The following is a 216,489-nucleotide window of genomic DNA, read 5'->3' as shown; positions in this document are numbered from 1 at the left end:
GCGGAAATGCTTGCGGGATGCTCATTCATGCGCTAAGCGTACGTTATGTACGAATGGCGTGCAAGCGAAATCGTACACTTTGGACGATAAATTTCAGGCATTTTGTACGATGATGGATTCCCGGCACAGATTGCAGCAGGCGCGCGCCCAGGCCGGCTATGCCTCGCCCAGCGATGCGGCGCGCGCCTTGCGCGACATCAACAAGAACACGCTGATCAGCCACGAGAACGGCAACCGGCCATTGTCTCGGAAAGCTGCGGAGAAATATGGCCGGCTGTTCGGCGTCGACCCCGGCTGGCTGCTGTTTGACGCGGATGGCGCCGAGGCGGCTCCGGTCAATCTCATGCCCTCGCCCGTCACCGTCGACGTGCCGATCGTGTCGTGGATCAGCGCCGGCGAGCTCGGCGGCCAGGACAGCGTGGTCAACCTTTCCGATTATCCGACGATCCCCACCGCCGACCTCGAGGAAGGCGAATGGATCGCGCTGCGCGTCGACGGCCCGTCGATGAACAAGATCTCGCCGCCGGATTCGATCATCTTCGTCAACCTGCGCGACAAGCGGCTGGTGACCAATGGCTGCTACGTCATTTCAGACGAGACGGGACGGGCCACCTACAAGCGCTGGCGCCCGAACGACAATCCGCCATTCCAGCCGGCGTCGTATCTGGATATCCCGCCGCCGGAGCTGGAGGGCGCGATCACGATCATCGGGCGGGTGAAAAGGTCGATGATCGATATGTGAGGTGGCGTCGACTGGCGACGGCACTCATGCGACCGCTCTCCCAGTCGCGGCCGGTCTCGGACTGGACGACGGCGTGGACGGCCTTCAAGTCCGGCGGTTATAAGATTTTCACAATTTTCTTATAACGATCTTGCAATCGAAGCTGACGACGCGCAATTATAAGAAAGCTGCAGGAATCTTATAACGCTTCGCGCGAGCCGGGAGCGGCCATGAAGACCATCGATCTCGCCTATCGCACCCTCTACGCCGAGCTGGTGCAGCGCAGCCTGGACGCCTCCTTCGAGACGGATTTCTCGACAGCGGGCAATTTCGTGCGCGTGCCGGTGAAGGGCCGGGACTACTGGTACTTCGAGGAAACCAGCCCCAAGAAGACCAGGCGCTATGTCGGTCCGGCCGAGGATCCTGAGATCGCCATGCGGGTCGCGGCCTTCAAGGAGATCAAGGACGATCTCAGGAGCCGCCGCAAGCTGGTCTCCACGCTTGTCCGCGATGCTGGCCTGACCGCATCCGAACCTTTCACCGGCGATGTCATCGAGGCGCTGGAAAAGGCCGGGCTCTTCCGGCTGCGCGCCGTGCTTGTCGGCACCGTCGCCTTCCAGACCTATGCTGGATATCTGGGTGTGCGCCTTCCAGGCGCCGCGCTACAGACGGGCGATGCCGACTTCGCGCAGTTCCATTCCGTTTCGGCCGAAGTGGAGGACAGCATGCCGCCGGTCATCGGCGTGTTGAAGGCGGTCGACCCGACGTTTCGCGAGATCCCGCACCGGACGGATGCCGGCCGCACGACGCAATACGAGAACGCCTCGCGCTACCGGATCGAATTCCTCACCCAGAACCGGGGCAGCGACGAGCATGCCGACCATGCGAGCCCGATGCCTTCGCTCGGCGGCGCTTCGGCGCAGCCGCTGCGCTTCCTCGATTTCCTGATCCGCGATCCGGTGAGGACGGTGCTGCTCCATCGCTCCGGCGTGCCGGTGCTTGTCCCCTCGCCCGAACGCTTCGCCGTCCACAAGCTGATCGTGGCGGCTCGCCGCGAGCGAAGCGCCGCTGCGAAGCGCGAGAAGGACCTCCATCAGGCCGGCCTGCTGGTCGAAGCGCTGGATACAACGCGCAGACAGGATGACCTTGCACTGGCTCTCGCGGAAGCGTGGGAGCGCGGTGATGCCTGGCGGGAAGCATTGCGGAAGGGATTGAACCTGCTCAAGCCGGACAGGCATGAAATGGTTCAGTCGGTTTTAGGGCGGGCGCTTGACGAAATCGGCGCGCAGCTCGAAGGCTTTGCGATGCGCCCCGCCTGATCCTCGCCTCAAGGCGCGACGTATCGTTCAAATTGTACGAATCCCGCTTGATCGTTTTTCGTACATAAAGTACGATACTTCCCTTCCTTCGAGGGATTTGCATGAACACCGCGAACCACGCCGCTTTTGCCGACCTGTCCCGCCCTTTGCTGTCGCCACTGGCGCCCCACGAGCGCGAACGCCTCGCCGGCGCCTGGCGCATGGCCAGCCAGGACATCGCCGACGACATCCGCTTCATCCGGCAATATCTGAAAGTGATCGCCGAAAAGGACGAGCGTCTTTCGACCGGCACGCTGGTGCATGGCCGGGCCTATGTCGAGGCCTGCGCCACCTGGCTGCCGGAAACGGTGGCGCGGTATTTGCGCAATCTCAGGCTGATCAGCGAATGCGAGAGCGCGATGATTGTGGCAGGCGTGCGGTTTGCCAGGTCGAGCGATGCGTGGTGAGGAGCATTCTCCCCTCTCCCGCTGTGGAGAAGGGAAGAACTCAGGCCGCCCGAAAAGCGAACAATCATGCCGCTGCAACCCTTGGCTCTGCGCCTCGACAAATGCATCGTTTCACACAATCGCCAATTGGTGGACGCGGGTGAGCGGCCGGGCGTTAATTCCTCTCAGGCGAAGGAGGGCATGGCCGCGTACCAGGGAGGAACACGTTTGATGCAACCGCAAATCGACATCGGCGCACTACCCGAGGATCAGCCCTACGAGGTCACCTCATTTGCCAGAAAGCACGGCCTGACGGTTCCGGTCGCGGACGCGGTCCTTTTCGCCAAGGGTCCGTCGCCGTCGCGGGCCGCCTGCGATACCGCCGCGCTTGCCCTCCTCTGCGCGGTCGCGCAATACGCCAGGAAGCAAGGAGGGCGCTAGCGGTTCGGCGACGCGGCTGTCGGGATGACACAGGGATAACCCGGGATAGTCAGTAAACTCCCGCCGGCGCCAAGCTTATCCATTCAATATCTCCAATATTGGAAACCGCTACTTCTGCACACGACTAAGGACTGGTGGCGACCAGAATCATCGAAGGCGCGCGACACCGCCGCACCCTCACCTTCCCGCAGATCAAATGGAGGCCTGGCGGCCAACCGGCCGCCGAAATGGTTCAGCCCTTGGCTTTGGGCTTGGTCACCTTGGCCTTGGCGGGCTTGTCCGCTTTGGCCGGCTTTTCGGCCTTTGCCGCTTTCGGTTTTTCCACCTTGGCGGCGGCCGCCTTCTTCGGACTCTTCGCCTTCGGCTTGCCCGCGGCGTCGACCTCGGCTGTCGCCTGGTCCCAATGCTCCATATGAGCGCCTTCCGGCCGGCCGGCTTGCTCCCAGATCTCGTGCGCGCGCTGGCGAATGCGTTCGTGCCTGTCGTCCGTCACTGTCGCCTCCTAAGGTTGGGACGGTTCCCCGGCGCGAACATTAGCCGAATTTTCGGGCGGCGTCTTGGGTGTAGACACGGCGCGCGAACGCATCCTGCGGCAAGGTGGTTGATCGCTTATTTGTGATCAGGGAGCACCGTGATGCCGAGATATGCGGCCTTCTTGGCAATCAATGCCGCCAGATCGGCGTCGGAACGATCGGTTCCGGTCCGCTCGCGCAGCAGCGCGATCAACTGGCCCACCGACAGCAGCCCATCGCCGCGCTCGGCCAGCAACCTGTCGACCTGGCGGACGACATCGGGTGATTCGACATGTGGATGATGCATGGCAACGATTCCTCCAACCGCGTTTCGTTGCCTCCCAAACCGCTGCTCAGCTTAAACGATATGCCTGAAGACCAGAAGAGCCCGATCCTCCCACCGATGCGACGGGGAGAGAATCGGGCCCTTCAGCCCGCCAGGTGCTACTGGATCACCTGGATGACGCGGCGCGTGCCAGGATCGATCAGCACCGTGTGGTCGTTGACGACCGCGTAGCGATACTTCACGTCCGGAACCTGCTGCAGCTCGACGGTGTCAGGCACGGTCGAGCCGACGCCGAGCTCAAGGCCGAGCACGTTGACCGAGGCGATCGGATGCTTGTGGACATATTCCTTGACCACGGTCTGCTGCTCGGGGGTGACGATCACCTCGTCCGCGGCCGCGATGCCGATGCCGGCCATCAGAGCCAGGCCGGCGACAGCTGGAATGAAGGTGGTTTTCATCATTTCTCTCCTGTTGCGTTAGCGAGCTCCACCCTGCCTCCGCCAAGGCGGAAACATCGGCAGGTCGAACATTAGAGCTCCCGGGGCAAACGCCGTCGGCAGGGCGTTGTTCCGTCAGCGACGACTAATTGATTTGGCGGAACCTTCGCATCGGCTCCGCATTGGAAGACTTTGAATCCTCAAGGCTTTGAATCCAAAGGGCGCCGCCGTCATGCAAGAAGGTTCCATCAGAAGCGACATCGAACTTCGAGCCCCTGTAGCCATCGCCGTCGGCGCCGGCTTCAAGCGCGAGATCGCCTCGCTCACCGAGATGCAGAATTTTCTCAAGGAATGGCCGACGGTCAAGCGGGGCGAGAGCTACACCGCGGCGATGCGGGCCTGCGAGGCGGCGTGGGCCGCAGAGATCGAGCTCGACAAGGCGCGGCAGGCGTTCCTGGTCTTCGCCAGGAAAGTGGGGATCGAGTGGACCGGCGCCGATCCGGTGGCGGTCCTGCGCGAAGCGAAGATCAGGCGCAACCGGGCACGCGAAAGCCAAGCGCAGCACGGAGCGCAGCACTGACTAGTGCCGCGCGCATCGGCCTTGCCTATAAGTTTTAGAATTTAGCCGGCGGATCGCGGCAGCAACCGGGTGCCCTGGCGTCCGTTCGCCTGGGGACCGTCGCCCTGCGGGCCGTCGACTGGTATCGATTGGTGATCTTCGGCTGAGGGCCGCTGTCAGTTCGGCGTCGATTCGCCCAGCGCCTCGGTAACGAAGGACGCGGCGATCAGATCGTCCGCGTCTATACGTAGGGAGCCCTCGGCGCCCCCCATGATGGCAGCGACCTTCTGGAAGGTCTTCATCTCATGCTCGGTGATCCGGGCGTTCCGCATCCTGGCTTTCAGATCGGCGACCCGCATTCCGAGCGAACGGGATGTTCCGATTTCTCGTTTCGACATGTCGGTTAGACTCCTCCCCCACCCGTGCCTGTTTCGCCGCCGCCCGATTCCCGCATCCTGCGCATGCTTGTGTTCTCTATGAGGCAAATGCGAACACAGCAGCGGCAACGCGACCCCGGAGCGAAGGTTCCATTAGCATATGGTAACGAATTGCTACTGGTTAGCGGCCCGCCGCCGTACCGGCAGCAGGCCGTCACTCAGGGCGAGTGGATTTTACTGGATGACCTTGACGATCTTGCGCGTGCCGGGATCGACAATGACCGTTTGTTTGTCGACGACAACATAACGGTATTTGACGTTCGGCACCTCGCGCAGCTCGACGGTATCGGGAAGGACACTGCCGATGCTGAGCTTGACGCCGGGAACCTCGACCGAGGCCAGCGGCTGCTTGTGCACATATTCGCGGATGACGGTTTCCTGCTCAGGCTGAATGATGACGTCCTCAGCGGCGGCGACGCCGATACCGGTTAGAAGCAGCAGGCCCGCGGCAGCGGTTGTGAGATGCATTTTCATCGATCTTCTCCTTCGTATGGGTAGACTGCCTCTCACGCTGCGCCTGCGATGTCACAGCCGGTAGGCATTGGCGTAACGCCACCCGGCAGGCCTTGTTCCTGCAAAAATTTGCCGGCGCCGTTTTTTTGCAAAACGTCACCAGCGCTCGCGAAACAATTTCGGAACAATGCTTTCAGGGCCGGGTTTTCTCAGCGAAGGGACCGAACTTTCCGAGGAGAAATCCGATGAAACACCTGCTTATGACGAGCATGATCGCGCTCGGCGTCGGTTGCGGCGCCGCGATGGCGCAGACCGAATCCGTGCAGCCCAGCGGCGACACCAACTGTGCCGCTGGCCAGGCCGATTGCCAGAAGGGCGGCAAGGCCGGCGGGCAGGCGCAGGGCGAGGCGAAGTCGAAGACCGAGCTGAAGGCCCAGGGCAAGGCCGGCGCCAACACACAGGAGCAGGCTCAGGGCAAGGCCAAGATGAAGACCGACGAGCAGGCCCAGGGCCAGGCTGGCGCCAATACCGACCAGAACGCCCAGGACAACACGCAGCTGAAGAAGAAGCAGCAGGCCCAGGGCAAGGCCGGCGTCAACGACAATACGCAGCTGAAGAAAAAGCAGCAGGCGCAGGGCAAGACTGGCACGAACACCGAGCAGAACGCCCAGGGCGGCAATACCAAGATGAAGACCGAGCAGAACGCCCAGGGCAACACCAACGTCGGGACCGACCAGAACAAGACCGCCTCGATCAACAACGTCACGGTGGAGCAGAGAACGCAGGTCACGCAGATCATCCACGAGACCAAGGTCGAGCCGGTCCGCGATGTCAGCTTCGACATCTCGGTCGGCATCGAGGTGCCGCGCCACAAGGTGCGTCTGCATCGCCTGCCGGCCCGCATCGTCAAGATCGTGCCTGCCTATGAAGCCTACGAGTATTTCGTGCTGGCCGACGGACGCATCGTCATCGTCGACCCCGACACTTACAGGATCGTGCTGATCCTGACCTGATGCGGACGGCATGACGAGAAAGGCCCGCCGACCGGCGGGCCTTTTTTTGCGAGGCATGGACCCGCGCGCGCATGCACCGCGCTCCATTAGGCATTCCTTGAATGCTAGTCCACATGGAACGATATGGCGGAATTCTCAGTTCTGACAACGGAAGTCCTGCGTCCGTGGTCCTATTGGGGCCGGACGAAAGGGCGACGGGGCCGCTCGCAAATTGTTCAAGCTTGCGGTCCACCCGGAAAAGGTGCATGGGTCATGACGGGTAGAGGTATGGGCGAGATCGTCGACGATCGGACATGGTCGCGGCGCTCGGTTGGGCAAATGTATTTTCCGCAGTTTTTTGTGGGAATGGTGGCAACGCTTCTGGTGATCCTGGGCTGGACCTACACTTCCACGGGATCGATCTGGATGGCGATCAGCTGGTCGTTTCTGGCGGCCGTGGTGCTGCAGGCCGGCTACTTCGTGGCCGTGCTCTGGCTCGTGCACGGCGAAAGCCGCGTGATCGACGAAAGCAAGGCAGACACCAATTCGGCGCCGGCCGAAATGCCCGGTCCGTTCGAGCGCGACGGCATCGTCCACGCTCTCATCTCGTTGCTGTTCCCGAGGCTGCTGCCTTAACCGCGCCGGCGGCATCAAGCCCGCAATGATCCTTTCTCCCGACGCTGAATAGCCCGGCACCTCGCATTGCTGGAATGCAGAAGGCGGGCTGCGCCTCGGTTTGGTTCCCGAGGCGCAATCAGTTTGCATCGCCGCCAGTTGGGCCGCCCTTAAACCAAGTTAATGCGGCGCAACGCAAGTGGCCCGGCTTGCGGTGTCCTTGGTCGGGGCGTCGGCGCGAAGCCCCCGCTTTGCCTGGCAGTCTAGCGCGCCGTGGCAGCCGTGGGCGAGCGCACCGGCTGGGCGGGCGAGAACACCACAAAGGCAAAGACCAGCACGCCCGCGGCGACGATCAGCGAACCAATGCCGAGGATCGGCTCGACGGCGTCCATTCCATAGGCGTATTTCAGGTAAAGCGGCGGCAGCATCACCACCAGGCCAAGCGTGTAGAGGCCGTAGTGGATCATGGCGAGACGCTTCTCGGCCTTGGCCGGGTTGAGCGCGTAGTAGCCGCCGAAGATGGCGCTGGTGACCCAGCCCAGAAGGTTGAAATGCGCATGCGCAGGGAAAGCGCCATGATCGCCCGAAATGCCCATCTTGATGCCTATGGCGATGCCCAGAAGGAAAAAGATGATGGCCGTCTTGAAGAAGAGCTCCGACACCCGTGGCATTTTGTTGTCCTCCCAATGCCTCTGTAAACCCGACTCAAGTCTACACCTTGCAAATCTTATTAGCTATGACGCACTTAGGTCGGCGCAGCCTTCGGGCGAAAGCCTCGCGCGGTTGGTTCCGCCCGCCGGGAGGTTTTTCTAACCCTGAATGGAGGGGTTGCCGCGAAGCGAACGGCTTTTCGCATGACTGGCGTCAAAGCCGGCCTCGCGCCTTGCATACGTGCAACATTTGGGCAATGCTTGGATTCGGGGGGAGTGGTTTCCGTAATTTCGGAAGCACGATTAAATGTTCATTGACTACTACGAAACTCTGGAAATAAGCCCGAACGCCAATTCTGAAACAATCGAGCGGATTTTCCGCTACTTTGCCATGCGCTACCATCCCGACAATCGGGAAACCGGCAATGAAGCGCGTTTCAGCGAGATCGTCGAAGCCCACAATACGCTGCGGGATCCGGTCAAGCGGGCCCAGTACGACATCCTCTACCGCGAGCATCTGGGCCTTCGCCACGAACTTACGCAGGAAGCGCGCGACGGTGGCGGCGTTGAAAGGGACTCCGTCATCCAGGCCAATTTACTGTCGCTTCTCTATGTGAGGCGCCGGCGGGACGTCAACAGTCCGGGCATCGGTGACGAAGAACTCGAGCGCCTGTCGGGCTGCCCTCGCGAGCACCTGGAGTTTCACCTGTGGTACCTCAAGGCGAAGGGCTTCATCGGCAGGACCGAGAACGGGACGTTCGCCATCACGGTGGAAGGCATCGATCACGCCGGCGCCAAACACGGCCGCGATCGCCCCAACGCCACCCGCCTGCTCGATCACGCCGATTAGAGCAATTCCAGCAAAGGTGCGAAGGCTCGGCGGCCTCGCCGCAGCCTTCCGTCCGGAATTGCGTCAAACAAAGAGAGGGGGCGGTTCGCCGTTTCCGTGAAACGGTGAAACGCTTCAAAGTCTTTGATGCATGTCGTTGTCACAAAACCGCTGCACACTTCTGGGCGACATGCATTAGGCCGGCCTGTTTCGTCCCGACCATCAAGGCCCGCCTACTGGCCTGAACCAGTGGCGGGCTCGATGAAGGAACAGCTACATCCCGGGGGGAATCGACTGTCGTCTCCTGAACTCCCCATTTCTGGGCTCGATTCCGCCGGATATGGCGGAACCCGAACCATGCGCCGTGGAGGGCAAGAACGGAGAGCGCGTCCATGACATAGGTGCTGTGCGTCGCCGAAGACAAGGCGACTGAGGTCTGACGCGCCGCCGAAATTGGCCCGGCTTGCCGCGGCGAGCCTATCGCAAAAGAAAACGCCGCCGGCCTTGGCCGGCGGCGCTTTGGTTCGCCCTCTGGTCGGTTCGACCGGCCTTATGGAGTTGTCGTGGCAGCGGCTGCGGCGTCGATCTTGGCCGCCAGCGTATCCTTGGCCCAGGCGGTGACGTCGGCGTCGACCGGCTTGTTGGCCATGTCGCCAAGAGCTGCATCCAACGAGGCATCGGTGGGGGCAGGCGCGTTGTCAACCGCGGTCTGGGCATCGGTGATCGCCTGGTTGTCGGCGGTGATTGCCGTGTTCTGGGCATCGATCTGCCCCTGAACGCCGGCGATCTGCGCATCGAGAGCCGCCTGCTGTGCGGTCGTAAAGCCGGTCGTGTTGGTCGCATTGAGGTCGGCGAGTTGCTGAGTGAGATCGGCGAGCTTGCTCTGGTCGGCGGCCAGTTGAGCGTTTGCCGCGTCGAGCTTGGCCTGCGCGTTCTGGGCTGCCGCGGCTTGCGTCACGTAAGCCTGGATGCCGGCGAACTTCTTGCTCTTGGAATTCATGTAGGCGTTGATGTTGCGTTGCAGCGAGTTCAGCCGGCCGAGCTTGGCGTGGATGTTCTTTTCCTTGGGCGTGGCGGCGGTGGTCGTGTCGTCGGTCGAGCTGTCGTCGGTTGCCTTGTTTTGACCCGAGGCCGAAGCCGACTTGCCATGCGAGGCGCCGCTGTTGCCCTTGCCACCGGCATTGCCGCCGCCATTGCCGTTGCCGCCGCCATGGCTGCCGCCATTGCCGTGGCCGCCGCCATTGCCGCCGGCAAGCGCTGGAGCCGACGCTAGAGCCAGAATGGCAAGGGATGTTAGAAGTGTCTTTCGCAATGTCATTGTGCTTCTCCGCAGATGAATCGTCGTCATGGCCCAACCGCTAGGCAGCCTCTTATGAGAATTTCCTAATGGCGTCGGATAAACTTTAAGCAATTGCGGTCGCGAAATGAGAGCAGGACAACCGCCGTCCAGTGATTTTCGCAAAACACCTCGTTAACACATTGAAATTTAAAGGAAATACAAAGGGCCGAACGCTTTTGGGCCATTTGGAACAAAGAGGGCCCTTGTCTCGCCAGACCATGGTCCCAAAGACATTCTTGCTTCGGGAAAACCACATAAACTCGCAACGTCTGCCCGATGCAAAAGCCAAGTCCGGTCGAGCGGAATGCGCTTGGTTCGGCGTGACTAAATGGAAGAAGACGCTTCCTGATCCGCCGGTGCCACGGTGTCCGGCTGCTGATCTACGCCTGAACCCGTCGAAGGCGAAGATGCCGACTAGGAGCATGATGAGGAAAGATGCGATCGATAGTCGCCGATTCAGGTCCAACTATTACTGAGGGCAAGCTCCTTTCACGCTGTTGGCCAGCGGCACGTTCACCGTGGTCGCGTAGCTGATCGGGTAATCGCTGAAATAGGGGAAGCTGATGACGAAGGCATAGCTGGCGTTGACATGTGCCATACAGAAGCCGCCACTCGCGGGATCGGTGGCGATCGTGACGTTCACATTCTGCAGACCGAGCGCCTGCAGTTTTTGCGTTGCGATCGCCTGGATGTCAGTCTGGGTCAGCGTGTTGTTGAGCTGCAAGGAGCGCGAGGACGCCTCCAGCGCATAGCGCACGCTGGATATGTTGTTCATCGACCAGCCGAAGGCGAAGATGCCGAACAGGAGCATGATGAGCAAGGGCGCGACAAGCGCGAACTCGATTCCGGCGCCACCCGATTCATGGCCGGCAAATGCCAGAAGTCTTTGGTTAGCGGACACGGACCACCTGCAGATGGCCGATGGCGGTGTTGTCCGGAAAGGGGCCGAAGGAGAAGGGCGGAATCCAGGTGCCCGATGCCTGGATCTGAACGAAGACCGAGGGCACTTTCTGTCCGCTGCAGATGGTGGTCGAGGTGACCACGGTCGTTCCGCACTGGTAGATGCGGGTTATCGCGACGGCGGCGTCGCCCGGTTTGTGCTCCCAGCCCGCCAGCGCCACGGCCTGGGTGGCGTTGTCGTCGGTAGCGCCGGCCATCACAAAGTTCGCCGCCGTCTTCACGCCTGCCCGCATCGCCAGCGAGCTGGTGACATAGGACCAGCCGTCCACGACGCCGAGAAGAGTGGCGCACAGCACCGGCATCACCATCGCGAGCTCCACCGCGGCGATGCCGGCGCGGTCCCTACCGAAACGGATTGCCGGTAGCCGCATGGCCGCTACTCGACGACCGCAACCGACTGGGCGGCCGGGATGTCCTTCATCCCAAGGCTCGAGCAGTCCTGGTTGATGGTCGAATTGCCCGACCACTGGATGGTGTCGGCAACGACCTGGGTGCAGCCGTTCTGGCCCGAGAAATTGCCGAGATAGTTGACCTGCTGCCTGGGGAAATAGATGGCGCCTGTCAAAAGCGAGGTCGCGGTGCCGTTGAAGGTGCTCTGCGCCGCCGTTCCCGTCCTGTCGCCGTACAACAGCACCCCGGAATAGGTGCCCGAGGTCGGCGCGCTGAGGTTCACGGTGGCGTTGCCGTTCATGCTCACTGTCGAGCTGCCTGCCATGAAGATGGTCACCCCGGTGCAGGGTGTGGCGCAGGTTATTACCGCGCCGGCGTTGATCTTCAAATTGCCCTGGACGACATAAACGCCGGAAGAGAGCGCGACATTGCCGTTGAGGTTCATGCCGCTGCAGTAGGTCCCGGGCTGGATCGTTTGCGTCGTCTTGTTGCCGTTGATCTTCTGGCACGGGGTGGTGGCCGCGGGCGCCGGCAGGCTGGAGAAAGGGTCGGACGCAGGCAAGGCCTGGGTGATCGGCGACTGGCAAACCGTGGTTACCGGATTGTTCAGTGAAACGCCGCCGACCGTGATCAGGCAGTCGGCCTGGAGACCCGCCGACCCCTGCACCTTGATGGCATCCGCGGCGCTCGAGTTCGCCATGACCGAGCAGCCCGAGAGCTTGACGCTGGTGCTGCCGGAGAAAAGCGCCGCCTGCGAGGCCGTCGGATTGAGCGCCAGCACGCAGGCCTTGGAGGCGTCCGTGATCAGCGCCACCGCTCTCGCCTGCTCCGGCACCTTGGTCTGCGTGAAGATGGAGGTGAAGATCCGGTCGAGGTTCTGGTTGAGAATGACCTCGACCGCCTTCTTGGCCGTGTTCGGCCCCGACGCCGGCGGCGTGTTGACGACGATGGTGCCGCTGCCCGACCCGTTCGAGGCGGCCGATGACGTGGCGGCCGCCGTGATCGTCGCGATGTCGGATCCCTGGATCTTTTCCAGCGCGCCGGCATAGGCAGCGGCATCCGCTGCCGCCTGCAGCCTCAGACTGGAATAATACCAATAGGACGTCTCGACACCGAGCCCCGCGCCGCCCACGACGACCGGCAAGGTAAGCGCGAATATGGTTGCGACATTGCCGCCCTTGCCTTTGCAAAAGCGTCGAGCGACGAGCCGAGAAAAAAGATGTCTGAAGAAACGACCTGAATAGGCCATGGCCGAGCGCACCCAAGATATCCCAGCCATTACGTCATCATTGCCGTATGAAGGAATGCCTAATTATTTCGCTCGACTTGCGCCGGTAGGACTGCAGCGGGCCGCTGTCCCCATCTTGCGCCGCGCACTCTAGGACTTAAGGCCCATAAAACTTAGGACTTAAGACTTAAGTACCGGGAAAAGCTAATATTTTAGCGCGTTCTGCATTTTATCTTTTTTGGAAATCCTCCGTAGAGACGGCGCGCATATCACTCTCTGATATACGACGAGGGCGGGCTCCATGTTCGGACGGTTTTGGGCTTCGAGGCGCGGCAACTTCGCGGTCGCGACCGCGGTCGCCATGGTGCCGGTGATGCTTGGCCTGGCAGCTTCCATCGACCTGATCGGCACCAGCGACGACGCCGCGCAGTTGCAGAACTCGCTCGACGCGGCCGGCCTTGCGATCGGCACGAAATACCAGCCGAGCATGTCGGCGAGCGACGTGCAGCAACTCGGCCAGACCTTCTTCGCGGCCAATATGAGCGCCGCCGACGCGCAGGAATTATCAGGCAGCCTCGCCGCCTTCCAGGCCGGCGCGAGCGGCGCTCCGAGCGCCTACTTCATTTCGCTGTCGTCGAGCATCAGCCGGCCGGCCTTCCTCAGCAGCATGCCGGCCTGGCAGGCGACGCGCTCCGCCTCGGTCAAGATCAAGCCCGGCGCGCAGGCCTGCGTGCTCGCGCTCAATCAGCACGCCGGCGGCGCGGTCAACCTGCAGGGCTCGACCAATGTGGCGATGAGCGCCTGCGTCATCGCCGCCAATTCGGACGCCGCCGACGCCGTCAACCGGGGCGGTTCGGCGATCGTCAGCGCCGGCTGCGTCTCGACGGTCGGCGGCACGCAAGGGCTGACGCCGCCCAGCGCCACCCTCTCCTGCGGCGCGCCGCACGAGAACGAGTATGCCTCGTTCGATCCGCTGGCCGACGTCGTTCCTCCCGCCTACACGCTCTGCCTGCCGGTGCCCAACGGCAAGACGGTGACGCTCTCGCCGGGCACCTATTGCGACAAGACCTTGTCGGGAAAGATCACCCTCAATCCGGGCACCTACATCCTGCGCAACGTCACCATAAAGCCGGGCGGCAACGGCAGCCTGAGCGGCCAGGGCGTGACGATCTTCCTGATGGAGAACTCGCAACTCTACATCAACGCCAACGAGCAGGTGAACCTCTCGCCGCCGACCGGCGGCCCATACGCCGGCATCACCATCTACCAGGCGCACGGCAACACACAGGCGCTGACGCTGAACGGCGGATCCGGATCGCTGGTGAGCGGTTTCATCTACGCCCCTGACGCCGCCATCACCTACACCGGAAATTCGGACATGAACGCCCAGGGCAGTTGCCTGCGGCTGGTCGGCGACACTGTCGCAATGACGGGGAACTCCGCGGTGAAGTCGGACTGTACGGCCGAACTCGGAAACCGGGACATGTATGCGGGACGGATGATCACCCTGGCGAGGTGAGAAATCACAACTCGTCCACGATATCCGCGCCGGCTTGCTCGTCGAAGAGCACCGCGCAGCCCCGATCGAGCGCAACCAGGGTCAAGGCGTTTGCCGCGTCCTCGTCCGACGAGATGAAATCTCCGGTCAGCACGCGCAGTTCCTCGACAGCCTTCGACATCGGCACGAGGCGCCCGGCAGAACGGTCGCTCGCGCATGCGTCGATGACGCACAGAAGATCGATGAGTTCAAAATGATCCATGGCGGCCTCCGCCGGCGTCATCCCTTCGCTCAATCAACGGCGTGAGGCGCGGACTGGTTCCCGCGCCCGACTTCACCCGGGCGGCCTGGCGGGCGCGAGCCTGAGATCGAAGCGGGCCGGCAGGCATGGCTCGAGGCAGGCCTTGCGCACCGATCCGGTCGCGATCGGATCGATGCGCAGAACGATCACCATCCTGGCCTCGCGCTCGGGCCAGAGCGGCCTGCCGAAGACGAAGAAGACGCCGCCGACAAGGCCTGCCAGAAGCAGCGTGGCAAACAGGTTCGCGATCATCTTGCCGGGTTGCACGGCCAGCAGCTCCAGGAGCGGTTCCAGGGAAAGGAGTGCCCGCCATATCGCAGGAATGGCGGGCACGCCGTGGTCAACCGCCGATGAAGGGACTTTGTCCGGCGGCTTGCTAGCCAATGAATTGATGCCGCTGTTGTTGCCTGGAAATCGACGCCTCGGGCCTCTGCGTTCGACGGGTGAGACTTCAGTCCGAACAAGGCCCGGGACCGTCGTCCGAGGCCCGGAACAAACGCTTTCGGCCGCCGTTGCCCGGAATCGAAATCATCGAAATCGGCGAACCGCTCTATCTCTTTGTTTTGACGCAATTCCGAACGGAAAACCGCTACGCACTTTTCCTGGAATGGCTCTAGTATTGCCCGCCCCCGCCAGACCACCTTCAGACCGGGCCGCGACACCCGGCAAACCCTCGGGACCGCCCTGTTGATATTAGCAATTCCTCATAACAAGGCGTATGAATACGGTCGCGGTCGCCGACGATCGCAACGTCAGGCTCCGCTTCACTCATGGGAGGGAAACCATGGCCGAAGTCGCAACGAACGTGACAAAATTCGAATCCAAATCGCACGACAATCCCGACGAGGTCCGCGCGCCCGCCAAGACGCGTGTGGAAATCGTCCGGCTGCCGGGCTATACGCTCGGGCGGATGAACATGCAGCCGGGCTGGAAATGGTCCGAATGCGTGAAGCCGGTGGTCAAGACCGACAGCTGCCAGGTCTCGCATGTCGGCTATGTCGTGTCCGGATCGATCACCGTGCGGCTGAACGACGGCACGCAAAAGACCTTCGAGGCCGGCACTTCCTACACCATCCCGCCCGGCCATGACGCCTGGGTGGAAGGCAACCAGCCGTTCCAGTGCATCGAGGTGCTGAGCGCCGAACAATACGCCAAGCCGGCATAGCGCAAACGTCGCCCCTGGAGTTGAGACGTCGCAACCGATCAGAGGGGTTGTCTTGTAAAGCCTGCGGCACCCCCTAAGCGAAGAACGGGTCGCCACGCGGCGCCCCTTTGTCGCCTGCGGCAACCTCTCCCCGGGGGAGATTATGCGCGCTACCTGTGCACTATCTGCGGGTGTATCTTCTGGTTGTGGAAACTTTGCACGTTGAAGCGTGGCGGCTTGACACAGAACTTCTTTTGTTCTCTTTATGTTCTGTCAATTCCCCTTACAATAGATGCAGCTAATGCTGCAATGCCATACAAATGGCCATGGGAGCGCGCGATGGCCGCCACCAACACCGCAGCGGCCGCCACCATCCTGCATGCCGATCTCGACGCCTTCTATGCCTCGGTCGAGCAATTGCTCGATCCGTCGCTGCGCGGCAAGCCGATCGCCGTCGGCGGCGGCGTGGTGCTGGCCGCCTCCTATGAAGCCAAGGTCTTTGGCGTGCGCGGCGGCATGCCCGGCCGCAGGGCGCGCGAGCTCTGCCCGCAGCTCATCTTCGTCGGCGGCCATTTTTCCGAGTACCAGCGCCTCGGCGACGCCGCGATCAAGGTGCTCGACGATTTCACGCCGGTGGTCGAGCGCATCTCGATCGACGAGGCCTTCGCCGACGTCGCCGGCTGCACGCATCTGTTTGGCCCTCCGCAAGAGATCGCGCGGAAAATCCGCCAGCGCGTGAAGGCCGAGCTCGGTCTGCCGATCTCGATCGGCGTGGCGCAGACGAAGCATCTGGCCAAGATCGCCTCGCAGGTGGCCAAGCCCGACGGTCTGGTGATGGTCGAGCCCGGCACCGAGCTCGCCTTCCTGCACGACCTGCCCGTCACGTTGATGTGGGGCGTCGGCCCGGCCACCAAGGCCAGGCTGGCCGAGATCGGTGTCGAGACCATCGGGCAGCTGGCGCGCACGCATAGCGGCGCGCTGGAGCGGCTGATCGGCCATGCCGCCGGCCAGAAGCTTGCCGCGCTTGCCTGGAACCGCGACCCGCGCCGGCTGGAGACGCATCGCCGCGCCCATTCCGCCGGCGCGCAATCGGCGCTGGGCAGGAAGCCCGCGGTGCCGCGCATCTTCGTGCCGACGCTGCTGCATCTGGCCGACCGCGTGGCGAGCCGCCTGCGCGCCAAGGATCGGCCCGGGCGCACGGTGACGGTGCGCGTGCGCTTCGCCGATCTGCGCGCCGTCACTCGCTCGGTGACGCTGGAGCAGCCGATCCAGGCGACCGCGATGCTGGCCGAGATCGCCGAGGAGCTGGTGCGCGGCGTGCTTGTCGCCCATCCGGGCGAACGGGACATCTCGCTGCTCGCCATCTCCGTCTCGCATCTGGAGGAACATGCCGAGCTGCAGCTCGAACTGCCGCTCGGCCTCGCCGATGAGAAGCTCAAGCCCGGCAGCCTCAAGGGGCAGGCCCGCTTCGGCGCCGACCGCGCCATCGACAAGATCCGCCAGCGTTTCGGCAAGGAGGCGGTCGGCTATGGCACCGTGGCGCTGGAGGGCACACGCTCGGTGCCGGATGGGTTCCGGGAACTGGCCGAGAAGGAACTGTGAGGGGCGGAGCCCTTAATCTCCCCCCTTGCGGGGGAGATGGCCGGCAGGCCAGAGGGGGGTGCTGTCCCGCCAGCATCTCAACATACAGTGGCGGAACGTTGCGGTTGGGATGTATCACGAAAAAGGTGGTGTTCCTTCACACCCCCCTCTGTCCTGCCCGACATCTCCCCCGCAAGGGGGGAGATCAGCAGCTTCGCCGCTTTCGCCATCAACAGCACACCTCCCGACATTCCGCGATTCCGCAGCTTGCCAGAACGGCCGCGCTGGGCTGGATTGTGCGCTGAAACCAGCCCGCCCCAGCCGAACGATCGGAGTCATTCATGGCCAGTGAAACGGCAGCGCCGGATAGCGGGGCACAGCCAGCTGGCATGGACGGCACCGACGGCAAGGCCGAGCGCTACGATCTCGGCCTCTGCCTGTCGGGCGGGGGCTACCGCGCTATGCTGTTCCACGCCGGCGCTCTGTGCCGCCTCAACGAGGCTGGGCTGCTCCAGAAACTCGACATGGTGAGCTCGGTCTCGGGCGGCTCGATCGCGGCCGGGCTCTTGGCGGTGCTTTGGCCGCGCTTCAAATTTGTCGACGGCGTCGCCACCAACTTCGATATCTATCTCGACAGGATCCTGGAATTCTCGCAGGTCTTCCTCGACGCGCCGTCGATCTTTAAGGGCCTGTTCAACCCGTTATCGAGCGCGGCGCGCGAAGTCGCCGCCTGCTACGAGCGGCACCTGTTCAACGGCTCGAGGCCGATGCTGAAAAGCCTGCCGGAAAAGCCCTGGTTCGTGTTCTGCTCCAGCAATCTCGGCACCGGCTCGCTGTTTCGGCTGTCGCGGCGCTATATCGCCGACTACCGCATCGGCGTCGCATACCAAGCCGACCTGCCGGTCGCGACCGCGGTGGCCGCCTCCTCGGCCTTCCCGCCTTTCCTGTCGCCACTGCGGCTCGACCTCACGCCCTTCGCGCGGAACAACGACAAGCTCGACCCGAGCGTCGGTCCGCCGGTGCCGCCGCGCCGCGCCGTGCTCACCGATGGCGGCGTCTATGACAATCACGGCATCGAGCCGGCGCTGAAACGCTGCCGCTGGCTGCTGGTCAGCGATGCCGGCGCGCCTTGGCAGGCTTCGAACGCGGGCTACCGGAACTGGTTCTCGCAGCTGAAACGCGTGCTCGACACCACCGACAACCAGGTGCGCTCGCTGCGGCGCCGGGATCTGGTGGCGCGTTTCCAGGCGGCCAAGGACGCCGACGACAGCGGCCTGCCCAACGACGCGACGCGGCCCGACTACGCGTCGACGCGGGGCGTCTTCTGGTCGATCGCCAGCAAGCCGGACGCGAGCGAGCCGAATTTCGTGCAGACCGCCGCCACCCAGCCGGCGGATATCGGCACCTCGCTGCATTTCCTGGGGCGCGAAGAGACGGTGGATCTGGTGAACTGGGGCTACTCAGCCACCGACCAGGCGCTGCGCGGCTGGTTCGAGCCGGCGGTGGCCGCCGGCAAGGGCGTGCCGCTGAAAGCGGGCGATGTGAAGCCCGGCCGCTGCGCGAAGATATCGAAGATGGTGATGAGTATGTTCAAGGTTTGAGCGAGGCGCGCGAACCGCCAATCTCCCCCCTTGCGGGGGAGATGTCCGGCAGGACAGAGGGGGGTGTGACGGAACGCGGCGCGGGCAATGCTTGGATGCCAGCCTACCGGTAGTTGGAGGCATGGATAAATGCCAATATGTCGGCGGGACAGCACCCCCCTCTGGTCTGCCGACCATCTCCCCCGCAAGGGGGGAGATCGGCAGTTCCGCGGCTTTCGCCAATCACCAGCCCTCGTTGGCGCAATCCAAACCCGTTCGTGCCCTGCCCGGTCCATGCTAACAGAGGCGCTTTCAACAATTCCAGCGAGTGGACAGCGACATGGCAGGTGAAAAAGTAGCTCTGGTGACGGCGGGCGGCAGCGGCATGGGGGCCGCGGCGGCGAAGCGGCTGGCGGCGGACGGGTTCAAGGTCGGCGTGCTGTCCTCCTCCGGCAAGGGCGAGGCGCTGGGCAAGGAACTCGGCGGCTTCGGAGTCACCGGCTCCAACCAGTCGAACGACGATCTGAAGCGCCTCACCGACGGCGCGATTGCGCGCTGGGGGCGCATTGACGTGCTGGTCAACAGTGCCGGCCACGGGCCGCGCGCGCAGATTATCGAGATCAGCGACGAGGACTGGCACAAGGGCATCGACACCTATTTCCTCAACGCCGTGCGCCCGACCCGGCTGGTGACGCCGGTTATGCAAAGCCAAAGATCGGGCGTCATCATCAACATCTCGACCGCCTGGGCGTTCGAGCCGAGCGCGATGTTCCCGACCTCGGCCGTGGCGCGCGCCGGGCTTGCCGCCTACACCAAGATCTTCGCCGACACCTATGCCGCCGACAACATCCGCATGAACAATGTGCTGCCCGGCTGGATCGACAGCCTGCCGGCGACCGAAGAGCGGCGCGGCAGCGTCCCGATGAAGCGCTACGGCACGTCGGAAGAGATCGCCGCGACAATCTCGTTCCTCGCCTCGGAAGGGGCCGCCTACATCACCGGGCAGAACATCCGCGTCGACGGCGGCATCACAAGGGCGGTGTGAGATAAGGAAGCGCCGCCTCGGATCATCCGGGTCTGCGCGAATTGAGCACCCAAAGAACCCACAGAAAGGCAATCGAAGCCACCAGGACAATCGAATTGCCGACCACGATGTTCCAAAATCGTGTCGGATCGTCCGCCAGGGCGACCCAATGCAACTTGCCGCGGACTTCGCCTGTCTCGATGCCGCAGGCGATGTTGTAGATCGCGATGGCGGCGAGCGCCGCCATCAGGACAAAGAGGTCGTTGTTCTTGTTGCGATCCATGGCAGCGGCTTGTAACAGCGCTTGGTGAAATTTTACTTACCTTGGGTAAGGCGGCGCCGGCAACGATCGCCGCTCGCTAGACCGCCGCTCGCGAAAATGTCAGCTGAGTTCCTGGGCGAGTCCGAAGAGGAGCCCTTCGGGTCCACGGATGTAGCAGAGCCGATAGGCATCCTTGTACTGGACGACTTCGCCGACGAGCTCGGCGCCGTGCTTGCGGAGCCTTGCGAGCGTCTCGTCGACGTCGTCTACGGTGAACATGACGCGGAGGTAGCCGAGCGCGTTGACCGGAGCGTCGCGGTGATCCGCAACGACCGCCGGGCTGAGGAAGGTGGAGAGCTCGAGTCGGCTGTGGCCGTCCGGTGTGCGCATCATGGCGACCTCGACGTGCTGATCGCCCAGGCCAGTGACACGTCCGGCCCATTCGCCTTCGATCGTCGCCCGCCCTTCGAGCTCGAGGCCGAGTTCGCGAAAGAAATCAACCGCCCGGCCGAGGTCCTCGACGACGATACCCACGTTGTCCATCCGCTTGAGCGCCATACTTCCAATCTCCAATGTTCGTTCCAGCGACAAGGTGTCGAGGTAGCCTCGACACCTGCAGCCATCCGGCCCCGATTTGGCGGCCGGATAAGCCGGCCGCCGCGCTTGTAGACCTACTGGTTGATCTCCGGCTCGACGAGCTTCGCCAGGTTGCGCAGCGATTCCTGCCAGCCGAGATAGCAGGCTTCGGCGGGGATGGCGTCAGGGATGCCGGCCTGGGTGATGTTGATCTCGGTGCCGACCGAAACCTTCTTCAGCGTTACCGTCACTTCGATCTGGCCCGGCAGGTTGGGGTCGTCGAAGCGGTCGGTGTAGCGCAGGCTTTCATTGGGAACGAGCTCGACATACTCGCCGCCGAAGGCGTGGCTGTCGCCGGTGGTGAAGTTGCGGAAGGACATCTTGAAGGTGCCGCCGACCTTCGCTTCCAGATGGTCGACCGTGCAGGTGAAGCCGTTCGGGGGCAGCCACTTCACCAGCGCATCGGCCTCGGTGAACGCGCGGTAGACCTTCTCCGGCTTGGTCGCCAGGACGCGATGCAGGTGGATAGTGCTCGGCATGTCTCGATTTCCTCTCTGGTTTCGTTGATCGATGCCCCAAGGACGGGCGGGCTACGGCCGATCCGACAAAGGCTGTCAAATTTTTTGCCCGGCGGGCAAGCTTGCACCGAAACTGGTGAGCATCCCGCGCAAGTCGCCGATGGTGACATTGGGAGGTTCGCCACTTTTGCAACGGGCTATCGAGAACTGGAGTGCGCCGACACCTTAGGAGCCGGCCAATGTAGGCGGCCACTTGTCATCCAAGTCGTCGGTTATGTCTTCCCGTCCTTGAGGAAGCTCGAATAGCAACCCGTGAAATTCAACGCGCATCACGTGCTTCCCACCAGAGGCGGATAAAGCGAAATAGCATTCCGGCTCGAATGTCCACCGTCGCGCTTGTGGCGACTCGGCTCCTCGCTCATGGCACGCCGCCGCGCGGGTCAAATTGCAGCCCACTCGCAGCATCTTGTCCAATATTTCAGCATGATCTTTGCGATATTGAGTAAAATTGAGTAGTTCAGGGTGTAATTATCGCGCCTAGATTGTATTAGAAACCCCTTATTATGTTTATTTCTAAACATTAATCGATGAGCGGTAATTTTTTATCTGTACTGTGACGCGAATCCTTGGAACCATAGGCCGGCTTGCAGGTTGGCCTGAAAGCCTGGCGCCACCAAGGAAGGAGTGTCCGATGAGCTTCGTCGTCAACGCGATAGGCGTTCCTCTTTACTATAGCGGCGCTTCCAACCATTGGCTTTCGGCGTCCTCGCCCGGGACGTTCAACGGCACTTCAGGCAACGACTCCATCTGGGCCACCAGCGGCGTCAACGTCACCATGTATGGCGGCGCCGGCGACGACATCTATTACCTCTATTCGGCGGGCAACAAGGTGGTCGAGAACCCTGGCGAGGGTATCGACACGATCAACACATGGATGAGCTATACGCTGCCGAGCAATGTCGAAAACCTGGTCGTCACCAACGCCCACAACTATGCCTTCGGCAATACGCTGGACAACATCATCACCGCCACGGCGGGCGGCCAGACCCTGGACGGTGGCGCGGGCAACGATGTGCTGATCGATGGCGGCGGCGGTGCCGACACTTTCATCATCGCGAAGGGCAACGGCAGCGACTCGATCGTCAATTTCGCCTCGAACGATGCCGTGCGGCTCGATGGCTACGGATTCACGTCGTTCGCCGCCGTCCACGACGCCATGATCCAGGCGGGACCGAATGTGGTGCTGAACCTCGGATCGAGCGAAATCCTCGAATTCAAGAACACCACGATCGACAGATTGCAGCCCAACAATTTCCAGCTGCCGATCGACAAGTCCGGCATGACGCTGTCGTTCAGCGACGAGTTCAACACGCTGAACCTTCACAGCAGCCAGGGCGGCACCTGGGACACCAACTTCTGGTGGGGCGCGCCGAACGGCAGCACGCTCACCCGCAATGGCGAGCTGCAGTGGTACATCGATGCCAATTACGGCCCGACCAGCTCGGTGCATCCGTTCAGCGTCCAGAACGGGGTCCTCAGCATCACCGCGGCGCAGGCGCCGGCCGAGATAAAGCCGCTGATCAACAATTACGAATACACCTCCGGCATCCTGACCACGCATGACTCGTTCTCGCAGACCTATGGCTATTTCGAAATGAAGGCCGACCTGCCCGAACACGCCGGCGCCTGGCCGGCCTTCTGGCTGCTGCCGGAGGACGGCTCGTGGCCGCCGGAGCTCGACGTCATGGAAATGTACGGACAGAAGCCGAATTCGCTGTTGGTGACCGCGCACACCAACCAGACGGGCCAGCACACGACGGTGGGATCCACGGTGAACGTCATGGACACCGCCGGCTTCCACACGTATGGCCTCCTGTGGACGCCGGACAAGCTGGTCTGGACCTATGACGGCGTGCAGGTCGCGGAAGCGGCGACGCCGTCCGACATGAACAAGCCGATGTACATGCTGGTCGACCTTGCGGTCGGCGGCCAGGCCGGCGCGCCGCCGGACCATCTCGCCACACCGGCCGAGATGAAGATCGACTATATCCACGCCTACACGCTGAACGAAGTGCAGCAAAGCCATTTGAACGTCACGGGCGAGCACACAGCCTAGGCGGCCGGGGCGATGTCGCGAGAGCGTGCTCCGACCAGTCCGCGGCCCGTTTCCCTGCGCAGGGTGTTCGGCCGCGCCTTCGCCGATGTCAGCCTGTTCTCGCTGCTCATCAACCTGTTGCTGCTGGTGATCCCGCTTTACCTGCTCCAAGTCTATGACCGGGTGCTCCCCTCCTCCAGCGTCGAGACGCTGGTCTATCTGTCGGTCATCGCGATCGCGGCGCTTGGCTTCCTCGGCTTCCTTGACGCCATCCGCGCCGTCTACACCCAGCGCATCGCGGCTACGGTCAACGACAGGTTGGGCGCGAGGGTTTTCGCGGCTTCGCTCGGCGACAGGAATGCGCCGTCGCCACTCACCGACCTCGCCTCGGTCTGCGCCTTCATCCGTTCGCGCGGCGTTTCGGTGCTGTTCGACCTGCCCTTCGCACCGGTCTTCCTTGGCCTGCTCTACCTGATCCATCCGGTGCTGTTCTGGGTGACGCTCGGCGGCGTGGTGCTGCTCGTCGTGCTGGTCGTGGCCAACCAGCTTGCCATCGGCAGGAACGATGCGCGCTCGGCTGAGCGTTCGGCTTTGGCCAGCCGGGCCGAGCAGGCCTTTGCCCGTAATGCCGAGACGCTGCGCGCCATGGGCATGGTGGAAAACGCCGCGCGCGTATGGGGCCGGCATGTGGCAGAAGCGCTTGTCCTGCATGATCGTTCGGCCAGCGCCAACGCGATCTTCAGCGGCGTTTCCAGGGCGCTGCGCATGATGCTGCAATTGGCGATCCTCGGCGCCGGCGCCTGGCTGGTGCTCAAGGGCCAGATGACGGCCGGCATGATCTTCGCCTCCTCGCTGGTGTCGTCGCGCGCGTTGCAGCCGCTCGACCAGCTGATCGGTTCCTGGCGGCAGATCGTCGAGGCCAGGCGCGCATGGACGCGGCTGGGAACCGCGCTGTCGGCGCAGCCGGGAGAGGCGCGCAAGCTTACCCTGCCCGACCCGGCCGGCGCGATTGCGGCGCAGGATCTTTTCTTCGTCGCGGCGAACGCCGCCTTCGGCGCCGAGCCGATCCTGAAGCGGCTGAGTTTCGCAATCGGCGCCGGCGAAGCGGTGGCGATCGTCGGTCCGAGCGGCGCCGGCAAATCGACGTTGGCGCGGCTGCTTGTCGGGGCAGCGCAGCCGAGCGGCGGTTCGGTCAGGATCGACGGCGCCGAGCTCAGGACCTGGGACGAAACCCAGCTCGGCCGGCATGTCGGCTATCTGGCGCAGGAGGTGGAGCTTTTCCCCGGCTCGGTCAGTGAAAATATCGCCCGCTTCGATGCGCATGCCGACGATTCGGCAATCGTGGGGGCGGCAAGGCGCGCCGAGGCGCATGAGCTGATCCTGGCGCTGCGCGACGGCTACCAGACCGCGATCACCGGCACGCTGTCGGGCGGCGAGCGGCAGCGGATCGGACTGGCGCGCGCCTTCTACGGCAATCCGCGCATCCTGGTTCTGGACGAGCCCAGCACGCATCTCGACGGCGCCGGCGAAGCGGCGCTCGAAGCGGTGCTCGCGGCCGCACGCGCCGCGGGCGTAACGACGATCGTGATAACGCATCGCCCTTCGCTTGCCGCCGCCTGCGACCGCGTGATGGTTTTGCGCGGCGGCGTCATCGAAGCGTTCGGGCCGAGCGCCGAGGTGTTGCGGCAGTCAACTGTCGATAAGGGCAAAGGCGCGCAGCGCAACACCGTGGTGACGGGATCGTTCGCGCCGATCATCCGCGCCTCGCAGACCATCCGGCACGGGTCCTAGACGATGACACAGAGCCTCACCTTCGAAGGCCGGCCCCGCACCGACTTCCGGCGCACCGCCTTCGCCGGCTACGCGGCGATCGCACTTCTGGTCGGCGGCTTCGGCTATTGGGCGGCCAAAGCGCCGCTGGCCGGCGCGGTGATCACGCAAGGCACGATCGCGGCGACCGGCGGCAACATCCTCATCCAGCATCGCGAGGGCGGCATCATCAGGCAGTTGCTGGTGCATGAAGGCGACCGCGTGCGCGAAGGCCAGGAGGTCATCCTGCTCGACCGCACCGCCCCGGAGGCCGATCTCAACCGGCTGACCCGGCAGTGGATCGCGCTGAAGGCCAGTGCCGCGCGGCTGGAGGCCGAGCGCGACGGGCTGGGCAGGCTGGCGCCGATCGCCGAGCCCGCCCCCGCGCCGTTCCAGCAGGAGTTCGAAAACCTGATCCGCGAACAGCAGAAGGAATTCGACGCCAGGCTTGCGCGCTTCCGCACGGAGCAGTCGATCCTGGCGCAGCGCGTCGCCATGCATCGCGAGTCGGTCAAAGGCTTGAACGCGCAAAAGGCGGCAATCGAGCAGCAGGCCGAGGTGGTGAAGAAGGAGCTCGGCATCAAGACCGACCTGCTCGACAAGGGCCTCACCAACCGCACCGAATATTCGCAGCTGCTGCGCTCGGAGGCCGACCTCGTCGGCCAGGCCGGCGCGCTGGAGGCAGACCTCGACTCGGCCAACACGCAGATCGTTGAGGCCGAGGCGCAGACCGAACGCGCCACCACGCAGCGCGTCGAGGAAGCGCTGACCAAGCTCGACGATGTGCGCACCAACCTCGCCGATATCGAGGAGCAGATGCGCGCGGCGCAAGCGGTGCTTACGCGCACGACGATCACCGCGCCGGCGGCGGGCATCGTCGTGTCTTCGACCTACAATTCGCAAGGCAGCGTGGTCGCGCCCGGCGAAAAGATCATGGAAATCCTGCCCACGTCATCGGGCCTGGTGGTGGACGCCAGGCTCCGGCCGAAGGACATCGACCAGGTGCATGTCGGGCAGCCGGCAAAGCTCAGGCTCTCCGCGCTCAACACGCGCCTGACGCCGGAAGTCCCGGCCACGGTGAGCGAGATCTCCGCCGACCGGCTGATCGACGAGGCCACCCACGAACCCTATTTCCGCGCCAGGCTGAAGATCGCCGAGGCCCTGCCCCCCGGCGTGAAGGCCGAACAGCTTTATCCCGGCACCCCGGTCGACACCTTCATCAGCACCGGCAACCGGACTTTCTTCGAATATCTGGTACGCCCGATGATGGACTCGTTCGCGCGGGCGTTCAGGGAGCGGTAGGGGGTGCGCGGCCCGCGAAATCCACTTATGCGCCAATTCACATAAATCCGCTTTATGGTCCAATTCCGATAAGTTTCCTTATGCGCTAAATCCGATATTGCAATTTTATCGGAATTAGACCATAATATGAGCATGATAGAGTTCGCACGAAATCCCATGCAAATCGGCAATATCATCCAGCGCGAGCGTAAGCGGCGCGGCTGGAATCAAACACAACTTGGCGAGAGAGCGGGGCTGCGCCAAGAGACCATTTCACTTATCGAAACGGGCAACCCGGCGACAAAAATCGAAACCATCTTGGCATTGCTGACCGCCTTCGATCTGGAGTTGCGCATCGCTCCCCGTTCTGCGGCAAGAATTTCTGATATCGAAGACCTGTTCTAATGCCACGCCGCCGTCGCCACGAGCCGCTGCGTGTTCTCTTGAACAACCGTCCGGTTGGCTACCTGACGATGGAGCCGAGCGGGGCAATAGGGTTCAGGTACGACGACAATTGGCTGAGTTGGGAACCCGCGATTCCCGTCTCGCTTTCCTTGCCCTTGCGCGAAACCGCCTATCGCGGCGAAGCGGTTACGGCTGTCTTTGAAAACCTTCTTCCCGACTCCGAGGCGTTGCGCCGCCGCGTTGCGGAGAAGGTTGGTGCTGGTGGAACCGACGCCTACAATCTGCTCGCTGCGATCGGACGGGATTGCGTCGGCGCGCTGCAGTTTCTCGCCGGCGACGACGAGAACGATACGACCGGCGCTTTCGAGGGCGAAACCGTCGATGACGATGATATCGAAAAGCTGCTTCGCAACCTTGCGCAAGCACCGCTCGGGCTCGATCGCGATGACGATTTTCGGATATCGGTAGCAGGCGCGCAAGAAAAGACGGCACTGCTTCGGCATCAGGGCACGTGGCTCAAGCCGCACGGCACAACGCCGACGACGCATCTGCTCAAGCCACAGATCGGCAAATTGCCGGATGGCATCGATATGTCGAATAGCGTCGAGAACGAATTCTATTGCCTGAAGCTGTTCGAAGCCTTCGGCCTGCCCGTCAACGCGGCTCACATCGAAATCTTTGGGATCACCAAAGCGCTGGTGGTCGAACGTTTCGACCGCCGCTGGACATCGGACGGCCGGTTGTTACGCATCCCGCAAGAGGATTGTTGCCAAGCACTCTCGGTGCCGCCGTCGCGCAAGTACCAAAGCGAAGGCGGCCCTGGTATCGAAGCGCTCCTGAATCTTCTCAGGGCCAGCGATACGCCGGCAGCCGATCAAGCAGCCGTCTTAAAGGCGCAAATCCTTTTCTGGCTAATCGGCGCAACCGATGGGCACGCCAAGAACTTCAGCATCTTCCTGGGGTCGGGCGGACGGTTTCATCTTACCCCTTTCTACGACATTCTGACGGCACAACCCGGCCTCGCCGCAGGACAGATCCGACGCAGGCAGATGAAGCTCGCAATGTCGGTCGGCCGGGGCAGCCACTATCGGATCGACGAGATTCAACCGCGCCATTTTGTCCAGACCGGAGAAGCGGCCAAGCTCTCGAAGCTCATCGTGGCCGGCGCAATCGAGGACATCAGGGCCATGGCCGAGGCTGCGATCACCAAGCTCGAGGCGTCGCTACCGAAAGGATTTCCGGAATCGATTCATGCTTCAGTGAAAGACGCACTTTTTTCGCGGCTTCGCCTCTTCGACAGCTAGGCCGCCCCTCTGGCTGAATCGAATTTAGGCCACCGCCCTCGCAATTGTCGGGCGGCCAGCAGCGCATCGCGCTGGCGCGCGCCTTGTCTTGGAGCCGCAGGTGCTTTTTGCTCGACGAGCCGACCTGCCGCTCGACCCGGAAGCAATCGTTCGCGCGCCAGCGCAATCGGCGAGGCCGGGTGCGAGGCGACCACGGCCGTCGCCGGCCGCTATCCTTTCACGGCGGCTGCAGCCACGCGGTTCGGGTGCCTCAGATTGGTCGGCGTGATGCCGGTGTGCTGGCGGAAGACACGGCTGAAATGGCCGGCGTTTTCGAAGCCGCAGCGATAGGCGATGTCGCCTATCTGCAGGTCGCTGCCTTCCAGCAGCGACTTGGCGTAGTGCACGCGCAGCGACAGATAGGCGGCCATCGGGCTGGTACCCAGTTCGGTGGCGAAAAGACGCTCGAGCTGGCGGCGCGAGCAATTCAGCCGGCTGGCGATCTCGGTGACCGAGACCTTCTCCTGCAGATTGCTTTCCATCAGAAGCAGCGCCCGCTTCACCGCGCGGCTCGCGGCTTCGGGAAACAGGTCGCCGACCGGCTGCACGTCCCTGATGTTGCGGATGCGATCGAGCACCAGGATCTTGGCAGCCTTTTCTGCCGCCTTCTGGCCGATGAACTGCGACACGAAATAGCCGGCGAGATCGGCGGCGCCGGTGCCGCCGGCGCAGGTGGCGCGGCTGCGGTCGACCGAATAGAGGCTGTCGGCATGGGCGTTCACATCGGGGAATTCGGCGCGAAAATCCTTGATGTGGAACCAGCTGACGGCGGCGCTGTAGCCGTCGAGCAGGCCGTAGCGCGCGAGCACGAAGCTGCCGGTGCAGAGCGCGGTGAGCGGCACGCCCTTGTCGGCCGCGCGCAGCAGGAACGCCTCTTTTTCCGAACTCAGCTTGCGGTTGGTGTCGAGCAGGCCGCCGACCACGACGACATTGTCGAAATCCTCCGGATTGCCGATCGCCCTGGTCGGCAGCAATTCGACGCCGCAGCTCGCCCGGATCGGCAGGCCGCGCTCGCCGACGATCTGCCAGTCGAACTCGACCCGGCGACTGCGGTCGCCCTCATCGCCCGCCAGCCGCAGCGTGTCGATGAACAGCGACAGCGGCGACAGCGTGAAATCGCGCACAAGGAGAAATGCGAACTTCCTGGCCATTCTTCTTGAGCCGCCCTCTTACGCACATTTTGCCAGGAGCCATCCTGGAGCACCGGCCGCGACATTATCAAACGGGCGCCGGGACTTTCTTGAATAGCGCTTCGGGCCGATGCATGATTTCCTACGCGCGCTTTCGGCGGCCGTCGGGCGTCGCAATCCGGCACAGCGCCGTCGTCGCCGGGCTGCGGACGCCGGAGCGGGCGGCAGATTGGCCAGGCGCCGCTTGGAGCACGGCGGGCAGGCATGGTATCGCAATGCCGGGAGGCGGCGATGCGTGTGATTTTTCGATGTGATCCGATGCTGGCGGAACATTTGCCGCGCCCGGTGCCGGCGCGCGGCGCGCTGCCGGACTGGCTGCGCGCGATGCCCGCCACCGCCTATTCGGCGATCCACGGCCGCGACATTCGCACGCTGAAGCAATGCCCGCCGGTGGTCGACGCGATGACCTACGGCTTCATGATCCTGCTGCCTTGCGACGTCATCGTCGACCGGGGCAAATTTTCCTGGGACTGGAATATCCCGGAACCCGCCACCGGGAACCACCCGCGCGCGCCGCTGAGCTTCCACACGCCGGGGCAGCTTGCCGGCAGCCCGTTCGCCAGGCCCGGCCAGGCCGCGCTCAAATTCAACAGCTTCTGGACCATCGAGGTCGAGGATGGCTGGTCGCTCTATGCGACGCACCCGGTCAATCGCGAGGACCTTCCCTTCAGGCTGGTGACGGGCCTAGTGGATTCGGACCGGTTCAGCGATGGCGGCATCAATTTCCCGGCGATCTGGAAGGAGCCCGAATTCTCGGGCGTGCTCGGCAAGGGAACTCCGGTCGCGCAATGCTTCGCGGTTCCGCGGGCGGCGCCGCAACTGGAATACGAAGTGTTCGACGAAAACCGGCAGGCCGCCTATGCGCAAACGGTCGCGAATGTCCTGTCAACGCCGGGCGTCTACCGCAAGCGGTTCCGCGCCAGGCGCGGGCGCTCCGCCGGCTAGAGCGGTTCAGCCTTTGAATCGCCGAACCGCTCTATCTCTTTGTTTTTACGCAATTCCGGACGGAAAACCGCTGCGCACTTTTCCTGGAATTGCTCTAGTGAGCGACGCAGCCCTTCCTCATCGAGCCAGAGCCGGCCGCTTGGCGCGGAGGTGAGCGCCATGGCGATGACGCCGAAGGTGGATGGGTCGAGGCGATAGGCTTGCGAATAGGCCGCCATCGCCCCGTCGAGGTCGCCCGTCTCCTGCAGGACGACGCCCAGATTGACCGCCGCTTCCGCGGCTTCCGGGCTCATCTCCAGCACATGCCGATAGGCCTCGGCGGCGGCTTCGAACTTGCGCATGTCCTGGCGCACCAGCCCGAGGTCGAACCATTGCGCCGGATGCCCGCCGCCGGCGACGGCGCGTTCGAGAAAACCTTCCGCCTCGGCGGGCGCGCCGCGTTGCCACGCCAGGCGTCCGAGGCGCGCTATCGCCTCCACGGATTTCGGATCGCTTTGCAGGACCTGTGCCCAGGACGCGCGCGCGGCCGAAGCATCGCCCGCCTGATCGAAGGTGCGTGCCCGCTCGAGAAGGATTTCCGCCTGGGACGACCGCCTCGCGGCGTGATCCAGGAACCGCAACGCCGCTTCGAACCGGCCTTCGGCCCGCGCAATCCTGCCTGCCAGGATCAAGGCGGGAACATTGTCCGGACGTGTGGCGAGGCTCGCCTCGATGCGAGCCCGGGCCGCCGGCAGGTCCGCTTTGGCGAACAATACGGCCGCCAGAAGATGGCAAAGCGCGGGATCGCCCGGGTGCCGCTTCAGGCCAAGCTCGCACAGATCCATCGCCTGAGCGTGGTCGCCGGAATTGAAGGCGGCCACCGCGCGGCGGACCAGATCCTCGCTACCAACCTGACCGGTGCTGGTCACTGAATTCGAAGCTCCCTCTGAGGTGGCGCGGACGGCCGGCTCAACGCAAACGAGTGGTCCCGGCACCCAGGCTCGGAAAATTGGGCCAGGAATTAGGGCCAACCTGCCTGACTTGGATGGTGCAATGCACGAACGGGATGGTCATTATAAACAGACACTTTATAACGGGCGATCCGATTATGACCACCAAGGGGAGACGATGCGTTACATACGTCCGCTTTCAATCGAAGATGCCGTTGGCGAGCTCGCCAGGGCGGTAGGCCCGGCCGCGATCCTGGCCGGGGGCAGCGACCTCCTGGTGAGGATGAAGGGCGGCTTCATCGAGCCCGAGTTGATCGTCGACATCAAGGCGATCGGCAGCTTGAGCGACATCACCGAAACGGCTGACGGCTTCAAGATCGGCGCCGCCGTGCCCTGCGCGGTGCTGGGCGAGGACAAGGCGCTTCGCAAGGCATGGCCGGGCGTGGTCGAGGCGGCCAACCTGATCGGCTCCAAGCAGGTGCAGGGACGCTGCACCATCACCGGCAATCTCTGCAACGCCTCGCCCGCCGCCGACAGCGTGCCGGCACTGGTGGCGGCCGGCGCCAGGGCGATTGTCGCCGGGCCTTCGGGCAAGCGCACCATTGCCGTGGAAGCCGTGCCGACCGGACCGGGCCGCACGTCTCTCGCCAAGGGCGAGATCATCGAGGCAATCCTGCTCGACAAGCGGCCAGAGCACGCGGGCGACGCCTATCTGCGCTTCATTCCGCGCACCGAGATGGACATCGCGGTGGTGAGCGCCGGCGTCAACCTGACGCTGGACGACAAGGGCGCGATCAAGACCGCGCGCGTGACGCTCGGCGCCGCGGCGCCGACCGTGCTCCTGGTCGAGGAGGCTGGGCAAGTGCTGATCGGCTCGAAGCTCGACGAGGCGACGCTGGAGCGGCTGGCCAAGATCTGCGCCGGCGCCTGCCGTCCGATCGACGACAAGCGCGGCACCATCGAATTCAGACGGAAAGTCGCGGGCGTGCTGGCGAGACGCGCCGCCGCTACCGCCTACAAGCGTGCGGGAGGCAAATAATGGCTGGTGTAGCTGTATCAACCACGATCAACGGCGACGCCGTCGAATATCTGTGCCAGCCCGACGAGACGCTGCTGGAAGTGCTGCGCGACCGGCTGGGGCTGACCGGCGCCAAGGAAGGCTGCGGCACCGGCGACTGCGGCGCCTGCAGCGTCATCGTCGACGGAAGGCTGGTCTGCTCCTGCCTGGTGCTGGGCGCGGAAGCCGAAGGCCGCAAGGTCGAGACCATCGAAGGCATGGCGCATGGCGACCAGCTGCATCCGCTGCAGCAGAAGTTTCTGGAGCATGCGGCCCTGCAATGCGGCATCTGCACGCCCGGCTTCCTGATTGCGGCGAAGGACCTGCTGGCCAAGAACCCCTCGCCCACCGAGGAGGAAATCCGCTTCGGCCTGGCGGGGAACCTGTGCCGCTGCACCGGCTATGACAAGATCGTGCGCGCCGTCCAGGACGCGGCCGAAGTGATGAAGGGAGCCTGAAGATGAATTTCGATCCGCGCTACTCGGGACGCAATTTCTCCTCCGTCGGCACGCGCCCGATCCGCCCCGACGGCGTCGACAAGGTGACCGGACGTGCCCGCTATGGCGCCGACTTCAACATGGCCGGACAGTTGGTCGGCCGGATCCTGCGCAGCCCGCACGCGCATGCGGTGATCAGGAAGATCGACACCTCGAAGGCGGAAAAGCTCGCCGGCGTGAAGGCGGTGATCACGGCGAAGGACCTGCCCGACCTCACCGATGGCGATGCCGCCATGTACGACATCCTCGACAACTCGATGGCGCGCAAGAAGGCGCTCTATGACGGCCATGCGGTGGCCGCGGTGGCGGCGATCGACGCGCGCACCGCCCGCCAGGCGCTGAAGCTGATCGAGGTCGACTACGAGGTGCTGCCGCATGTCACCGATGTCGATGAGGCAGCGCAGCATCACGCGCCGCTGATCAACGACGCCATATTCACCGAGGGCCTCGAGGAAAGGCCGGTAAAACCCTCCAACGTGACCAAGCGCACGCAGTTCGGCCATGGCGACGTGCACAAGGGTTTTGCCCAGGCCGATTTCATCGTCGAGCGCTCGTTCAAGACCGAGCAGACGCATCAGGGCTATATCGAGCCGCATGCCTGCGTGGCGAGCGTCAACGCGGACGGCACGGCGGATCTGTGGGTGTGCACGCAAGGCCACTTCGTCTACCGCCAGCATTGCGCCCAGCTGCTTGGGCTGGAAGCCTCGAAGCTGCGCGTCACCTCGTCGGAAATCGGCGGCGGCTTCGGCGGCAAGACCCATGTCTGGGCCGAGCCGGTGGCGCTGGCCCTGTCGCGCAAGGCCGGCCGCCCGGTGAAGCTGGTGATGACCCGCGACGAGGTGTTCCGCGCCTCAGGCCCGACCAGCGCCACCTCGATCGACGTCAAGATCGGCGCCCGCAAGGACGGCACCATCACCGCCGCGGAAGCGACGCTGCGCTATAGCTGCGGCCCCTATGCCGGCTCCTGGGCCGAGATCGGCGCGATGACGGCGTTTGCCTGCTACAAGCTCGAAAACGTCAAGACGGTCGGCTACGAAGTGCTGGTCAACCGGCCCAAGACTGCGGCCTATCGCGCGCCCTCGGCGCCGATGGCGGCCTTCGCGGTGGAAAGCTCGATCGACGAGCTCGCCCGCGAGCTCGGCATGGACGCGGTGGACTTCCGCATCAAGAACGCCGCGCAGGAAGGCACCCGCGCCTCCTACGGCCCGGTCTACGGCCCGATCGGCATCGGGCCGACGCTGGAGGCGGTGAAGAAGCATCCGCACATGAAGGCGCCGCTCAAGGCGAACCAGGGACGCGGCATGGCCTGCGGCTTCTGGTTCAATTTCGGCGGCCAGACCTGCACGGACCTCAACATCGGCATGGACGGCTCAGTGTCGCTGGCCGTCGGCACGGTCGACGTCGGCGGCTCGCGCGCGTCGCTGTCGCTGGTGGCGGCGGAGGAGCTCGGCATCGACTATTCCCAGGTCAAGGCGATCGTCGCCGACACGTCTTCGCTGGGTTACAACGACATGACCGACGGCAGCCGCGGCACCTTCTCCTCCTCGATGGCGACGATCTCGGCCGCGCGCAATGCTATTCTGATCCTGCGCGATCGCGCCGCGCAGATGTGGGACATCCCGGTCGAGGACGTACACTGGGAAAAGGGCCATGCCATCGCCAAGGGCGAGAAATACGGCAACCTCTCGCCGCTGTCGCTCAAGGACATCGCAGCCAAATCGGGCACGACCGGCGGGCCGATCGCCGGCCATAGCGAGCTCGTCGCCGACGGCGCCGGCGTCTCCTTCGCCACCCATATCTGCGACATCGAGGTCGACCCCGAGACGGGCTTCACCAAGGTGATCCGCTACACGGTGGTGCAGGATGCCGGCAAGGCGGTGCACCCGACCTATGTCGAGGGCCAGTACCAGGGGGGTGCTGCGCAAGGCATCGGCTGGGCGCTCAACGAGGAATACATCTACGGCAAGGACGGGCGGCTGCAGAATGCGGGCTTCCTCGACTACCGCATCCCGGTATGCTCCGACCTGCCGATGATCGACACGCAGATCCTGGAAATCCCCAACCCCAACCACCCCTATGGCGTGCGCGGCGTTGGCGAAACCTCGATCGTGCCGCCGCTGGCGGCGATCGCAAACGCGGTGTCGAATGCGGTCGGCGTGCGTATGACCCACATCCCGATGTCGCCGCCGCGCATTCTCGCGGCGCTCGACGCGGAGCGGGAAGGCTGAACCGAGGCTAGCGGCGATGGTCGAAGTCACCCTCTGGGGCTCGCTCAGCGCCGTCGCCGGAGGCAAAGCCAAGCACGACATCGAGGCCAAGGACATCAGGGAGCTGTTCCGCAAGCTTGCGGAACAGTATCCCGGCATCGAGCCATGGATTGATCGCGGGATTGCGGTAGCGATCGATGGGACGATCTATCGCGATACGTGGAGTAAGGAGCTGCCAAAGGACGCGGAGATTTTTCTGCTGCCGCGGTTGGCTGGGGGGTAGGCAGGGATGTGCGGTCTTACCTAGGAAATATGGAGGCACCATTTTCACCCCCACCAGTGCGGACTTCAATAACGATTGTTCCTAAACTTCGCGATCTCTTCACTGATCATGCTTGGCGACAAGGGCGCGAAGTCGAATGCGTCGTAAAGCGGCTTGAGTAATGGAAACATCACTTCTGCGAGGTTATCCTCGATTACTGACGCTCGTGCTTGCCCTTGCATTTTCACCGTATCGACAAAGCACTCGCGATCATAGCTAAGGTAACGCCAATCAAACAAGGCCGACATCCGCCGACCTTTCAAGCCATTGTACTGAATTCGCACCGAAATTTCAGGATCTTGGCCAAACAATTTTGCCAAGCGCGCTACATAGAGAAGTGTCTCACCAATGCGCCAAACCGGGATTGTTAGATCGATAGACGTGCCCGGCTCAGCCTTCTCGGTGAAATCCTCATCGTAAGATCGAACTTCATAAAGAAAGCCATCCGGCCGGGCTCGCCAGAAATCACAGTGCCTGCCATCCCTGCGTTCTTCGCGAGGGTCACCAACCCAAGCCTCAATCGCGTCACCAATTGGAACCGGCCCAATTGGCCTCCGTTCCAGCAACACAAACGGACCCCAGCTTGTCAATCTGATCTCGCCCGCGCTTCGAAGACTGCTTAGCAGAGACCTAAGATCCGGCGCAGCTTCGACACCCAAGATCTGAAACGATTGCTCGTAATGACCAAGGGGGAAGCGCGCTGGATCATCCTTGGACAGCGGTTCTAGACGCGTATTCCAACTGTCACGCGAGACTTCAGTGAACTTAAGCAGTTCGTCAATTTGCGCCTGCGCCAGCGAATCTAAAGAGTGGCCCTGTACGATACCCCTTATCGCTTCGAGCAAGCTGTCTCGATTGGCACGCACACATCTATCGAGCAGTGTTCTCCACTCCTCAGCCGTAAACGGCTCCTCGCTTTTGGGACCCGGTTTCCGGATGTAGACTTTTTGAGCAAGGATTTCTCCATCGGTGCCCTTCACCGCCATTACTGGAACGGTCTGGCCGCCCGGGACAACCACGATCGCATGCTCGTATCCGGATACGGGGTGGTTCAAATAGACAAGGTCACAGTGGATTTGAGGATCTGCATATTTATTTACTGCTGCGTTCACAGCGTCAGCGGTGTACCGTTGAATTTCAGCTGGGCGAGGATAGGAACCAATTGGAGCGTTGTTGGCTTCGCGCATACCCATGACAATGCTGCCGCCGCCGTTATTCGCTAGTGCAATAGCGGCCTTGGCAAGCGGTGCCCGCCCCGCTGGAACGTTGAGATCGAGCCATGACTTGAATTCTGTCGCGAGTGTCTCACTCTGAAGTTGAAATAGTTGCTTAAGATCTTCTACCGTTGCCACTGTGAGCGCCCTAGACGGATACCGTGAACTCAAGATTTATCAGTCGTATCGTGGTTAGTATACCTATCTAGACCCGAAGCTTGACTCGCCGCCACGAAAGGCGCTCGCGGCTTTCCGCACAAAACAATTGGGGCGATCCGCAGCGCGCTGAGCGCTCCAAAACCGGATGGTCGTTCGTGCCTTTACGTGGTTCAGCATCAGCCAGGGGACGAGCGTCGCAAAAATGCCGGGTGGCGAACGAGACCTGTCCATGGCCTGCTCACGCGGGCCGACCGGCTCGTCGCGCCAATTGGCCAGGCGCACGCGCAAGCGACCCGGCGGGAACCAAACCTGCCGCTGGGGCTTACTGATCGCCCTCAACCCGCAGCGAGATCATCATGCCGGCCCCCAGGAAACGCAGAAAGCACTCCGGCAGCGATCTTTTGCTGGCGCCGGCGGTCGTCGGCATGCGGCTGCCGTTGATGGCGCTCGATGCGGTGAGCGGCGCGCCCAATGGGCGGGAGGCGATGATGGCGCTGCAGGAAAAGGCGCTTGCGACGGCCGAAGGGGTTTTCGCCGTACAGTCGGCGACGCTCAAGGCCGCGCTCAGCTTCTGGCCGGATGTTCTTGCCGGCAAAAGCCCGTCGCTGTTGGACGGCAGGGCGGCAAGCGATGCCACGGCAGCGGCGCTGAAGCCTGTGGCCAAGCGCGTCCGGCACAATTACGATCGGCTGTCGGGAAAGCGCTGACTGGGGCGCTGCGCGCCACAGTATCGTGCCGGGGGCCAGGTGGCGACCTGACGTCGAAGCGCGCTGTCGAGGTGCCTATCGTTCCCGGCCGGGCTTGTCTTCGCCCGGGCGTTCTTCTTGCGCGGCCGGCGCAGATTTTCGAAGCCCATATAGTGGTCGGTATCGGACGTGTTCCAAGTGCCGGCCAGGTAGATCACCACGATGACCACGGCGAAGAGCAGAAGCACATAGAGTGTTCATATCGCTCAAGGAGCGCGCCGGCGACGGCCGGCCACACTTCGGAAGCTGTTAGACGATCGCCACGGGTGGCCGCATTGTCGCTCCAGCGTCGGGTCGATATTCACCTCCAGCGCCTCTTCCGCCTCATCGTCCTCGCCATGCACTGCCATCGCCCGGCCAATCCGGTTCGGGTCACCAGGTGGCCGCGCTTGGGGTGGTGTTGGAGGTGGATGAGCATGCTCAGGCCGCCGTCGTTCAGGCAGCGTCGGCGTGTTGGGCGCGCAATCGCATCGGGCGGCGCTGGCCCCCACTCCGCCTCGGCTTCGCCGAGCCACCTCTCCCCCATTTCATGGCGGGAGAGGAAATGCCAATCTCCGAGGTCGCGACCTGACAGGCTGCGTTCGGCGGCCGGCTTCAAGCGGCCGGCTTCAAAGCACCGACTGAATATCGCGGCCTGGTCTTCGCGGTTTGATCTTTGCGAGGCGCTCTCTTGCTTCGGCGACGCACCGTTGCGCGGATCGTATCCGGCAGCAGAGCGCGAGGTTGATGCTGACGCCGTTGTCTGCTTCGAGCATTTGTTCGGCACGTTCCAGCGCGCATTCGGCCCGGTTCAAACGCTGCCGGGCATTGGCCAGTTCTAGGTCCAGAAGTTCAAGCATTGTTCCGCATTCGTCGTTGCGGTCCCTTCGTTTGGGAAACCGTCGCCGATGGCATTTGTTCCTGGATTCATAGCCGGGCTGGTCTGCGCCAAGGCCTTCAAGCGATTGCTAATGGAACATTTCGGCATGGAAGGAGTTCGATAGGCAGACGGCGTTCTGACCACGCCGCGTCGGGATGAGTCTGCCATCTCCGACCAGCGGGGGTTCCGGAGAAGGCGGCATTCTTGCAGGTCCCGATAGAGAGCCCGTTTCCGGTCAGGGAACGGGCTCTTTCATGCATTTTGGCATGACACTTTGGCTGGCGGGTGGCCGACGCCACTCCTGTTGGGAGATTGCCTGAACAGGCGCCGGCCGAGGCGGTCCATTAGGACCGCCGTATATTCAAATACGCTAATGTACACCAAAAGGATATGGGTGCGATCGCGTAGGCCCTGATGCGCGAGCGGCTACTCGTCCTTGTAGGACTTGGCGGCGTCGTCGATCTTGCGCCAGTCATTTCCGTAGCGACGCACAAGTTCCCGCGCCTGGTTCGGTGACACGTCTTGCGTTTCGACCACGTGTTTAACCTCCGCATCCTCACCCTTCAGGGGGCGAGTTCGCGGCTTTCGCGGTTTTGTGGCTGGTGCCCGATCTCGACTCGCCATGAAACAGAAACCTTCGACTTCGGATAAAACCGGCGAGCATTGGAAAGGTTTCATACAAGCCCCCGCCGGAGCTACGCCTCCAGCGTCGGCTCGGTATTCACCTCCAGGGCGTCTTCCGCCTCATCCTCCTCGCCAAGCACCTCGCCATGCACGCCGAGCGCGCGGCCGATCCAGATCGGATCGATCAGGTGGTCGCGCTTGGGGTTGGTGGTGTTGGGGTGGATGAGGATGCTCAAGCCGCCATGGTTGAGCATCAGCCAGGGAACCAGCGTGGCGAAAATTTCGGTGGCGAAGGAGACCTGATACATGGCCTGCTCATGCGGGCCGACCGGCTCGTCGCGCCAGTTGCCGAGCCGCACGCGGAAACGTTCCGCTATGCGCTGGCGCAGCCATTCGGCGTGCCGCCGCTCGGCCTCTCCATCATAGTAGACATGGGCGTGATAGCTGGCGATCTCCGCGAGCCGCCTTGGCTGCGCTGAACTGGCTTTTTCGTTCACCTCGATGCTCCCCTTCGATGATCATGGTGCCCGGCGGAATTCTAGCCGAAGCGCCGTCGCCTTGTCTGCAGCCGGCGCGCCGGCGCCGGTCAGAACCGCCTTCGGCTCAGAGGCCGCTTCAGGGCGATGCGGGCGAAATTGTCGAACGTGCGCGGCACCGGCGCCTCCTCGATCGCCTCGATGGCCCCCATCTGCGCGGCTTCCCGACGGAAGCGCCTTAGCCAATCCTCGGTGAGGTCATCACGCTGAACCTTGAATTCAGTCACCGGCACGCTTGCCGGAGCCGGAACATCGAGCAATTCGGCGACGGCTTCGAGATAGGGCCGCGGGTCCGCCAGCAGATCCTCGTAGACGAAATGCCGGTAGGGCAAATCCGAAAGGTCGAGATAGGCGCGCCAGAACGCGTAGCTCTGCTCGATCTGGAAGAAAGCCCGGCTGATGCCGGCAAAGCTGTAGGGAACAGGAGACCCGGCGCCGTTGATCCAGCTTGCCCACGAATTCGAAACGCTGGCGCGGTAGAAGGAAATGGCCTGCCGGAGCCGATCGCGGCGTTCAAGCGTTATGAAGCCCAGATCGTGCTTCCTGCGGATTTCCAACAGGAAATCCTTGCCGCATTTGCCCTTCGACCAGGCGAGATGACGCGGAAACACCTTGACGGCGAAGCGGCCGTTTTCGGTCGAGGCCTTGCGGATGACCGCTTCCTCAAGCGCCTCGTAGCCGCGCGGCTCGGGGCCCAGATGCAACGGTTTGAGCCATTCTCCCGAACGGCCCATGATGCCTGTCGCGTTGGTAAGGCTTCCCAGCCAGCTCGAACCGCTTCGTCCCTCGGTTAAGACCGCGACCCCCTTCACCCATGCTCCCCCTTTTGCCTGCTTCCACTAAAGCGGCAAAAACGCCCGGGCTCAACGCTTCATTCCGGCCGCCTCGCCCGCATGAAATGGGGGAGAGGTGGCGCGGCGAAGCCGAGACGGAGCGGGCGAGCACCCTCCGCGGTTGCCTCAGGGCGAGGAATGTCCCACCACCCTACCCTTTGCCGCCGTTCGGCCCACTCCCCCACAGCGCCCGCTGCAGCAAGCCCCGCTTCCGCCTCGGCACCAGCTCCACATCGCTGACCAGCTTCGCCCCGCCCGCGCGCCGTTCCAGCGTGATTTTTCGCGTATGAAAAGCCTCCAGCTCGGCGCGGTGGGCGACGCTGATGATGGTGACTTTCGGCAGCTCCTTGATCACCGTCTTCATCATCTTGTCCTGGCTCTTCTCGTCCAGCGCCGAGGTGGCTTCGTCGAGCACGACGATATCGGGCGCATGCAGCAAGAGCCGCGCGAAGGCGAGGCGCTGCTTTTCGCCGCCCGACAGCGTCTGGTCCCAGGGCGCCACCTCCTCCAGCCGGCCCTTCAGATAGCCGAGGCCGACCTTGTCCAGCGCGGCAGTGATCTCGGCCTTCTTCCAGTTGTCGGCGGCGGCGGGATAGGCGGTGGCGCGGCGCAGCGTGCCGGACGGGATGTAGGGGCGCTGCGGCAGCATGAACAACCGCTTGCCCGGGTGGAAATCGACGTTGCCGCTGCCCCATGGCCATAGCCCGGCAATCGCTCGCACCAGCGTCGACTTGCCGGAGCCGGATTCGCCCGAGACCAGCACGCGCTCGCCGGGCTCGATCATCACCTCGGTTTCCTTGACCACGCCGGTGCCGTCGTCGAGCGTCACCGAGAGCTCGTCGAGGGAGAGCATCGCGCCGTCATCGGTCTCGCCATGCTGGATGCGGCCCAGCGTGTCGCTCGTCTCGGCGCGCTCAAGCCCGTCGAGCGACATCATCAGCGAGGCGATGCGGTGGGCGGACGCGTTCCAGTCGGCAAGGCGCGGATAATTGTCGACCAGCCAGCCGAACGCGCCCTGCACGATGGCGAAGGCGGAGGCCGCCTGCATCACCTGGCCGAGGCTCATCGAGCCGTCGAGGAATTTCGGCGCGCAAAGCAGGACCGGCACTACCGGCGCGAACAGGCTGGAGCCTTGCGAGACCAGCGCCGTGCGCATGTGCTGGCCGGTGAGCCGCGCCCAGCGGCCGAGCACGCCGGCGAAGGTGCGGTCGATGCCGGCATTCTCCTCCTCCTCGCCGCCGAGCAGCGCAATGCTCTCGCCGTTTTCGCGCACGCGCGTCAGCACATAGCGGAACTCGGCTTCGGCCTGGTTCTTCTCCTCGGAAAGCTGGACGAAGCGGCGGCCGATGGCGAACATCGAGGTGGAGGTTATCGCCGCATAGATGACGGCGGTGACGACGAGGAAGCCGGGCACGGTGATGGTGGAGCCGCCCAGCGTAAAACTCAGCGCGCCGCCGATGGTCCACAGCACGACGATGAAGGTGGAGGCCGACAGGAAGGCGTTGAGGACGCCGGCGACGAAATCGACGGGCGACTCGGTCGCAATGCGCAGATCCTCCGTCAGGCGGGCCTCGGGGTTGGCATGGTCGCCCTTGACGAGGTTGAGCTGGTAGTAGCGGCCGCTGGCCAGCCAGCGCTGGATGACCGCCGTGGTCAGCCAGGAGCGCCAGCGGCGCTGCATGGTCATGCGCAGGTAGACCTGGGTGACGACCAGGCTGATGCTGCCGGCGACCAGCGGTAGGAAGATGGCGCTCAAGACATAGACGGTGTGGGCGTCGCGCTGCTCGATGGCGTCGAAGATCGCGCGGTTCCAGCGGTTGATGCCGTATTGAAAACCGACATTGACGCAGATCAGCAACAAAAGCCCGATCGTCAGCGGCCAGGCGAGCCTGTCGCCACGCAGGCCCCAGTAGCCGCGCCCGCTGATCCAGAAGCGCCGCAGCAGGTATTTCTTGCGCGCCCGCTCGGTCTCCTCCGGCGTCAGCTTCGGCCCGGGCTCGATCGCCTCCGGCGGCGGCGGCGCGGCCTCGCCGACGACTTCGGACTCGGCTTCGACGGTCGGCGCCTTCTCCTCGCGCGGCTTCTCCTCGGCCGCGGGCCGCGCTTTCTCTCGCCGCGCTCCGTCTTCTTGCAGCTTGCCATCTGGCAGCTTGCCGTCTGGCCGCTTGCTGTCTGGCCGCTTGTCTTCCGGCGCCTTGTCCGGGCGCGGCTTGAGGGCGCCACGCGGTTTCAACTGGCGCGGCTTCTTTTGGCTCGACTTCACCGGGCGCGGCTTGCTTGCACCGCGCTGCGTGGCGCTGTCGGCGGGCTTCGGTTTGTGCTTGGCCGGGGGCATCGCGCGACAACGGCCCAAAAATCAAAAGGTTTCATGCGGGCCGCGCTTCGCGGCTGCCCTGCCCTTTTGGCGTGAATTGCCGGCCGGATCACGATGAATGCCGGCGCAGGCCGCCGATCAGGCGGCGTTGCCGCTGCGGGGATTGCGCCGCGGCTCGAAACGGGCTTCGGCGGCGCCGGTCGCGTCGAAGGCCAGCGCGTCGCGCATCGGCAGCGCCGCGGAAAACAGATAGCCTTGCGCGATCATGCAGCCCAGCGAGCGCAGGATCATGCGGTCGGCGTCGGTCTCGACGCCCTCGGCCATCACCTCGATGCCCAGCGTGCGGCCGAGGCCGATGACCGCCTCGACGACGGCCTGATCCTCCAAGGATTTCGCCAGGTCGCGGACGAAATTCTTGTCGATCTTGATCTTGCGGATGCGGCTGTCCTTCAGCGAAACCAGGGTCGAAAAGCCGGTGCCGAAATCGTCCAGAACGATCGATATGCCGGCATCCGCCAGGCGCCCGACCTTTTCGTCGACCCTGTCGCGGTCGACCGGCGCCTCCTCGGTGATCTCGATCTCGAGCATCGCCGCGGGCACATTTTTCGCTTTCAGCCCGTCGAGGATCATGTCGTCGACATTGCCGGCCTCGAGCTCGCGCGGCGAAAGGTTCATCGCCACCCGGACATCCGGGCGGCCCTGTCTCACCAGCTCGCCGACCATGGCGCAGCAATTGAGGAACACCGTCTCGGACAAAAACGAAAGCAGGCCGGTTTCGCGCGCGGCGGTGACGATCTCGGGCGGCGAGATGGCGCCATGGATATCATGGCGCCAGCGCAGCAGCGCCTCGAAGCCGACGACCGCGCTGGTGTCGAGCCGCACCAAAGGCTGGAACCAGGAGCAGAGCGTGCCGGCTTCGATCGCGCCGCGCAGGTCGCGCTCGATGCAGTTCTTGCGCTCCAGCGCGCTGTCGAGTTCGGCGTCGAACAGGCAATATTCGTTCCTGCCGCCGCGCTTGGCCGCGTAGAGCGCGAAATCCGCCTTGAGCAGCATCTCCGTCAGTCGCGGCTTGTCCGACTGATAAATGCCGATCGACGCGCCGACGCGCACCGAGTTCAGCTCCGGATCAGGATTGGCGATGGCCGCGATGATGGCGGATGCAAGCTCGCTCGCCGGCTGCAGGGATTTGACTACAGGGAAAAGCAGCACGAATTCGTCGCCGCCGATGCGCGCGATCGTTGCGCCTTCCGGGGCATGCTCCTCTATCCTGCGCGCCACCTTGACCAGCAGGTCGTCGCCGATGTTGTGGCCGTAGGTGTCGTTGACGGATTTGAAGCCGTCGAGGTCGATCAGCATGGCCACGAACGGGCCGTCGGAAAGCCCGAGCTTGGCGATCGCCTGCTCCAGCCCGTACCGGTTGAGCAAATTCGTCAGCGGGTCGCGCCTGGAGTTGCGCTCCATCTCGGCGGCGAACTCGCGCGCCTCGTATTTGAGGCGGCTCGTCTCGCGGAAGCGGGATTGTCCCAGAAGCGCGCCTCTGATCATGCCGCCGAGGAAGAGCAGGATCGTGAAGGCGAGCACATAATTCTCGACGCCGCCTTTGGCCAGCACGCAGCCGGCGGCGATAAGAAGCGGCAGCGTGATGAAGTTGATCGAAGCCGGCGCGTAGGAGGTGCAGTAGGTGACCGAACCGGCCGAGGCGCCGGCAAGCACGATCAGATAGAGCGGCGCCTGGGCCGTGGTGTATCCGTCGCTCAGCAGCGCCAGGAAAGACCAGGCGACGCCCGATGCCAGCGCCAGCAGGCCATAAAGGGAAAGCCGGCCGCCGGCCGCCTCCGGCCTGTCGCCGGTGACGTCCGACCTGGCCGCGGCCAGCACCACGCGCGCGCCATTTATCACGGCGACCACGGCAAACCACAGCACCGCGGCAAGGCCGCCGCCCGACAAGAGCTGCACGGCCAGGATCAGGGCCGATAGCACCGTGCCGACGGGCATCGAGATGAAGACGCCCTTGCTGAGGTCTGCGAGCTGATCGCGCAGGATACCGGCTTCCACGGCTTCGCTTTGTCCCCCGGAAGAGGGACCTGCAACCAGCCGCTCGTCATGCCTTGTCATGGCCCTACTGGTTAGGCCAGTGGAATGAAAATCGTGTTAAGGATTTCAGCGGTTTACGGTGCATTTCTCGGTCAGGGGCAGCGCTGCGAGGTGCGCCTCGCGGGCGGCGGGAGGCCGGCTCGACGCGGAAGTGAGCTGCTGTCTCACGCAGACGGCAACTGGAGGGTCGTCATGCACCGGAAGCAGATGATGCGAAGTCGAACCCCGCGATCTGCATTGGTCAGTGTTCGGGCAATTCCGCCAGCCTCAGTGCCTGGCTCCCGACTACTGGGCGCCGGGCGTCCATTCGGGCAGCGGCGCCAGGCTGCGATTGAACTGCTTCCACCACATGGCTTCATCTATCTCGCAGCAGGCGCGAAGCATGGCGTGCGCCTTCTCGAAAGCCTGGGTAGCGAGATCGTCGAACGTCATCTGCGCGTCGTAGGGCACCGACACCACCAGCTCCTGACCGGTCTGCGTGCCGCCTTCGTCGACCTGAAGATAAAGCCAAACGACGAAATGCGCGCCTTGGCCGCTCGCGTCCGCATTGCCGATCTTAATGCGGTCGATGCCTGCTGCGGTGACTTTCATGCCGGGACCTCTTCATTGGAATTCACGGTGAACCCCCCAGAAGTCCGCAGCAATCAGGAAGGTTCCGTGACGGTTGTCCCTATGGTGAAGTATTGATGAAGAGCTGGTCAGGCATGGTTGGTGAACCTTTGGCGATCTCCCTGGCTAAGGATTGCCTCAGCGCGTGAAGTCCACATAGCTTCGGCGACGCCCAACGCGGAACTCGATCGGGATCGACGTCGACGCCAACTTGAAACAGGCAAATGAGCATGGAAACTCTTGGCCCGACCGAGCTCAGGCTGATGCAGGGCCTCGCCCAGGAGGTGACCGCGCTGCGGTCGGAGCTGCTTAACGGCGACGCGACCGTCGGCGAGCTGGCCTGGGTCTGGGCCAAGGATTTTGACGCGCTCGGCCGGTTCTGGCGGCACCGGCTGTGGTTCGTGGATGGACGGCTGGCAGCGTGGGGATGGGTTCACCTGCCTCACCGGATCCCGCGCGGCGACGGCACCATGCCCGATGTCGGGACGGCCAATCTGATCTGGCAGACACATCCGGAGCGCGCGGCGCTGCTCGGCGACATCCTCGACTGGTACGACGAGGTGGCCGGGAACGTCGACCGGCTGCTGACGGTGCAATCCGCCGACGTCGAGGCACACCGAACCGTCGCCGCGCACGGCTACGCCTTCGATGCGGAAGCCGGCTCGGATGACGGCTCCTGGGTGCAGTTCAACACAAGGGAGTTGACCGATGTGCCCGATCCGGTGCTGCCCGAGGGGTTTCGGTTTGTCACCGCCGGAAACGTCCCGGTGGAGGATGCGGTCAGGGCGCATCGCGACGCCTGGCATGCGTCGCGCTTCAGCGAGGCGGCGTTCGAGCGCGTGCGGCGGACCTGGCCGTACCGGGCGGATCTGCATGTGCTGGTCGCCGCGCGCGACGGCACGCTTGCCGCGACCGCGATCGTCTGGCTGGACGAGGCGACGCAAACCGCCGAATTCGAGCCCGTCGGCACGCATCGCGATTTCCGCCGGCGCGGATTGGGCACGGCCTTGCAACTGCACGGCATGCAGTTGGCAAAAGCCGCTTGCGCCAGACGCATGCTGGTCGCATGCCGTGGCGCGCGGGCGGACCCGGCCGCCCGGAACATGTATTACGGCGTCGGCTTTCGCCCGATCAGCCGAGATTTGCCGCAGGTTAAGGGTCGCGCGATAAAACTCATTCGGTTCGCCCGCCCAGTATCTGGCGAACGAGGCCGGCTTCCTTGCTCGAAGTCTCGACCATGAAGGATGCGCCGATGGCCCATCGGAATTGATCGGCATGGCACGCCGCGAGAAAAACCCTATCGTGTTTGTGCGACCGGCAAAGCCAAGCGGAGCCCCAATCATGACCCTGACCAACCGCGACCTCATCGAACTCACCGAATGGCGGCGCAAGCTGCACCGGCAGCCGGAGATCTCGAACGAGGAAGAGAAAACGGCGAAGGAAGTCGTCGCCTTCCTCGCCGATACGGGACCGGACAAGGTGCTGACCGGCTTGGGCGGCCATGGCGTGGCGGCGGTCTATGACAGCGGCCGGGCCGGGCCGACGGTGCTGTTCCGCTCCGAGCTCGACGCGCTGCCGATCGAGGAGCTTTCGGGCGTCGAGCATTCCTCTGAGATGCCGGGCAAGTCGCATATGTGCGGCCATGACGGGCACACCGCGATCCTGGCCGCGCTCGGCCGCCAGTTCGGGCGCGACAGGCCGGCGCGCGGCCGCGTCGTTTTGATTTTCCAGCCGGCCGAGGAGACCGGCAATGGCGCGGCCGGCGTCGTCGCCGATCCGCGCTTTTCCGAGATCGCACCGGATTTCGCGTTCTCGCTGCACAATCTGCCGGGCGTGCCGTTCGGCGAGGCGCGGCTCAAGGCCGGCACCGTCAACTGCGCCTCGCGCGGCATGCGCATCATGCTCGAAGGCAAGACCGCGCATTCCTCGATGCCCGAAACCGGCACCTCGCCGATGCCGGCGGTGAGCGAGCTGATGCCGGCCTTGCCCACGCTCGGGCGCGGCACCTTCACTGATGAGGATTTCGGCATGGTGACCGTCACCCATGCCAGGATGGGTGAAGCCGTGTTCGGCATCGCGCCGGGCTATGCGGAGGTGTGGGCGACGCTGCGCACAAGGCGCGACGAGCGCATGGCCGAGCAGGTCGCGGCCGCGGAGGCGCTTGCCGGAAAGATCGCCGCCGCGCACGGTCTTTCGGTGCGCTTCGACTATCACGAGATTTTCGTCGCCAGCGTCAACGCGCCGGACGCGGTCGAGCATCTCAACCGCGCGCTCGACGAGGAAGGTGTTTCGCGCAGCGAGGAAACGCTGCCGATGCGCGCCTCGGAGGATTTCGGCATTTTCGGCCACAGCGCCAAATCGGCGATGTTCTTCCTCGGCGCCGGCGAGCGCACCCCGTCGCTGCACAACCCCGATTATGATTTTCCCGACGACCTGATCCCGATCGGATCGCGGATCTTCATGCGCGCGGCGCGCAATCTGCTGGGCTGATCGAACGCCCAACACCTCATTCAGAAGAGCCGGTGCGCATCGAAACGCTCGCACCAACAGCGATTTGTCGTTATATTGAGTCTATGACAAAGGCACAGATCAAACAGGAACCAACTGGCAAGTGGGCGGTACGCGATTCGCGCAGCGGTCGGTTCGTCGAGGTGCGTGGCGCTGACTCGATGAAGTCATCGCAATTGCCCCTGAAAAAAGGCTTGGACCTTACGAAGCCGATTGCTGAGCAGGCATTCAAAGGCAGCTCAGACAAGACGCGTAAGCCGGCCACCAAGAACTAATTCTTGCCGGGAGCGCTTCTCGACACGCACGCGCTTTACTGGCTGGTCACAGCAGCCGATACGCTTTCGGAAGAGGCTCTCATCGCGATCGCAGAGGGCCAAGCGGCCGGAACGCTTTACGTATCGCCTATCACCGCGTGGGAATTGACGATCGCCTCTCGCAAGCCAGCGCACAAGGATCCGCCCAATCTCGGTGCTGGAACGCCCTCCAAGTGGTTCTCGGCGGTGACGGCCACAGGAGCAAAGATCGTCCCCATCAAACAGCGTATCGCCTGCGAGGCAGCGTCGGTCATAACCGATACCGGCCATAAGGACCCTGGCGATTGCTATTTGATAGCGACGGCGCGCGTGAGAAAGGTCCCGATTATCACACGTGATGCAATCATGCTCGGCCTCGCTTCGCCGAACTATCTGGCCATCATCGTGTGCTGAATTGCGAGACTGCCTCAGCTAGCGCTCTGGGTGATTGCTGGCGGAGACCTCGTGGCGGACCTTGTCGCACGCGCAGCAGCGTTTGTAGATCCTGCTCATCCACTGTTGGCTTCGGGCACCATAGCCGCGCCGCAATGCGGCTGTGAGTAACAAGCAGCGGGATAGGCAGAATATGACCATGGCCCGCCCGACGAAGGTCACCGTAATGCCACCTGACGACGGCTCCGGTCCACCGCACGATTTCTTCGCGCGCGACGCGCTCGCGGTGGCAAGCGACCTGATCGGCGCCACGCTGGCGCTCGCCGGTGTCGGCGGCATCATCGTCGAGACCGAGGCGTACCGGCCCGACGACCCCGCCTCGCATGCCTATCGTGGCCGCACCCCGCGCAACGCGCCGATGTATGGCGCGCCCGGCACCGCCTATGTGTACCGCTCCTACGGCCTGCATTGGTGCCTGAATGCGGTGTGCCTGCCGGGCAGCGCGGTGCTGATCCGGGCGATCCAACCGCAATCCGGCATCGCCGAGATGCGCGGCCGGCGCGGCACCGATGATGACCGGCTGCTCTGCTCGGGTCCCGGCAAGCTCTGCCAGGCGCTGGGCATCGACGGCTCGCACAATTGGCTGGCACTGACCGCGCCGCCCTTCGAGCTTGCCCCATCGCGGGTCGATCCGGCCGCGATCGTCAGCGGGCGCCGGATCGGCCTTGCCAAGGCGGTGGAGTTCGAGTGGCGGTTCGGGCTTGCAGGGTCGCCTTACTTGAGCCGCAGGTTTTGAGAGCGCGAAGGCGATGCCCGCCAGGTGGGGCCAGGCCGGTGTCCGCAATGGGCGGCCCTGGCACTTGCATCTCGAATGTTGCCTTCCTTATCGACTGGCCAACGGCAAGAAATTCCGCGAGTGACCAAAAATAAAACTGGCAGAAGCCTTGTTTAACTCGCAATTCAGGCCTAGATGTAGATTTCGTTGATTTGGCCGATTTGGCTCGAGCGGTGTCAGAGACCCCGCCATTTTACACCGAATTCTCGATTAAAACGTGTTGCGCCTTTCCGGCGCGAGCGTTTTCTTGTCTCGACCTCGGAACAAATCCTTGTTGACCACGGATGTACTGGCAGCAGGTATGTCGTTCCGGGGCTGATACCCTGACAATTCAGCACCCTGCCGGCTTTCGGAAGGACGTGCACACGATAATCGCGCCACGGAGGCTGGAGCGTTATTTCGTTGGCGTTCAGCAGCCAGCAGGCGCCGCTGCCGCCGGCTTGATCGCGAGCCGCCCGATTGGAAGTGTCAAGGCTAATCGATCCGTGCCGATCGACCCGGCTTCCACGAGGTCGCTGTGGAACAGGAGTAAACAATCATGATCACGACACGCTCTGGCAGGCTCAATAGCCGTCATGTCAGCCGCGAGCCCGCAATCCACCGCTATGCACTGGGGCAAAGCGTTCGGCTAAAGGCCAGCTTCAACACGGTTCCGCAGTCCGGCGAGATCTATCAGATCACCGGCCGGCTCCCGGCTCGGGGAGATTCGCTCCAGTATCGCATCCGGAGCGAGACCGAGCGCTACGAGCGCATGGCGACGGAGGACAACATCGAACCCGTGCGCGTGTCGCGGGACGACGAAGACGCAGCTCTTCTCAAAAGGACATTCGGCGATGGCCAAGGGACAAAAGCGTAGCAATCGCGAGATCCGAAAACCGAAACAAGCCAAGGCGCTGCTGAAGGCCGACAGCCCGTTCGGCAACCAGGTAAAGCTTGCGCCGAAAGCCAATGGCTCGCGTGGCGGGAGCCAGACCTGACGAGCGACAGGCGGTGAAGATCGTGATCGAGTTCTACAGCACCCGCACGCAGGATGATGCGCAAGCAATCGCCGCACGCGAGATGCGCGACTCCCCCTATCGCGACAAGGCGATTTGCGTTGCGCGAGCCTATTCGCCGATGCTCGACATTTCGCCGATCGGCGACACCCGCGCAGGCAGGCTTTATCCAGTCCGGCTGGGCACGAACGACAACCCGGCGCGAACGACAATCGCCACGAAGGACACCGCCATGAATGGCCGCAACGATGGCCCCGACGTTGAATTGCCGGCGGCTGTCGTTTGCGGAACCGAGGGCGAAGCATTCGGGCAAGGCCTTTTGGATGAGCTATATGGCCGGCGGGTCGAGCCGGATGGCACCTGGAGCATCTATCATGTCTTCACCGGCGTTCCGGCGGTGGTCCGAGGCCATTGCATGACCGGCATGAGCCGTTCGGATGCCACGCGCCGCATGTTGTCCCTCAATCGTCGCAACGAAGACGCTGGCTGCCGGGCCGTCATCCGGCCGATCGCCGAAAGCTGATGGAGAGTGATCATGCCGCTCGAATTTCCCAACCCAAGTCGAAGCTTCGACGAAGCGCGCAATGCGGTTCGTTTCATCGGTCATGACGGCATGTTCGCGGTGCCATTCTTCATCGAAGCCGATGCATTGGCCCCAAGGGGTCGCCAAGGGCCGGGAATGGCGGAGGCCGCATGCCTGGTGGCCTTCGACGCGGCGCGGCATTCCATCCACACCAGCGCACGAAAGCTCTACTCGGGTGGCCGGCGGACCACCTACACCATAACGGCCGCCGATATGCGGTGACAACGAACCTGCGGACATGCGCGACCGGGTGATCGAACGGGGCGATGCCCCATCGACCCCTCTCGTGTGTCTTGGCGGTGATGTGGCTCGGGTAAGCGACCCGGACAACAGCCGTGGCTTTGAGGCTACCGGCAGCTGAGGAGATGAATTGCGAGTTGACGTGCGGAACAATGACGTGGATCAGGCCCTGCGGGTGCTGAAAAAGAAGCTGCAGCGCGAGGGACTTCTGCGCGAACTAAAGCGGCGTCGAGCATACGAGAAACCCTCGGAACGACGCAACCGGGAAAAGGACGATGCTATCCGAAGGGCGCGTAAGCTCGCCCGCAAGCAGGCCCAACGTGAAGGGCTGCTTCCCGCTCCGAAGAAAAAGCTCCTGCCTGTCGCCCGTCGAAGGGCTAGTCCTGCCGCCGGATCGGCCTGAACCGACTGCACCTTCTCCCATTGAAAAGACACCCGGTGCGGTTCAGCTTCGTCGAAGCTAACCGTCCCACATTCGTTTCGGCGCAACTGCCGACGGAATTGCTCTAATCTCCGGAACGATATCCCCGGCCGGCCGCGATCATCCGGAAGTTTCTGCTTTCGACATCGATAATGGCGCCGCAGCCCTCGCATTCCACCTGCGTGTGCGCGCGCAGCCAACCGATGCTTTTGCGTGTCTCATAGCTGCAGCCGGCGCAAACGACGCCTATCTCGTCGTCTTCAAGCGATCTGTCGGTCTCCACGGATTGCCGCCTAGATCAACCGGTGACGCGCTGCCGTCTCGCGGTCGCGCCGTCGCATTCCACTCGTATCGTTGTCGATCCAGCGCCGCGCCTCCGTTCGCGGTGCGGTTCCTACGGCGCCGTCTTCACTTTTCCATTGAGCGAGGGCGTCCTGGTGCGAGTCCAAGCCTTTCATGTACGCGCCCAGGATCGCGCGCAAATGCGTTTCCGGTTCGCCATCGAAGCGTGCAAGAAGAAAGCGCGCGGCAGCCGTTCGACGGCGGCTGCCATCGATCAAAGCAGGGCGAACCTCGGCGAGAATTTTCTCGCTGGCCTTTTTTTGCTCCGATGTCAGGTGAGCGGAAGACATAGCGTCCTCCTTCTTTATTGGGGCTAGGGCACTTTGGCCGCCCTCGGTCGCTGGCGCCCGTTCCAGAAGCCACCGATAAAGGACCTTACGCCGGTTGCGACTGAATGGCGATGGCCGATCGGGGAAATAGTTGGCGGGCCGGCTCAGGCCGCATCCATGAAGTAAGGCGCTGGGACGACGCGCCACCCGTGGGCCGGTTGGGCCGGAAAACGATTGATGGTTTGATCAATCGAAAGGACAGTCGATCCGGCTGCGGTTCCCAGCGGACGGATCATCCTGTCCCAGCCGCAGGTTCTAAAGCGCGTCGCGCTGAAACGGATTCAGGCGACGCGCTTTAAGTCCTTGTTTTTATGCATATCGTTGCCCCAGAACCGCGTACACTTCTGGGCGACATGTATTAGACTTCCCTGCTGTCGAAAAGGAACATCTGGACGCCGGACTCGTCAGGTGCGTAAAGCCGGCGATCCGCCCCGGCGGCTTTTCCCTCCGGGCTCGCGAAACCCTTCTTCATGGCGTCGAGATCGTCGAAATGCAGCGTCCCGATCAGGTAGACGTCGGACGGTCCGGCCACCACCGTGATGGGCCCCTTGCTGACCTCGTATTTCCTGAGACCCGGAATCTTCTTGGCCAGCGGTATGTGCGTCCCGAAATAGTGCTTGTCGAACGCTTCCGCGTCAGCCGGCTGCTTGTAGATAACGACCATTCCAGCCATTGCGGCTCTCCTTTTTTCGTGGCGGCTAACCCAAGGACGAAACCGCGGGTGGAAACGGAACGAGGCGCTGAAAAGATTCGGGAAATGCAGCTCGAAGGACGGCGGCGGCGGCCGGTCCCTCCATCTGTTTTAGAGACCGTCTCGCTTGTGCGAAGAGGCGTTCCGTGTAGTGTCTGCCCTAAATTCGCGGGGACTCAAACGATGAGAATTGCGCTGATCGTCGCGTTGAGCGCGGCAGTGGCTGGATGCGTGTCCTCGCCGGCCGACTTTGGCGCTTCGCTTTCGCAGCAGGATCCGAAATGGGCCACGCCGGAATGCCAGCAGGCCCGTGCCGCGGCATCAGATTATGCGCAGCGCGAGAAGGAGCACCCCGGTTGGGGCTTCGGTGTCCTGCTTGGGCCCTACAGCATGGGGATGGTGGCGGCGGTCAAGGAACATGAGCAGCAGCAGCGACGGCTTCTGGCCCGCCAGATGCATCTGCAGTGCTCAAGCCAGAAGCTGCCGAAGGGGCTGGATTTCGATCCGGCAATCTACGCGCCGAAGAAGGAGCATTATCCGTAGGCGGCGGGCCGCGTCCCGTTCACTTGCGGCGAAGCAAGAGCGCGATGGCAAAAGCGGGAAGCGACGCCGCCGCCACGACAAAGAAGACGAACTGCAGCCCAGCCGTCGCGGCGACCAGGCCGAGCGCCGGACTGCCGAAGCCGAGCGCCACGTCGAGGAAGACGGTGTAGAGTCCCATGGCAAGGCCGCGGCTGCTTGGCGGAAGATGCCTCACGGCCTCGACTCCGAGTCCGGGATAGACCAGCGAATATCCGAGGCCGGACAGGCCTGCTCCCACCGTGGCAAACGCCGGCCCCGGCGCCAACCAGATCAGCAAAAGGCCCGCCGCCTCGACCGCCACGAAGATCGCGGCGACGCGGGCGCCACCGAGCCTGTCCGGCAGGTGACCGAAGCACAGCCGCGCAGCGATCAGCGATGCCGCGTAGGCCGTGAACGGGAGCCAGACGGGGTGCCAGCCGCGTTCGGCAAAAAGCAGCGCCGCGAACGACAGGATCGCGCCGTAGCCGAGGCTGCTGAGAGCCGCGCCTATACCCGGAAGCCAGACGGCTTGCCGGATACCATCTTTACTATCCAAGCCGGCGTCAGCTCTCGCCGGCGATGGCGGTGATCGTCGAGGCGCTGCGTCATCGGGGCTGAGCTTGCCAAACGGCTCTGCGTCGGCGGCAGGACAGCCTCCCGGAAAATAGATTGCGCTCGAACGCCAAACCAATTAAAGATTACGAACGCAATCTAAATCAGGAGACTGACGATGCGCGTAAGCCGCGTTCAGGCTGAGGAAAATCGCCAGACTGTCATCAATGTGGCAAGCCGCCTTTTCCGCGAACATGGCTTTGACGGCATCGGGCTGAAAGATTTGATGAAGGGCGCGGGACTCACCCAGGGCGCCTTCTACAAGCAGTTTGCATCCAAGGAGGATTTGGCGGCGCAAGCGTCGGAGCGTGCACTGGAGAGCGCGTCCGGCCGATGGTCGGCAGCCATCGCAGCCAGCCCCCAAGACCCACTCGACGCGGTGATCGCGTTCTATCTCAGCATGGGCCATCGCGATGAAAAGATGGACGGCTGTCCAGTCGCCGCGCTCGGGTCGGACGCAGCCAGACAGGGCACTGACATAAAGGCGGCCTTCGAGACCGGCGTGAGGGCGTATCTCGAGATGGTCGGAAACATGATTGCCGGGACGGTTGGCCAAAAAGCCGATGACAAGGCCATGGCGGTTCTTTCGACCATGGTTGGCGCGCTGCTCTTATCGCGCGTCGTCAACGACCCTGAACTCGCGCAAGCCTTCCTGAATGCGGCAGGCCAGCAAGTTCGCGAAACCGTGGCCAGATGAAAGCCTCCGGCGCCGCCATTTCGGCGCTGCGGCGGCGCGGATCGTTAGGCAGTGACCAGGATCGAAAGCAGCGCAAGATCGCCCGCATGGGACCACGAGCGCGTGCCAACAGGAGCATAGATGCGACGTATTGTTATTACGGGCATGGGCGCGGTGACGCCCCTGGCCGCGGATGTCGAAACATCGTGGGCGCGCCTGCTGGCCGGCCGCTCGGGCATCCGCAGGCTTCCAGATGAAATGGTGGAAACTCTGCCGGCGAAGGTCGGCGGAATGGTTCCCTCGCTGGAAGAAGATCCCGAAGCCGGTCTCGATCCGGATGCTTTCATGGCACCGAAGGACCAGCGCAGAATCGACCGCTTCATTCTGTTCGCGCTGGCGGCGGCGGAAGAGGCGCTCGCCCAGGCGCGGTGGAAGCCGGTTTCGGAAAATGACCGGGTCCGCACCGCGACAATCATCGCTTCGGGCGTCGGCGGCTTCCCTGCCATAACCGAGGCGGTGCGAACGGTCGACCAGCGCGGCGTGCGGCGTCTTTCGCCGTTCACGGTGCCGTCCTTCCTGGTGAACCTCGCGGCGGGCCACATCTCGATCCGCTACGGCTTCAAGGGCCACATCGGCGCACCGGTGACGGCATGCGCCGCCGGCATCCAGGCGATCGGCGACGCGGCTCGTATCATCCGCGCCAATGAAGCCGATATCGCCGTGTGCGGCGGCACCGAAGCATGCATGAATGTCGTCAGTCTCGGCGGCTTTGCCGCGGCGCGCTCGCTTTCAACCTCGTTCAATCACCGCCCCGACCAAGCCTCTCGTCCTTTCGACATGGCGCGGGATGGTTTCGTCATGGGCGAAGGCGCCGGCATCCTGGTCATCGAGGAATTGAGCCATGCGCTTGCGCGCGGTGCCAAACCGCTCGCCGAGGTCATCGGCTACGGCACGACGGCGGATGCCCATCACGTCACATCCGGTCCCGAGGACGGCGACGGCGCGCGCCGCGCCATGGAGATCGCGATCGCCCAGGCCGGGATTTCACCGCATGAGATTCGCCATCTCAACGCGCACGCGACCTCCACGCCGGTGGGCGACCTGGGAGAAATCGAAGCGATCAAAAGCGTCTTCGGAACAGATTTCTCGATAGCGGTCAGCGGAACGAAGTCGGCGACCGGGCACCTGCTCGGGGCCGCCGGCGGGCTCGGCGCGATCTTCACGATCCTGGCGCTCAGGGATCAGGTGGCGCCGCCGACACTCAATTTGAGCACCCCCGATCCGGCAGGTGACGGAATAGACTTCGTCGCGAACAAGGCTCGGCCAATGAAAATGGACTACGCGATCAGCAACGGCTTCGGCTTTGGTGGAGTGAATGCCAGTGCGTTGTTCCGGCGTTGGGACGAACACGGCGCAAGCGCTGGGGCGGGCTCATGATCGACGCTCCGCTTCGACCTCCCTGCTTCGCCCAACTCCAGATCCGACCCAGAGAAAGTGACCTCCATGGATAACACCATTCCCGGCGTCGCCCTCGTCACGGGGGCGTCCTCCGGCATCGGGCGCGCAACGGCCAATACGCTGCGGAACGCAGGTTTTCGCGTGTTCGGAACCAGCCGTCGCGCGGTTCCCGAAAAATTCGATGGCGTTACCATGCTGACCTGCGACGTGACCGACGACGCGTCCGTATCGAAGCTGGTAGACGACGTGCTGGCCGAGACCGGGCGCATAGACCTGCTCGTCAACAATGCCGGCATCGGCCTGCTCGGTGGCGCGGAGGAATCTTCGACGGCACAGGCTCAGGCGCTGTTCGATGTGAACGTCTTCGGTGTCATCCGGATGACCAATGCGGTGCTGCCGGCAATGCGGCGTCAACGGAACGGCAGAATCGTGAATCTGAGTTCCGTGCTGGGCCTAATTCCGGCTCCCTATTCCGCCCTCTATTCGTCGACCAAACACGCCATCGAAGGCTATTCCGAATCGCTGGACCATGAACTGCGCTCGTTCGGAATTCGCGTGGTGCTGGTCGAGCCCGCTTACACGCGCACGTCCTTTGAAGAAAATCTCTCCAGGCCCGATCGGTTGCTGGATGTTTACGACGCTGCACGTGCCGGCATGGATGCGGTCCTGCGTAAAGCGATCGAGCAAGGCGATGCTCCCGAGGTCGTAGCCAGAGCGGTCTTGCAAGCAGCGACCGCCTCCGTTCCAAGGAGGCGCTACCAAGCGGGGAAGATCGCTCGCCAGATCGGCTTCCTGCGCCGTTTCGTTCCCGAATCTGCTTTCGACAAGAGCCTGCGCAAGCAGAATGGCTTGCCCGTCTGACATCCGAGCCGATAACAGTCTGTGCTTGCAGGCGCCCAAGGCTTGGCTAGCGTGGGAGCAGCCGGGAGACCTTGAGCCGCGGTGCGAAAAAGCAGCGCAGATAGGGCTGGTTGGTTATGACGTAGTGGTTCTCGCAGATATGGTACCGGCCGTCTGGCGATTCCTGCACGCGGTCTGGCGGGATGTTGAAACCATCGGGCAGATAGACGTAGCCGCCGTCGACCCTGGACTGCACCGAAGACTCCGGTATGGGGCGGCAATCCGTCCCGCCGCAACACTTGAAGTTCGTTACCGGATCGACCTTGTTTTGGTACCAGTCATGGGCATTGGCGCCTGTGGCGGCGGCAAGACACATGGCTGTGACGATGACCCTTCGCATGGCATCCTCGACGAGGCGGAGGTGCTGCTCGTTCGAGTGTCATGTATATTAGCGTTCCGCCGGGAACGCCATTGGCCCGCGAAGCCACGCAAGCGACGCCCGGCCGCCGGCCGGCTGGTGCGGCCCTTCGACCACGCGCTGAAGGCGGTCTCAAGCTTCTATCTGGTCTACCCGCCGGAAGCGATCCGCCAGCGTAAGGTGAAGGCGTTTCGGGACTGGCTGCTTGAGGAAATTGGGCCGCCTGACGGACCAATGCGATGAAGTCACGGGCTGAGTTCAGGCGGCCTTGTTGCGCTGGAATTGCATCCCCACGGCGTTTGACGCGTTTTTGTAGGAACGTGGAGCGATCATCATTGTATGATGCCAGTCACGCACCTTGAGAAGCGTCCATGGCAAAGCGACCAGACAAAAAGGAAAATCGTTCGCGCCGCCGCCCGAAGGCGAAGCCGATAGACGCCAGCGGGTCGAGGGCCGCCGACGCAGATTCGGACAAAGTCATTCCGGTCGTCGGCATCGGCGCCTCGGCCGGTGGCATCGAAGCCCTGAGCAACTTCTTCGATGCGATGCCGGCCGACAGCGGCTGCGCCTTCGTGGTGGTGCTGCATCTCGACCCGAAACGCGAAAGCGAGATGGCCCGCATCCTGAGCGGCCATACCAAAATGCCGGTCGCGCAGGTCGAGGACGGAATGCGGCTCGCGCCCGACCACGTCTTCGTCATCGCCCCCGCAACCGAGATCAAACTGGCAGGGGGCAGGCTGGAAGTTTCGAAACCTTCGGAGCCGCGCGGCCAGCGGCATCCGGTCGATGTCCTGTTTGCCTCGATCGCGACGGAGCAGCGCCAGCGTTCGGTCGCCATCGTGTTCTCGGGCACGGGAAGCAACGGCACAGAGGGCCTGAAGGAGATCAGGGCCGAGGGCGGCATGAGCCTGGTGCAGGCGCCGGAAACGGCCAAGTTCGACGGCATGCCGAGGAGCGCGATCGCCGCCGGTCTCGCCGACCACGTGCTGGCTCCCGAGAGGATGCCCGAAATCCTGCTTGCCTATGTCCATCACGATTACGTTTCCGCCCCTGCCCAGGTCGAGCCCGTCTCCCCGATGGGCGAGGCGACGATCGACCAGCTCCTGGAGGTCGTGCGCGCCCGCAACGGACACGATTTCGGCAGCTACAAGCGCAACACACTCACGCGGCGCATTCATCGCCGCATGGGGCTGAGGAACATCGAAACGCTCGCCGACTACGTGCACGACCTGCACGCCAATCCTGATGAACTGGCCATCCTCGTCACCGACCTGATGATCAGCGTCACCGGTTTCTTCCGTGACGCGGAGGCGTGGCGGGCGCTCGGCGAACTGGTGATCGCGCCCCTCGTCGCCGAGCGCGAAAGCGGCCGACCGGTTCGTATCTGGGTACCCGCCTGCGCCACCGGAGAAGAAGCCTATTCCATTGCCATGCTGGTGACCGAGCACGCCGAAGCCGCGGGGAAGCGTTTCGACGTGAAGGTTTTCGCCACGGATGCGCAGGAAGACAATCTGCGCAAGGCGCGCGACGGCATCTACCCGGCGGCAGCGCTTGCCGGCTTCCCGCCGGAACGGGTCCGCCGCTTCTTCGAGAAGCTCGACGGCTCGTTCCAGGTCAGCAAGGAGCTTCGCGACATGGTGGTGTTCGCGACACAGAATCTGTTGCGCGACCCGCCGTTCTCGCGGCTCGACATCGTCTCATGCCGTAATTTCCTGATCTATCTCGAGGCGGAAGCGCAGCAGCGCATCATCGCCCAATGCCATTTCGCCCTGCGTTCGGACGGACACCTGTTTCTCGGCAATGCCGAGACGATCGGACGGCATGACGACCTGTTCGAAACGGTCTCGAAGAAATGGCGGATATACCGCCGGACCGGGCCGACAAGGCACGACCTCGTCGATTATCAGCCGCTGCGCGGTTCGACCGCGGCAGGACCAGCGGAAGGGCAGTCGAGCGCGCCACAGGAAGCAGGTTGCACACCTGTCGCCGACGTCGCCCGCCGCGCATTGCTGGAGCGCTACGCGCCGGCTTCCGCGCTCATCGACCAGAAGGGACGCGTCGTCTATTTCCATGGAACGACCCGCGACTATCTGGAACAGCCGTCGGGCGAGCCCACCAGGGACCTGCTGGCGATGGCCCGCGATGGGTTGGCCTTGACACTTCGCGGCGCGCTACGCGACGCCTCGAGGGGCGACAAGAGCGTCACGGTCCATGGCCGCATGCACCGCAGCGGATCGTCGCGAGACGTCACCATGACGGTGGTGCCGCTGCCCCCTTCGCCGCAAGGCAGCAAATTCACGCTCGTGAGCTTCACACCAGGGCCGCCGGCAGCCGAATCCAGGCCGCCCCCTGCCCGCGAGGATGCAAGGGATACGAATGCCGGCGAGCAGGCGCTGCAGGAAGAGCTCACTTCGATGCGCGCCGAGTTGCGCAACACGATCGAGCATCTGGAAACCGCCAACGAGGAGCTGAAGGCGTCGAACGAGGAAGCGACCTCGATGAACGAGGAACTGCAGTCCACCAATGAGGAACTGGAGACCTCCAAGGAGGAACTGCAGTCCTTCAACGAGGAACTGAACACCGTCAACAGCCAGCTCCAGCACAAGATCGCCGAACTGGAATGGAGCACCAACGACCTGAACAACCTGCTGGCGGGGTCGGAAACGGCGACGCTGTTCCTGGACGACAAGCTGGCGATCAAGTGGTTCGCGCCGGCGACGAAGGAACTGTTCGATCTGGTGACGTCGGACATCGGCCGGCCGATCGCCCATTTCGCGCGCAAATTCTCCGACGAGAATCTTTTGTCGGACGCCGAAACGGTGTTGAAGAGGCTGACCACCATCGAGGTCGAGGTCCCGGGCGATGCGGGACAGTGGTTCCTGCGGCGCATGCTGCCCTACCGCACGCGCGACAATCGCATTGCCGGCGTCGTCGTCACTTTCGACGACGTCACCGAACGCAAAGCGGCCGCGCTGGCGGTCAATGATGCGAGGATCTATGCCGAAGCCATCGTCGGGACCGTGCGGCAGCCCTTGCTCGTCCTCGACGCCAGGCTGCGCGTCCAGTCGGCCAATCGGGCCTTCTATGAGCTATTCAGGGTGGCGGCGAAGGAAACCGTGGGCAGCCTGCTGTACGATCTCGGCAACGGGCAGTGGGACATTCCCGCCCTGCGCACGCTTCTCGCGGAAGTCCTGTCGAAGAACCGGGAAGTCACCGACTACGAGGTGGAACACGGTGTTCGCGACACAGGACGGCGCTGCATGCTGCTCGATGCCCGCAGGCTCGCTCAGGGAGGTGGCCGCGACGATCTGATCCTGCTCGCCATCGAGGATATCACCGAGCGCAAGCATGCCGAGGGCGTGGCAAAACGGCTGGCCGCGATCGTTGAATCCTCAGACGATGCGATCATGAGCAAGACCCTCGACGGCATCATAACCAGCTGGAACGAAGGTGCGCGGCGACTGTTCGGCTATGAGACCGAAGAGATCGTCGGCAAGTCCGTCATGACCTTGGTGCCACCAGATCGCCACGAGGAGGAGGTGCATATTCTGAACCGTATCCAGAGCGAGCATATCCAGCATTACGAAACGCGACGCCAGCGCAAGGACGGGAGCATCGTCTGGGTTTCGTTGACCGTATCCCCGATCAGGGACGAGGCGGGCAACGCCGTCGGCGCATCCACGATCGCGCGCGACATGACCGAGCGCCGCCGCGCCGACCAGCACAGGAAAACCCTGATGGCCGAGCTCAACCACCGCGTCAAGAATACGATGGCGGTTGTCCAGTCCATCGCCTCCCAGACGCTCAGCCACGCATCCTCGCTGGACGAAGCACGGGGTGCATTCAGTTCGCGGCTGCTCAACCTTGCAAATGCCCACGACGTGTTGACGCGCGAAAGCTGGCAGAGCGCCAATCTTGGCGACATCATTTCCGACACGGTCAAGCCGCACGGGGGCGGACAAAACCGCTTCCGGATCGAAGGTCCCGATGTCAGGCTCACGCCAAGCGCGTCGCTGGCAATTTCGATGGCCTTGCACGAACTCAGCACCAATGCCGCCAAGTATGGCTCGCTGTCGTCCAAAGGCGGCCATGTCGTGATCGTCTGGCGGATCGAAGGTGCCGACGGCAACCGCCGGCTTGTCCTGCACTGGGAAGAGGCCGGTGGCCCCCAGGTTGCCAAACCGAAACGCAAGGGCTTCGGCTCGCGCCTGATCGAGCGGGCGCTGGCATCGGAACTTGGCGGCGATGTGCGCGTTGACTACGCGTCCACCGGCCTTGTGTGCACGATCGTGGCACCCCTGCCTGCCGGGCAACGATTGCTTGGAGAGCGGGGTGAGGAACAAGGAGGCAAGGCGGGTCCTGATCGTCGAGGATGAGGTCCTCGTCGCCATGCTTCTGGAAGACCTGCTGTCTGAAATGGGGCATCAAGTAATCGGGACTTTTGCCCAGGTGGACGAAGCCATGCAGTTCGCCAACGAAGCGGATGTGGACTTCGCCGTTCTCGACATAAACCTGGCTGGCTCAACGTCCTTCCCGGTGGCCGAAATTCTGCGCCGGCGCGGCATCCCTTTCCTCTTCGCCACCGGCTACGGTTCCCCCGGCCTGACCGGCGGGTTCGAAAACGAGCTGACGCTGCAGAAGCCGTACGAGCCCCGGGAGTTGAAGCGGGCGATAGCAGAAGCATCCGCGCGGGTCAGCGGTTGATCGACGGGTGGCGGTCCAGGCCGAAAATTCGCGCCGCGCGCATGGCCCCTCAGACCGCTGGGCAGATAGCGCCAGTGCGGAGCGGTAAAGCAAATCAAGGCGACGATGAAACTTTCGACGGCCCTTCTAATTCAGTTGGAAGGAGGATCCTTGAAATGACTGAACCCGGTGAAGGCAGTTCCCATGACCGCATTGACGACAAACAGCTCGTCATTTTGCTGAGAGAGAAAACAGGCATCTCGGACGCTCAAGCCAGGAGGTTGATAAAGGCGATAGGCCGCGACCGACCTTCGCTTTTGCGAGAAGCCCGCATGATACGCGCGCGCGTTCAGACTTTCGGTTCAAGCCGTTTGTGACCGGCTGCTCGCGCCGGATGATCTGTCGTCATAGCCCGTCGACTTGCGCAGGCATGCCGATTGCGGGATATTCCGCGACCATGACCGCCGAGTATCTGAATCATAAATTGGAATGCCCGTTTTGCGGCGTTATCCGTTTGCAGATTCCGGCCGATGCTCAACCAGCAACCCCAATCCATTGCGCCGAATGCGGAAAATATCTCGGCACCTGGGATGAGCTTCAGACTGATTTCGAGCAGCAAGGCGGCACCGACGGGATATTCCGTTTGGACCGGGGACGTATCCTGAAGCTCGATTCCAGCAAATGACGAGCCGCCCTCGATTTCGCGCGCGAGGAGAACGGCAGGCGTTCGAACTTGGCCGGCAGTCTTGACGGTCAAAACCCAAAAAACCATATCACAGCCAGGCGTGGACCGACGTCGGTCTTAGCCCATCCGAAGCTCAAATTGTTCGTTCGACTTGGAGGATCTTATGAACGATCGCATGTTTGATAGCCCCGTTTTCGTGAAGAGCGGGAACAGCCTCATCCAGGAAATCGCGTGCGTCGAAGACGCCCTGGAATTTCTCTACGAATGGCCCAAGAACAGACGCGGCACCGTCTATCAAACCGCCCTGCATGCCTGCCAACGGGCATTCGACAGCAGCTACCCACTGAGCGCCGCCAGGGATGCGTTCTGCGGTTTCGCAAAGTCGGTCAAAATCCATGAGGACGTGAGCATCACTTTGCCTTGGATGACCGGCAAAGGCGGACGCGGCGGCGGAGCGGTGGCGTAGAGTCGTTGCAGGAGGCAGTTCGAAATGCTCGCTAAACCGTTCGAAAAGCCGATCCGCGTCTGGGTTGGATTGGGATTCCCGCGTCAGTTGAACACTGTCGTGGACGCCTATCAATTTGTCATCGACTGGTGTGGCAACAGCCCCGAGCAGAAGGCGGCGATCCGTGCCTGCAAGGCCGCCCTGGCCGGGGATATCGACGCGGAAACAGCAAAAGGCGTGTTCGTTGCCTTTGCGCGCAGGAAGGACATCCTCATCGAGGATGGCGCAATTCCCCCCACCATAGGAAACGCCCAGCCGAAGCATGCCTGACGAAGGAGGCGGCGGCAAACGCCGCCTCCTTCTTCCGACGAGAAGGCCTGCCTGGATTTGTGGATTCTAAAGCGCGTCGCGCTGAACCGGATTCAGGCGACGCGCTTTAAGTCTTTGTTTTGATGCATGTCGTTGTCCCAGAACCGCTGCACACTTCTGGGCGACATGCATTAGATCCCTAAATGGGGCAACCGACGGCACGGGCGGGGGGCGTTGGGGGGGGCCGCCGGTTACCAGGACGGGGGGCCATTAATAAGAAAATGCATAGGCCCTTATGCGATAATGCCACCTATCCGCGTTCTTGGGAACTGGTTTCCAGCTTAAAATTCAAACGCATATGGTGGAAAGCGCACATTCACGATGTCCTTCGTGCGCTCCCCACGACAGGAACCAGATCGGCCGTGCCGCGTCATAGAGACAGGCTTTTGTCGCGATCGCGGAGTGACATCGATGGTCAGGCTCTTTCTCGTCGTTGCGGTGGCGCTCACGCTCGCGTGCGGTGGAGTGAAGGCAGCGAAACTCGACCTCGACACCGTCAACCAAGCCCAATTCAGCGACGGCGAACCTAAGGGTGCCGATCCGATGCTGCTCAAGGCGCAGATCCTTCTGGATCGCGCCCGCTTCTCCCCCGGCCTGATCGACGGTCGCCTTTCCGACAATTTCGCCAAAGCCGTCGCGGCCTTCCAGGCAGCGAACGGACTGCCCTCCGACGGCAAGCTGACGCGCGAGACCTGGGACAAGCTGACCACAACCTTCGCCGGCCCGGTGCTGACAAATTACGACGTCACGGCAAAGGATGTGCGCGGGCCCTTCACCAAGCGTATTCCCGCGCGCATGGAGCGGATGGCGCATCTGAAGCGGCTCGGCTACCGCAACGCGCGCGAAAAACTGGCGGAGCGTTTCCATGTCAGCGAGCAAATGCTGAGGATGCTCAATCCCAAAACCGGTTTCAGGAAGGCCGACGAGACGCTGGTGGTGCCCGATATCGGCCGTGGCGATCTTCCCGCAGCCGTTGTGAGTGTCGAGGTGGACAAGGCGTCCCGCCAGGTGCGCGTGCTCGATCCGTCAGGCAAAGCGATTGCCACCTACCCCGCCTCGATCGGCAGCGAGGAGAAGCCGGCGCCGAGCGGCGCGGCGGAGGTCAAGCGCGTCGTCCACAATCCGACCTATCATTACAATCCGAAATTCGCCTTCAAGGGGGTGAAGACCAAGCGGCCGTTCACCATCGCCAAGGGTCCGAACAATCCGGTCGGATCGGTCTGGATCGACCTCTCGATCGAAAGCTATGGCATCCACGGCACGCCCGACCCCGGCAAGATCGGCACGACCTTCTCGCATGGCTGCATCCGGCTCACCAATTGGGACGCCGAGGACCTCGCCGCCATGGTCAAGCCCGGCACGAAAGTCGACTTCAAGGACGAGACGGCGCAAGACGGGCAGGTTCAGTGAAAGCCAGGCTGCCGTGAACCTGCCGCGCAAGGCCGCTGCATAAATCCAACTTATCATGACCCCTAATTTTTGAAGGCGTTACACGGCGTTTTGCCGCCTGTAGCTTCGACCGCAGTTTTCTCAGCTCGGTCGAAAATTGGTGGTTTGATGCAGACACATGCGCGGGTGGTGATCGTTGGCGGGGGATGCGTCGGAGCGGGTATTCTCTACGGCCTGGCCAAGCGCGGCTGGACAGATGTGGCGCTGCTCGAACGCACGCAGCTCACCGCAGGCTCGACCTGGCATGCGGCGGGACTGATCCCGTCCTATGCCCGCAACATCAATGTCGGGCGGATGATCAGCCGGAGCATCGAGATCTACGAGGGTCTCGAAGCCGAGACCGGGCAACCGGTCGGCTGGCACAAATGCGGGCAGCTGCGCATCGCCAATTCGCGGGACCGGCTCGACGAATATAAGAGCTATATGAGCGTCGCCGAAGTGCAAGGCATGCGGGCTCAGCTGCTGACGCCGGATGAAGCGCGAAAACTCTGGCCGCTGCTCGACAACAGAGAGATGCTCGGCGCGCTCTATCATCCCGATGACGGCCATATCGCGCCGGCCGACGTGACGCATGCCATGGCCAAGGGCGCGCGGGATCTCGGCGCCAAGGTCTATCTCAGCACCGAGGTCACCGGCTTCGAGCGGACGCCCAGTGGCGAGTGGCTTGTCCAGACCAACCAGGGCGACATCACCTGCGAGCATGTGATCTCAGCCACCGGCAATTACGCGCGCCAGACCGGCGCGCTGCTCGGCCTCGACATCCCGGCGATCCCGATTCTGCACCAGTACTGGATCACCGAGGCCGTGCCGGAGATCGTGGAGCGCAAACGTGTTGGACGCCCTGAGATGCCGATCCTGCGCGACGAAGGTTTCGAGGGCTATCTGCGCGAGGAAGGCGACGGGCTGATGTTCGGGCCTTACGAGCGCACCGCGAAGCTGAAGCTGTTCGCCGAGGACGGCGTGCCCGCCTGGTTCGGCGCCGATCTGCTGGAAGAGGATTTCGAGGCGGTGTCGTGGAACTGGGAACAGGCGCTGCAACTGGTGCCGGCACTCGGGCGGGTCGGCATCAAGGCCAATGTGCGCGGCCCCTTCCAGATGACGGCGGATGAGCTGCCTTTGATGGGACCGGCCTGGGGCCTGCCCAATGTCTGGCTGGCCGAAGGCGTGCCGGGCGGCATCCTGTGGGGCGGCACGATCGGCTATTATCTGTCGGAGCGCATTGTCGAGGGCGGCAACAGCCTCGACACCTCCGACCTCGACCCGCGCCGCTTCGGCGAATACGCCAACAAGGCCTGGACGCGCGAGAAGGTGCGCGAGGCCTGGGGCACACATGCGGAGCAGAAATATCCGGGGCAGGACATGCCCGCCGCGCGGCCGCAGAAGACCGCGCCCTCCTATGACAGGCTGACTGAACTGGGTGCGGTCTGGGGCGTGCTCAATGGCTGGGAGATGCCCAACTGGTTCGCGCCCAGGGGCGTCGAGGCCAAGGATCAGTATAGCTGGCGCTGGACGCCTAAAGGAAACTTCGTCGGCGAGGAGGTGCAGGCGGTGCGCAACGCCGTTGGCCTGGTCGAGATGACGCCGATGACCAAGTTCGAGGTATCCGGCCCTAACGCGGCCGCGTGGCTGGACAGGATCCTGGCCAACCGCCTGCCCGCGGCCGGCAAGGTGACGCTGGCGCATCACCTGACCGCAAGCGGCGGCGTGCAGGCGGAATATATGGTGGCGCGTCTCGGCGAGGACCTGTTCTACCTGATCTCGACGCCGCGCGCCGAGCGCTGGAATTTCGACGACCTCTCAAGACTCCTCCCCGCCGACGGCAGCGTGAGCCTGAAGAACGTCACCAACGATCGCGGCTGTTTCACGGTCGTTGGCCCGAAGGCGCGAGACGTGCTGCAGCCGCTGACGGAGGTTGACCTTTCCAACGAAAGCTTCCCGTGGTTCGGCGTCAAGACCGGCAACGTGGCTCTCGCCAGCGACGTGCGGCTGCTGCGCGTCAACTATGAAGGCGAGCTCGGCTGGGAGCTCTACCACCCCCTGCCCTACCAGCGGCAGTTGCTCGACGCGATCCTGAAGGAAGGCGAGAAGCACGGCATGCGGCTGGTCGGGCTGCATGCGCTGGAGTCGCTCAGGCTGGAGAAATCCTATCGCGCCATGTATCGCGACATGAATCCGGAACTCAACGCGCTGGAGAGCGGGCTGGAGCGTTTCATCCGCCTCGACAAGGGCGATTTCGTCGGCCGCGAGGCGGTGCTGAAATACAAGGAGCGCAACGACCAGCGCCGCTCGGTGACGCTCAGGATCGACACCGATGGCGCAAGCTCCCTTGCCAATGAAGGGCTCTATAGCGACGGCGCGCCGGTCGGGCGCATCACGTCCGGCGGCTATGGCTACGCGCTCGGGCATGACGTGGCGCTGGCGCTGTTGCCCGAGCGTTTTTCCAGGCCCGGCACGAAGCTCGATGTCGCCATCCTGGGCGAGTGGAAAGTCGCCGAGGTCATCGCGGATTCGCCTTACGATCCCACGTCAACCAGGGCGCGGATGTAGCCGACAGGGGAGCCGAGAATGCGCATCGACCGGATCAACGTCTATTCGGCGCAGCTGTCGGTCAAAAACGGCGTCTACCGCATGGCCAGCGCCGATGTTGAGGCACTGGACTCGACGCTGGTCGAGATCGTCACGGATGGCGGCTTGAGCGGCTGGGGCGAGACCTGCCCGATCGGCCCGGTCTACCAGCCGCATCATGCGCTTGGCGCCCGCGCCGCTGTCGCCGAAATCGCCCCCGGTTTGATCGGCGCGGAAGTCGCCTCGATCAGGCTGCTCGCCAAACGCATGGACGAGAGGCTGAACGGGCACGGCTACGCCAAGGCCGCCTTCGACATGGCCTTCCTCGACCTGCTCGGCCAAAAACTCGGCGTGCCGGTCTCGACATTGCTGGGCGGCGCGCTGACCGATCGCGTGCCGGCCTATTATTCGCTGATCGTCGGCCCGCCGGACGAGACCGCCCGCATCGCCACCGACAAGGTAAAGGCCGGCTATCCGCGCCTGCAGGTCAAGATCGCCGGGCGCAACCTGGAGGAAGACGTAGCGGTCGTCCACAAGGTCTGGGAAGCGGTCGGCTACAAGGCGCGCATCGCGGTCGACGGCAACCGCGGCCTGACAGCGGCCGCCGCGATCCATCTAGACCGGCTCTGCCAGGCGATCCCCTTCGTCTTCGAGCAACCCTGCAACACCATGGACGAGATCGCGACGCTGAAAGGCCGCGTCACGCATCCGGTCTATCTCGACGAGAACACCGAGGATCAGAACGCGGTGCTGCGGGCAATCTCGCTCGGCATCGCCGACGGCTTCGGCTTCAAGGTAACGCGTCTCGGCGGCCTCACCAAGATGACGACGGTGCGCGACCTGTGCGCCATCCGCTCGCTGCCGCACAGCTGCGACGACGCCTGGGGCGGCGACATCATCGCGGCGGCCTGCGTGCATCTGGCCGCCACGGTCGAGCCACGCCGCATGGAAGGCGCCTGGATCGCGCAGGAATATATCAAGGGGCATTTCGACCAGAAGCACCCGGTCGTCATCAGCCAAGGTCACATCGCCGTTCCGCAGCGGCCGGGACTGGGCGTGAAGCCGGAGCCCGGCATGTTCGGCAAGCCGGTGGCGATACACGGGCCCTGATCCGACGCGCCCGCGGTGGAGACCTGGGGCCGGTCGATTACTTCGTGAAGTACGCGGATCGTTCCGCCCTGTCCTGCGTTCTTGTGACACGCAAGGAGGAACGGCGATGGACGACGATCGGACCGAGAAGATCAGGCAGCGTGCCTATGATATCTTTCAACGCGAGGGCGGTATCCTTGGCAACCATGAACGGCACTGGCAACAGGCCGAAATGGAAATCGACCGCGAAGCGGCCCTGCCGCTGACGGCGGACGATGCGCTGCCCGAAACGCGCGAGATCGACAGCGCGGATGTGCTGACGGTGGAGGCGCTTGCCATGCGCACCGGCATTTCGGGCGACGAGGCGCAGGAGCTGCTCGACCGGCTGGGCAACGATCGCGCGGCGATCGAGCAGGCGGCGCAAGACCTGCAGGCAAAGCGGAGCTGACTGGCAATCCTATCTGCGCTCCACCGCAAGAACGACAGGCCGCCCAAGGCACATTCCGACCTGCGATATGCCTCGTGCATACGCGATCTAGCCGCGCGGCGGAAACGCCGCCAAGGGCGGCAGCGTCAGGACGATCCTTCTGAGGTGGGCCTTAGACCAGTCACTCGTCAACGGAACCCTCTGCCGCATCGGCGGTTCCTCCTGTACCCCCACAGGAGATCCGTCATGGACCACACCAGCCACGTAAGACTGACCAATGCCGAGCTCACGCCCGCCATCCTCGAAGGCGCCGCCATCTATGGCCCCGATGACGAAAAGATCGGCTCGGTCGACCATCTGCACGGCAGCCAGGTCGTCATCGATGTCGGCGGCTTCCTCGGCATCGGCGCCAAGCCGGTGGCCGTCACCGCCAGCCAGCTCGATTTCATGCGCGACGAGGACGGCGACGTGCATGCCGTCACCAGCTGGACGAAGGACCAGCTCAAGGCGATGCCGGAGCATCGCGACTGAAGCGGAGCGCTTCGCGATTGTGAATGAGTCAGAGCCCGGCCCGGCAATTGCGGGGCCGGTCTTTTTGCGCGGCGCTGCAAATATGATCGCCGGCCTGACGAGCTTCAACGCAGATTGCCTGTTGCTCCGCCTCACACAAATCTCGCGTTCGTGAGATTGTTCATGTCTGTGTCACAAGCTTTCATTGTACTTGCATATCGAACGTCCGGTCTGGAGAGGCATGGCGATGAGGTGGAAAGCTGCGGCGGCATTTTCCTTGGCGGCGATGTCGATGGGTGGGCCGATGTGCGGCCAGGCGCTGGCCTGGGGCCAGGAAGGGCATGCGGTGATCGCCGAGATCGCGCAGCACAGGCTGAGCCAGAACGCCTATGACGCGATCGAGCAGCTTTTGCGCTCGCATCTGAGGCTGCAACCGCCGGCCACCGTCTCGCTGGCCTCGGTGGCAAGCTGGGCCGACGACTATCGCGCCGAAAACCACAAGGAAACGTCGAACTGGCATTTCGTCGACATTCCGCTGGCGTCGAAGCCCGGGGATGCGAGCGCCAGCACCACCGCCTACGACCCGGCGCGAGATTGCAAGGACAATGCGAGTTTCGGCTTCTGCCTTATGCGGGCGCTGCCGGCGCAGGAGAAGATCCTGGCCGATCCGGCAAAGAGCGACGAGGAACGCTGGATGGCGCTGGCCTTCGTCATCCATCTGGTCGGCGACCTCTCGCAGCCGCTGCATTGCGTCGAGCGCCTGGACGGCAGCCAGGGCGACCAGGGCGGCAACACGCTGACGGTGAGTTTCAACGTCTACCGGCCGAAGCCGGACGGCTCCACCTATCGCGACCTCACCACCTTCCACGCGGTGTGGGATTCCAGCCTGATTCTGTTCAAATACTATGACTGGGGCAAGGTCGCGCTCGACCTCGAAACCGATATCATCCCGCATCTGCCATCGACGCCGGCGGCCGACCAGACGCCGGAGAAATGGCTGGCCGAGTGCCACGAAAAGGCCGAGGACGCTTATCGCGCACTGCCCAAGGGCACGCAGATCAAGTCAGACAATCCGCACGCGGTGATCCTCGACCAGGCCTATTTCGACCAGTTCTCGCCGGTGGCGGTCGAGCAGCTCGCGCTTGGCGGCCTGCATCTGGCCGCCGTGCTCAACGAGACGTTGGCGGCGGACAAGTAGGCGGAGCGGTTGGGAGATGCCTGCCCTGGCCGATCGTGCGCGGATGAAGCTCTACTGAAGGCAGTCCCGGCGAAAAAACGCCCGCTCCGGCATGCCGAAGCGGGCGAGAACTTCAATACAGCAAGCTTACTTGCAGTCTTTCAGCAGCTTCAGCGCCTTTTCGGCGTTGGCCTGGGACGTATAGGCCTTTGTCCCGGCGTCCGTCATTTTCTTGCCGTCCGGCTTCGTGGAAACCACCGAGCATTTCTTGGTCGTGGCGTCCTGTGCCACCCAATATTGCGTGGCAGCAAATGCCGGCATGCTGAAAAGCGCTGCAACCGAAGCTGCAACCAGAACCTTGCGAATCATGGCGTTCTCCCAAATTGAGGATTGCCCGGCCCGTTGATCCGGGAGTGCTGTTGCCCAACAAGTGGATAAGCGAACCGAGCCACCTGCCAGCCGTATCGCGAGTTAACTGCCGAGGGCAATTTACAAAAATGTAAAGTTCGGCCGGCGCCCGCGGGCTATCGGCGCACTGCCGCTATGAGGCAGGCGCAGAGCCCCACATTGACGGTGGCGGCAAGCGCGAGCGCGATCAGGACGAGATTGGCGCCGCCCATGCCCAAGAGCAGCGCTCCGATCGAGGGAGCCGCAGCCTGGACGATGAGGCTCGGCGTCGCGAGCTTGCCCATCAGCGCGACCAGCCGGTATCCTTGGCAATCGGCTGGGCAAGCACCGCGGGCAGGTAGTAGGACGATCCCCAGGCGAGGATCTGCGTGACGCCGAGAGCCGAAACAAGGACATGGCGGTCGCGCGCGACCGGCGCAGGCGCTTCGGCCTTCACGGATTGCTCAAAGCCCATTATCTGTCGAGCCTCAATGGGAGAGCACCACATGCGTATCGCGGTGATCGACGAGGCCGAGGCGAAGGCGCAGCTTGGCGCCCTTGCCAAGATATTGATGCAGAGCATCCAGGATGGGGCGCTCGTCGGCTTTGTCCTGCCGTTCGGCGCCGAACAGGCGCAGTTTTATTGGCAAGGCATCTTCCCCTCCGTGGCGGGCGGGGAACGCCTTCTCATCTGCGCCTATCTGGACGGCAATCTCGTCGGCACCGTCCAGCTCCATCTGTCGCCGGAACCGAATGCGCTGCACCGGGCAGAGGTTTACATGCTCCTCGTTCATCGAGATTTCCAGCGGCAAGGCATCGGTTCCGCGCTCATGGCATCCGTCGAGGACGAGGCAAGGAAGAGAAAGCGCACCCTGCTCCTTCTCGACACCGCCGAGGGCGGAGCGAGCGAACGGCTCTATCGGCGCATGAACTGGCGGGAAGTCGGTGTCGTGCCGCATCACTTCGTCGACCCCCTCGGCAAGCCAAAGGCGTCCATCTATTTCATGAAGCATCTGACGCTCTAAGTTGTTTTTGTGCCTGTCGTTTTCCCAAACCCCTGCGCACTTTTGGGCGACATGCATCAGGCAGGAGCCTAATAGGCCACCTTCTCGCCGTCTTCCTTGACGAATTCGCGGACCGGATTGTCGAGCAGCGGCAGCACCGCTTCCGACGGCCGGCATAGCCTAGTGCCCTTCGGCGTTTCGACGATCGGGCGGTTGATCAGGATCGGATGGGCGAGCATGAAATCGATCAGCTCGTCGTCACTCCATTTCGGGTCGGCGAGGCCAAGCTCGGCGTAAGGCGTTCCCTTCTCCCGCAGTAACTCACGCGGAGCGATCCCCATCGCCGCGATCAGTTCGAGCAGCCGCTCGCGGCTCGGCGGCGTCTTGAGATATTCGATCACGACAGGCTCTTCGCCGCTGGCGCGGATCATGGCCAGCGTGTTGCGGGAGGTGCCGCAATCGGGATTGTGATAGATCGTGACCGTCATGGCTCTGCTTTCAAAGGTTGCCGAATGGTCCCGGGCCGCAGCAGCCAGCCCATCAGCGCCAGCGCGATCAGGGCGCCGAGCAGTTCGGCTATGATGAAGCCCGGCAGATCGAGCGGTCTGATGCCGGAGAAGGTGTTGGTCAGCGAGCGCGCCAAAGCGACGGCGGGATTGGCGAAGGAAGTGGACGCCGTGAACCAATAGGCCGCCGTGATATAGAGGCCGACTAGCCACGGCACGGCCTTCAGTTCGAAGCGGAGGCCGGCAAGGATGACGGCGACAAGTCCAAAAGTCGCGACGCCTTCGGAGAACCACTGTGCCGGCCCGGTACGCAGCTTCGTCGCGACCTCCAGCATCGGCAGGGCGAACATGAGATGCGCCGCGATCGTGCCGGCAATACCGCCGGCGACCTGCGCCACCAGATAGGCGGCAAGATCGCGGGCAGGTAGCGACCGTTTGAGACAGAACACCAGCGAGACGGCGGGATTGAAATGTGCGCCGGAGATCGGCCCAAGGATGGTGATCAACACCACCAGCATGGCGCCAGTCGCAAGCGTGTTGCCAAGCAGCGCCAGCGCAGTGTCATGCGTCAGCGCGTCGGCCATGATGCCGGAGCCGACGACTGTCGCCACCAGCAGACCGGTGCCCAGGGCTTCAGCGGCGAACCGGCGCGACAGATCGAAGGTGCTCATCGTTTAGCCTTGGGTTGGGCAATGGGCTCGACGATCACTGCCGGGTCCCCTCGCCCGGCTGGCAGCAAGGCGCGGCAAGCGCCGGCGCGCAGATTTCCGGACGGCCCGAGCAGCAATCCTCCATCAGGAACCGGATCAGCCCGGACAGCGCGTCGTATTCGGCGCTATAGACGATCGAGCGGGCATCACGCCGCGCGGTCACGAGGCCAGACCGTTCCAGTTCCTTGAGATGGAAGCTGACATTGGACGGCGAGACCTCGACCTGTCCGGCGAGCGAGCCGGCGGCGATGCCTTCCGGTCCGGCAACGACCAGAAGGCGCAGCAGGCGCAGGCGGGTTTCCTGCGACAGCGCGCCAAGAGCGATCAGGGCTTGACGTTCATCCATGTTTCAATAATCCTTGAAATATTGAAATGAGGAATAGCCGACATGCTGTCTTCTGACAATCAGAAAAACGTCGCCCCAATTGACCCCTCCGACCTGACCATCGGCGACCTGCTGGGCGCATTGGCCGGTTACAAGGACAGGCCGCTGGTGTTCCGCTATGACGGGCGGCCGGTGAAGCCGGGCTACCATGTCACCGAGGTGAAGGCGGGACAGTTCTCGGCGCTGGATTGCGAAGCGAATCCGGAATCATGGTCGGAAATCTTCGTCCAGCTATGGGACGTGGACGAGGGCGGCCCGATCCATATGCCGGCCGGCAAGTTCGCCGCGATCATCCGCAAGGTCTCGGATCACGTCGCTCTCGATCAGGCGGCGAAGCTGACCTTCGAGGTCAGCGACGGCGTCCGCCCGATGGAACTGCACCGGGCGGCGCAGCCAAGCCTTGTTGGCGAGGCCGTGGAGGTGGAGCTGTCGCCGCGGCCGGCAAGCTGCAAGCCGCGTGACCGCTGGCTGAAGGAACAGAAGGCTGCAAGCGGATCGTGCTGCGGCGCGAGCCGCTGCTGTTGACTGCGACGGTCGCGCGGCGCCGCTAGAATCTGATCATGCCGTTGGCCTGCAACAGGTAAAGAGCCACGAGAACGATGGCGATCAGCGCCATCCAAACGGCTGTCCTGCTCATGCGCGAAATTCCCTGTTGATCGGCAGCAATGAACGCGCGCGCCGCGGTTGCGTTCGAATAGGCAGGCGCTTGCATAGCGCCGCGGCCTTAACAGTCGGTGATTGCGGCGATTGCCGCACGGCCGGCGCGGATGCATAGTAATTCGCATGGTTTTCTCAGGACCGGCGACGATGGCCACGGACGACAAAGCGGACAATCCGGGTGTTGCGGTGTTCCCGCCGCTGCTCTTTCTCGTGGCGCTGATCGTGATGCTGGCGCTGCGCTATGTCTGGCCATTGGCCATCGGCGGCAGGCCACTGACCATGGTGCTCGGCATCGTGCTGGCGGTACTCGCTATTGCGATCATCGCCTGGGGACGCTCCACCATGTTGCGCGGCGGCACCAATGTGAACCCGACGCTGCCGACCACCGCGATCATCACCGGCGGTCCGTTCGGCTTCACCCGCAACCCGCTTTATATTGGCCTGATGGGGCTGCTTCTGGGAATCGGGCTTCTCTTCGACAGCTGGTGGGCCGTCGTCGCCCTCGTCGCGAGCTTCCCGATCCTGCATTACGGCGTGGTGCTGCGCGAGGAAGCCTATCTGGAACGCAAGTTCGGCGAACCCTACCGCGCCTACAAGGCGAGCGTGCGCCGCTATCTTTGAGCGTCAGTCCTTCAGCGCATTGCTGTAGAGCGCCACGCCGATGCGGTCGTTGCGCCGCCAGCGCACCAAAGCGCGATAGACTGTATCGTCGGCCGGAACCTCGAGCAGGAAGCGTTCCGGGATGTCGACATCCACGCTCACGCGCAATTCCGCGCCATGATGGTGCTGGTTCCTGACCGAGCAGCCGATCCTGACGCCGCCGGCAATGATCGTGGCTTCCTTGAGCACGAATTCGCGCACATGAAGACGGCGCTCGGTCTCGGGAAATTTGGCCATATCCGGCGGGCTCCTCGGGCGCGGTCCTCCTCGCCACGGGGCAGCACCATAGCAGCGAGGCGTTTCCGTTCCGTTAGCGATCGCTGAAAGGGTAAAGCAGCTTGATATCGCGCCGAACGGCTATCCAAGCGTGACAGGATCCGCCGGCGGACCGTTCACGCCCGACTGCTCAGCCGGCGACGACGACACCGCTCGCGTGCAGCACCCAGCGGCGGCCGTCGCCGCGGAATTCGGTGAGCGACAGCGGCTCGATGTCGATCTTCCACACCGAGGAAAGCGGCGCGCCCAGCACATGCAGCATGGCGGCGCGGATCGGCATGGCATGGGTGAGCGCGATGGTGTGGCCGCTCTCGCCGGCCAGGCGCTCCATCAGCGCGGCACCGCGCCTGGCGACGGCGGCAAGCGATTCGCCGCCATGGGGCGCTGCGTCCGCGTCGGCGAACCAGGCCGCCATGCCATTCGGGTCCTGGGCCTGCACCTCCTCGAAGCTCTTGCCGGCCCAATGCGCGAAATCCTGCTCGGCAAGCAACGGCTCGACCGTGGCGTCAAGGCCAAGCGCCTGGGCCGTCCGCCGCGCGGCAAGTGCTGGACTTGTCCAGACGCGATCGGCGCGGCGCAGCGAAGCGGCCAGCGCGCCCGCACGCTCGAGGGCCCGCGCATCCGGCGCCTCGTCCTTCGGAAAGCGGCCCTTGCGCATGCCGGGCGTCGCAGCGCTTGCGATCATCGTCAGGCGGGCGAGCATGAAAACTCCGTGGCCCAGTGAAAAATAGGCCTCACGAAGCCGTGCCGCCATTACATGTCGTTGACAGGCGAACGAAGTGCTGACAAGTGTTTTAGCGCTATACGGGATTGGAAGCCGGTGCGAGTCCGGCACGGTCGCGCCACTGTGATCGGCACCAGCCGAAAGTCAGGCCTTATTCCGCAGCATTGTTCGATCAACGGGACGCAGTATCCCACGGGAGGTCAATATGTCCGACACCACCTTCGCCCCCAGCTACGGTCCGGTTGCGATTCCGGTTCGCGAGCTTCTGCCCTGGGCCATCTTCGGCGGCCTGATGCTGATGCTGATGATCTATTTCGTCGGCGCGGAAGAAGGCGCGACGTCGCTGATCCGCGGCACGGCGGTGCACGAATTCGTGCATGACGGCCGCCACCTGCTCGGCTTCCCCTGCCACTAAAGCGGTTCGGCATCGCTGAACTCGCTTTCGATTCTGGCTCAACGCAATTCCGGACGGGAAACCGTTACGCACTTTTCCTGGAATTGCTTGGTTGGTTGAACGCAATTCCGGACGGAAAACCGCTACCCACTTTTCCTGGAATTGCTTGGTTGGTTGAACGCAATTCCGGACGGAAAACCGCTACCCACTTTTCCTGGAATTGCTCAGAGGGATAGTGACATGGTCGGAAAACTTTTGCTGCGCGGCATGCTTGTCGGGCTGGTCGCGGGGATTCTGGCATTCGCCTTCGCCCGCGTCTATGGCGAGCCGCAAGTCGACAAGGCGATCGCCTACGAGGAACAGCAGGCCCAGGCCGCCGGCGAGGCGCCGGAGCCCGAGATGGTCAGCCGCGCCACGCAGGCCGGCATTGGCCTCGCAACCGGCGTGCTGGTCTACGGCGCCGCCCTCGGTGGGCTGTTCTCGCTGGTCTTCGCCTATGCCTATGGCCGTCTGGGCTCGCTCGGGCCTCGCGGCACCTCGGCGCTGCTGGCGCTGCTCGGCTTCCTCGCCGTGATCGTCGTGCCCAGCCTCAAATACCCGGCGAACCCACCCGCGGTCGGCAATCCCGAAACCATCGGCTACCGCACCGAGCTGTTCTTCATCATGATCGTGATCTCGATCGCGGCGATGGTGGCGGCGGTTGGGCTGGCGCAGCGGCTGTGGAACCAGCTCGGCGCCTGGAACGCCTCGATCGTGGCTGGGCTCGCCTTCCTCGTGGTCTTCGCGCTGGTGAAGGCAGCACTTCCCGACATCAACGAGGTGCCGGAGAACTTCTCGGCGATCGTGCTGTGGCAGTTCCGCGTCGCTTCGCTCGGCATCCAGCTCGTGCTCTGGACCGTCGTCGGGCTCGGCTTTGGCGCGGTTGCCGCGCGCGTGGTCGCGGCGCGCGACCAGCGCGGCCCGGCACGCCGTTACGCCTGACATCCGATGCGTTGGCCGCCACGGTTCTGCGCCCTGGCGGCTGACTGCTTTCTGGCGGTTGCACTGCTGGTCTTGCTGGCAGCTTCGGCGCAAGCGCATAGCGGGTCCTCCACGCCCCCTTCCCCCGGCATCCAGATCCCCAGCCTGACCCACGGCCAGATGGCGGTGATCGCGCGCTATCGCGGCGACATCCTCGACCTCGCCCGGCGCCAGACCGTGACCGACCCGACCTTCCGGCGGCTCTACAATCACGGCAATCTGCAATACACCTACTGCCTCTGGGGCCTGATGCCGGGAAGCCTCGGTGATGAGGAAAGCCCCTTCAACGAATGCAGCCACGCCTATCTCGCCACCGCCAAGGCACTGCTCACCTATATGGCGACGATGCCGTCGGCCGAACGCGACGCGAACGCGCTGATCTCGGACATCGATGCGGACATGGTGCGCAGCGGCGCCTCCTGGATCCTTTGCCAGTTCAGCGGCGAGAGTTTCAGCACCGGCGCGGTCGTCGAGCCCAGGTGGCGCGACATGTTCTTCCACCTGCCGAGCCTGGCAGTGCTGCTGGTGACAGTCGCGGCGCTCGTCGCCGGCGGCTGGTCAATCTTCGGCGCGCCGCGTAGCCGCGCGGCCCAGAGCTGCTCCCGGTGCTGAAAGCCTTGCGGGAAGCGCGAAAGGTGACCGCCGTGCACAACCATATGCTCGACGACGAAACCCGGCTATTCTTCATCCGGGCGAATGACGACGTCGGGAAGTTGGCCAAGGGGCTGAAGCTCGCGCTCGATCGAGTGCACCTCACGACGGGCGGCTGACCGTTGACACATTCCGTTCGAAATTCCGAAGGGAGCTACGTTGGCCCGCGGTGTCGAACAGCCGAACTACGAAAGGCAAGGCGACCGCGCCGCGGACATCTACGCGGCGCGGGCCCTTCGGGATTTTGGCGACGGCTTTGCCGCCGTGCTCCTGCCTGTATATCTGGCGGCGATCGGTCTCGGACCGCTTGAGATTGGTGTCGTCGCGACCGTCGCACTCCTTGGTTCGGCACTATTGACGCTCGGCATCGGGTTCCTGGCAGTACGCGCAGACCGGCGCACCCTGCTTGTAGCTGCGTCCGGCCTGATGATCGCAACCGGGCTGGCCTATGCGCAATCACGCACCTATGCGCTTGTACTGCTGGTGGCGTTCATGGGCACGATCAATCCCTCATCGGGAAGCGTGAGCATCTTCGTTCCGCTGGAGCATGCGGTCCTGTCGCGGCTCGTCGCCGATGCGGACCGCACGAAGGCATTCGCACGCTACAGCCTGCTAGGTGCGCTAGCGGCAGCGTTTGGCGCCCTTGCTGCAACCAGCCCCGACTTCCTGGTGACGATTGGTATGTCGCGGCTCGCGGCGCTGAAGGCAATGTTTGTCCTTTACGCGGTTCTTGGCGTGGCGGGAGGGCTGGTGTATGCGCGCATTCCAGCTGGTCCGAAAACCTCTCCACAGGACCGGCCCGCCGCGGCGCTTGGGCCGTCGCGTGCCATTGTTTACAGGCTGGCGGCCTTGTTCAGCATCGACGCATTTGCCGGCGGGTTCGCAGTGCAGTCGCTCATGGCTTTGTGGCTGTTCAGTAAATTTGGACTTTCGCTTTCGGCCGCCGGGATGTTCTTTTTCTGGTCGGGTGTTTTGTCGGCGGTCTCTTTTCCGGTCGCCGCTTGGCTGTCGAAGCGCATCGGGCTTGTGAATACGATGGTGTTCACTCACATCCCGTCGAGCATTTGCTTGATCCTGGCCGCTTTGGTGCCGAATCTCGACGTCTCCCTGGCATTTCTTCTCGCACGCGCAGCGCTGTCCCAGATGGACGTGCCGACCCGCTCGTCTTATGTGATGGCAGTCGTCACGCAGCCGGAGCAGCCTGCGGCGGCCAGTGTCACGTCGGTTCCACGCAGTCTCGCCGCCGCCGCGAGCCCGGCCATTGCCGGGGCGCTGTTTGCTGCGGGGTTCGAAGCCTGGCCGCTGGTGATCTGCGGTGCCCTCAAGATCTTCTATGACCTGGCTTTGCTCTGGGCTTTCCGCCACATCAAGCCGCCTGAGGAACGATGAGACCGACCCGGTTGCGGCGAAGGCGTCTTGCTGTGGCCCGGCGTCAGCGCGTGGGCCGCGCCGAACACGACGCCCATCGGCAACACAGCAAGAAGCGCCAGCCAGTTGCCGTCCGTGGCGAACGACTTCAGGTGTTGCGCCACAGCCAGGTAGATTTCACGCTGATACTCAAAAAGCGCCTGTATCATCCATGCGCGCGCTCGTGGTGATGACCTTCCGGCTCGACCATCATGAAGGGCAGATCCTCGCTGTCGGGGCCAGCCGCCAGCTGCAGCCTGGCGCTGAATTCGTGCGGTTCGGCCGGTGCGACCAGGCTTTGCAGATAGTGGTGGTCACCGCCGACCGGAGACAGCGGCAGGCTTTCGACCGCGCCGTCCGCCCTTTCTATGGCGACATTCGCCCGCAGGCCCTCGGCGTGACGCGAGAGGCGCAGCCGCATACGCTCGCCCTGCGGCGTCTCGACGATTTCGAGCAGCCCGCTGGCGAGCTTGCCCGACACCAGGAACGGATCGGGCGCGTGATGGTGACCGCCCTCGGCCTCCGGCTCGGCAAAGCGCACCGTGGCGACGTCGAGCGCGGGAATGTGCGCGTAAAGCTCTGCCTTCAGCGACGCGGCGATGTTGTTCGCGGCGGCAAGTAGCAGCCCGTCATTGACCGCGATCTCCACGTCGACATGCAGCTTGTGGCCAAGCCAGCGGGCCTTGGCGTCGACCACCATTTCGATCCCGGCGACATGCTCAGCGGCGTGGTGGATCTCGCCAACGAGGTCGGGCTCGACGCCGTCCAGCATGCGCGTCAGCACGGAGCGGGCCGATTGCCAGACGATGCCGAAGATGGCGACGGTGATAAGCAGGCCGATGATCGGGTCCGCCAGCGGATAGCCGAGCCAGACGCCGATCGCGCCGGCAACGACGGCGAGGCTGGTGAGCCCGTCCGTGCGCGCATGGTAGCCGTCGGCGATCAGGGCCGCGCTGTTGATCTGACGGCCGACGCGGATGCGGAAGGCGGCTACCGCCTCGTTACCGAGGAAGCCGATGATGCCGGCTGCGGCAAGCCAGCCCAGGAACTGGACCGGGTGCGGGTCGAACAGGCGGCTGACCGCTTCATATCCGGCGACGAGCGCGCTCGCCAGGATGATGAGCACGATGGCTATGCCGGCCAGGTCCTCGACCCGGCCAAGGCCGTACGTGAAGATACGGGTCGGCTTGCGCCGCGCCAGAACGAAAGCGATCCACAGCGGTATGGCCGTGGTCGCGTCGGCGATATTGTGGATGGTGTCGGCAAGCAGCGCCACGCTGCCCGAGACCATGACGACGACGATTTGCAAGGCGGCGGTGATCACCAGGATCACGAATGACCATTTGATTGCCCATATGCCGCGATCGGTGGTGGCGATCGTCGCGTCGATCACGCCATGGGTGTGGCCATGCGCTCCGTGATGGTCGTGGCCATGCCCGCCATGGTCATGTCCGCGCGCGCCGAAGCCGAACCAGTCCAGAACCTTCTCCCACATCGCCGCCTCACAGATATTTGGTGAGCTGCTTCAGCTCCTTGAGCGTGTCCCTGCTCGGCTCGCCGCCTTCAACGAGGCAATGCTCCATATGGTCGTGGATCAGTTCGCGCTTGGCGTTGCCGACGGCGCTTTCGACAGCGTGGAGCTGTTGCGCGAGGTCGAGGCAGGAACGGCCTTGCTCGAACATGGTGAGCACGGCGGCGAGATGGCCGTGCGCACGCTTGAGCCGGGCGATGATATCGGGATGGGAGCTGTGTATCGTCATGCCCATATCCTATCCTCCAGGGTAGGATATGGCAACGCGCAACCAGGCCCTGCCACTTCGCTTCCACAACGCTTTGCCCGCAACGGCAAGTATCAGCCCGCCCACGCCTTTGCTGGGCGGCTGGCCGACATGGCGGCTTTGCCAACTCGGCGCCACGTCGCTGGAAGGCGGTGCCAGTGGCCGCGCCATTGACGTCGTTGCTATGTTCATGCCCTTATCGCTCCGTGCCTTATCGAGTGCTGCCTCGCCTGCCAAGACATCAAGACGATCGGGAATCCCGTCCTGTGACATCGCGGCCGGATTTTTCGCGGCAGCAACGAACCAAGCTCCGCGACGGCGGCGTCCGGTAGCAACCAAACGCTTGTTTTCCCGTTTATTTCAGCGGCTGCCGGCACTCGGCGTGGCGTCAGCCGGCTCCGGCGGCGAAAACCCGCGCGGAGCGGAAAGGAGGCCGTAATGACACGGCCGGTAGTGGAGATAGGCGACCGCGTGGCTCTCATCGCCACGGTGATCGAACGCATCAACGACCGCGTGACGCTGAAGCTCGACGGCGACGGCCATAGCTATTCGATGGTCGAGCCCAACGCCAAGGCAGGCGACAAACTCAGACTCGAGGGCGAGGTCGTCCATGTCGACGAGGATCTCGGACGCACGACGGTGCAGGTGCTGGGGCGCGTGAGCGTCGACACCGAGTCGGTCGAGATGGTGACGAGACGTTGCGATCTCGACCATGTCGGCTCGAACGTGCCTGGCCACCCACGCCCGCGCACCCCGCCAAGACCACATGGGTGAAACCGGCGGCTGAGGCGCGGTCCTCCCCGCCGTGAAACTCTGGATTGCTCTAGTGGCGCTTGAAATACTGCACTTCGCGTTCGTGCTTTTCAGCCGCTTCGCGTGATTTGAAGGTTCCGAGATTGCGGCGCTTGCCGGTTCTCGGATCGACTTTGCGCGAATAGAGCCGGTATTCGCCGGATTTCAGTTTGCGGATCATGGCGACCTCCTGTGCGAACTGGGACTCTAACCCACCGGAACCGCCGCAGTTCCGAGCGACCATCCCGGCTGCGCGCGGCCGGCGGCAAAAAACGCTTCTGTCAGTGAACCATTTCACTGACGCAAACGACCCAATGTCGGAATCGACATCGTAACGACACGATTGAGTCGAATTATTTGTATTCAAATGACTTTCGCGACGTTATGCGGATGTTGCGAGCGTGCCGGATCTGAGGAGGGTGAGATGGTGGCGGCGAAGCTTCACGGCGTTGAACTCGTCAAGGGCCAGAAGTGGACGGTGCGCGTTACCGCCTACGGCACGACGCTCATCTTCCCATTCGAAGCCGAGCAGTATGCGCGTTCCTATGCTGATGGCCAGGCCTTCCGCCTCGGCGTTGAGGTTGTCGAGATGAAGGACTGCGCCTGAGACGCCGAGCCATCCATCGCCAGTTGGCCTGACGACCCGCGTACCCGTATATAGGTGCATGTCGGCTCTCGACTCGGCCAAGCAATGGGCGCGCGGGATCAAGCGCGATGTGGTGGCGCTCTGGATTGCCGCCCGTGATCGGCGCGTGCCCTGGTATGCAAAAGCCACCGCGGGCGCCGTCGCGGCCTATGCGCTGAGCCCCATCGATCTCATCCCGGACTTCATCCCGGTCATCGGCTATCTCGACGACCTGGTGATCGTGCCCCTCGGCATCATGCTCGCGGTCAAGCTGGTTCCCGCCGATCTGATGCAGGAATTCCGAGAAGAGGCCATGCGACGCCAGAAGCCGGTCAGCAAGGCGGGTCTCGCCTTCATGATCGCGCTCTGGGCGCTGGCGGCGCTGGCACTCACCTGGCTGTTCTGGCCGAAGCCGGCCTAAGGCGCGTCGCGCTGAAACGGATTCAGGCGACGCGCTTTAAGTCCTTGTTTTTATGCATGTCGTTGTCCCAGAACCGCGTACACTTCTGGGCGACATGCATTAGACGTTCCCGTCGGGCTCGACCGGACAGGGTCGCACTCGACCCGGCCGCAGATGCGTCAGCGGCCGTGTACATTGACCATTAATTAGCAACCACTTGTATTTGTTGCGGATCAGGATCATGCTTGTCGAGCGTGTGAGACGACATGCGCAGGGGTGGGTAACAGGGGTCAGGCGTGATGGAATTTGCAGTTTGCTACGACCACAGCACGTTGGATCTGGCGCGATCGATCTTCCTCGATATCACGGCGTTCTTTGCGCTGATGGCGCCGTTGGCGATCGCCCGGTTGGTCGAGATATCGCGCGAGGATGCCGCAGCCAGATTGCAGGTCGCGTAAAGTCAGAAGCCACAGGGTTCTAACCGTCGCGGGCGGCCTTTCGGACCGACAGATCGCCGAGCAGGGCCGAACAGTCGATCTCCTCCTGGAAAAGCGCCTGCGGATCGAGCACCAACCAAGAAGCGTGGGTGCGAAGATCCTTCAGCCTGGCATTCTTTTGCGCACGCGCCAGGCGCTCAGCCTCGGCGCTCGAGGCTTGAAAAGGCCTTTCGGCCTTGTGATGGTGAGGGATCCTCGACATCGCGGCGGAAAACGCGCCGACCCTGCTTTTCGTTCCGCGGAAGAAAGAACGATTGGCGGCCCCTTTGCGTTGCAATGTCCCGGATTCACCAAGCGGCGGCCTCCGCACTACGCATTTCTTCAGCGCCGCAACTGAGGCGATATCAAGCGTCGATCGGCAGGTGGGGTAGCCCGGCTTGGCGGTAAAAGAGTACGGCTCTTTGACAGGCAAGCCGGGCTAAAGCGCCGGCCTTTGGGTTTCCTTGGGGGGAGCCGGCGCAGGGATAGAGTGTCCGTTTCCAGTAGCACCGGCAATTATCGCTGAGGTCCTATGCAGCAACGCAAAGGTCCGAATGACTGGAGCATGATTGCGAAAGGCGTGAAGCGGCTTTCGGGCCACATGCTCTATCCCTTTGATTTGGAGACGGATTCGGATTCCAGGCCGATTCGACCTGAAATCATCCGGCTTCTGGACGCCCGAACGCTCAGGCCCGAGTAGCGCTACCCTTTTGAAGCGTCCTTTTGACGAAAAGCTCGGCGTGCCGAGCCCATTCCGCTTCCGCCACGTCGTTCTCTTGAACGGACTGCCTGAAAGCCTCCCGCAGTGCCTCGAGCTCAAAAATCGACAACCGCTGGTTTCTTCTATGGTTTTTTGTGCCGGCGTCCATAACGTTGCCATGAACAGCAAAGTGATGTCCATCGTATAGGCGGCGCTTGTTCGACCCATCAAGACCTTGGCCTTGACTTCTTTTGGGAGCAAATTTTGCTGTGGCTTTCGTGTCTTATACCGGGACAGCGCCGCCTGGCCCGGTCGGACCACCCGACAGGTCCGTCGCTATTATATACAACGACCTCTATGGAAAGACCGTTCCAGGCCAAGGCGGCCGCCGTGTGGCGCTACATCCCGCCAGGCATACGTTTTTTCGCTTCTTTGGTATGGACGTTGGGATCGATTGGTGGTTGTGTCGGCGCTGCAAAAAATTCATCTGTAATTTCAGGTGGCAACCGGCCCGCGTCTTCCCCGTCAACAGGAGTGGCGCGGGCTTTTGCTGTTCGGGAGCGTGAGGAACTTCTCTCGTTGCATATCCGGGCCGCTGGCGCGCGCGCAAACCGGCTGCCGTTAACCTTCCCCACGGGCACGGACCAAGGTCGGTGTCGCAATTGCCCTCCCTCGCCTATACTCTGGCAGACGGGTGGGTGAATGGTGGCGATGTTTGGGAGGTATTTAACACGACTCGCACGAGTCTGGAGCGGGCTCTCGCTGGCCTGGCAGTTCGTGATCGCGGGCGGCATCGGCCTTCTGGCCGTGATGCTCGTGGTCGGGCTGTGGGTCACATCGCAGATCCGTGACGGCGTCATGCACAATTCCGCCGCGACCACCGCACTCTATGTCGACAGCGTCATCGCCCCGCTGCTGCCGGACATGCGCAAGAGCCAGGAGCTCGACGACGCCGTCAAGCGGGCGCTGGACGAGACGCTCGGCCAGGGCGCGCTTGGGAAACGGCTGGTATCGTTCAAGTTGTGGCGGCGCGACGGCACGATCCTCTATTCAAAGGACGCCAGCCTCATAGGCAGGCAGGTCCAGCCCAACGCCAACCTGCTTGCCGCTTTCGCCGGCAACGTCACGGTCAAATACAACAGGCTCGAGGACCAGGAAGACGACAAGGAGCGGTCGATGGGCGTTCCGCTGCTGGAAATCTACAACCCGGTGCGCGAGCCCTGGTCAGGCGAGGTTGTGGCCGTCACCGAATTCTACGAATTGTCCGGCGACTTCGAGGAATCGCTGCACTCGGCCCTGTTGTGGAGCTGGCTGGTGGTGGCGGGCGCCACGGCGGCGGCGCTTGCCCTGCTCTCGGGCATCGTTTTCCGCGGCAGCCGCACCATCGTCACGCAGCAGGCGGCGCTCGAGGCCAAGGTTTCCGAATTGCAGACCGCGCTGGCGCAGAATTCGTCGCTGCGCCAGCGCGTTCAGCGCGCCTCGCGCCGCGCCACCGCCATCAACGAGCGGTATCTGAGGCGCATCGGGGCCGACCTGCATGACGGGCCGGCGCAACTGGTGGCGCTCGCCGCGCTCAGGATGGACAGTCCGGTGCTGGTCGATCCGGCCACGCCGAGCACGCTGCGCGAAGCCGAGATCGCCGGCATACACAAGACGCTCGGCGAAGCGATGCGCGAGATACGCGGCATCTGCAACGGACTGGTGCTGCCGCAGATCGAGGCGCAGGCCATCGCCGATATTTTGCGGCTGGCGGTGAGCGAGCATGAGCGCCGCACGAGCACCAATGTGTTGCTAACCCTGCCCGAGCGCTTGCCTGAACTCGGGACCTCGGAAAAGATCAGCGTCTATCGCTTCGTCCAGGAAGGCCTGAACAACGCCTACCGCCACGGCAAGGGCAAGGGCCAGCAGGTCAGAGCCACGACGAAGGGCGGCAAGCTCCTGGTCGAGGTGCTGGACGCCGGACCCGGCTTCGATCCGGCCAGAAGCGAGGGCCTGGGGCTCGCGGGTCTCAGGGAACGTATCGAAAGCATCGGCGGGCAGTTCGAAACGCTGACCGGCCCGGGAGGAACAAGACTGGTGATCACCTTGTCTGTCGAGGAGCAACCGTGAGCGCATCCATCCGCATCGCAATAGTCGACGACCATCCTTTGTTTCGCGAAGGCGTGGCGCGCAGCCTCAGCGAAATAGGCGGCTTCGAACTGGTGGGCGAAGGCGCCAGCGCCGAGGACGCCGAAAGGCTGGTGCGCGCCAGCACGCCCGATATTCTTCTGCTCGACATCAGCATGCCCGGCGGCGGCCTGAACGCGCTCGCCGGCATCCTTTCAGCGACGCCCGACCAGAAGATCGTCATGCTGACGGTGTCGGAAACCAACGCCGACGTCGCCCAGGCGCTGAAGGCGGGCGCGCGCGGCTATGTGCTAAAGGGCGTCGGCTCCAAGGCCCTGGCCGAGATCCTGCGCGATGTCGCCGGCGGCCAGAGCTATATATCGCCGAGCCTCTCGGCCAGGCTGCTTTCCGATCTTCTGCAGCCCACCGGCAGCAAGCCCGATCCGCTCAGCCAACTCACCGGCCGCGAGGCCGAGATCCTGAAGCTGGTCGCGGAGGGGCTGAGCAACAAGGAGGTCGCCGCCCGGCTGTCGCTGCAGGAAAAGACGGTCAAGCATCACATGACCAGGGTGCTCGCCAAGCTCAATGTGCGTAACCGCACCGAGGCGGCGCTGCTGATGCATGAGGCGAGGGAAAGGCAATAGGCAGGTAGGCAGTAGGGGAAGACGACATCCTACTGCCTACTGCCTACTGCCTAGCCTACTGCCTACTGCCTAAAAGCAATCACCCCCGCCCTCAAGGGACGGGGGTGACATGCGAGGGAGCGGAAAAGGGGGTAGCTCCTCCAGACCCTCACAAGTTCAGCAGGCGCGAGAGATCCTCCTGCGTCGCCGGGCGGTCGATGATGGTGCGGCCTTGCGCGTCCGTCATCTCGAAGCGGCCGTTGTCGACCTCTTCCTTCATGCCGTTGGGATGGACGACGGTGATCTTGTTGCCGTCGATCGAGAGAGTGTCGCCGGTCACCGCATTGGTGTAGCTGTTCTTGCCGCCGGGATTGGTGTTGCCCTTGCCGCTGTTGTTGCCCGGGCCGGCATTGGGGTTGCCGCCGCCGGCATTGCTGTTCCCGGAATTGCCGCCGGCATTGCTGTTTCCATTGGTGCCGCCATTGCCGGAGTTCGAGCCGCCAGCCGAGCCAGAATTCGAGCCACCGGCCGATCCCGAATTGCCGCCGCTGCCATTTCCACCACTACCGCCATTGCCGTTGCCGGCATCGGCCGTGGCTGCGGCAATCCTCGGCGCACCATCAAAGGTGACGTGCCAGGGCGCAAGCGTCAGCGCCAGCGCGCTCGAAGCGCGCAGGACAAACCAGACCATCCTGAATGACTTGGTCGCCTTCATAGCCTAGTTGGGTGTGACCAAAGGTGCATCGGCGCCGTCGTCACTCTCACCCTGATCGTTATTGTCATCGCCCTGATCGTCGGCGGTTTCGCCATGATCATGTTCGGCGCCGTCGTCGCCGCCATCGTGGTCGCCGCCATCGCCCCCGTCATGGCCGCCATCGCCGCCACCATCATGACCACCCTCGCCACCGCCACCGCCGCCACCGCCCTCGCCCTCCGCATAGGCGGCGGATGGGATCAGCTTGGCGCCGTCGAGCGTCAGGTGATAGGGCGCGATGGTGAGCGCCAGGGCTGTCGAAGCGCGCAAGGTGAGCCAGGCGAGCTTGCTGAAAGCAAGATTTTGCATCTTTTCTCCTCGTTCCGGTCCCACCTCGGCATGGCCGAAGTTCCGCTCGCGGCCCATGCGGGGCGGAACCGGTGTCTTGACCGGGCAAGGATTCACATTCTGTTGGGCCTACGAAAGCGGCCCACGACCCATGCCCCGGCCAATCGGACCATTTCCGCCGCCATTGGTGACCAATGGCGCAACGGCCGCCGCCGCGCTGAAAAAATTACCCCCGCACGGAGGCGGGGGTAAGGTGAGTAGCAAAATTCTACCGCAAGACGATCAGGACCGCAGAGACGAAGCAAAAGGTGGCAACCTGATTTTGCAGCGCTGACCTTCGGTCCCTTAAGATCTAATCCCGATAAAACCTCACTCTCACAAACTCTGTTTCACAAATTCTTCAGGCGATCGAGATCGGCCATGGTGGCCTTGCGGTCGACGATGGTGCGTCCGTATTTGTCTTCCATCCTGAACCGGCCGTTCTCGATCTTCTCCTTCATTCCGTTGCGGTGCGTGACCTGGATTCCGTCGCGTATGGCCTCGACCTTGTCGCCGGTAAGGGCGTTCAGATGGCTATCGACGTCCGTTGTGCTTGCCGCGCTGGAGCTGCTGCTCGTGGCGCTATTGCTCGTGCTGCTGTTCCCGTTGTCGCCGCCACTATTGCCGTTGCTGTTTCCGCTGTTGCCGCCGCTATTTCCGCTGTTGCCGTTGCTGTTTCCGTTGTTGCCGCCACTATTGCCGCTGTTGCCGCCGCTATTCCCGCCATTGCCGCCGCTATTTCCGCTATTGCCGCCGTTATTCCCGCTATTGCCGCCGCCGTTGCCACCACCATTGCCGCCGCCGTTGCCACCACCTTTGCCGGCATAGGCTTTGGTCACGACGGAACCGTCGATGGAGAGACTGAAAGGCGCGACGACAAGCGCCAACGCAGTCAGCGCTCGCAAGACCAGCCTGCAGCCCCTGCGCGATGCGCGCATTCCGCTCTCCCCATGCCAGCCCTTCAGCCCGTCGGCCGAACTACCCCACCGATGTCGCAGCATAAGCATCCCCAATCAGCCCATCATAAGGAAGTGGCCCACGACCCTTGTCTTGTCTACTCGGACCTATTGCGAATCTATCTTAGGACCTAAGTCTTATTTCAACCACCGGATGTGATCGGACATTTGCCGTCGCAGGGTCGATTCTTTCAGGCCGACCAACCCCTTGACGAGCGGCAGGCGCAGGTCGTCGCCAGGTTCGGAAGGCCGGTTCAGGCCGGCGAAGGCACCGGCCGCCGCGCCGCAACCGCCGTTCCGAAGGCGGCGGCAATGACGGCGGCGATGCCGGCGCATTGCAGCGGGTTGAGCTTCTCATGCAGGAGCAGGAACCCGGTCAAGGCGCCGCCCGCCGGCTCCAGGCACACCAGCATGCCGTAGACCTTGGCCGGCATACGGGCGAGCACCAGAGGGGTGGGCGGGAACGAGGCGTGCCAGCCTTGGGCTCATCGCGCTCCGCTGGGCCAACGCGCCGGCGCCCTACCTCCCCCTTGTGGGAGGTCGGACCGAAGGTCCGGGTGGGGATCGGCGCCGCCCCCTCCCCCGATCCGCTGCGCGGATCGACCCTCCCCACAAGGGGGAGGGTAAGAAGTCACCCCGCCATGGCGAGCGGCGCGGCGCTCTTGTTGGGGATCTGGATGTCGATCTCAAGCGTCGACATGGTCGCGCCGCGGTCCATCGAGACCTGGAGGTAGTCCTGGTCGATCTGCACATGCTTGGCGATGACCGCCATGATCTCCTCGCGCAGGATGGAGACGAGGTCGGGCTGGCCGCGGCTCTGGCGCTCATAAGCGAGCAGCAGCTGCAGCCGCTCGCGCGCCACCGGCGCGCTGGTGCGCCGCTTGAAGAGGTCGAGGATGCTCATGCGGCCCTCCTTCCGAGCAGCCGGTCGAGGAAGCCCTTGCGTTCGAAGGGGACGACCACCGGCAGGTCTTCGCCTTCCAAGCGTCTTGCCGCTTCGAGGTAAGCCTTTGCGGCACCATTGAGCGGCTCCGAGAGCGTGACCGGCGAACCGAGGTTCGAGGCCCGCAGCACATCCTGGCTTTCCGGGATGATGCCGAGCAGCGGCGTCGACAGGATCTCCAGCACGTCGTCGATCGACAGCATTTCGCCGCGCGAGGCGCGCGCCGCGTCATAGCGCGTGACCAGCACGTGTTTTTGCACCAGCTCGCCCTGCTCCGCCTTCATGGTGCGGGCGTCGAGCAGGCCGATGATGCGGTCGGAATCGCGCACCGACGACACTTCCGGATTGGTGACGATGACCGCCTCGTCGGCGAAGCGCATGGCAAGCTGGGCGCCGCGCTCGATGCCGGCCGGGCTGTCGCAGAAGACATAGTCGAACACCGAGCGCAGCCTGGCGATGACTTCGGCCACGCCCTCCTCGGTCAGCGCATCCTTGTCGCGCGTCTGCGAGGCCGGCAGCAGATAGAGCGTCTCCAGCCGCTTGTCGCGGATCAGCGCCTGCGACAGCTTCGCCGAACCCTGGATGACGTTGACGAGGTCGAACACCACGCGGCGCTCAGCGCCCATGATGAGGTCGAGGTTTCTCAAGCCGACGTCGAAATCGACCAGCGCCACCTTCTTGCCGGTCTTGGCCACGGCAGCGCCGAGCGCGGCCGTCGAGGTCGTCTTGCCGACGCCCCCCTTGCCCGAGGTGACCACGACTACCTTGCCCATATATCCAGCCTCCATTGGCGGTTTTTATTCTCTGGCCGTGCCGGGCACGGCGGACTGTTCATTCTTGTTTTGGCGCATGTCGCTCTCCCAAAACCGCTGCGCACTTTTGGGCGACACGCACTCAACTCTGCCACGCGAAACCGGTCCGAAGCTTGCGGCCCGAAACTCAACCGAGAGGCACCACGCACAGCGCATCGTTGTCGAGGAAGGCCTGAACGGCCTTGCCGCGCGAAACACCTTCCATCTCCTCGGCGGTCGTGTACCAGCCGTCGACGGCGAGCAGCTCGGCCTCGTTCTTGCGGCAGAAGATGCGCGCCGAAATATTGCCTTCCGAGCCGGCGATGGCGCGGCCGCGCAGCGTGCCATAGACATGGATCGAGCCGCCGGCGACGATTTCCGAGCCGGACGCGACCGAGCCCAGCACGATGACGTCGCCATGCGGATGGAAGATCGACTGTCCGGAACGGATCGGCGCCTTGATCATCAGCGTGCCGGCCGAAGGCTCGTGCCGCGGCGGTTCTGCGCCCTGCCCCGACCTTGTCGGTTCGGCTTGGGCCGATTCGGTTCGGGCCGATCCGGTTTGGGCCGATCCGGTTCGGATAAGTCCGGTTTGAGCCGACCCCATCCTGACCGCTTCGAGCCTTGCCAGGTCAAGGTCCACAGGCTCGTCGCCGGCTGCCTGCAGAACGTCCGCATGCGCCGGCTCTCCGGCCACCCGGGTCAGTTCGTCGACCGGCTCGATGGTGATTTCTTCCGCCTTCGCCTTGCGCGCGGCCCGGCCCAGCAGCCCCTCGGCGGTCGCCTCCTTGGCGCCGGCCAGGAGCGGCGGCAGCTCGGGCCCGAGCTCGGCGCCTTCCAGCTCGATGGCATAGACGCGAATGCCGCGCGACCAAAGCACGCCGACGAGCGCGGCGATCTCCTCCGGCCCCGGCTGCAAAATGTTGAGGTCGAGCACCACCGGGCGGCCGTTGAAATAGCCCGGCGAGTTGGCGATCCAGTGATCCAGCCCCTCCAGCCAGTCGGCGATCGGCGCCTCCGGCGTCAGCGTGAAAGCGACGAAGGAACGGGCGCGAAAGCGGATCGATTTATTCTGCAAAGGGGCGGCGAAGGTCACGACCAGGCGAATCCTTACTCAATGGTTAAAGGGTGCCGGGCTAATGGTTAACAAAAGGTTAATTTTAGGGGTGGAGGCCGTTAAGGAAGTGGCGCGGCTAAGTTCTGTGGCGGCGCGGTGACAGTGCCTGCCGATACCGCTATCGTCCCAACCTCAAGCCTAAAGCGCGTCGCGCTGAACCGAATTCAGGCGACGCGCTTTAAGTCTTTGTTTTGATGCATGTCGTTGTCCCAGAACCGCTGCACACTTCTGGGCGACATGCATTAGCGGAAAGCAAGGGAGATCATGTCATGAGACGGCGGTCAGCAGAGCTGAGGATGCCGCGACTGCCTTTGCCGATGCCTGGAACAGACATGACATGGACGACTTCGCGGCGTTGTTCTGCGAGGATGCCAATTTCGTCAATGTCGTGGGCATGTGGTGGAAAAACCGCGCCGAGATCGAAGCGGCGCACCGCGCAACGCACGGGACCATGTTTCGCGACAGCCGGTTGGAGGGTGTCGTCCCGTCGGTTGTCGAGTTGTCTCCCGACCTTGCGTCGGTGCACTTTAGATGGACCCTGACCGGCGCGTCCGCTCCGGACGGCTCACCCGCCGGAACACGGGAAGGCATCCCGCTTCTGGTGGTGAAGAAAGAACAGTCCGGCTGGCGGATAAAGGTGGCCCAAAACGCCGACATTGTTCCAGGGGCGATCGCTCCCCCTTCCAACGCAAGGAGATAGGGCGGCCAAGCCCGCACGAGACGGGCATGTGAAGCGGCTAATATACGAGAGAGGCCATAGCAAGCACCCTCTGCCCGGGACTTTCCACTCTTTGAGGCAAGGAGACGGGCATGGGCATCGATCGGGAAGACAGCAGGCGAGCACTCAAGGCAGGCGCTGCAATGGCGGCGCTGATGCTGCTGGGAGGATGCATGACGCATCAGCCGAGCGGCATCGACGCCTACCAGACGGGCGGCATAGACCAATGGCTGGCGACGGCCGATGCCGACAAGGTCGTCAACGCGATGGCCGCGAAAGGCATGATGCCGGCGACCATCGACTGCCGGTTCGCCGACACCACGCCGGGCCAGTTGGCGTACGTCTCGAAATTCACCTGGAAGCGCGCGCCGACCAACACACGCTACCATTGGGAGGTCGGCGACCCGAGCTATCTCGCGAGCAAGGAAGTGAAAGCCAACAGGGTTGGGCTGCGGCGGGTGTTTGCGAAGGCTGTGCGGGATGCGGCGAGCGGGCAGAAGGTGGGGTGCTCGATCTGGGCGGGTTAGGGGCGCTGCTACGACTGGAATAGGCTGTGCCTGCGACGGAATTTCTGGGGGTTTATATAGGTTTAAACATGCTTGCCATGGCTTCAGTAGCGCTATTGCTAAACCGGCAGGCTCCCATGCTTACCCCTTGTCAGCCATGTCTGGCACAGCCACACCAGACAAGCCATCGCATTTGCCGCTCTGAGCCTGCCCGCTTTACATTAACAGCTACCTGCTCGCCACTTCCTCTCATGAACCTCCCCACCCTCCGTTCCGTCCTTCCAACCGCCACCATCTGAGACGCCGCCGAGGTGTCGCGGCGTTGTCGCCTATGAAATCGAGCGCGCCCGCGGCAACCGGGCTTGGCGGCCGCATTTGTTTTGCGCATTCCGGACGGCAACCGCTGCGCACGTTTCCTGGGATTGCTCAGGGATCCACGCGGGCACGCGGCAGCGCCTTCGGCAGGCTCGCGTGACTCGGAGGCTGGAGTTCCTCTATGGATGTCGCTCCCCTGCCCGGAGCCGTCCCATGTCCGCCTCCCTCCTCCCCTCCCTCCTCCCCGCCCTCCGCACCCTTCTCCCCACCGCCACCATCTGGGACGCCGCCGAGCTCGCCTCCCGCGATCCCGGCTTCGACGCCCGCAATTTCGGCGCCTCGGCGCTGGTGCGGCCGCGCGATGTGGAGGGTGTCGCGGCGCTGGTAGCCTTCTGCGCGGCGCATGGCGTCAGCCTTGTCGCCCAGGGCGGGCGTACGGGACTGGCGGGCGGGGCGGCGGCGTCCGCGGGTCAGGTGATCTGCGATCTCGGCGGGCTCAATCAAATCGAGGAGATCGACCCGTTCGCGCGCGTGGCGATCGTCCAGGCGGGCGCGACGCTGGGGGCGCTGCAGGAGGCGGCGGCGGTGCATGGGCTCGACCCGGGCATCGACCTTGCCGCGCGCGGCAGCGCCACCATTGGCGGCATGGTTTCCACCAATGCCGGCGGCATCATGGCGTTTCGCAACGGCACGATGCGCCACCGCGTGCTCGGCTTAGAGGCCGTGCTGCCGGAAGGGCGGGTGTTTTCGGACCTCACACGGGTGCTGAAGACCAGTGCCGGATATGACCTGAAACATCTCTTCATCGGCGCGGAGGGCACGCTCGGCATCGTCACCCGCGTCGCGGTGCGGCTCGACCCGGTGGCAGGCGCCGGCGCCACCGCGCTTGTCGGCGTGCCGGATGCGGCCAGCGCGCAACGCATCGTGCGGCATTTTCTGGGCTCGACCAGCGCCCGGCTCACCGCCGCCGAGATCCTGTGGCGCAATTTTGCAGCGCTTATGCAGCGGGGGCTGGGCTATGCGCCCGGGCAGCTGCCGCTCGATGCGCCCTGCCTTCTGGTGCTGGGGCTCGGCGCCGACAGCATCGAGGCAGCGCAGAGCGCGCTGGAGGACGGGCTGGCGGCGATCTGGGACGAGGCCGGCATCATCGACGGGCTGGTCGCGAGCTCCGACGCCCAGGCCGCCGCGATGTGGCGGCTGCGCGAGGAGACCGTTGAGATCGAGCACGCGCACCCTATGGCGCCCTCCTTCGACGTGTCGGTGCCGGGCGGCGCGCTGGACGCCTATGTGGCGCGCATCGAGGCGGGGCTGAAGCGGATCGACGCTGCTTATGCGCCTTATGTGTACGGCCATCTCGCCGACGGCAATCTGCACATCTCGATCAATTGCGACGGGCCCGTCTCGCATGAGCGGCACGAGGCGATCGAGGACGTGCTTTACGAGGGGCTGCGCGAGGCCGGCGGCTCGTTCTCGGCCGAGCATGGGGTGGGGCTGGACAAGCGCGACGCCTATGAGCGCCACGCCGACCCGGTGAAGCGGGATTTGGCGAAGGCGATCAAGGCGCTGATCGATCCGGGTAAGGTGATGAATCCGGGGAAGGTCGTGGGCTGAGGTGTCGCCCTATCTCCCCCCTTGTGGGGGAGAAAGCATTTTCCTGCATTTGCGAGCGGGCTTGTCCCGAGCAAGTGCTTGGAAAATGCCAGAGAGGGGATCTCGTAGGGTGCGGGCGCTGCTTCTCGTTGAGCGCCAGCCCTCGTAGCGCAGCGCTTTTCCCCTCTCTTGCGATGTCTAACACTTAGCTTCGCTAAGATGTTTGAAATCGCTTTCTCCCCCACAAGGGGGGAGATAGAGCGGAGCGAGCCAGCTGGCGTCGCAAGCCCTCTCCGTCCGCTTCGCGGCCACCTCCCCCGCCGTTGGCGGGGGCGAGGAAATGCTACTCGCACTGGCGGCGCGGGCCGCCGTCGAAGGGCTGGTAGGTGTTGTCGCGCGGATCGTAGGAGCGGTAGCGGTTGAAGCAATAGTCGACATGGTCGCCCGATACCTGCCGGCCCTGTTTTGATGCCTGTTCCTGGGCGGCCTGCGCCTCGGGAGAAATCTCTTCCGGCGGGCCGCCATAGGTGGGGGCGTAGCTGTCGCCAGACGGGGCGTAGCCTTCCATCTCGGCCTGGTCGTCGCTCAGCTGGTCGTCGGTCGTGGCGCCTTGCCGGTCGTTCGCCTGATCGTTCTGGTCGGTCGAGGCGGTGCGGTCGCCGCCGAGGTCGTAATAGGGCGAGATGCAGGGGCGCAGCTCGCCGCCGTAGGAGCGGTAGCTGTTTTCGTCCGGGCGGTAGCTGCGATAGCGGCTGGCGCACCATTGCAGGTGGGCGACGGGCAGTTGCTGCTGCTGGGCCTGCTGATCGACCGTGGCCGGCTGCCGGGCTGTGTTGGCGTCCGGCGCGGGCTGGGCGGGCTCGGAGACGCCCGGCAATGGCTGCAGTCGCGGCGGTGCGGGCGGCGCCGGCGCTGCAACCGCCGCGGTCTGCGCTCCGTCGCCCGCTTTGACCGACTCGTCCGTCCTGGCCGGCTCGTCTGGCTTGGCGGGCGCGGCCGCCGCCTGCTGGGCCGGAATGCGTTGCAGGTTCTGCTTCTGCTGATCGACCGGCTGGGCATCCTTCGTCCAGAGCTCGGAAACGCCGATCGTGGGCGTCGCCTGGCGCACCGGCTTGGCGGCCAGCAGCCAGGTGGCGAAGCCAAGCCCGCTGGCGAATACGGCGAGCGTCAGCACGAAGCCGCCGACAATTCCCAACAACGCTTTCACGCGACGCTCCTTCAGGCCCCGCTCATAAAATGCGGGGCTCGGGCTCCAGTTCCCACGAGAAGAGGGCAATGTTGAGACCCGCCCGACAGCAACGGGTGAGCCCCGCATGCTCCGGGAGAAGCAGGCGAGGCTCAAGGATCGCTAGGAGGGACCTAGCTGGGACGCTTACAGCTACTGACTTTTGATGATGATCCCGGAAGGATCATCGTCAATGTCGGCCTTTTTCCGGGCCTCTGCATCGTGCAAACGGAGGAAGGAGGAATAAGCAAGCGATCCTTCGTTCACAAGGTGCAGTTCCCACGGGATCGGAGCCATGCTTGTTTCAGTCGGCAGCCGCCAACGCCTGCCCCGAGAGCCGGGCATCCTTGCCCCAACGTGGCTGTCGGGCCGCGTTCGAGCTGCGCCCGGCCCGCGCTTCACAAGCCCACCACCACCTCCTCATACTCCCGCACCTTCCCATCCTGGCCGCGAATGCGCCACGTCCGGCCGTCGCGGCCCTCGATGTGGCTCGCCGCCAGCGGCACCTTGCCGCCGCCGTCCGGCAGATCGATGACATAGGTCGGGTTGCAGATACCGGAGAGGCGGGCGCGCAGTTCCGCCACCAGCGCCTGGCCTTGGGCAATCGTGGTGCGGCGGTGCGCCATGCCGCGCGCGAGGTCGCCATGGTGGAGGTAATAGGGCTTTACGCCGAGACGATACATCAGTTCGCGGCAGAGCTCCTCCAGCACAGCGACATCGTCGTTGACGCCTTTCAGGAGCACACTCTGGTTGAGCAGCACGAAGCCTGCCTGACGCATCGTGCGGCAAGCCACTTCGGCCGCTTCGGTGAGCTCACGCGGATGGTTGAAGTGGGTCACCACCGTTACCATCAAGCGGCCCTGCAGCGCCTCGACCAGGCCGGAGGTAATGCGCGACGGCAGCGCCACCGGCACGCGGGTGTGGATGCGCAACAGCCGCAGATGCGGGATCGTCTCCAGGCGGGCGCGGATTTCAGCCAGTGCCTTGTCAGGCAGCGACAGCGGATCGCCGCCGGTCAGGATCACCTCGCGGATCTCCGGGTGGTCCGCGATATAGGCCAGCGCCGGCTCCAGCGCGTCGCGCGTATAGCCGCGGCCGATCGATGTCAGCGACTCCTTGCGAAAGCAGAAGCGGCAATAGACCGCGCATTGATAGGTCAGGAACAGAAGCACGCGGTCGGCATGGCGGTGCGTCAGCCTTGGCGCCGGGCTGAAGGCGTGATCGCCGATCGGGTCGTCGAGTTCGCCCTCGGCGGCGACCAGTTCATCGGGTGACGGGATCACCTGGGCGCGGATCGGATCGTCGGGATCATTCCAGTCGATCAGGTCCAGATAGGGTTTGGGCACGCGCACCTTGTGGGCGGCCGCGGCCTCTTGCGCGGCGGCGCGCTCGGCCGGCGAGAGCGGCAGCGGGCCAAGGTCGCGAACATGGCGCACGCCTTCGCGGATATCGGCTTGCCAGATGGCGTCAGGGGCCGGTTGTTTGAGATTGGCGGTCATTGAGGTTCCGGAGTGGATTTGCGCTGGATATCGGCTGGATGGCGGGCGGGGTCAATGGCGGCGGCGGCCGCAGACCCTGAAGCGCCGCGTTCCCGCCCACCCCCCTCTGTCCTACCCGTCCTCCGCAGCGCTGCGCTGCAGCTACTGAGGGTGGACCGGACATCCCCCGCAAGGGGGGAGATTAGAGGCTTCGGCGCCACGCCTGCCTTGCAGCGTTGGAGATTGGCGAAAGCCGGCGAGCGCGCCCCTCGCCCCGTTTACGGGGAGAGGATGCCGGCAGGCAGGTGAGGGACGGCGCCGACGTTCGAAATACAAGCGTGCCGACCAATTGCCGGTGGCAGCGCTGCCCCTCATTGCCCTGCCGGGCATTTCTCCCCGTTCACGGGGAGAAAGACGCTGCCGCGATCGACCCACGCCCTCTTTTCGGGCAATCTCGTCCAGCGGCGATCATGGGGAGATGATCCGCCGGCAAGGGAGGATCGCCATGACCGACATACCAGCAGCGCTGCCGCGCTATGAAGATGCCATCGAGCGCTTCCGCATCGAGGACGCGATCGCGCGGCTTGACGGCGACCCGGCCACCGGCATCAACGCCTATGTCGAATGCTGCGGCCGCTATACCGGCGCGAACCGGCTGGCGCTGCGCGCGATCTCGGCCGGCGGAGAGCTGCGCGAATTCACCTTCGACGATCTCGCCGACATGTCGGGCCGCGTCGGCACCATGCTGAAGGGTCTCGGCGTGCGCCCCGGCGATGTCGTTGCCGGCATGCTGCCGCGCATTCCGGAACTGGTGGCGCTGATCCTCGGCGCGTGGCGCGTCGGCGCGGTCTATCAGCCGCTGTTCACCGCTTTCGGCCCGAAGTCTATCGAGCATCGCCTGAGCTACAGCAAGGCCAAGCTGGTGGTGACCAATCCCGTCAACCGCGGCAAGCTCGACGAGGTGGAAAACCGCCCGCGCATCGCCACCATCCTTGGTTCCGGCGATACGCTGCCCGCCGGCGATATCGACTTCCGCGCCGCCCTCGCCGCCGCCTCCCCCGCGTGCCCGCCGGTCATGCGCAAGGGCTCGGACCTGTTCATGATGATGTCGACCTCCGGCACCACCGGGCACCCGAAAGGCGTGCCGGTGCCGCTCAGCGCGCTGCTGGCCTTCGGCGCCTATATGCGCGACGCGATCGGGCTCACGCCCGACGACATCTTCTGGAACATCGCCGATCCCGGCTGGGCCTACGGGCTCTATTACGCGATCACCGGACCGTTGCAGCTCGGCATCGCCACCACCTTCTACGAAGGCGCGTTCAACGCCAAAAGCACCTATGAGATCATCGAGCGCTTGGGCGTCACCAGCCTTGCCGGCTCGCCTACGGCCTATCGCCTGCTGATGGCGGAAGGGCCGGAGGCTGCGGCCCGCGTCAAGGGCAAGCTGCGCGTGGTGAGCAGCGCCGGCGAGCCGCTCAACCCTGAAGTGATCCGCTGGTTCGACGCCCACCTCGCCGCGCCGATCCACGACCATTACGGCCAGACCGAGAACGGCATGATGGTCAACAACCATCACGGGCTTGCACATGTCGTGCGCGCGGGCTCGGCCGGCTTCGCCATGCCCGGCTACCGCATGGTGGTGCTGGACGAGGCGGGCAACGAGCTCGGCCCCAACCAGCCGGGCGTGCTCGCGGTCGATATCGCCAGATCGCCGCTGCGCTGGTTCGGCGGCTACCACCAGGCGGAGACGCCGGCGATCGCCGGCGGCTACTACCGCACCGGCGATACCGTGGAGTATGAGCCGGACGGCTCGGTCTCCTTCATCGGCCGGGCCGACGACGTCATCACCTCGGCCGGCTACCGCATCGGGCCGTTCGATGTCGAAAGTGCGCTGATCGAGCATCCGGCGGTCAACGAGGCGGCGGTGGTCGGCGTGCCCGATCCGCAGCGCACCGAGATCGTCAAGGCCTTCGTGGTGCTTTCACCCGCGTTCAAGGGCAGCGAGGCGCTCGCCGAGGAGCTCGCCCAGCATGTCAAGAAGCGGCTGTCGGCGCATTCCTATCCGCGCGAGGTCGAGTTCGTCAGCGAGCTGCCGAAGACACCGAGCGGCAAGATCCAGCGGTTCCTGCTGCGCAAGGCGGAGGTAGAGAAGCGCAAGGGATGAAGCGAATTAGGCGCAGCGCGGGAACTGCCAATCTCCCCCCTCGTGGGGGAGATCAGCAGCTTCAAGGCCGGCGCTCTCAGTCTTTATTTGGCCCAATCTTGCCTGCAAACCATGCGTACCGTTTGGGCGAACACATCTCGGGGCACATCAATGCGGCTGGTCTTGACACTTCTCCTCACTCTGGCGGGCAGCACGGCGCTCGCCGCCTCGCCGGAAGACGATTATATCGCGGGGCGCGACAAGGCGATTGCCGATATCACCGCGCAGGAAAGCGCCAACACGGCGATCGAAACCATCGATGCCCAGAACGAGAAGGCGCTGGCCGATCTCCAGCAGCGGCTCGCCACAATTCTCGGCCCGCTTTCGGTCAAGGATTTTCCGACGACCGGCACGATGAACGTTCAAAGCCTCAACGCTTCCGATATCGGCTTCGGCATGCTTGACGGATTGAGATATTCCCAGAGCGATGACGGCCCGAGCATCGTCGCCTCGACGCGCGGGCTGACCGAGCGCTGGCTCAAGTCGAAGTCGGCCGAAACGGAAGCGGATTTCAAGCTGCCCACCGACATCGGCGCAGCGCTTAAGCTCGACAGTTTCTACACCCAGGCCATCGGCAGCGACGCCGCGTTCTCCGGCACGCTCGACTTTTCGCTGAAGAAGCCCGAGGGCGCCGACATGGCGATCGCGCGGCTCGGCGGCTGGACGCAGGATATCGGGCCGATCTACGACCAGCATGTCGTCGTGGCGGTCGTCAAAGGCGACCGCGTGCTGATTGCCGAGGCGCCCGCCTCGCCCGCGGTGCCGAAGATCGCGGCATGCGATTCAATCTGGGCAGCCGCCGACGCCGCCGCGCAGAAAGCCCAGCAGGCCGATCAGGGCTCGGACCAGGACAACCCGCAGGCTTCCGATCCCGCCAATGCCGCCTGGGAAAAGGGCGACGCCGACTACCGCGCCTGCATGGCCCAACGCCTGGCCGGCGACGCTTCCTTCCCGGCGCTGCTCAAGCAGGCGCAGGACCTCGCCGACAGCATGGCGGGGAAATAGCCCGCAAGAGCATCCCAGGACATTTGCGCGTCGGTTCCGCCCGCAACCGTTTCACGGAAACGGCGAACCGCCCTAAGTCTTTGTCCTTGCGCAATTCCGGATGGAAAACCCCAACGCACTTTTCCTGGAATTGCTCCAGGCGGTTCAGCGCTTCCATCAAAGCTGAACCGCTCCAGGCTTTCAGCTTGCGTTGGCGCGCATGTTTCGCCGGGGGAGACGCCGTGCGGCGGGGCGCCCCGTTTCCGCGATGATCCCGTTGGCTGGAGGCGCGGCATCCTTGCGCGATCGCGCATCCGTCACCCGATGCAGCCGCTCGTAGGGCAACAATTCCCTGATGCGGGCATTGAGCGTCTCGATCTCGGCGCGCAAATCCTCACACTCCTGCTTCTGGATATCGAGCTGAATCTGCTCGGATGCCTGCTGCAGCGAAAGCTGTGAGAGATTGGTGCTGACCAGGGACAAGTTCTTTTTGTCGACTTCGCTCTCGTCCTTGAGAACGGCGAGCCTTTCCTGCGCAATCTGGCGTTCGGTGACGGTGTCGTTCAACTGCGCCTTGAGCCTGGTGATCTCTGCCGTGGCTTCGCCATTGTCGGTCGTGACCTTGTCCATGCGCGACTGCAATTCCTGGATCTCGGCACGCAGACCGCGCATTTCCGCCTGGCTGCGCGCCAATTCGGCGGCACCGTCGCTTTCGGCGATGCGCGCCGCCTCGGCTGTTTCGGCAAGCTTGGCCTGCGTTGCCTCCAGCGTCTTCTGCAGCCGGGTTTCTTCCTTTTCGTGGTTGCCGAGTTGAACCATCAGCTCGGCAACATGGGCGGTTTCGCTGGCATGGGTTGCCGCGAACTCGTCGAACTTGTGCCGGGCCTCCGCCTCGCGCATCTGCGCCTGCTCCAGATCGACCGAGAGGCCGACCTGCTTTTCGCGCAGCAGCTTGTTCTCGCTGGTGCGCCTGTCGATGTCGACGGTTTTGGCGGTCAGAGCCTTGACGATCTCGCCGAACTCCGTCTCGCGTCTGGTACTCTCATTGCTCATCTCCACCAGTTCGAGGCGCGCCGCCGCCAGTGCGGATCGCAGTTGCTCCCGGTCCTGGACAAGGCTCGCCTCGCGCTGCTGCCAGGCCTCGGCCGCGCCATCGCGTTCGCGCTGCTTGCGGGCGGCGTCGAGCAATTGTTCCGAGAGCATCTTGTGTTCGGTGGTGAGAGCGAGGTTTGCCAGCTCCAGCTCGTTGGAGCGCAGCACGTCGCGATGGAAGACGTTGAGGACTTCACGCGTCATGCGATGCGCGGTGGCGATCTCGGCCAGCTTCGCCTCGATCTCCTGCAGATACCCCTGCCCGTCCCGGAAAAGCCCGGCGACGGCCTCCAGGGCGGCCAGCCGCGTCTGCGTATGCGGCGTCAGCCGCGATGCCGCCTGGTCGCGCGGCTTTTCGGGCGGACATTCGTCCGCTGCCGCCAGTTCCTCGGCGGCGTCCTCCCGCGGCGCCTGTTCATCATCTGCAAGAACGTCCTCGAATGCTTCCGCCAGATCCGATTGGAGCTCCTGAAATTCCTTATCTACGTCCTCGGCACGCTTGATCAGAGACTTGAAATTCATCACGGCACATCCCTTAAGCTGCCCCCAAGGCATACTTAACAAATTGCTAATGTATCCCTTTAAGCGCCAACCGGGAAGCCTCCGCGAAAGAAAGCAAAATTAAGGTTATCGCGGGGTCCAATCTCATGCAGTTTTAGGTGAGGGCGGGCCTCCCCTGCTCCTAACATATGTCAGTATTCTCTCTCCGGCGGATGTCCGAGGGAGTTGCCGGGTAAAGTGCGAAATACAGCGACACGATCGTCTTCGCTCGCGTGGCCGTCAAAAAGACTTTCAGCACGGCAAAGAGCATCGAAGTAAACCTCGCCGCACTCACTCATCCCATCGTCGGTGGCGCTCGATCGAGCCGTCCTTTCCCTCTACCTCTCGCCACCTCTTGTTGCCTTCGCCTGCCATCCCGATATTGTCTAGCCGAAGCCGGTCCGATCCGGGCCGCCCACACAATTGAAACAACCGCAGGATGAACCCCCGAACGCGCATGGCGCGACAGGCAGAGTGAGGATTTGGAAAGCTGAAATGACGACGGATACCAAGGCAACGGAAACCAGGACATTCGAGGCTGACGTCTCGCGGCTGCTGCACATCATGGTGCATTCGGTCTATTCGGACCGCGACGTCTTCCTGCGCGAGCTGATCTCAAACGCGGCGGACGCCTGCGAGAAGCTGCGTTTCGAGGCCGTCAGCCGTCCGGAACTGCTGGGCGACGATCCGAAGCCGCGCATCACCATTTCCGCCGACCCCGACAACAAGCAGCTTGTCGTCGAGGACAACGGCATCGGCATGAGCCGCGACGAGATGGCCGAGGCGCTGGGCACGATCGCGCGCTCCGGCACGCGCGCCTTCCTGGAGCGCGTGGAGGCCGGCAAGGCGGCCGAAGACACCCAGCTCATCGGCCAGTTCGGCGTCGGCTTCTACTCGGCCTTCATGGTGGCCGACCGGGTCGACGTGATCAGCCGCCAGGCCGGCAGCGACCTGGCCTTCCGCTGGTCGTCCGACGGCAAGGGCACCTATGAAATCGCGCCGGCGCCGCTCGAGGCGGCGCCCAGGCGCGGCACGCGCGTCGTGCTGCATTTGATGGAAGATGCCACTTCCTACACCACGCCTTACCGGCTCGAAGGGCTGGCAAAGTCGCAGTCGGGCCATGTGCCGGTTCCGATCACGCTCGTCGAAAAACCCGGCGCCGAGCCGCGCGACGTCGCCGACGGCACAGCGCTCTGGGTGCGGCCAAAGAGCGAGATCAAGCCGGAAGAATACACCGACTTCTACCGCGGCATTTCCGGCCAGTATGACGAGCCGGCCTCGACCATCCATTTCCGCGCCGAGGGCCGGCAGGAATACAGCGTGCTTGCCTTCGTGCCCGGATCGCGGCCGTTCGACCTGTTCGACCAGGACCGCAAGGGCCGCATGAAGCTCTATGTGCGGCGTGTCTTCATCACCGACGATGCCGATCTCCTGCCGCGCTACCTGCGCTTCGTGCGCGGCCTGGTCGATTCCGCCGACCTGCCGCTCAACGTCTCGCGCGAGATGATCCAGGAAAGCCCCCTGCTAGCCGCGATCCGCAAGGGCGTGACCAACCGCGTTCTCGGCGACCTCGCCAAAACGGCCGAAAACGACGCGGAAGCCTATGCGAAAATCTGGGAGAATTTCGGCGTCGTCCTCAAGGAAGGGCTTTATGAGGATTACGAACGGCGCGAGCAGCTGCTGAAGCTTGCCCGCTTCCGTTCGACGGCTTCGGGCGAAGGCTGGCGTAGCCTTGCCGACTATGTGGCGGCGATGAAGGAAGGCCAGAAGGCGATCTTCTTCATGGCCGGCGACGACCGCGCCCGGCTGGAGGCCTCGCCGCAGCTCGAAGGGTTTCGCGCGCGCGGCATCGAGGTGCTGCTGCTCACCGAGCCGGTCGACAGTTTCTGGGTGACGATGGCGCCGGAATTCGACGGCAAGCCGTTCAAGTCGGTGACGCAGGGTGCCGCCGAGCTTGCCGATGTCGCGCTGCCCGGCGATGCAGCGAAGCCTGACAGCGAGACGTCATCCGACATCGCCACATTCCTGGCTTTCGTGAAGGCCACGCTCGGCGACAATGTCTCGGACGTTAAAGCCTCCGACCGGCTGACCGAAAGCGCCGTCTGCCTCGTCGCGCCCGAGCATGGCCCCGACCGCCAGTTCGAGCGCCTGCTCAACGCCGCCGGCCGGCTCGACAAGGCCGCCAAGCCGATCCTGGAGATCAACCCGCGCCACGAACGCGTGGCGGCGCTGGCGAAACTCGGCGACGACGAGACGGCATTCAAGGAAGACGCCGCGCATCTGCTCTACGACGAAGCGCGCGTGCTCGATGGCGACAAGCCGGCCGACGCCAAGGCCTTTTCGGCGCGCCTGGCGCGGCTGATCGATCGCGGGTTGGCGAAGGGGTGAGCCCGGGGCTGCGCGCCAGCGTCCAGCCGGAACTGAACGCTGGCACATTCCCGACAGCCCGCTAAGCTTTATCGTAGTCTCGCGAAATGAGCGGCAGGAGCTCCGATGAAGCGCATCGTTCTGGTCAGGCACGCGGAAGAACCCGGCGACGATCATGTCCAGACGACGCTCACGGCGAACGGCCATGCGATCACGACCGCGATGCCGTTCAAGGGCGAGCCAATCGATCTAGGCGCTGTCGGCGGCGCTGTGATCTATGGCGGCCCGTTCAACGTCTTCGACACCGACAAGCATCCATTCCTCGATGACGAAGCCGGGCTGATCGAGCACTGCCTGGAAAACGACCTGCCACTGCTCGGCATCTGCCAGGGCGCGCAGCAGATCGCCTGGCATCTGGGCGCCGATGTCGGGCCGGTGGAAAGCGGCGTCAGGGAATTCGGCTATTTCGAGATCATGCCCACGGCCGAGGCCGGCGACTTCCTCGATCGGCCGCTTTTCCTGCCGCAGAACCATTTCCACACCTTCGCCCTACCGGCGGGCGCGGTGCATCTCGCCTCGAGCGAGACGTTTCCCAACCAGGCATTCCGGATCGGCGACACGACCTATGCGCTGCAATTCCATGCTGAGCAGGGTCCGGCCGGCTTTCGGCGCTGGCAGGAGCGGCAAGGCGCGCCCTACGGAACGCACGGCGCGCAGGACCGGGGCGAACAGGACCGACTGATGGAAGCCCACCACGCAGCACAGCTTGCCTGGTTCGGCGGCTTTGTGACGAAACTCTTCGGCTAGCCGCTCGGAGCGGTTGTTAGCTCCTCAGCCCCGGCGCTTCCTGTCCGGTGCGGGCGACATATTCCGTATAGCCGCCGCCATAGGTGTGGACGCCGTCGGGCGTCAGTTCGAGCACGCGGTTCGAAAGCGCCGCCAGGAAATGGCGGTCGTGCGAGACGAATAGCATCGTGCCTTCATACTGCGACAGCGCCTCGATCAGCATCTGCTTGGTCGTAATGTCGAGGTGGTTGGTCGGCTCATCGAGCACAAGCAGGTTGGGCGGGTCGAACAGCATCAGCGCCATCACCAGCCGCGCCTTCTCGCCGCCCGAGAGCACCCGGCATTTCTTCTCGATCTCGTCGCCGGAAAAGCCGAAGCAGCCGGCAAGCGCGCGCAGCGGCGCCTGGCCGGCCTGCGGGAAATTATCCTCCAGCGTCTGGAAGACGGTGCGCTCGCCGTCGAGCAGCTCCATGGCGTGCTGGGCGAAATAGCCCATCTTGACGCTTGGGCCGCGCGCGACGGAGCCCTCGTCCGGCTCGGAGGCACCGGCGACCAGCTTCAGAAGCGTCGACTTGCCGGCGCCGTTGACGCCCATCACGCACCAGCGCTCGCGGCGGCGGATCTGGAAGTCGAGGCCCGAATAGATATTGCGGCTGCCATAGGCCTTGTGGATGCCCTTCAGCGTCGCCACGTCCTCGCCGCAGCGCGGCGCCGGCTGGAACTCGAAGGCCACCGTCTGACGGCGCTTCGGCGGCTCGACGCGGTCGATCTTGTCGAGCTTCTTCACCCGGCTTTGCACTTGGGCCGCGTGGGAAGCGCGCGCCTTGAAACGCTCGATGAAGGCGATCTCCTTGGCCAGCATCGCCTGCTGGCGCTCGAATTGCGCCTGCAACTGCTTGTCGGCCAGCGCGCGCTGGTCCTGGTAGAATTCGTAATTGCCGGAATAGGAGGTGAGAGCGCCTGCATCGATCTCGATGATCTTGTTGACGATGCGGTTCATGAACTCGCGGTCGTGCGAGGTCATCAGCAGGGCGCCGTCATAGTCCTTGAGGAACTTCTCCAGCCAGATCAGGCTTTCGAGGTCGAGATGGTTGCTCGGCTCGTCGAGCAGCATGACGTCGGGCCGCATCAAGAGGATACGGGCGAGCGCGACGCGCATCTTCCAGCCGCCGGAGAGTTTTGAAACGTCGCCGTCCATCATTTCCTGGCTGAAGCCGAGGCCATCCAGCACCTCGCGGGCGCGGCCGTCGAGCGCATAGCCGTCGAGCTCCTCGAAGCGGTGCTGTAGCTCGCCATAGCGCTCGATGATGGCGTCCATCTCGTCGGCGCGCTCCGGATCGCCCATGGCGTGTTCGAGCTCGCGCATCTCGGCGGCGACCGCGCTGACCGGCCCGGCGCCCTCCATGACTTCGGCGACGGCGCTCAAGCCACCCATGTCGCCGACATCCTGGCTGAAATAGCCGATGGTGACGCCGCGATCGACCGAGACCTGCCCTTCGTCAGGCTGCTCCTGAGCGATGATCATGCGGAACAGCGTCGTCTTGCCAGCGCCGTTCGGGCCGACCAAGCCGACCTTCTCGCCCTTCTGCAAGGCGGCCGAGGCTTCGATGAAGACGATCTGTCGGCCGTTCTGCTTGCCGATATTTTCGAGACGGATCATGGGGCGGTCCGGGTAAATGCGCTGACGTGGCGGGATTTGCCCGGGAATACGCGAATGAGCCTGCGGAGGGAAGAGCGCAAACGCCGCAGGATGAGGCGAAGGGGATTAGCGAAGGCAGCGCGGCCGCTGATCTCCCCCCTTGTGGGGGAGAAAGCATTTTCCTGCATTTGCGAGCGGGCTTGTCCCCGAGCAAGTGCTTGGAAAATGCCAGAGAGGGGATTTCGTAGGGTGCCAGCGCCCCTTTTGTCGGAGGTCGGCGCTTTTCCCCTCTCTTGCGATTTCTAACACTTAGCTTCGCTAAGATGTTGAAATCGCTTTCTCCCCCACAAGGGGGAGATAGGAGCGCCCTACTTGGCGTCGTGGAAGATAATCCCGACCGTATGCCGCTGTCCTGAACGCAAGCGGCTGACGCCGTGCCGCAGATTCACTCGGTAGTGACCCTTTGTGCCCTGCACCGGACGATTGTGAACCGCAAAGATCACCGCATCGCCTTTTCTCAGCGGCACCACTTCGGCGCGGCTTTGCATGCGCGGGCGCTGTTCGGTGAGCACGAATTCGCCGCCTTCGAAATGCTCGCCAGGCTCGGACAACAGGATCGCCACCTGCAGCGGAAAGGCGAGCGCGCCGTAAAGGTCCTGGTGCAGGCAGTTGAAGTCGCCGGGGCCGTATTGCAGCAGAAGCGGCGTCGGCCTCACCTGGCCTTCGTCATGGCAACGCTTCAGGAAGGCCGCGTGCTCGGCGGGATAGCGCTGCGCCACATCCATCTTCTCGTTCCAGTCATTGGCGATCGTGGCGAGACGCGGATAGAGGGCTGAGCGCAGACCCTCGATCAGGTCCGGCAGCGGGTACTTGAAATAGCGATATTCGCCTTTGCCGAAGCCATGGCGCGCCATCACGACATGACTGCGGAAATGCTCTTTATGCGGATAGAGGCCGGCGATACCGGCACATTCTTCCGCCGACAGCAGACCCGGCATCACGGCGCAACCATGGGCATTGAGGTCTGACACCAGGGCTCGCCAATCCTGCGCCGCGACGCGGGATTCGGCGGAGCGGCTGACGCGTTTGGTGTTCAGGGAATGGATGGTCATGGCTTGGCTCCATCGCTTGCTTGTGTTCCGAAGATGGGGCGCTCGACGGGAAGGAGCCACCCGATTCCTGCGGAAGATGTGCGCGGCTTCCCCTTCTCCCCTTGTGGGAGAAGGGAAACGCGGTTCACCGCTTTCGATACTTCTCCAGCTCTGGATCAAGCTCCACCTTCACCGCGTTCGTGAACACGCAGGTCGCCACCATGATGCCGGCGAAGGCGACGAGATTGACGAGCAGCGTCTCGTCATAGCGCACCTTGAGCGCGGCCCAGGTTTCGTCCGGAACGGTGTTGGCATCGGCCGCGATCGCCTCGGCGAAGTCGATCAGCAGCGTCTCGTCTGCTGAAGGTTCAATCGCCTCGGGATCGAGCCCACTATCGACCAGGGCGCGGCGGAAGAAGGTCACCGGGATCTCGGCGTGCATCGTCTCGGCGATCGCCTTCGAGAACAGCCAGATGGCGCGGTCGTCGAGCATGGGCCTGAGCAAGTCGCGCAGCGTGAACCATTCGGCGTAGATGCGATGCGCGGCCGGCGAGTGCAGCAGGATGCGCTTCATGTTGGTCATGCGGCCGCGCAGCGCGAGCTCGCGATCATGCTCGGCGCGGATTTCTTCGGAGGCGGTCGCGTAGTCGATCGCGGAGAGATGCGCCATCGCCCTCACCCGAGCGTCGCGTGAAGCGCCGGCGCGCCGCGCAGCGTGTTGGAGACGGTGCAGATGTCCTCGGCATCCGCCAGGATCCGCTCTTTCGTCGCGGCGTCGAGATCGCCGGTGATTTCCAATCTGACGGTGAATGTCTCGACGCGCGAGGGCTCATTCTTGGCCTTCTCGCCGCCAACCTCCGCCCTCACCTCGCCAAGCCTATCGGCGATGCCGAGCCGGCTGGCGGCGATGCGGGCGCTGAGCACCATGCAGGCGGCCAATGAGGCATAGAGCAGGTCGAGCGGGTTGAAGCCGGGCGCGCTCACCTGCGTGACCACATCGACCACGCCGCCGGTCGGGGTGGTTATGGTGGGCAGGCCACCCCGCGGCATGACGGCGAGCGCGCCGACGTTTCGGGTTCTAACCTTAAGTTCACTCATCGAATATCCTTTCAGCCTCGGCGCCACGGAAAACGGGGTGGCCCCCAACGGCAATGCCTGCGCTTTCGACTTCATATGCCAGCGCTTTCTTCGCGCAAGATCGATTTCGTCCAGCGATCGGGAGATCGCCGAGTCGTGCAGGGTGACTCGTCTGGCAGCTGCGCCCAGACAGCGTCCTCATTAGCGGTTCCTAAACCGCAAGGGGGTATGCCTTGCCAATTGGCGATGGAGTCGTTGATGAGCACCTTCAGGCGAATGACCGGATTTGTGCTGATCCTGTTGACCGGGGCTGTGATGCTGGCCGCCCTGCATATCGACTCCCAACGCAATTTCGCCCTGGCCAGGGAGCGCTACCTTGAGAATTCCCAGGCCGGATCCAGGGCGACGGCCAAGACCGTCGAGGACGCGCTGCGCGCCATTTACGAGAATGTCCGGACGCTGGCCTACCTGCCGAGCGTTCGGAACCTCGACCGGCACGGCACGAATCTTGGCGACGAGGGCCGCGCCACGATCCAGCAGATCTATAACAATCTGGCGAGCAACGTTTCCATTTCCGAAGTCTACTTCCTGCCTCTGGATTTCGACCCTGACCGCTTCGATCCAGTAACCGGCAAGCCCGAGGAACCCATCCTTCAGTTCGACCAATTGATCGTGAATGCGCGGGCCCGGTCCGACGCCGCCGGATCGGGAAAGCAGTCCAAGCTCAGCGGAGTCGAGCTGACGCGGCCGGCCGAGGAGATCGAGACCTACGAATACCATGAGCTCGTCAAGCAGCTTGCCTGGCTGAAAGCGAATTATCCGGATTCGAGCGGCATCGACGGACTGAACGTGCCGATCATCGGCACGAAGGAACTGATCACCTGCGACAACACCGATTTCATCCACAGCGGTGACGATGCCGACCGGTCGGGCTTCATTCTCTCGGTTCCCGTTTTTGCGGCTGACGGCAGCCTGCGCGGCTCGGTCTCGGCGATCATGCTCACCTCGGCGTTGCGCAAGCTGCTGCCTGGCAATGACTATGTCATCGTCAACTCGGACTATGGTTTCGAGTCCGACCAGCACCGGCTGTCGACGTCGCTGGCGGCGCATAGCAAATCTTTCACAGCACCCGATCCCGCCCTGATCTACTCCGAAGTCATCCCGCTCTCCCTTAACGATCCCAGAAGCGCATGGCGGCTCTGGGTCGGCTTTCCCAACAGCCGGTTCGAAAGCAATGTCGACGTCCAATCAGTGAAGGAATTCGAGCTGGCGGGCTACGCCGCCATTGCCGTCGTCACGCTGCTGGCCTTGGCGTGCTGGTATGCGATCGCGCGAACAATGTCGATGCAGGCGGATGCCGCCGAGACACTGGAACGGCGCGTGGAGGAACGCACGGCCGAGATCCAGCACCTAGCGACACACGACATCCTCACGGGACTGCCCAATCGCGGCCTGCTGGCCGAGACGATGGATGAGGCCCTGAGGAGTCTCAGCGAGGGCGAAAAGCTGGCGGTCCACTGCGTCGACCTCGACCGGTTCAAACCGGTGAACGACACGCTCGGCCATCCGATCGGCGACGAGCTTCTCGGCGCCGTGGCGAAGCGCCTCAAGCAGCAGGCCGGCGAAACCGCGATGGTGGCGCGGATCGGCGGGGACGAATTCATTATCATCCAGTTGCTGTTCGACGGCGACGCGCAGGCCGGCGCGCTGGCAAGCCGGGTCATCCACGCGCTGTCCGGCGAATTCGTGATCCAGGGCCACAAGATCAATATCGGCGCCAGTATCGGCATTGCGGCCTTTCCCGATGACGGCGACAGTTCCGAAATCCTCATCCGCAATGCCGACCTCGCGCTCTACAAGGCAAAGATGGAAGGCCGAGGCACGTGCCGGTCGTTCGAGCCAGGAATGGATGCGCGCCTGCAGGAGCGCCGTCTGCTCGAAGCCGAACTGGCGCTCGCCGTGGCAAACGATCAGTTCGTGCTGCACTATCAGCCGTTGCACGACGCAAAGACTTCCAAGCTTACGGGCTTCGAAGCCCTCGTGCGATGGAACCATCCGCGGCTCGGCCTGCTGCCGCCGGGAGAATTCATCCAACTCGCGGAGGAGACTGGGGTTATCGACGCGCTTGGCGAGTGGATCATGCGGCAAGCCTGCGCCGACGCGGCGACTTGGCCTCAGCCGGTCAGGATCGCAGTCAATCTCTCGCCCGCGCAGTTCAAGCAACGGGGTCTGCCGCTTCAGGTTGCCTCGGCGCTCGCCGCCTCCAACCTCTTGCCGTCGCGACTCGAGCTTGAGATCACGGAGTCGGTGCTCTTGGCCCACAATGAGCACACGATACAGACACTCCACAGCCTGCGCGACCTTGGCATCAGCATCGCGATGGATGACTTCGGCACCGGCTACTCGTCGTTGAGCTACCTGCGGTCGTTTCCGTTCGACCGCATCAAGATCGATCGCAGTTTCGTCAGCCTAATGTGCGAGAGCAGCGAAAGCCGGGCGATCGTCAAGGCCGTCGCCGAACTCGGCAGCACGCTCGGTATGACGACCACGGCGGAAGGCGTCGAGACGCAAGACCAGTACCTGCTGGTTAGGGAGAACGGCTGCACGGATGTCCAGGGATGGCTGTTCGGCCGGCCGATGCCGGCGTCCCAACTGCATGTGCTTTTCGAGCAGCCCGCAGCCTTGACGGCATAGGCGATCCAGCCTTCCAAGCAGCGCCGGGCCACGAAAAGGCCCGCCGAGGCGGACCTTTTTGCAGGGCATTCGAGGCCTCACTTCGTCAGATCGAGCGCCGCCGTCAGATCCCCCATCGGCGGCTGATCGTTGTTGCGCAGCGCCTTGTCGCGGGCGACGATGCCCTGCAGCACCGGCAGGTCGTAGCGGTTGGTGATGAAGCGCAGGATCGAGGTCGTGTCGTACTGCGTGTGGTCGACCATGCCGCTCTTCGCATAGGGCGAGATGATGAAGGCCGGGACGCGGTTGCCCGGGCCCCAGCGATCGGCCTTGGGCGGCGCGACGTGATCCCAGAAGCCGCCATTCTCGTCATAGGTGATGACGACCAGCATATGCTGCCATTGCGGGCTCTTCTCCAGATGCGCGACGAGGTCGGCCAGATGCTGGTCGCCCGAGGTCACATCGGCATAGCCGGCATGTTCGTTGAGGTTGCCCTGCGGCTTGTAGAAGGTAACGGCCGGCAGCTTGCCGTCGTCGATCGCCTTGATGAACTCGGTGCCGCCGAGGCCGCCATCCTTGAGGTGCTCGGCTCGCGCGGCCGTGCCCGGCGCATAGGCGGCGAAATAGTTGAAGGGCTGGTGGTGGAACTGGAAGTTCGGCACGGGCGTCGCGTTCTTGCCGTCGAGCGCCGCTTGCCAGGCGCCTGAGTACCAGGCCCAGGAAATGCCCTTCAGCGACAGGAGATCGCCGATGGTGATCGCGTGCTGCGGCGGCAGCGTGGTCGGCTGCGCCGGATCGGCCAGCGCCTTGTCGCCGCCCTCGGCCGGCTTGTTGGCGCTCGGCTGGTATGGCGGCTGCATGGTGTTGACGGCGTAGAAGTCCGGGGTGATCGCACCGTCATTGGCGAATTTCGGCACGCCGCCCAGCGCCGAGGCCGGCGAATTGTCGGCCGACTTCAGCGTCACGCCATCCGGCTCGACGACGGCGATCTGGCCCTTCACCGGGCTGGTGTCGGCATTCGGATAGAACGGAACGCAGGCGCAGGCGAGCATGAAGTGGTTGACGAAGGAGCCGCCGAAGGCACCCTGGAAGAAATTATCGGCGAGCACGTATTTCCTGGCGATGTTCCACATCGGCAGGATCGAGCCGTCATAGTGGCCCATCACCAGCGAGCCGGAATCGGCCCAGGCGACGAACTTGTCGTTCTTGCCGCCGTCGATCTGCATCTGCTCCTGGTAGAAGCGATGCCAGAGGTCGTGCGTGATGACGCCGGTGCCCTCGTTGAAGCCCTTGGGATCGTCGATGGCGAAGACGGCATTGGCGAGATGCGCGCTCTGCGCTTCCGTCACCGCCGGCGTCACGCCCTTGCCGGTCAGTCCGCCCCAGGCCGGCGGCAATTCGGAAAGCGGCTTGCCGTCGCGGTCGAGCTGGCGCGCCTGGCCGGGCGACACGTTGGCCAGGCCGTTGGCGCCGGGGAAGCCGCCATAGAGGTTATCGAAGCTGCGGTTCTCGGCGTAGATGACGACGACGGTGTCGATCTTGTCGTAGCCGGCAGGAGCCGCCTGGGCAGCAGCGGTGAGCGATGCCAGCGCCGTGGAGGCGAGGCAAAGGGAGAGAAAGGACCGGATCATTTGGAAATGCCTCGTGGCTGGGGAATGGCTGGAGGAACTTTTAGACGCTAGGGCCGGCGATTGTCAGCTTTGTGACAGGTTCATTGGATGGCGCCAAGCTGGAGCACCCCTCATCTGTCTCGGCGCTGCGCGCCGATCCACCTTCTCCAACAAGGGGAGAAGGTCGGTGCGTTGCTCGGGCGCATCTGCCGGCCGCCAGCGTTGGCGATTGGCGGTGAGGTGGCCGCGGTCGATCCCTTCTCCACTTGTGGGAGAAGGTGTACGCGAAGCGGACGGATGAGGGGTGCTCCAGCTTGGCAATTTCGCTTTACCAGTCATCAATCCGTAGCAAAGCATCCCTACGCAAAAGGCAAACGGAACTGGCCCCACCATGCCACGATTGAAATCCGGGACGCTCGCCGCCCTAGCCGGCATCGCTATCCTCTGGCCGGCGAACAGCCTGCCGGCGGGCAGCACCCACCCCGGCCCGATGTCACGCCAGGAAGCCTTTGCCCGCGCCGATGCGCTGACGGCGCTCGGGCGGCAGATGTTCTTCGACCATTTGCTCTCGGCGTCGGGCAAGCAGGCCTGTTCGTCCTGCCATGATCCCAACCATGCCTTCGGACCGGCCTCGTCGACGCCGGTCGAGACGGGCGGAGAGAGGCTCGACCAGCCCGGCGTTCGCGCGGTGCCGTCGCTGCGCTATTTGCAGGCAGCGCCAGCCTTCACCGGGCATTTTTACGATTCCGAGGATGAAGGCGACGAGAGCGTCGACAACGGTCCGACCGGCGGCCTGACCTGGGACGGCCGCGCCGACCACGGCAAGGACCAGGCGAGGATCCCGCTGCTCTCGCCCTTCGAGATGGGCAACAAGGACGAGGCCCAGGTGGTCGCCAGCTTGCGCAAGGCACCCTATGCCGACGCCTTCAAGGCGGCCTTCGGCGCCGACGTGCTGGATCATCCGCAAGATGCCTTCGAGGCCGCCGTCGAGGCGCTCGGCACCTTCGAGCAGAGCAGCGTCGACTTCTATCCCTATTCGAGCCGCTACGACGCCTTCCTTGCCGGCAAGGCGCAGCTCTCCGCACAGGAGCAGCACGGCCGCATGCTGTTCGAGGACGAGGGCAAGGGCAATTGCGCGAGCTGTCATCTGAGCGAGCCCGCCAATGACGGCGAGCCGCCACAATTCACCGATTACGGCCTGATCGCGATTGCCGTGCCGCGCAATCCGGCGATCCCCGCCAACGCCGATCCCAATTATTTCGACCTTGGCCTGTGCGGCCCGCTGCGCACCGACTTCAAGGGCCACAACGACTATTGCGGCCGGTTCAAGACACCGACGCTGCGCAACGTGGCCTTGCGAAAAAGCTTCTTCCACAATGGCTATTTCCACACGCTGCGCGAGGCGGTGGCCTTCTATGCCAGCCGCGACACGGATCCAGGCCGCTGGTATTCGAGGAAGACCGACGGCACGGTCGACAAATTCGACGACCTGCCAAATGCTTACTGGGGAAACCTCAACACCGACCCGCCCTTCAACGGCAAGAAACCCGGCGACAAGCCGGCGCTGAGCGACGCCGAGATCGACGACATCGTCGCCTTCCTCGGCACGCTGACTGACGCCGACCAGGCGGGACGGTAAGGCTGGCTGCTTGAGTACCTTTGCCAGGCAATATGGCCCCCGCTCCCAGTCGGGGGCCGCCGGTTTATCCTGTGCAATGTGAGCCAAGTCATAGGAACGCCAATCGGCGTCTGCTATAATAGTCGCTCATTACGGGACGGGGGTCTCGCATGAGGTTTGTCGCGGTGCAGGAGCCGCCCGGCAGCAGCTGGGCAGTGTTCGATGCGGGCAACGGCGTGCCGGCCGAGTATGCCGGCCGCGTACTTATCGGCTTGACGTGGCGCGAAGCCCGCTGGTTCGTCGCCATGGGCAACGATCACACTGGATGGCCGCAATACAGCCGGCCGGTCGCGCAACTTCGGCTGGTTGGCGCTGGCGGGCCTGCCTGATCCGGGAAAGGCACGGCCAAATTGGCGGCTAAATGCATGTCGCTCAGAAGTGTGCAGCGGTTCTGGGACAACGACATGCATCAAAACAAAGACTTAAAGCGCGTCGCCTGAATCCGGTTGAATCCGGTTCAGCGCGACGCGCTTTAGGAAGCCGCGCTGCCGGATTGATTCAGTTTGCGCGACGTCAGCCCCTCACCCCGCCGGTGCATAGCGGCTCACCACCATGCCGCTGGCATAGGCTTTCGAGCCGATGAGCGTCAGCCGGGCGAAGCCGCCCTTGTCGAAGATGCGGCGACCGCTGCCCAGCACCGCCGGATTGATGAAGAGCTGGAACTCGTCGACAAGGCCGGCGGCGATCAGCGCCGAGGCGAAGCCGGCGCCGCCGAACACGGCGATGGTGCCGCCCTCGCCCTGCTTCAGCGCATTGATCTCGGGCGGCAGGTCGCCGCTGACGACCCGCGTACGCTCCCAGCGCGAAGCCTCGAGCTTGTCGCTCGCCACCACCTTCTGCGCCTCGACGATACGTTGCGCGAAGGCATAGAAGCGATCCTTCGGATGTTTCCTCGCCGCATTGCCCCAATGGGTCAGATACCCCTCCTGCGCCATCCTGCGGCTCAAGAGGATGGTGTCGACGGTCGTGAAGGCGGCATTGAAATCCTGTTTCAATTCCTCATCCCAGGCGCTGTCGTCGCCCCATTCCCAGAGCTGCCAGCGATGATCCTCGTCGGCGCCGACAAAGCCGTCGACCGACATCTGCATCTGCAGGATGAGTTTTCTCATGTCCGGTCTCCTCACGGTCAAATGATTTATTTTTGGAACCATTTGACCCAAGGCAATAATGATGTCAATAGTAAAGTGATTTAAAAATGGAACCGTACTGATGTCGACCAAGGGACGATCCGGCTGCCCGATCAGCCTCTCGCTCGAACTGCTTGGCGACCGCTGGACGCTGCTCATCATCCGCGACCTGGTCTTCGCCGGGAAAAAGCATTTCCGCGCGTTCCTGCAATCCGACGAAGGCATCTCGTCGCGAACGCTGGCCGAGCGGCTGCAGACCCTAGTGGACGAGGGCATCCTCACCCGCAGCGACGATCCCTCCCACGGGCTGAAGGCGATCTACCGCCTGACCGAAGCCGGCATCGACCTTTTGCCGGTGCTGGCGACGCTCGGCGCCTGGGGCAGCAAACACCGCAAGGCCGACGATAAGCTCGCCCGGGTCGCCGACGAGTTCGCGGCCGGCGGCGAGCAGACGCTCAAGGGCCTGAAGGAGAAGCTCAGGGCGGAGCATCTGGGGTCGCGGCCGGAGGAACACCGCTCCCCTTTGACCAGGCGACCGAGTACCGGGTCCAGGCGCGAGGCTGGTTAGCGCGCCGCCTGGCGTGGCGCGCCAAGTGCGTCGAGGCGCTCCTGCAGGTGGCCGTTCAGCACGATCATCTCTTTCAGCGCCTTCACCAGGTCGCCCTTATGTTGGGCAATGAAGCTCTCGGCGACCGCCTGAAGCGCAGCTTCCTGGCGGCTGTCCAACCTCACAATGTGATCCATGGCGCCTGCTCCTGCCGTTTACATTAGTAAGTGAACAAAAAGGGAACAAATATGTCAAGGAGGAATTGACTTACCGAGGAATGGGTTCCTATTTTGTCGGGAGGTGGGGCGGTTGCTCGATTTCCAGGGAGAGCCGCGGTGGGCAGACGGAAAAGCCGTTATGACAGATTGTTGCACTCCGACGCGGAAGCGATCATTGGCGATGCGCTGAAGCTGCGCGAGACGGTGCTGGCGGCGCAGCTCAACCTCAAGGCCAACGGTGAAATGTATTGGCGACTTAATGGTTTGGTCGAGCGGCTGCACGAGGTGATGGGCGCCGTGGCCGGAAAGGAACCCGATTTCCGTGCCGCCTGGCTGGGGCTCTTGCCCTTGCCCAAGGACTATTGCGACCGGGGATAGTGGATGGCCGGACCAATGGACAGTGTCGGCCGCGCTGCCAAGGCCAACATGCTGCTCGTGGTCGAATGCCGCCATTGCTACCACGCTGGTCGATTTAGAGCGAACGACGTGGCCAAGGTGGTGGGCTGGAACAAGCCGCTCGAAGCCATCGGCTTCCGCTGCAAGCGCTGCGGCCGCAAGGACACGGTGGTGAAGACCCAGTTCGTCGACCAGGACCACCCGCCCAAGGGCTATATCTGGGTGCTGCAAAAGGCGCGGGGGTGAGGATTGCTCTTAAAGCGCGTCGTGTTGAAACGGATTCAGGCGACGCGCTTTAAGTCTTTGTTTTGATGCATGTCGTTGTCCCAGAACCGCTGCACACTTCTGGGCGACATGCATTAGCCAGTGCCGCCACCTCGCGCGATTTAAAACAATGATCCCTGCGCCGACGGCTCGGCCGGAAACTTGATCTGCGTCGCGGGCTTTTCCACGATCACCAGCGCATCGTCCGGCGCGGGCTGCTGCAGTTTCTTCGCCTCCGACCAGGGCGCGGTCAGCCACAACTCGGTCTGTTCCTGCGTGGTGAGGATCACCGGCATTGCCTTCTCGTGGATTGGCGCGACCAGCGCATTCGGCCTCGTGGTCAGAAACCCGTAGAGCTCATGATCGCCCGGGCCTTCCTTCACCTTGCGCACGCCATGCCAAGGGGTCCACAGACCGGCGAAGAAGAACAGCGGTCTATCTTCGCTCAGCGCAAACCAGAAGTTCTTCTGCACCCCGGTCTCCGGGTCCTTGTCCCCGGGTCTTGGCGAAGGCTCGGCGAAGCTCGTCACCGGCACCACGCAGCGGTTCTCGACGCCGAGATAGGGCAGCCAATGGGCGTATTGCGGATTACGGATGTTGGTGGTGCCGGGATCGGCGTTACCGCGCACCCGCTCAGGCGGCGTCGGCATGCCCCAGCGCAGCCTGGCGAGTTCGCGACTACCGTCGGCGCCGTTGCGCACCACCGGCGCGGGCTGGTTGGGATAGATGTCGAGCGACGGCTCCAGATTGCCGGTTATGTCGCGCAACGCGCGCGTCCATTGGCGGATCGCCTCCTGGCTGGTGGTGATGTTGTAAAGATTGCACATCGGCAGCGTTTCTCCGTGCGCCGATTGTTCCCGCATTTTGAGAGGAAGCGCAAACCAGACGAGCGCAGCAGCGCATTTGACGCGCCACGAACCTCGATGATGATGTCAACCCACCTCGCCGCCGCGCAGCAACGGCCCGGCCGGCTCCTCGGCCGGCGGTTCTCCCGGCAGCCCCAGTCGCAACCGCTCCTCCTCGGCGAAGGTCTCGGCTTGCGCGTGAACGTCGAACACTTGTTGCGTCAGCCTGCCGCCTTCGACGATGCGCACGATCCATTGGCCATTGATCGCCTTTACGCGGACACTGTCTGGCTCGTCCGTTACCATATACAGCTCCTGCTCCTTAGCCGAAGAATTGGCTCCCTCCGATCCAATATGATCTAGAGCGCTCGAGGCTGTCGAAAAAGCGGACCTGATTGGCCTTTAGTGCAAAGGCACTCGCCAATATTCAGTACATTTGCGAAGCCTGCTGAATAAAAACGATTTGTCGTAGAACAGGCACGCTGCCGCGCCATGCTGGAGCCGGCACAAACTTGGGGCACGGCGGCGGCCCGGCAGCCTTGGGGGGGTGATACTGGGTTCGGCGGCCGGGCCTGACCGGAGTTTGCGAGGCCGCCGGCTGTCATGAGCATGCGCTTGCGCCCACGCAAGGACAAGAACGACCTAGGCCCTAGGACCAAAGCTGCAAGGGGCATGGCCGAGGCGACCAATTGCGATTGGATCGACTGGAAAATAAGGCGAAGCCGGCTGCATCAAAAGCCGAAGAAATGCCGGCCGACGAGATAGCCGACCGCCGCGACGACCAGCGGAAACAGCGCCGGCGCCGCCTTGTTGAACAGCGAGGGGTTTATCTCCTTGGCGGGAGCGCTGGGTTTGGCATTGCCGAGGTTTTTCGTCATGGACTCAATTACCGGTTGGGGGCCACTGCCGGTCGGGCATTTATATTAGAAACCGCTTATTAAATTTCCGGCAAAGCCAACGCTACAATTTGCGGCAATTTATTCCGATTGCTGGGTGCGCTCGGCAAGGGCGAAGGCCTGGAGGTTGCGCGACTTGCCGGGGTCCTGGTCGGCATTGGCGATGATGGCGTGGAAGGCCGCACGGGCGATGTCCTTCTTCTTGGCGTCGGGGTGCTCCTTGCGCACCGCCTTGACCAGTTCCTTCGGCGTCATGTCGGTGGTGACGAGGCGCATCAGCGTGTCGCCTATGGCCTGCAATTCGCTGGCGTCCATAACGATGAACCCTGTTTTGGCGGCATGAGCCTAGCATATAGCGGGGCGGGCGCGTCACTTTTGTGATGTTCGCCGACGGAATCGGAGCCGACCTCTCTGGAGCGGTTCAGCGCTTGATAGAACCGCCGAACCGCTTTAGCCCTTTGTTCTCAAGCAATTCCGACGCAAGGCTATCGTGAAGGCGCCGAGCCCAACCGCTACGCGCTTTTCCTGGAATTGCTCTAAAGGACCCTCGTGGCGAAGGCGTCCAGCCGCGAATTCTCGCGATAGCAAAGCCGCACGGCCAGGGCGGCGGCGATCCCGGTAGCGGCGCCGCCGGCGACGTCACCGACATAGTGGATGCCGAGATGCAGCCGCGACCAGCAGATCAGCACGGCCATGATAAGCAAGGCAAGCGTGCGGCGCGGCACCGCCTGCATGGCGAAGGCGGCGACGATGGCCATGCTGGCGGTCGCATGGTCGGACGGGAACGACCAGTCGACGCTGGGCGCGATCAAAAGATGCGTGACGCCGGCGTCGTAAGGCCTGATCCTCTGGACGAACAGCAGGATGACCTGGTTGATCGCCAGCCCGAGAAGGAAGGAAAGGCCGGCGGACAGGCAGGCATGGCGCACATGGGCGCGGTCGGTCCTCGACCACCATTGCAAGGCGACCGCAATCACCATCAGCGGGACGCCTATTTGTGAGATGGCAATCATTGTCTTATCAAGGAGTGGGCTGATGCCGGCAGCCGAGTTGATCCAGTGCGTGAGAGAAACGTCCATTCTAGCTTGATTTCCCTGGTCTATCGTGAGGTCGATCGTTGAAGCCCGCCAGCGAGCATCGCATTCACCAGCTCTTTGAGGTCAGTGTATGGCTAAAAGGTGCCCATGCCTTGATCGAGTGCGTCGGCGGCATCCTGCTTTACCTCGTCACCACCGAAACCATCGCTTCCTGGGTCAACATGTTCACCCAGGAGGAACTGGTCGAGGATCCCAACGACTTGATTGCCAGCCACTTGTCGCGGATGGCCGCCGGGTTCTCCGTCGCGAGCAAGGAATTCTATGCCTTCTACCTGCTCAGCCACGGACTGATCAAGCTTCTGCTGGTCATCGGCCTGCTGCGCGGCAAGCTCTGGTCCTACCCGGCTTCGCTGGTGGCGCTCGGCGCCTTCATGGCCTACCAGGTCTATCGCTACTCCTACACGCATTCGCCCGGCCTGCTCGCGCTGACCGTGTTCGATGCGGTCGTCATGTGGCTGATCTGGCAGGAGTGGAAAACGGTGCGCCGCCACATGGCCGGCTGAGCGCGTCAGCCCTCACTCGACTTTCCGCCGGAACTTCGAATGGCAGCTCGTGCAGTCCTGCAGGATCAGGTGCAGGAGATGTTCGGCCGGCATTTTGGCTGGATCGGCTTCAGCGACGCCCGGGCGCTTGCCGAGCAGGCTGCCGCCATCCATCGGCGCGCCGGTCATCCGCATGTCGGCGGTGATCTCGGCCGGCGCGTTCCCGGCCTTGGCGGCGAGTGCGTCGGCGAGCCGGCCGATATGGCGGGCGAGTGCCTCGAACTCCGGCCGGGTCTCGCCGATTTCCAGCCTGGCGCCGGACGGCGCCCCAAGCGTGCCCTGCGGGAATTCGGAAATCAGGGCGACGCCGGCGCGGGCGCTGAGCGTGTCCGCCGCCGCTTTGAAGGCCGCCGGCTCATAGGCGCGCTTGCCGTTGAACATTTCGGCGATCGCCCTGGCGGCGGCGGCCATCTCTTTCATCGAGGCCTGGCGCGCCGCCACGATGGGGTCGCCCGCACCCGCCGCCAGCGGAGCAAGGACCAGGGGGCCGGCGAGCACCAGCATCGCCGCCGCGACAACGACGCGGCCCCTCACGCCTGCACGTCGACGATGCCCATCATGCCGAGCTGCTCATGCTCGAGGATGTGGCAGTGATACATGCGCGCGCCCGGCCGCTCCTGGCGCGTGACGAGCCGCACCGTCTCGCCGCGCGCCACGTTGACCGTGTCCTTCCACGCCAGATAGGGCGGCTTGGAGACCTTGCCGTCGCGCTCATGCTCGATCACCTGGAACTGCGTGCCGTGGAGATGGAACGGATGGTCCATGTCGGCCTGATTGACGATTTCCCAGAGCTCGGTCTCGCCGGCCCTGGCGACGATGTCGACGCGCGCCATGTCGAATGCCTTGCCGTTGATCAGGAAGCCCATCTCCATGCCGGTAGGGTTCATCGCCATGGTCTCGGTGAAGACGAGACGGCGGCTGACCGTGGGCTGCCCAAGCGGTGCGATCGGCCTCAACCGCTCGGGCAGCGGCGGCATCGCCTCAGCCGGCGTGTCCGGGATATCGACCGTCAGAAGCGTGAGCCCGGCATCCGCCGGCCGACCCGGACCCATCCAGCCGCGATCATAGTCGAGCGTGGTCAGGGTCGCGGCACCTGGCTTGTCGAAGGCGACGACCAGTTCGACACGTTCGGCCGGGCTGAGCAGGATCTCGTCGGCCGCCACGGGCGCCTCCAGGAGGCCGCCATCGCTGCCGATCACGGTCATCGCGGCGTTGGCGAAAGCGAGCCTCAGGAAGCGCGCATTGGTGGCGTTGTAGAGCCGCAAGCGCCGCTTCGCGCCCAGCGCCACCGCCAGCTTCGGGTTCTTCTGGCCGTTGACCAGCACATGGTCGCCGACCCTGCCGTTCATCAGGTCGGTCATGGTGTTGTCGGGCATGGAGCCGTCGGCGGCAAGGCGAAGATCGGTGAACATGAGCGCGGTGTCGCCGTAGGCGGCCGGGATCGGATCGGCCTTCGCCTTGACGACGAAGGCGCCGGCAAGGCCGCGATAGACCTGCTCTGACGTCCGGCCATGCGGATGCGGGTGATACCAGTAGGAGCCGGCTGAGCCCTCGGGCAGCTCGAAGGCGTAGACGCGGTCGGTGCCCGCCGCCACCGGGTCCATCGGATTGCCGTCCTGGTCCGCCGGCACCGGCATGCCGTGCCAGTGGACGGTGCTTTGCTCGCCCTCGATCCGGTTGGCGAAGGTGATCTCGACACGGTCGCCCTCATAGGCCTCGATCAATGGCCCGGGGCTCGTGCCGTTATAGGCGAGGATCGGCGTGTCCTGTCCCTCGACGAAGCGCGCCGTGGCCGCCTCCGCCGTCAGCCTTGCCCTGAACAGCCCGGACCGGCCGGCCTCGTTGGCAAGCAGCGGCAGTTCGCGCAGCGCCTCGCCCTCGGGCAGCGCGGCGGGCGCTTGCGCCATGGCGCCCATGTCATGGCCCGCATGACCGCTCTTATCCATCCCCGGCATCGAATCCATGCCCGACATGCCATCCATCTTCATCTGCGCGAGCGCGCGAGAACCCGACAGAGCCGTTGCCAGGGCCGCCACCAGAAAGCCGCGTCGGTGCATTTTTCGCTCCTTGATCCAGATTGAAGGTTCAGTCCGAAAGGACATCGCCACGGACGCTAAGGGTTCCAGCAACTGGAAGGTCAAGCGGGCCACCGGGTTTGGGGCGGAAAATCCGCCCGGCGGATCGTAATCGCCGCACGGTCGTCATCGATGTCACGTGATCGCGGCAGGCGCTCGGCATTCCCCAGACCGACGAACCCACCTGGAGCTCGGAACCCTTGCCGCTCTCGCAGGGTTCATATGCGAGGCGAAATGCCATGGAAGACAAACCGCCTGCCGAAAACCCGGGAAGGATCCTCGCCACCGTGCTGGCGATCTGCCTCGTCATCATCGCCTTGTTCTTTATCGGCTTCAGATATTCGGAGCCCGATCAGGGAGCCTTGATCGTGCCCGGAGCGGCGCAGGGCAGCAGGTGATCGGCCCGAAGTCCTTGCCTTTTAGGACACAGAATGGGCCTAGGACACAGAAAGGCCCGTAACACTTTGATTTTGCCTGTCATCCCTTCGAAACCTTTGGGTTCGGGATCCAGGGAAGAAACAGGTTTTCCGAAACGTTTATCGAACAAGCAATGCTCAGCGCCTGGCGCCTGACAAGGGTGCTCGTGAGCAAGGAACCCCTCCGGCAACAGCGCGCACCGCGCCCGAGGCCTCGGGAGACATCACATGCCCGTCAACGCTTATATCAACCGGATCGCGACAGCGGTTCCGGAGCACGAAGTCCATCAGTTCTACCTGCGCTACGCGGCATCCATGCTTACCGCCGATCGCAGGAGGATATTCCAACGCATGGCCGGCCTTGCCGGCATCGAGCACCGCTTTTCCTGCTTTGCGCCCGCTCTCGACCCCGAAGGGCCGTCGGCTGACCTTGCCGGGACCTTCAGGCGCGGCGCGTTTCCCGGAACGGCCGCCAGGATGGCGATGTTCAGGCAGGCAGCACCCGCCCTGGCGCAAAAGGCCGTCGACGGACTGCGCCTTGGCGAGGAAGCATCGCGCATCACCCATCTCATTATCACCACCTGCACCGGTTTCTCCGCGCCGGGCATCGACCTCGACCTTGCTGCGCGCTGCGGCCTGCCGGACGGTATCGAACGCACGATGATCGGGTTCATGGGCTGCTACGCCGCAGTCAACGCCCTCAAGCTTGCCCGCCACATCGTCCGTTCCGACCCTCAGGCGAGAGTCCTCCTGGTCAATATCGAAGTCTGCACCTTGCATCTGAGAGAAACCACGGAGCTGGAAAGGCTGCTGTCCTTCTGCCTTTGGGGCGATGGCTGCGCGGCAACGCTCGTCACCGCCGAGCCGCTCGGCATCGAGCTCGACAGCTTTCGCTGCACCGTCGCGGAAGAGCGGCGGGAGCTGATGACCTGGGATATTGGCGACCATGGCTTCGACATGTTTCTCTCCGGTCAGGTGCCGGCGGCGATCCAGGAGGCTCTGCGCTGCAACCACGACGCCATCCTCGGCGGCCGGCCGCCCGACGCGATCGACCTCTGGGCCGTCCATCCCGGCGGACGCACCATTCTCGACGCCGTCGAGAGGGCGCTGAACCTCGCGCCCGCCGCGCTCCAGCCGTCGCGCGAGGTGCTGCGCCGATACGGCAACATGTCGTCGGCTACAGTGATGTTCGTGATGGAAGAGATGCTGAAGGCGCCAAGCGAACTGCTCGGCTGCGGCATGTCGTTCGGACCCGGACTGACGGCCGAGACCATGTTGTTCCGGACCGTCGCATGAACGCGCTCGATCAACGGACGCTCGTCCCGGAAATCCTCGATCGCCTTGCCGCGGACGATCCGCGGGCGCTACGCTCGCGGCGCGATCTCGCCCGCATCAACGCGCTGATGTTTCAGGCGCCGATCATGGTCTCGCTCTTGAGAAAATTCGTGGCCAAGGCGCCCGGCCGCATCCTTGAGATCGGCGCCGGCGACGGTACCTTCATGCTGAAAGTGGCCCGGCGCATGGCAAGAGACTGGCCGAAGGCGGAGCTGACGATGCTCGATCGCGTCGGCCTTATCACCCCTGAGCTCACGGCGGATTTCGCCGGTCTGGGATGGAAGCTCGAACCCGTCACCGTCGATGTCTTCGACTGGGCGCAGAAAGCGGATGGCGAGGCCTTCGATGTGATCACGGTCAACCTGTTTCTGCATCATTTCGACGACGCCCGACTGCTGCATCTGCTTTCGCTGCTGGTTCGCAGGGCGCCATTGCTCCTGGCGACGGAACCGCTGAGGGCGGGCTTGGCGCTCGCAGCGACCCGCCTTCTGCCGGCGATCGGCGCCAATGACGTCACCAGGCATGACGCCGCCCAGAGCGTGCGCGCCGGCTTCCGCGGCAGCGAGCTTTCCGATCTCTGGAACGCAGCCGGCGGCCGACCGATCGAGGAGCGGCGCGCCGGTCCTTTCTCCCATGTCTTTGTCGGCGCCGCGTCGACGCCTGCCGGAACTGCGCAATGAGACCGGCATCGACCCACGATGCGATCGTCATCGGCGCCGGCCCGGCAGGCACCTCAGCGGCGCTGGCGCTGGCCCGGCGCGGTTGGGCCGTGGCGATCGTGGAAAAGAGCGCGTTTCCGCGCCGCAAGGTGTGCGGCGAATATATCTCGGCGAGCAATCTCGCGCTCCTAGAGCAGCTGGAGATCGGCGATGCGTGGCGGGCCGAGGCCGGTCCCGAAATCCGCCGGGTTGGCCTCTTTTCCGGCGACGCCAGTGTCGAGGCGTCGATGCCGGCCGTGACGTCGCCGTCCGCGGCGGGAGACGGCTTCGGCCGGGCGCTCGGACGCGACATACTGGACTCCCTGCTGTTGGATGCGGCCCGATCGGCCGGCGCGGAAGTCTTCCAGCCCTGCCGCGCCGCCGCCATCGAACGCGATGGCGCCTGCCAGGCGGTGCGGATCCAGACAGGAGCCGGGAATTCTCGCGACGAGACGAATATCCTGCGGGCGCCGGTGATCGTCGCCGCGCACGGCTCGTGGGAGCCGGGAGAGCTGCCGAGCCAGCTCGAGAAGAAAAGCCACCCATCGGACTTGCTCGGCTTGAAGGCGCATTTCACAGGATCGACGCTGCCGCCCGACCTGATGCCGCTGCTGACGTTTCCCGGCGGCTATGGCGGCATGGTGCTCGCAGACCATGGTCGCCTGTCCATCTCCTGCTGCATAAGGCGCGATGTGCTCGCCAGGTTGCGCGCCAGCCATGCCCGCGAGCATGGCGGCCGGGTCTCGGCGGCCGAAACCGTGGAGCATCATCTCAGGACGACATGCCGGGGGGCGCGAGATGCGCTCGAGGAAGCCCGCCTCGAGGGTCCGTGGCTTGCCGCCGGCCCGATCCGGCCGGGCATCCGCGCCGGCTACGAAAGGGACATCTTTCGCGTCGGCAACGTCGCCGGCGAGTCGCATCCGATCATCGCCGAGGGCATATCGATGGCGCTTCAATCCGGCTGGCTCCTGGCCCTGGAACTCGGCGCGGCAACAGGCGGGCAGACGGGGCGCGAAGCGGCCGGCAGACGCTACGAGGCGGCCTGGAGAGGATTGTTCTCGACCCGGGTCCTCGCCGCCGAAGCCATTGCGCGAATCGCCCTCGGCCATGGCGGCGCCGCCATGATGAGAACGGTTGTCCGCAATTTTCCGCAGGCGCTGACCTTGGGAGCGCGGCTCAGCGGCAAGACGAGAGCGGTACCGGGTTTTGGCTGACGGGGCGCGGGCATCATGTCGGCGTCGCCGACAGAACGGACGAAACGCGTTGAAAGGCGCCAGCGTGGTTGCGACCAGCCTGGCCAGGAGCATATGAAATCCGCCCGCCCGGGGACCTCGGCAACGCATGGTTGCCACTCCTCATGTCGCCTCCGCCCTCCGGCGGAGGTGACTTTTTTTGGGGGTGATCCCGGCGCCGCAATGCCTTCCGCCGGCTCTGCAAGTTGGTCTACTGCATCTTTGGCCGGCTTGTTCCAGTGCCAAGCGTCTGGCCGCATTTTGACCCTAATCGCTCGATACGCGGCCAGGATTGCTGCGGTTCCAGCCTTCACGGTTTCTTGACACAGGCTGGAAAAACGGGCAGCAAAGCGGGTGAGGGAGAGCATTTTTACCGTGGCGAAGACCATGGAGAGCTCTTTTTCGTATGGACCGTCGCCAAATCGGCGATTGGTGGAGGGATTGGTTAACCAACTTTGTCCATCTTTTGAATCAATCGGCAACAGACGCGTGAAGGTGCAGGGGGCACCAGCGAACTGTGATCGTGACGGGTGCCAGGTCCGCAAACCGGCATGCCGATTGAGAGTGGTCGTATGGCGTTTTTGCGTTTGAAAAACCGGGGTGACGCTCCTCTTGGGGGGGTAACTTCGAAAAAGTCTGGTCATCGTTGGGTCGTGGTGCCTGCTGTCGGCGCCGCCCTCGCCCTATGGTCCCTCGCCACCTTGGCGGGGCTCTATTCAGTGAGCACCTCGCTGACCGCCGCTTCCAACGGATTGCCGCAGAGCCTGCTTTCGCCGCGCACCATCGCGCTTGGCGACCAGCGCCGGCAGATCGCCAATGCCTGGGCGCCGCGCGTGGCCGCCAATGGCGGCTACAAGGCAGGCTCGCTCGTCGGCGGCTGCGACGCCGGCTGCTTCAGCCTCGCGACAAGCTTCGGACATGACGGCCAAGCTCCTGAAAAACTGAAGAATGAAGGCCACGACGGCAAGGCGGCGCGCCTCAAGCTGCCGGCGCCCGACAGCGTCGCGCATGAAAAGGCCGTGGTGGTGGCTTCGGCCGCCGGAGCCGCCGACCGTTTCGACGGCGTGGTGCAGCGCGCGGCACTTTCGCCGCAGAAGCTTGCCGATGCCTTTGCCCGCGCCGAGAACGCGCCATTCCTGCTTGCCAGCCTGCCTTCGGCGAGCCGCTTCGGCGGCGCCCAGCCGGACGCCCCGATCGAGGCCCGCTTCGGTTCGCAGCCGGCCGAAACCGCCGGCGCTTCCGAACTGGCGCTGGCGCTGGCCAACATCGCACCCGAGGACACGGCGGACGTTCCGACCGCCGTCGCGCTGCAAAACGGCGACGCGCCCGATGTCGCCGACCCCAGTGTTGCTAGCAATGCGGAAAATGGCCAGGACGGCGAGTACCAGGTCGCCTCGCTGCCCCCGCAGGACGATTTGCCCGACACCATTGCCCTGCCTGACCTTCGCCCGCGCACCACGCTCGAGCGCGCCACCAAGGCGCCCGAACAGAACGCGGCCAAGCCGCAGAAGCCCGAGGCCGCAAAGCCGCAGATCGCCAAGGCCAAGCCGCAGCCAGCCGCGGTCGACACCGCGCAAAGCGCGCCGGCGGCGGTCTCGCCGAGAAGCGGTGACCAGGGCTTGCCGGGTGTGCCGAATTCGAAGCCGATGGTAGCCGACTCCAAGCCCAGCAAGCGCAAGGCGCAGGCGTCAGAGATGCTCGCCTATGCCAAGCCGGACACGCCGGAGCGCGGCGGTCTCGGCAGGGCCTTCGGGAACCTGTTCAATTCGCCTTCGATGGGCAATGGCGTCGCCGTCTACGACATTTCGGCCAAGACCGTCTACATGCCGGACGGCTCGCGGCTCGAGGCGCATTCGGGACTGGGTTCGATGGTCGACCAGCCACGCTTCGTCAACAAGAAGAATGTCGGCCCGACGCCCCCGGACACCTATAATCTGTCGATCCGTGAATCGCGCTTCCACGGCGTCGAGGCAATCAGACTGACGCCGACCAGCGGCGGCAACAAATATGGCCGCAACGGCCTGCTCGCGCACACCTATATGCTGCGCGGCGGCCGCGCCGAGTCGAATGGCTGCGTGGTCTTCAAGGACTATCACCGCTTCCTTGCCGCCTACAAGAACGGCAAGATCAAGCGCCTTGTCGTCGTCCCGCGTCTCACAAGGTCCCCCACCCAGGTCGCCCAGGAAGGCCGCCAGGGTTAAGCCAAACCGGGCCGGCGAGCTTCGCGCTGACGGTGCCAAAGCCGCGGCGAAGTGGCTGTTGGATGCTTTAAGCGGGTGATCTCACTGCTTCAGTTCCGCCAGCGCCCGTTGCAGCGGCGCCGGCGAGATCTGGATCGGGCCGGTGAACGGCGTGTCCATATCCATGATCAGATAGAGAGCCGCGGCCGCCAGCGCGCTTGAGACGATGAAGGTTCCCACGATGGTCGCGTTGCGCGGCGCGCGGAAGCCGAAACTGGCGAAGATCAGCATCAGCCAGGCTACCAGAAGCGCAATCAGCGGCACGGGAATGATACCTTCGGACTGGCCGACCAGCACCCAGCGCTGCTCGATCACCTTCTGCAATTGCTGTGTCGCGTTCTGCAGCGTCGCGGCGCGCCTTGCTTCCGGCGGCGTCAGCTCCGCCAACTGGTCGCCGACCTTGTTGAGCAGCAGTTCCGACAGCCGGTTGGCGACCGCGGGCGTCTTCTGCGTTGGCGAGGTGGCGTCGACCAGCCGCTGCAGATAGGCGGTGAGCGTGGCGCGCGCGCCTTCCGTCTCCGGTCCATACACGCGAAGCGAGCGGTCGAGAATGATCAGCTGCGTCGCGAAATTATGGACGTTGTGGTCGATTGTCTCGAAAGTATTCTTGGCCGAGTTGATCATCAGGCCGAGCACCAGCGAGGACATCACCACGAACAGGTTGGCGGCAAGCCGGACCACCGCACCGGTGTCTTCCTGGCGATGATGTTCGGGCAAGCGTGAGTAGATCATCAGGCTGGCCATCGCTGCCCCGGCCAGACAAGCAAAGATCATTATGCCTACAAGCACTTCACCCATCGCTTATATTGCGCACGGCAGAAGGCGCTTGCCAATCAGGGACCCGAATTCGTCATTCTGGGGTCTTCGCAAGGAGGGAAGCGGCGCGCGAAGACCCTAGAATAACGAAGTCGAAAGGCCGCCACTACAAAGCCCCACGAAACACCTTCCAATACAGTCCAAAGCCTTTATGTATGGCCTCCGGGGCGGCTCCCAATCACTCGCGAGGCTATCCATGACAATTCGCGCTATCGTCTGGGGCGAGAACATCCATGAGCGGACCAATGAGGTGGTCGCCGGCATCTATCCGGAAGGCATGCACGCAACCATCGCCAAGGCGCTGAATGCCGACAAGGCGATCTCCGCCTCGACCGCCACGCTGGAGCAGCCGGAGCACGGCCTGCCGGAAGCCCGCCTCGCCGAAACCGACGTGCTGGTCTGGTGGGGCCATAAGGACCATGGCGCGGTGGCCGATGAAGTGGTCGAGCGCGTGGCGCGCCGGGTCTGGGAAGGCATGGGGCTGATCGTGCTCCATTCGGGTCATTTCTCGAAGATCTTCAAGCGGCTGATGGGCACGCCCTGCACGCTGAAATGGCGCGAGGCCGGCGAGCGCGAGCGGCTCTGGGTGACGAGCCCCAGCCATCCCATCGCCGAAGGCGTGGGCGAGTTCTTCGAACTTGAGAACGAGGAGATGTATGGCGAGCAGTTCGCCGTGCCCGAGCCGCTGGAGACCGTCTTCATCTCCTGGTTCCAGGGCGGCGAGGTGTTCCGCTCCGGGCTGACCTACCGGCGCGGCGCCGGCAATGTCTTCTACTTCCGCCCCGGACACGAGACCTATCCGACCTATCACGATGCGACGGTCCAGAAAGTGCTGCGCAACGCGGTGAAGTGGGCGCACAACCCGCAAGGCTCGAAACCCGCCATCCTCGATGCGCCGAACGTGCCGGTGGCGAAGGCGCTGGAGCCGATCGAGGAGCGCGGGCCGAAGCTGCACGCGCATGGCGAGGCCGGCTTCCGCTAAAAGCAATTCCAGGAAAAGTGCGCAGCGGTTTTCCGTCCGGAATTGTGCGCATGTAGAATCCGTCCCATACGTTGAATCGAACCAAACGGCTCGGAGGAGCAAAAATGCGGCTTTTGATACTGGGTACCGGCTGGATGGCGCAGGAGCATGCCCGCCGTTTCGGCGCCATTGAGGGCGTCGAACTTGCGGCGGCAGTCGATGTCGATGAAAAGCGCGTCGGCGAATTCGCCGACGGCTTCAACATCCCGAAGCGCTTCACCTCGCTGGAGGCGGCGCTCGATTGGGGCGATTTCGACGCGGTCGCCAATGTCACGCCGGACCGCATCCACCACCCGACCACCATGGCGCTGGTCGCCGCCGGCAAGCCGGTGCTGTGCGAGAAGCCGCTGGCGGAGAATTTCGGCAAGGCCAACCAGAAGGCCGATGCCGCGGAAGCCGCCGGCATCGTCAACATGGTCAACCTCACCTACCGCAACGTGGCCGCGCTGCAGAAGGCGCGCCAGATGGTGCAGGCCGGCGAGATCGGCACGGTGCGCCATGTCGAGGCGTCCTACCTGCAGAGCTGGCTGGTGTCGAAGTTCTGGGGCGACTGGCGCACCGACCCGAAATGGCTGTGGCGGCTGTCGCGCGGCCACGGTTCCAACGGCGTGCTCGGCGATGTCGGCATCCACATCCTCGATTTCGCCAGCTACGGCGCGGCGCTCGACATCGACCATGTGTTCTGCCGGCTGCGCGCCTTCGACAAGGCGCCGAACAACAGCATCGGCGAATACCAGCTCGACGCCAATGACAGTTTCGCCATGACGCTCGACTTCGCCAACGGCGCCTTCGGCGTGGTGCATGCCAGCCGCTGGGCCACCGGCCATATCAACGAACTGCGCCTGCGCATCTATGGTGACAAGGGCGGCATCGAGGTGGTGCACAATCTCGACGGCTCGGCTCTGAAGGCCTGCGTGGGCGGCAATGTCGAGAACGCCAAATGGGACGAGCTCGATGCCGGCACGGTGCCGACCAACTACCAGCGCTTTGTCGAGGCGGTGAAGAGCGGCGTGCAGACCGAGCCGACCTTCCGCCACGCGGCTGGCCTGCAGAAGGTGCTGGACCTTGCCGCGGTGTCGGATGAAAAGCGCGCGGAGTTGAGGGCCAACGCGGATACGCAATAGCCCTTTTCCTCGCTCTCGAGCGGGCCACAAAACTCTTTCAATCATTTCTTGAAGCCTGGCCCCGGCGCTTCGTGATTTGATGCGGCCACGAACTCGGGAGGCTTCATTGACCGACTATATCGGGTTGCCGAAGGCTGAAGTGCACATCCACGTCGAGGGCTGCTTCGAGGCCGACGACGTGATCAGGAACTGTGAGCAGGCCGGTATTCCACTGCGTGCCCCGCGTGACCGGCTCTTTGAGGCCCACGATCTGAAGAGCTTCCTCGAAATGCTGGATTGGCTGTGCGGCACGTTTCGCACGCGTGAGCAACTGGCCGTCACCGCCTATAAATTTGCGCGGCGAATGGCCAAAAGCGGGGTGCGCTATGCCGACGTCATCGTCAACCCAACCCACTGGCCGCACTGGCACAGGAACATCCCCGGAATGATCGACGCATTCGATGCGGGTTTTGCGGCCGCCGAGCAGGATGGATACCCGCCGGTCGGGCTTTGCGTCAGCCTGCTGCGCACCCAGTCCGCGGAGGAAGCGATCGAGCTGGTGGAGTTGCTGGGCAGGATCAGGCACCCGCGCGTCGTTGCCCTTTCGATCGACGGCAACGAAGCGGCCGCCGGCCGTACCGGCCCGCGCTTTGCCGAGGCGTTCCGCCGCGCCGCGTCGGCCGGATTGCGGCGGACCGTTCATGCCGGCGAATCGAGCGGCCCCGAGGGTGTCCGCGACGCAATCGAATTGCTGGGCGCCGACCGCATCGACCATGGCGTGCGGGCGATCGAGGAGCCGGCTCTGGTCGACCTGCTTGCGCAGAGGCGAATTCCCTTGGGCGTCTGCCCGGTCTCCAACATCGCGCTCGGCGTCTATCCTTCGCTTGCCGAACATCCGATCGACGCCCTGCGCAGGGCCGGTGTTCCCGTCTCGATCAACACCGACGATCCGGCGCTGCTAGACACGACGCTTGAAGCTTCTTATGCCGCCTGCGCCGAGGCCTTCGCCTGGGACGGCGAAACCATCCGCCGGCTCGCCGCGACATCGGTGCATGCGAGCTACGCCGACACTGCCGTGAAGGCGCGAATCCTGGCGGATCTGGCAACTTGGCAAGCCTGACGATTGAGTTGCCGAACGTCCTTCCGAAAAACCGTCGCGGTGGTGTCGGATGAAAAGCGGGCGGAGTTGAGGGCCACCGCGGATACGCAGTGATGCCGGAGCGCTGATCTCCCCCACAAGGGGGGAGATTGGCTGTCGTCACGCCCTGCGATAAATCCCGGCCACCGCGGCAACCAACGCCGCATTGCCATCCGCCACGCTGCCGTCCGGCAATTCCCTGCCGTCCTCCAGCCCGACCCGGGTCGAAAGCTTCCGCGCCGCCGCCCTTTCCACGAAGGGCCACACCGTGGCGTTCTCGCCATGCAGCAGGATCGAGCGGCGGATCCCGGCGCGCTCCAGCACCTTCTCGATGCCGTCGGCGACAGCAAAGGCCTCGCCCAGCGTCTGCTCGGAAATCTCGATCAGCACGCGCAGCACCCGGCCGCCATGGTCGAGGCCGACCAGCCGCTCGGCGTCGGCGATGGACGCCAGGCCCGCCTCGATGCCGATGCCGCGCTGGCGCAAGCTTTCCATGACGATCGGCGCCGCCGTCTCGCTGAGATTGACCGAGGCATAGTCGGGCAGTTCGCGCCAGCCGGAGATGGCGACCAGGGTGCGAAGGTCGTCCTTCTCGATCCAGGCGCCGGTGGAAACGCCGATCTGCGTGCCCGGGCAGGCGCGGCGGAGCGCTGCGACCGTCCTGTCCATCGCTTCGGGCGCCAGGCTCTCTTGACCGTCGGTGCCGCGCGCATGGACATGCAGCTCGGCGGCGCCCGCCGCGATCGAGGCCGCGGCGTCGCGCGCCATCGCCTCAGGGTCGAGCGGCAATGCAGGGTGGAAGTCGGCGGGGCGGGCGCCGTTGATGCAGGCCTGGACGATCATCTTGCGGCAATCCTGTTTCGGCTGGCGGGAGCCTAGCGCAGGATCAGATTGGCCGGAACCGGAGCGATGAAATCTCCTGACAGGCCGCGGCAAGCAATATCCCCCTGGCCTGCCGACCAGAGGGACAGGCGTTCATCGCGGGCGATTGCCGAACTTCGAAAGCCCGTTAGGCCGGCACGCGCTTCAGGGCCTGCGCCATGCAGTGGATGCCGCCGCCGGTCTTGGAGATTTCGCTCATGTCGACGGCCGCGACCTCGAAGCCCTGAGCCTTCAGCTTTTCGATCAGCGTCTTGCTGGAGGTCGGCGCGATCACCCGGTCCTTGCCGAGCGACATGAAGTTGCAGCCGAGCGCCATCGTGTCCTGGAAAGGCACGTCGATGATCTCGTGGCCCTTGCCTTTCAGCCAGTCGACGATGCCGGGCTCGGTGCAGGCAAGGCAGACGGCGGTGAGCTTTTCGGCGATCGGCACCACCATCAGGTCGATATGGACGTAGTACTCGTCGATGAAGGCGAGCCGCGTCTCCCAGCCTTCCTTGTCGAACCAGGCCTGCACCTGGCGCGCGCCCTCTTCCTGGGTGCGGGCGCCGCCGCAGCCGATCAGCACAACGCCGTCCTCGATGACGTTGAAGTCGCCGCCCTCGAAGGTGCCGGCCGTCACCATGTCGTAGATCGGGATGCCGAGCTTTTCATAGGTGCGTATGGCGGCATAATTCTCGCCGCGCCGCCACCAGTTGGCCATGGCGGTGATGAACGCGCCGTAGGGCGTCATGACGCTGGAGTCGCGCGAATAGACCTGCATCGGCAGTTCGGGCGTCGGCTCGTGCCAATGGATGTTGACGCCGAAATGCTCATAGGCCGCAACGAGGTCCTTGTGCTGCGCCTGCGCGATCTGGACGTTGCAGGGCGCCTCGCGCAGATGTTTTCTCGACAGCGAGCTGGTCGACAGATGGCGCAGGAAATTGGGCGAGCCGAGCAGCACGTCGGTCAGCACATCCGTTTCGTTGGCGAAGCCCCAGGCGGTCAGCGGCTTGGTGCCGCCATTGGGGTTGCGGCGCTGCAGCGAGAAAGGCTCGGCGACGATGCGGTCATGAGCGGTCATGGGATTCTCCTCGGGCTGGATGTTCGTTGGTCGGTCATGCGGTGGAAGCGGCCGGGATCCACCAGTCGCGCCCGCGCGCGGTGGTGACATATTCCGGCCAGCGGAAATGGATCGGCGGTTCGTAGTCGCAGAGCGGCGCTATCCAGTTCGAGCCGCCGACGCCGCCGCCAGTCCGCTCGACGAACTCGTCCATCGCGGCATCGCGCGCGGCCTTGTCCTCGAGCAGGCGCAGCGCCGTCAGCGCGACCGTTTTGGAAGCGCAGGTGACCATCGGGTCGATGGTGGCGGGGATGCCGCCCAGCGCGTTCATCGCCCAGGCCGGGTAAGTATGGCCCTTGGTCGAGCGCAGCGCCGGACGGGCGACGTAGAAGCGCGATGTCGGCGCGTGCCAGCTCATGTCGGTGTAGTCGTCGGAGGTGGAATTCACCTGCGACGGCGGCAGGTCGCGGCGCAGGATCGCCTCGGCCTCCCGCGGCGCGATCAAGCGCTCCAGCTCGTCGATGAAGGGGTTCTCGGTCGCCTCGCCGCCGGCATTGACCTGGACCTCGCGGGCAATGGCTCTCGCCGCTTCGTCCCAGCGCGGCGCGCCGACAGTCGAGAGTGACTGATAGGTGATGTCGGCCATGGCGTGGTTGGCAAGCCCCGGACGCGACTTCGACACCCAGTGGCGCTCGTAGCGGCAGCCGCTCATCGCCGCCGCCGCTTGCGCGTTGCGGTCGAGCACGGCGGTGACCTGTTCGGCCATGGCAATAGTCGGCACGCGGATCATGTACTGGATCTCGGCAAGACCGGCCGGCAGATTGTCTGCGGTTGCCTGCCCCGCCGTCAGGATCGCCTCGCTGATCGACCAGCCGCCCTGATGCGTCAGCATGGAATCGCGCAGCGCCTTGGAGGCCATGTACATCATCATCAGCGCGTCGTTGGCGCCCGGCGCCCTGACCGCCGAATGCGCCTGCGGGATGGGTGCCGCGTCGCTTGCGCGAACCCAATTTTCGGGTTCGTCGCACACAAAGCGATAGATCATCGAATAGGCGGCGCCGCAATGTGTGTCCCAGCGCGCCGTGTTGCAGAGCGGCAGCATGTAGAAGGGATGGAAGGAGATCATGCCGGCAAGGCCGTCATAATAGCCCTTGGCGGCATGGATCGGCTTCGAGCCCCTCACCTTCTCGGCCGGCTCGCCGGTGAAACGCAACGTGCCCTTGATGCCGTGCTCCAGCATCGCCGCCTTGGTGGCTAAAAGGCCGCCGAGGCTGCCGAGGCCGAGGCCCGAATGCGGATCGGTGTGGCCGCCGGCCTCGGTGCCCAGACCGGCGCGCGGACGCTTCACCGTCGCGGCATCCTGGCAGTTGCCGGGCACCGCGTCATATTCGCCATACATGCCGATCACCGGGCCGTCGCCATTCGTCCAGTGGGCGCAGAAGGCCGTCGGCATGCCGCCCGAGCCTTCCTCGACCGAGAAACCCTCGCGCTTGAGCCGCTCCACATACCAGGCCGCCGACTGGTACTCGCGCCAGGCGGTTTCGCCGAAATCGAAGATGGTGCGCGTCCAGGCCGACAGCAGCGGCTGGATGCCGTCGATACAGGCAAGCGCGGTTTCCTGCGCCGAACTCGTCACCGGTTTGTCCATGGCTCAAAGAAAGCAGTGAAGCGGCTCATCAAAAAGTGATATGTTTTCCCGGCTCGTGCAAATTCGGTTCACCTGAGGCCCCTTGCGAATACCGTCCACGCAGGCGCTGCGCGCCCTCGACAGCTTCGCCCGTCATGGCAGCGTGTGGCGCGCAGCCGACGAGCTCCACCTGACCCGCAGCGCGGTCTCGCATCAGCTCAGGCTGCTCGAACGCGACCTCGGCTTCGATCTCTTGCAGCGCATCGGCAAGGGCGTGGCGCTGACGCCGCGCGGCCAGCGCTACGCGGCCGATGTCAGGAAGGCGCTGACCGTGCTCGGCGACGCGGGAGCGCAAAACAGCGGCGCCGGCGTTGGCGGCTCCTTCGGTATCTCCTGTCCGCCGGGTTTCGCCTCGATGTTCCTGTGCACCCATATCGGCGAGTTCCAGCAGATGTATCCGGACGTCGCGCTCTCCGTGCTGACACCACGGCGCCTCGACGACGTCAGCAATCCGGAGGCCGACGCCTTTATCGCCTTCGGCGTCGGCAACTGGCCGAACCGGGCGGTGGAGCTGCTTTGCGAAGTCTCCTTCACGCCGCTCTGCAGCCCGACGCTGCTCAACAAGATCGGCGGCTTTTCCAAACCCGCCGACGTGCTGCGCGCCAATCTCTTGCATCTCAGCGACACCGAGGACTGGGCGCGCTGGCTGGCGCTGTCCAAGGTGGAACATCCCGATACCGAGGGCGGCATCTTCTTTTCCGACATGAACCTTGTCTTTTCGGCGGCGATCGCCGGCCAGGGAATTGCCCTGGGCGACGAGCTGACCGGCCGCCGGGCGCTGAGCGAGGGCCGGCTGGTCAAGCCGTTCGAAGCGACCGTCCCCTCGCCGCGCGCCTATTTCCTGGTCTTCGAGCATGCCAAGGCGGGGCACCCGGTGCTCAATGCCTTCAGCGAGTGGCTGAGGGCGAAGCTGTCGGAGAGCAGGCTTTAGGCGGATTGAGCGGGGCGATGGAGAGCCAATCTCCCCACTTGCGGGGGAGATGTCCGGCAGGACAGAGGGGGGTGTGACGGAACGCTAACATTTCCGCATACCTAGGTGGCAGTTGCCATCTTCTGAAAATTCAGCACTTTCCGGTTTCTACGCTGGCGGGACAGCACCCCCCTCTGCCCTGCCGGGCATCTCCCCCGCAAGGGGGGAGATCAGCGCTCCAACGTCGCTACCAACTCGCCCACCCGTGAATCAAATTTGCCGATCAGGCGAAAACTATTCGGTTGCGGTGAGCCGCAGCCGTGCCTACGATTTGGATTGACGGTGAGGAAAGAGGCAGGATGCAGCAACCCGGCCGGGCGGCGGAGATCAAGGCGAACGGGATCGGCAAGAGCTTCGGCTCGTTCCGGGCGCTGGATAATCTGACGCTCGATATAGGCCGCGGCGAGTTCCTGACGCTGCTCGGGCCATCCGGCTCCGGCAAGACTACCTTCCTGATGATCCTGGCCGGCTTCGTCAAGCCGAGCGAAGGCAAGCTTTTCAGCGACGGCGTCGATATCACCAACCGCCCGGCCGAGCAGCGCGCCGCCGGCATGGTGTTCCAGGGCTACGCTTTATTCCCGCATATGAGCGTGGAACAGAACATCGCCTTCCCCCTCAAGGTGCGCAAGAAAACGGCTTCAGAGATCAGGCAGCGCGTCGGCGAGATGATCGAGCGCGTCGGTCTCAGGGGCCATGAGAAGAAGCTGCCGGCACAGCTTTCCGGCGGCCAGCAGCAGCGCGTGGCGCTGGCCCGCGCGCTGGTGTTCGAGCCGGGCGTACTCTTGCTCGATGAGCCGTTCTCGGCGCTGGACAAGAGCCTGCGCGGCCAGATGCAGGCCGAGATGAAGCGGCTCCACCAGGACACCGGCACCACCTTCGTCTTCGTCACCCATGACCAGAGCGAGGCGCTGGCGCTGTCGTCGCGCGTCGCCATCTTCAACCATGGCAAGCTGCTGCAGGTCGGCAAGCCTGACGAGGTCTATGACCGGCCGGCCAACCGCTTCGTCGCCGAGTTCCTGGGCGAGATCAACATGCTGCCGGTGAAGGGCGTGCGCCCCGCCGACAATGGTGCCACCGGCGTCTGCGAAGACCGCGCGGTCAACATGCGCTGCAAGGCCGAGGCGATCAAAGGCGACGCGATCCTCGCCATCCGCCCCGAGGACATGTCGATCGCGCCGGAAGCGTCAGTCAACGAGAACGGCATCGCCGCGACTGCCATCGCCTCGACCTATCTCGGTGCCGCGACCAAGCTCGACCTCACCACGCGCCAGGGCGCCAAGGTCACCGTCTCGGTGCCGAACGAGGTCGCGGCCGCGGCCTTGAGCAAAGGCAATTCCGTCTGGCTGACCTGGCCGGCGGAGAAGGGTTTCCTCCTTCCGGACGGAGGACAGTAAGCAGCGCTGCTGCGGCCTGAAATCGCCGCACCGGCTTCCGGATTCAGATCAACGAAAAACAAGGGGAACTGACATGAACGACACCAAAAAACAGACGATTGAATCCCTCGCCGAGAGGACCAGACGCGGCGAGATTTCGCGCCGCCAGTTCGCACAGCTCGCCGGCCTCGTGCTCGCCGGCACGCCGATGCTTTTGCGCTCGACCGGCGCTTTCGCCGAGACCAAGGGGCTGGTGCTGGTGAACTGGGGCGGCGACGCCATCACCGCCTACGACGCCGCCTACGGCCAGGCCTTCACCAAGGACACCGGCATCCCGGTCAAGATGGACGGCTCCGGCCCGACCGAAGGCGCGATCGCCGCGCAGTTCAAGAGCGGCGCGCCGACCTGGGACCTCGTCGACGTCGACCCGTTCTCGGCCATCACGCTGGGCGGCCAGGGCATGCTCGAGCCGATCGACTACAAGGTCGTCGACAAGAGCAAGATGCGGCCGGGCTTCGGCTGGGAATATGCCGCCTCGACCTACTTCTTCTCCTATGTGATCGCCTACGATTCGCAGAAATTCGGCTCCAATGCGCCGACCGGCATGGCCGATTTCTTCGACGTCAAGAAATTCCCCGGCAAGCGCTCGCTCTACAAATGGGGCGTGTCGAGCTGGGAAGCCGCGCTTCTGGCCGACGGCGTGGCGCCGGCCTCGCTCTACCCGCTCGACCTCAAGCGCGCGCATGACAAGATCGCCGCCTTCAAGGAAAACGTCGTCTCTTATTGGGGCGGCGGCGCCGAAAGCCAGAGCGTGCTGCTCAACGGCGAAGCCTCGATGGCGATCGTGTGGTCGACCCGCGCCTCGCTGATCGAGCAGGATTCCGGCGGCCAGATCAAGTTCATCTGGGACCAGGGCCTGATCTCGCCCGGCGCGCTGGCGGTGCTGAAGAACAACCCCGGCGGCAAGGACGCGGCGATGAAGTTCATCGCCAGCGCGCAGGATCCGCAAAAGCAGCTCGTCATGTTCGAAAAGCTTGGACAAGGCCCGGCCAACCCGGCAACCGACGCTCTGATCCCGGCCGGCAAGAAGCGCATCAATCCGGTAGATCCGGAGAACATGAAGAAGCAGATCCCGCTCGACATGGAGTGGTACGCCAAGAACTACGGCGCAGCACTCGACGAATACACCAAGATTATCTCGGCCTGAGAGCGGGATGCATTCTAATGTATCGGGGCATCCCGCTCTGTCTCTTCGTTAGCCGCATTTATGCGACGCCAAGTGATTCCACTTGGCTGCAAAATGCTCTGCGGAGATTTTCAGACCGATGAGAGGCACCCTCTCCGACAGGACGGGCGCGGCGCTTTTGATGGCGCCGCTGCTCCTGTTCCTGGTGCTGGCCTATGCCTGGCCGTTCCTCGGCGTGGTGAAGTGGAGTTTCACCCTGCCGGCGCCCGGCCTCGGCCAGTACCACGCGCTCCTCACCGACGAGTTGGTGCAGTCGGTGTTCATCCGCACGTTGCGCATCGCGGCGATCGTCACCGTGGTCTCGGTCACAGCCGCCTATGCCATCACCGTGGTGTGGGTGCGCGGCGGCCCGGTGCAGCGCGTGCTGGCCGAATTCTGCATCCTGGTGCCGTTCTGGATTTCGGTGCTGACGCGCGCCTTCGGCTGGGTAGCGCTGCTCTCCAACCGCGGCCTGATCAACACCTGGCTGCAATCGATCGGCTTCATCTCCGAGCCGCTGACGTTGGTGCGCAACGAGTTCGGCGTCATCGTCGGCATGTCGCATTTCCTCATTCCCTTCGCGGTGTTTCCGCTGGCGTCGGCCATGCGCAGCCTGGACGAGCGGGTGCTGCTCGCGGCGCGCGGGCTGGGTTCCAGCCGCATGCGTACCTTTTGGACGGTGTTCGTGCCGATGACACGCTCGGGCATCATCGGTTCGGCGCTGATCACCTTCGTGTTCTCGCTGGGCTTCTTCGTCACGCCGGCAATCCTCGGCGGCGGCCGCAGCGTCATGATCGCGGAGCTGATTTACCTGCGCATCTTCCAGAGCCCGGACTGGGGGCTGGGCGCTGCAATCAGCGTCGTGCTGGTGGTGTTCGTCGGCGCGCTGATGGCGCTTCTGTTCCGCTACGTCAAACCGAAGCAATTGGTGTAGCCAAGATGCCGACCTACCGCCCCGGTCCCGTCTCGCTGATCCTCGCCGTGCTGGTGGCGGTTTTCCTGCTGATGCCGCTGCTTGCGGTCATTCCGGTGTCGCTGACGCCGAGCCGCATGCTGACGATGCCGACGGGTGAATTGTCGCTGCGCCACTACCGCTCGCTGATCGAGGATCCGCGCTGGCTGGAGTCCATCCTGCTGTCGCTCAGGATCGGCATCGTCAGCAGTATAATCTCCACCGTGCTTGCCGTCACCTTCAGCCTGGGCGTCTGGATGTTCCAACCGCGTTTCACGGCCGCCCTCGTCGGCTTCGTGCTGTTGCCGATGGTGGTGCCGCCGGTGGTCTCGGCGGTGACGCTCTATTTCCTGCTCACCTCGGTCTCCGGCATCACCTCGTTCTTCGGCTACGACACCTGGCTGGGTGTGGCGATGGCGCATTCGGTGATGACCGTGCCATTCGCGACAGTGCTGATCCTGGTGTCGCTCAGCCAGCTCGACCGGCGCATCGACCTTGCCGCGCGCGGCCTCGGCGCCAGCGTGTGGGAGCGCGCGACGCGCGTCATCATGCCCAACATCAAGTTCGGCATCGTCACCGCGGCGCTGCTTTCCTTCGTGCTTTCCTGGGAAGAGATCGGCGTTACGCTGTTCATCACTTCGGTCAACGCGATCACGCTGCCGCGCCTGATGTGGATGGGGCTGCGCGACAACATCGACCCGGCGATCGCCGCGCTTTCGGTGATCCTGATCATCATCACCGTGCTGGTGCTCATCGCGCGCAGCCTGATCACACGGCGCAAGGCATCGGCATAGGCCGGAAACGTCCGGTCTTATGAGACCGCCAACCATTATCGCCATAAACGAAAGAGACCCGCCGGGACCGGCGGGCCTCTTACGGAGCCGGAGTGGAAGTCCAGCGCCGTCATGATCCGGGGGTGTGGATCGCCTCGAAATCTAGCCAACGGAGCCCGGCCCGGCGACTTACAAATCCGTAATCTTCAGACCCGGAGAGAGCGAGCCGCGCCGGCAAAAAGAGGCGTGTTATCATCGCCTTGCAAGCATCCGCGACCGCGCCGGTGGAGCGTCCCTCAATCAAAAGTGATGGATGCCGGCGAGACGTAGAGCCTGACCGCTCGACGGCGACCCCAGGCCGCCGCGAACTGAAGGACGGAACCGCCGGCTACCGATTTCCCGGCAGCATCCTGGTCAGGATCGTGTCCCGGCGAATGAAGTGATGATAGAGCGCTGCCAAGGCGTGTATGCCGGCCACGATCAATATGCCGTTCGCGCACAGCGAATGCAGTTCGCGAATGGTTCGCGCGGTCGCCTTGTCCGGAGCAAACGGGGCCGGCACGGTGAAGAGGCCGAAGAAGCTCAGCGCGTCGCCTCTGAACCAGGTCAAAAGGATGCCGAGGACGGGGATCGCGACGAGCAGCGCGTAGAGGATAAAATGCCCAATCTTCGCTGCCGCTTGCTCGGCGACCGGCATTTCCGCCGGAAGGCCAGGCGCTCCCTTTATAGCGCGCAGGACCACCCGCCAAAAAACGAACGCTGCCAGGAGAAGGCCAAAAGAAACATGCAGCCGCCACAAGACAGCAACCGCCGTGTCCCCGCGGGGATAGAAGCTGTCGCCATAGGTCAGGGCATAGAGCACGATCACCAGGCCGAAGAGAGTCCAGTGCAGAAACTTCTGGGTGGGCGTGTAGGCGATGTTGGCGGCCATTCTGCGCGACTCCATGGACTGCGGCCCCTGTTTCGAGCGCGTTCCTGGCAGACTTGTGACCGCCGGATTAAGAATCGGTAAGGCTTCGACCAATTGACGTGTTGGTTCGAACAGGTCTCCGCACCATCACGCGCGCGGTAGACTTGTTTGCGTCCGCGCCATTCGAGGCGCCGCGCCGGACGAAGGCCGCCCGGCCTCGCCCGTGCGTAGCAGGCAGTTCAAGCGGCCTGCGGCCGCCGCATCCTCTCGACAAAAGCCTGCCTTGCCGGTCCGACAAGCGGCTTGTCGTTGGCCAGCAGGCCGTCGAGCAGCGCCAGAAGTTCGCGCGCTGCCGAAGACTTGCAGGAATAATAGACCATCTGACGATCGCGGCGGGTTTCGACCAGGCCAAACCTGCGCAGTTTGGCCAGGTGTTGCGACAGCGCCGATTGGCTGAGTTCGACCTTGTCGGCGAGCACGCCGACAGAGAGTTCGCCCTCGGTCAGGTAGTTCATGATGAGCAGACGCTTCTCGTTGCCCATCACCGCAAGAAAGGCTGCCGCGCTTTCTGCATTGGCGGTAAGTTTCTTCGTAACCATCGATTTCCCCACGGTTCATGCTCTTCCGAAGGCCATGGGGGCAAATGGCTTCAGAGTTCCAGAGCGTTGGTGGGCATGCCCCGATTTGGACACGGGACCTGCCCTGCTTCTTTTTCGACCAGAACCCCTTCGTAACCCGGTTGCCACCACGTCGGGGTTATTGGTCTCGGACAGAATGCGCAGAGCTTTTTCCAGGCGCAAGTCAATGCAGACTCGGAAAAATTCCACGCTGCTAATGCGTATCAGCGCAGCGCTCATTCGGCAAGAATATAACGAGGCCGGCAAAGCAGCGGCCTGCCGCAGGCGAAGAACGGCCCCAGCATAAGTGCCTGGCAAGGAGGCCTCGCCGCGATATCGCCGCGACTCACTCTCAACCTTGAAACATGCTAATATCGGCCGGACAAAAAAGGAGCCGGGCAGGAGGAGGAAGCCGTGTCCGCTGTGCGCAACACATTCACCCCCGACGAGACGGCCATGCTTGGCCGTGTCTACGAGAACGGCAACATCGAGGGCGAGACCGCCGAGCAGAAGGAAGCACGCGCCTCGCGCATCATCGCCAATTACATGGCGGGGATCACCGACGAGGCGGAACTGATCGAGCTTTCGCGGAGACCGCTTGGAAGATGAGCAACATACGCCGCCTTCGCGAGACTGCTTCACGTTAAGTTGACGTTCCAGGACGGAACTCACGCTAAAATATCGCGTTCCGATATATTTCGAGAGGTTTCGCGATGATCCAAGGATGGTTTTCCAGGCCGGTCGAAGTCGCCGTCGGCGTTTCCGGCTCGATCCGCCACATATCCAACGCCGAGCAAGCCGTCGAATTGCTGACCGGCCAATGGCGCGATGCCGGCAGCGCGCCGCATGGCGCGGCGCTGCGCGCCTGCCGCCGGGCGATCCGCGGCGACGTCGCGGCGGACAACGCCAGGGAGGCTTTCGTCATCGCCGCGCGCGAGGCGCATGTGCTGGTGGAATAGAGCATGGCGGGGCTCGTGTTCCGCAGGCCCGCCTATCGATAGAAAAGCCACAATAGCACCAGCACCGCGAACACTGCCGGAGAGAGCAGGATTCCGGCCCGAAAGATGCACATGGCCAGGTAAGGCGGAGTGAACATGCCTGGCGGTGCCGGCCCTATCGATTGCGCGAATTGACGGAAAACCGACGCACCTTTCGAAACGCGTGCACCCGATCGGCTTCAGCATGCCCACGGTTTCGCCGGGCCTCCTCGTAAAGCCCGAAAGCGGTCGCCATCAACGTCGCGGCGGTCATGGTGAGTGCAAGCACGGCGATAAGCATGAGAGGTCTTCCCGCGTTTCATCAGCCTGCCGGATTCATTAGCGCCGCCCGCGAGGATGCGTCAGTGACTTTGGTCACATGATTTTGGGCGCCTCGGATCGCGCGTCCGCCAGTGCCGGTGAGCCGGTCCGAACGCGGCCTGTCGCCACCTTGAAATTCTTCGGAACCTAATGCGCGGCGGTTGGTTAACGCGCGGGTCCGCAAGCCCCCACGGACCTGCATCGGGCGCCATCCGGCGCCGCCTGCTTGCTCAAAAGACAATCACAAGAACGGAGGAAGTGATGAACGATGTCTGGTTTTCCGAACCAGTCGTGATCGATTTCCAGCCAAACGGCCAGCGCAAGGTGTCGAGCTGCTTCGAGGCGATGGAATGCCTCGACCAGCGTTGGCCGGGACAAGCGCGCGACGGCGCCTGGCGCTCGGCGAGCCGCGTCTGCCGCGACGCGCTCGACGGCCTGCGCAGCCCGGTGGAAGCCCGCAAGACGCTGCGCAAGGCGGCGAGAACTGCCGGCTTTCTGGCCTAGCCTCTTCCCGATGGCGTCCCAGACGCCGGATCGAGCCCGTCGCGGTTTCCCATTGCCGCGGCGGGCTTGAATTTTGGGCAGCCGAAGCGACGGCCGACGCATACTTTCGGAACGCGTTCAAGCACGCATCCCGTGGGGTACATGAAAACGCCAGCCGCTGGGCTTCTGGGGTGCCTGACGGGTTCAGGCCGTTTCATTTCGGCGAGTCGGGCGCCAGGCCGCAACGCGAGCGCCGCAGCGTGGTAAACGGGAGGTTACTATCCACAGCCCACGGTCAATCAGGCAAACGGGGCAGGCAAACAGGGCAGGCAAACGGAGCAGGCATACAGGAGGCATACGGGCCCGGTCAGGCGAAGCCGCCAAGCACTTCCGGAAACTGGACGGCCATCGCCCCTTCATCCGCTTGCCTGGCATAGATCCGGTGCATCTTCACGCCGTCATATTTGGCCCGACGCCGTTGCCCTGCCGATGCGGGTCGAAAAGCACCTGTCGAGATCGCATGGAACGGCGATCACCTGGGCGTTTCACAACATCGTGCGCCATTTGGAGCCGGAGTTCTTCGGCTTCATCGATCACGACTGCTTCCCGGTCGCGCCATTCGACATCCCGTCCAAGCTGGCCGGCAAAACCGTGTATGGACGCAGGGCGTACGGCACCGAAAATCATGTCTACAAGGCCAAGCCGGACGATCGGCACTGGAACCTATGGGCAGGCTACTGCTTCTACCGGTTCTCGGCTGTAGCCGCCTGCAAACTGAATTTCGAACCCCGCATAAACCTCGGCCTCGACACCGGCGGCGCCAACTGGGCGATCCTCTATTCGAAGCTCGATGAGGCGGATGTCGCCGTCGCCACGCTGGAACAGCGGCCGATGACGATGGCCGACGCAGTCGGGCATCACGAGTTCATCGACGGCGCCTTCTTTCACCTCGCCGGCGTGTCGTACCCCGAAAGGCCAGGCTACCATCACCGAACGGCGGAACACCGGGAGATGCTTCGGGATTATGTGTGGAACACTTATCTGGGCGGCCCGGCCGGAAAGGCCGTGAGCGACTTCTGAGCGGCGGCGGCCCCACGTGATCCACCCCCCGCGGCAATGCCGTACCGCCAAGGGGGCGCCTTTGTGGATTTTGCCGTTGATCTATTGCCGGCGTTTAGATCCAAAGTCGGCTGGATCTAACAAACCATCGAATGAACTGGCGATCCCGGCAGGATTCGAACCTGCGACCATCGGCTTAGAAGGCCGGTGCTCTATCCAGCTGAGCTACGGGACCGTCGGCCGGCCGGGCCGGCTGGTCTGTCATGCCGAGTGACGTGAGGTTCGAAAGTCAGTGCGTCCAGGGCGTCTTGCGGTCATAGCGGAAATTGTCCGAATAGGAAATCTGCCGGCGCTTGGCTTCCTTCGGCTCTTCGAGGCGATAGGCGATCTTTTCCTTTTCGGCGTAAGCCACCGCCTCTTCCTTCGTGTCGAAGGTGAGCTTCACCTGGCTCAGCATGTCGCCCGAAGTCGTGTAGCCCATCAGCGGGTCGATCTTCTTGCGCTGGGCGGGATCGAATTCCAGCACCCAATGTCCGGTCTTGGCCTTGCCGGACTGCATCGCGGTTTTGGCGGGACTGAAAATGCGCGCGGACATGACCACCTCGTTGCCGCCCGTCAATGCGGGCACCCTTTTCCGGCGCCATCTCCAAGATCCTGTTGGGAGCCTGAAATGTCGCGCTACCCCGTCATTACTGTGCAATGGCCGCGGCGGCAAGGCCGCAGGCAACCCTGTGCCCGCCACGGCGCAGGGAACCTCGCTGCGCTGACGACATTATCGAAACGTCGGCGGCCGGCCGGCCCGGCCTTCCCCGTGATCCATCCATCAGAACCGGACGTTTAGCCATGACCAATGCAACCGAACACGCCGTCCTGCAGCTCGCCGTGCTTGTCGGCAGCCTGCGCGCCCAATCCTTCAGCCGCAAGATCGCCAAGGCGCTCGCCACCCGCGCCCCGGATTCGGTACGCTGCCGCTTCATCGAGATCGGAGGCTTGCCGCTTTACAACGAGGATCTGGAGGGCGACCAGCCGCCGCCGGCGTGGTCGGCCTTCCGCGCGGCGATACGCGAATGCGACGCGGTGCTGTTCGTCACCCCGGAATACAACCGCTCGATCCCGGGTTGCCTGAAGAATGCGCTCGACGTCGGCTCGCGGCCGTCGGGAAAGAGCGTGTTCAAGGGCCTGCCCGCCGGGGTGGTCAGCGTCACGCCGAACAAGCTCGGCGCTTTCGGCGCCAACCACGCGCTGCGCCAGACCTTCGTCTTCCTCGACATGCCGGTGATGCAGCAGCCGGAGGCCTATATCGGCAATGTCGCTGAATTGCTCGACGACAAAGGCGCCGTGACCAATGGCGAAGCCAGCGCCTTCCTCGAGAATTTCATGGCCGTCCTGGAGACATGGATCAGGACGGTGCATCCCGGCGGTTCGTCCTTCGATACGTTCATGAAGCAGCGCGAGAAAATCGCCGAGGACTATGTTAATGGCGATGCGACTTCGTTGAGGGCAATCGTAACCCATGCCGGGCCGGCGACATTCTTTTCGCCGCGCGGCGATCATCTCGAAGGCGCCGAGGTGGTTGCCGGCCGCTACGAACGCGACGCGGCGAGCTTCCACAAAGGCGGCAGCACCGACCTCGAGGTGCTGCAGGCTTCGGCAAGCGACGATCTGGCCTTCTGGAGCGGCCTGCAGCATGCCAAGGCGCGTATCGGCAAGAACGGCGAGGCAACGGAAATGACCTTGCGGGTGACCGAGGTATTCCGGCTGGAGGACGGCGGGTTCAAGCTGGTGCATCGCCACGCCGACCCGGTTCATTAGCCGACCCTTCAAAATCCGCGACACAATGCCGGGGGTTTTTGCAACAGCCGCCTATTCCTTTTGGGCCGTGAGCGGCATATGTCAGATACACGGTCGTGCCACTTGAAGGCATGATGACGACGATAAAGACACCAATGGGCGCGGAAGCGAACGTCTTGCCGTCGGGGGTCGGTGAGCCAGCGATACTGGACGGCGCGATTGTCATCGGCGCGGGCGCCGCCGGGCTTGCCGCCGCGCATGCGCTGGCCAAGGCCGGCGTGACGACGCAAATCCTGGAACGCGAGCAAAGGCTGGCCGAGCCCTGGCACCGCCGCCACGACAATTTGCACCTCAACACGCATCGCGACCTGTCTTCGTTGCCCGGCGTATCTTTTCCAGCGGGGACGCCGGCGTTTCCGCACCGCAGCAGCGTCATCCGCCATTTCAACGACTTCGCCGAGACGCACCGGCTGCCGATCGCCTTTGGTGTCGAGGTCGATGAGATCGAATTTCGCGGCGACCACTGGCTGCTGCGGACAAGCCAGGGCCAGCAGGCGGCGCGACATGTGGTGATCGCCACCGGACGCGACCGGCAATCCTTCATCCCGGCCTGGAAGGGCATGGAGGATTTTTCAGGCAAGATCATCCATTCGGCCGATTTCGGCAGGGCGAGCGACTATGCCGGCAAGAAGGTGCTGGTGGTCGGCGCCGGCAACTCCGGCTTCGATGCCCTCAACCATCTTTCGCGCGCCGAGACGGGCCAGATCTGGCTTTCGGCGCGCAACGGACCTTCGCTGCTGCCCAAGCGCATCGGCAAGATCGCGGTGCACCGCATGTCGCCGGTCATGGCGAATCTGCCGATAAGGCTCGCGGATGCGGTGATGGCAGCAACACAGCGCCTGGTGTTCGGCGATCTGACCAAATACGGCCTCCCCCCTGCTCCATCGGGCGGCGCCAGCCGGCTCGGCTCCGACTATACGGCGATCGCCGCCGACGACGGCGCGGTCGACGCCATCAAGGCAGGGCGCATCATCGTCGTGCCGCAGCTGCGCGAATTCAGGCGCGACGACGTCGTGCTCGACAATGGCCAGTCGATCGAGCCCGACATCGTCATTGCCGCCACCGGCTATCGCACCGGACTGGAAACGATGCTGGGCAAGCTCGGCGTGCTCAACGCCAGGGGCGTGCCGCTGTTCAACGGCGCCGCGAACGACCCGAAGCTGCCCGGGCTCTGGTTCACCGGCATGCGGCCGAGCATTCGCGGCTGCTTTGCCAATGCAAGAATCCAGGCCGCGGCGCTCGCCAGGAGGATCGCCGGCCAGAAGCTCTGAGCCGAACCGTCACGGCGTGAAACCGTGAAGGTATCGGTCGACGCGGCGAAGTCCCTTTGTCACGCCGCCGAGCAAGTCGGCGCGGTAGTCGCGCCCTTCAACGCTGCGGCATTGGGGCTCTCCGTTTTTGTGTTGCCTTCCGGTCGTCCGCCCCCTATACGCCGCGGGACGTCGGAGTGTAGCGCAGCCTGGTAGCGCACCTGATTTGGGATCAGGGGGTCGCAGGTTCGAATCCTGCCACTCCGACCACTTTAAAATCAATGGCTTAGCCAGAACTTGAAGCGACCAAACGGTTAGGCAAATGGGCCACAGGGTAACGGACCGGGTAACAAAACGCGATTCCTGCCCTCTCCAAAATGAGAAAAGCCGCGCCGTATGGAGATAGACGAATTCATTTCCGAGACGCTTCGGCAGATTCTCGCTGGCGTGGCCAAAGCCCAGGAGACTGAAATCGGCCAAAATGTGAATGCGGCTTTCCCCGGTGTGCTGGGTAGCAACCTCTCCGTGTTGCCTGAATTTGGGGTGTTTGCCCGTGTTGACTTCGATGTGGCCGTTACGGCGGAGACTTCGAAGGAAGGTAAGGGCTCCATTAGAGTTTGGGGCATTGGCGCCGAAGCCGGCAAGGAGAGTAGGTCTCAAACCGTGAGCCGGGTTGTTTTCGCTGTACCCCTGCGTCTGCCGGACGGTGATCAGACGCAACGAATCAAGGCTGATGCCGCGCAACAACGCCGAATCGAAGAACTGCGGAGAGCCGAGGAGAACCACCGGCTGGAGGAATTGAGCCGGATCAGGGTGTAAAAGGCCCGGGAGCTGAAGCCAAATAGGCCGGAGCGTCAGATGTCAGAAGACGATTTGCAGCAAAAAATCCGTCGCCAAATGGAAGAGGATTTCCGCTCCGATCCGCGCAAGGCCTACGAACAGTACGGCCTCACACCCTCGCTACATCGCGGAGTGGTGCGCACCGTCATAGCGGCTGCCGTAATATTCGCGGGCTTTCTCATCTGGACCGCCTTCCATCACTGAAAGCCCGGCCACCGAAGCAGCCGAGCTAAAGAGGAAAAGTTTGCCACTTTGATCAGGCGGCGCGCTTTGCCGCTTCGATCTGGCGCTTGTGATAATCTTCCAGTTCATCCGTGTGCCGATCAGCCATATCCTTGGCGATCGTGGCGAGCGCGTTCACTTTCCTCAGATTGTCGAGCGAAGTGCTGCACTCGATGGTCATGTCCACCAGCACATGAAGCAACGTCGCGAGATAGGTCGCTTCACAGGTGAGATCGTCAAGCTTGTCAGTCGCCATAGGCCGGCACCTCCGCCATATCGCCAGCGTCGTCCTCACGATCATCGTCGTTGTGGATGTTTCCAGACGACGGCTGACATGGATCCCGCGCGACTTGTGGTCTCCCTTCATAAGCGACCGCATCAATGCGGCCTTCGCCATGGGTGGCGGCAGGTTGCTGCTCGACGCGCTTGCGAGGCTGGGATTCGCGGCGCAGAGCGCAGTCTGCCTCCGGCGCGGCGCGGCCGAGGCCGCGCTTGCCGACGCCAGCGTCAGGGTGCCGATCCGCGAGCCGCTCGATTTCTGGTATCCGCTGGCGCCGACGAGACGCCTCGAGGACGGGCGCCAACAGATTTCCTTTCGCCCACCCGCCGAAACGCTTACGGGCGCCCGTCTCCACCAGTGGATCGGCGCGCGCAGCATGGTCAACGGCAAGGGTACCGACTTTCACCGCCTGCTGCGCCAGATCGTGTTCCTGCGCGCCCTCATCGCCCAGGGCTTCGATTTCCGCCTCGCGCTGAAAGATGCGGAGTTGGTGCGGATCACCGGCGAGGATCCGTTGCCCCTGCTTGCCCGCGTCACGGCCAGTTGGCGCATGCAGGTGCAGGACTGGGTGGATGACGCCGTCATCGACGGCAAGATGGTCCTGGTCCCACGCAAGCCGAAGCCATGGTGGCGGCGGCAGTTGCGCCGGCTGCGGGACAGCCTCAAGGGTAAGCGGACCTAGCCCATTTGGGCCAAGTTGACGGTAAACCCGCCGGGCGAGAACCCCAACACCTCGAGCCCGGCGAGCCTACAACCCGATCTGGAACGCGACCGGGACCGGGGTTAGCCGGCATGGTTGCGCTGCAAGATTGGTGCCTATGAGAATATCCCGAAATGGGACAGAACGAGCTCAAGCGCGCCGCGCTGAAACGGATTCAAGCGACGCGCTTTAAGTTTTGTTTTTATGCATGTCGTTATCCCAGAACCTCTGCACACTTCTGGGCGACATGCATTAGATATCGAACTCGCCCTGCCCTTCGTCCATGGCGCTGACGGTCTCGGCGGCTAAAGCGCGGGTGATCGACGTCTTGCGCTCGAGGGCTGCCCGGTCGAGGCGTCCGACGACGCGCATGGCGGTGCCGAGCGAACGCTCGATGCGGCGCACCAGATATTGCACCACATGCGGCTCGACCTCGACCTGGCGGTCGGCGAAGAGTTTTGTGATGACGCCGGCAAGCAAAAGGTCGTCGGGCTCGTGGATTTCGACCGTCGCCGCCGCTTTCAGCCGCGAGACGAGGTCCGGCAGCACGACACGCCAGGCGGAGGGGAAACGCCGCGCCGTCAAAAGCAGCGTCGAGCCGGCGCCGCGCACGGCGTTGATCAGGTGGAACAGGCCCTGCTCGTCGATCGCCGCCTTGTCGATGTCGTCGATGAGCGCCGGCCTGACGCCGAGCCCGGCAATGTGCTCACCGATGCGCGCCGGATCGATGGCGACGGCGTGCGCGCGCTCCTGCCAGATCAGGGCGAGATGCGTCTTGCCGGAGCCGGGCGGCCCTGCCAGCACCACGACCGGCGACGGCCAGTCCGGCCAGCGGTCGATCAGCGACGCCGCTTGCGCATTGGTACCCGAGACGACGAGCTCGTCGCGCGAATAGCCGGTGCCGTGGCCGAGATCGAGCGGCAGCTGGCGCGGCGGATCTGCTGGCTGAGCAGCCATTTCAGCCCCGCGTCGAGCGATGGCCGCCGCCGCGATCGGCCGGCAATGGCGGCATGGGCCCGTTGGCGTGGCCCTTGTAAAGCGGCGATTCGAGGTAGCGGCCGATGGCGAAGCGCACCAGCACGGCAATCGCCGCCGAGGCCGGCACGGCAATCAAAAGGCCAACGAAGCCGAACAAAGCGCCGAAGGCGAACAGCGCGAACATAAGCCAGACCGGATGCAGGCCGACACTCTTTCCAACAAGCCTGGGCTGCAGGATGTTGCCCTCGATGAACTGGCCGACGAAGAACACGCAGGCCACCAGCACCACCATTGTCCAGTCCGGCCAGAACTGGACGAAGGCGACGCCGACGGCGAGCACCAAACCGGTTAGCGAGCCGACATAAGGGATGAAGGAGATCAGCCCGGCGAAGAAGCCGATGAGGATGGCGAAGTTCAAGCCGGTCAGCGTCAGGCCGGTGGCGTACATGGCGCCGAGCACAAGGCAGAGCGTGCCCTGCCCGCGCACGAAGCCGGCGGTGGCGGTGTTGATGTCGCGGGCAAGCGCGCGCACCGTCTCGACATAGTCGCGCGGCACCCAGCTGTCGACAACGGCCACCATGCGGTCCCAGTCGAGCAGCATGTAGAAGGCGACGACCGGGGTGACGACGAACAGGCTCACCACCGAGACCAGCGCCACGCCGGAACTCCAGATCGAGGTGAAGACGGTGGTGAGCAGGCTGAAGCCGGAGGTGAGCAGCGAGTTCAGTCCGTCGCGCAGGCCGGCGGCATTGACGCCAAAGCGCTGCTCCAGCCACTTCGGGTCGAAGCTGGTGATCAGCGATTGCAGGCGGGTCAAATATTCCGGCAGCTTGCGGGCGAAATCGGCCATCTGGGTGGCCAGCACCGGCACCAGGATGACGAAGGCCAGCACCACCACGACGATGAAGGCGATCAGGATCACCACCGTCGCCATCAGGCGCGACAGGCCGAGCCGCTGCAGCCAGTCGGCGACCGGATCGAGGAAATAGGCGAGCACCATGCCGGCCACGAACGGCAGGAGGATGCCCGAGAAGATGTAGAGGAAGAGCGCTAGCAGGACGGCCGTTGCCAGCCAGAAGAAGGCCTGGCGGCGGAGCGCGCCCGAGCCGCCGTCAGCCGCCATCACCGCGCCATCGTCGTCAGGCGCCCGTGTTGGAGCCGCCCGACCTGCTGATGCCCGACCTGGTGTCGCCTGTACGGGAGTTGCTCGTCTGGGAGACTTCGCCATAGCCGCTCATATGCCTTAGCCAAGCCACGAGATAGGCCGCGGCCGAAGCCACGGTCAAGACCCCGGTCAGCAATATGAACGCGGTCCGCAGCGGGCCGAGATGCACCGAGAAGGCCATCTCGCCCAGCACAAGCGCTGCCAGCACGATCTGCGCGGCAGTGTTGGCCTTCGACACGAAGAGCGGCTTCACCTCGACCGGATGGCTCATCACGCTGGACAAAAGCACGGCGCAGACGATCAGCCCGTCACGCGAGACCATCGTCACCACCAGCCAGAGCGGCAGTTCGCCGGCAAAGCCCATGACGACGAAGACCGAGACCAGCAAGAGCTTGTCCGCAATCGGATCGAGATAGGCGCCAAGGCGGGACGACTGGTTCCAGCGGCGCGCGATGAAGCCGTCGACGCCATCGGAGATGCCGGCGACGAGGAAGCCGGCGAAGGCCCAACCCCAAAGCGATTGCAGCATGGCCAGCACCACGGCGGGCACCAGCAGCAAGCGCAGGATGGTGATCAGGTTGGGGATGGTCACGTGATGTCCCGTCGTGGCCGTTGTTGGGAAATAGATGAGGGAGTTCAGAAGTGGGCGCAAGGGAGGAGCTGCTTCCTTCTTCCGCGCTGGCGATTTGCGAAAGCGGCGATGATAGCCAATCTCCCCCCTTGCGGGGGAGATGCTGGCAAGGCAGAGGGGGGTGCTGTCCCGCCAGCTTGTCGGTCGTTGCTCAATGGACATCGAAAAGCTAACCGTTCGAAGGTCGCGATCCTTCACACCCCCCTCTGTCCTGCCGGACATCTCCCCCGCAAGGGGGGAGATTGGCAGCTTCGGCGCCTCGCCCACTTTCCACGGTTTTGTCCGCCTCGACGACCGTCATCCTTGCTCCCCGAAACCATTCATGCGAAGAGCCCGCAATGGAAACAGGGACGAGCCGACGATGAGCAAGGGCGACCAGGCCAAGCGCAGGAACGGGCTCACCTATGCCGAGGCTGGCGTCGATATCGATGCCGGCAATTTGATGGTCGAGAAGATCAAGCCGCTGGTGCGCGCCACGCGCCGGCCGGGCGCCGATGGCGAGATCGGCGGTTTCGGCGGCCTGTTCGACTTGAAGGCCGCCGGCTTCACCGATCCGGTGCTGGTCGCGGCCAATGACGGCGTCGGCACCAAGCTCAAGATCGCCATCGATTCCGGCAAACACGACACGATCGGCATCGACCTCGTCGCCATGTGCGTCAACGACATCGTCGTGCAGGGCGCCGAGCCGCTGTTCTTCCTCGACTATTTCGCTACCGGCAAGCTCGACCCCGACCAGGGCGCTTCGATCGTCGGCGGTATCGCGCAGGGCTGCCGGCAGGCCGGCTGCGCGCTGATCGGCGGCGAGACGGCGGAAATGCCGGGCATGTACCACGACAAGGATTACGACCTTGCCGGCTTCGCTGTGGGCGCGGCCGAACGCGGCCAGTTGCTGCCGACCGACGACATCGTCGAGGGCGATGTGCTGCTAGGCCTTTCCTCCTCCGGCCTGCACTCCAACGGCTTTTCGCTGGTGCGCCGCATCGTGGCCGCAAGCGGCCTTGGCTGGGGCGATCCGGCGCCGTTCAACGATGAGGCGACGCTGGCCGAGGCGCTGCTGGAGCCGACGCGCATCTATGTGAAGTCGATCCTGAAGGCGATCCGCAACACGCATGGCATCAAGGCGCTCGCCCACATCACCGGCGGCGGTTTTCCGGAAAACATCCCGCGCGTGCTGCCCAAGGATTTCTCCGCCGAGCTCGACCTCGAGGCGATCGACGTGCCGCCGGTGTTCTCGTGGCTGGCCAAGACCGGCGGCGTCGCGCCGGAAGAAATGATGCGCACCTTCAACTGCGGCATCGGCATGATCCTCGCCGTCGCCTCCGGCCAGGCGGCGCAAGTCGCGGCGGTGCTGCAGGAGGCCGGCGAGACGGTGACGCCGATCGGCCGCATCGTGCCGCGCCGCGACGCCGGCGTGATCTATCGGGGCTCGATCGGCCTATGAGCAGGAAACGCACGGTCGTCCTGATCTCGGGGCGCGGCTCCAACATGACGGCGCTGATCGCGGCGGCCGCCGATCCCAGTTATCCGGCGGAAATCGTCGGCGTCATTTCCGACCGCGCCAACGCAGCCGGCCTCGGCATCGCCCAGTCGCGCGGCATCGCCACCAAGGTCATCCAGCGCGCCGACCATCCGAACAAGGATGCCTATGACGCCGCGATCGATGCCGCACTCACCGGCTTCGGCGCCGACATCGTGGCTCTGGCCGGCTATATGCGCATCCTTGGCCGCGGCCTCGTCGAGAAATGGCAGGGGCGCATGGTCAACATCCACCCTGCCCTGCTGCCGGCCTTCAAGGGGCTGGACACGCATGCGCGGGCCATCCGCGCAGGCGTACGCATCCATGGCTGCTCGGTGCATTTCGTCACGCCCGAGATGGATGACGGCCCGATCATCGCGCAGGCCGCCGTGCCGGTCATGGTCGGCGACAATGAGGACACGCTGGCCGCGCGGGTGCTGAAGGTGGAGCACCGGCTCTACCCGCTGGCGCTGGGTCTCGTCGCCGAGGGCAAGGCGCGCATGGAAAAGGGCCACACTGTGCTCGCCCATTTCGCAGACGATGCCGACAACGCAACCTCCGCGGTGATGGCGCCCGACCCGCTGCGAGAGGAGCGAGACCTCGAACAGCTGGCGCGAATCACGCCTTAGGTCCTTGGAGCAGCAGAATGTCGCTTACATCGGACTTGCCGAACCAACGGCGAAGCGAAGCGGAGACAGACCTGCTGCGTAAGGCTTGGCAAGACGGGCTGGCAAGCGGTCCGCTCGATGATTTTGACATCGAGGCAATCAAGGAGAAGGCTCGCGCTCGGCTCGCTAGTCACCCTGGTCCTGAATAATGCCTGTGAGACAACTTCTCATCCTGCGCCACGCCAAGTCGAGCTGGGATGATTCTTCCCTTGCCGATTTCGACCGGCCGCTCGCGCCGCGCGGGCAAAAGACGGCGCCGCTGATTGGGCGGGAGCTTGCCCGGCGCGGCTGGCTGCCGGATCTAGCGCTGGTCTCGCCGGCGCTGCGCACCCGGGAGACCTGGCAGCTGGTCGCGGCCGAGTTGCCCAGGCATGTGCGGGCGCAATTCGCCGAGGAGCTCTACGAGGCGGCGGCAGGCGCCATCCTGGCGCGGGTGCGGCAGGCAAAGGCGACGAGCCTGCTGGTGATCGGCCACAATCCCGGCCTGCAGCATTTTGTGTTGCGGCTGGCCGGCGCCGGATCGGATGAGAGCGTGTTCAAGAAGATCGAAGCGAAGTTCCCGACGGCGGCGCTTGCGCGGTTCACGCAGGACGAGGATTGGGCGGACCTCGATTTTCGCGGCGCGCGGCTGACGCATTGCGTGAGGCCGAAGGATTTGGCGTAGAAGCCTAGAGCCGGATGATTTCAGGTCGAGTCGACCTGAAATCAGAATCCGTCTCTAAATCAAAGTGATAGAGCATGATGTCGCCCGAAAACCGCTTCACACTTTTCGGCATCATGCTCTAGTGTGCGGCTGCACGGGTCGGCGGGACAGGAACGCCAGCCTAGGTGAACTGCGAAACAAATGGCGGCGGGCAAGCCGGCCGCCATTGGCAGTTCGGGAGGCGAGATCAATTGCCCCAGATGCCCTGGCCCGGATCCGGCCAGGCCTGCGAGGGCGCCGCTCCGGTCGTCGTCGAGGTGTCGACATTGGCCGGCTTGGCGGCCTCATGCTTGCGCACCGACGCGGTGAGGCCGCGGTCGACGCCGGCGGTGGTGGGCTGATTGGCGTTGTCGGCGCCGTAGTGGTCGCTACCGGCGAAGGCAGAGCCCATGGCGAGAAGCATAGCTGCGGTGGTGAGAGCGATCCTAGTCATTTCGGAAGTTCCTGTCGTTGAGTATGGATGGGAGTTTTTGAGGAAGGCCGAGCGCTGTCAGTTGCCCCAGATGCCTTCGTCGTTGTGCCGGGCGATCATGTCGGCGACCGTCTCCCCGGAGCCGGTCGCGATCGGATCCTGCTGATGCGCCATATCCGGTCTCCGGATCGAAGCGGTGAAGGCATGATCGACACCGGCGGTCGGCTGATTGGCGCCGTCGGAGCCATAGTGGTCGCTGCCGGCAGAGGCGCTGCCCATGGCAGCGAGCATGGCGGCCGCGACGAACGCGATCCTGGTCATCTCAGTGTTCCTTGTCCTGTTGTTTCATCGGCGGCGCCTTGGGAGGATGGCCCCGCTGCCGACAAGACCTGGAACGGCTCGGATTTATTCCCGGGCGAAATCTCTTCTTCTCCGGTCGCTTCGTCGCCACCGTCAAGAGATCACTCGGAAAATTCATCTCGAACAATGGGTTGGAAGGAACTGCTGCTCGACTGATTCAGGCCGACCCGTAGCCGGCTCCAAAAAGACAGAGCGGCGGGGCACACCCGCCGCCTTTGAAGTGTCGGGGACCGGACCGATCAACGATTGCCGAACAGGTTGCGGTCGGCGCCCTGGGTCACCGGCTTCTGGACATTCACATCCGACTTCTTGATCGAAGCGGTGACCGAGGTGTCGACCGAAGCGGCAGGCTGGTTGGCATTGGCCGAACCGTAATTGTCCGAGCCGGCGAAAGCGGCACCGGTGGCAACGAGAAGGGCAGCGGCGGTAAGAGCGATCTTGGTCATTTGAGTTACTCCAGATTCAAAGTTGTTGGGTTGAAGTTGGTCAGGAGGGGGCCGGTTTAGCGGCCCCAGATGCCCTGGCCCGACTGCGGCTGGTTCTGATCAGGCGTGATGTGGAGGTCGCGCTGCTCGAACTTGCGGATCGAGCCGGTGATGGTGTTGTCGACATTGCCCGCGGGAGCGGTCACGGCCGGCTGGTTGACGTTGTCGGAACCATAATGGTCGCTGCCGGCAAAGGCGCCGCTCGTGGCGACGAGGAGGGCGGCGGCGGTAAGAGCAATCTTGGTCATTTTAAAGTACTCCAGATTTTCAAAGTCTTGTCCGTCTGGTGGCGTGCCTTGATGGAAATTCGCGTCGCTCGGACCACCCCGAGATGGGTCTGCCCTGCTGCCGGTTCCAATCACGAAAATGTGTGAACCGAACCGTTCGGTTCGATATTGAAATTGCGCGAACGGCGCAGCGGCCACATTCTTATCTTTTGATATCAACCAGTTACGGTGACCACCGGGCAATATGGCACTCCAGTTCGGCGTGCCAACGTTCATCTTACTTATACGAACCGTCAACATAAATTGAACCGAACGGTTCGGTTTTATCACTTGTCCGGCCGATGAGGCGGCTCGACAGGCGCAATGGCCGCGGTGGCGACCGCCGGCAGACCACGTTTGCCTTGCGGGCGGATCAATACTATCGGTTGGCTTCAGGGACCAATTCGAACGCTGGCTGCCGCCCTTGGGCGAAGCCGACGATGTTGGGAGGAAACAGCGACGAACGATGCGGCTGCTGCTTGTCGAGGACAATCGCGAACTGGCCGATTGGCTGAGCAAGACGCTGCGCCAGGCGAGCTATGTCGTCGACGTCGTGCATGACGGCGAGGATGTCGAGCATGCTTTGGCCGCTGGCGATCATGCCTTGATCATCCTCGACCTCGCCCTGCCCCGCATGAGCGGCATGGAGGTGCTGAAAAGGCTGCGGGCGCGCGGCAACCCGGTGCCGGTGATCGTGCTCACCGCCAATGCCAGCCTCGACGGCCGGGTCAAGGGCCTCAACGAAGGCGCCGACGACTATTTGGCGAAACCCTTCCAGATCGAGGAGCTGGAAGCGCGCATCCGCGTGCAGCTGCGCCGCGCCAACGACCGCACCGCCCCGGTCATTTCCTGCGGCGATCTGGCCTTCGACACCAACACCCGCCTGTTCTCGCTCGCCGGCGCGACGCTGTCGCTGACGCCGCGCGAGCACGCGGTGCTGGAACAGCTCGTCGTCAAGGCCGGGCGCACGGTGAGCAAGGCGGCGCTTTCGGCGGCGATCTACGATTTCGAAACCGACGCCGATCCCAGCGCCATCGAGATCTACGTGCACCGCCTGCGCAAGAAGCTCGAGGGGTCGCGCGTTCAGATCGCCACCTTGCGCGGCCTCGGCTACCTCTTGCGCCATGACGATCCGGCGCCATGAGACTGGTCAGGCCTCGGATCAGCAGCCTACGCCTGCAATTGCTGGCCTGGGTGGTGCTGCCGCTGGCCGGGCTCGCCGCCATCAATCTGTGGACCAGCCATGGCAATGCGCGCGTGACTGCCGATCTGGTTACCGACCGGATGCTGATGGCGTCGGCGCGCGCCATAGCCGAGCAGGTCGCGGTAAAAGACGGCGTGCTTGACGCAACCATTCCGCCGGCGGCGATCGAAATGTTCGACACCGGCGACCGCGACAGAGTCTATTATCATGTCGAGACCGCGGGCGGACACCTGCTTACCGGCTATCCCGACCTGCCCAAGGCGTCACAGCGCAGCAGCATCGAGACCGGCTTTCGCGATCACCATCTGCGGCTTGCGACGCTCAGCCATGCCGTAATCGGCGCCGGGGCGGATTCGCCGATCACGGTCACTGTCGGCGTGACGCTCGCCGGCCATGACGCGATGGCGAGGCGTCTGTGGCTAAGCGCCTTCGGCCAGCAGTTGGCGCTGGTCGCGATTGCCGGCGTGTTCGTCCTGCTCGGCCTGCGCCGGGGCCTGGCGCCGCTGCTCCGCCTGCGCGACGCCGTGCGCTCGCGAAGCCGCAGCGATCTCGATCCGATCGAGGTTTCGGACGCACAGAGCGAAATCCGGCCGCTGGTCGAGGCGCTTAACGCCTATATGGAGCGCGTGCGGGCCCAGATGGCGGCACAGCGGCGTTTCATCGCCAACGCCGCGCACCAGTTGCGCACGCCGCTGGCGCTGCTGTCGACACAGGCAAGCTATGCCTTGCGGGAAACCGCCGCCGATCGGCGCCAGGAGGCGCTGGTGGCGTTGCAGGCCAGCTCCGGCAAGCTGGCGCGGCTGGCCGAGCAACTGCTCACGCTCTCGCGTGCCGAGCCCGGCAGCCGGCGGCCGCGCGCCGATCGCATCGATCTTACCGAAGCCGCCCGGCAGGTGCTGGAAGGCCAGGCGCCGAAGGCAATCGAACGCAACATCGACCTTGGGCTCGAGGAGACCGGCCCGGTGCCGGTCACCGGCGACGGCACGATGCTGCGCGAGATGATCGTCAACCTGGTCGACAATGCGCTACGCTACTCCAAAGCCGGTGGCAGCGTCACGGTGAAGCTCGCCGTCGTCGACGGCGAGGCGGCGCTCACGGTCACCGATGACGGGCCTGGCATTCCAGCGGAAGAGCGGGAGCATGTTTTCGAGCGCTTCTACCGCATTGCGGGGTCCACGGAGGAAGGCAGCGGGCTCGGCTTGGCAATCGTGCGCGAGGTTGTCGACAATGCCGGCGGCAGCGTCACGCTTGGAGACGCTGCCGGCGGTGGACTCAAGGTCGAGGTGCGGCTGCCGCTGGCAAATGGCTAGGGCTCGGCCACCTGCGAACCACGGCGCATTCACTGCGTCTCATGCAGCGGCTGGGGACGCCATTTCGCCAGCCTGTTCTCGACCATCGTCATAAGATATTCGGCGGCCAGCGCCACCACCATGACGATGACGATCGCGGCATACATACCGGCCGCGTCGAACGAGCCCTTGGCGATATTGATCAGCAGGCCGATACCGAAGCGCGAGCCGACGAACTCGCCGACGATGGCGCCGATAATGGCGAAGCCGAAGCTGACATGCAGGCTGGCGAAGATCCAGCTCATCGCAGACGGCACGATCACCGAGCGCGTCAGCTGCCAGTCGGAGGCGCCGAGGATGCGGGCATTGGCGATCATCGCGCGATCGGCCTCGCGCACGCCCTGGAAGGCGTTGTGGAAGACGACGAAGAACACCATGACGAAGGCCAGCGCCACTTTCGAGGCAAGGCCGAGGCCGAGGATCATGATGAAGATCGGCGCCAGCACGACGCGCGGAATCGAGTTGATCACCTTGATGTAGATGGAGAAGACATCGGCGGCCATGCGATTGCGGCCGAGCGCGACGCCGATGATGACGCCAGCCACCGAACCGGTGACGAAGCCCAGCACCGATTCCTCCATGGTGACATAGAGGTGGTACCAGAGCGGTCCTTCCGACGTGCCCTCCGTGATCCATTCATAGAGCCGCCCGGCGATCGTGCTCGGCATGGCGTAGAAGAAGGGATCGATCCAGGCCATGCGGCCGGCGAGTTCCCACAAGCCGAGGAAGGCGACCAGGATGGCGAGACGCCAGAAGATGACGGTGTGGCGGCGATACGCGGCTGCCTTTGCGGCGGCGGCCTCGATCTCGGCGTCCGAGGTGCCCGGCTTGAAGGCGGCGGTCGAGATATTGATGGTGGCGTCTGTCATTTCGGCCTCCCTCATGCTGCCGCGCGGGCATAGCTGGTCTCGACCTCTTCCTTGAGGTCGGCCCAGATGGTGCGCGAATAATCGATGAAGCTCTGCTCGTAGCGGATGTCGGCGACGACGCGCGGGCGCGGCAGGTCGATCGTGTATACGGATTTCACCGTCGCCGGCCCGGCGGTGAGCACATAGACCTTGTCGGCCAGCGCGATCGCTTCCTCGAGATCGTGGGTGACGAAGACCACGGACGCCTTCGCCTCGGACCACAGGCGCAGCAGCTCCTCATGCATGAGCACGCGCGTCTGCACGTCGAGCGCCGAGAACGGCTCGTCCATCAATAGTATCTCGGGACCGTTGATGAAGGTCTGGGCCAACGCCACACGCTTGCGCATGCCGCCTGAAAGCTGATGCGGATAATGCTGCTCGAAACGCGCCAGGCCAACGCGCGCCAGCCAGTCGCGCGCCGAGGCCTGCGCCTGCGCCTTCGGCTTGCCGCGAAACAGCGGCCCGGCCATGACGTTCTCGATCACCGTGCGCCAAGGGAATAGCGCGTCGGTCTGGAACACGAAGCCGATGCGCGGGTCGATGCCCTTGACGGGCGCGCCCATGACGCGGACCTCGCCGGCGCTCGGGCTGGCAAGCCCGGTGACGAGGTTGAGCGTCGTCGACTTGCCGCAGCCGGTCGGGCCGACGACGGCGACGAACTCGCCGCGCTCGACGGTCATGGTGAAATCGCGGAGCGCCGTCAGCGACTTGCCGGTGGGGGAAAGGAAACGGCGGCTGACATTGATCAGCTCGATCGCCGGAGCGGTCTTTTCGATGGCCATGATTGAGCAAGCTCCAATAACAGGCGAGCCGCGCGGGGATCGCCTGGCGCAGAGAGACAGAGCGAATGCTGGCGCGGGACAAACCCCGCGCCAGCCTTGTCCACTACTTCGCGTTCTTGACGAATTCGGTGGTGTAGGTCTTCGAAAGGTCGATCTGCTTGCCCTGCAGTTCTTTCTTGAAGGCCGACAGCACGGTGAGCACCGTTTCGGGGCCGCCCTGAGGCATCACGCCGTCGGCGGTGAACATCGCCTTGCCGGCATCGAGGGCCTTCACATAGCCTTCCTTGTCGCCGACATAGTAATCCTTCGGCATCTTGTCGGCGATCTCGGCACCGCTATGCGTTTTGATGAACTGCAGCGTCTTGACGAAGGCATTGGCGAGCTTCTGCGTCGTATCCTTGTGCGCCTCGACCCATTCGGTCTGCATATAGAGCGAGGCGGCCGGATAGGTGCCGCCGAGAGCCGTCTTGGTGCCTTCGATCGTGCGCATGTCGATCAAGACCTTGGCCTCGCCGGTCTTGAGCAGCCGCGTGATCGTAGGCTCGGTCGTCATGCCGGCCTGAATCTTGTCCTGCTGCATGGCGGCGATGAAGGTATTGCCCGCGCCGACCGGCACCGAGGTGAACTCGCCGAGCTTGAGGCCGTTCTTGACCGCCAGATACTCGGTCAGGAAGTTGGTTGAGGAGCCGAGACCCGTGACGCCGAGGCTCATGCCCTTGAAGTCCGCCGGCGACTTGATCTCGGGATGCTTGGAGGAGACCAGTTCGACTTCGCCGGGGGCCTGGCTGAACTGAACGACCGATTCGACGAACTTGCCCTTGGCCTGGAGGTCGATGCAGTGGTCGTAGAAGCCGACCACGCCCTGTACGGCACCCGCCAGCATCTCGTTTTCGGCGTCGACGCCGGCCGGCTCGTTGAGCAACTCGACGTCGAGGCCCTCATCCTTGAAATAACCCAGCGCCTCGGCGAGCTTGGCGGGCAGGTAGATCTGTTTTTCGTAGCCGCCCACCATGATCGAGATCTTGTCGGCAGCCGACGCTGTCGTTGCGCCCGCGGCAAGCGTGGCAAGCGTCAGCAGCGCCGAACCCAGGGCGCACTTAGAGATGAAACCGGTCACGTAACTTCCTCCACCTTGGCGGCCGCCATCCGGGCTGAGCCGCATTTCCTCCTGCCGGCCCTCCCAGGCCAGCCACGTGGCGAACGCCACAAAACTGTCATGGCACGGCCAAGCTTTCAGCTGGCTTTCAGCCATTTTAGCGGCGTGAAGATGGAACCTGGCCTGGTTCCCGGTCACGAGGCGCCGAAACCGAGCACATCGCGCATGTCGTATTCGCCGGACGGCCGTCCGGCGACCCAAAGTGCGGCCGCGATGGCGCCGCGCACGAACATCGAGCGGTCGCCGGCGGCATGCGAGAGAGGTCCTGGCGAGGATTGTATTCGACGACGTCGGCGGCGACGATTGGCTGATCTATTCCCTGGATCAGGCCTATCGCCTGGCGCGTGGTGAAGCCGCCCGGTTCACGGTGGGAAATACCGGGAGCGAAGGCCGGATCGAGAGCGTCGAGGTCCATCGAGAGATGGACGGGCGTCTTGAGGTCGAGTTGCAAGCCTTCCTTGAAATGCCGCATCTCCACCACTTCGACGCCGAAGCGTTTGAACTGGTCGCGATGGTGATCGTTGACGGTGCGCAGGCCGATCTGGATCAGCCGGTCGGCGAGCTTCTCCTCCATGATGCGGGCAAACGGCGAAGTATGCGAGCGCGGGTTGTCGTCATAGGAATGATAGATGTCCGGATGCGCGTCGATATGGACGATCGTCAGGCTCGAATGGCGGCGGCGTACCGCGCGCAGCACCGGCCAGGAGATCGCGTGGTCGCCGCCGAGCGAGATCAGCGGGTGGCCGGCATCGAGCGCGCGGCCGACCTCATTTTCGATCCGTTCCCACGGGTCGCCGGGTTGCGTGAAATCGATATCGCCGTAGTCGACGAAGCGGTCGGTGAGATCGAAGCCGGTTTCCGACCATGACGTGTAAGCATCGCTGGCAAGCTCGCGCCGGATCAGCGGCGGCGCCTCGGCCGGCCCGCGCAGATAGGACGAGTTCTCGTCATGCGGAATGCCCAGAAGCGAGACCTTGGCCACGACATCCTCCCATGCCACTGGAAACCGGTGCCTCAATAAACGCCGGAGCTGGCGGGCGCGACCTCAGGTGCTTGGGCCAGGTCGCAAGGCGTGGCGCAGTCGCCAGGCAAAGCCGCGCGAATGTGAAGCGCCACACTCATCATCACTCGTGCGATGTGCTAATTTAGCGCCTGTGTGTCCGGCTGCGCCCGGACCTGTCCGAGGGGGACGCCGATGCTGCGGCCAGTGCATGCCCTGGTTCTTTCCTGCCTCGCCTTGACGCCGCTTGCCGACGGGGCCTTCGCGGGCCAGGCATCCTCCGACAAACCCGACGATGCGGCCAAGAAGGCTGCGCTCGATGCGGCGAAGAAGGCCGCGCTCGCCGAGGCGATCAGCGTCTGCGACAGGGGCGCCTCAGTACCGCTCGATCCCGAAGCCAAGGCGCCGCCGGTCCAGTATAGCGAGCTCTTCCCGCAGGATTTCGATCTCAGCAAGCTCAAGGTCCTGGCCGACAAATGCCAGGCGGCGATGCTCGGCGCGCCGCAGGAAAAGCGGCTGACGCTTGAATGGCTGCGGGTCCAGGTGGCGCTCAACCAGCCGGGGCTGGGCTGGCTGGTCCCGCAGATCAAGCTGCTCGCCGACGGCGGCAGTCCCGAGGCGAATTACCTCCTCTACGAGTTCTATTCGGTGCATCGGCACGACAGCACCGACGCCGGCCCGCCACCGGTCACGCGCGGCATGGCGCTCGATGCCTTGCAGAAGGCTGGTGCTGCCGGTCATCTCACGGCGCTTGAGACGCTGCTCCGTCAGTATATTGATGGGCCGCTGCTGCGCCGCGACGCGCACAAGGTAGTCGAGACCGCGCAACGCGTCATCGACGCGCCGGCCCAGGGCCAATCGCCCGGCGAATGGGACAGCCGGTTCCGCGCCGCCATGCCGCTGCTGATTGCGCGGACGACGCTGGAAAATGACGGTTTTGCCAGCGAGGAGCAGCAAAAGGCTTTTCAAGCCGTGGACGCGGATTCCAAGGCCGGGACCGATGGCCCGGAACCATCCGTGCTTGCCTATATCAAGGCACTGCGGCTGGGCCGCGGGACGCAGCAGGACGCGGCCAAGGCCAGGCAGCTTCTGGAAGCGCGCGTCGCCAACGATCGGTATGCCATACCGATGCTGGCCGACATGCTGGCCAAAGGCGAAGGCGGCCCGGTGGACGGCAAGCGCGCCATCGCCATGCTGCGCGCCGCCACCACGACTGCCGCCGGCGCCGGGCCGATGCTCGCCGGCCTGCTCCTGGACGGCAAGTTCGTCGGCAGGCAGCCGCGCGAGGCGATCCGGCTGCTCAGCGCCCCCTGGGACCTCGACGCCGGCATCAAACTTGCGAAGCTGCTTCCCGACTATGACGGCGTCCGGATCGACAATCCGGACCAGCTTGTCGAGCGCCTGAGCGACGGCGCCGAGGCCGGCGAGCCCGGCGCGGCTTTGGCGCTGGCGCGACTGCAGCTCTCGGACGATCAGCAGTTCAAAAACGAGGATTTGGCGCGCGCCACGTTGAAGCCGCTGGCGGACGCGGGCGACAGCGACGCGCTCTGGCTCTACGCCTCGACGCAATATGCCAACCTGGATTCGACCAGCTACCGGCCATCGCGCCGCGACGACGGGCTGAGCGACGACCAATTGAAAGCCCTGATCGGCGAAGGCGAAGCCAAGAAGGAGGCGCAGGCCTATCTGCTGCAGGCCAAGCTGTTGCGCAAAGGCGTGGCCTATCCGCAGGACGACCAGAAGGCGACCGCGATGCTGATCAACGCCGCCAATCTCGGCAGCGTCGAGGCGATGCTGCTGCTGGGCGACGCCTATGACGATGGTCTCGGCATCGACAAAAACCCGCGCGAGCGCCTGCATGCGTGGCGAGAGGCCGCGCGCCTCGGCTCACTCAAGGCAAAGAGCAAACTCGCCAACGCCTTCACCTTCGACAGTTTCGACCATCTGATGACGCTGCGCGAAGGCATCACCGACCGCATCGCGCTTTACAACAACGGCATCGGCCGGATGGGCGTCGGCGTGTTCGGCAACGACGCCGGCATGGAACTGAGCGGGCTCTTTTCCGGACCGGCCTCAAACGCCGGAACGGCGGCGGTCGCGGCCGCGGTGATGGATGCGTTCCGCGAGGCGCCGGCCGGGCTCGACGAGGAGAACCTGGTCAGCATCGGCAAGGCGCTGCCCGACGAGATCCGCGCCGCGATCGAGACGACGCTGAAGGGCGAAGGTTTTTATGCCGGCGAGCCGAAGGGCTATTTCGGCCCGGACGCGCGCAAGGCGCTCGCCGCATGGGTCGATGCGAAGGGTCCGCTTACCGATGCGCCCAATTCGCAGGCCGTAGCCGGAACGCAGCAGGCGGCCTCGGCTGCGGGCCTGCTCGCGGGCGAGATGCTCGATCGCGTCCGCGACAAGGTGTTCGCCCAGGCGCAGGCGGCCAAGACGGACAAGCAGAAGCTTGCCGCCATCAAGCAACTCGGCATGCTCGCCCGCTATGGCGACCTCCCCTCGCGCTGGGTGCTGGTGCGCAACTACCATCAGGCAAGGGCCATCCGATCGGTCGTCACGCCCGAGGAAGTCACCCGCTATGCGCTCGACATCCTGGTGTCGAAGCCTCAGGGCGTCGACAAGCCGGAGTTCGAGTTCATCTTCGACCTGACCCAGATCGCGCAGGACCGGAAATCACGGGCGGTAGGTAGCGCCACCCTGCAGGCAATCCGTGACGATCCGCGCCTGCAGGACCCGCTGACGCTCGGCGCCATCATGGGCCAGTTCGCCTTCGCGCCGGACGCCTGCGATTCCGTGCTCGCCGCAGCCAAAAAAGCCGGCGTCGACGGCGTGGGCTCGGACGGATGCGACGAGGACACGCGCACCGCGCTGATCGCCTACGCCAAAGACAAGGGCGCTTCCGGCGTCGACACCGCGGCGCGCAAGGCGGCCGCCGAAGAGGTCAAGGCGCTGGACGCGCAGGCCGCGAAGTAGTCGTTTGTCTTGCGCAATTCCGGACGGAAGGCTACGGCGAAGCTGCGGAGCCCAACCGCTACGCACTTTTCCTAGAATTGCTTAGAGCGCCCTGAGCCACACCTTATTGTCGTGGACGGCGGCGCCGCCATAGGGCGCCGGTGCGTCGGCGCCGGTCAGCACGTTGATGCCTTCGCCGCGTTCATGCGCGCTGTTTGGCCAGATGCCTTCCGCTATCACCACGCCGCGCTTCACGCCGTCGAAGACCCTCGCGTGCAGCACCACGTCGCCGCGCCGGTTGCCGACTTCGACGCGGCCGCCATCCTCGATGCCGAGAGCCGCGGCATCCTGGCGGTGGATGAGCAGTTCGGGTCTTCCTTCCTTGGCCTTCGACACCGGTGTTTCGGCGAAACTCGAATTGAGGAAATTGCGCGCCGGCGAGGTCGCCAGCCGGAACGGGTGCTCCTCGTCCGCGGCCTCGATCAACTCGACATGGTCGGGAAATTCCGGCAGCCGCCCGACCGGCCCGAACAGGCCCATGCTTTTCGGCGGCCGGTTGGGTGCCGCCTGCCCGGTCCAGTTGGGCCGGAAGTGGAATTTCTTGTCGGCATGGCCGAAGCCGTTGATGAAATGCGCGTCGTCGAAGTCGGGCTGCAGGTCGACCCACTTCTGTTCCTTCAAACTATCGAAGCTGCCGATCCCGCGCTTGCCGAGGATGATGTCGATATGCTCGCGTTCGGTCAGGCCGAAGCCTGGACGGTCGCCGACACCCAGGCGCTTGCCGAGCTCCTCGTTGACATAGTGGTTGGTGCGCGGCCCTTCCGGCGGCTCGATCAGCTTGGGGCCGAGCGTGATGTGCTGGTTGCCGCCGCCCTTGTAGATGTCGTCATGCTCCAGAAACATCGTCGCGGGCAACACGACGTCGGCGAGCTTGGCCGTATCGGTCATGAACTGCTCGTGTACGCAGGTGAACAGGTCTTCGCGCAGAAAACCCTGTTTCACCAGCCGCTGCTCCGGCGCGACATTGGCCGGATTGGTGTTCTGGATCAGCATCGCCGTCACCGGCGGGCCGCCGTAAAGCGCGTCCGCCGCGCCGGTCAGCACGGGGCCGATGCGCGAATGGTCGAGATAGCGCACCTTCGGGTCGCGCATCGCGGTGCCTTCCAGCACATCCTGGTTCAGCTTGAAGATGCCCGAATTGGAATGGAAAGCGCCGCCGCCCTCATATTGCCAGGCGCCGGTGACGGCGGCGATGCAGGAGGCGGCATGCATGTTGACCGAGCCGTTGCGCTGACGCGCAAAACCATAGCCGAGGCGGAAGTAGGTCTTCTTCGTGGTGCCGACGAGTTGCGCGAAAGCCTCGATCTCCGCGACGCCCAAGCCCGTGATGGCGGCAGCCCATTCGGGCGTGCGGGTGCGCAGATGTTCTTCCAGCCCGCGCGGGTCGTCGGTGTATTTTTCGAGATAGGCGCGGTCGGCAAGCCCATCGCGGAACAGCACATGCATGACCGCGCAGGCGAGCGCGCCGTCGGTGCCGGGCTTTAGCACAAGGCCGAGATCGGCCTGCTTCATCGTGGCGTTGTCATAGATGTCGATGACGACGATCTTGGCGCCGCGTTCCTTGCGTGCCCTGGTCGCATGGGTCATGACGTTGACCTGCGTGACCACCGCATTGGTGCCCCAGATCACCACGCAATCGGCCTTCGCCATCTCGCGTGGATCGGGGCCGCGCAGCGCGCCCGCCCCCATCATCCAGCCGGTCCAGGCGAGATTGGTGCAGATCGAGCCGAAGAAGCCTGAATATTTTTTCGCGTGCCGCAGCCGCTCGATGCCGTCGCGCTGCACCAACCCCATCGTGCCGGCATAGAAATAGGGCCAAACCGTCTCCGAGCCGTATTTCGCCTCGGCGGCGATGAATTTTTCCGCAACGAGGTCGAGGGCTGCCTCCCAGCTTGCTTCCTTCCAAGCCCCCTCGCCCTTGGCGCCAGCGCGAACCAGCGGCTTCGTCAGCCGGTCGGGATGGTGCACGCGATCGGCATAGCGCGCAACCTTGGCGCAGACGACGCCCGCCGTATAGCTGTTCGCCTTGGCGCCATGGACGCGGCCGATGCGGTTGTTGTCGAGCAGCTCGACCTCGAGCGCGCAGGTGGAAGGGCAGTCATGCGGACAGGCCGAATGGCCGATCCGGAGCTTGGCGTGCTGGTTCATGCGGGGTGTGTAGCGGGTTTTGCCGGAGAGGTGTAGGGCCAGATGTGGCTTCCCCTTCTCCCCTTGTGGGAGAAGGTGAGCCGCGCTACTCGGCGATCCCTTCCTCATACTCCGCCGACATGGTCAGCCATTTGTCCTCGTTGAGCGCCAGCGTGTGCGCCAGCTGCGAGCGCTCCTTGGCCAGCCGTGTCGCGGTCGAGGGGTCCTTCTCGTAAATCGCGGGGTTGGCGAGCTCGTCCTCGATGAGGTCCATTCGCTTGCGGATACGGTCCATCAGCGCCTCGGTGGCGCGGATCTCCTTGGCTAAAGGTTCGAGCGCGGCGCGGCGCTGGGCGGCCTCGCGGCGGCGGTCGGCCTTGGACGCCTTGTCGGCTTCCTTCTGCTCGCGGCGGTTGGAGGATACGCCGGTCACCAGCGTCTTATAGTCCTCGAGGTCGCCGTCATAGGGATTGACCGCGCCGTCCTTGACCAGCCACAGCCGGTCGGCCGTCGCTTCCAAGAGATGCCGGTCGTGCGAGATCAGGATCACCGCGCCAGGGAAATCGTTCAGCGCATGGATGAGCGATTCACGACTGTCGATGTCGAGGTGGTTGGTCGGTTCGTCGAGGATGAAGAGGTTCGGTCCCTCGAAAGCGGACAGGCCCATCAGAAGGCGCGCCTTCTCGCCGCCGGACAGATCTTTCGCGGCGGTGTTCATTTTCTCGGTCGACAGGCCGAACTGGGCGACGCGGGCGCGTACCTTGGCTTCCGGCGCATCCGGCATCAGCCGGCGCACATGCTCATAGGCGCTTTCCTCGGGGCGCAAATCGTCGAGCTGGTGCTGAGCGAAGATCGCCACCTTCAGCCCCGGCGCAACCGTCATCGAGCCGGTCTCGGCCTTGAGCCGGCCGGCGAGCAGCTTGGCGAAGGTCGACTTGCCGTTTCCGTTGGCGCCGAGCAGCGCGATGCGGTCGTCGGCATCGATGCGCAGCGTCATCTTCTTCAGCACCGGGCTGCCCTCGGTGTAGCCGACATTGACGGCATTCAGCGCCACGATCGGCGAGGCCACCGTCTTCACCGGCTCGGGGAAGGAAAACGGCCGCACGGTGTCGTTCATCACCGCGGCGATCGGCTTCAGCTTCTCCAGCGCCTTCAGACGCGACTGCGCCTGCCTTGCCTTGGAGGCCTTGGCGCGAAAACGCTCGACGAAGGATTCCATGTGCTTGCGCTGCGCTTCCTGCTTGACGCGGCTCTTTTCCTGCAGCTCGCGCTGCTCGGTGAGCTGGCGCTCGAACTGGTCGTAGCCACCGCGCCAGAAGGTCAGCTTCTTCTGGTCGAGATGGACGATCGAGTTGACGGCGCGGTTGAGCAGGTCGCGGTCGTGCGAGATCAGCAAAACCGTGTGCGGATATTTGGAGACATAGTTCTCCAGCCAGAGCGTGCCTTCGAGGTCGAGATAGTTGGTCGGCTCGTCGAGCAGCAGAAGGTCGGGCTCGGAGAACAGCACGGCGGCCAAAGCCACGCGCATGCGCCAGCCGCCGGAGAAGGACGAGGCCGGCCGCCTCTGCGCGGCATCGTCGAAGCCGAGGCCGGCCAGGATGGTGGCGGCACGGGATTCGGCCGAATGGGCGTCGATGTCGGCCAGCCGGATGTGGATCTCGGCGATGCGGTGCGCATCGGTGGCGGTCTTTTCCTCTTCGAGCAAAGCCTGGCGCTCGACATCGGCCTTCAGCACGATCTCGATCAGCGGTTCCTCGGTGCCGGGCGCTTCCTGCGCCACCTGGCCGATGCGGGTGTTTTTCGGCAGGCTGACCGAGCCGGTCTCGGACGGAAAATCGCCGGTGATCGCCTTGAACAGAGTCGTCTTGCCGGTACCGTTGCGGCCGACAAGACCGGCCTTGGTGCCGGCCGGCAAGGTCAGCGAAGCATGATCGAGAAGCAGCCGCCCTGCCATGCGCAGCGTAAGATCGTTGATGATAAGCATAAGCGGGCTTTTGCACGGGACGTCGGCGCTTCGCAAGAGCCAGACCTTGGATGGGCTCGACGCCTGCGACCGCGGGCCATCCGCCAAAAAGCCCGATGGACGGGAACCAGTTGCCTGCCGGAGCGTTTTGCAGCCCGTGATCCGCTATCTCGCCCTCGCCTTCATCTTCTTCCAGGTCGCCACGACAACCGCGCTGGCGACGCAGGTGGTTCTGTTCGAGGACGAGACGGCTGCAGTTGCTCTCCTCGCCGAACCCGCGAGCGGGGCGCTGGCACAGCCGAACTCCCCTCTCGATGGGGAAATGGCCGGTCCACCCGCCGCGGCCGCAGCGCGGCTGTTGCAGAGGACGGGCAGGCCAGAGGGGCGCACGACAGAACACCTGCTGATCCAAATTTATGCCGGTAAACAAATCTGACTGAAAGCCCGGCGGGACAGCGCCTCCCCCCTCTGCCCGTCCTCCCGTCACACTTTGCTTGCCACATCACAGGTTGGCGTTGATCGCTGCTATCGCAATCCGCCTGCAAGGCGAAATCGGACCAATATGTCTCGCAATGCGTCCAGGTGTCGCCGGCGACCAACCCGCCCTGCAACGGCCAGAACGCGTGCGGCATGATGATCGACGAGATCAAGCGCGGCTGCGCCATGATCGGCAACGACAATCCGCCGGCCTTCTGTTCCACTTTCGCAGGCTGAGCGGCGCTGCCCGCCCCCGCTGGCCCGCGACGATCAAAATTCCGCCGCGGAAGATCAACCCGGCATAGCAAGACAACCGCAAGTTCGTCTTTGGTTCAATATTAGCACGAGAAGAGACGATACCGCCAAAAAAGGACAGCAAAATCTTCGAGGTCAGGCGTGATGCTTACCAAAAATTGATTCCAGTTTTTATCGCAAATCTGCGATCTTGTGGATGCGCCGTGAGTCGTGAGTGGGCGCCAACGATAACTTGGCACAAAAAGATCGGCCAAGTAACTTGGCTATTTCAGGAGTTCGCGATGGGCGAAGCAGACAACGATCTGCGCACGCTGAGATATGTCGCCGAGATCGCGCGTAGGCTGGCGAGGATGCTTTCGCGCACGCGCTACCAGATGCTTGTCTATCTTCTTGAAATGACGGCGGTTGAAGCGGAGAACCTTGCGAGCGAACAGGGTCCCGAACGCGCCCGGCCGGTCGGGCCGCCTCAGGCCCGCGGCTAGAGCATTTCACCGTGAACCGCTCTATCTCGTTGTTTTGACGCAACTCCGGACGGAAGGCCACGGCGAGGCGCCGAGCCCAACCGCTACGTACTTTCCTGGAATTGCTCTAACAACTCGCGCGGCTGACTGCTTGCTGTAGGCGGTCCAGAACGGCGAGGCAGTTCAGCCTGCGCGTCTCGATGGCCGGCGGATCGTCGCATTCGACGATAGCGCGCTCGAACCGGTCGAGCGCGTGGAGCGCCGCAAGCAGGTCGCCGGAGGGCCAGCCCCGCGAAAACAGGATGCGCCTCGCCTTCACGGCATCGGCCGCGTCCACCGAAGACTGGGCGGCTACCCCACGGCGCAATGCGCCGAGGGCAGCCAGATGGTCGCGCCACGGCCATGGCGCGACATCATCCGTTGCGGGCAGCATGCCTCAGGCTTTGGCCTTGCGCTTGCCCTTGCCGGCGTCGCCGGCGGCCGGCTTGCGGCCGAGGCCGGAAGACTTGGCCAGCGCCGAGCGGGTGGCCGAATAGCTCGGCGCCACCATCGGATAGTCGGCGGGCAGGCCCCATTTGGCGCGGTATTCATCCGGCGTCAGACCATGGTCGGTCGCAAGGTGGCGCTTCAACGACTTGAACTTCTTTCCATCCTCCAAGCAGACGATGTAGTCGGGAAAAACCGACCGCTTCGGGTTCACGGCGGGCGTCAGCGCCACCGCCTCCTTGACAACGCTGCCGCCGGCGAGCTTGCGCACCGAGGCGCTGACGCTGGCGATCAGATCAGGCAGGCCGGAGGCGGGAAGCGGGTTGTTGCCGACATAGGCCGAGACAATGTCGGCGGTCAGCTCGATTGCAGTCTTGTCGTCGATGTTGGACAATTTTTTCACCTTCTGCTGGTCCTCAAATCGCCAGCTCTTTTTTTAAGACTTTCGTCGGTGTATCGAATTGGACCTGTCCCCCAACGGACCGTCCGGTGTCAGTAAAGCTACCAGACTCAATACAGGGTGATGTTTCTACGCGATCTGGAAACGCGCAAGTTAGGAATTCTAATAGCTACAACAAACACTTTATAGCACAGGCGGTCCGCCTGGACGCGTAAAAGTCGCTATAGCACTTCGATTTACCGTGGAGGTTGCTGAACAATCGAAGTTCAGGCCAAGTTCCGATGCGGCAACGATAATCCGCCGGCCGGATAGTCGACCATGCGCGATTCGGCGGCGCCGTGGCAAATCGCTCATTTGACGGCGACGCCGCGGCTGATATCCACCGGTGGCTTGTCCGCCAGGATTTCCAGCACGCGCTTCCAGCGCGCGCAGCGGCCGAAATCCTTCTGCTCGATAGCCTTTTCCGCCTTCATGGCCGCATAGAGCGGCGCTTCCGCGCCAAATTCCCTGACCAGCCAGTGCGCCTCTTGTCTGGCGCGGCGTTCGTCCTCGTCAACGAGCATTTTGGACATCGTCCCGGGTCTCCGTACCTTCGATGCCGACCGCAAGGCAGCTGCCAATGACGAGGACGGCGCCGGCAACCGCCGTCGTCGACAAGCTTTCGCCCGACAGGGTCAGCAGAAACGTGGAAGCGATCGGCGTCAGATAGGCGACGACCGCTATCCTGCCGCCGTGATCGAGCTTTGCCGCGCGCGACCAGAAATAGTAGCCGAGCCCCATCGGGCCGGCGCCGAGATAGAGGCCGAGCAGAAGGTGCGCGCCGGTCGAGCGCACGACGCCGTCATGCAGGCACCAGGCAAAGGTGAGCGCGACGCCGATGAGCGCCGAGGGCAAAAGCAGACGTTCCGGCGACACGGCAAGGCGGCCTACGGTGAGCGAGTAAAAGGCCATGCAGAGCGCCGAGCCGAAAGCGGCGAGGTAGCCGACGAGGCTGCCTTCGAACCAGGTCTGCGCGCGGCCGCCGGAGATCACCAGCGCGACGCCGACGAAGCCGAGCGCCGCGGCCAGCCCGAGCAGCAGCGGACGCCGCGGCCGGCCAAGCAGGATAACCACAGCCGCAGTCATCAGCGGCCAGGTATAGGCAACGAGGTTCGCCTCGATAACAGGCATCGAGGCGAAGCCGATATATTGCAGCACCATCGTGCCGACCAGGCCCAGGAAGCCGACGGCGTAGGCGGCAAGCGCGGCGGTCCCCTTCTCCCCTTGTGGGAGAAGGTGGATCGGCGCGAAGCGCCGAGACGGATGAGGGGTGCTGGAAGAAACTCCGGCGTCGGCGATCCGTCCAGCACCCCTCATCCGACCGAGCTTCGCTCGGCCACTGCCCGGGGGCGAGCCACGGGTCTCGCCCCGTCCTTCGGACCCCGCAAGGGGAGAAGGGAAGAGCCGGATCAGCGCAAAGACCAGGGCCGCGCCGCAAAATTGCAGGAACTGCACTTGCGACACGGGATAGCTGGCAAGCAGCGTCTTGCCGACCAGGGCGTTGGTAGCCCACAGCGCCACGGCGCCGAGGGCGAAGACCAGCGCCGCCCCGGGGGCGACGCTGGAGCGGCTTTGACTTTCCGGCACGAGGCTCAGCGGCACTGAAGGCGGCTCGACCGGATCATGGCTCATTACCACGACTCCCTTGCCCCGCCCGGGACCGTCTCCGCCGTCGGCTGCGGCACGGGATGCTCCTCGGCATGGCGGCGATAGGCGGGCAGCTGGTTGGTCCAGACATCCTCGGCCAGTTCGTTCACCCAGGCACGGTCTTGGTCGTTGTCGGCGGCGAGGTAGAACATGCGGTTGTCGTCGACATAGGGCTTGGTCGCCGAACGCTGGTTGAGCACCAGGGTGACGCGCTCGCCGAGCTGGATCGGTGCGGTGCGGTGGAGCACGCCGAGGAACTGGCCGAGCGTGGCGTAGTTCATCTTGTGGTCGATGCGCATGATCTTGTTGCGCGGCAGGTCGCGGCCGGTTTCCAGGATCGAGCGGCCGGTCTCGGCATCGTCGCAATAGATTTCAAGATGACCGCCGATGAGAGGATCGCTGATCGACAGCGGAATGAGCTCCGTCACCGGAACGCCATCGCAATGCCATTCGACCGCGCCGTCCTTCGGGTTCATGAAGGTGACGGTCGAGCCGACGATCGACAGCGGATACGGCTCAAGCTTGGTTCCCATCATGTCGGACAGCTTTTCCAGGCGCAGCTTGTTGTGCAAAAGCTCCTTGATCTCCGGAATATAGCGGTCGGCGCCGGTGATAAAGGTGAGGTCGAGATGCTTGTGCACGGCATGGCTGGCTTTCAGCTTCAGGGCGGCTTCCTCGATGGCGGCAAGCAGAGCGGGGTCGTAGCCATGACGATACTGGGCGACGCCGAAGCCCGACACTTTCCAGGCCGTCTCATGGCCAATGATGGCCTCGCGGCTCATTGCGCAGCGCAGTTCGGGAATTGTATGGGCGTTCATTCTACTTTCTCCAAGATGGGGGCAACACTTGGTTAACAGTCATTTAAACGCCTACCCCTGTAAATTTAGGAATGCTGGTGGTAGCGTAAGCCCAGCTTAAGGTCGAAACCCCCGTGCGTCTGCTCAGTCAGGTCAACCTCAACTCGCTGAAAATCGTGGAGAGCGCTGCGAGGCACAGGAATTTCACGCGCGCCGGCGAAGAGCAGTTTATCACCGCTTCCGCCGTCAGCCAGCGGGTGAAGAGCCTGGAGGACCAGCTGCGCTTCAAGATATTCGAGCGCGGCGGCAATGCGGTGTCGCTGACGCCGGAGGGCGAGACCTATGTGGCGCGCGTGCGCGAAGCGCTGGAGCGGATCGTGGCGGCCAGCATGGAGGCTACCGGCCAGTCGCAGGCGCATGTGCTTCGGATCTGCGTGCTGCCGACCTTCGCCGCGCGCTGGCTGTTTCCGCGGATGTCGTCCTTCCAGCGGCATTTTCCCGACATCGAGATGCGGGTGTCGACTTCCTACGCCACGCATGAATTCTCGACCTCGGAATACGATCTCGAGATCCGCTATGGCGACGGCAATTTCCCCGGCCTGACCTCGGAGCTGCTGTTCAGGGAGGATTTGACGCCGGTATGCAGCCGCAAGCTCTTCCACGACGTGCTGGGCGACAAGCCGCTGTCGAAGGTGACGCCGGAAGATCTGCGCTACTTCACGCTGCTGCACTCCGACACCTGCACCCAGAACTGGCAGTCATGGCTGGGCTTTGCCGGCGCGAGCTTCGTGCTTGGCGAGACCAGAAGCGTCTATTTCGATTCCTGCATGATGTCGTACGAAGCGGCCAATGCGGGCATGGGCTTTGCCGTCGCCAACCGCGCCTATATGGCAAGCGACATCCGCGCCGAACGGCTGGTGGCCCCCTTCGCGGTCCACCACCCCAACACGGCGGGCTGGTATTTCGTCAGCCCCCTCAAGGTGCTCGGCGCACGCAAGGTGGAGCTGTTCAAACAGTGGATCATGGCCGAGGCGGCGTTGACGCAGCGCCAGCTCGACCTCGAGATCGCCGGCGGACAGCAGGGGCGCGCGGCGCTGGCGTGAGGGTCACTCTTCCACGAATGCCCGCTGGAAAGAGTCCAGGATCGGCCGCATGAGATATTCAGCGAATGTGCGGTTACCGGTACTGATAAAGGTCTCGACCGGCATCCCGGGGTAAAGCTGCTCGGCGGTCACGTTGGCCGGAAGGTTTTCGGCGATACGCAGCTTGGCGCGGTAATAGGGCTGGTGGGTGGTTTCGTCGACCAGCTTGTCGGCGGACACCTCGGCAACAGTCGCTGCAATCTCCGGCGTAAGCCTGGCGTTGAGCGCCGAGAGGCGCAACCTTGCGCTTTGCCCAACATGGACGACATCTATGTCGCGCGGACTGAGCTGCGCCTCGACGATGACCTGCGAACTTGTCGGCAAGATCTCCATCAGTTTTTCTCCCGGCGAGATAACGCTGCCAGGCGAATTGTAGACATTTGAGACGACAACGCCGTCGGCGGGAGCCCTCACTACTGTCCGGCTCAGGATAGCCTCGGCCGCGAGCGACTGCTCCTCGACGTCGGCCAGCGATGTTCGCGTTTCGGACAGTTGGCTGACGGCCTGTTCGACCCGCTGGCTCTTGCCGCGTTCGATCTGCTCGTTCGCCTCGACGATCTGGCTTCGCGTCGAGGCGAGTTCGGAAGCGATCGCTCCTGCCTGGCCGGTCAGGTCGGCCTGGTTGCGCTGGATCTGCGTGTATTCGAAGTGGTTGGTCAGGCCTTGCTCGACCAGAGTCTTCTTGCGCTTGAGCTCGTCCGCCACGATCAAAAGCTGGTTATCGATGGCCTGCATCTGCGCGGTCAGGCCCGCGAGCGATTCAGTAAGCGTTGCGCCGCGCTGGTGCAGAATGTCCTGCTCTGACCGAAACCGGGCAAGGCGGGCCTCAAATTCCTTCTTCTGCTCGTCAATGAGGTGAGCGAGTTCCGCATCGCCCGCGCCGGTCTCGACAATCGCGTCGAAATGCAGGGTCTCCAGCCCATCTCTCTCTGCTGCAAGACGCTGCGCTGTCGCGGAGAGCGATACGAACTGTTTCTTCAGCCTGTTGACCCGCGTCCTGGCGGTGGTTGAGTCGAGGACAATCAACTCTTGCCCAGCCCGCACCCGATCGCCTTCGGCAATGCGGATTTCCTTAATGATACCGCCTTCGAGATGCTGGATACGGATATTGCGGCCCGCCGCCGCGATCGTCCCATGGGCGATGGCAGCGCCGGAGATCGGAGCGGTCGCGGCCCAATAGCCGAAGCAGCCGACCAGCAGCGCGATCGCGCCGTAGCCGCCTAGCGCGACCCAGCGCGTGCTCGAGCGAACCGAATGCTCCCAACCTGTGGCGCTCATGGTCCAGCCTGCTCCGCCTTGAGTGACCGCCCCCAGCGGCCGGAACCCTGGCTGCCGGTGCTGAACGAGGCCAATTGTACCTGCGGCGCTAGTATCGGCGCCGATGTGGCGGCACTGGGCGGTTCCGCACCCTTAATAGGAGCGAGAATGTCCGCGCTCGGACCAAAGATTTCGATAGCGCCATTGCGAAGCTTCAAGACGCGGTCGCATGCCGCCGCGATTGACATGCGGTGCGTGATGATGATCACGGTCGTGCTATCCGCGCGCGCCTGCCGGATGGCGCGATCGAGGGCCACCTCGCCTTCTCTGTCGAGATTGGCGTTGGGCTCGTCAAGGACCAGCACGTTCGGCCTTGCGAAGAATGCTCGCGCCAGCCCGATGCGCTGGCGCTCGCCGCCGGACAGCGCGACGCCCGCCGAGCCTATCTGTGTCTGATAACCTTCGCGCTGCGACAGGATGAGATCGTGCGCATGGGCATGTTGCGCGGCCTCGACGATGGCCTCGTCGCTTGCCGCCGGTTCGAAACGGGAGATGTTTTCGGCTATAGTCCCCGGCAGCAACTGCACATCCTGCGCCAGATAGCCGATGCTGCGCCCTAGCTGGCCCTCGTTCCAGGTCTTGAGGTCGGCGCCATCCAATTGCACTGTGCCGCTGCTTGGCTGGATGGCGCCGACCAGCAACCGCGCCAGAGTCGATTTCCCCGCTCGGCTAGGACCGACGATGGCGATCGCCTCGCCGGCGCCGATTTCGAAGTTCAGGCGCTTGATGATCGGCTCGGTTCCGGGCGCCGATCCGGGCGGCGTGTAGACGAGATCGCGAACCGAAAGCCGGCCGGTCGGATCGGGAAGCTGCAGCTTCTGCCGGGCGTCGGCTATTTCCGGAAGCGATTTTCTCAAGCGCTGCCAAGCGCGTCGTGCGTCGACCGTCTGCCGCCAGCCGGCAATGAGCTGGTCGAGCGGCTGCAACGCCCGGCCCGAAATAATCGAGGTGGCAAAGATCATTCCTGCTGTGGCCTCACCTGCGAGAACCAGCGAGGCGCCGACGGCCAAGGTGGCCAGTTGCAGCAGCATCCGCGTCGAGCGTGAAATGCCGCTGAAGATCGCGTTCACCGCCGAGGAGCGATCCTGAAGATTGAGCGATCCGCCAAAGCTTCTGCCCCAGACTTCGGTCGCATTGCCGCTCATGCCCATGGCCTTCAGCGTGTCGGCGTTCCGGGCGAAAGCCTGCGCAGCAAGGTTGGCGCGCGCCGCCTGCTCCGACGCGGCCGCGGAGCTCTGGCCATTGGCCATCTGGTTGAGCACCACTAGGATGATCATGATGACGGCCCCGCCGAGCGTGAGCCAGAACAGGGCGGGATGGATGAAGCCGAGCAGGACAAGGAACAGCGGCGCGAAAGGCAGGTCGAACAAGGTCATGAGGCCGCGTGAGCCGATGAAGGCGCGCACGGTGGCAAGGTCGCGCAGCGGCTGGATGTCGCCAGCGTCGGCGCGCGGCCCGTAAAGCGAGGCCTTGAACGCGCGCGATGCCAGCCGCTTGTCGATGCCGGCAGCGACGCGCTGCGAGTAGACGGCACGGATGATCTCGAAGAGGCACAGGAAGGCCAGCGCAAGCACGGCGATGATCGAGAGATAGATCAGTGTGTCGACGCTCGCAGCCGGCAGGACCCGGTCATAGACCTGCAGCATGAACAACGGCATGACCAGAAGCAGCGCATTGATGACGAAAGAGAACAAACCGATCTCGAAAATGCTCCGCGAAAACAGGGCGGTCGCACCGGGCTTAGTCATATAGCGAAGCTCCGAAGTGGGAGAGGAAGGGCCGGATCGCAAAGCTTGCGGTTCGGCCTTTCAAGGGAGGTTCGTGGTTACACCAGACCGCCAATGGGCTCCGGCTCGTACCAAACATCGCCGGGATTGTGGTTGGAGTTGGCGACGATGTCGGCGAGCGAGATCGCCGTCGTACCGTTGAAGGAAATGTACTCCATGTTGGTGAACTGGACGGCGTCGTCGGTGGCAGTGTTGTGGATGACGAAATGGTCGCCTTGCCCCTGGATCTCGTAGTCCGAGACGTTACCGTTGAAGACAATGATGTCGTCACCACCCTTGCCATCGGCATAGGCCTGATTGCCGCCCGTAAAGTTTACCGTGTCATTGAAGCTGGATCCACCGAAGTAGTTGCCATTGCTGGTGCCGGTGCCGACGCCTTCGGTCACACCCGTATGATTGTCGGGATCATAGCTTTGGCCGACGTGCACCATCGCAACGGCGCCATCGCCCATCGTCTGATTGTCATTGTCGGCGTCTGCGAGCCCGTAGTAGAACCAGTCCACCCCGGTGAAGCCTTCGTCAGGTTCATAAGTATAGCCTGAGCCGTTCCAGTAGACGTTACCGTGCTGCGCCTGCGTCCAAACAAAGGCGTTGAAATTGGCGCCATCGGGAATCGTGTCATTGGCGGTGACATCGACGACGACGGGGGTGTTGGCAGCCGTCCAGAACCGATCATCATTCGCGGCCCACAGCTGGGATCCGGCCAATCCTTCAAAATCGGCCCGCGCCAGGGTCGGACCCCCGTCGAAAGCTATCGATTCGATGCCCGCACCCGCGAACTGGTTGGTGATCGAGATGTGTTCGCCGCCAGTGAAGGTGACCACCAGATTGTTGCCGGCTCGCGAGAACTCGACACTTGCCGACGAGATGCCGGCGCCAAGCTGCAGCACGTCAGAGTCCTGCGTGTTGCCGTTGTCCGTGATGACGTCGTTGCCGTCGCCCAGGTTCCAGACATAGCTGTCGTTACCCTCGCCTCCTTCGAGAACATCGGCACCGTGACGGCCATCGAGCGTATCGTTACCATCATTACCGCGAAGCACGTTGTCACCTGCGCCGCCAATCAAGGTATCGTTAAATGCCGATCCGCCTAGATTCTCGATTGAGGTAAGCTCATCCCAATCTGCGTCACCGCCATGGCCCAGGCCGAAGAGTTCATGGGAGCTGATTTGGTCTGGTGTCAGTTCGCTACTTTCCATGAAAACAGAGACCCACGGCGGTGGGGGTTGGTTTCCGAAATGCGCCTCAATCTGTTCAGGCGTCATTTCACTGACAACGAGCCGTGTGCCCGCAGCAAGGTCGACGGCCACACCTTCCGAAGATGCATCGTAAACTGCCCAGTCGGAGCCAGGCCCGCCGTCAAGGAAATCACGGCCCGCGCCCCCTTCGAGAATATCATTCCCTGACCCTCCATGTAGGGTATCGCCACCGCCCAGCGCGACTATGTGATCGTTCCCGGCCAGGCCGTAGATTCTGTCTCCGTCCTGGGTTCCGCTGAGAGTGTCGTTATCAGCAGTACCGATCGTGTCACCTGGCCGGGGTGGATCGTTCGAGAAAATCTCGAACACTTCGTGCTGCGTCGTTTGCTTCTCGCCGTCGCTTACCGTGTAGCTGAACGAACCTTGGCCGTAGTAATCCGAATCGCGCACGAAACTTACGACGCCATCGTTCAGAGAGACGGCACCACCGATGGCATCCTGGACCGAGACAACCATCAGCGTGCTGCCTTCAACGTCGACGTCGTTTGCCAAGAGCTCTGCGTCGGTCACCGTCAAGACATCTCCGGACCAGTTGTAGAGGTCGTCCGCGACGGTCATGGGCGCAAAGTTATAGCCCGGATATCCGTTGGCGATAATCTGCAAGATGTCAGCGCGATCGAAAACGGTGTTGTCGGCGAACTGAATGAGCTCGATACCGCTTTCATTTCCGGCGAACTGGTTGAGGATCTCAATGCGCTCGCCGGTAGCCTTGTCGACAATCACCAGATTGAGGCGGTCCTCCAGGGGGGCCCAATTCTCATCGTCCACATTGAGGCTTATCTTCGCGAGTGCGACATCCCCAGCGTTCAGGTCCGCCAGCACCAGCTTGTCGACGCCGGAGCCTTCGATATCTCGGTCGACGATGATGTCGTTTCCGTCCCCGGAATTATAGACGTAGGTGTCGCTGCCTTCACGGGGGTTTTCTCCCATCGGTAAACTATCACCTTCCAGATGATCATCCCCTAGACCTCCAGTAATCACATCGTCGCCGGGGCCGGCGGTGATCCAATCTTTCGCAGTCGAGCCTATGATCGTTTCAGAGTAGCTGGTCCCGTGGGCGAACGGATGATCCGCGTCCATGACCAGCGGCGCCAGTTTGGCGATCATTTCGCGTGTCAGAACTTCACGATCCGCGAATACGAACAGGTCTTTGAAGTCATGCGTCGGCCGCATGTCGTCGTTCATTTCAAGGAAATGATCCTGAACGGTGAAGGTGTAGTCGCCATGCGTGATGGTCAGGTTGTCGTAGCTACCCGGCGTGCGCTGGATCGTGACCTCAGACAAGAGGTATGGAATGTCGGCGACCCAAAGCCGCTGGACGTCGGTGAACGTCTCGGTGGTGTCCGTGAAGGAGTAGCCGTATTTCTGTGTGAGGTCGTAGATAGATGTCTCCCGAACAGGATCCCACCTGCGGTCCTTCACTGTCAGCTGCTGCTCGGACAGATAGAGATGTGTATTGCCGAGGCCGTCCGTCATCTCATTGATGAACTCGACCCGCTGGTCGCGGAGCCATAGATCGCGCTGCTCGTTGTTTCTTTGGAAGACCCTGTCCGAAGCATAGTCGAAGTGGATCGTGTCGGACTGGGCTTGCGTGTCGCCATCGCGCTGGATGGTGTCGGAGCCGGAATTGGCAGTGATCACATATGTGTCGGATCCCAGCCCCCCATAGAAAAAGTCGGCCTGGCCATCATGGCCGGTCAGCACGTCATTCCCCGACGTTCCGACTGTAGCGGCCCGGTCCGATGCGACTATGGTCGCGAGGTCCGCGATAGAGACCGTTCCATCCAGGAAGTTGAGGTCGGTCAGCGTGGTGGCGCCCAGACGAACATAGTCGCCGCCATCGAAAGCACCGCGGATATGGACCGGGTCCGCCTCCGACCCATCGATAACGACCCACAGGTCACGCCCGTCGAAGGTGAAGGTCACGTCGTCGAGATTTGCGTTGAAGTCCGCTGTGCCGTCCAGATTGTCGTAGGCTTTGCCATAGGGATCGCTTTCCCCAAAGCTGGACGCCATGGACATCGCGAAATTGGTGCGGAAGTTCTGCAGTCCCTCACCCGGATCATCCGCACGCGCCACGAGCCCGCCATCGAAATAGAATCCCAAGTCGCCATCACGATAGTTCTTAATGGCGATTGTCCCTGGGCCGACACCCGCGAATTCCGGCGGGACCTCTCTGCCGTAGAAAGGCGAATACGGCCATTCGTCCAACGACATATGATGAAAAACTTCGGGATCGCCATAGTCGAACAATGTCGAAATAGGGAGGTAGATATGCAGATCGCTGCCAACCATCTCCGCGGAGACCGCCAACTTCGATGACTGCCGCCAATCCGCCCTGAATTCCTGCCCTACTCCGGTGAGGTTGTGATCATTGTAGACAAGCCGGCCAAGTCCGTCTTCGTCGTAAACGATGGCTGTGTTAGGCAACGGCGACGGTTGAATGAACGTTTGTCCGGGATTGCCAAGCACGATGTAGTACTCGGTCGGCGGGTTTAAAATATAACTGTCGAAGCCGGTTCCGCCATCCAAAATGTCCTGCCCGCCAAAGAAGCGATTGAGCACATCAGGATTGCTGTGCTCTGGGTCGTAAATTATCGAGCCGTCGAAATTTAGATTAGCGCGGACAGGGGCCGATATCAGGATGTCATTACCGGCCCCGCCGACCAGCTTGTTTAGGTATCTGTCGCCGTTCAGAGTATCGTTGAAGCTTGAGCCGCGAATCTCTTCGATCCCAACGAACGTGTCTCCTTCAGCATCGCCACCGCGCTGGATCTCAAGCGAAAGGTCGATGTCGACGCCCTGCTTGGAGGCCTCATAACTCACAGCATCCCAACCATCGCCGCCATCGAAAGCATCCGTGCCCGATCCGCCGTAGAGAACGTCGTTTCCTGCATCGCCGAACAACTGGTTGTTGCCGGGGCCGCCGCGCAGTAGGTCATCGCCCTCTCCGCCGTGGAGCACATCGTCGCCAGCCTGGCCCCAGATGATGTCGTTGCCGGCCCCGCCATCGATCGTGTCCTCGCCGCCATAACCGAAAATGAGATCGTTGCCGCCAAGGCCATTGATCGTGTCGTTGCCGCCGATTGTTAAAAATGAGTCAGTCCCAGAGATAATATCTGCTCCTTCGGTTGGCGAAGCCCGCCAAACTGGCATCCCGGCCTGGATCGTTGGATCTCCGAAAGGCTGTGCGTCACCGTTGAAGCCCGCGGTGTAAAATTCGCTCAGATGGGCGGGATCGATGTCGCCGGCCGGAGTCGGCCATATCGTCGTAGTAAGATAGTCTCGCAACGCGTTCAGCGCGAAAATGCTTCCTCCTGCTGCAATGGCGGTCTCCATGGCGGTTGCAGCGCCAACAACCAGCGCATCATTGGTATCCACGCCGATCACGGCACCGACGATGCCGTCACCGTTGATAAGCAATGAGTGGCCGTTCGGTCCCGAGATTTCGGTGTATCCCTCGGCTGTTAGCGCTGACGCCGTCTTTCCGAAATTTGAGTAAACAAGCGTCGCCAGCAACGATGCAACAATCCCGGGTGAGGAAAGCGAACTGAACGAGGCTTGTAGGGCCTCATCCACAGTCGCTCCGCCCGCAATTGCCGCAAGGTAGGAGCCCGCAAATTCTGCGACGTTTGCCGCAATGGTCGCTGAGCTCTCAAGCAACAAATTGCCCGGGAAATAGGTGTCCAGTCCGTGCCAAGCAGCAGTAGCACTGTCAAAAAAAGAACCGTCATTTATATATCCGTCCGCGCTACCATCTGTATTGCTTGGCGATAGCAAATCGCTTCGGATGGCAGCCAGGGCCGATTCGGCGACCTTTTGCGACAGATGATATATACCCGTATACTCTGGATCCGCGTTGGTCCCCGGACCAAACACTACCTGGAGGATTCTATTAGCCGCAAAGGCCACGCCACCGACTGGACCGGAAAATGTCGCGATCCGCGACTGCAGAGAGGCTTCGCTACTGTCGAACATGGCATTATATGCCATGTAGAAACCCCCACGATTGTGAGCATCCACGAGACTTGAGAGTACAGCGACCTCGCCGTCAGTCAGACCTGCTTCGCCATTTGGCGCGACACGTATTTCCGACATATTAAATCTCCCTTCTATGGACCATCTATCTCGTCAATGGCAACTGTGTGCTCAATCAGAAATTTTAGTACTGGCTCGCAGTACACTTCTTGCTGCTGGGCGTAGTATTTTTTTGGAACACTTAGGCGAATAGACCAACCCTTGTAGCTCAGACGCGATTCGCACCTTACAGTGCGCTTGTCGGGATCGCAGGGAGGGCTCCTTAGTGCGGGCCCGGCATTTAGCAGGTCATCTACTTCGTCGTTTCGCAGGCAGCGATGACTGTCCGACAGCGCCTTTGCCGTCCGCGCATTGGTAAGCTCTATGAAAAACCTGTCCGCGCGGTTGGCAGCGGGATCGGCGAGGGTCGCAGGGGAGAATTTTCCTTCGACTGTATCCAACAGAGCATAGAGGTGTGCACCGTGAAGTGAATTCTCGCCAGGGCGACCCGCTATGGAACTATCAGAGCCGACCTCTGCCCACAGGAAGGCTTTCGGTATCGCCAGCTTCCACTCGGCAATTTTCCCGGATTGGCTGTCGCGCTGCGAAGCGGCATCGTATCTAAAAACGAACTCACGCAATTCCATGCTGCGAGATGCGGACGTGGGCACCCCGGGCAAGATCGACCTGGACAGTCGAGCAAATCCTCCAACGAACCAAACGGCCAGGCCAAGCAGCAACGCCAAACTGATCACCAGACCCAGCAAATTGCGAAATCTCTGCATGGATTTCGTCACCCGGGGGCCTGGTTCTTGCCAGGCCCTATGGCGGCGCAGTCGATGGCAGATTTTACATAGATATACCCGGCCCAAAAATTCGCCGTGCCACCGTTGGTGATTGCCGAAAGCGTATCACGTTGTAGCTTAGAAAGTGTCGCCACAGGTATCTTCACGGCCTCGCTACTCAGGCCAAACCCGCGAAGTGCTCCGATTAGTGACGCCTGAGGCCGGCGCGCTCGATCAACAAAGCTGCGCTTTTGCGGTAGTTGGATCAACGTCGCCGGCCGTCGAAACAGCGGAAGAGGCGATAGATACTGGACCGGCCAATCAACTCTTAGGTAAGGTCTAGTACGCCCCGTGTAGGCGCGCACAAAACCGACAATGTCAAGCCTAGTGCTCGACACCATGAAGCTCTCCGCCGATCTTTGGGATTGCCGCGATTGTCGCCGCACTACCCCCGCAGCAAGACCGGTAACATAGCTGTGATCGGCTGTTAAGACCGCGACACAGGAAAATCGTAATATTCGTGAAATTTAGCAGAGTCTAATCTATTGTACGATTATACACACTCTTTTGACCTCAAGCATTCGGCCTGCAAATATTTTCTTTTTGTTTTACCTTTTATAAATCTTGAATGTAGGCAAAGAAGCGCCCTGGCGTGCGGCTGATGGCGCGGTCTTGATTGCCGCACAGACGCGGCTGATTTCCGCGTACGTCGGCGAGCAAATTTCGCATTATGAATGACCGACATCAGGCGCTCAGCAGTCGTTCGGCATGTGTGGCGGGAACGCTGGAATGGGCATAGGCAGACGCTCATTCAACGAACCTGCCTTGCTATAGCGTAATTGGCCCCTTTGACCACCTCCCAAACCAAACACCGAGGCAGTTCGGCCACGCCATCACGCTGTCTCGATGCCCCTTGTGTCCAATATCCAGCCGTCGGCATCGATCGAAACTTCACGGAAGTAATATCCCGGGTTTGATGTCCTTTCGATGAGGCAGCTCATCTCTACGACTGAGACGCCGTCTTCGTAGAGCCGCGCCGAAACTGCCGCCATTCGTGGTTGGAGTGCCTGACGATGCAGCAGCCGGTTGCTTCGCAATTTTCCGGTGATTTGTCTGGTGCCGTATAGCCGGCTACCGTGATCGCACCATGACGTGACGGAAAGACTCAGCTATCTTGGACTGTGCGGCGGGCCTGATTTTCCCGCTTGGCCGGCGCTCCGGCTTCCTCCCAAGCAGCGCCGGCCTTCTTCGTTTCAGCCCAACGGCAATTTCGGCCGGACCTGCCTTGTCCCTATTGCTTGGGCGGCGTGCCTGGCTGATCACCGCCGGTGGTCGATTTCGGCACCGGGTTCTTGTCGACCTGCGGGTTCTGGTCGACGGCGGGCGCCTTGGTCGGCGGCACGCTGTTGTCGCAGGCGGCGAGCGCGAGCCCTGCCGCAAGGGCCAGCAGCACAGGAAGCTTCTTCATGACGACCTCCTCGTTCGCTCCTCGGAGCAAACGAAGCGATGGCGGTTTGGTTGCGTAGCGGGGAACCAACCGGCGCACGTCCTGTTGAACCCACCGAACCGTATGAGGAGACGATCATGATACGCCTGTTGCTTACCGGCCTGTTCGCCTACACCGCCTATCGAGTCGCCGTGAGGATCATCCACGAGATGCCCGGCGATGTCGCGCCGCTGGACATGCCCGGCGACGAGAGGCGCAAGCTGCGACGGCAGTCGGCGGCGATGGGGGTGGAGCCGAGGCGGTAATTCAGCCCGCTTTCGCCTATAACAACCGCACGGGCGAGATCAGCTGTATTGCGAACAAAGCGGAAACGATGCTTGATGGGCGATGAACATCGCCGCTCGTGATTCGTCCTTCGAGGCGCCCGCTTATCTTGCCCGGCTGAATGATGAGCAGCGGCTGGCGGTGGTGCATGGCGACGGCAAGGTGGCCGCGCCGCTTCTGGTGATCGCCGGCGCCGGCTCCGGCAAGACCAACACGCTGGCGCATCGCGTTGCCCACCTCATCGTCAAAGGTGCCGATCCGCGCCGCATCCTGTTGATGACCTTCTCGCGCCGCGCCGCCGCCGAGATGGCCAAGCGGGTCGAGCGCATTGCCGGCGAGGTGCTGGGACGCGACGCGGCAATCATCGCCGACGCGCTCGCCTGGGCCGGTACTTTCCACGGCATCGGCGCCAGGCTGTTGCGCGACTATGCCGAGCAGATCGGCCTCGATCCGGCCTTCACCATCCATGATCGCGAGGATTCGGCCGACCTGATGAATCTCGCTCGGCATGAGCTGGGATTCTCGAAAACCGAAAGCCGCTTTCCGACCAAAAGCACCTGCCTGCAGATCTATTCGCGGGCGGTGAACGCACAGGCGCCGCTGGGCGAAGTGCTGGGCACCGCCTTCCCTTGGTGCTCAGGGTGGGCAGAACAGCTGAAGGAATTGTTCGCGGCTTATGTCGAGGCCAAGCAGGCGCAGAACGTGCTAGACTACGACGACCTGCTGCTCTACTGGGCGCAGATGGCGGCCGAGCCTGAGATCGCCGCCCACCTCGGCAGCCGTTTCGACCATGTGCTGGTCGACGAATACCAGGACACCAACCGGCTGCAGGCCTCGATCCTTCTGGCGCTGAAGCCGGACGGCGCGGGCTTGACCGTGGTGGGCGACGACGCTCAATCGATCTATTCCTTCCGCGCGGCGGAAGTGCGCAACATCCTCGATTTTCCAAAGCAGTTCGCGCAAGCAACCGCGGTCGTCATGCTGGAACGCAACTACCGCTCGACCGAGACGATCCTGGCCGCCGCCAACACGGTGATCGGCGAGGCAAGCGAGCGCTTCACCAAGAACCTGTGGACCGAGCGCCGGTCTTCGCACAAACCGCAGCTGGTCAGCGTGCGCGACGAGGCCGAGCAGGCCAATTATGTCTGCCAGGCGATCCTTGCCGAACGCGAGGCCGGCACGGCGCTGAAGGCGCAGGCCGTGCTGTTCCGCACCTCGAGCCACAGCGGACCGCTGGAGGTAGAGCTGACGCGCCGCAACATCCCCTTCGTCAAATTCGGCGGCTTGAAATTCCTCGATGCCGCGCATGTGAAGGACATGCTGGCGATGCTGCGCTTTGCCGAGAACCCGCGCGACCGCGTCGCCGGTTTCCGCGTGCTGCAATTGATGCCGGGCATCGGGCCGTCCGCCGCCTCGCAGATCGTAGACGCCATGGCGACGTCGCTCGACGAGACGCTGGGCCTCGCCCGCTTCCGGCCGCCGCAGCGCGCGGCTGAAGCCTGGCCGTTGTTCCTCGACATCTATAGCGGGCTGCGCGCCGGCGCCAAATGGCCGGCCGACCTCGAGCGGATCAGGCTCTGGTATGAGCCGCATCTGGAGCGCATCCATCAAGACGCCATCACGCGGCGGGCCGATCTCCTGCAGCTCGAGCAGATTGCCTCGACCTATCCCTCGCGCGAGCGTTTCCTGACCGAGTTGACACTCGACCCGCCCGACGCCACCAGCGACCAGGCCGGGCCGCCGCATCGCGACGAGGATTACCTCATCCTGTCGACCATCCATTCGGCCAAGGGCCAGGAGTGGAAGAATGTCTTCGTGCTCAACACCGTCGACGGCTGCATCCCGGCCGATCTCGGCGTCGGCACCAAGGAGGACATCGAGGAGGAACGCCGTCTGCTCTACGTGGCGATGACCAGAGCCAAGGACAGCCTGCATCTCGTCGTGCCGCAGCGCTTTTATCCGCACAACCAGCCGGCGCGCGGCGACCGCCACGTCTATGCCTCGCGCACCCGCTTCATCGCGGCCTCTATGCTTTCGGCCTTCGAGCAGTCGTCCTGGGCGAGTGCCGCGCTCAAGGACGACCCGCGCCAGAGGCCGGGCGTCAAGGTCGACCTCGGCGCGCGCATGCGCGGCATGTGGAAATAGGCCGCCTGCCCGTTCCGGCCGGCTGCCAGGGGAAGAGCCCGATTTGTTTGCGCGGCAGCAGGACGGCATCTCGAGCCAGTCAGAGAAAAATTACCATGCGCGGAACCTCTCGCCGCAAGCCGCGTTGTGTGGCGTCCCACCCCCAGACCGGAGGCGGCAGCCCCGCCGTTTTCGCAGCCAATCGACGAGGTCCGAATGCACGACAGGATGTTCTTCACCCCGGTCGCCCTCAGCGTCGGCGCCGGCCACAAGCGCATGATCGCCTCGCTGTTCCAGATGCATGACTTCCTGACCGAGTTCCCGCCGTCGCGCCGTCGCCTCAGCTACGGCGCCGCGGTGAAGGCCTGCGAGGCCGCGCGGAGCGGAGAGATTTCGGCCGAAGCCGCGCGCGATGCGCTGATCACCTTCGCGGTGACGGCCGGCATCCTGTGGCCTTCGGAGCAGCCGGTCATCTCGGTCAAGCCCGTGGCGCGCGGCTATGGCGGCTTTGCCGCCTGAACTTACGGCAAAAGACCATTCTCCCGGGAAGCCCGCCACCAGACGGCGGGCTTTTCCATACCGTCATTCCGGCTTGCCGGCGGCGGGTGAGGCGTCGGCGATCGGCGCAGCCGGCTCGGCCGCCGCGGCGAAGGGGTAGACGAGCTGCTGGTGGTAGAGCTGCGGCACCGGCTCGTCGACACCGTATTTTTCCGGCATTCGCCGCGGCATGAACAGGGTGCCGGCGATCAGGTCGAGAAAGGGCAGTTGGCCGGCGAAATTCTTGTCATAGGCCTGACGCTCGTTGGCGTGGTGCCAGTGATGAAACTGCGGCGAGGCAATCAGCCATTTCAGCGGTCCGAACTTGATGCGTGTGTTGGAGTGGATGAACACCGACTGCCATTGATAGATCAGCACGTAGATGAGAACCGCTTCGCCGGAAAAGCCCAGCGCGAACAGCGGCAGTAACGAAGCCGACTTGGTCAGGATCTGGTCCACCGGGTGCACGCGGTGGCCGGCCAGCCAGTCCATCTCCTCGATCGAGTGGTGGATGGCGTGGAAGCGCCACAGGAACGGCACCGCGTGGAAGGCGCGATGGGCAAGGTAGAAGCCGATGTCGGCGACGAGCAGCGCTTCGATCGCCTGCAGCCAGATGGGCTGCGACTGGACGGCGGCGGTCAGCGCCCCGGGAACGAAACGCTGGACCAGGAGCATCGTCGCGCCGATCACCAGCAAGATGCCGAACTTGATGAAGATGCCGTTGAAGAGCAGATAGAAAACGTCGTTCAGCCAATGCCGGCGCGTCGCAGATTGCTCGCCATGCAGGGGCAGGAGCCGCTCCAGCGGAATGAAGATGAGGGCGATGACCAGCACCGCCTTTAGGTCGATAAGATCGAACACGGTCGCTCGCGGATCGGCTGAAGTCAGCCCCCGACACTAGCCGCTAAAGGATGAACGGACCGTTGATGGCACCGCTGGCATGCGCGGCACTTCGGCCTCGGCGAAAAATCTCGTGGAACTTTTCGACCGCTGCGTGAAACACCGCACGGAACATTCGCATCGGCCGCTGCTCAATCGCAGCCACAGCTGGCCGCACTCAAGGTGCGCCAGCAAGGCGTTTAAAGCGCATGCCGAAGCGGATTAGTGCACGGTACCGCCTGCGTCGCCGGCAGGTCCGCCGCGCGGGCTCTCGAAGCTCACCTGGTCGCGGCCGTTGGATTTGGCCCTGTAAAGGTGGCGGTCGGCGACCTGGAACACGTCGTGGTAGGTGGTCGGGCCGCTGAAGGCGATACCGCCGATGCTCACCGAAAGCGGCCAGGGCCGCCCGTCGGGCGCAAACTCCGCCTCGCGAATGCGGCGCCTGATGGATTCGGCGACCAGGAAGGAGCGCGCGGCGTCGGCGCCGGGCAGGAAGACCGCGAATTCCTCACCGCCGATGCGTCCGACAATGTCGGCGCCGCGCAGTTGCCCCTTGATCGTCGCGGCGATCAGCCTGAGCGCCTGGTCGCCGCAATCGTGGCCGAGGCGGTCATTGATCGACTTGAAGTGGTCGGCATCGACGATCAGCAGCGCGCCGGCATCGGCGACCGTCTGGCCGCGCGCCTGCTGGAGGTAGGCTTCGACCAGCATCGAGAAGGCGCCGCGGTTGAAGACCGCGGTCAGGCTGTCGGTCGCGGCAACGACGCTGAGCTCCTTCTGCGCGATGGCCAGCTGGCGCATCTTCCACATCAGGACGAACAGGAAGGAGCCGCCAAGGACAAGCGGCAGGAAAAGATCCGTGAGTTGCGCCCAAAGCAGCGCTTGCGGCGACAGCGAGGGGAAATTGAAGGAATCGACGAAGAAGGCGGCGGCAATGAAAAAGGCGGTGCCGGCGGCTGTGACCACCAAAACCCTGCCCCAGCTTGTCGGGGACAAATCGATGCGCATGCCATTGCTCCCGTTGCAACGGCTCCATTTTGGGGCAGGAGCGCAAACGAAGTCCTAATCTATTAGGTTCAATGCAAGTTTGGTTAACCAGAGGTCGGGACCGGCCCACCTCGACGGGCAACAGAAAGCCCACCACCGCTGGTGGCGGGCTTTCCGACTGGCCGGAGGTTCTCGTCAGCACGCCGCAGGCTGCGCCGGCGGCGCGGTAGGAGAGTGCCGTAGAGCCTCACGGCTGGTCCGACACTGGTCCATTGCCCGGTGTTGCCTGGCGGCACCCGGAACGGCATGGCACTCTGACCTGGCGCATGATGCTGCCGGATCCTCGATCCGGCGTCAGCGGCGCGCGATCATCAGGCACAAGGCCTTGAGGTCGCTGTCATAGGTACCCTCGCTGGAAAGGACATCGGCACAGCGCTTCTTCATGCGCGCGAGTTGGCTGCTCGACATCTGTGCGACGGCACGTTGTTGACCGATGGTGGCTGGCGTGCCGAGGGTACCAGGAACTGCCGGTGTGCCTAGCGTGCCGAGGGTCCCCGGAGCTGCCGGTGTGCCTGGCGTGCCGATACCGACACCGACACCGGCAGAAGCTCCAAGCGTGCCGATGCCGACATTGGCGCCGCTGGTGCCGATCGAGGCGGTGGCTCCGGCGCCGCTGGTGCCGCCGAGGGACACCGCCGCATCCGCTGCCTGGCCGCCGCCAAGCGAAACCGAGCCGTTGGCGCCGCTGGTGCCGCCGATGGAAGCCGTCGCACTGGTGCTGCTTTCCCCGAACGAGGCGTCTGCATTGGCACCGCTTGCCCCGCCCGCGTTGGCGCTGGCGCTGTTATCTCCGACGGATGCGCCGCCGAGACCACCAAGCCCGAGACTTGCAGCATTCGCTGGAACTGCCAAAATAGCGATAATCGTGCCACAGGTAAGGGCTTTATACATTTTTCGAACGATACTGGGCATGACACTCTCCTTTTGAACGCCATATTTGCTGCGCTGCGTCATATTAGCATCGCGTGTTTTAGCTATGACTTGCGCGCAAATATCTACGCCGAAAGCCATGACTCGGTTTCGGATGCGAATTTTTAAGAATAGTTTGTAGTTTTTGATTTCTATATCGAATTACTAAACAAATCTATGATATTACATCAATATTTAACCTAAAAGCTTCGACCGTGAGACGTCCCTCACAGGAGGCGCGAGTGACAATGAAACCGCGCCAGAATTGTGAGGGTTCCCCGGAGCGATACCTCAGGCGTAGGGGCGGCCTTCCTCGGAGCGCTGGAACAGCATAAGGTCGAGCGGCACGGAGGGCCGGCTGAGCACCGTCAGCACCATATGCGCCTGGCCGCGATGATGGGTCTGATGGTTGAAGAAATGGCTGAGCGCCGGCGAAAGCCGCTGCGAGACGGTGCGCATGTCGACGGTCATGTAGGAGAAACGGCCGGCAATCGCCTTGTCGCCCATGCCGCTCATCCAGTCGACGATCCTGCTGTCTTCAGCCTCGCGCGCCAGTTTCAAGGCCGGCAAGGCTCGGTAGAGGATGGCGGCGGTGTTGGAAGGCGCGTCGCCCTCGCCGGTGAAGCGCTTCATCCAGACGCGGTCGACGGCGAGCAGATGGTTGAGCGTGCCAAGCATCGAGCCGAAGAAGGCGCCGACGTCACGACCGAGCTCGTCTTCGCCAAGATCGGCGGCGGCATCGTAGAGGCGGCCATTGGCCCATTGATTGTAGGCCGCAAACATCATGAAATGCTGCTTCATTCTTCCCACCGGGCTCATCGCGAATCCGGGCTCTTCGTAACCCGCAGCAACGGACCCGCCAATGACCATTCTGCTCTACGACCTCGTCGGCCATGACACCGCCCGCCCGTTCAGCCCGCATTGCTGGAAGACCAAGATGGCTTTGGCGCATAAGGGGCTCGCCGCCACCAAGGTGCCGACGCGCTTCCTCGAGGTGCCGAAAGTCGAGGGCGGCGTATCGAAGACGGTGCCGGTGATCCGCGACGGCGAGCGTGTGGTGGCCGATTCCTTCGCCATCGCGCTCTATCTCGACGAAGCCTATCCGGAACGGCCGACGCTGTTTTCCGGAGAAGGCGGCAAGTCGACTGCGCGCTTCATCGAGCGCTGGTCGCAGTTCACCATCCACCCCTATGTCGCGACGGTGGCACTGACCGATCTGCATGCGATGCAAGACGTGCCGAATGCGGCCTATTTCCGCGAGAATCGCGAGCAGCGCTACGGCAAGCGGCTGGAAGACGTCGTGGCCAACCGCGATGCCGGGCTCACAGCCTTCCGCGCCGCGCTGGAGCCGCTGCGTTCGATGCTCACCTACCAGCCCTTCATTGGCGGCGAGGCGCCGCTGTTTGCCGATTACATCGTGTTCGGGGCGCTGCAATGGGGCCGCATCGCCTCGCCTTTCCAGTTGCTCGACGATAGCGACAGCATCGCCCACTGGTTCGAGCGCTGCCTCGACCTGCATGGCGGGATCGGCCGGCAGGTCGCGGCGGCGGCGTGAAGGCCGCGAGCGTCGGGATGTTGCGTTATGAGATGCAGTCGGAGATCTGGGTCTACCCCGGCAAAGGCGGCTGGCATTTCATGACGCTGCCAACCGACTTCGCGGCGCGGATCAAAGCGGCGATGACGGGACTTGCGCGCCCCTGGGGCTCGCTCGGCGTCACGGCGAAGATCGGCAAGGCCAGGTGGCGAACATCGCTCTTTCCCGACAAAGCGTCTGGCAGCCTGCTGTTGCCGGTCAAGGCCTCGGTGCGCCAGCGCGAAGGGCTCAAGGCCGGCGATGCGCCGACACTGACCATTGAGAGCGAGCTTTAGCGCCTATTTGTGGCGCTCCTTGTTCGCCTCGCCCTTATCGACCAGCCTGACGCAGATCGGGTCGCCCTCACCCATGCGCGTGCACTGCCATTCCGGGCCGAAGCCGAAATTGTGCTCCCGCGGCGCCAGGACCAGCAGGGCGAAGACGAGCACGGCAAGGACAACGGCCATGAAGAGAATACCGGCGATATCGCCACGTCTGAGGTAGCGCCAGTTCATTGCCTCGGGCTCCACGCCGCAATGCTTCAAGCCTGCGTTCCGCGCGCTCGCAGCCGTCTAATTATCCCGCAAAGGGCTCGCCTTGACCAGAAGGCGGCTCCCCTTGGCAAGCCGCCAAGCGACTTGTATAGAGCCCGCCACTCCAATTTCCATTCCCAGAACAAGGACGACCCTATGGCGATCGAACGCACCTTCTCCATGATCAAGCCGGACGCGACCAGGCGCAACCTGACGGGCGCCATCACCAAGATGCTGGAGGACGCCGGCCTGCGCGTCATCGCATCGCGCCGCGTGTGGATGAGCCGCCGCGAGGCGGAAGGTTTCTACGCCGTCCACAAGGATCGCCCGTTCTTCGGCGAGCTGGTGGAATTCATGTCGTCGGCTCCGACCATCGTGCAGGTGCTGGAAGGCGACAACGCTATCGCCAAGAACCGCGAAGTGATGGGCGCCACCAACCCGGCCAATGCCGCCGAGGGCACCATCCGCAAGGTGCATGCCCTGTCGATCGGCGAGAACTCGGTGCACGGCTCGGACGCGCCGGAGACCGCCGCGCAGGAGATCAAGTACTGGTTCTCCGACACCGAGATCGTCGGCTAAAGATATCGAAGCAGCCCGGTCCGACCGGGTTGCTTCATTGCTTGCGGGTGGACAAACTCGCCGAACACCCTAAATCGGCGACAAGATGGCCAAGGGCGTCGCCGCCGGCTGTGAGCGACCGTCGCGCTTCCGCCCCGACAGGAGGGAGGGGAGCATAGTCAAGCCGCATGTTTCCGAAAGTGGCGCTGCCTATCCGGACGATCTCGTCCTGTTGAAGCGTATCTATGACCAGATCTGCGAGGAACGCGACATCGCCGTGGGAAGCTCCGCGGCATCGGACCTGGCAGTAGAGGCCATGAAACTCTTTTCCGCCGGTATCTTCGACGTAGGGACGATCAGCCGCCGTCTTCGCGGCGGCTGACGGGGGATCGGCGGGTTCAGTCCCCGTCGCCGTAGCGGATGACTTCGACCTTCTCCCGGGTGATCAGGCAGCTCTTCGTCTTCGTAAGCGCCTTGATCTCGGGGATCAGAGCATCGATCTTCTCCGGCGCGTCGACGATCTCGACAACGATAGGCAGATCCTGCGACAAGCGCAGAATCTTGGCGGTGTGCAGCACGCTCGACCGGCCGAAGCCGAGCGGACCTCTCAGCACCGTGGCGCCGGCCATGCCGGTCTCGCGCGCCTTGATAACGATCGCCTCGTGCAGCGGCCTGCCGTCGGCCGCCCTGTCGTCCTCGCCGAAGAAGATCCTGAGCAGCGCGCATTGCGCGGGAAGTTCCATGTTCTCCTCCCTGAAACTGTTGGCCCGGTTACCTGTTGGCCGGCAAGCGGTTGAACCTGGACGCCATGAGATAGCCCAGCCATGCGGCGACGAGCGACAGCCCGACCACACTGATGAGATAGATCGCGGCGAGCCGCAAGTCGCCCTCGAAGAGCAGGATGAAGGTATCGAGGCTCATCGCCGAAAACGTGGTTAGCCCGCCGCAGAAGCCGGCCATGACGAAATTGCGGCTGGCGGGACCGACCATCAGGCGGCCGTCCGGCCCGGTCAGCGTGGCGAAGGCCATGATGATCCACGAACCGACGACATTGACGAACGCGGTCGAATAAAGCGCGTTCAGGCCAAGCTGCGAGACGATGACATAGCCCGACAGGAAGCGGGCCAGCGAGCCGATGGCCGCGCCGCAGCCGACCGCCAGATAAAGCCGCGTCGCCATCTGTCTGTCCGCCATCGCTCAACCAGCCATCCAGACGAGCGTCCAGAATCCGAGAGCGACGGACAGCACACACAGCACCGACGAAGCGACGACGTTGAAGGCGGCGAGCCGCCCCTCGCCGTCGAGCGCCAGGTTGAGCGTCTGCAGACAGAAGGACGAGACCGTGGTGTAACCGCCGAACAGGCCGACGACGATCAGGTCGTGGACGAGATCGCTGGCAAAGACGCCGCCATGCGCCCGCGCCGCGCCGGCGACGGCGCCGATGGCAAAGGCGCCGGAAACGTTGACCAGCAGCGTGCCCCAGGGAAAGGTCTCGCCGATGCGATGGCCGACCACGCCGGAGAGGAAAAAGCGGGAAATGCCGCCGAAGAACCCGCCGATCAGGACCAGGGCGCAAGCCGCAAGGGTCATCGCTTCAATGCCTTTCCAAACGCGATCCCAGACGGAATCACTTCGCGAAATCAGGCACGATGCGAGCGGGAAAAACAAACCCTGCCGCGCGAGAGCACGCCTGGCAGGAGTCATCAGCCCATAAGGGCGGTTTCGGGGGAACCCCATCCCCATTTTTGGCGAACCTAGGCGGTCGCGGCGGCCCGGTCAATCGGCTCGCTTCAGCACGATGCCTTGATGCTTACCGGCCAGCGGATCGACCTGATGGCTTGTATCGCTGATGAACAGCAGCCGCTCGCCGAGGGTGATGCGCGCCTGCAGCGTGTAGGTCCGGCCCTTCTGGATCGCCTTGGGATCGAAGCCGATGTCGAACTTGATCGGCACTTGGCCGGTGGGCGCTATCCTGCGCTTGGCGATCACGGCTGCCGGCGCATCGGCCAGCGAGACGTCGGCGATCTCGACCACCAGCACGGCATCCGGCGGCAGGGCGATGCGCTCGCGATAGGTCACCTCGCCGGCAATCGTCTTTTCACCGGCCTTGGTCACTTCCGGCACGGCAAGCACGCCAACGACCAGCGGCACCAGCCCAAAGATGAAGAATTCCGCGATGCGGTCCAGCATGAGATTGCTCCGCCAAGCAAATCAAACCGATGACAAGCTTGGCAAGGATTGCGGTCGTTCGATGGCCGAACGCGATTTTTATTCGCCCGGTTTCGTCCAGCGATCCGCCGCGTGATTGTCGGCGTCCTTGGCCTCGACCCAGCCGCCCTGGGTGCCGTCAGCGAGATGCTCCTTCTTCCAGAAGGGCGCACGCGACTTCAGATAGTCCATGAGGAAATTCGCCGCCTCGAAGGCCGCCTGGCGATGCGACGAGGCCGCCACCACCAGAACGATGTTTTCGCCCGGCGCTATCTTTCCATGGCGATGGATGACGGTGAGCCCCTGCAGCGGCCAGCGCTCGACGGCTTCCGCGGCGATACGGCCGATCTCGGCCTCGGCCATGCCGGGATAGTGCTCGAGCTCGAGCGCCGACAGCGCGCCCTGTTCGTCACGGCAAAGGCCGGAAAAAGTCACCACGGCGCCGACATCGACGCGGCCTTTGGTGAGGCCGGCGATCTCGGCGGCGACGTCGAAATCCTCGCGCTGGATGCGGATGGCAGGCACTACCGCGCCGGTCATCTCAGCCCCCGGTCATCGGCGGAAACAGCGCGATCTCGCGCGCGCCGGCGATCTTCTCGCGGTGACCGACATGTTCCTGATTGATGGCGACGCGGATGATGTCCGGATATTGCAGCGCGTTCTCGTACTCCTCGCCGCGCGACCTGAGCCAGCGAAGCAAATCGGCAACCGTTTCGATGCCGGAGGGCAATTCGACATCCTCTTCCGGCTTGCCGATCCGCTCGCGCACCCAGGCGAAATAGATGAGGCGCATCTCACTCGTCCATGATGTGCTTGAGGCCGGCACGGAAATAATCGTAGCCGGTGTAGAGCGTGACCAGCGCGGCGACCCACAGCAGAACCAGGCCGATCTGCGTGGTCAGCGGAAAGAACCTGTCGCCGGCCGGGCCGGCCAGCAGGAAGGCGATGGCGACCATCTGGATGGTGGTCTTCCATTTGGCGAGCTGCGTCACCGGCACCGAAACTTTCAAGGCAGCCAGATACTCGCGCAGGCCCGAAACCAGGATCTCGCGGCACAGGATGATGATCGCCGCCCAGAGCGACCAGCCGGCGATGCCGGCGTGGCGGTCTGTGTCGGCGGCAAGCAAAAGCAGGCAGGTGGCGACCAGCAATTTGTCGGCGATCGGGTCCAGCATCTTGCCGATATTGGAGGTCTGCTGCCAGGCGCGCGCAAAATAGCCGTCGAAGTAATCGGTGATCGAGGCGAGCAGGAAGATGGCCAGTGCCGACCAGCGGGCGAAGTCGGACGACTTCAGATGCCCCTCGAGAAAGAAGCACAGCACCACCAGCGGCACCGCAACGATGCGAGCGTAGGTGAGGATGTTCGGCAGGTTGAACGCGCGCTGTGCCATGTCGTCTCGGGAAATCTCCTGCGCCAGAGGTACTCAAATCAGAAGCCAATGTAGGGGGTCAACAGGCGAGATTCGATTGGACAGGGAAAAATGGCGTGAGGAGCGGCGTGAAGCACCGGCGTTTGCAGAAAGCCGCACGTCCCCTCAGCTCTCATGAAAATGATTGTAAACCAGCTTCGCCACATGCTCGGAAATACCGTCGACCTTGACCAGGTCCTCGACCGCGGCGCGGCTGACCGCCTTGGCGGTGCCGAATGCATGGAGCAGCGCGCGTTTGCGGCCGGGGCCGATGCCGGCGATCTCGTCGAGCGGGCTTTTGACCATCTCCTTCTTGCGACGGGCGCGGTGCGAGCCGATGGCGAAGCGGTGCACCTCGTCGCGCAGGCGCTGGACGAAATAGAGCACCGGATCGCGCACCGGAAGCATGAAGCTCTCCCTGCCCTTGACGAAGAAGCGCTCGCGGCCGGCGTCGCGATCCGGGCCCTTGGCGATGCCGATGGCGACCACCCGGTCCTCGACGCCGAGATCGGCAAGGATCTGGCGCACCGCCGTCATCTGGCCCTGGCCGCCGTCGATCAGGATGACGTCAGGCCAGGCCGGGAAGCCGCCATTGCCGGCGACCAGATCCTCCTCGCCGGCGTCGTCCTGCGCGGCCAGGCCCCCAGACACTGACGATTTCTGCTCGTCGCCATGCTCCTTGAGCAGCCGCGAAAACCGCCGCTGCATCACCTCGCGCATCATGCCGAAATCGTCGCCCGGCGTGATCTCGGTCGAGCGGATGTTGAACTTCCGGTACTGGTTCTTCACAAAGCCTTCCGGCCCGGCGACGACCATGGCGCCGACCGCATTGGTGCCCATGATGTGCGAGTTGTCGTAGACCTCGATGCGCACTGGCGGCTTTGCCAGGCCGAAGGTCTCGGCAAAGCCCGTGAGCAGCCGCGCCTGGGTCGAAGTCTCGGCCAGCCTGCGACCGAGCGCCTCGCGCGCGTTCTGCAGCGCGTGATCGGTCAGGTCCTTCTTCTCGCCGCGCTGCGGCACCGAGATCGATATCTTGCGGCCGGCATGGGTGGAGAGCGCCTCGCCGAGCAATTCCTGTTCCTGCGCGGTCTGGGAGAGAAGCAGCGTGCGCGCCGGCACTTTGTCGTCATAGAACTGCGCCAGGAACGAGCCCAGCACCTCGGCCGGCTCCAGCGCCGGATCGGCCTTGGGGAAGTAGGCGCGGTTGCCCCAGTTCTGGCCGGTGCGGAAGAAGAACACCTGGATGCAGGTCTGGCCGCCTTCCTGATGGATGGCGAAGACGTCGGCCTCCTCGACCGTTTGCGGGTTGATGCCCTGATGCGCCTGCACATGCGACAGCGCCGCGAGACGGTCGCGGTAAATGGCGGCGCGCTCGAAATCGAGCTCTTCGGAGGCCTCCTGCATGGCGGCCGAGATTTCGGTCTTCACCTTCTGGCTGCGGCCGGACAGGAAATCCTTCGCTTCCGAGACCAGCGCGGCATAGCCCTCATGCGAGATCTCGCCGGTGCAGGGACCGGCGCAGCGCTTGATCTGATAGAGCAGGCACGGCCGCGTGCGGTTCTCGTAGAAGGAATTGGTGCAGCTTCGAAGCAGGAAGGCGCGCTGCAGCGAATTGATGGTGCGGCCGACCGCGCCGGCCGACGCGAACGGCCCGAAATAGTCGCCCTTGCGCGAGCGCGCGCCGCGATGCTTGTAGATGCCGGGCGAGACATGGTCGCCGGTCAACAGGATGTAAGGGAACGACTTGTCGTCCCGCATCAGCACGTTGAAGCGGGGCCTCAGCCGCTTGATGAGGTTCGCCTCGAGCAGCAGCGCCTCGATCTCGGTGCGGGTGACGACGAACTCCATCGTCGCCGTCTCGCGCACCATGCGGCCGATGCGGGCGGTGTGGAAACGCCCTTGCGCGTAATTGGTGACGCGCTTCTTCAGGCTGCGCGCCTTGCCGACATAGAGCACGTCGCCGGCGGCGTTCATCATGCGGTAGACGCCGGGCTGGTTGGGCAGCCGCTTGACGAAGGTCTGGATCACCTCCGCGCCGACCATGCCGTCGGCATCGCCGGCATGCGGCGTCCAGTCGATGGCCGTGAAGGCGACCTCAGGACCGGACGGCAAAGCCTCGGGCTCGACGATCTCTTCCGCCGCCTCGTCCTCGATGTCGATATCGGGGTCGAGATCGGGCGGCAGATCGTCGGCGGCGCCGTTTCCTTTATGTCTTTGGGCTGCGGGACTCATTCCACCATGCCTGTCACATCGGGCGTCTGCCACGCAAGATGCTGGCCGCCGTCGAGCGCGATCATCTGGCCGGTCACCGAGCGCGCCTGCCAGAGATAGCGGATCGTGGCGCCGAATTCGGGCAATTGCGGGCCGCGCTTCAGGATCAGGCCCTCGACCTGGCTTTCGAAATCATCGTTTTCCTGGCGCTTGTTCTTCAGCGTCGGGCCAGGGCCGATGGCGTTGACGCGGATGCGCGGCCCGAGCGCCTGCGCCAGCATTTGCGTTTGCGTCCACAGCGCCGATTTCGACAGCGCGTAGGAGAAATAGCGCGGCGTCGGCCGCCAGACGCGCTGGTCGATGATGTTGACGATCAGCCCTTCTTCGCCTTCGGGCAGGGCGCGGGCAAAGTTCTGCGCCAGCAGCGCCGGCGCCTTCACATGGATGGCGAAATGGCGGTCCCAGGCCTGCCAGTCGAAATCCTCCACTCGGTCGTCGACGAATAGAGAGGCGTTGTTGACTAGTAGCGTGACAGGTCCGAGCGCCGCTTGCGCGCGGCCGACGAGGTCGCCCACGGCATCCATGTCGGTCAAGTCGGCGGCGATCACGGCGGCGCGGCCGCCCTCGCCCCTGATGCGGTCGGCCAAGGTCTCGGCCTCTTCACCCGAACGATTGGCGTGGATGGCGACGGCAAAGCCATGCGCGGCAAGGTCCTCGACGATCGCCTTGCCGATGCGTTTGGCCCCACCTGTCACCAGCGCCACGTCGGCAGCTGTCTTCATCTGTCAATCCTCAATCGGCTTCACGATTCCGGGAGCCGGCACAATATGACGGACCAAAGCGTTAAATGCCATTTCCACCTGGGGCAGGAATGTGGCGAAGCGGCCCGGACGCGCGTCCGCCCCACCGGATTCGGGGCGTCGCATACGGCAATATATGTCGCTGGACCCCTTGAACCAAGCGGTGTGCAGCGCAACATGATTAGCCTGCTGACATTTCGCTGTTGCGAAGATGCAACGTCAACTTTCGGCCTCATTCGCGCCGGGGAATGACCCAAGTTCAGGTTCGCTTCAGCCGCATTTCAGCACGACATTTGGAACCGTTGAACGCCAGACCCGTTTATCCCCCCGGACGGGCCGGGGCGTTTCATGAACAAACAAGCCTAAGTGTCTTGTGGCTTAAGGAGTATAACAATGAAGACCAATCTTAAATTCGCGCCGCTTGCCGCCGCGCTCGGGCTGTTCGCCTTCGCTGGTACCGCCTTTGCGGCTGACGTCGTTTCCGAGGAGCCGCCGGCTCCCGCCCCGGTTGCCGAGCTTCCGGTAGCTTCCTGGGCCGGCCCCTATGTCGGCCTGAGCGCCGGCTACGGCTTCGGCGGTCATGCCAAGCTGAAGGACCAGGGTACCAATATCGGCACCAAGGGCTTCGTCGGCGGCGTTTTCGGCGGCTATCAGTGGCAGCAGGAGAACTTCGTGTACGGTGCTGAAGCCGACCTCGGCTATAATGGCACCAAGGGCTCTTCCAACGGCTTCAGCGCCAAGTCGGGCCTCGAAGGTTCGTTGCGCGCCCGCCTCGGCTATGCCGTGACCCCCGAGATCCTGCTTTACGGCACGGGCGGTCTCGCCGCCAAGAACCAGAAGGTCACCGACGACGTCCTCGGTACCAGCGAAAGCAAGGCCATGGTCGGCTGGACGGCCGGCGCCGGCACCGACATCAAGATCACGGACAACGTGTTCGGCCGCGTCGAGTATCGCTACACCGACTACGGCAGCAAGAACTTCGACAATGTCGGCAAGGTCAAGTCTTCCGACAACCGCGTCACCTTCGGCGTCGGTATGAAGTTCTAAGTCGTCCAAGCCACGACACGGAAAAGCCGGGCCTTGCGCCCGGCTTTTTTTGTGCCTTCACGCCTACGCGGCAACTGCCACCGACCAGGTTGCGGGTGACATCGCCCGGATAGGTCCAGGTCACGGCCCCGCACATGCAATGTCCATGGAGTGCCATTGCTTCCTCCGCCTGGCCGTGCGTTCCTCAAAGCCAACTCAACAAATACCGACACATCACGGTCCAGAAAGTGGCAAGCCAGCGGCTTACGCGCGCTTCTTTGCGACCTTGGCGGATTTGACCTTCGGCGGCAGCGTCTCGACGAAGGCCAGCGCGCGATCGAGCCAGGCGCCGAGGTCGGCTTCGCTCGCCGTGCCTTCCGGCGCGACGTGGAGATAGCCTTCCATCGAGCGTCCGCCCATTTCCATTGGGCTCGCATGGGGACGGGCGGCCGCCGCCGCATGCGCATCCTTGCCGACACGTACCAGCAGCCCGCGCTTGGAGGTGCCGATCAACATATTGCCGTTGATCATGAAGCAGGTGCCGCCGAACATCTTCTGCTCGGTGAAGGGGCGCTTGCCGAGGGCGGCGCGCAGGCGCTCGACCATCGGGTCGGGGATAGTGTTGGTGACTGACTTCGCCATGCTCAGCCCTCCGCGATTTGCGTGGCGTCAGGCAAGCACGAAGCGAGTGGCGGTTCAAGCCCGCCTCCCTTTGTGGGAGAAGGTATCGCCGAAGGCGACAGCTTGACACATACCTTCGTCAGCGTTCTGCAGGGCGCCAGGTTCACCTGCGCCTCATTTCTTCCAGTACCCCTCATCCGTCTCGGCGCTATCGCGCCGATCCACCTTCTCCCACAAGGGGAGAAGGGAGCGCGCCTCACCCAGGCACGCTGCCTTTGAGTTCCGGAAACTTCTCATCAAACCGCGCGGCCCAGCGCACGAGCCGGCCGCGGCCCTTCTCCCACTGGCCAGAAAAGCGCAGCGCGAGGTAGCCGAGGGTGGCGCGCAGCGCCAGCTGGCCGGCGGTGATCTTCTTCGGCAGCTTCGGCGGGTTCGCGTTGAGCAGGTCGAGCGCGGCGGTGATCTTTACCCACTGGCGATCGAGCCAGGGCTGATAGACAAAAGTCTCGGGCCGCGTACGCCGCTCATAGACCATCGACAGCGCGCAGTCGCAAATGCCGTCGGCCAGAGCCTCGAGAACTTCCGCCTCGAGCCGCTTGTCGGGATTGCGCGGGAACAGCGCGTTTTTCGACAGCCGGTTGAGATGCTGGGTGATGGCGCGGCTGTCATGGATCGCGCGGCCGTCCTCCAGCACCAGCACCGGGATCTTGCCGAGCGGATTGGCCGAGATCAATTCGGCGGGCTTGTCCTCCGTCTTGACCGGCACGAGGTCGACGGCGATGCCGGCGTGGATGGCCGCCATGCGGACCTTCGAACTGTAGGGGGACGTGGAGGCGTAGAGCAGTTTCGGCATGATCGGTTTCCCAGTTGTTTGCCGCACTGTCGACCGAACGGGTCTCCGGAGCAACGGCCCAGCAAAGCCAATCCCGATTGGCCAATGCACTTTGCCGGCGCGGCTGCCGCAACAAAAAAGCTCCCGGAAGTTTTGCCTGGCAGCAAAATTTCCGAGAGCTTTAGGAGGAGCGTCCGCTCCGTCTTCGCTCGCTGTCACACCGAATTGGCGAGAGGGGTGCCTGGGTGGCACCCGCCCTCACCTGTTGGGCCAGCCAAGCGAAGCTACGCGATTACTTCTTGCCGGCCGGCTTCTTTGCCGGAGCAGCTTTCTTGACGGCTGCCGGTGCCTTGGCGGCGGCTGCCTTCATCGGAGCCTTGGCGGCGGGCTTGGCCGCGGCCTTCGCTGCCGGCTTCTTGGCGGCAGGCTTGGCCGCTGCCTTGGCCACGGGCTTTGCCGCTGCCTTAGCGGCAGGCTTCGCCGCGGCCTTTGCGGCCGGCTTGGCCGCAGCCTTCGCCGCCGGCTTCGCTGCTGCCTTGGCCGGAGCCTTGGCGGCTGCCTTCGGCGCCGCTGCCTTCTTCACTGCTGCAGGTTTCGCGGCAGCCTTAGCTGCCGGCTTCTTTGCCGGCGCTTTCGCCGCCGGCGCCTTGGTTGTCGTCTTTGCCATGCGATGCCCCTTGCGTTTTGCCGATGGTCGTGAGTGACCCGGCGTGCCTATGCATATCTGACTCGCGACTGTCTAGCCAGCGAAGCAACACAATGATTTTCAGTTATTGAATTTTGGTTACGCGAAACGCGAGAAGATGCATCTCATCGTAAAATTGTGAGCGAATCTTTCACTTTCGAAGTGACGGCACGCCATGCAGGTTTCCGCGCGGCTTCTATGACCCGATCATCCACCCATCCCTAGCATAATCTTGCATATGAATGTGAGCATAGTGCTCACAATAAAGAAGAACCCGCCGAGCGCCTGTCTCATCTTGTCCAGCACAAACATCTACAGATGAATCGGCGGCGCGCCGCGATCAAAGCTTGCGCGCTGGTAAGTGAGCTTTTAGCTCATATTCAGATACCGCCCTCAAGCCTCCGCGGGTTCGCATTCGCCCTGCAGGCGACGCATCGGCTCGGCCCGATGCAGATAAACGGCGTAGGTGTCCCAAGGCGGCGAGACCGCGATCCGCGTCAGCATGCGGCCGATCTCGCCGCGATGGTAGCTGCCGTGCAGGACGACATGGGTCAGCATCTCCTGCCTCGTCATGCAGCCCTTGTCGCCGTCGGTGAAGGTGAAGGCGACCGGGTCGGCAAGCTCTTGCTCCGAAACGGTTTCGAGATAATCGAGATACCAGCCGTCGGCCTCCGCCAACGCGGTGCGCAACCCGGCGGGCTCCGGAGTTTCCTCGGTGTTGTCGCTCGCATAGCCATGGGCAACGCCCTTGAGATGCGCGGCGAAAATCCGCGACACGACGTGGAGGTGGTTCATCAGACGGATCGCGGCGTGGCGGTCCCCGGCGTCGGGAGACGGATCCATTCCGGCAAGCTTTTCGACAAGCTCATCGTTCGCCCAGGCCTGATAGACAAACAAGCTCTTCAGCAGGGTCTTGGCACTCATCTTCCGGCTCCATTTGCGTTGATGAAATGAATGTGAGTATCCTGTTTATATTCTCGGGAGACGGGCCAGGATGTCTACTCGCATTGCAAAGCCGGCCGCGCGCATGCGCAAGCAGCCGCGCCAGGCGCGTTCGATCGCTACCGTCGAGGCGATCATCGAAGCCGGTGCTCACGTTCTGAGCGAGCTCGGCTGGGCCGGCTTCTCCACCAACAAGGTGGCCGAGGCCGCGGGCGTCAGCATCGGCTCGCTCTATCAATACTTCCCCGACAAGCTCGCTCTGGTCGAGGCAATCCGGCGCCGTCACTTCGACCATGTGCTGTCGGTGATCAGCGAAGCGGCGGCCGACGAGAAGCCGCTCAGGCAGTTCGCGCGCGAGCTGGTGCGCGGCATGATCGGCGCGCACAGCGTTCATCCGACGCTGCACCAGGTGCTGCTCGACGAGGCGCCCGGCGACCGCGGCTCGCGCGCCGCGCATGCTTCGTTCCAGGCGCGCTATCTCGAACATTATGCGGCGGCCGTCGCGCAGTACCGCAAGCGCCGCAAGGATACCGAGACGATGGCGCGCGTGCTCTCCTCGGCGATCGAGGGCGTGATCCACAACGCAGCGCGCCGCGATATGCTCGACGCCCCGGAATTGCAGAAGCAGCTCGTCGAGCTGATCTCGGCCTATCTATCAAGCAGCAAGGCAGCCTGAGGCAGAGGAGGCTGGCGCCGGCCCGCGCGCCGCCACGCCTTCTCGACCGGTCACCGGCATCGCAACCAATTTTCGCGTCGCTTGTCGATTCCGCCGATCCCCATTCGTCTTATGATCGCAACCAACCGAACCGAAGGAATACCAAGATGCGTTTCATGATGCTGATGATCCCCGGCGGCTACGCGACCGCGGCTCCCGACGCCAGGCCCGAAGCCGAAGCCGTGGCGACGATGATGAAATACAATGAAGAGCTGAAGCGGGCCGGCGTTCTGCTTGCGCTCGACGGGCTGCATCCGCCGTCCTCGGGCGCGCGGGTTTCCTTCAAGGGCGGCAAGCCGGCCGTCACCGACGGCCCGTTCGCCGAGGTCAAGGAAGTGCTCGGCGGCTATTGGGTGATCGACGTGCGCTCGCCCGAGGAGGCCATCGAATGGGCGCGCCGCTGCCCCGCCGGCGAGAACGACGTTATCGAGGTCCGGCGCGTTTTCGAGATGAACGATTTCCCCGAGGACGTCCAGAAGGTTGTCGACGGCTTCGACGAGCTCAAGGATTGACCACGGCTGCAGCGATCGAGGCGGTCTGGCGGATCGAGCAGCCGAAGCTCGCCGCCAGGCTCGCCCGCACCCTGCGCGATGTCGGGCTAGCCGAGGAGGTGGTGCAGGATGCCTTCGTGCTGGCGCTGGAGCGCTGGCCCCAGGATGGCATTCCGCACAACCCGGCCGCCTGGTTGACCAGGGTCGCCACCAACCGGGCGGTCGACCGGTTGCGCCGCACCGTGCTCATCGACGGCAAGCATCGGCAGCTCGCCGTCGATCTCGCCGAGCTGGAGCGGGCGATGCCCGACATCGTGGCGGCGCTCGACGAGGATATCGACGACGATCTGCTGCGGCTGATCTTCACCTCTTGCCATCCGGTGCTGCCGGCCGAGCAGCGCACGGCGCTTGCGCTGCGAATGCTCGGCGGGCTGTCGACGCCGGAGATCGCGCGCGCCTTCCTGGTGCCCGAGGCCACCGTCGCCCAGCGGATCGTGCGCGCCAAACGGACACTGCGCGATGCCGGCATCGCCTTCGAGACGCCGCGCGGGCAAGAGCGGCGCGAGCGCTTGGGCGCCGTGCTGGAAGTAATCTACCTGATCTTCAACGAAGGCTATGTCGCCTCGGCCGGGCCGGACTGGCTGCGCGCGGACTTGAGTGGCGAAGCGATGCGCCTCGGCCGCCTGCTGGCGGCGCTGGTGCCCGAGGAGCCCGAGGCGCTCAGCCTTGTGGCTCTTATGGAGCTCAGCGCCTCGCGCTTTGGCGCCCGCACCGACGGAGCGGGCAATCCGATCCTGTTGCCAGACCAGGACCGCGGCCGCTGGGACTGGTCACTGATCCAGCGCGGCCTCGACGGGCTGAAGCGCGCGATGGCGCTCACGCCGACACCCGGTCCCTATCAGCTGCAGGCGATGATCGCCGCCTGCCATGCCCGCGCAGTGAGCGCGGCCGACACTGACTGGATCGCCATCGCCGCCTATTACCAGGCGCTTGCGCTGGTGGCACCCTCGCCCATCGTCGAGGTCAACCGGGCGGTCGCTGCCGGCATGGCGTTCGGACCGGCGCAAGGCCTCGCCATCGCCGACGCGCTGCGGGAGCAGCTGAAGGATACGCATCTGTTGCCCATCGTGCGCGGCGACCTGTTGGCGAAGCTCGGCCGGATGGAGGAAGCCCGCGCCGAATTCCGCCGCGCCGCCGCGCTCACCGGCAATGAACGGGAACGCGCGCTGCTGCTCGCGCGGGCCGGTGGTGAAACGGTCGAGACCAGCACAATTATCTGATCTCCCCCCTTGCGGGGGAGATGTCCGGCAGGACAGAGAGGGGTGTGAAGGATCGCCGAGCTTTGAGATCGCCGCTCAAAGGGCGTCATCGTCGCTGGTAAAAAGCCAAGGCTGACAATGGCTGGAGGGACAGCACCCCCCTCTGCCCTGCCGGGCATCTCCCCCGCAAGGGGGGAGATTGGCAGCTTCGGCGATAGCGCCTCTCCGCCTTACCTAAGCACGCGGCAGCGGCCGTTATAGACCATCCAGCGGTCGAAGCCGGAGACGCAGAACTCGACATTGTCGCCGATCGAGGCAAAACCCTGCCCTTCCTCGATCAGGTAGAAGATCGAGCGGTCGCGGCCGTCCGATAGGTTGACTGTCGCGCGGCAATAGTGGCGGCCGATCGGCCATTCGTCGCTTGCCGGCTCATAGCGATGCTGGCGAATGTTGCGGAAATCGGTGATCGCGACGTCCGGGAGATGCGGCACGTGATGCACCTGGTAGGAGAAGCGGTCGGTGATCTTGCTAAGCACCCAGCTTTCGCCGCAGACGCTGCCATCGTCCTGGGAGTACGTCGACAGGTCGGCGGCATGCGCAGCCTGGCTGAAGCCAAGCGGGGCGGCCAACGGGGTGCTCAGTGAAATCAGCGCGGCAAGAGCGGAATGGGCGAAGCGGGTCATGACAGCCTCTCAAGGTCGATTGCACGCACTGTGGGGATTCGCTTGGCGGCGGTCAAGCGGTTGCGAAAACAATGGTTTCCGCAAAACTTCGTTCCGGATTTCATCGGCTAATCAGACAGTGCCGGCAATCAGCAGCCCGCCGATAACGGCAATGTTGATCAGGAACGCATTGCGCAGCACCTGGCGCTCGGGCTCCTCGCTGGCCCAGAAACGCAGCAGCATGAGGTTCGTCGCCAGCGTGAAGATGATCAGCGCGCCAGCGGTGAAGGGCCGGGCTATGCCAACAGCAAGCAGGAAACCCGCAATGATCTCGACCGTCGAGCCGGCGGCCAGCATCAAGGCCGGAGCCGGAAATTTCCCGGCGGCCAGATAGTCGCGCATCGTCCCGAATTTCAGGAAATGCTCGATGCCTGCGAAGACGAACACGCCGCCGATGAGGAGAGCGCCAAGCGCTTGGATCATTTGAACAGGCATGGCGGCCTCCTCGGGACTTACTTCGCTGCGTTCAGTCCTCGGGGACGAAGGCCGGGTTGTAGACGACCTCCCACAGATGATCGTCGGGATCCTGGAAGTAGCCGGCATAGCCGCCCCAGAAGGTCTTTTGCGCCGGCTTGACCACGCGCGCGCCGGCCTTGACGGCCTGCGCCATCACCGCGTCGACCTCGGCCTCGCTGCCGACATTGTGGCCTATGGTCAACTCGGTCGGGCTGCGGCCGGTTTGAGGAACGCCGGCATCCCAGGCGATGTTGGCGCGCTCGTAGATGGCGAATTTCAGGCCGCCGGCGAGGTCGAAGAAGACGACGGCGCCATGCTCGAATTCACGGCCGACGATGCCTTCGGTCGGCAGGCCGAGGCCGTCGCGATAGAATTTGAGGGACGCTTCCAGATCATCGACGCCGAGCGTCAGTACGGTGATGCGAGCTTTCATTTCTCTCACTCCTTTCTATATTTGTGACCACAGTCGCAAACGGATGCGGTCCGATGCGAGTGCGCGAAGCGCCCGTCAAGCTCCGTCCGTTTTGCCATGGACGACGTGGCCGGCCTTGAAGATTTCGGCCAAAACGGCCGTCGCACCGATCATATCGGAGAAGAGATGGAACCGGTCCTGGCACAGACAACCGGCTTGTTTCGGGAGCGGCCCGCCCTTCCGGGCCTGGCCGATGCCTTCTCCGCGGTCTGGGTCCACCGCATGGACGAGCACGCTGTTGCACCCATCGTCATCACGCCGGACGCCACGATCGACCTGCAGTGGATCGACGGCCGCTTCCGCGTGGCAGGGCCGGACAAGGAGCCGCAGATCGAGACGCCGCCGGCAGGCGCGGTGATCATCGGCTTCCGCTTCCGGCCAGGCGCGGCCGCCGGCTGGCTCGGCGTGCCGGCCGGCGAAATCGTCGGCGGGCGGCTGGACCTCGGCGAAGTGTGGGGCACCCGCGCCCGCGCGCTGACCGAGCGCGTCAAGGCGGCGCCGGACCTTGTCGAGCTGGTGCGGCAACTGGAGGAGACCGTCGGCATGCACACGCAGGGGCGCGATGCGCTCGACCCGCAGATGGGCCGGGCCTTCGACGTCATCCACGAGGGATTGCCGCCGCAAACGCCGCTGGTTCCGTTCCTGCAGCGTCACCTGCATATGAGCGAGCGGACGCTGCGCCGGCGCTTCGATGACACGTTCGGCTATGGCCCGAAGACGCTCGACCGCATCCTGCGCTTCCACCGGTTCCGCCGCCTGCAGCGGCGGCAGGGCGAAGCTTCGACCGCGCTGCTGGCGATCGAAGCCGGCTATGCCGACCAGGCACATCTGATCCGCGAGAGCCGGCGGCTGACCGGGGTGACGCCCTCGGTACTGGCTTAGAGCGCCCTACTCGCCAGCCAGCCAATCGAGCATCCAGCGCGACGGCTGCCGGACGGCGAGCACCTTGTGCAGCGCCGGCAGCATCAGCCGCAATTCGCCTTCCAGCGTGTAGGGCGGATTGACCACCACCAGCCCACTGCCGTCGAGGCTTGGTTCGTCCGAGGCAGGCCGTATCTCAAAAGCAATGTCGAGCAGTTTCGAAATGCCGGTTTCCTTCAGCGCCGCACGGAAAGCGGTGACCGCCTTGCGGTCCTTGATCGGGTACCAGAGCGCGTAGATGCCGCCCGGCCAACGCCGGTGCGCCTTCTGCAGGGCCTCGACGAGGCGGGAGAACTCGCCCTCTTCCTCGAAAGGCGGATCGATGAGGACAAGGCCGCGCTTTTCCTTCGGCGGCAATTGCGCGCCGGGCGCCAGCCAGCCGTCGAGCTCGATCACCCTCGTCTGGAAATCGCCGGCGAAAACCGATTTCAGCCGCGTGGCATCCTGGGGATGCAGCTCGATCGCCGTCAGCCGGTCCTGGCCGCGCAGGAGATGGCGAACGATCAGCGGCGAGCCCGGATAATGCTTCAGGCCACCGCCGGGATTTTGCGCGCGCACCGCTTCCAGATAGGGCTGAAGCAGTGCCGCCGCCCGTGGCTCGAGCGTGGCCTCGATCAGCCGGCCGATGCCGCCCTGCCACTCGCCGGTCTTGCCGGCCTCGAGCGAAGCAAGGTCATAGCGGCCGATGCCGGCATGGGTGTCGACGACGCGGAAGGCCCTGTCCTTCTGCTTGAGATACTCGACGAGGCGCGCGAGCACGGCATGCTTGACGACATCGGCGAAATTGCCGGCGTGGTAGGCGTGGCGATAGTTCATGCGCGCCTCACTCTAAAGAGCATGGTGTCGACCGAAAACCGTTTCACACTTTTCGGCATCATGCTCGCGGCGAACCGTTGCGGCCCCAGCGCGGCGGTGGCGGCTGCGAATTGGGATTCTGCGGATGGCCGCCGCCGCGCCGGCCGACGACCAGCGACAGCACCAGTCCGGCGAGGCCGATCCCCAACAGCCCATAGCCGGCCGGCTGCGCGCGTTCGTCGACCGAGGCGGTGCCGGCGCGCAGGATGAGATCGACCGTGCGCATGTCGATGCCGTCGGCATCTCCGGGGCCGACGGTGAAGACGTAAGGACCGGGCGTGACCGCCTCGATGACGCCGGCCTCGTCGCGAAAGATCTTGTCGGGCAGTTGCGGGCTGACCTGGCGCGGATTGTCGGTGTGGTTGAAGGAGAGCGTCGAAGCAAGCGCCGTGCGGCCGCCCGCGGCGGCGGTCAGCGTCAGCACCGTGCGCTGCTGCCCGGCGACGCGTTCGGCCCGCGCGGTAAGGTCGACCAGCACTCTGACCGGCGCATCGCCCGCGGCGAGCTGCGCGATGACCGGCCGGAAGCGGCCGCCCTCATAGACGCGATAGGTGCCGATGGCATGGCCGGAAAAATTGCTCATCGCCCAGGGATAGAAGATGCCGATGGCGGCGCCGGCGATGAGGAGAAGGACACACAGGAAGCGCATTCAGGGCCTTGGTTTTCGGGGCGAGAGTGCCACTATTTTTTGGCGGTTTCGTTTCGGGCAGCTTCGCGAACCCGCTCCATCTCGTCCAGGAACATTTCCAGGCCAAGCTCGAAAGTCATGTCGAAGTCACCGGTGCCGAAATAGGCGCCAGCCTTCATGACGCCCGGATAGTCGCGCGCCAGTTCCTCACTGCTGACGGTGGTGACCGCCGAAGGCCCCTTGGCGTAGCCGGCCGTCTCGTCGAGGATCGCGCCCATCAGATAGTAGCCCGCGGCGCGGAACAGGCGGGCGCTGAGCTCAGGCCCGAAACCGCCATCCTCGAACAGGCCGATGATGGCGTTCAGCTTGGCCAGGCAGGGCGGCGAGTTCATGCGGTAGACGACGATGAACGGCGCGAAGGCCGGGTGCTCGGTGGCGACGCGGCGGAACTCCTGCATGCCGGCGCGGACCCTGTCGCGCCAGGGCAAGCTGTCGTCAGGGATAACCAGCCCATTCATCTGCCGGTCGACCAATGCCTCATAGAGATGCGCCTGCGAGGGAAAGTGGTGGTAGATGCTCATCGCCTCGCAGCCGAGCCTGGCGGCGAGCTTGCGCATCGAAAAGCCGGAAAGCCCTTCGCGCTCGATCACCTCGAAGGCGGCGTCCTCGATCATCTCGCGGGAGAGTTTCCCGCGGATCCGCTTTTTTTTGCTCGATGCATCCATGGCCGCGCTTGACAACTTACACTGTAAGGTTCATTTTCCACATACCTTACATCGTAAGGCTAACAAAAACCAGAGGAGAACATCATGTCAGTCATTCGCATCGTCTCAACCGTGCATTCATGCCTTCGTTCCGCCTCGCTCATCGCTGCTGCTGGCGTGTTTGCCGCCGTGCTGGCTTCCGCGCCCACCCGGGCCGATGACTATGACGCCGCCCTCAAGGACATCCAGTCGACGATGGGCGGCGTGCCAAGCTTCGTGAAACAGTTCCCGAAAGCCGGTCTGCCCGGCGCGTGGGCCGAGGTCAAGGCCATCGAGATCAGCGACAAGACGGCGTTGCCGCCGAAGGTCAAGTCGCTGATCTCGCTGGCGGTCGCGGCGCAGATCCCGTGCAACTACTGCATCTGGTCCGACACCCAGGATGCCAAGCGCGCCGGCGCCACCGACGAGGAGATCCAGGAGGCCGTCGCCATGGCGGCGCTGACGCGCCACTGGAGCACAGTCTTCAACGGCATGCAGGTCGATTTCGACCAGTTCAAGAAAGAAATGGGCGGGGAGTAAGGCCAATCACGGCAAAGCGGGCGGGCGCGACGTCCGCCCGCTTTTGACCGTGCCGATCGAGGCTCCAACCAAGCTTATGGATTCGCCGCGGCCGCTGCTCTATAGGAACAGCGCCTTGAAAAAGCCGGCGCGGATCCGATATCGGACCGGCGCCGGCCGGGCCGACATTCGAGAGTTGCCCCCACGTGGGCCTCGGATTGCGCTTCCGCCCCGACTGGGCGGCCCATTGGAGACCTGATTGAAGCGAGCGATATCGATAATCGTCACTTTGGCGCTGCTGGCATGGCTTGCCAGCGACTCGCGCTGGAAGATGGTCGGCGATGCCTTTGCCAGCATCACGCCCGGCGCGTTCGCGGCTGTGGCGGCGGCGCTGTTCGTCACCTATGTGCTGCGGGCGCTGCGTGTCTGCGATGAATTCCGCGACGATGTGAATGGCCGCTTCGGCGCCACGCTTCGCGTCATCCTGATCCACAATGCCATGATCAACATCGTGCCGTTCCGTGGCGGCGAGACGGCCTTCCCGATCCTTTTGCGCCAGGTATTCGGCGTATCGATCGTGCGCGCCAGC

General features: G+C 63.7%; 246 protein-coding genes, 2 tRNA genes, 1 pseudogene and 2 riboswitches (2 of these 251 running past the window's edge). Of the genes and pseudogenes, 125 read left to right on the top strand and 124 right to left on the bottom strand.

The genetic code is table 11. From position 1 onward, the window contains the following. Positions 1-29 carry the 5' portion of a hypothetical protein gene (locus ACWGS9_RS05340; RefSeq protein WP_454504236.1) on the bottom strand. 295 nt of this gene lie to the left of the window's left edge, so only the first 29 of its 324 coding nucleotides appear in the window; its start codon is at positions 27-29; the stop codon falls past the left edge of the window. Positions 30-109: 80 nt separating this feature from the next. Between ACWGS9_RS05340 and ACWGS9_RS05335 the strand changes: the two genes are divergently transcribed. The 4 genes from ACWGS9_RS05335 (at position 110) to ACWGS9_RS05320 (ending at position 2,906) form a co-directional block, all read left to right on the top strand. After that, positions 110-742 (top strand): LexA family transcriptional regulator, encoded by a 633-nt coding sequence (locus ACWGS9_RS05335; protein WP_454504235.1) that lies wholly within the window; start codon positions 110-112, stop codon positions 740-742. 209 nt (positions 743-951) lie between these two features. Beyond that, the gene (locus ACWGS9_RS05330) at positions 952-2,040 is read left to right on the top strand and encodes a nucleotidyltransferase family protein (protein WP_454504234.1); all 1,089 of its coding nucleotides are present in this window, start codon (positions 952-954) and stop codon (positions 2,038-2,040) included. Between the two features lie 101 nt (positions 2,041-2,141). Further along, positions 2,142-2,486 carry a hypothetical protein gene (locus ACWGS9_RS05325; RefSeq protein ID WP_454504233.1) on the top strand — a complete coding sequence of 115 codons (345 nt, stop codon included), beginning with the start codon at positions 2,142-2,144 and terminating at the stop codon, positions 2,484-2,486. Positions 2,487-2,552: 66 nt separating this feature from the next. Next, positions 2,553-2,906, top strand: a complete 354-nt coding sequence (locus ACWGS9_RS05320; RefSeq protein WP_454504232.1) for a hypothetical protein — start codon at positions 2,553-2,555, stop codon at positions 2,904-2,906. 232 nt (positions 2,907-3,138) lie between these two features. On the opposite strand, the gene ACWGS9_RS05315 is transcribed toward ACWGS9_RS05320, so the two are convergent. The 3 genes from ACWGS9_RS05315 to ACWGS9_RS05305 all read right to left on the bottom strand — a co-directional run bounded on the left by ACWGS9_RS05315 (position 3,139) and on the right by ACWGS9_RS05305 (position 4,162). After that, a complete protein-coding gene (locus ACWGS9_RS05315) occupies positions 3,139-3,399 on the bottom strand; it encodes a DUF2934 domain-containing protein (protein WP_454504231.1) in 261 nt (86 codons plus the stop codon). 116 nt (positions 3,400-3,515) lie between these two features. Further along, entirely contained in the window at positions 3,516-3,725 is a 210-nt protein-coding gene (locus tag ACWGS9_RS05310) for a hypothetical protein (RefSeq protein ID WP_320214512.1), read from the bottom strand. 137 nt (positions 3,726-3,862) lie between these two features. Beyond that, positions 3,863-4,162, bottom strand: a complete 300-nt coding sequence (locus tag ACWGS9_RS05305) for a DUF1236 domain-containing protein (protein ID WP_320214513.1) — start codon at positions 4,160-4,162, stop codon at positions 3,863-3,865. Positions 4,163-4,373: 211 nt separating this feature from the next. Between ACWGS9_RS05305 and ACWGS9_RS05300 the strand changes: the two genes are divergently transcribed. Beyond that, positions 4,374-4,721 carry a DUF982 domain-containing protein gene (locus tag ACWGS9_RS05300; RefSeq protein WP_454504230.1) on the top strand — a complete coding sequence of 116 codons (348 nt, stop codon included), beginning with the start codon at positions 4,374-4,376 and terminating at the stop codon, positions 4,719-4,721. A 155-nt stretch (positions 4,722-4,876) separates the two neighbouring features. Here the strand turns inward: ACWGS9_RS05300 and ACWGS9_RS05295 are convergent, their stop codons facing one another. Together ACWGS9_RS05295 and ACWGS9_RS05290 are read right to left on the bottom strand one after the other, a co-directional pair. Beyond that, positions 4,877-5,098 carry a hypothetical protein gene (locus ACWGS9_RS05295; protein ID WP_454504229.1) on the bottom strand — a complete coding sequence of 74 codons (222 nt, stop codon included), beginning with the start codon at positions 5,096-5,098 and terminating at the stop codon, positions 4,877-4,879. A gap of 213 nt (positions 5,099-5,311) precedes the next feature. Further along, positions 5,312-5,611, bottom strand: a complete 300-nt coding sequence (locus tag ACWGS9_RS05290) for a DUF1236 domain-containing protein (RefSeq protein ID WP_454504228.1) — start codon at positions 5,609-5,611, stop codon at positions 5,312-5,314. Positions 5,612-5,835: 224 nt separating this feature from the next. Between ACWGS9_RS05290 and ACWGS9_RS05285 the strand changes: the two genes are divergently transcribed. Both ACWGS9_RS05285 and ACWGS9_RS05280 read left to right on the top strand, forming a co-directional pair. Then, a complete protein-coding gene (locus tag ACWGS9_RS05285; RefSeq protein WP_454504227.1) occupies positions 5,836-6,603 on the top strand; it encodes a DUF1236 domain-containing protein in 768 nt (255 codons plus the stop codon). 252 nt (positions 6,604-6,855) lie between these two features. Beyond that, positions 6,856-7,218 (top strand): hypothetical protein, encoded by a 363-nt coding sequence (locus ACWGS9_RS05280; protein ID WP_454504226.1) that lies wholly within the window; start codon positions 6,856-6,858, stop codon positions 7,216-7,218. A 242-nt stretch (positions 7,219-7,460) separates the two neighbouring features. Here ACWGS9_RS05280 and ACWGS9_RS05275 read toward each other — a convergent pair whose 3' ends face one another. Beyond that, positions 7,461-7,868: a heme-copper oxidase family protein gene (locus tag ACWGS9_RS05275; protein WP_454504225.1), complete on the bottom strand. Its 408-nt coding sequence runs from the start codon at positions 7,866-7,868 to the stop codon at positions 7,461-7,463. A gap of 286 nt (positions 7,869-8,154) precedes the next feature. Between ACWGS9_RS05275 and ACWGS9_RS05270 the strand changes: the two genes are divergently transcribed. Beyond that, positions 8,155-8,697 (top strand): J domain-containing protein, encoded by a 543-nt coding sequence (locus ACWGS9_RS05270; protein WP_454504224.1) that lies wholly within the window; start codon positions 8,155-8,157, stop codon positions 8,695-8,697. A 529-nt stretch (positions 8,698-9,226) separates the two neighbouring features. Here the strand turns inward: ACWGS9_RS05270 and ACWGS9_RS05265 are convergent. From ACWGS9_RS05265 to ACWGS9_RS05250, 4 genes are all read right to left on the bottom strand, one after another. Further along, positions 9,227-9,994, bottom strand: a complete 768-nt coding sequence (locus ACWGS9_RS05265; RefSeq protein ID WP_454504223.1) for a hypothetical protein — start codon at positions 9,992-9,994, stop codon at positions 9,227-9,229. 490 nt (positions 9,995-10,484) lie between these two features. Then, positions 10,485-10,916, bottom strand: a complete 432-nt coding sequence (locus tag ACWGS9_RS05260; RefSeq protein WP_454504222.1) for a TadE/TadG family type IV pilus assembly protein — start codon at positions 10,914-10,916, stop codon at positions 10,485-10,487. Next, a complete protein-coding gene (locus ACWGS9_RS05255; protein ID WP_454504221.1) occupies positions 10,906-11,346 on the bottom strand; it encodes a TadE/TadG family type IV pilus assembly protein in 441 nt (146 codons plus the stop codon). The genes ACWGS9_RS05260 and ACWGS9_RS05255 overlap by 11 nt, the downstream gene beginning before the upstream one ends. 5 nt (positions 11,347-11,351) lie before the next feature. Then, positions 11,352-12,644, bottom strand: a complete 1,293-nt coding sequence (locus ACWGS9_RS05250; protein WP_454504220.1) for a pilus assembly protein TadG-related protein — start codon at positions 12,642-12,644, stop codon at positions 11,352-11,354. A gap of 250 nt (positions 12,645-12,894) precedes the next feature. On the opposite strand from ACWGS9_RS05250, the gene ACWGS9_RS05245 reads away from it, so the two are divergent. Beyond that, entirely contained in the window at positions 12,895-14,112 is a 1,218-nt protein-coding gene (locus ACWGS9_RS05245; RefSeq protein WP_454504219.1) for a TadE/TadG family type IV pilus assembly protein, read from the top strand. A 4-nt stretch (positions 14,113-14,116) separates the two neighbouring features. Here ACWGS9_RS05245 and ACWGS9_RS05240 read toward each other — a convergent pair whose 3' ends face one another. After that, positions 14,117-14,353: a hypothetical protein gene (locus ACWGS9_RS05240; protein ID WP_454504294.1), complete on the bottom strand. Its 237-nt coding sequence runs from the start codon at positions 14,351-14,353 to the stop codon at positions 14,117-14,119. Between the two features lie 72 nt (positions 14,354-14,425). Further along, positions 14,426-14,659 (bottom strand): polymerase, encoded by a 234-nt coding sequence (locus tag ACWGS9_RS05235; RefSeq protein WP_454504218.1) that lies wholly within the window; start codon positions 14,657-14,659, stop codon positions 14,426-14,428. 517 nt (positions 14,660-15,176) lie between these two features. Between ACWGS9_RS05235 and ACWGS9_RS05230 the strand changes: the two genes are divergently transcribed. The 4 genes from ACWGS9_RS05230 to ACWGS9_RS05215 all read left to right on the top strand — a co-directional run bounded on the left by ACWGS9_RS05230 (position 15,177) and on the right by ACWGS9_RS05215 (position 19,742). Next, positions 15,177-15,557, top strand: a complete 381-nt coding sequence (locus ACWGS9_RS05230) for a cupin domain-containing protein (RefSeq protein ID WP_454504217.1) — start codon at positions 15,177-15,179, stop codon at positions 15,555-15,557. Between the two features lie 318 nt (positions 15,558-15,875). Further along, positions 15,876-17,138: a DNA polymerase IV gene (gene dinB / locus ACWGS9_RS05225; RefSeq protein WP_454504216.1), complete on the top strand. Its 1,263-nt coding sequence runs from the start codon at positions 15,876-15,878 to the stop codon at positions 17,136-17,138. Positions 17,139-17,458: 320 nt separating this feature from the next. Then, on the top strand, positions 17,459-18,718 hold the full coding sequence (locus tag ACWGS9_RS05220; RefSeq protein ID WP_454504215.1) for a patatin-like phospholipase family protein: 1,260 nt from the start codon (positions 17,459-17,461) through the stop codon (positions 18,716-18,718). Positions 18,719-19,037: 319 nt separating this feature from the next. Then, positions 19,038-19,742 (top strand): SDR family oxidoreductase, encoded by a 705-nt coding sequence (locus ACWGS9_RS05215; protein WP_454504214.1) that lies wholly within the window; start codon positions 19,038-19,040, stop codon positions 19,740-19,742. A gap of 22 nt (positions 19,743-19,764) precedes the next feature. On the opposite strand, the gene ACWGS9_RS05210 is transcribed toward ACWGS9_RS05215, so the two are convergent. The 3 genes from ACWGS9_RS05210 to ACWGS9_RS05200 form a co-directional block, all read right to left on the bottom strand. Further along, positions 19,765-20,004, bottom strand: coding sequence for a hypothetical protein (locus tag ACWGS9_RS05210; protein WP_454504213.1), 240 nt, complete (start codon positions 20,002-20,004; stop codon positions 19,765-19,767). A 99-nt stretch (positions 20,005-20,103) separates the two neighbouring features. Further along, on the bottom strand, positions 20,104-20,541 hold the full coding sequence (locus ACWGS9_RS05205; RefSeq protein WP_454504212.1) for a VOC family protein: 438 nt from the start codon (positions 20,539-20,541) through the stop codon (positions 20,104-20,106). A 113-nt stretch (positions 20,542-20,654) separates the two neighbouring features. Next, positions 20,655-21,098, bottom strand: coding sequence for an SRPBCC family protein (locus ACWGS9_RS05200; RefSeq protein ID WP_454504211.1), 444 nt, complete (start codon positions 21,096-21,098; stop codon positions 20,655-20,657). Between the two features lie 670 nt (positions 21,099-21,768). On the opposite strand from ACWGS9_RS05200, the gene eglC reads away from it, so the two are divergent. From eglC to ACWGS9_RS05175, 5 genes are all read left to right on the top strand, one after another. After that, positions 21,769-23,193 (top strand): endo-1,3-1,4-beta-glycanase EglC, encoded by a 1,425-nt coding sequence (gene eglC, locus ACWGS9_RS05195; protein ID WP_454504210.1) that lies wholly within the window; start codon positions 21,769-21,771, stop codon positions 23,191-23,193. A gap of 12 nt (positions 23,194-23,205) precedes the next feature. Continuing rightward, complete coding sequence (locus tag ACWGS9_RS05190; RefSeq protein ID WP_454504209.1) at positions 23,206-24,963, top strand: type I secretion system permease/ATPase; 1,758 nt, start codon at positions 23,206-23,208, stop codon at positions 24,961-24,963. A gap of 3 nt (positions 24,964-24,966) precedes the next feature. Further along, positions 24,967-26,283, top strand: a complete 1,317-nt coding sequence (locus ACWGS9_RS05185) for an HlyD family type I secretion periplasmic adaptor subunit (protein WP_454504208.1) — start codon at positions 24,967-24,969, stop codon at positions 26,281-26,283. A 156-nt stretch (positions 26,284-26,439) separates the two neighbouring features. Next, positions 26,440-26,667, top strand: coding sequence for a helix-turn-helix transcriptional regulator (locus ACWGS9_RS05180; protein ID WP_454504207.1), 228 nt, complete (start codon positions 26,440-26,442; stop codon positions 26,665-26,667). A gap of 38 nt (positions 26,668-26,705) precedes the next feature. Continuing rightward, positions 26,706-27,971 carry a type II toxin-antitoxin system HipA family toxin gene (locus ACWGS9_RS05175; protein ID WP_454504206.1) on the top strand — a complete coding sequence of 422 codons (1,266 nt, stop codon included), beginning with the start codon at positions 26,706-26,708 and terminating at the stop codon, positions 27,969-27,971. A 209-nt stretch (positions 27,972-28,180) separates the two neighbouring features. Here the strand turns inward: ACWGS9_RS05175 and ACWGS9_RS05170 are convergent, their stop codons facing one another. Beyond that, positions 28,181-29,161: a GlxA family transcriptional regulator gene (locus tag ACWGS9_RS05170; RefSeq protein WP_454504205.1), complete on the bottom strand. Its 981-nt coding sequence runs from the start codon at positions 29,159-29,161 to the stop codon at positions 28,181-28,183. Positions 29,162-29,431: 270 nt separating this feature from the next. Between ACWGS9_RS05170 and ACWGS9_RS05165 the strand changes: the two genes are divergently transcribed. Then, positions 29,432-30,145: a hypothetical protein gene (locus ACWGS9_RS05165; protein ID WP_454504204.1), complete on the top strand. Its 714-nt coding sequence runs from the start codon at positions 29,432-29,434 to the stop codon at positions 30,143-30,145. Here ACWGS9_RS05165 and ACWGS9_RS05160 read toward each other — a convergent pair. Continuing rightward, positions 30,142-31,053: a tetratricopeptide repeat protein gene (locus ACWGS9_RS05160; protein ID WP_454504203.1), complete on the bottom strand. Its 912-nt coding sequence runs from the start codon at positions 31,051-31,053 to the stop codon at positions 30,142-30,144. The genes ACWGS9_RS05165 and ACWGS9_RS05160 overlap by 4 nt on opposite strands. A gap of 199 nt (positions 31,054-31,252) precedes the next feature. On the opposite strand from ACWGS9_RS05160, the gene ACWGS9_RS05155 reads away from it, so the two are divergent. The 4 genes from ACWGS9_RS05155 to ACWGS9_RS05140 are packed head-to-tail and all read left to right on the top strand — an operon-like array spanning position 31,253 to position 35,118. Beyond that, a complete protein-coding gene (locus ACWGS9_RS05155; RefSeq protein WP_454504202.1) occupies positions 31,253-32,113 on the top strand; it encodes an FAD binding domain-containing protein in 861 nt (286 codons plus the stop codon). Continuing rightward, positions 32,113-32,589 carry a (2Fe-2S)-binding protein gene (locus ACWGS9_RS05150; protein ID WP_127865144.1) on the top strand — a complete coding sequence of 159 codons (477 nt, stop codon included), beginning with the start codon at positions 32,113-32,115 and terminating at the stop codon, positions 32,587-32,589. Before ACWGS9_RS05155 ends, ACWGS9_RS05150 begins: the two co-directional genes overlap by 1 nt. A gap of 2 nt (positions 32,590-32,591) precedes the next feature. Next, entirely contained in the window at positions 32,592-34,856 is a 2,265-nt protein-coding gene (locus ACWGS9_RS05145; RefSeq protein ID WP_454504201.1) for a xanthine dehydrogenase family protein molybdopterin-binding subunit, read from the top strand. Positions 34,857-34,872: 16 nt separating this feature from the next. Further along, entirely contained in the window at positions 34,873-35,118 is a 246-nt protein-coding gene (locus ACWGS9_RS05140) for a MoaD/ThiS family protein (protein ID WP_041001561.1), read from the top strand. Positions 35,119-35,183: 65 nt separating this feature from the next. Here the strand turns inward: ACWGS9_RS05140 and ACWGS9_RS05135 are convergent, their stop codons facing one another. Beyond that, positions 35,184-36,509 (bottom strand): AlbA family DNA-binding domain-containing protein, encoded by a 1,326-nt coding sequence (locus ACWGS9_RS05135; RefSeq protein ID WP_454504200.1) that lies wholly within the window; start codon positions 36,507-36,509, stop codon positions 35,184-35,186. A gap of 377 nt (positions 36,510-36,886) precedes the next feature. Here ACWGS9_RS05135 and ACWGS9_RS05130 point away from each other — a divergent pair, with 377 nt between their 5' ends. Beyond that, positions 36,887-37,237 (top strand): hypothetical protein, encoded by a 351-nt coding sequence (locus tag ACWGS9_RS05130; protein ID WP_454504199.1) that lies wholly within the window; start codon positions 36,887-36,889, stop codon positions 37,235-37,237. A gap of 647 nt (positions 37,238-37,884) precedes the next feature. Here ACWGS9_RS05130 and ACWGS9_RS05125 read toward each other — a convergent pair. The 6 genes from ACWGS9_RS05125 to ACWGS9_RS05100 all read right to left on the bottom strand — a co-directional run bounded on the left by ACWGS9_RS05125 (position 37,885) and on the right by ACWGS9_RS05100 (position 45,127). Beyond that, positions 37,885-38,115 carry a hypothetical protein gene (locus ACWGS9_RS05125; protein ID WP_454504198.1) on the bottom strand — a complete coding sequence of 77 codons (231 nt, stop codon included), beginning with the start codon at positions 38,113-38,115 and terminating at the stop codon, positions 37,885-37,887. Between the two features lie 715 nt (positions 38,116-38,830). Further along, positions 38,831-39,256 (bottom strand): DOPA 4,5-dioxygenase family protein, encoded by a 426-nt coding sequence (locus tag ACWGS9_RS05120; protein WP_454504197.1) that lies wholly within the window; start codon positions 39,254-39,256, stop codon positions 38,831-38,833. Between the two features lie 89 nt (positions 39,257-39,345). After that, positions 39,346-40,107: a Stf0 family sulfotransferase gene (locus tag ACWGS9_RS05115; protein ID WP_454504196.1), complete on the bottom strand. Its 762-nt coding sequence runs from the start codon at positions 40,105-40,107 to the stop codon at positions 39,346-39,348. Positions 40,108-40,279: 172 nt separating this feature from the next. Then, on the bottom strand, positions 40,280-42,463 hold the full coding sequence (locus ACWGS9_RS05110) for an ABC transporter ATP-binding protein/permease (RefSeq protein ID WP_454504195.1): 2,184 nt from the start codon (positions 42,461-42,463) through the stop codon (positions 40,280-40,282). A 117-nt stretch (positions 42,464-42,580) separates the two neighbouring features. Continuing rightward, positions 42,581-44,557, bottom strand: a complete 1,977-nt coding sequence (locus ACWGS9_RS05105; protein ID WP_454504194.1) for a putative bifunctional diguanylate cyclase/phosphodiesterase — start codon at positions 44,555-44,557, stop codon at positions 42,581-42,583. 264 nt (positions 44,558-44,821) lie between these two features. Beyond that, positions 44,822-45,127, bottom strand: a complete 306-nt coding sequence (locus ACWGS9_RS05100; protein WP_140610691.1) for a hypothetical protein — start codon at positions 45,125-45,127, stop codon at positions 44,822-44,824. Between the two features lie 281 nt (positions 45,128-45,408). On the opposite strand from ACWGS9_RS05100, the gene ACWGS9_RS05095 reads away from it, so the two are divergent. The 10 genes from ACWGS9_RS05095 to rpsU all read left to right on the top strand — a co-directional run bounded on the left by ACWGS9_RS05095 (position 45,409) and on the right by rpsU (position 51,395). Further along, positions 45,409-46,386 carry a GNAT family N-acetyltransferase gene (locus ACWGS9_RS05095; protein ID WP_454504193.1) on the top strand — a complete coding sequence of 326 codons (978 nt, stop codon included), beginning with the start codon at positions 45,409-45,411 and terminating at the stop codon, positions 46,384-46,386. A 100-nt stretch (positions 46,387-46,486) separates the two neighbouring features. Beyond that, positions 46,487-47,635: an amidohydrolase gene (locus tag ACWGS9_RS05090; protein WP_454504192.1), complete on the top strand. Its 1,149-nt coding sequence runs from the start codon at positions 46,487-46,489 to the stop codon at positions 47,633-47,635. A gap of 32 nt (positions 47,636-47,667) precedes the next feature. Further along, positions 47,668-47,928 (top strand): hypothetical protein, encoded by a 261-nt coding sequence (locus ACWGS9_RS05085; protein ID WP_454504191.1) that lies wholly within the window; start codon positions 47,668-47,670, stop codon positions 47,926-47,928. A 3-nt stretch (positions 47,929-47,931) separates the two neighbouring features. Continuing rightward, the gene (locus ACWGS9_RS05080; RefSeq protein ID WP_454504190.1) at positions 47,932-48,360 is read left to right on the top strand and encodes a type II toxin-antitoxin system VapC family toxin; all 429 of its coding nucleotides are present in this window, start codon (positions 47,932-47,934) and stop codon (positions 48,358-48,360) included. 205 nt (positions 48,361-48,565) lie between these two features. After that, a complete protein-coding gene (locus ACWGS9_RS05075; RefSeq protein WP_454504293.1) occupies positions 48,566-49,135 on the top strand; it encodes a DNA-3-methyladenine glycosylase in 570 nt (189 codons plus the stop codon). A 577-nt stretch (positions 49,136-49,712) separates the two neighbouring features. Continuing rightward, positions 49,713-50,030: a hypothetical protein gene (locus ACWGS9_RS05070; RefSeq protein WP_454504189.1), complete on the top strand. Its 318-nt coding sequence runs from the start codon at positions 49,713-49,715 to the stop codon at positions 50,028-50,030. Further along, complete coding sequence (locus ACWGS9_RS05065; RefSeq protein WP_454504188.1) at positions 50,008-50,151, top strand: hypothetical protein; 144 nt, start codon at positions 50,008-50,010, stop codon at positions 50,149-50,151. The genes ACWGS9_RS05070 and ACWGS9_RS05065 overlap by 23 nt, the downstream gene beginning before the upstream one ends. Positions 50,152-50,164: 13 nt before the next feature. Beyond that, positions 50,165-50,692 carry a hypothetical protein gene (locus tag ACWGS9_RS05060; RefSeq protein ID WP_454504187.1) on the top strand — a complete coding sequence of 176 codons (528 nt, stop codon included), beginning with the start codon at positions 50,165-50,167 and terminating at the stop codon, positions 50,690-50,692. Between the two features lie 12 nt (positions 50,693-50,704). After that, a complete protein-coding gene (locus ACWGS9_RS05055; protein WP_454504186.1) occupies positions 50,705-50,974 on the top strand; it encodes a DUF1488 family protein in 270 nt (89 codons plus the stop codon). A gap of 148 nt (positions 50,975-51,122) precedes the next feature. Further along, positions 51,123-51,395 carry a 30S ribosomal protein S21 gene (gene rpsU / locus ACWGS9_RS05050; RefSeq protein WP_454504185.1) on the top strand — a complete coding sequence of 91 codons (273 nt, stop codon included), beginning with the start codon at positions 51,123-51,125 and terminating at the stop codon, positions 51,393-51,395. 103 nt (positions 51,396-51,498) lie between these two features. Here rpsU and ACWGS9_RS05045 read toward each other — a convergent pair whose 3' ends face one another. The 3 genes from ACWGS9_RS05045 to ACWGS9_RS05035 all read right to left on the bottom strand — a co-directional run bounded on the left by ACWGS9_RS05045 (position 51,499) and on the right by ACWGS9_RS05035 (position 52,757). After that, a complete protein-coding gene (locus ACWGS9_RS05045; RefSeq protein ID WP_454504184.1) occupies positions 51,499-51,696 on the bottom strand; it encodes a hypothetical protein in 198 nt (65 codons plus the stop codon). Between the two features lie 10 nt (positions 51,697-51,706). After that, a complete protein-coding gene (locus ACWGS9_RS05040) occupies positions 51,707-52,045 on the bottom strand; it encodes a hypothetical protein (protein ID WP_454504183.1) in 339 nt (112 codons plus the stop codon). A 397-nt stretch (positions 52,046-52,442) separates the two neighbouring features. Continuing rightward, positions 52,443-52,757 carry an EthD family reductase gene (locus tag ACWGS9_RS05035; protein WP_454504182.1) on the bottom strand — a complete coding sequence of 105 codons (315 nt, stop codon included), beginning with the start codon at positions 52,755-52,757 and terminating at the stop codon, positions 52,443-52,445. A gap of 201 nt (positions 52,758-52,958) precedes the next feature. Here ACWGS9_RS05035 and ACWGS9_RS05030 point away from each other — a divergent pair, with 201 nt between their 5' ends. Next, the gene (locus ACWGS9_RS05030; RefSeq protein ID WP_454504181.1) at positions 52,959-53,318 is read left to right on the top strand and encodes a protein kinase family protein; all 360 of its coding nucleotides are present in this window, start codon (positions 52,959-52,961) and stop codon (positions 53,316-53,318) included. 19 nt (positions 53,319-53,337) lie between these two features. Here the strand turns inward: ACWGS9_RS05030 and ACWGS9_RS05025 are convergent, their stop codons facing one another. Further along, positions 53,338-53,892, bottom strand: a complete 555-nt coding sequence (locus ACWGS9_RS05025; RefSeq protein ID WP_454504180.1) for an MFS transporter — start codon at positions 53,890-53,892, stop codon at positions 53,338-53,340. A 174-nt stretch (positions 53,893-54,066) separates the two neighbouring features. On the opposite strand from ACWGS9_RS05025, the gene ACWGS9_RS05020 reads away from it, so the two are divergent. The 3 genes from ACWGS9_RS05020 (at position 54,067) to ACWGS9_RS05010 (ending at position 56,943) form a co-directional block, all read left to right on the top strand. Further along, complete coding sequence (locus ACWGS9_RS05020) at positions 54,067-54,645, top strand: TetR/AcrR family transcriptional regulator (RefSeq protein WP_454504179.1); 579 nt, start codon at positions 54,067-54,069, stop codon at positions 54,643-54,645. A 120-nt stretch (positions 54,646-54,765) separates the two neighbouring features. Further along, a complete protein-coding gene (fabF, locus tag ACWGS9_RS05015) occupies positions 54,766-56,061 on the top strand; it encodes a beta-ketoacyl-ACP synthase II (protein WP_454504178.1) in 1,296 nt (431 codons plus the stop codon). A 66-nt stretch (positions 56,062-56,127) separates the two neighbouring features. After that, positions 56,128-56,943, top strand: a complete 816-nt coding sequence (locus tag ACWGS9_RS05010; RefSeq protein ID WP_454504177.1) for an oxidoreductase — start codon at positions 56,128-56,130, stop codon at positions 56,941-56,943. Positions 56,944-56,989: 46 nt separating this feature from the next. On the opposite strand, the gene ACWGS9_RS05005 is transcribed toward ACWGS9_RS05010, so the two are convergent. After that, positions 56,990-57,178: a hypothetical protein gene (locus ACWGS9_RS05005; RefSeq protein ID WP_320310106.1), complete on the bottom strand. Its 189-nt coding sequence runs from the start codon at positions 57,176-57,178 to the stop codon at positions 56,990-56,992. Between the two features lie 84 nt (positions 57,179-57,262). On the opposite strand from ACWGS9_RS05005, the gene ACWGS9_RS05000 reads away from it, so the two are divergent. The 12 genes from ACWGS9_RS05000 (at position 57,263) to ACWGS9_RS04945 (ending at position 70,760) form a co-directional block, all read left to right on the top strand. Then, on the top strand, positions 57,263-57,583 hold the full coding sequence (locus ACWGS9_RS05000; RefSeq protein ID WP_454504176.1) for a type 2 periplasmic-binding domain-containing protein: 321 nt from the start codon (positions 57,263-57,265) through the stop codon (positions 57,581-57,583). Positions 57,584-57,711: 128 nt separating this feature from the next. After that, a complete protein-coding gene (locus ACWGS9_RS04995) occupies positions 57,712-61,716 on the top strand; it encodes a chemotaxis protein CheB (RefSeq protein ID WP_454504175.1) in 4,005 nt (1,334 codons plus the stop codon). Then, positions 61,673-62,044 carry a response regulator gene (locus ACWGS9_RS04990; protein ID WP_454504174.1) on the top strand — a complete coding sequence of 124 codons (372 nt, stop codon included), beginning with the start codon at positions 61,673-61,675 and terminating at the stop codon, positions 62,042-62,044. The genes ACWGS9_RS04995 and ACWGS9_RS04990 overlap by 44 nt, the downstream gene beginning before the upstream one ends. 436 nt (positions 62,045-62,480) lie before the next feature. After that, positions 62,481-62,708, top strand: a complete 228-nt coding sequence (locus ACWGS9_RS04985) for a hypothetical protein (protein ID WP_454504173.1) — start codon at positions 62,481-62,483, stop codon at positions 62,706-62,708. Between the two features lie 163 nt (positions 62,709-62,871). Continuing rightward, positions 62,872-63,174, top strand: a complete 303-nt coding sequence (locus tag ACWGS9_RS04980) for a DUF982 domain-containing protein (RefSeq protein ID WP_454504172.1) — start codon at positions 62,872-62,874, stop codon at positions 63,172-63,174. Positions 63,175-63,198: 24 nt separating this feature from the next. Further along, positions 63,199-63,483, top strand: coding sequence for a DUF982 domain-containing protein (locus tag ACWGS9_RS04975; RefSeq protein WP_454504171.1), 285 nt, complete (start codon positions 63,199-63,201; stop codon positions 63,481-63,483). 450 nt (positions 63,484-63,933) lie between these two features. Then, entirely contained in the window at positions 63,934-64,932 is a 999-nt protein-coding gene (locus ACWGS9_RS04970; RefSeq protein WP_454504170.1) for a L,D-transpeptidase, read from the top strand. A 147-nt stretch (positions 64,933-65,079) separates the two neighbouring features. Next, the gene (locus tag ACWGS9_RS04965) at positions 65,080-67,518 is read left to right on the top strand and encodes a GcvT family protein (protein WP_454504169.1); all 2,439 of its coding nucleotides are present in this window, start codon (positions 65,080-65,082) and stop codon (positions 67,516-67,518) included. 18 nt (positions 67,519-67,536) lie between these two features. Beyond that, entirely contained in the window at positions 67,537-68,646 is a 1,110-nt protein-coding gene (locus ACWGS9_RS04960; RefSeq protein WP_454504168.1) for a mandelate racemase/muconate lactonizing enzyme family protein, read from the top strand. 106 nt (positions 68,647-68,752) lie between these two features. Next, a complete protein-coding gene (locus ACWGS9_RS04955; RefSeq protein WP_454504167.1) occupies positions 68,753-69,073 on the top strand; it encodes a DUF2934 domain-containing protein in 321 nt (106 codons plus the stop codon). A 225-nt stretch (positions 69,074-69,298) separates the two neighbouring features. Then, positions 69,299-69,583 carry a PRC-barrel domain containing protein gene (locus tag ACWGS9_RS04950; protein ID WP_454504166.1) on the top strand — a complete coding sequence of 95 codons (285 nt, stop codon included), beginning with the start codon at positions 69,299-69,301 and terminating at the stop codon, positions 69,581-69,583. Between the two features lie 226 nt (positions 69,584-69,809). After that, positions 69,810-70,760: a S1/P1 nuclease gene (locus tag ACWGS9_RS04945; RefSeq protein WP_454504165.1), complete on the top strand. Its 951-nt coding sequence runs from the start codon at positions 69,810-69,812 to the stop codon at positions 70,758-70,760. 126 nt (positions 70,761-70,886) lie between these two features. On the opposite strand, the gene ACWGS9_RS04940 is transcribed toward ACWGS9_RS04945, so the two are convergent. The 3 genes from ACWGS9_RS04940 to ACWGS9_RS04930 form a co-directional block, all read right to left on the bottom strand. Next, a complete protein-coding gene (locus ACWGS9_RS04940) occupies positions 70,887-71,108 on the bottom strand; it encodes a hypothetical protein (protein WP_454504164.1) in 222 nt (73 codons plus the stop codon). 155 nt (positions 71,109-71,263) lie between these two features. Then, a complete protein-coding gene (locus ACWGS9_RS04935; RefSeq protein WP_454504163.1) occupies positions 71,264-71,431 on the bottom strand; it encodes a hypothetical protein in 168 nt (55 codons plus the stop codon). Then, positions 71,431-71,583, bottom strand: a complete 153-nt coding sequence (locus ACWGS9_RS04930) for a hypothetical protein (RefSeq protein ID WP_454504301.1) — start codon at positions 71,581-71,583, stop codon at positions 71,431-71,433. The genes ACWGS9_RS04935 and ACWGS9_RS04930 overlap by 1 nt, the downstream gene beginning before the upstream one ends. A 61-nt stretch (positions 71,584-71,644) precedes the next feature. Here ACWGS9_RS04930 and ACWGS9_RS04925 point away from each other — a divergent pair, with 61 nt between their 5' ends. Beyond that, positions 71,645-72,151 (top strand): GNAT family N-acetyltransferase, encoded by a 507-nt coding sequence (locus tag ACWGS9_RS04925; protein ID WP_454504162.1) that lies wholly within the window; start codon positions 71,645-71,647, stop codon positions 72,149-72,151. A gap of 68 nt (positions 72,152-72,219) precedes the next feature. Here the strand turns inward: ACWGS9_RS04925 and arsC are convergent, their stop codons facing one another. The 3 genes from arsC to ACWGS9_RS04910 are packed head-to-tail and all read right to left on the bottom strand — an operon-like array spanning position 72,220 to position 73,692. After that, complete coding sequence (arsC, locus tag ACWGS9_RS04920) at positions 72,220-72,618, bottom strand: arsenate reductase (glutaredoxin) (protein ID WP_454504161.1); 399 nt, start codon at positions 72,616-72,618, stop codon at positions 72,220-72,222. After that, positions 72,615-73,307: an aquaporin gene (locus ACWGS9_RS04915; protein WP_454504160.1), complete on the bottom strand. Its 693-nt coding sequence runs from the start codon at positions 73,305-73,307 to the stop codon at positions 72,615-72,617. Before ACWGS9_RS04915 ends, arsC begins: the two co-directional genes overlap by 4 nt. A gap of 34 nt (positions 73,308-73,341) precedes the next feature. Continuing rightward, on the bottom strand, positions 73,342-73,692 hold the full coding sequence (locus ACWGS9_RS04910) for an ArsR/SmtB family transcription factor (protein WP_454504159.1): 351 nt from the start codon (positions 73,690-73,692) through the stop codon (positions 73,342-73,344). Positions 73,693-73,734: 42 nt separating this feature from the next. Between ACWGS9_RS04910 and ACWGS9_RS04905 the strand changes: the two genes are divergently transcribed. Together ACWGS9_RS04905 and ACWGS9_RS04900 are read left to right on the top strand one after the other, a co-directional pair. Then, positions 73,735-74,256, top strand: coding sequence for a DUF6428 family protein (locus tag ACWGS9_RS04905; protein ID WP_454504158.1), 522 nt, complete (start codon positions 73,735-73,737; stop codon positions 74,254-74,256). 282 nt (positions 74,257-74,538) lie between these two features. Next, complete coding sequence (locus ACWGS9_RS04900) at positions 74,539-75,012, top strand: methyltransferase family protein (protein WP_454504157.1); 474 nt, start codon at positions 74,539-74,541, stop codon at positions 75,010-75,012. A gap of 3 nt (positions 75,013-75,015) precedes the next feature. Here ACWGS9_RS04900 and ACWGS9_RS04895 read toward each other — a convergent pair whose 3' ends face one another. Together ACWGS9_RS04895 and ACWGS9_RS04890 are read right to left on the bottom strand one after the other, a co-directional pair. After that, entirely contained in the window at positions 75,016-75,288 is a 273-nt protein-coding gene (locus ACWGS9_RS04895) for a PilZ domain-containing protein (protein WP_320310085.1), read from the bottom strand. A gap of 169 nt (positions 75,289-75,457) precedes the next feature. Then, positions 75,458-76,030 carry a histidine phosphatase family protein gene (locus ACWGS9_RS04890; RefSeq protein ID WP_454504156.1) on the bottom strand — a complete coding sequence of 191 codons (573 nt, stop codon included), beginning with the start codon at positions 76,028-76,030 and terminating at the stop codon, positions 75,458-75,460. Between the two features lie 82 nt (positions 76,031-76,112). Further along, positions 76,113-76,256: riboswitch (adenosylcobalamin (AdoCbl) riboswitch) on the top strand. Between ACWGS9_RS04890 and ACWGS9_RS04885 the strand changes: the two genes are divergently transcribed. The 5 genes from ACWGS9_RS04885 to ACWGS9_RS04865 all read left to right on the top strand — a co-directional run bounded on the left by ACWGS9_RS04885 (position 76,257) and on the right by ACWGS9_RS04865 (position 79,505). Beyond that, on the top strand, positions 76,257-76,466 hold the full coding sequence (locus ACWGS9_RS04885) for a CbtB domain-containing protein (protein ID WP_454504155.1): 210 nt from the start codon (positions 76,257-76,259) through the stop codon (positions 76,464-76,466). It begins immediately after the preceding riboswitch. A gap of 219 nt (positions 76,467-76,685) precedes the next feature. Then, complete coding sequence (locus ACWGS9_RS04880; protein WP_454504154.1) at positions 76,686-77,426, top strand: CbtA family protein; 741 nt, start codon at positions 76,686-76,688, stop codon at positions 77,424-77,426. 6 nt (positions 77,427-77,432) lie between these two features. Then, the gene (locus tag ACWGS9_RS04875) at positions 77,433-78,077 is read left to right on the top strand and encodes a hypothetical protein (protein ID WP_454504153.1); all 645 of its coding nucleotides are present in this window, start codon (positions 77,433-77,435) and stop codon (positions 78,075-78,077) included. Between the two features lie 23 nt (positions 78,078-78,100). Then, positions 78,101-78,235 (top strand): DUF1259 domain-containing protein, encoded by a 135-nt coding sequence (locus tag ACWGS9_RS04870; RefSeq protein WP_454504152.1) that lies wholly within the window; start codon positions 78,101-78,103, stop codon positions 78,233-78,235. Between the two features lie 40 nt (positions 78,236-78,275). Then, entirely contained in the window at positions 78,276-79,505 is a 1,230-nt protein-coding gene (locus ACWGS9_RS04865) for an MFS transporter (protein WP_454504151.1), read from the top strand. 23 nt (positions 79,506-79,528) lie between these two features. On the opposite strand, the pseudogene ACWGS9_RS04860 reads toward ACWGS9_RS04865, so the two are convergent. From ACWGS9_RS04860 to ACWGS9_RS04850, 3 genes and pseudogenes are all read right to left on the bottom strand, one after another. Further along, positions 79,529-79,693, bottom strand: a pseudogene (locus ACWGS9_RS04860) (ABC transporter permease); the annotation flags it as partial. Then, positions 79,690-81,018, bottom strand: coding sequence for a cation diffusion facilitator family transporter (locus ACWGS9_RS04855; protein ID WP_454504150.1), 1,329 nt, complete (start codon positions 81,016-81,018; stop codon positions 79,690-79,692). The gene ACWGS9_RS04855 and the pseudogene ACWGS9_RS04860, both read right to left, overlap by 4 nt. 7 nt (positions 81,019-81,025) lie before the next feature. After that, on the bottom strand, positions 81,026-81,289 hold the full coding sequence (locus ACWGS9_RS04850) for a metal-sensing transcriptional repressor (RefSeq protein WP_454504149.1): 264 nt from the start codon (positions 81,287-81,289) through the stop codon (positions 81,026-81,028). A gap of 450 nt (positions 81,290-81,739) precedes the next feature. Here ACWGS9_RS04850 and ACWGS9_RS04845 point away from each other — a divergent pair, with 450 nt between their 5' ends. Then, a complete protein-coding gene (locus tag ACWGS9_RS04845) occupies positions 81,740-82,075 on the top strand; it encodes a hypothetical protein (RefSeq protein WP_454504148.1) in 336 nt (111 codons plus the stop codon). Positions 82,076-82,124: 49 nt separating this feature from the next. Here ACWGS9_RS04845 and ACWGS9_RS04840 read toward each other — a convergent pair whose 3' ends face one another. Then, a complete protein-coding gene (locus ACWGS9_RS04840) occupies positions 82,125-82,274 on the bottom strand; it encodes a hypothetical protein (protein ID WP_095770090.1) in 150 nt (49 codons plus the stop codon). A 243-nt stretch (positions 82,275-82,517) separates the two neighbouring features. Here ACWGS9_RS04840 and ACWGS9_RS04835 point away from each other — a divergent pair, with 243 nt between their 5' ends. The 3 genes from ACWGS9_RS04835 (at position 82,518) to ACWGS9_RS04825 (ending at position 83,576) form a co-directional block, all read left to right on the top strand. Beyond that, positions 82,518-82,700: a hypothetical protein gene (locus ACWGS9_RS04835; RefSeq protein WP_454504147.1), complete on the top strand. Its 183-nt coding sequence runs from the start codon at positions 82,518-82,520 to the stop codon at positions 82,698-82,700. Between the two features lie 58 nt (positions 82,701-82,758). After that, positions 82,759-83,139, top strand: coding sequence for a YkvA family protein (locus ACWGS9_RS04830; RefSeq protein ID WP_454504146.1), 381 nt, complete (start codon positions 82,759-82,761; stop codon positions 83,137-83,139). A gap of 278 nt (positions 83,140-83,417) precedes the next feature. Continuing rightward, positions 83,418-83,576 carry a hypothetical protein gene (locus ACWGS9_RS04825; protein ID WP_320310071.1) on the top strand — a complete coding sequence of 53 codons (159 nt, stop codon included), beginning with the start codon at positions 83,418-83,420 and terminating at the stop codon, positions 83,574-83,576. Between the two features lie 19 nt (positions 83,577-83,595). On the opposite strand, the gene ACWGS9_RS04820 is transcribed toward ACWGS9_RS04825, so the two are convergent. Beyond that, positions 83,596-84,027: a hypothetical protein gene (locus ACWGS9_RS04820; protein ID WP_454504145.1), complete on the bottom strand. Its 432-nt coding sequence runs from the start codon at positions 84,025-84,027 to the stop codon at positions 83,596-83,598. A 978-nt stretch (positions 84,028-85,005) separates the two neighbouring features. On the opposite strand from ACWGS9_RS04820, the gene ACWGS9_RS04815 reads away from it, so the two are divergent. Continuing rightward, positions 85,006-86,403, top strand: coding sequence for a sensor histidine kinase (locus tag ACWGS9_RS04815; protein ID WP_454504292.1), 1,398 nt, complete (start codon positions 85,006-85,008; stop codon positions 86,401-86,403). Further along, on the top strand, positions 86,400-87,044 hold the full coding sequence (locus ACWGS9_RS04810; RefSeq protein ID WP_454504144.1) for a response regulator: 645 nt from the start codon (positions 86,400-86,402) through the stop codon (positions 87,042-87,044). The genes ACWGS9_RS04815 and ACWGS9_RS04810 overlap by 4 nt, the downstream gene beginning before the upstream one ends. A 148-nt stretch (positions 87,045-87,192) precedes the next feature. Here the strand turns inward: ACWGS9_RS04810 and ACWGS9_RS04805 are convergent, their stop codons facing one another. The 7 genes from ACWGS9_RS04805 to minC form a co-directional block, all read right to left on the bottom strand. Beyond that, the gene (locus ACWGS9_RS04805) at positions 87,193-87,714 is read right to left on the bottom strand and encodes a hypothetical protein (protein ID WP_454504143.1); all 522 of its coding nucleotides are present in this window, start codon (positions 87,712-87,714) and stop codon (positions 87,193-87,195) included. 27 nt (positions 87,715-87,741) lie between these two features. Next, positions 87,742-88,086 carry a hypothetical protein gene (locus ACWGS9_RS04800; protein ID WP_454504142.1) on the bottom strand — a complete coding sequence of 115 codons (345 nt, stop codon included), beginning with the start codon at positions 88,084-88,086 and terminating at the stop codon, positions 87,742-87,744. Positions 88,087-88,454: 368 nt separating this feature from the next. Continuing rightward, entirely contained in the window at positions 88,455-89,042 is a 588-nt protein-coding gene (locus ACWGS9_RS04795; RefSeq protein WP_454504141.1) for a hypothetical protein, read from the bottom strand. A gap of 272 nt (positions 89,043-89,314) precedes the next feature. Beyond that, a complete protein-coding gene (locus ACWGS9_RS04790; protein ID WP_454504140.1) occupies positions 89,315-89,494 on the bottom strand; it encodes a hypothetical protein in 180 nt (59 codons plus the stop codon). A gap of 197 nt (positions 89,495-89,691) precedes the next feature. Further along, positions 89,692-89,964, bottom strand: coding sequence for a cell division topological specificity factor MinE (gene minE / locus ACWGS9_RS04785; protein ID WP_042638296.1), 273 nt, complete (start codon positions 89,962-89,964; stop codon positions 89,692-89,694). Beyond that, positions 89,961-90,776 carry a septum site-determining protein MinD gene (gene minD, locus ACWGS9_RS04780; RefSeq protein WP_140644956.1) on the bottom strand — a complete coding sequence of 272 codons (816 nt, stop codon included), beginning with the start codon at positions 90,774-90,776 and terminating at the stop codon, positions 89,961-89,963. Before minD ends, minE begins: the two co-directional genes overlap by 4 nt. Positions 90,777-90,942: 166 nt before the next feature. Beyond that, complete coding sequence (gene minC, locus ACWGS9_RS04775; protein ID WP_454504139.1) at positions 90,943-91,890, bottom strand: septum site-determining protein MinC; 948 nt, start codon at positions 91,888-91,890, stop codon at positions 90,943-90,945. Positions 91,891-92,152: 262 nt separating this feature from the next. Here minC and ACWGS9_RS04770 point away from each other — a divergent pair, with 262 nt between their 5' ends. The 3 genes from ACWGS9_RS04770 (at position 92,153) to ACWGS9_RS04760 (ending at position 95,061) form a co-directional block, all read left to right on the top strand. Further along, entirely contained in the window at positions 92,153-92,611 is a 459-nt protein-coding gene (locus ACWGS9_RS04770; protein ID WP_454504291.1) for an SgcJ/EcaC family oxidoreductase, read from the top strand. 110 nt (positions 92,612-92,721) lie between these two features. Continuing rightward, the gene (locus ACWGS9_RS04765; RefSeq protein ID WP_454504138.1) at positions 92,722-93,156 is read left to right on the top strand and encodes a hypothetical protein; all 435 of its coding nucleotides are present in this window, start codon (positions 92,722-92,724) and stop codon (positions 93,154-93,156) included. 507 nt (positions 93,157-93,663) lie between these two features. Next, positions 93,664-95,061 carry an FAD-binding oxidoreductase gene (locus tag ACWGS9_RS04760; RefSeq protein ID WP_454504137.1) on the top strand — a complete coding sequence of 466 codons (1,398 nt, stop codon included), beginning with the start codon at positions 93,664-93,666 and terminating at the stop codon, positions 95,059-95,061. A 322-nt stretch (positions 95,062-95,383) separates the two neighbouring features. Here the strand turns inward: ACWGS9_RS04760 and ACWGS9_RS04755 are convergent, their stop codons facing one another. Next, positions 95,384-96,247, bottom strand: coding sequence for a BA14K family protein (locus tag ACWGS9_RS04755; protein ID WP_454504136.1), 864 nt, complete (start codon positions 96,245-96,247; stop codon positions 95,384-95,386). A 416-nt stretch (positions 96,248-96,663) separates the two neighbouring features. Then, positions 96,664-97,764 carry a KamA family radical SAM protein gene (locus tag ACWGS9_RS04750; RefSeq protein WP_454504135.1) on the bottom strand — a complete coding sequence of 367 codons (1,101 nt, stop codon included), beginning with the start codon at positions 97,762-97,764 and terminating at the stop codon, positions 96,664-96,666. 484 nt (positions 97,765-98,248) lie between these two features. Here ACWGS9_RS04750 and ACWGS9_RS04745 point away from each other — a divergent pair, with 484 nt between their 5' ends. After that, positions 98,249-99,907: an acyl-CoA synthetase gene (locus tag ACWGS9_RS04745; RefSeq protein ID WP_454504134.1), complete on the top strand. Its 1,659-nt coding sequence runs from the start codon at positions 98,249-98,251 to the stop codon at positions 99,905-99,907. Positions 99,908-100,057: 150 nt separating this feature from the next. Further along, on the top strand, positions 100,058-100,951 hold the full coding sequence (locus ACWGS9_RS04740; RefSeq protein WP_454504133.1) for a hypothetical protein: 894 nt from the start codon (positions 100,058-100,060) through the stop codon (positions 100,949-100,951). Positions 100,952-101,131: 180 nt separating this feature from the next. Here ACWGS9_RS04740 and ACWGS9_RS04735 read toward each other — a convergent pair whose 3' ends face one another. Continuing rightward, positions 101,132-102,544: a coiled-coil domain-containing protein gene (locus tag ACWGS9_RS04735; RefSeq protein WP_454504132.1), complete on the bottom strand. Its 1,413-nt coding sequence runs from the start codon at positions 102,542-102,544 to the stop codon at positions 101,132-101,134. 513 nt (positions 102,545-103,057) lie between these two features. On the opposite strand from ACWGS9_RS04735, the gene htpG reads away from it, so the two are divergent. Then, positions 103,058-104,950, top strand: coding sequence for a molecular chaperone HtpG (gene htpG / locus ACWGS9_RS04730; RefSeq protein ID WP_454504131.1), 1,893 nt, complete (start codon positions 103,058-103,060; stop codon positions 104,948-104,950). Between the two features lie 105 nt (positions 104,951-105,055). After that, on the top strand, positions 105,056-105,736 hold the full coding sequence (locus tag ACWGS9_RS04725) for a type 1 glutamine amidotransferase (protein ID WP_454504130.1): 681 nt from the start codon (positions 105,056-105,058) through the stop codon (positions 105,734-105,736). A gap of 16 nt (positions 105,737-105,752) precedes the next feature. Here ACWGS9_RS04725 and ACWGS9_RS04720 read toward each other — a convergent pair whose 3' ends face one another. From ACWGS9_RS04720 to ACWGS9_RS04705, 4 genes are all read right to left on the bottom strand, one after another. Beyond that, the gene (locus ACWGS9_RS04720) at positions 105,753-107,375 is read right to left on the bottom strand and encodes an ABC-F family ATP-binding cassette domain-containing protein (RefSeq protein ID WP_454504129.1); all 1,623 of its coding nucleotides are present in this window, start codon (positions 107,373-107,375) and stop codon (positions 105,753-105,755) included. 347 nt (positions 107,376-107,722) lie between these two features. Beyond that, positions 107,723-108,466: a 2OG-Fe(II) oxygenase gene (locus ACWGS9_RS04715; RefSeq protein WP_454504128.1), complete on the bottom strand. Its 744-nt coding sequence runs from the start codon at positions 108,464-108,466 to the stop codon at positions 107,723-107,725. Between the two features lie 124 nt (positions 108,467-108,590). Beyond that, the gene (locus ACWGS9_RS04710; protein WP_454504127.1) at positions 108,591-109,115 is read right to left on the bottom strand and encodes a carboxymuconolactone decarboxylase family protein; all 525 of its coding nucleotides are present in this window, start codon (positions 109,113-109,115) and stop codon (positions 108,591-108,593) included. A gap of 5 nt (positions 109,116-109,120) precedes the next feature. Then, positions 109,121-109,543, bottom strand: coding sequence for an OsmC family protein (locus ACWGS9_RS04705; RefSeq protein WP_454504126.1), 423 nt, complete (start codon positions 109,541-109,543; stop codon positions 109,121-109,123). Between the two features lie 237 nt (positions 109,544-109,780). Here ACWGS9_RS04705 and ACWGS9_RS04700 point away from each other — a divergent pair, with 237 nt between their 5' ends. Then, positions 109,781-112,216 carry a putative bifunctional diguanylate cyclase/phosphodiesterase gene (locus ACWGS9_RS04700; protein ID WP_454504125.1) on the top strand — a complete coding sequence of 812 codons (2,436 nt, stop codon included), beginning with the start codon at positions 109,781-109,783 and terminating at the stop codon, positions 112,214-112,216. Positions 112,217-112,293: 77 nt separating this feature from the next. Here ACWGS9_RS04700 and ACWGS9_RS04695 read toward each other — a convergent pair whose 3' ends face one another. Then, the gene (locus tag ACWGS9_RS04695) at positions 112,294-113,826 is read right to left on the bottom strand and encodes an acid phosphatase (RefSeq protein ID WP_454504124.1); all 1,533 of its coding nucleotides are present in this window, start codon (positions 113,824-113,826) and stop codon (positions 112,294-112,296) included. A 370-nt stretch (positions 113,827-114,196) separates the two neighbouring features. Here ACWGS9_RS04695 and ACWGS9_RS04690 point away from each other — a divergent pair, with 370 nt between their 5' ends. Together ACWGS9_RS04690 and ACWGS9_RS04685 are read left to right on the top strand one after the other, a co-directional pair. After that, on the top strand, positions 114,197-115,444 hold the full coding sequence (locus ACWGS9_RS04690) for a cytochrome-c peroxidase (RefSeq protein WP_454504123.1): 1,248 nt from the start codon (positions 114,197-114,199) through the stop codon (positions 115,442-115,444). Between the two features lie 149 nt (positions 115,445-115,593). Next, the gene (locus tag ACWGS9_RS04685; protein WP_454504122.1) at positions 115,594-115,812 is read left to right on the top strand and encodes a hypothetical protein; all 219 of its coding nucleotides are present in this window, start codon (positions 115,594-115,596) and stop codon (positions 115,810-115,812) included. A gap of 192 nt (positions 115,813-116,004) precedes the next feature. Here ACWGS9_RS04685 and ACWGS9_RS04680 read toward each other — a convergent pair whose 3' ends face one another. Beyond that, positions 116,005-116,592: a dihydrofolate reductase family protein gene (locus ACWGS9_RS04680; RefSeq protein ID WP_454504121.1), complete on the bottom strand. Its 588-nt coding sequence runs from the start codon at positions 116,590-116,592 to the stop codon at positions 116,005-116,007. 100 nt (positions 116,593-116,692) lie between these two features. Here ACWGS9_RS04680 and ACWGS9_RS04675 point away from each other — a divergent pair, with 100 nt between their 5' ends. Next, on the top strand, positions 116,693-117,178 hold the full coding sequence (locus tag ACWGS9_RS04675) for a winged helix-turn-helix transcriptional regulator (RefSeq protein ID WP_454504120.1): 486 nt from the start codon (positions 116,693-116,695) through the stop codon (positions 117,176-117,178). Here ACWGS9_RS04675 and ACWGS9_RS04670 read toward each other — a convergent pair. After that, positions 117,175-117,354 carry a hypothetical protein gene (locus ACWGS9_RS04670; protein WP_454504119.1) on the bottom strand — a complete coding sequence of 60 codons (180 nt, stop codon included), beginning with the start codon at positions 117,352-117,354 and terminating at the stop codon, positions 117,175-117,177. The genes ACWGS9_RS04675 and ACWGS9_RS04670 overlap by 4 nt on opposite strands. A 138-nt stretch (positions 117,355-117,492) precedes the next feature. Here ACWGS9_RS04670 and ACWGS9_RS04665 point away from each other — a divergent pair, with 138 nt between their 5' ends. Then, complete coding sequence (locus ACWGS9_RS04665) at positions 117,493-117,753, top strand: hypothetical protein (RefSeq protein ID WP_454504118.1); 261 nt, start codon at positions 117,493-117,495, stop codon at positions 117,751-117,753. A gap of 3 nt (positions 117,754-117,756) precedes the next feature. Beyond that, a complete protein-coding gene (locus ACWGS9_RS04660; RefSeq protein WP_454504117.1) occupies positions 117,757-118,017 on the top strand; it encodes a hypothetical protein in 261 nt (86 codons plus the stop codon). 140 nt (positions 118,018-118,157) lie between these two features. Here the strand turns inward: ACWGS9_RS04660 and ACWGS9_RS04655 are convergent, their stop codons facing one another. The 5 genes from ACWGS9_RS04655 to ACWGS9_RS04635 form a co-directional block, all read right to left on the bottom strand. Then, positions 118,158-118,862: an SOS response-associated peptidase gene (locus ACWGS9_RS04655; RefSeq protein ID WP_454504116.1), complete on the bottom strand. Its 705-nt coding sequence runs from the start codon at positions 118,860-118,862 to the stop codon at positions 118,158-118,160. 105 nt (positions 118,863-118,967) lie between these two features. Next, positions 118,968-119,186, bottom strand: coding sequence for a hypothetical protein (locus ACWGS9_RS04650; RefSeq protein ID WP_320213935.1), 219 nt, complete (start codon positions 119,184-119,186; stop codon positions 118,968-118,970). A 425-nt stretch (positions 119,187-119,611) separates the two neighbouring features. Beyond that, positions 119,612-119,758, bottom strand: a complete 147-nt coding sequence (locus tag ACWGS9_RS04645) for a hypothetical protein (protein WP_320213934.1) — start codon at positions 119,756-119,758, stop codon at positions 119,612-119,614. A gap of 99 nt (positions 119,759-119,857) precedes the next feature. Beyond that, a complete protein-coding gene (locus ACWGS9_RS04640) occupies positions 119,858-120,091 on the bottom strand; it encodes a hypothetical protein (protein WP_454504115.1) in 234 nt (77 codons plus the stop codon). A 221-nt stretch (positions 120,092-120,312) separates the two neighbouring features. Continuing rightward, positions 120,313-120,855 carry a phosphatase PAP2 family protein gene (locus ACWGS9_RS04635; protein WP_454504114.1) on the bottom strand — a complete coding sequence of 181 codons (543 nt, stop codon included), beginning with the start codon at positions 120,853-120,855 and terminating at the stop codon, positions 120,313-120,315. 38 nt (positions 120,856-120,893) lie between these two features. Here ACWGS9_RS04635 and ACWGS9_RS04630 point away from each other — a divergent pair, with 38 nt between their 5' ends. Further along, the gene (locus tag ACWGS9_RS04630; RefSeq protein WP_454504113.1) at positions 120,894-121,376 is read left to right on the top strand and encodes a DUF2127 domain-containing protein; all 483 of its coding nucleotides are present in this window, start codon (positions 120,894-120,896) and stop codon (positions 121,374-121,376) included. Between the two features lie 12 nt (positions 121,377-121,388). On the opposite strand, the gene ACWGS9_RS04625 is transcribed toward ACWGS9_RS04630, so the two are convergent. Beyond that, on the bottom strand, positions 121,389-121,949 hold the full coding sequence (locus tag ACWGS9_RS04625; protein WP_454504112.1) for a cytochrome c: 561 nt from the start codon (positions 121,947-121,949) through the stop codon (positions 121,389-121,391). After that, positions 121,946-123,472, bottom strand: coding sequence for a multicopper oxidase family protein (locus ACWGS9_RS04620; protein ID WP_454504111.1), 1,527 nt, complete (start codon positions 123,470-123,472; stop codon positions 121,946-121,948). The genes ACWGS9_RS04625 and ACWGS9_RS04620 overlap by 4 nt, the downstream gene beginning before the upstream one ends. 257 nt (positions 123,473-123,729) lie before the next feature. Here ACWGS9_RS04620 and ACWGS9_RS04615 point away from each other — a divergent pair, with 257 nt between their 5' ends. From ACWGS9_RS04615 to ACWGS9_RS04595, 5 genes are all read left to right on the top strand, one after another. Continuing rightward, positions 123,730-123,888: a hypothetical protein gene (locus tag ACWGS9_RS04615; RefSeq protein ID WP_454504110.1), complete on the top strand. Its 159-nt coding sequence runs from the start codon at positions 123,730-123,732 to the stop codon at positions 123,886-123,888. Positions 123,889-124,134: 246 nt separating this feature from the next. Continuing rightward, positions 124,135-125,202, top strand: coding sequence for a type III polyketide synthase (locus ACWGS9_RS04610; RefSeq protein ID WP_454504109.1), 1,068 nt, complete (start codon positions 124,135-124,137; stop codon positions 125,200-125,202). Continuing rightward, positions 125,199-125,921, top strand: a complete 723-nt coding sequence (locus tag ACWGS9_RS04605) for a methyltransferase domain-containing protein (protein ID WP_454504108.1) — start codon at positions 125,199-125,201, stop codon at positions 125,919-125,921. The genes ACWGS9_RS04610 and ACWGS9_RS04605 overlap by 4 nt, the downstream gene beginning before the upstream one ends. Further along, positions 125,918-127,153, top strand: a complete 1,236-nt coding sequence (locus ACWGS9_RS04600; RefSeq protein WP_454504107.1) for an NAD(P)/FAD-dependent oxidoreductase — start codon at positions 125,918-125,920, stop codon at positions 127,151-127,153. Before ACWGS9_RS04605 ends, ACWGS9_RS04600 begins: the two co-directional genes overlap by 4 nt. A 590-nt stretch (positions 127,154-127,743) precedes the next feature. Next, entirely contained in the window at positions 127,744-129,372 is a 1,629-nt protein-coding gene (locus tag ACWGS9_RS04595) for a DUF2778 domain-containing protein (RefSeq protein WP_454504106.1), read from the top strand. Positions 129,373-129,453: 81 nt separating this feature from the next. Here ACWGS9_RS04595 and ACWGS9_RS04590 read toward each other — a convergent pair whose 3' ends face one another. Then, positions 129,454-130,209: a bestrophin-like domain gene (locus ACWGS9_RS04590; protein WP_454504105.1), complete on the bottom strand. Its 756-nt coding sequence runs from the start codon at positions 130,207-130,209 to the stop codon at positions 129,454-129,456. A 214-nt stretch (positions 130,210-130,423) separates the two neighbouring features. Here ACWGS9_RS04590 and ACWGS9_RS04585 point away from each other — a divergent pair, with 214 nt between their 5' ends. From ACWGS9_RS04585 to add, 3 genes are all read left to right on the top strand, one after another. Then, a complete protein-coding gene (locus ACWGS9_RS04585; RefSeq protein WP_454504104.1) occupies positions 130,424-131,209 on the top strand; it encodes a ThuA domain-containing protein in 786 nt (261 codons plus the stop codon). 104 nt (positions 131,210-131,313) lie between these two features. After that, complete coding sequence (locus ACWGS9_RS04580; protein WP_454504103.1) at positions 131,314-132,372, top strand: Gfo/Idh/MocA family protein; 1,059 nt, start codon at positions 131,314-131,316, stop codon at positions 132,370-132,372. 106 nt (positions 132,373-132,478) lie between these two features. Further along, positions 132,479-133,471 (top strand): adenosine deaminase, encoded by a 993-nt coding sequence (add, locus tag ACWGS9_RS04575; protein ID WP_454504102.1) that lies wholly within the window; start codon positions 132,479-132,481, stop codon positions 133,469-133,471. Positions 133,472-133,609: 138 nt separating this feature from the next. Here add and ACWGS9_RS04570 read toward each other — a convergent pair whose 3' ends face one another. The 3 genes from ACWGS9_RS04570 to ACWGS9_RS04560 all read right to left on the bottom strand — a co-directional run bounded on the left by ACWGS9_RS04570 (position 133,610) and on the right by ACWGS9_RS04560 (position 137,058). After that, on the bottom strand, positions 133,610-134,332 hold the full coding sequence (locus ACWGS9_RS04570; RefSeq protein ID WP_454504101.1) for a 3-keto-5-aminohexanoate cleavage protein: 723 nt from the start codon (positions 134,330-134,332) through the stop codon (positions 133,610-133,612). A 166-nt stretch (positions 134,333-134,498) separates the two neighbouring features. Then, positions 134,499-135,431, bottom strand: coding sequence for a dimethylarginine dimethylaminohydrolase family protein (locus tag ACWGS9_RS04565; RefSeq protein ID WP_454504100.1), 933 nt, complete (start codon positions 135,429-135,431; stop codon positions 134,499-134,501). A gap of 34 nt (positions 135,432-135,465) precedes the next feature. Continuing rightward, positions 135,466-137,058 (bottom strand): zinc-binding metallopeptidase family protein, encoded by a 1,593-nt coding sequence (locus tag ACWGS9_RS04560; protein ID WP_454504099.1) that lies wholly within the window; start codon positions 137,056-137,058, stop codon positions 135,466-135,468. A gap of 82 nt (positions 137,059-137,140) precedes the next feature. Here ACWGS9_RS04560 and ACWGS9_RS04555 point away from each other — a divergent pair, with 82 nt between their 5' ends. The 5 genes from ACWGS9_RS04555 (at position 137,141) to ACWGS9_RS04535 (ending at position 142,411) form a co-directional block, all read left to right on the top strand. After that, positions 137,141-138,028 (top strand): LysR substrate-binding domain-containing protein, encoded by an 888-nt coding sequence (locus ACWGS9_RS04555; RefSeq protein ID WP_320310012.1) that lies wholly within the window; start codon positions 137,141-137,143, stop codon positions 138,026-138,028. A 338-nt stretch (positions 138,029-138,366) separates the two neighbouring features. After that, complete coding sequence (locus ACWGS9_RS04550) at positions 138,367-139,461, top strand: ABC transporter ATP-binding protein (protein WP_454504098.1); 1,095 nt, start codon at positions 138,367-138,369, stop codon at positions 139,459-139,461. A 73-nt stretch (positions 139,462-139,534) separates the two neighbouring features. Beyond that, entirely contained in the window at positions 139,535-140,647 is a 1,113-nt protein-coding gene (locus tag ACWGS9_RS04545; RefSeq protein WP_454504097.1) for an ABC transporter substrate-binding protein, read from the top strand. Between the two features lie 118 nt (positions 140,648-140,765). Beyond that, positions 140,766-141,599 (top strand): ABC transporter permease, encoded by an 834-nt coding sequence (locus ACWGS9_RS04540; RefSeq protein ID WP_454504096.1) that lies wholly within the window; start codon positions 140,766-140,768, stop codon positions 141,597-141,599. Between the two features lie 5 nt (positions 141,600-141,604). Then, positions 141,605-142,411: an ABC transporter permease gene (locus ACWGS9_RS04535; RefSeq protein WP_454504095.1), complete on the top strand. Its 807-nt coding sequence runs from the start codon at positions 141,605-141,607 to the stop codon at positions 142,409-142,411. Between the two features lie 367 nt (positions 142,412-142,778). Here ACWGS9_RS04535 and ACWGS9_RS04530 read toward each other — a convergent pair whose 3' ends face one another. Both ACWGS9_RS04530 and ACWGS9_RS04525 read right to left on the bottom strand, forming a co-directional pair. Further along, positions 142,779-143,321: a cytochrome b gene (locus ACWGS9_RS04530; RefSeq protein WP_454504094.1), complete on the bottom strand. Its 543-nt coding sequence runs from the start codon at positions 143,319-143,321 to the stop codon at positions 142,779-142,781. 218 nt (positions 143,322-143,539) lie between these two features. After that, positions 143,540-143,899 (bottom strand): ArsR/SmtB family transcription factor, encoded by a 360-nt coding sequence (locus ACWGS9_RS04525; RefSeq protein WP_454504093.1) that lies wholly within the window; start codon positions 143,897-143,899, stop codon positions 143,540-143,542. Between the two features lie 432 nt (positions 143,900-144,331). Between ACWGS9_RS04525 and ACWGS9_RS04520 the strand changes: the two genes are divergently transcribed. After that, complete coding sequence (locus ACWGS9_RS04520; RefSeq protein WP_320213907.1) at positions 144,332-144,526, top strand: hypothetical protein; 195 nt, start codon at positions 144,332-144,334, stop codon at positions 144,524-144,526. Positions 144,527-144,630: 104 nt separating this feature from the next. Then, positions 144,631-144,876, top strand: coding sequence for a DUF982 domain-containing protein (locus ACWGS9_RS04515; protein WP_320310005.1), 246 nt, complete (start codon positions 144,631-144,633; stop codon positions 144,874-144,876). Positions 144,877-145,030: 154 nt separating this feature from the next. Here the strand turns inward: ACWGS9_RS04515 and ACWGS9_RS04510 are convergent, their stop codons facing one another. After that, positions 145,031-145,195, bottom strand: coding sequence for a hypothetical protein (locus tag ACWGS9_RS04510; RefSeq protein WP_320310004.1), 165 nt, complete (start codon positions 145,193-145,195; stop codon positions 145,031-145,033). Positions 145,196-145,476: 281 nt separating this feature from the next. Between ACWGS9_RS04510 and ACWGS9_RS04505 the strand changes: the two genes are divergently transcribed. Together ACWGS9_RS04505 and ACWGS9_RS04500 are read left to right on the top strand one after the other, a co-directional pair. After that, positions 145,477-145,719 (top strand): DUF982 domain-containing protein, encoded by a 243-nt coding sequence (locus ACWGS9_RS04505; RefSeq protein WP_454504092.1) that lies wholly within the window; start codon positions 145,477-145,479, stop codon positions 145,717-145,719. A gap of 468 nt (positions 145,720-146,187) precedes the next feature. Beyond that, positions 146,188-146,778, top strand: coding sequence for a hypothetical protein (locus ACWGS9_RS04500; protein WP_454504091.1), 591 nt, complete (start codon positions 146,188-146,190; stop codon positions 146,776-146,778). Positions 146,779-146,915: 137 nt separating this feature from the next. Here ACWGS9_RS04500 and ACWGS9_RS04495 read toward each other — a convergent pair. After that, positions 146,916-146,992, bottom strand: a tRNA-Arg gene (locus ACWGS9_RS04495). A gap of 54 nt (positions 146,993-147,046) precedes the next feature. Continuing rightward, complete coding sequence (locus tag ACWGS9_RS04490; RefSeq protein ID WP_454504090.1) at positions 147,047-147,352, bottom strand: ETC complex I subunit; 306 nt, start codon at positions 147,350-147,352, stop codon at positions 147,047-147,049. A gap of 248 nt (positions 147,353-147,600) precedes the next feature. Between ACWGS9_RS04490 and ACWGS9_RS04485 the strand changes: the two genes are divergently transcribed. The 5 genes from ACWGS9_RS04485 to ACWGS9_RS04465 all read left to right on the top strand — a co-directional run bounded on the left by ACWGS9_RS04485 (position 147,601) and on the right by ACWGS9_RS04465 (position 150,902). Beyond that, positions 147,601-148,569: an NAD(P)H-dependent oxidoreductase gene (locus tag ACWGS9_RS04485; RefSeq protein WP_454504089.1), complete on the top strand. Its 969-nt coding sequence runs from the start codon at positions 147,601-147,603 to the stop codon at positions 148,567-148,569. A gap of 134 nt (positions 148,570-148,703) precedes the next feature. Continuing rightward, positions 148,704-149,879 carry a flavin-containing monooxygenase gene (locus tag ACWGS9_RS04480; protein ID WP_454504290.1) on the top strand — a complete coding sequence of 392 codons (1,176 nt, stop codon included), beginning with the start codon at positions 148,704-148,706 and terminating at the stop codon, positions 149,877-149,879. 172 nt (positions 149,880-150,051) lie between these two features. Beyond that, a tRNA-Pro gene (locus tag ACWGS9_RS04475) sits at positions 150,052-150,128 on the top strand. 126 nt (positions 150,129-150,254) lie between these two features. After that, the gene (locus ACWGS9_RS04470; RefSeq protein ID WP_454504088.1) at positions 150,255-150,677 is read left to right on the top strand and encodes a trypco2 family protein; all 423 of its coding nucleotides are present in this window, start codon (positions 150,255-150,257) and stop codon (positions 150,675-150,677) included. A gap of 39 nt (positions 150,678-150,716) precedes the next feature. After that, entirely contained in the window at positions 150,717-150,902 is a 186-nt protein-coding gene (locus ACWGS9_RS04465) for a hypothetical protein (protein WP_454504087.1), read from the top strand. Between the two features lie 52 nt (positions 150,903-150,954). On the opposite strand, the gene ACWGS9_RS04460 is transcribed toward ACWGS9_RS04465, so the two are convergent. Then, positions 150,955-151,176 (bottom strand): hypothetical protein, encoded by a 222-nt coding sequence (locus ACWGS9_RS04460; protein WP_454504086.1) that lies wholly within the window; start codon positions 151,174-151,176, stop codon positions 150,955-150,957. Between ACWGS9_RS04460 and ACWGS9_RS04455 the strand changes: the two genes are divergently transcribed. Further along, entirely contained in the window at positions 151,163-151,882 is a 720-nt protein-coding gene (locus tag ACWGS9_RS04455; RefSeq protein WP_454504085.1) for a hypothetical protein, read from the top strand. The two genes, ACWGS9_RS04460 and ACWGS9_RS04455, sit on opposite strands and share 14 nt — an antisense overlap. Before the next feature lie 270 nt (positions 151,883-152,152). Here the strand turns inward: ACWGS9_RS04455 and hdaA are convergent, their stop codons facing one another. The 3 genes from hdaA to ACWGS9_RS04440 are packed head-to-tail and all read right to left on the bottom strand — an operon-like array spanning position 152,153 to position 154,635. Next, positions 152,153-152,857 (bottom strand): DnaA regulatory inactivator HdaA, encoded by a 705-nt coding sequence (hdaA, locus tag ACWGS9_RS04450; RefSeq protein ID WP_454504084.1) that lies wholly within the window; start codon positions 152,855-152,857, stop codon positions 152,153-152,155. A gap of 1 nt (position 152,858) precedes the next feature. Continuing rightward, on the bottom strand, positions 152,859-154,001 hold the full coding sequence (locus ACWGS9_RS04445; RefSeq protein WP_454504083.1) for an AI-2E family transporter: 1,143 nt from the start codon (positions 153,999-154,001) through the stop codon (positions 152,859-152,861). A 16-nt stretch (positions 154,002-154,017) separates the two neighbouring features. Next, positions 154,018-154,635 (bottom strand): CDP-alcohol phosphatidyltransferase family protein, encoded by a 618-nt coding sequence (locus tag ACWGS9_RS04440; RefSeq protein WP_454504082.1) that lies wholly within the window; start codon positions 154,633-154,635, stop codon positions 154,018-154,020. 400 nt (positions 154,636-155,035) lie between these two features. On the opposite strand from ACWGS9_RS04440, the gene purM reads away from it, so the two are divergent. From purM to ACWGS9_RS04425, 3 genes are all read left to right on the top strand, one after another. Next, positions 155,036-156,115: a phosphoribosylformylglycinamidine cyclo-ligase gene (gene purM / locus ACWGS9_RS04435; RefSeq protein ID WP_454504081.1), complete on the top strand. Its 1,080-nt coding sequence runs from the start codon at positions 155,036-155,038 to the stop codon at positions 156,113-156,115. Continuing rightward, positions 156,112-156,819, top strand: coding sequence for a phosphoribosylglycinamide formyltransferase (gene purN / locus ACWGS9_RS04430; protein ID WP_454504080.1), 708 nt, complete (start codon positions 156,112-156,114; stop codon positions 156,817-156,819). The genes purM and purN overlap by 4 nt, the downstream gene beginning before the upstream one ends. 187 nt (positions 156,820-157,006) lie before the next feature. After that, complete coding sequence (locus ACWGS9_RS04425) at positions 157,007-157,522, top strand: SixA phosphatase family protein (protein WP_454504079.1); 516 nt, start codon at positions 157,007-157,009, stop codon at positions 157,520-157,522. A 226-nt stretch (positions 157,523-157,748) separates the two neighbouring features. On the opposite strand, the gene ACWGS9_RS04420 is transcribed toward ACWGS9_RS04425, so the two are convergent. The 4 genes from ACWGS9_RS04420 to ACWGS9_RS04405 all read right to left on the bottom strand — a co-directional run bounded on the left by ACWGS9_RS04420 (position 157,749) and on the right by ACWGS9_RS04405 (position 159,066). Then, positions 157,749-157,994: a DUF680 domain-containing protein gene (locus ACWGS9_RS04420; RefSeq protein WP_320309990.1), complete on the bottom strand. Its 246-nt coding sequence runs from the start codon at positions 157,992-157,994 to the stop codon at positions 157,749-157,751. Positions 157,995-158,051: 57 nt separating this feature from the next. After that, positions 158,052-158,294, bottom strand: a complete 243-nt coding sequence (locus ACWGS9_RS04415) for a DUF680 domain-containing protein (RefSeq protein WP_454504078.1) — start codon at positions 158,292-158,294, stop codon at positions 158,052-158,054. Between the two features lie 278 nt (positions 158,295-158,572). Next, entirely contained in the window at positions 158,573-158,779 is a 207-nt protein-coding gene (locus ACWGS9_RS04410; protein WP_454504077.1) for a DUF680 domain-containing protein, read from the bottom strand. Positions 158,780-158,835: 56 nt separating this feature from the next. Next, positions 158,836-159,066 carry a DUF680 domain-containing protein gene (locus tag ACWGS9_RS04405; RefSeq protein WP_454504076.1) on the bottom strand — a complete coding sequence of 77 codons (231 nt, stop codon included), beginning with the start codon at positions 159,064-159,066 and terminating at the stop codon, positions 158,836-158,838. A gap of 484 nt (positions 159,067-159,550) precedes the next feature. On the opposite strand from ACWGS9_RS04405, the gene ACWGS9_RS04400 reads away from it, so the two are divergent. Both ACWGS9_RS04400 and ACWGS9_RS04395 read left to right on the top strand, forming a co-directional pair. Then, the gene (locus ACWGS9_RS04400; protein WP_454504075.1) at positions 159,551-160,228 is read left to right on the top strand and encodes a response regulator; all 678 of its coding nucleotides are present in this window, start codon (positions 159,551-159,553) and stop codon (positions 160,226-160,228) included. After that, entirely contained in the window at positions 160,225-161,598 is a 1,374-nt protein-coding gene (locus ACWGS9_RS04395; protein WP_454504074.1) for a sensor histidine kinase, read from the top strand. The genes ACWGS9_RS04400 and ACWGS9_RS04395 overlap by 4 nt, the downstream gene beginning before the upstream one ends. A gap of 29 nt (positions 161,599-161,627) precedes the next feature. Here ACWGS9_RS04395 and ACWGS9_RS04390 read toward each other — a convergent pair whose 3' ends face one another. The 4 genes from ACWGS9_RS04390 to ACWGS9_RS04375 form a co-directional block, all read right to left on the bottom strand. Continuing rightward, positions 161,628-162,506: an ABC transporter permease gene (locus tag ACWGS9_RS04390; RefSeq protein ID WP_454504073.1), complete on the bottom strand. Its 879-nt coding sequence runs from the start codon at positions 162,504-162,506 to the stop codon at positions 161,628-161,630. An 11-nt stretch (positions 162,507-162,517) separates the two neighbouring features. After that, on the bottom strand, positions 162,518-163,327 hold the full coding sequence (locus tag ACWGS9_RS04385; protein WP_454504072.1) for an ABC transporter ATP-binding protein: 810 nt from the start codon (positions 163,325-163,327) through the stop codon (positions 162,518-162,520). 103 nt (positions 163,328-163,430) lie between these two features. Then, positions 163,431-164,432 carry an ABC transporter substrate-binding protein gene (locus ACWGS9_RS04380; RefSeq protein ID WP_454504289.1) on the bottom strand — a complete coding sequence of 334 codons (1,002 nt, stop codon included), beginning with the start codon at positions 164,430-164,432 and terminating at the stop codon, positions 163,431-163,433. Positions 164,433-164,580: 148 nt separating this feature from the next. Then, the gene (locus tag ACWGS9_RS04375; RefSeq protein ID WP_454504071.1) at positions 164,581-165,465 is read right to left on the bottom strand and encodes an arginase family protein; all 885 of its coding nucleotides are present in this window, start codon (positions 165,463-165,465) and stop codon (positions 164,581-164,583) included. 213 nt (positions 165,466-165,678) lie between these two features. Here ACWGS9_RS04375 and ACWGS9_RS04370 point away from each other — a divergent pair, with 213 nt between their 5' ends. Further along, entirely contained in the window at positions 165,679-168,459 is a 2,781-nt protein-coding gene (locus ACWGS9_RS04370; protein WP_454504070.1) for a tetratricopeptide repeat protein, read from the top strand. Between the two features lie 81 nt (positions 168,460-168,540). On the opposite strand, the gene ACWGS9_RS04365 is transcribed toward ACWGS9_RS04370, so the two are convergent. Together ACWGS9_RS04365 and ACWGS9_RS04360 are read right to left on the bottom strand one after the other, a co-directional pair. Further along, on the bottom strand, positions 168,541-170,646 hold the full coding sequence (locus ACWGS9_RS04365; protein WP_454504069.1) for a molybdopterin-containing oxidoreductase family protein: 2,106 nt from the start codon (positions 170,644-170,646) through the stop codon (positions 168,541-168,543). A gap of 85 nt (positions 170,647-170,731) precedes the next feature. Next, the gene (locus ACWGS9_RS04360) at positions 170,732-172,609 is read right to left on the bottom strand and encodes an ABC-F family ATP-binding cassette domain-containing protein (RefSeq protein WP_454504068.1); all 1,878 of its coding nucleotides are present in this window, start codon (positions 172,607-172,609) and stop codon (positions 170,732-170,734) included. Between the two features lie 136 nt (positions 172,610-172,745). Between ACWGS9_RS04360 and ACWGS9_RS04355 the strand changes: the two genes are divergently transcribed. From ACWGS9_RS04355 to ACWGS9_RS04345, 3 genes are all read left to right on the top strand, one after another. Then, a complete protein-coding gene (locus ACWGS9_RS04355) occupies positions 172,746-173,024 on the top strand; it encodes a hypothetical protein (protein WP_454504067.1) in 279 nt (92 codons plus the stop codon). 146 nt (positions 173,025-173,170) lie between these two features. Beyond that, positions 173,171-173,302 carry a hypothetical protein gene (locus ACWGS9_RS04350; RefSeq protein ID WP_454504066.1) on the top strand — a complete coding sequence of 44 codons (132 nt, stop codon included), beginning with the start codon at positions 173,171-173,173 and terminating at the stop codon, positions 173,300-173,302. 299 nt (positions 173,303-173,601) lie between these two features. Next, positions 173,602-173,802: a hypothetical protein gene (locus ACWGS9_RS04345; RefSeq protein WP_454504065.1), complete on the top strand. Its 201-nt coding sequence runs from the start codon at positions 173,602-173,604 to the stop codon at positions 173,800-173,802. 106 nt (positions 173,803-173,908) lie between these two features. On the opposite strand, the gene ACWGS9_RS04340 is transcribed toward ACWGS9_RS04345, so the two are convergent. The 5 genes from ACWGS9_RS04340 to ACWGS9_RS04320 all read right to left on the bottom strand — a co-directional run bounded on the left by ACWGS9_RS04340 (position 173,909) and on the right by ACWGS9_RS04320 (position 177,171). Beyond that, complete coding sequence (locus ACWGS9_RS04340) at positions 173,909-174,214, bottom strand: hypothetical protein (RefSeq protein WP_454504064.1); 306 nt, start codon at positions 174,212-174,214, stop codon at positions 173,909-173,911. A 3-nt stretch (positions 174,215-174,217) separates the two neighbouring features. Further along, positions 174,218-174,661, bottom strand: coding sequence for a Ros/MucR family transcriptional regulator (locus ACWGS9_RS04335; RefSeq protein WP_320213863.1), 444 nt, complete (start codon positions 174,659-174,661; stop codon positions 174,218-174,220). Between the two features lie 356 nt (positions 174,662-175,017). Continuing rightward, positions 175,018-175,239 carry a hypothetical protein gene (locus ACWGS9_RS04330; protein ID WP_454504063.1) on the bottom strand — a complete coding sequence of 74 codons (222 nt, stop codon included), beginning with the start codon at positions 175,237-175,239 and terminating at the stop codon, positions 175,018-175,020. Further along, complete coding sequence (locus ACWGS9_RS04325) at positions 175,220-176,338, bottom strand: DMT family transporter (RefSeq protein WP_454504062.1); 1,119 nt, start codon at positions 176,336-176,338, stop codon at positions 175,220-175,222. The genes ACWGS9_RS04330 and ACWGS9_RS04325 overlap by 20 nt, the downstream gene beginning before the upstream one ends. Then, positions 176,338-177,171 carry a hypothetical protein gene (locus ACWGS9_RS04320; protein WP_454504061.1) on the bottom strand — a complete coding sequence of 278 codons (834 nt, stop codon included), beginning with the start codon at positions 177,169-177,171 and terminating at the stop codon, positions 176,338-176,340. The genes ACWGS9_RS04325 and ACWGS9_RS04320 overlap by 1 nt, the downstream gene beginning before the upstream one ends. Positions 177,172-177,284: 113 nt before the next feature. Between ACWGS9_RS04320 and ACWGS9_RS04315 the strand changes: the two genes are divergently transcribed. Next, positions 177,285-178,253: a LysR substrate-binding domain-containing protein gene (locus tag ACWGS9_RS04315; protein ID WP_454504060.1), complete on the top strand. Its 969-nt coding sequence runs from the start codon at positions 177,285-177,287 to the stop codon at positions 178,251-178,253. Positions 178,254-178,256: 3 nt separating this feature from the next. Here ACWGS9_RS04315 and ACWGS9_RS04310 read toward each other — a convergent pair whose 3' ends face one another. The 5 genes from ACWGS9_RS04310 to ACWGS9_RS04290 all read right to left on the bottom strand — a co-directional run bounded on the left by ACWGS9_RS04310 (position 178,257) and on the right by ACWGS9_RS04290 (position 188,922). Next, positions 178,257-179,570, bottom strand: coding sequence for an HlyD family type I secretion periplasmic adaptor subunit (locus ACWGS9_RS04310; protein WP_454504059.1), 1,314 nt, complete (start codon positions 179,568-179,570; stop codon positions 178,257-178,259). Next, positions 179,567-181,357: a type I secretion system permease/ATPase gene (locus ACWGS9_RS04305; RefSeq protein ID WP_454504058.1), complete on the bottom strand. Its 1,791-nt coding sequence runs from the start codon at positions 181,355-181,357 to the stop codon at positions 179,567-179,569. Before ACWGS9_RS04305 ends, ACWGS9_RS04310 begins: the two co-directional genes overlap by 4 nt. A 77-nt stretch (positions 181,358-181,434) precedes the next feature. After that, positions 181,435-186,750: an Ig-like domain-containing protein gene (locus ACWGS9_RS04300; protein ID WP_454504057.1), complete on the bottom strand. Its 5,316-nt coding sequence runs from the start codon at positions 186,748-186,750 to the stop codon at positions 181,435-181,437. A gap of 14 nt (positions 186,751-186,764) precedes the next feature. Next, positions 186,765-187,454, bottom strand: coding sequence for a hypothetical protein (locus ACWGS9_RS04295; protein ID WP_454504056.1), 690 nt, complete (start codon positions 187,452-187,454; stop codon positions 186,765-186,767). Positions 187,455-188,745: 1,291 nt separating this feature from the next. After that, positions 188,746-188,922, bottom strand: a complete 177-nt coding sequence (locus tag ACWGS9_RS04290; protein ID WP_320213859.1) for a hypothetical protein — start codon at positions 188,920-188,922, stop codon at positions 188,746-188,748. A 116-nt stretch (positions 188,923-189,038) separates the two neighbouring features. Between ACWGS9_RS04290 and ACWGS9_RS04285 the strand changes: the two genes are divergently transcribed. The 3 genes from ACWGS9_RS04285 to ACWGS9_RS04275 all read left to right on the top strand — a co-directional run bounded on the left by ACWGS9_RS04285 (position 189,039) and on the right by ACWGS9_RS04275 (position 191,868). Next, the gene (locus ACWGS9_RS04285; protein ID WP_454504055.1) at positions 189,039-189,206 is read left to right on the top strand and encodes a hypothetical protein; all 168 of its coding nucleotides are present in this window, start codon (positions 189,039-189,041) and stop codon (positions 189,204-189,206) included. Positions 189,207-189,288: 82 nt separating this feature from the next. Further along, positions 189,289-191,370 (top strand): ATP-dependent helicase, encoded by a 2,082-nt coding sequence (locus ACWGS9_RS04280; RefSeq protein WP_454504054.1) that lies wholly within the window; start codon positions 189,289-189,291, stop codon positions 191,368-191,370. Between the two features lie 195 nt (positions 191,371-191,565). Next, positions 191,566-191,868 (top strand): DUF982 domain-containing protein, encoded by a 303-nt coding sequence (locus ACWGS9_RS04275; protein ID WP_454504053.1) that lies wholly within the window; start codon positions 191,566-191,568, stop codon positions 191,866-191,868. 63 nt (positions 191,869-191,931) lie between these two features. On the opposite strand, the gene ACWGS9_RS04270 is transcribed toward ACWGS9_RS04275, so the two are convergent. The 4 genes from ACWGS9_RS04270 to ACWGS9_RS04255 all read right to left on the bottom strand — a co-directional run bounded on the left by ACWGS9_RS04270 (position 191,932) and on the right by ACWGS9_RS04255 (position 195,522). Then, on the bottom strand, positions 191,932-192,747 hold the full coding sequence (locus tag ACWGS9_RS04270; protein WP_454504052.1) for a sterol desaturase family protein: 816 nt from the start codon (positions 192,745-192,747) through the stop codon (positions 191,932-191,934). Between the two features lie 240 nt (positions 192,748-192,987). After that, on the bottom strand, positions 192,988-193,773 hold the full coding sequence (locus ACWGS9_RS04265) for a GGDEF domain-containing protein (protein WP_320309963.1): 786 nt from the start codon (positions 193,771-193,773) through the stop codon (positions 192,988-192,990). A 333-nt stretch (positions 193,774-194,106) separates the two neighbouring features. Beyond that, positions 194,107-194,766 (bottom strand): hypothetical protein, encoded by a 660-nt coding sequence (locus ACWGS9_RS04260; RefSeq protein ID WP_454504051.1) that lies wholly within the window; start codon positions 194,764-194,766, stop codon positions 194,107-194,109. A gap of 246 nt (positions 194,767-195,012) precedes the next feature. Then, positions 195,013-195,522: a DinB family protein gene (locus tag ACWGS9_RS04255; protein ID WP_454504050.1), complete on the bottom strand. Its 510-nt coding sequence runs from the start codon at positions 195,520-195,522 to the stop codon at positions 195,013-195,015. Between the two features lie 61 nt (positions 195,523-195,583). Between ACWGS9_RS04255 and ACWGS9_RS04250 the strand changes: the two genes are divergently transcribed. Both ACWGS9_RS04250 and ACWGS9_RS04245 read left to right on the top strand, forming a co-directional pair. Next, positions 195,584-196,276 (top strand): glutathione S-transferase family protein, encoded by a 693-nt coding sequence (locus tag ACWGS9_RS04250; RefSeq protein ID WP_454504049.1) that lies wholly within the window; start codon positions 195,584-195,586, stop codon positions 196,274-196,276. A 17-nt stretch (positions 196,277-196,293) separates the two neighbouring features. After that, positions 196,294-196,590 carry a DUF1905 domain-containing protein gene (locus ACWGS9_RS04245; protein ID WP_454504048.1) on the top strand — a complete coding sequence of 99 codons (297 nt, stop codon included), beginning with the start codon at positions 196,294-196,296 and terminating at the stop codon, positions 196,588-196,590. Positions 196,591-196,593: 3 nt separating this feature from the next. On the opposite strand, the gene ACWGS9_RS04240 is transcribed toward ACWGS9_RS04245, so the two are convergent. Next, positions 196,594-196,809 carry a hypothetical protein gene (locus tag ACWGS9_RS04240; protein ID WP_454504047.1) on the bottom strand — a complete coding sequence of 72 codons (216 nt, stop codon included), beginning with the start codon at positions 196,807-196,809 and terminating at the stop codon, positions 196,594-196,596. A gap of 174 nt (positions 196,810-196,983) precedes the next feature. Between ACWGS9_RS04240 and ndk the strand changes: the two genes are divergently transcribed. Beyond that, entirely contained in the window at positions 196,984-197,406 is a 423-nt protein-coding gene (gene ndk, locus ACWGS9_RS04235; RefSeq protein WP_320213849.1) for a nucleoside-diphosphate kinase, read from the top strand. Between the two features lie 85 nt (positions 197,407-197,491). Beyond that, positions 197,492-197,767, top strand: coding sequence for a hypothetical protein (locus tag ACWGS9_RS04230; RefSeq protein WP_454504046.1), 276 nt, complete (start codon positions 197,492-197,494; stop codon positions 197,765-197,767). Between the two features lie 16 nt (positions 197,768-197,783). On the opposite strand, the gene ACWGS9_RS04225 is transcribed toward ACWGS9_RS04230, so the two are convergent. The 9 genes from ACWGS9_RS04225 to ACWGS9_RS04185 form a co-directional block, all read right to left on the bottom strand. Next, positions 197,784-198,128 carry a DUF190 domain-containing protein gene (locus tag ACWGS9_RS04225; RefSeq protein WP_320213847.1) on the bottom strand — a complete coding sequence of 115 codons (345 nt, stop codon included), beginning with the start codon at positions 198,126-198,128 and terminating at the stop codon, positions 197,784-197,786. Between the two features lie 28 nt (positions 198,129-198,156). Then, on the bottom strand, positions 198,157-198,564 hold the full coding sequence (gene crcB / locus ACWGS9_RS04220) for a fluoride efflux transporter CrcB (RefSeq protein ID WP_454504045.1): 408 nt from the start codon (positions 198,562-198,564) through the stop codon (positions 198,157-198,159). Positions 198,565-198,582: 18 nt separating this feature from the next. Beyond that, the gene (gene crcB, locus ACWGS9_RS04215; RefSeq protein WP_454504044.1) at positions 198,583-198,975 is read right to left on the bottom strand and encodes a fluoride efflux transporter CrcB; all 393 of its coding nucleotides are present in this window, start codon (positions 198,973-198,975) and stop codon (positions 198,583-198,585) included. A 97-nt stretch (positions 198,976-199,072) separates the two neighbouring features. Further along, a riboswitch (Fluoride riboswitch) is annotated at positions 199,073-199,135 on the bottom strand. A 26-nt stretch (positions 199,136-199,161) separates the two neighbouring features. Then, entirely contained in the window at positions 199,162-199,575 is a 414-nt protein-coding gene (locus tag ACWGS9_RS04210; protein WP_454504043.1) for a YbaY family lipoprotein, read from the bottom strand. A 78-nt stretch (positions 199,576-199,653) separates the two neighbouring features. Then, entirely contained in the window at positions 199,654-200,133 is a 480-nt protein-coding gene (locus ACWGS9_RS04205; protein ID WP_454504042.1) for a molybdenum cofactor biosynthesis protein MoaE, read from the bottom strand. 1 nt (position 200,134) lies between these two features. Continuing rightward, complete coding sequence (gene moaD, locus ACWGS9_RS04200) at positions 200,135-200,386, bottom strand: molybdopterin converting factor subunit 1 (RefSeq protein WP_454504041.1); 252 nt, start codon at positions 200,384-200,386, stop codon at positions 200,135-200,137. Between the two features lies 1 nt (position 200,387). Continuing rightward, positions 200,388-200,984, bottom strand: a complete 597-nt coding sequence (pgsA, locus tag ACWGS9_RS04195; protein WP_454504040.1) for a CDP-diacylglycerol--glycerol-3-phosphate 3-phosphatidyltransferase — start codon at positions 200,982-200,984, stop codon at positions 200,388-200,390. 144 nt (positions 200,985-201,128) lie between these two features. Next, a complete protein-coding gene (gene uvrC, locus ACWGS9_RS04190; RefSeq protein ID WP_454504039.1) occupies positions 201,129-203,234 on the bottom strand; it encodes an excinuclease ABC subunit UvrC in 2,106 nt (701 codons plus the stop codon). Continuing rightward, a complete protein-coding gene (locus ACWGS9_RS04185; protein ID WP_454504038.1) occupies positions 203,231-203,995 on the bottom strand; it encodes an SDR family oxidoreductase in 765 nt (254 codons plus the stop codon). Before ACWGS9_RS04185 ends, uvrC begins: the two co-directional genes overlap by 4 nt. Positions 203,996-204,406: 411 nt before the next feature. Here ACWGS9_RS04185 and ACWGS9_RS04180 point away from each other — a divergent pair, with 411 nt between their 5' ends. Beyond that, positions 204,407-205,060 (top strand): outer membrane protein, encoded by a 654-nt coding sequence (locus ACWGS9_RS04180; RefSeq protein WP_454504037.1) that lies wholly within the window; start codon positions 204,407-204,409, stop codon positions 205,058-205,060. A gap of 243 nt (positions 205,061-205,303) precedes the next feature. Here ACWGS9_RS04180 and ACWGS9_RS04175 read toward each other — a convergent pair whose 3' ends face one another. The 4 genes from ACWGS9_RS04175 to ACWGS9_RS04160 all read right to left on the bottom strand — a co-directional run bounded on the left by ACWGS9_RS04175 (position 205,304) and on the right by ACWGS9_RS04160 (position 208,101). After that, a complete protein-coding gene (locus tag ACWGS9_RS04175) occupies positions 205,304-205,681 on the bottom strand; it encodes a TfoX/Sxy family protein (RefSeq protein WP_454504036.1) in 378 nt (125 codons plus the stop codon). A 235-nt stretch (positions 205,682-205,916) separates the two neighbouring features. Continuing rightward, a complete protein-coding gene (locus tag ACWGS9_RS04170; protein ID WP_454504035.1) occupies positions 205,917-206,513 on the bottom strand; it encodes a glutathione S-transferase in 597 nt (198 codons plus the stop codon). Between the two features lie 271 nt (positions 206,514-206,784). Beyond that, positions 206,785-207,159, bottom strand: coding sequence for a hypothetical protein (locus ACWGS9_RS04165; protein WP_454504034.1), 375 nt, complete (start codon positions 207,157-207,159; stop codon positions 206,785-206,787). A 411-nt stretch (positions 207,160-207,570) separates the two neighbouring features. Next, a complete protein-coding gene (locus ACWGS9_RS04160; RefSeq protein WP_454504033.1) occupies positions 207,571-208,101 on the bottom strand; it encodes a DinB family protein in 531 nt (176 codons plus the stop codon). Between the two features lie 103 nt (positions 208,102-208,204). Here ACWGS9_RS04160 and ACWGS9_RS04155 point away from each other — a divergent pair, with 103 nt between their 5' ends. The 3 genes from ACWGS9_RS04155 (at position 208,205) to ACWGS9_RS04145 (ending at position 210,605) form a co-directional block, all read left to right on the top strand. Continuing rightward, the gene (locus ACWGS9_RS04155) at positions 208,205-208,795 is read left to right on the top strand and encodes a TetR/AcrR family transcriptional regulator (protein ID WP_454504288.1); all 591 of its coding nucleotides are present in this window, start codon (positions 208,205-208,207) and stop codon (positions 208,793-208,795) included. A gap of 146 nt (positions 208,796-208,941) precedes the next feature. Further along, a complete protein-coding gene (locus ACWGS9_RS04150; protein WP_454504032.1) occupies positions 208,942-209,346 on the top strand; it encodes a YciI family protein in 405 nt (134 codons plus the stop codon). After that, a complete protein-coding gene (locus tag ACWGS9_RS04145; RefSeq protein WP_454504031.1) occupies positions 209,343-210,605 on the top strand; it encodes an RNA polymerase sigma factor in 1,263 nt (420 codons plus the stop codon). Before ACWGS9_RS04150 ends, ACWGS9_RS04145 begins: the two co-directional genes overlap by 4 nt. Positions 210,606-210,814: 209 nt before the next feature. Here ACWGS9_RS04145 and ACWGS9_RS04140 read toward each other — a convergent pair whose 3' ends face one another. The 3 genes from ACWGS9_RS04140 to ACWGS9_RS04130 all read right to left on the bottom strand — a co-directional run bounded on the left by ACWGS9_RS04140 (position 210,815) and on the right by ACWGS9_RS04130 (position 212,195). After that, a complete protein-coding gene (locus tag ACWGS9_RS04140; RefSeq protein ID WP_320213830.1) occupies positions 210,815-211,267 on the bottom strand; it encodes a hypothetical protein in 453 nt (150 codons plus the stop codon). 111 nt (positions 211,268-211,378) lie between these two features. Continuing rightward, positions 211,379-211,741 (bottom strand): DoxX family protein, encoded by a 363-nt coding sequence (locus tag ACWGS9_RS04135; RefSeq protein ID WP_454504030.1) that lies wholly within the window; start codon positions 211,739-211,741, stop codon positions 211,379-211,381. 31 nt (positions 211,742-211,772) lie between these two features. Then, positions 211,773-212,195 carry a VOC family protein gene (locus ACWGS9_RS04130; protein ID WP_454504029.1) on the bottom strand — a complete coding sequence of 141 codons (423 nt, stop codon included), beginning with the start codon at positions 212,193-212,195 and terminating at the stop codon, positions 211,773-211,775. Between the two features lie 165 nt (positions 212,196-212,360). Here ACWGS9_RS04130 and ACWGS9_RS04125 point away from each other — a divergent pair, with 165 nt between their 5' ends. Beyond that, a complete protein-coding gene (locus ACWGS9_RS04125) occupies positions 212,361-213,116 on the top strand; it encodes a helix-turn-helix domain-containing protein (protein ID WP_454504028.1) in 756 nt (251 codons plus the stop codon). A gap of 6 nt (positions 213,117-213,122) precedes the next feature. Here ACWGS9_RS04125 and ACWGS9_RS04120 read toward each other — a convergent pair whose 3' ends face one another. The 3 genes from ACWGS9_RS04120 to ACWGS9_RS04110 are packed head-to-tail and all read right to left on the bottom strand — an operon-like array spanning position 213,123 to position 215,312. Next, positions 213,123-213,971 (bottom strand): 23S rRNA (adenine(2030)-N(6))-methyltransferase RlmJ, encoded by an 849-nt coding sequence (locus ACWGS9_RS04120; RefSeq protein WP_454504027.1) that lies wholly within the window; start codon positions 213,969-213,971, stop codon positions 213,123-213,125. A 58-nt stretch (positions 213,972-214,029) separates the two neighbouring features. Then, positions 214,030-214,659 (bottom strand): hypothetical protein, encoded by a 630-nt coding sequence (locus ACWGS9_RS04115; RefSeq protein ID WP_454504026.1) that lies wholly within the window; start codon positions 214,657-214,659, stop codon positions 214,030-214,032. Between the two features lie 32 nt (positions 214,660-214,691). Further along, the gene (locus ACWGS9_RS04110) at positions 214,692-215,312 is read right to left on the bottom strand and encodes a TetR/AcrR family transcriptional regulator (protein ID WP_454504025.1); all 621 of its coding nucleotides are present in this window, start codon (positions 215,310-215,312) and stop codon (positions 214,692-214,694) included. A gap of 135 nt (positions 215,313-215,447) precedes the next feature. Between ACWGS9_RS04110 and ACWGS9_RS04105 the strand changes: the two genes are divergently transcribed. Beyond that, positions 215,448-215,921: a carboxymuconolactone decarboxylase family protein gene (locus tag ACWGS9_RS04105; protein WP_454504024.1), complete on the top strand. Its 474-nt coding sequence runs from the start codon at positions 215,448-215,450 to the stop codon at positions 215,919-215,921. A gap of 238 nt (positions 215,922-216,159) precedes the next feature. Beyond that, a protein-coding gene (locus tag ACWGS9_RS04100; protein WP_454504023.1) for a lysylphosphatidylglycerol synthase domain-containing protein crosses the window boundary here: on the top strand, positions 216,160-216,489 show its 5' end (the start). The gene runs 588 nt beyond the window's last position; the window shows 330 of its 918 coding nt (coding positions 1-330); it begins with the start codon at positions 216,160-216,162; the stop codon falls past the right edge of the window.

Source organism: Mesorhizobium sp. Arg314 (assembly GCF_053714275.1).
Note: the sequence above shows the minus strand (reverse complement) of the source record. Positions and strands in the feature narration are given on the sequence as shown.

Bases quoted from the DNA above. Each gene is read 5' to 3' on its own strand.
- ACWGS9_RS04790 (WP_454504140.1), bottom strand. From the start codon at position 89,494: ATGCCGGCCAAGGTCTACGGCATGCTGGTGTGCCTGGAGCCGGCGGGC.
- ACWGS9_RS05245 (WP_454504219.1), top strand. From the start codon at position 12,895: ATGTTCGGACGGTTTTGGGCTTCGAGGCGCGGCAACTTCGCGGTCGCG.
- ACWGS9_RS04940 (WP_454504164.1), bottom strand. From the start codon at position 71,108: ATGATTCGCAAGGTTCTGGTTGCAGCTTCGGTTGCAGCGCTTTTCAGC.
- ACWGS9_RS04210 (WP_454504043.1), bottom strand. From the start codon at position 199,575: ATGCTGGACCGCATCGCGGAATTCTTCATCTTTGGGCTGGTGCCGCTG.
- ACWGS9_RS05220 (WP_454504215.1), top strand. From the start codon at position 17,459: ATGGCCAGTGAAACGGCAGCGCCGGATAGCGGGGCACAGCCAGCTGGC.
- ACWGS9_RS05330 (WP_454504234.1), top strand. From the start codon at position 952: ATGAAGACCATCGATCTCGCCTATCGCACCCTCTACGCCGAGCTGGTG.
- ACWGS9_RS04695 (WP_454504124.1), bottom strand. From the start codon at position 113,826: ATGATCCGGTCCTTTCTCTCCCTTTGCCTCGCCTCCACGGCGCTGGCA.
- ACWGS9_RS04880 (WP_454504154.1), top strand. From the start codon at position 76,686: ATGGTCGGAAAACTTTTGCTGCGCGGCATGCTTGTCGGGCTGGTCGCG.
- ACWGS9_RS05125 (WP_454504198.1), bottom strand. From the start codon at position 38,115: ATGCTTGAACTTCTGGACCTAGAACTGGCCAATGCCCGGCAGCGTTTG.
- ACWGS9_RS04710 (WP_454504127.1), bottom strand. From the start codon at position 109,115: ATGGCGCATCTCTCCGCGATCGACTACGCGACCGCCTCCGAAGAAATC.
- ACWGS9_RS04260 (WP_454504051.1), bottom strand. From the start codon at position 194,766: ATGACGCAGCGCAGCAAATATGGCGTTCAAAAGGAGAGTGTCATGCCC.
- ACWGS9_RS04465 (WP_454504087.1), top strand. From the start codon at position 150,717: ATGTCAGAAGACGATTTGCAGCAAAAAATCCGTCGCCAAATGGAAGAG.
- htpG (WP_454504131.1), top strand. From the start codon at position 103,058: ATGACGACGGATACCAAGGCAACGGAAACCAGGACATTCGAGGCTGAC.
- ACWGS9_RS04935 (WP_454504163.1), bottom strand. From the start codon at position 71,431: ATGGGCAAGCTCGCGACGCCGAGCCTCATCGTCCAGGCTGCGGCTCCC.
- uvrC (WP_454504039.1), bottom strand. From the start codon at position 203,234: ATGAGTCCCGCAGCCCAAAGACATAAAGGAAACGGCGCCGCCGACGAT.
- ACWGS9_RS04360 (WP_454504068.1), bottom strand. From the start codon at position 172,609: ATGCTTATCATCAACGATCTTACGCTGCGCATGGCAGGGCGGCTGCTT.
- ACWGS9_RS05055 (WP_454504186.1), top strand. From the start codon at position 50,705: ATGCCGCTCGAATTTCCCAACCCAAGTCGAAGCTTCGACGAAGCGCGC.
- ACWGS9_RS05110 (WP_454504195.1), bottom strand. From the start codon at position 42,463: ATGCCCCCGGCCAAGCACAAACCGAAGCCCGCCGACAGCGCCACGCAG.
- ACWGS9_RS05100 (WP_140610691.1), bottom strand. From the start codon at position 45,127: ATGAAAGTCACCGCAGCAGGCATCGACCGCATTAAGATCGGCAATGCG.
- ACWGS9_RS04640 (WP_454504115.1), bottom strand. From the start codon at position 120,091: ATGGACGCCAGCGAATTGCAGGCCATAGGCGACACGCTGATGCGCCTC.
- ACWGS9_RS04135 (WP_454504030.1), bottom strand. From the start codon at position 211,741: ATGCCTGTTCAAATGATCCAAGCGCTTGGCGCTCTCCTCATCGGCGGC.
- ACWGS9_RS05320 (WP_454504232.1), top strand. From the start codon at position 2,553: ATGCCGCTGCAACCCTTGGCTCTGCGCCTCGACAAATGCATCGTTTCA.
- ACWGS9_RS04915 (WP_454504160.1), bottom strand. From the start codon at position 73,307: ATGAGCACCTTCGATCTGTCGCGCCGGTTCGCCGCTGAAGCCCTGGGC.
- ACWGS9_RS04855 (WP_454504150.1), bottom strand. From the start codon at position 81,018: ATGTGGGAGAAGGTTCTGGACTGGTTCGGCTTCGGCGCGCGCGGACAT.
- ACWGS9_RS04340 (WP_454504064.1), bottom strand. From the start codon at position 174,214: ATGCTGCCCGCAACGGATGATGTCGCGCCATGGCCGTGGCGCGACCAT.
- ACWGS9_RS05305 (WP_320214513.1), bottom strand. From the start codon at position 4,162: ATGAAAACCACCTTCATTCCAGCTGTCGCCGGCCTGGCTCTGATGGCC.
- ACWGS9_RS04850 (WP_454504149.1), bottom strand. From the start codon at position 81,289: ATGGGCATGACGATACACAGCTCCCATCCCGATATCATCGCCCGGCTC.
- ACWGS9_RS04515 (WP_320310005.1), top strand. From the start codon at position 144,631: ATGATCCAAGGATGGTTTTCCAGGCCGGTCGAAGTCGCCGTCGGCGTT.
- ACWGS9_RS04715 (WP_454504128.1), bottom strand. From the start codon at position 108,466: ATGACCATCCATTCCCTGAACACCAAACGCGTCAGCCGCTCCGCCGAA.
- ACWGS9_RS04365 (WP_454504069.1), bottom strand. From the start codon at position 170,646: ATGAACCAGCACGCCAAGCTCCGGATCGGCCATTCGGCCTGTCCGCAT.
- moaD (WP_454504041.1), bottom strand. From the start codon at position 200,386: ATGCGCCTCATCTATTTCGCCTGGGTGCGCGAGCGGATCGGCAAGCCG.
- ACWGS9_RS04255 (WP_454504050.1), bottom strand. From the start codon at position 195,522: ATGAAGCAGCATTTCATGATGTTTGCGGCCTACAATCAATGGGCCAAT.
- ACWGS9_RS04345 (WP_454504065.1), top strand. From the start codon at position 173,602: ATGGGCGAAGCAGACAACGATCTGCGCACGCTGAGATATGTCGCCGAG.
- ACWGS9_RS04300 (WP_454504057.1), bottom strand. From the start codon at position 186,750: ATGTCGGAAATACGTGTCGCGCCAAATGGCGAAGCAGGTCTGACTGAC.
- ACWGS9_RS05065 (WP_454504188.1), top strand. From the start codon at position 50,008: ATGGCCAAGGGACAAAAGCGTAGCAATCGCGAGATCCGAAAACCGAAA.
- fabF (WP_454504178.1), top strand. From the start codon at position 54,766: ATGCGACGTATTGTTATTACGGGCATGGGCGCGGTGACGCCCCTGGCC.
- ACWGS9_RS04995 (WP_454504175.1), top strand. From the start codon at position 57,712: ATGGCAAAGCGACCAGACAAAAAGGAAAATCGTTCGCGCCGCCGCCCG.
- ACWGS9_RS04485 (WP_454504089.1), top strand. From the start codon at position 147,601: ATGACCAATGCAACCGAACACGCCGTCCTGCAGCTCGCCGTGCTTGTC.
- ACWGS9_RS05210 (WP_454504213.1), bottom strand. From the start codon at position 20,004: ATGGATCGCAACAAGAACAACGACCTCTTTGTCCTGATGGCGGCGCTC.
- ACWGS9_RS05290 (WP_454504228.1), bottom strand. From the start codon at position 5,611: ATGAAAATGCATCTCACAACCGCTGCCGCGGGCCTGCTGCTTCTAACC.
- ACWGS9_RS04830 (WP_454504146.1), top strand. From the start codon at position 82,759: ATGTCGGCTCTCGACTCGGCCAAGCAATGGGCGCGCGGGATCAAGCGC.
- ACWGS9_RS04765 (WP_454504138.1), top strand. From the start codon at position 92,722: ATGGGCATCGATCGGGAAGACAGCAGGCGAGCACTCAAGGCAGGCGCT.
- hdaA (WP_454504084.1), bottom strand. From the start codon at position 152,857: ATGGCTGCTCAGCCAGCAGATCCGCCGCGCCAGCTGCCGCTCGATCTC.
- ACWGS9_RS04615 (WP_454504110.1), top strand. From the start codon at position 123,730: ATGGAAGACAAACCGCCTGCCGAAAACCCGGGAAGGATCCTCGCCACC.
- ACWGS9_RS05285 (WP_454504227.1), top strand. From the start codon at position 5,836: ATGAAACACCTGCTTATGACGAGCATGATCGCGCTCGGCGTCGGTTGC.
- ACWGS9_RS04745 (WP_454504134.1), top strand. From the start codon at position 98,249: ATGACCGACATACCAGCAGCGCTGCCGCGCTATGAAGATGCCATCGAG.
- ACWGS9_RS05300 (WP_454504230.1), top strand. From the start codon at position 4,374: ATGCAAGAAGGTTCCATCAGAAGCGACATCGAACTTCGAGCCCCTGTA.
- ACWGS9_RS04605 (WP_454504108.1), top strand. From the start codon at position 125,199: ATGAACGCGCTCGATCAACGGACGCTCGTCCCGGAAATCCTCGATCGC.
- ACWGS9_RS05230 (WP_454504217.1), top strand. From the start codon at position 15,177: ATGGCCGAAGTCGCAACGAACGTGACAAAATTCGAATCCAAATCGCAC.
- ACWGS9_RS04540 (WP_454504096.1), top strand. From the start codon at position 140,766: ATGAGAGGCACCCTCTCCGACAGGACGGGCGCGGCGCTTTTGATGGCG.
- ACWGS9_RS04655 (WP_454504116.1), bottom strand. From the start codon at position 118,862: ATGTGCAATCTTTACAACATCACCACCAGCCAGGAGGCGATCCGCCAA.
- ACWGS9_RS04580 (WP_454504103.1), top strand. From the start codon at position 131,314: ATGCGGCTTTTGATACTGGGTACCGGCTGGATGGCGCAGGAGCATGCC.
- ACWGS9_RS04690 (WP_454504123.1), top strand. From the start codon at position 114,197: ATGCCACGATTGAAATCCGGGACGCTCGCCGCCCTAGCCGGCATCGCT.
- ACWGS9_RS05165 (WP_454504204.1), top strand. From the start codon at position 29,432: ATGCGTGTGATTTTTCGATGTGATCCGATGCTGGCGGAACATTTGCCG.
- ACWGS9_RS04675 (WP_454504120.1), top strand. From the start codon at position 116,693: ATGTCGACCAAGGGACGATCCGGCTGCCCGATCAGCCTCTCGCTCGAA.
- ACWGS9_RS04305 (WP_454504058.1), bottom strand. From the start codon at position 181,357: ATGACTAAGCCCGGTGCGACCGCCCTGTTTTCGCGGAGCATTTTCGAG.
- pgsA (WP_454504040.1), bottom strand. From the start codon at position 200,984: ATGGCACAGCGCGCGTTCAACCTGCCGAACATCCTCACCTACGCTCGC.
- ndk (WP_320213849.1), top strand. From the start codon at position 196,984: ATGGCGATCGAACGCACCTTCTCCATGATCAAGCCGGACGCGACCAGG.
- ACWGS9_RS04415 (WP_454504078.1), bottom strand. From the start codon at position 158,294: ATGACCAGGATCGCGTTCGTCGCGGCCGCCATGCTCGCTGCCATGGGC.
- ACWGS9_RS04125 (WP_454504028.1), top strand. From the start codon at position 212,361: ATGGAACCGGTCCTGGCACAGACAACCGGCTTGTTTCGGGAGCGGCCC.
- ACWGS9_RS04595 (WP_454504106.1), top strand. From the start codon at position 127,744: ATGGCGTTTTTGCGTTTGAAAAACCGGGGTGACGCTCCTCTTGGGGGG.
- ACWGS9_RS04400 (WP_454504075.1), top strand. From the start codon at position 159,551: ATGCGGCTGCTGCTTGTCGAGGACAATCGCGAACTGGCCGATTGGCTG.
- ACWGS9_RS04890 (WP_454504156.1), bottom strand. From the start codon at position 76,030: ATGCTCGCCCGCCTGACGATGATCGCAAGCGCTGCGACGCCCGGCATG.
- ACWGS9_RS05000 (WP_454504176.1), top strand. From the start codon at position 57,263: ATGGGCATTGGCGCCTGTGGCGGCGGCAAGACACATGGCTGTGACGAT.
- ACWGS9_RS04140 (WP_320213830.1), bottom strand. From the start codon at position 211,267: ATGACCCGCTTCGCCCATTCCGCTCTTGCCGCGCTGATTTCACTGAGC.
- ACWGS9_RS05280 (WP_454504226.1), top strand. From the start codon at position 6,856: ATGACGGGTAGAGGTATGGGCGAGATCGTCGACGATCGGACATGGTCG.
- minE (WP_042638296.1), bottom strand. From the start codon at position 89,964: ATGAGCATCCTCGACCTCTTCAAGCGGCGCACCAGCGCGCCGGTGGCG.
- ACWGS9_RS05035 (WP_454504182.1), bottom strand. From the start codon at position 52,757: ATGGCTGGAATGGTCGTTATCTACAAGCAGCCGGCTGACGCGGAAGCG.
- ACWGS9_RS04245 (WP_454504048.1), top strand. From the start codon at position 196,294: ATGTTGCGTTATGAGATGCAGTCGGAGATCTGGGTCTACCCCGGCAAA.
- ACWGS9_RS05150 (WP_127865144.1), top strand. From the start codon at position 32,113: ATGGCTGGTGTAGCTGTATCAACCACGATCAACGGCGACGCCGTCGAA.
- ACWGS9_RS04155 (WP_454504288.1), top strand. From the start codon at position 208,205: ATGCGCAAGCAGCCGCGCCAGGCGCGTTCGATCGCTACCGTCGAGGCG.
- ACWGS9_RS04105 (WP_454504024.1), top strand. From the start codon at position 215,448: ATGTCAGTCATTCGCATCGTCTCAACCGTGCATTCATGCCTTCGTTCC.
- ACWGS9_RS04230 (WP_454504046.1), top strand. From the start codon at position 197,492: ATGGCCAAGGGCGTCGCCGCCGGCTGTGAGCGACCGTCGCGCTTCCGC.
- ACWGS9_RS05215 (WP_454504214.1), top strand. From the start codon at position 19,038: ATGGCAGGTGAAAAAGTAGCTCTGGTGACGGCGGGCGGCAGCGGCATG.
- ACWGS9_RS04980 (WP_454504172.1), top strand. From the start codon at position 62,872: ATGAACGATCGCATGTTTGATAGCCCCGTTTTCGTGAAGAGCGGGAAC.
- ACWGS9_RS04965 (WP_454504169.1), top strand. From the start codon at position 65,080: ATGCAGACACATGCGCGGGTGGTGATCGTTGGCGGGGGATGCGTCGGA.
- ACWGS9_RS04735 (WP_454504132.1), bottom strand. From the start codon at position 102,544: ATGAATTTCAAGTCTCTGATCAAGCGTGCCGAGGACGTAGATAAGGAA.
- purM (WP_454504081.1), top strand. From the start codon at position 155,036: ATGAGCAAGGGCGACCAGGCCAAGCGCAGGAACGGGCTCACCTATGCC.
- crcB (WP_454504045.1), bottom strand. From the start codon at position 198,564: ATGGCGACGCGGCTTTATCTGGCGGTCGGCTGCGGCGCGGCCATCGGC.
- ACWGS9_RS05265 (WP_454504223.1), bottom strand. From the start codon at position 9,994: ATGACATTGCGAAAGACACTTCTAACATCCCTTGCCATTCTGGCTCTA.
- ACWGS9_RS04395 (WP_454504074.1), top strand. From the start codon at position 160,225: ATGAGACTGGTCAGGCCTCGGATCAGCAGCCTACGCCTGCAATTGCTG.
- ACWGS9_RS04530 (WP_454504094.1), bottom strand. From the start codon at position 143,321: ATGGCCGCCAACATCGCCTACACGCCCACCCAGAAGTTTCTGCACTGG.
- ACWGS9_RS04120 (WP_454504027.1), bottom strand. From the start codon at position 213,971: ATGAACTATCGCCACGCCTACCACGCCGGCAATTTCGCCGATGTCGTC.
- ACWGS9_RS04445 (WP_454504083.1), bottom strand. From the start codon at position 154,001: ATGGCGGCTGACGGCGGCTCGGGCGCGCTCCGCCGCCAGGCCTTCTTC.
- ACWGS9_RS04835 (WP_454504147.1), top strand. From the start codon at position 82,518: ATGGTGGCGGCGAAGCTTCACGGCGTTGAACTCGTCAAGGGCCAGAAG.
- ACWGS9_RS04390 (WP_454504073.1), bottom strand. From the start codon at position 162,506: ATGACAGACGCCACCATCAATATCTCGACCGCCGCCTTCAAGCCGGGC.
- ACWGS9_RS04110 (WP_454504025.1), bottom strand. From the start codon at position 215,312: ATGATCGAGGACGCCGCCTTCGAGGTGATCGAGCGCGAAGGGCTTTCC.
- ACWGS9_RS04670 (WP_454504119.1), bottom strand. From the start codon at position 117,354: ATGGATCACATTGTGAGGTTGGACAGCCGCCAGGAAGCTGCGCTTCAG.
- ACWGS9_RS04490 (WP_454504090.1), bottom strand. From the start codon at position 147,352: ATGTCCGCGCGCATTTTCAGTCCCGCCAAAACCGCGATGCAGTCCGGC.
- ACWGS9_RS04975 (WP_454504171.1), top strand. From the start codon at position 63,199: ATGCTCGCTAAACCGTTCGAAAAGCCGATCCGCGTCTGGGTTGGATTG.
- ACWGS9_RS04840 (WP_095770090.1), bottom strand. From the start codon at position 82,274: ATGATCCGCAAACTGAAATCCGGCGAATACCGGCTCTATTCGCGCAAA.
- ACWGS9_RS04700 (WP_454504125.1), top strand. From the start codon at position 109,781: ATGAGCACCTTCAGGCGAATGACCGGATTTGTGCTGATCCTGTTGACC.
- ACWGS9_RS04970 (WP_454504170.1), top strand. From the start codon at position 63,934: ATGGTCAGGCTCTTTCTCGTCGTTGCGGTGGCGCTCACGCTCGCGTGC.
- ACWGS9_RS04285 (WP_454504055.1), top strand. From the start codon at position 189,039: ATGATACGCCTGTTGCTTACCGGCCTGTTCGCCTACACCGCCTATCGA.
- ACWGS9_RS04170 (WP_454504035.1), bottom strand. From the start codon at position 206,513: ATGCCGAAACTGCTCTACGCCTCCACGTCCCCCTACAGTTCGAAGGTC.
- ACWGS9_RS04565 (WP_454504100.1), bottom strand. From the start codon at position 135,431: ATGACCGCTCATGACCGCATCGTCGCCGAGCCTTTCTCGCTGCAGCGC.
- ACWGS9_RS05030 (WP_454504181.1), top strand. From the start codon at position 52,959: ATGAGAATTGCGCTGATCGTCGCGTTGAGCGCGGCAGTGGCTGGATGC.
- ACWGS9_RS04740 (WP_454504133.1), top strand. From the start codon at position 100,058: ATGCGGCTGGTCTTGACACTTCTCCTCACTCTGGCGGGCAGCACGGCG.
- ACWGS9_RS04750 (WP_454504135.1), bottom strand. From the start codon at position 97,764: ATGACCGCCAATCTCAAACAACCGGCCCCTGACGCCATCTGGCAAGCC.
- ACWGS9_RS05205 (WP_454504212.1), bottom strand. From the start codon at position 20,541: ATGGCGCTCAAGCGGATGGACAACGTGGGTATCGTCGTCGAGGACCTC.
- ACWGS9_RS04885 (WP_454504155.1), top strand. From the start codon at position 76,257: ATGTCCGACACCACCTTCGCCCCCAGCTACGGTCCGGTTGCGATTCCG.
- eglC (WP_454504210.1), top strand. From the start codon at position 21,769: ATGAGCTTCGTCGTCAACGCGATAGGCGTTCCTCTTTACTATAGCGGC.
- ACWGS9_RS04805 (WP_454504143.1), bottom strand. From the start codon at position 87,714: ATGGTCTGGTTTGTCCTGCGCGCTTCGAGCGCGCTGGCGCTGACGCTT.
- ACWGS9_RS05270 (WP_454504224.1), top strand. From the start codon at position 8,155: ATGTTCATTGACTACTACGAAACTCTGGAAATAAGCCCGAACGCCAAT.
- ACWGS9_RS05240 (WP_454504294.1), bottom strand. From the start codon at position 14,353: ATGGATCATTTTGAACTCATCGATCTTCTGTGCGTCATCGACGCATGC.
- ACWGS9_RS04760 (WP_454504137.1), top strand. From the start codon at position 93,664: ATGTCCGCCTCCCTCCTCCCCTCCCTCCTCCCCGCCCTCCGCACCCTT.
- ACWGS9_RS04290 (WP_320213859.1), bottom strand. From the start codon at position 188,922: ATGAAGAAGCTTCCTGTGCTGCTGGCCCTTGCGGCAGGGCTCGCGCTC.
- ACWGS9_RS04620 (WP_454504111.1), bottom strand. From the start codon at position 123,472: ATGCACCGACGCGGCTTTCTGGTGGCGGCCCTGGCAACGGCTCTGTCG.
- ACWGS9_RS05130 (WP_454504199.1), top strand. From the start codon at position 36,887: ATGCCGGCCCCCAGGAAACGCAGAAAGCACTCCGGCAGCGATCTTTTG.
- ACWGS9_RS04150 (WP_454504032.1), top strand. From the start codon at position 208,942: ATGCGTTTCATGATGCTGATGATCCCCGGCGGCTACGCGACCGCGGCT.
- ACWGS9_RS04385 (WP_454504072.1), bottom strand. From the start codon at position 163,327: ATGGCCATCGAAAAGACCGCTCCGGCGATCGAGCTGATCAATGTCAGC.
- ACWGS9_RS04960 (WP_454504168.1), top strand. From the start codon at position 67,537: ATGCGCATCGACCGGATCAACGTCTATTCGGCGCAGCTGTCGGTCAAA.
- ACWGS9_RS04825 (WP_320310071.1), top strand. From the start codon at position 83,418: ATGGAATTTGCAGTTTGCTACGACCACAGCACGTTGGATCTGGCGCGA.
- ACWGS9_RS04590 (WP_454504105.1), bottom strand. From the start codon at position 130,209: ATGGGTGAAGTGCTTGTAGGCATAATGATCTTTGCTTGTCTGGCCGGG.
- ACWGS9_RS04250 (WP_454504049.1), top strand. From the start codon at position 195,584: ATGACCATTCTGCTCTACGACCTCGTCGGCCATGACACCGCCCGCCCG.
- ACWGS9_RS04685 (WP_454504122.1), top strand. From the start codon at position 115,594: ATGAGGTTTGTCGCGGTGCAGGAGCCGCCCGGCAGCAGCTGGGCAGTG.
- dinB (WP_454504216.1), top strand. From the start codon at position 15,876: ATGGCCGCCACCAACACCGCAGCGGCCGCCACCATCCTGCATGCCGAT.
- ACWGS9_RS04955 (WP_454504167.1), top strand. From the start codon at position 68,753: ATGGACGACGATCGGACCGAGAAGATCAGGCAGCGTGCCTATGATATC.
- ACWGS9_RS04180 (WP_454504037.1), top strand. From the start codon at position 204,407: ATGAAGACCAATCTTAAATTCGCGCCGCTTGCCGCCGCGCTCGGGCTG.
- ACWGS9_RS05325 (WP_454504233.1), top strand. From the start codon at position 2,142: ATGAACACCGCGAACCACGCCGCTTTTGCCGACCTGTCCCGCCCTTTG.
- ACWGS9_RS04205 (WP_454504042.1), bottom strand. From the start codon at position 200,133: ATGACCGGCGCGGTAGTGCCTGCCATCCGCATCCAGCGCGAGGATTTC.
- ACWGS9_RS04815 (WP_454504292.1), top strand. From the start codon at position 85,006: ATGTTTGGGAGGTATTTAACACGACTCGCACGAGTCTGGAGCGGGCTC.
- ACWGS9_RS04510 (WP_320310004.1), bottom strand. From the start codon at position 145,195: ATGCTTATCGCCGTGCTTGCACTCACCATGACCGCCGCGACGTTGATG.
- ACWGS9_RS04505 (WP_454504092.1), top strand. From the start codon at position 145,477: ATGAACGATGTCTGGTTTTCCGAACCAGTCGTGATCGATTTCCAGCCA.
- ACWGS9_RS04275 (WP_454504053.1), top strand. From the start codon at position 191,566: ATGCACGACAGGATGTTCTTCACCCCGGTCGCCCTCAGCGTCGGCGCC.
- ACWGS9_RS05070 (WP_454504189.1), top strand. From the start codon at position 49,713: ATGATCACGACACGCTCTGGCAGGCTCAATAGCCGTCATGTCAGCCGC.
- ACWGS9_RS05170 (WP_454504205.1), bottom strand. From the start codon at position 29,161: ATGGCCAGGAAGTTCGCATTTCTCCTTGTGCGCGATTTCACGCTGTCG.
- ACWGS9_RS04560 (WP_454504099.1), bottom strand. From the start codon at position 137,058: ATGGACAAACCGGTGACGAGTTCGGCGCAGGAAACCGCGCTTGCCTGT.
- ACWGS9_RS04265 (WP_320309963.1), bottom strand. From the start codon at position 193,773: ATGCGCATCGATTTGTCCCCGACAAGCTGGGGCAGGGTTTTGGTGGTC.
- ACWGS9_RS04570 (WP_454504101.1), bottom strand. From the start codon at position 134,332: ATGATCGTCCAGGCCTGCATCAACGGCGCCCGCCCCGCCGACTTCCAC.
- ACWGS9_RS04635 (WP_454504114.1), bottom strand. From the start codon at position 120,855: ATGGACGTTTCTCTCACGCACTGGATCAACTCGGCTGCCGGCATCAGC.
- ACWGS9_RS05155 (WP_454504202.1), top strand. From the start codon at position 31,253: ATGCGTTACATACGTCCGCTTTCAATCGAAGATGCCGTTGGCGAGCTC.
- ACWGS9_RS04550 (WP_454504098.1), top strand. From the start codon at position 138,367: ATGCAGCAACCCGGCCGGGCGGCGGAGATCAAGGCGAACGGGATCGGC.
- arsC (WP_454504161.1), bottom strand. From the start codon at position 72,618: ATGACGGTCACGATCTATCACAATCCCGATTGCGGCACCTCCCGCAAC.
- ACWGS9_RS04175 (WP_454504036.1), bottom strand. From the start codon at position 205,681: ATGGCGAAGTCAGTCACCAACACTATCCCCGACCCGATGGTCGAGCGC.
- ACWGS9_RS04240 (WP_454504047.1), bottom strand. From the start codon at position 196,809: ATGAACTGGCGCTACCTCAGACGTGGCGATATCGCCGGTATTCTCTTC.
- ACWGS9_RS04185 (WP_454504038.1), bottom strand. From the start codon at position 203,995: ATGAAGACAGCTGCCGACGTGGCGCTGGTGACAGGTGGGGCCAAACGC.
- ACWGS9_RS04950 (WP_454504166.1), top strand. From the start codon at position 69,299: ATGGACCACACCAGCCACGTAAGACTGACCAATGCCGAGCTCACGCCC.
- ACWGS9_RS05010 (WP_454504177.1), top strand. From the start codon at position 56,128: ATGGATAACACCATTCCCGGCGTCGCCCTCGTCACGGGGGCGTCCTCC.
- ACWGS9_RS05190 (WP_454504209.1), top strand. From the start codon at position 23,206: ATGTCGCGAGAGCGTGCTCCGACCAGTCCGCGGCCCGTTTCCCTGCGC.
- ACWGS9_RS05040 (WP_454504183.1), bottom strand. From the start codon at position 52,045: ATGTCTTCCGCTCACCTGACATCGGAGCAAAAAAAGGCCAGCGAGAAA.
- ACWGS9_RS05020 (WP_454504179.1), top strand. From the start codon at position 54,067: ATGCGCGTAAGCCGCGTTCAGGCTGAGGAAAATCGCCAGACTGTCATC.
- purN (WP_454504080.1), top strand. From the start codon at position 156,112: ATGAGCAGGAAACGCACGGTCGTCCTGATCTCGGGGCGCGGCTCCAAC.
- ACWGS9_RS04370 (WP_454504070.1), top strand. From the start codon at position 165,679: ATGCTGCGGCCAGTGCATGCCCTGGTTCTTTCCTGCCTCGCCTTGACG.
- ACWGS9_RS04705 (WP_454504126.1), bottom strand. From the start codon at position 109,543: ATGAGTGAACTTAAGGTTAGAACCCGAAACGTCGGCGCGCTCGCCGTC.
- ACWGS9_RS04645 (WP_320213934.1), bottom strand. From the start codon at position 119,758: ATGACGAAAAACCTCGGCAATGCCAAACCCAGCGCTCCCGCCAAGGAG.
- ACWGS9_RS04600 (WP_454504107.1), top strand. From the start codon at position 125,918: ATGAGACCGGCATCGACCCACGATGCGATCGTCATCGGCGCCGGCCCG.
- ACWGS9_RS04280 (WP_454504054.1), top strand. From the start codon at position 189,289: ATGAACATCGCCGCTCGTGATTCGTCCTTCGAGGCGCCCGCTTATCTT.
- ACWGS9_RS05185 (WP_454504208.1), top strand. From the start codon at position 24,967: ATGACACAGAGCCTCACCTTCGAAGGCCGGCCCCGCACCGACTTCCGG.
- ACWGS9_RS05335 (WP_454504235.1), top strand. From the start codon at position 110: ATGATGGATTCCCGGCACAGATTGCAGCAGGCGCGCGCCCAGGCCGGC.
- ACWGS9_RS04420 (WP_320309990.1), bottom strand. From the start codon at position 157,994: ATGACTAGGATCGCTCTCACCACCGCAGCTATGCTTCTCGCCATGGGC.
- ACWGS9_RS04470 (WP_454504088.1), top strand. From the start codon at position 150,255: ATGGAGATAGACGAATTCATTTCCGAGACGCTTCGGCAGATTCTCGCT.
- ACWGS9_RS05200 (WP_454504211.1), bottom strand. From the start codon at position 21,098: ATGCCGAGCACTATCCACCTGCATCGCGTCCTGGCGACCAAGCCGGAG.
- ACWGS9_RS04800 (WP_454504142.1), bottom strand. From the start codon at position 88,086: ATGCAAAATCTTGCTTTCAGCAAGCTCGCCTGGCTCACCTTGCGCGCT.
- ACWGS9_RS04310 (WP_454504059.1), bottom strand. From the start codon at position 179,570: ATGAGCGCCACAGGTTGGGAGCATTCGGTTCGCTCGAGCACGCGCTGG.
- crcB (WP_454504044.1), bottom strand. From the start codon at position 198,975: ATGACCCTTGCGGCTTGCGCCCTGGTCCTGATCGGCGGGTTCTTCGGC.
- ACWGS9_RS04480 (WP_454504290.1), top strand. From the start codon at position 148,704: ATGGGCGCGGAAGCGAACGTCTTGCCGTCGGGGGTCGGTGAGCCAGCG.
- ACWGS9_RS05140 (WP_041001561.1), top strand. From the start codon at position 34,873: ATGGTCGAAGTCACCCTCTGGGGCTCGCTCAGCGCCGTCGCCGGAGGC.
- ACWGS9_RS04610 (WP_454504109.1), top strand. From the start codon at position 124,135: ATGCCCGTCAACGCTTATATCAACCGGATCGCGACAGCGGTTCCGGAG.
- ACWGS9_RS04460 (WP_454504086.1), bottom strand. From the start codon at position 151,176: ATGGCGACTGACAAGCTTGACGATCTCACCTGTGAAGCGACCTATCTC.
- ACWGS9_RS04720 (WP_454504129.1), bottom strand. From the start codon at position 107,375: ATGATCCGTCTCGAAAATATCGGCAAGCAGAACGGCCGACAGATCGTC.
- ACWGS9_RS04660 (WP_454504117.1), top strand. From the start codon at position 117,757: ATGGCCGGACCAATGGACAGTGTCGGCCGCGCTGCCAAGGCCAACATG.
- ACWGS9_RS05180 (WP_454504207.1), top strand. From the start codon at position 26,440: ATGCAAATCGGCAATATCATCCAGCGCGAGCGTAAGCGGCGCGGCTGG.
- ACWGS9_RS04585 (WP_454504104.1), top strand. From the start codon at position 130,424: ATGACAATTCGCGCTATCGTCTGGGGCGAGAACATCCATGAGCGGACC.
- ACWGS9_RS04405 (WP_454504076.1), bottom strand. From the start codon at position 159,066: ATGACCAAGATTGCTCTTACCGCCGCCGCCCTCCTCGTCGCCACGAGC.
- ACWGS9_RS05275 (WP_454504225.1), bottom strand. From the start codon at position 7,868: ATGCCACGGGTGTCGGAGCTCTTCTTCAAGACGGCCATCATCTTTTTC.
- ACWGS9_RS04895 (WP_320310085.1), bottom strand. From the start codon at position 75,288: ATGGCCAAATTTCCCGAGACCGAGCGCCGTCTTCATGTGCGCGAATTC.
- ACWGS9_RS04165 (WP_454504034.1), bottom strand. From the start codon at position 207,159: ATGGCAAAGACGACAACCAAGGCGCCGGCGGCGAAAGCGCCGGCAAAG.
- ACWGS9_RS05250 (WP_454504220.1), bottom strand. From the start codon at position 12,644: ATGGCTGGGATATCTTGGGTGCGCTCGGCCATGGCCTATTCAGGTCGT.
- ACWGS9_RS04325 (WP_454504062.1), bottom strand. From the start codon at position 176,338: ATGAGCCATGATCCGGTCGAGCCGCCTTCAGTGCCGCTGAGCCTCGTG.
- ACWGS9_RS04160 (WP_454504033.1), bottom strand. From the start codon at position 208,101: ATGAGTGCCAAGACCCTGCTGAAGAGCTTGTTTGTCTATCAGGCCTGG.
- ACWGS9_RS04910 (WP_454504159.1), bottom strand. From the start codon at position 73,692: ATGGATGAACGTCAAGCCCTGATCGCTCTTGGCGCGCTGTCGCAGGAA.
- ACWGS9_RS04295 (WP_454504056.1), bottom strand. From the start codon at position 187,454: ATGCAGAGATTTCGCAATTTGCTGGGTCTGGTGATCAGTTTGGCGTTG.
- minD (WP_140644956.1), bottom strand. From the start codon at position 90,776: ATGGGCAAGGTAGTCGTGGTCACCTCGGGCAAGGGGGGCGTCGGCAAG.
- ACWGS9_RS05095 (WP_454504193.1), top strand. From the start codon at position 45,409: ATGCAGGGCCTCGCCCAGGAGGTGACCGCGCTGCGGTCGGAGCTGCTT.
- ACWGS9_RS04650 (WP_320213935.1), bottom strand. From the start codon at position 119,186: ATGGTAACGGACGAGCCAGACAGTGTCCGCGTAAAGGCGATCAATGGC.
- ACWGS9_RS04130 (WP_454504029.1), bottom strand. From the start codon at position 212,195: ATGAAAGCTCGCATCACCGTACTGACGCTCGGCGTCGATGATCTGGAA.
- ACWGS9_RS05310 (WP_320214512.1), bottom strand. From the start codon at position 3,725: ATGCATCATCCACATGTCGAATCACCCGATGTCGTCCGCCAGGTCGAC.
- ACWGS9_RS04845 (WP_454504148.1), top strand. From the start codon at position 81,740: ATGACACGGCCGGTAGTGGAGATAGGCGACCGCGTGGCTCTCATCGCC.
- ACWGS9_RS05145 (WP_454504201.1), top strand. From the start codon at position 32,592: ATGAATTTCGATCCGCGCTACTCGGGACGCAATTTCTCCTCCGTCGGC.
- ACWGS9_RS05255 (WP_454504221.1), bottom strand. From the start codon at position 11,346: ATGCGGCTACCGGCAATCCGTTTCGGTAGGGACCGCGCCGGCATCGCC.
- ACWGS9_RS04985 (WP_454504173.1), top strand. From the start codon at position 62,481: ATGACCGCCGAGTATCTGAATCATAAATTGGAATGCCCGTTTTGCGGC.
- ACWGS9_RS04500 (WP_454504091.1), top strand. From the start codon at position 146,188: ATGCGGGTCGAAAAGCACCTGTCGAGATCGCATGGAACGGCGATCACC.
- ACWGS9_RS04330 (WP_454504063.1), bottom strand. From the start codon at position 175,239: ATGTCCAAAATGCTCGTTGACGAGGACGAACGCCGCGCCAGACAAGAG.
- ACWGS9_RS04545 (WP_454504097.1), top strand. From the start codon at position 139,535: ATGAACGACACCAAAAAACAGACGATTGAATCCCTCGCCGAGAGGACC.
- ACWGS9_RS04905 (WP_454504158.1), top strand. From the start codon at position 73,735: ATGCTGTCTTCTGACAATCAGAAAAACGTCGCCCCAATTGACCCCTCC.
- ACWGS9_RS04225 (WP_320213847.1), bottom strand. From the start codon at position 198,128: ATGGAACTTCCCGCGCAATGCGCGCTGCTCAGGATCTTCTTCGGCGAG.
- ACWGS9_RS04945 (WP_454504165.1), top strand. From the start codon at position 69,810: ATGAGGTGGAAAGCTGCGGCGGCATTTTCCTTGGCGGCGATGTCGATG.
- ACWGS9_RS05090 (WP_454504192.1), top strand. From the start codon at position 46,487: ATGACCCTGACCAACCGCGACCTCATCGAACTCACCGAATGGCGGCGC.
- ACWGS9_RS04535 (WP_454504095.1), top strand. From the start codon at position 141,605: ATGCCGACCTACCGCCCCGGTCCCGTCTCGCTGATCCTCGCCGTGCTG.
- ACWGS9_RS05295 (WP_454504229.1), bottom strand. From the start codon at position 5,098: ATGTCGAAACGAGAAATCGGAACATCCCGTTCGCTCGGAATGCGGGTC.
- ACWGS9_RS05105 (WP_454504194.1), bottom strand. From the start codon at position 44,557: ATGACAAGGCATGACGAGCGGCTGGTTGCAGGTCCCTCTTCCGGGGGA.
- ACWGS9_RS04900 (WP_454504157.1), top strand. From the start codon at position 74,539: ATGGCCACGGACGACAAAGCGGACAATCCGGGTGTTGCGGTGTTCCCG.
- ACWGS9_RS04875 (WP_454504153.1), top strand. From the start codon at position 77,433: ATGCGTTGGCCGCCACGGTTCTGCGCCCTGGCGGCTGACTGCTTTCTG.
- ACWGS9_RS04725 (WP_454504130.1), top strand. From the start codon at position 105,056: ATGAAGCGCATCGTTCTGGTCAGGCACGCGGAAGAACCCGGCGACGAT.
- ACWGS9_RS04320 (WP_454504061.1), bottom strand. From the start codon at position 177,171: ATGAACGCCCATACAATTCCCGAACTGCGCTGCGCAATGAGCCGCGAG.
- ACWGS9_RS04410 (WP_454504077.1), bottom strand. From the start codon at position 158,779: ATGACCAAGATCGCTCTTACCGCCGCTGCCCTTCTCGTTGCCACCGGT.
- ACWGS9_RS04425 (WP_454504079.1), top strand. From the start codon at position 157,007: ATGCCTGTGAGACAACTTCTCATCCTGCGCCACGCCAAGTCGAGCTGG.
- ACWGS9_RS04525 (WP_454504093.1), bottom strand. From the start codon at position 143,899: ATGGTTACGAAGAAACTTACCGCCAATGCAGAAAGCGCGGCAGCCTTT.
- ACWGS9_RS05075 (WP_454504293.1), top strand. From the start codon at position 48,566: ATGCCACCTGACGACGGCTCCGGTCCACCGCACGATTTCTTCGCGCGC.
- ACWGS9_RS04795 (WP_454504141.1), bottom strand. From the start codon at position 89,042: ATGCGCGCATCGCGCAGGGGCTGCAGGCTGGTCTTGCGAGCGCTGACT.
- ACWGS9_RS04680 (WP_454504121.1), bottom strand. From the start codon at position 116,592: ATGAGAAAACTCATCCTGCAGATGCAGATGTCGGTCGACGGCTTTGTC.
- ACWGS9_RS04115 (WP_454504026.1), bottom strand. From the start codon at position 214,659: ATGCGCTTCCTGTGTGTCCTTCTCCTCATCGCCGGCGCCGCCATCGGC.